We start from the raw sequence: 230686 nt of genomic DNA, 5'->3' as shown, positions 1-230686 counted from the left end.
CAGCGCCGCGGCATCGGCGTCGCCACCGGCGAGCCGCTCTACGTCGTTCACCTCGACGCCCGCTCCTGCCGCGTCATCGTCGGCCCGCGCGAGGCGCTGGAGACACGCCGGGTCCAGCTGCGTGATATGAACTGGTTGGGCGACGTCGCGCTTGAGGACCTGCCGGCGGAAGGCCTCGCCTGCTACGCCAAGGTCCGCTCCACGCGCGTTCCTGCCCCCGCCTTGCTCAAGGTCGATGCCTCCGGCATAACCGTGGAACTCATGGAAGGCGAAGCCGGCATCGCGCCCGGACAGGCCTGCGCGCTCTATTCCGGCCCCGGCGAAGACGCCCGCGTCTACGGCGGCGGCTTCATCCTGCGCTCGGAACGCGAACCCGCTGCCGAACAGGCCCTGCGCCACCTCCTCGAAGCCCCCGCTGCCGCCTGATCCGGCGGCTGCACGCCGCCATTCGGCAGCGCTTGGCGGCTGCCCTCACATCCCCACCCTTTTTTTCCACCATCGCTTGACACCCCCCTGACCCACATCTTATAAGCCGCCCACCGCAAGCGACCGACCAAAGGTCGCATCCGGCGGCGGGGTAGCTCAGGTGGTTAGAGCAGCGGAATCATAATCCGCGTGTCGGGGGTTCGAGTCCCTCTCCCGCTACCAATTCCAGATATTTTATATCGATACAAAAGTGGCGATTTCAGCTGGATGCACGCGTGCCCCGCTGGCATTCGTATCGCCGGACACAGCTGACCTACGATCACCTCTTTGCCCACTTCAAAGCAAGCAGGCGGCAGATCTCTCATCGGCTGCCGCTCAAAGCCAGCCGGCTTCGTCATTTTTTCTTGGCTTGATCCCGATGCCACTTGATGGCGAAGAACATGCCCGTGCCGAGGACGAGAAGCTTGAGCGGGAAGAAGACGATCGGGAACCAATCCCACATTTCGGTATTCCATTCTGGTGGTTTGCGGGAGGAGGACTATCTCAAAACTGTTGCGGACAACATCGGCCATGTTGACGCAGACGTACGTCCTAGGAGACGTCTATTGCTGTGTCCCTCTACGAACACGCGCCTTGTCGCCAAAGCCGGTTGAGAGAACGTCGCATACGCAGGCTGAGGATAGTTCCTCAGGCCACCGTCCTGAGGAAAGCAAGCACCCCATGGACTGGACTTATATCCAGGCAAATTTCGACTGGCTCGGCCATATCATCGAGGCGATCGTCATGGCTGCCGTGGTGGCCGTCCTGTTCTGCGTTCTCTTCGAGCGGCGGGTGGCTGTGCTCATGGGACTGGCGTTTGCCATCGGGCATTTTCATGGGCGGGAGAAGCGGGACTTCGAGGTCAGTGTGAAGATGAAGCCGCCGCATCTCGAAGGATATGAGATGTGGAAATGGTCGTTCGACCAGATGACGGATTTCTGGCCAACGGCAGTGGTTGTTCTCGGCATTGCCTTCGCGCTGCACAGGCGGTGGAGATGACGGCGCGCGTTTTCGGTTGACGACCTGCAGGCCCTTTATGGCGCGGTATCCGCGCGGATGATCGTCGAGTAATCCGGACCGTTGGTCGGCTGTGCTTGCGCCTTCGCGCTGATGGCCGCTTTTGCGCGCAGTTCCTTTTCCGGCAGCTTCCAGAGCGTGGCATCCTGATCGAGGAGGTAGCTCGGGAGATAGCCGGAGAGGAGGATGCGCCAGTCCATGGGAATGCCGGGAGAAACCAGCCGGGCGAGATCGAAGATGACGGTGGTGCAGTTGCTGGTCAGCGTATCGTAGAATTGCGGCGTCTCGGCGCGCTCGTTGGCGGCGTGCACATAGGTGAGGAAAAGGGCAGCCGCGGCCTGTCGGGGCAGTGCCAGCGGATAGAGATAGGTATCCTCCCGGCGCATGTTGGTCCTGAGATAGAGGATGTCGCTCTCGTCGGCCGCGATGAAGGCGAGCTCGTAGCTCTTGAAGAAACCGGCGACGGAGGAAAACTGCTCCGTCTTTTCACGGCGGATCTCCACCGAAAACGCAACGCGCTGGCCATCGGCGAAGCTGAAGCTGACGAGCGTGTGGGCGATGGCATCCATGCCCCAGTAGGACAGGATCAGATCCGTGCCGGTGATCGTATCAAGATCGTAACGGCGGGTTTCCCACAGCGGTTCGGCATCCCGGTCGCTCGTCCAGCGGAAGTTGCGCACGTTGCGGAGCGTGACGACATCGCCGCCCTCTCCCGCGCCGATTGTCCCTGTCACCGTGCGCGCAACATCGGGCGCCCAGTCGCGATCGAGCCTCGGGCGAATGGTCTGCCACCAGAGCCCCACGGCAATGAGCCCCACGAGAAAGATGCCGACGGCGGCAAGAGGATAACGCCGGCCGAACACGATGAGGCCGAGGACGAAGACAACCCAGAGAAACACCGCCGCGCCGCGCAGCAGCCCATCACCGGGAATGCGATACCAGAGCGCCAACGCCGTCCATACGGTGGCGAGCAGCGCCAGCAGGAGAAAGAGCGCACTGACGAGGCCTGTGGCGAGGGTCGTGATCAAACGCATGCTTTGAGCCTCTTTCGGGAGATGATGACGCGCCTGCCTGCCCGTCACTTCGGAGCGAGTATCCGGCCGGCGACGGTGAACGGACTTGCCACCACCTGCCCCGCGGCATCGAGAATGAAGGCGCCGACGTCCGTGGGCGTGGCAGCGCCGGGCCGTCCGAGCGCGCTGACCTGCGGTGCAATCGCCGCAAGACTTGCATAACGATCATGACCGAGCCCGTCCGGTGCATTCAGAGAGGTGATATCGACCACGAGGACGCCATATGCCTTTGCCGTTTCCCGCACCTTCGGATCCTCCACATCCAGCCGCCCGACCCGCGGCCGCGAGCCGCTGAGGAGGCTCGACGCGGCCAGAGCCTCGTCCTTTGGCGAAACGAGCAGCACGAGGGGCGAGCGCAACCGGCCGATCACGTCCATCTGGCGGCGAAAGAGATCCGCATCGATATCGGGTGCCGCGAGGATGACCGTCAGCTTGTCGAGCACATCGGCGCGATCCGTCAGACGCAACTGCCGCAGCGATTCCATGATGAGAAAGCCGCCCATGCTGTGGCCGAACACGAGGATCTGCCGCACCTTGCGGGTTTCGCTGAGTGCCGCCATCAAGGACACCAGGTCGTCGCGCGAAAAGAGAACGGCATCGCGATCGGCAAGGTAGCCTGATAACGCACCTTCGGACGGCCAGGAAAACAGCACCGGCGTCGCCTTGCTGCGCGAATCCACCGCCATCTGCGTCAGGCGGAAAACGCCTTCCTGATAGCGATAGTTGAACCCGTGCACGAAGAGCCCGACCGTGCCATCGAAGCCGGGCTGCGAAACGATGGCCGCCACCAAGCTGCGCTGGTCAAGCGTGCGGCGCTCCCGCACCGTTATCGCGCGGGCGGAATCGGCCCGCTTCGAGGGATACTCGATCGCTGCAGGCTGGTGCGACGCGGGTATGGAAAACCTGTACCGCTCGTAGGTCAGCGCACGCGCGCGTCCACTGTCGAAGCCCTCGCCGTCCCGCTCGCGATTGGTCACGGCAAAGAGCGTCAGCGCCTTGTCGCCGGACACCGCCGCATCTCTCCCTGCTCCAGAAGCAGGATCGAGCACCGAGGCCGTTGGCCGGCTGGCACAGCCGCCGAGTGGAAAAACCAAGCCGAACAGAAGAAGCAGCAAGGCGGCGCGGACACGCGGGAAGGCAGCAGCACCTGCGCGGATCACAATCATCAGGCTTCCTCACGGGTTCTTGCACAGCGCTGCGCCGACGGTTCTGCCGTCCAGCGAGGGTCGGCGGCATCGTGTTACGGAACATAGCGCTGTGCCCGGCAGCTGGCCATCTCGCGCCCTCATCCTTAAGTCTTTTCCAACACACGTGGAGGACGCATTCGTGACTTTCATGCAACAGCCCCATTTTTCGAGGTGAACGCCACCGCTTTTCGGCGCCGTCTCCTCTACTGCTCGCGCAAAAACCGGCTACTTACTCAACATCCGACGCACACTTGCTGACTGCGCCGCTCTCTTTCGAAGGATGTCGTCATGACCCGCTTTACCAAGATCCTCCTCGCTGGCGTTGCTCTCGCGGCTTCCGGTTCCATCGTACGCGCTGCGGATCTGACGGAGCCGGTCGGCCCGGTCGTCGTCGAAACCAATGGCGGCTTCTACCTCGGTTCGGTCAGCAGCCTGACATTCCTCGACGACACATCCTTTGGCGTTGCCGGCACCACGGTTAACACGGACTACGACGTCGGCTATTACTCGGGTGTTCGTGCCGGTTACAACTTCGGCGACATGGGCTATGTTTCCCCGCGCGTCGAAATTGAAGTCGGCATGGGCAATGCTTCGGTCGACAATCATAGCTCGAGCGGCCTCGGCGCCGCCCGCTCCATCGACAGCTTCGGCGATGCACGCACCATCCAGGGCTACGTCAACGGCTACCTCGACATTCCGCTCGGTGGCCCGCTTTCGGCCATCACGCCTTACGTCGGCGGCGGCGTCGGTGTCATGAACCTCGAACTGCGTCGCCAGGGCATTGCCGGCGTTGCCACGCTGATGGACGATGACGACACGCGCTTTGCCTACCACCTCGACGCCGGCGTCGGTATCAACATCCAGGAACTGGGCCTGTTCACCAATTTCGCCATGCTGACCAACACCACGTTCGACATCGGTTACCGCTTCACGGCAGCCGACGACTTCTCCTTCACGGCACGTGACGGCTCGCGTTCGGAAACCGATTTCCGCAGCCACGCTGTCATCGTCGGCTTCCGTAAGAGCTTCTAGAGCATTTCCAGCCGAAGCGGGATCGCTTTGGCGTCGGACAATGCGGAGAAAACAAGAGGATAGAGAATTTCCGGTGAACGCGTGTTCACCGAGAATTCTCTAACCCGCTTACGGTCTTTCAAACGCAAAAAGCCGGCTGGTCCACCAGCCGGCTTTTTCGTGACTTGCAAGTCTCACTGTCCCGGCCGCTTGCCGGAACGGTGCGAGCATCATGCCGTTGCGTGAACGGGAACGCGCTCCACGACATAATAGGGCCCGTCCACCGACAGGGAAAACTCGCTACGGCCGCAGCGGCTCGCATATTTGCAGACGCCGTTGACTTTCGGTTCGTCGAAATCCGTCACCACGAGAAGATGCGCCCGTAGCTCGACATCCGTCAGTTCGACCGGATGCCGGGCAAGCTTGCCCGCCTGAAAAACGCTCAGTCGATATTCTTTCACCATGTCCGTCTCCTCCGTTTTCCGGCTATGACGAGAGAATCTTCTCGATCACGTAGCCGGTCTGCTCATCCTCCGTGAACAGTTGGCAGCGTCCTGTCTCTTCGACATGCTGGTAGATATAGTCGGCCCGGGCTTCGTTGTTGTCGCTGGCAATCATCAGCGTGCGGCGGAGAGCCTGGCTGCTCAAGGTCATCGCCGGGAGCGCCAACCGTCCGTGCACGAAGATGCTGAAGCGGAAGTTCGGGTGCATGTCGACATTCCATGTTGCTGCACGCGAAAGATAGCACCGAACGGACAGCTTGTGGTTCTGTGTCGGGAAGCGTACCGACAGCCTTACCCGTCACGCGGCGGAACTGCCCCGCTACACGATCGGGAGAGACGAGAAAGAGGTGAGCAAGGTGCGCAACGACACGAAGGAAGCGACTGTCGCGTGACACGGACTGATATCGAACCCGTTGCTGCCAGCAACCTCGCGCCTTTGCCCCTTCCCGGCCGGAGCTGTCGCACCTGCACGCTCTGCTGCCGCCTGCCCGATATCGACGCGCTGGAAAAGCCGGCGAATGCCTGGTGTCGTCATTGCGTGGCGGGGCGCGGATGCACGATCTATGCCGAGCGCCCGACGCTCTGTCGTGACTTCCTTTGCGCGTGGATGACGAAGCCGGACCTCGAACCGGATTGGGACCCGCTGGTCGCGCATATGATGGTGTATCAGCAGGGGCCGCAGACGACCGTGCTGGTCGATCCGGATCATCCCGCGATCTGGCAGCAGGCGCCTTATAAACACCTGCTGGAGCGCTGGGCCGCTGAGGCCGAAACGCGAGGCGGCTATGTCATTGTGTTCGTGGGGGACGATGTCTTCAAGATAGAACCCGAGGGCCACCCACCGAACAGGCCGTGAAGCGCTTTCGCGTCCTCGACCTGCGAAAGCGTTGCCAATTCCTCTGTGCCCGCCGGGCGAACAGTCGCTCTACGTCTTCCGGCGAGATGCTCGGGCGCCCGGGACGGCAACGCGGCCCCGGACGTTCGCGCCGGTAAATTGCCAGCCGGTCAGTTGCCAGCCGGACGTGCCTGGCTCCATGCAGCCAGCGCCTGGGTGAACGCTTCATTGCCGGCCGCACCCTTTTCCAGCGTCAGCAGCGCACGGCGGCCGTTGCGATAGGTCAGGGGAATGTCGATCCACGAGCGCGTCCGCAGAAGATCGAGATTGGTCGTTACGGCTTCCGGGAAATCGTTGAGCGCGATCATGTGGAAGTCGTCGGTGATCTTTGCAGGCACTGCGATCAACGGGTCGCCGCGATCCTGCTCGTTGCGCTTCAGAGCCACGCGCTGGACGCTGTCGATGCTGCCGCCCTCGAAATTCTCCGGGAGCGAGAACACGAACTCGATCGTGTGGCTGGCCGGCAAGGACGTGTCAGTGTTGCGCTTGATCGTCATCAGGGCGGTCAGTCCGCGATCCGGGACTGTAATCTGCGCCTGAATGACCGGTTCCGGACGCTGCCCCGCTTCCGGCGCTTCTTCCTTCAGCGACCACGCGACGCCGCCCTCGATCGCGGTTGGAGCCGTCTGGCCGAGGCGCTCCTCGTAGAGGAACATTTTCTGCGCGCCGGCTGGCATCTGGGTCGTGGCTTCGTTGGGTGCCGGCGTCGGGCTGACCGGCGGATTCGCTGCGGGCGCGGCATCGGCGCCCGGGGTCGTCGGAGCGGGCGTCGTCGTTGCGGGCGTCGCAGCCGCCGGATCGGCTACGGGCGGCGTTACCGTTGCCCCGGCATCGGCCGTATCGACCGGTCTGCTTGCCTCTGTCTGGGCGGCGACGGATTTGCCTTCCTGCGCGGCGCTGGCGCCGGCCGGCGGCTGGGCCGCGCCTTCGTCGACTTCCGTGCCATCCGTCTGGAGGCGCTGGGTAAACTTGTTGCTCGGCGCGGCAGACGCCACATCGGTCGTCGCATTGCCGCTTGCTGCGGTGCCGGACGCCGCGCCGCCGCTGCCCGTCGCCGATGTCCCGCCATTATTGGCTGTCGGCGGCGCCGTGTTCAGGGAGGCAATCGTCCCGGAAACCCAGCCATTCACGGCATCGCGGTTTGTCCAGTAGGCATAGCCCCCGCCGCCGAAGACGAGCAGGAGAACGAGTACGGTGGCGATCCGCTTGATGCTGAAGGCCGACTTGCGCGGCTCGGCGCGATAGGACGCCGGGCGACGCGGTGCGGGAGGAGCCTCTGCTGGATCCAGTGGAGGACGGCTCTGGGCCGCAGCCGCAACGCCGCCGGCAGCCAGCAGGCTGTCGATCTCGTCCCAGTTCTGCGGCGGCGGCGGCTCGGCGCCTGCCTCGGCCTGTTCGGTCTCGTTCGTACGATCGACCGGCCAGGACCAGTCCGACACGGCAGGCTCGATACCCTCCGGGCGAACGTCCTGCTGGAAAGGGTCCGTCTCGTCGAGCGCCCACGAATGCGACGGCTCGCCCTCCGGCGTCAGGCCGCCGGAAACGGGGGGAAGGACCACGGATGCCGGGTCGGCGACATAATTGTGATCATCATGGGCAACCGGTACATCAGCCCAGCCGGAATCGTGATCCGCGGCGTGTTCGGTGGAATGCGTCTCGACGCTTTCCGTCCAGACAGGCTCGACATGCGCGGCGACCGGCGCAACGGGCAACTCGGCCGGCGCATCGTTCCACTCGGGCAGATCCCAGCTCGCCGCCGGCATCGCGCTGACATCGCGCTCGGGCTCGATCGGCACCAGCACGGGGGCCGTCTCGTAGACCGCAGGCTCGGCAGAGGCCTGTTCCGGTTCGTTATAGTCGGGCTCGATCGACGCGGGCTCGGCAGGCTCCGGGGCCTCAGGCTCGACCCGGTCCTGCGCTGCGCCCTCTGCGGCTTCGGTCCAGGGCTCGACGCTCTCAGCTTCCACGGTCGCAGGCTCTTCGAGCGCTACCGTGTCGTTCTCATCGACGGGCTCCCACGCGTGCGACGAAGGCTCGTGCATCTGCGCATATTCTTCGGCCAGCACGTCTGCCGCGTCCAGCGCATCCCGATCGGACGCCGGCTCGGCGGGTGGGTCGAACGAAGGATCAACGCGCTCCTCGGGCTCGGGCTCGTAAAGGGGCTCCGGCTGATCCTCGGGCTGAGCTTCGGGCTCTGGCACAGACTCCGGCGGCGCATAGGCAACCGGCTCGGGCTCATCGGCATAAACAGGCAGGGGAGCGGGTTCTTCGTAAACCGGCTCCGGCTCCGGTTCTGGCTCGCGTTCCGGCTCCGGATGGCGCTCAGCTTCAGGCTCAGGCTCCGGGATATCGGGTGCTGCCTCGACGCTTTGGTCCGGCGCGACATGGGTCACATCATAGGGAACGGGCTGCTGCTCGAAAGCGACGGTGGCAGGCTCCGGCTCGGCCGGAACATCTTCAGCGGCAACGACCGCCGGAGCGACAGCGGCTGCGGCAACGACAGCAGGCAGCGCCTCCTCGGCAGGTGCTTCCGCAACGGACGATGGCGCGTGGCTCGCCTCCACCTCCGTGATGGCAGCTTCGAGCTTGCCCATCTGGCGGTCGATCATCTCGTCGGATGGACGAGGCTTCATGCTTTCAAGCTGGCGACGGACAGCGCCCCGGGCCTTTTCGTAAACCCTGGAACGCATCTCCGGACTGTTGTCGGACAAGCCGTCCACGGTCCTGCGAATAACTGCTACAAAATCCGCCATCGAAAACTTTCTTTTAACCCTTCGGGGTGATTAGGCCGATACTCAATACAGCGCAAGCGCGGGATCTGTGCAAAACCCGCGCCTTAAGCCTTTTCCATCACCCGTCACCGGTCTGTTAACCTAGTCCTCAAACGGATCGGTAACAAGTATCGTGTCGTCACGCTCGGGACTTGTAGACAGGAGAGCAACGGGCGCACCGATCAACTCTTCGACCTGTCGAACATATTTGATGGCCTGGGCCGGCAGATCGGCCCAGCTGCGCGCACCCACTGTCGACTCCTGCCAGCCTTCCAGCGTGACATAAACCGGCTCGACCCGGGCCTGACTGGCCTGGCTGGCCGGCAGATGATCGATCTCGACGCCGTCGAGCGTATAGCCCACGCAGATCTTCAGCTCCTTCAGGCCATCCAGCACGTCCAGCTTCGTCAGCGCGATGCCGGTGATGCCGTTCGTTGCGACTGACTGGCGCACGAGGGCCGCATCGAACCAGCCGCAGCGGCGCTTGCGCCCGGTGACGGTGCCGAATTCATGGCCCTTCTCGCCGAGAAACTGCCCGATCTCGTCGTGCAGCTCTGTCGGAAACGGGCCTTCGCCGACGCGGGTCGTGTAAGCCTTGGTGATCCCGAGGATATAACCGAGCGAGCCCGGCCCCATGCCCGAACCGGCAGCGGCCTGACCGGCAACGGTGTTGGACGAGGTCACGAAAGGATAGGTGCCGTGGTCGATATCGAGAAGCGTGCCCTGCGCGCCTTCGAACAGGATGCGCGCACCCTTGCGGCGCAGTCGGTCGAGCAGCAGCCAGACGGTATCCATGAAGGGCAGAACGCGGGCGGCAATCGAGGATAGCTCGTCCATGATCGCAGAATGGCTGACCTCGGCTTCGTTCAGGCCGCGACGCAAGGCATTGTGATGGGTCAGCAGACGATCGACCTTGGCCGGCAGCGTCGAGAGATCGGCAAGATCCATGACGCGGATGGCGCGGCGACCGACCTTGTCCTCGTAAGCCGGGCCGATACCGCGGCGCGTGGTGCCGATCTTGGTGCCGCTGTTGGAAGCTGCATCCTCGCGGATGCCGTCCAGCTCGCGGTGGAGCGACAGGATGAGCGTCGCATTGTCGGCGATGCGCAGGTTTTCCGGCGTGATCGTGACGCCCTGCCCGTCCAGCTTCTCGATCTCGGCGATCAGCGCATGCGGGTCGATGACGACGCCATTGCCGATGACGGCAAGCTTGCCCGGGCGAACGACGCCGGAGGGCAGCAGCGACAGTTTGTAGCTGGTTCCGTCGATGACGAGCGTGTGGCCGGCATTATGCCCACCCTGGAAGCGGACGACGACATCGGCGCGTTCGGAGAGCCAGTCGACGATCTTGCCCTTGCCCTCGTCCCCCCATTGCGATCCGACAACCACGACATTCGTCATTTCGTTTTTCCTGTCTGCAAGCGCACGTTTTCATCCGCGCTCATCTTCGCACTGCATGCGACCGCCCTGCCTCGTCCGGCAAAGGCATCCCGCACCGACCCATGGTGCTGCATCCACCCGTCATCCGGGGCTGCAAACCCGCGCATCTATACTGTCTTGTTTTTTCAAAAGCTATTCCGTTCGCCCGGGATTCAGGGCTTTTTGCATGGCAACACGCCTCTTTACGCGATATGCACCGCAGAGCACGCGTCATGAACCCCTCGCTTCTCTTGCCCGAGACGGAATTTCAGCTTGAACATCCAGGCCTATCTGATCCTTGCGCTCACCACCTTCATCTGGGGTGGCAACTCCGTGGCGGGCAAGATCGCCGTCGGCCATGTCAGCCCGATGCTCCTGACGGGGATGCGCTGGGTCATCGCGTGCACGCTGCTGATGGCCATCGCCGTGCCGCAGGTCCGCAAGGACTGGCCCCTGATCCGCCGTCACTGGCTTCTGCTGTTCAGCTACGGTGCCGTCGGCTTTACCGCCTTCAATGCCTCGCTCTATTCCGCCCTTCAATATACCAGCGCCATCAACGCCGTGATCGAACAGGCCGCGATCCCCATGGTGATCTTCGCCATGAACTTCGTGCTGTTTCGCACCGGTGTCTCCCTCGCCCAATGGTTCGGCTTCGTGCTCACCCTCTTCGCCGTGGCGCTGACCACATCACATGGCGACCTCTCGACCTTGCTCTCGCTCGATCTCAATCGCGGCGATGCGCTGATGATGTTCGCCGTTCTCGTCTATGCGGGCTACACCGTGTCGCTGCGCTACAAGCCGGGCATCCACTGGAAAAGCCTGATCGCCGTTTCCGCCTTCGCGGCGCTTCTGAGCAGCATACCCCTGATGATCTGGGAAAACACGTCCGGTGCGATGATCTGGCCGGATATGACGGGCTGGATCATCGTCGCCTATGCCGGCATCTTCCCCTCGTTTTTATCGCAGATCCTCTATGTGCGCGGTGTGGAGCTGATCGGCCCCAACCGCGCCGGGCTGTTCATCAACCTCATCCCCATTTTCGGCACGCTCCTGTCGATCGCGCTTATCGGCGAAACCCTTCACACCTTCCATATTATTGCCCTTCTTCTCGCGCTCGTCGGCATTGCGGTGGCGGAAAAGGGTCGACCGAAGGCGGCTGGTTGAAACATCCGACATGAAAAACGCGCCGGACCCTGGGAGGTCCGACGCGCTATCGGTGCTTCACGTTTGAACGTGTTCGCTTAGTCGACGTTGAAGACCAGCGGCTTTGCCTGGCGGATGGCCGGGTTGTCGGTCAGCGTTTTCAGGAGGCTCTCAGGCACCGGGCCGTCGACGTAGAGCAGCGCGATGGCGTCCGAACCGGCATCCTTGCGGCCGAGCTGGAAGTTAGCGATGTTGACGCCGGCATCGCCGAAGGTCTTGCCGATGAAGCCGATCATGCCGGGAACGTCGGTATTGGTGATGTAGACCATGTGGCTGCCGACGTCGGCATCGAGGTTGATGTCCTTGATCTGGATGAAGCGTGGCTTGCCATCCGAGAACACCGTGCCGGCGACCGAACGCGCCTGGTTTTCCGTCGTTACCGTCAGCTTGATGTAGCCGTCGAACACGCCGGTCTTGTCACGCTTGACCTCGGACAGAATGACGCCCTTTTCCTTGATCATGATCGGCGCGGAAACCATGTTGACGTCGGAAACCTGGCTGCGGATGAGGCCGGCAAGCGCCGCGCTCGTCAGTGCCTTAGTGTTCATGGCGGCTGTCGAGCCGTCATAGAGGATCTCGATTTCCTTGATCGCGCTTTCCGTGACCTGACCGACGAAGGCGCCGAGCACTTCCGCAAGCCGGATGAACGGCTTCAGGATCGGGGCTTCCTCGGCCGTGATCGAGGGCATGTTGATCGCGTTGGAAACAGCACCCTTGACCAGATAATCCGACATCTGCTCGGCGACCTGAAGGGCGACGTTTTCCTGCGCTTCCGTGGTGGCGGCCCCCAGATGCGGGGTGCAGACGACGTTCGGCAGGCCGAACAGCGGGCTTTCCTTGGCAGGCTCGGTTTCGAAGACGTCAAAGCCGGCACCAGCGACATGGCCGGACTTGATGGCTTCGGCAAGGGCTGCCTCGTCTACCAGGCCGCCACGGGCGCAGTTGATGATGCGCACGCCGGGCTTGGTCTTGGCGATGGCTTCGGCATTCAGGATGCCACGCGTCTTGTCGGTCATCGGCACGTGCAGGGTGATGAAGTCGGCGCGTGCGAGCAGTTCGTCCAGCTCGACCTTCGTGACGCCCATTTCCTCGGCGCGTTCCCTGGACAGGAAGGGATCATACGCGATGACCTGCATCTTGAGGCCGATGCCACGGGAGATGACGATGGAGCCGATATTCCCGGCGCCGATGACACCGAGCGTCTTGCCGGTGATCTCCACGCCCATGAACTTGGACTTTTCCCACTTGCCGGCCTGCGTCGACGTGTCGGCGGCGGGCAGCTGGCGGGCAACCGCAAACATCAGCGCGATGGCATGTTCGGCCGTGGTGATGGAGTTGCCGAACGGCGTGTTCATGACGATGATACCGCGGCGCGAAGCAGCGGGGATATCGACATTATCGACACCGATACCGGCGCGGCCGATGACCTTCAGATTGGTCGCGGCCGCGATCAGCTTTTCCGTCGCCTTCGTGGCGGAGCGGATGGCGAGGCCATCGTAATTGCCGATGATTTCGGCCAGCTTTTCCTTGTCCTTGCCGAGCTGCGGCTGGAAATCGACATCGACGCCGCGATCGCGAAAGATCTGGACGGCGGTTTCAGACAGTTCGTCGGATACGAGAACGCGAGGTGCCATGAGAGGCCTCCACTGATGAGAAACGTCTTGAAAAGAAGCGGGATGTGATGCGTGGCGGATTCAGCAAGGACCGCGCGGCATGGCGCGGCCCTGCTCAAGCCAGCTTCAGGCGGCGGCCTTGATCTGCGCGGCCTTCTGGGTCGCGAACGCCCAATCGAACCAAGGCATCAGCGCCTTCAGATCCGCCGTGTCGATGGTCGCGCCGGCCCAGATGCGGAAACCGGAGGGGGCATCGCGGTAAGCGCCGATATCATGGGCGACACCCTGCTTTTCGAGCAGAGCGACCATGCCCTTGGCAAAGGCTTCCTGCTGGTCGGGCGCAAGCGCCGTCACGTCGGCATCGACGATCTTCAGGCAGACGGACGTGTTCGAACGGGTCTCGGCAACCTCGGCGAGATTGGCGATCCAGTCGGTCTTTTCGACATAATCGAAAATCACCTGCGCATTGGCATCCGCCCGCGCCATCAGCGCGTGCAGACCGCCGAGCGACTTCGCCCACTGCAAAGCATCGATGTAATCCTCGACGCAGAGCATGGACGGCGTGTTGATCGTCTCGCCCTGGAAGATGCCCTCGATGATCTTGCCGCCCTTGGTCATGCGGAAGATTTTCGGCAGCGGCCAGGCCGGGGTGTAGCTTTCCAGCCGCGCAACGGCGCGCGGGGACAGGATGAGTACGCCATGACCGCCCTCTCCGCCCAGCACCTTCTGCCAGGAGAAGGTGACGACGTCGAGCTTGGAGAAGTCGAGATCCTGCGCAAAGGCGCCGGAGGTCGCATCGCAGATCGTCAGGCCCTGACGGTCGGCGGGAATGAAATCGGCGTTGGGAACGCGAACGCCCGACGTGGTGCCGTTCCAGGTGAAGACGACGTCACGGTTGAAATCGATCGTGGAGAGATCCGGCAGCTTGCCATAGTCGGCGGTGATCTTGCGGGCGTCGGCGAGCTTCAGCTCCTTCACGACATCCGAAACCCAGCCGGAACCGAAGCTTTCCCAAGCGACCATATCGACACCGCGCTCGCCCAGCAGCGACCACATCGCCATTTCCACGGCGCCGGTATCCGATGCAGGCACGATGCCGATGCGGTAATCCGCCGGCACGTTCAGGACCTCGCGGGTCAGATCGATGGCTTGCTTGAGCTTGGCTTTGCCGACCTTGGCGCGATGCGACCGGCCGAGCGGTGCATCGGAGAGAGCTTCCAGCGACCAACCGGGGCGCTTGGAGCAAGGTCCAGACGAAAAATGGGTGTTCTCCGGACGCAAATCCGGTGTCGCAGTCGTATTCATGGTGGCTATCCTTCCAGATAGAAAGCGCCTCGTTAGGGAGGCGTGTCCTGCCGCCGTGATTATAGAAACTGCTCATGGAACACAAGTGAAAACTCCGTGTCACGACCTCCGGCCAGCCTCCGGCGCGGGGCTGCGACGGCTCTCCGTCCGGTCGAAGAGCGTGCGGAAACCCCAGCGCGCAAGCTTACCGCGAACGGTGCCGGATGCCCGTCGAGTGGCCACCGTGAAGGACGAGAGCGATGCCGTAGCCGACGAGAACGGCCGCCGCCAAGCTGACGAGCGGACGGTCGCGGACTGTTGAGCGGACCTTCGCCGCGGCGTCCGAACGGTGGTCGGAGATGCGCGTGCGAAGCGTTTCGATTTCCGCCTTGAGCGCGGCCACCGTATCTGCGGCGTCGCTGGAGGATTGGTCTTCCTTCGCGGCAAGCGCTTCATCCACGAGGGGCGCGTCGGTATCGATCGTACCGCGGGGAATGGGGTTTCCGATGTCGGTCATGGCAGGCTCCTTTGCTGGAGCCAGAACCTGCGGACCGCAACAAGGTTCCTCGTTGCGCGTCGGTCAGGCTAGTACAGCGAAAAACGCAGACCGGCACGGATTTCGTGGCGAGAAAGGCCGTCGTCGCGGGCCTTCTCGCCGGAGCGGGCGAACATATCGCCGCTCGCGATGTCGGAGTAGCGGTAGCTGACATCGAGTTTCAGCCGCTCCGTGAGGTCGTAGGACGCACCTGCCATGAGAGCATAGGTAAAGCGCCAGCTGTCGTCGCCTTCATAAGGGGCACCGCCAATCGCGGCCGAGCCGGTACGCGCGGTGACGTCCTGCCAATCGACATAGGTCGCGCCGATGCCGGCGCCGAGATAGGGCGTGAAGCCGGCGACGGTTGCCAGATCGACATAGCCATTGGCCATGATGCCGACGCCGCGCAGGTCCGCTCTGTAGCGGGCCGCGACACCAGCGGTGTCGTTCGTACCTTCGAAACGGCCATCGAAGAGATCGGCTGTGATGTCGGCGCGCAGAATGTCGGTCAGCCGGTAGCCGAGACCGAGCGTGCCGGAAACGGGACGGTCGAAACGATCGTCGTCAAAGCCGCGGCGGGCGCCACCGTCCGAAAGATCGGGCGCACCGTCATCGCGAAACGCCGTGTAGCCGAGATCGCCACGCAGGTAGAGACCGGTAGTGACGCTGTCTGTCGCGATTGTGACCTCGGGTGCCGAGAGCGGGACGTCTTCGGCCTGCGCCGCCGACAGACCGAAACCCGCACCGAGCATGGCACACGCCATGCCGGCAAGAGAGCTCCACGCCGATGGTGCCTTGGTAGCCGATGGTGAAAGACGCGTCATGGAGCCCTCGATTGCCCGGTGTCGCAGCCTCCCGGCGAATCATGCGGGCGACTGATGTACAGGCGTTAACCTTTGGGCCGGTATGGTTAATGGTGCGTTAACAGGCGAGCCCCTCTCAGGCGGCAAGGCCGGAGCTGAAGCCGGGGCGGAACTGCGGCGGGCGTTCCGTCATCACGCTTGCCTCGAAAACGACGTCCGCGCCGGCAAGCCGGTACTGCAGCGGCGGACCGGGCTCCATCACCACGTCGAGCGGACCGGCACCCTCCGTACTGGCCAGGCCGAAACCGTCTATCAGCTGGTTGATATCCACCTCGCGGGCAAGCAGGCACTGGAGAAGCAGGCGCACGGCGGCCTCCGGCAAGCTGTCCACGGGCACGATGCGCTCGAAGATCTGGTCCATGCCGGCATGGCCGGTGATCCGCCAGAAGTGTCTGTCCATCGTCGCATCCCGTCAAGTTTTCATCGAATCATCCGGTATCGACCCTAACCCGCGACGCGGAGGGAACAAGCAACCGTCGGCTACGCCCGCCATGCTGGTTAATACCGTCCATTCACGGCGCGACTGCCCTGTGCCGAAAAAGCACGAAAGCCGCCCTTTCGGGGCGGCTTTCCGGAAGCGAGGAGGGAGAATGGATTACTTGTAGACCGGCTGTTCGACCGGGTACTCGGGGACATAGGCGGCCTGTTCGCAGCCGCCGAAGGAGTAGCGAAGACCGGCGCGTGCTTCGTGGACGTAGACGCCCTTGTCGCGACCCGGGCCACCGCTTTCCTTGTAACCGAACATGTCGCCGCCGACGATCTGGCGGAAGCGATAGCCGACGTCGGCCTGCAGGTTACAGGTGATGTCGATCGCCGTACCTGCCATCAGGCCATAGGTGAAGCGCCACTTGCGCTTGCCGCCATGCTCGAATTCACCGTCGCAATTATCCGGATTGCCGGTTTCGCAGCTGGTGTTCTTCAGCTTGTCCCAGCGCACCTGCGTGCCGCCGATGCCTGCGCCGACGTAAGGCGTGAAGACGCCGTACGTGCCGATATCCACATAGGCGTTGGCCATCAGGCTCCAGGCGGTCATCGAGGATATATCGCGCGATGTGCAGAATTCGGCGACGCCGCAGCTGCCGGAGGTCGAGCCCTTGAAGTCGGACTTGCCGAGATAGTCGAGCGTAACGTCCGTGCGCAGATGATTGGTGATCTGGTAACCCACGCCGACGCCGCCGGTCCAGCTGTTGTCGAGATCGTAGCTATCGAAATCGCGCTCGTAGGAGTTGGAGCCTTGGTAGAATTTCGCGCCGCGAAGCTTGGTGAAGGCATAGCCGACATCGCCGCGCAGGTACCAGCCGCTGGCGGCGCTGACCTCGACGGGAGCAGCTTCGACGACGGGTTCGAGCGGCGGCTGGTAGATGTCGGCGGCAAAGGCGGCGGTGCCGGTCAGCATAGCTGCCACAACGCCGATGACGATAGTCTTCATGGCTCACTCCATTACGATGTTGTGTCAGCCCACCTTTGTCGTGCAGCCCGACCGTCCTGTTGGAAAGCATCATGAAGGAGATTGGTTAAAGGTCGTTTAACCAAGAAAATTCACCGTGTTTCGAAATAAGAAACCCGGCACGAGGCCGGGTCCATTGTTTCCACGGGTAAGTATTAAAGAACTCATGCTGCGTGGCGAGCGGAGCCGATGACGGAAACGAGTTCATCGACGATCCGCTCGACCTGGCCGCGGTCGTCGCCTTCCGCCATCACGCGGATCAGCGGCTCGGTGCCGGAGGGGCGGATGAGCAGACGGCCGTTCTTCGAAAGCGCGGCTTCCGCATCCGCAATCGCCTGAAGCACAGCATTGTCCTCGAGCGGCTTGCCGGCGGAAACACGCACATTCTTCAAAACCTGCGGAACCGGCGTGAACTTGTGGCAGACCTCGCTGACAGGCTTGCCGAGCCGCTTGACGCTGGAGAGCACCTGAAGAGCGGCAACGAGACCATCGCCCGTCGTGCCGAAATCCGAGAGCACGATATGGCCCGACTGCTCGCCGCCGATGTTGAAGCCTTTCTCACGCATGTGTTCGACCACATAGCGGTCGCCGACCTTCGTGCGCTGGAGCGAAAGCTTGCGGCTCTGGAGGTAACGCTCCAGCCCGAGATTGGACATGACAGTGGCAACGATGCCGCCACCACGCAGGGTGCCTTCGGCCGCCCAGCTATCGGCAATCACGGCCATCAGCTGGTCGCCGTCGATGATGGTCCCCTTCTCGTCGACGATCAGGACGCGGTCCGCGTCGCCATCGAGCGCGATGCCGATGTCGGCCCGCACCTCGTGCACCTTCTTCGATAGCGCCGCCGGGCTGGTGGAGCCGCAATCCAGATTGATGTTCGTTCCGTTCGGCTCGGTGCCGATCGTCACCACGTCGGCGCCGAGCTCCCACAGGGCGGCCGGCGCGACCTTGTAGGCTGCACCGTTTGCGCAATCGATGGCGATGCGCAGGCCCTTCAGCGTGACATCGCGCGGCAGCGTGCGTTTGGCATGTTCGATATAACGGTCATGCACGCCATCGATGCGCTTCGCACGGCCGATCTCGTTGCTGCGGGCGAGCTGCATCGACAGGTCCTGATCGAGCAGATCCTCGATCTGGCTCTCGATATCATCCGACAGTTTGTAGCCATCGGGACCGAACAGCTTGATGCCGTTATCCTCGAAGGGATTGTGCGAGGCCGAGATCATAACGCCGATATCCGCGCGCAGAGACCGCGTCAGCATGGCGACGGCCGGCGTGGGGATGGGGCCGAGGACGAAGGCATCGACGCCGGCCGCCGTGAAACCCGCGACCATGGCGTTCTCAAGCATATAGCCGGAAAGACGGGTGTCCTTGCCGATGACAACCCGGTGGCGATGCGCGCCGCGGCGAAAGATGGTGCCGACGGCGATACCGACCCGCATGGCGAGATCGGGCGTCATCGGGAAAATGTTGGACTGCCCGCGAATGCCGTCGGTGCCGAAATATCTGCGCTTCATGATCGCTCCATCCTATCGTCCCGGCCGTCTTTTGCTGGCCGTCTGCCCTAACGCGAGGCCGGGCCGGACGCCCCTGTCTTCATCGCACGCACGGTGCTTCATCGTGCTTTTGCCACAGACAAGCGCAAAACGGCATCCTTGCGGCCATCAGAAATGATTACACGCCGTTACCTTCGTAAGATTACCGATATCGGCAGGAAACGCACCGATAACCACGCACGCAAAAGCGCCGTGGTGATGAAGGGCAAGGTCGGACGGGCGCTGGAAGCTGCCGCGTGGGGTAGATGGTGGAAGATGACATCTTCCAGCGCCTCGTTCGGTGGTTTTTCCCGCAGGCCGGCTGTCTTGCAGAGGCTTCCATCGGCTCGACCCGATGGCGCGTCCGGCAGTCGCGGCGCGACTTGCCGGGTTTCACAGGACGACCGCGGTTTCAACGGTCGCCGCCTCTTCAATGACATCGCCACGCCGAAGGCCCTTTCGAGGTCTACGACGGACAGCCCTTTCACGAGCCCGGATGGGAGGACATGCGTCGTTTCCTCACATCCGGCACCGGCCCCGCCTCGCCGAAACGCCTTCCGGTGTATCCGATAACGGGACGAGGCAAGTATGGCGGAGGGAAAAGGCGCGGGGAAAAGCAACAGTGGAAAAATCTGAGAAAATGGAATGATTTTGACGTGGCGCGACGGGTTCGGACGGCCGAAAAGGTTTCCTGCTGGTAAAACGTCGTGCTCGGGCTTGTACCAGGCATCTGCTAACGCCAATGAAATCAATGTGTTGCACATACTCTGGACAAGCCCGAGCATGACAAAGGATAGCGCTCAGGACGCCTCATGCAAAAAACCCTCCGGCATCAGCCGGAGGGTTCGATCGGTGCAAATTATCCCCGCCTTATTGCGGCTGCGGCTCGAGGCCACCTTCCGCCTCGCCCTTGGGCGTCGTGCCATCCTTCTTGGTGCCGGCCGAGGGAACGGCCGATCCGCGGTGCGGAGGCGAATCGTCACCCAGATCGCGAGCGGGCTTGTCGCCGCGGATCAGGGCCTTGATTTCGTCGCCAGTCAGCGTTTCGTACTCCAGCAGGCCTTCGGCCACCGCCACGAATTCGGAGTTCATGTCCGTGATGATGCGGCGCGCTTCGTCATAGGCTTCGTCGATCAGACGGCGAACCTCGTTGTCGATCTTCTGGGCCGTCGCTTCCGAAACGTTCTTCGACTGCGAGACGGAGTGCCCGAGGAAGACTTCCTGCTGGTTTTCACCGTAGGACACCTGACCGAGTTGGTCGGAGAAACCCCATTGCGTGACCATGGCGCGGGCAAGCTTCGTCGCCTGCTCGATATCGGACGACGCGCCGGACGTGATGTTCTCCTTGCCGAAGGTGATTTCCTCGGCAACGCGACCGCCCATCATGATGGCGAGGCGCGAGACCATCCACTTGTAGCTCATCGAATAGCGGTCGCCTTCCGGCAACTGCATGACCATGCCGAGCGCACGGCCGCGTGGAATGATGGTCGCCTTGTGCAGCGGATCGGCCGCGGGCACCTTCAACGCGACGATGGCATGGCCGGCTTCGTGGTAGGCCGTCAGCTTCTTTTCAGACTCGGTCATGGCGGAGTTGCGGCGTTCCGCACCCATCATGATCTTGTCCTTGGCGTCTTCGAACTCGGCCATGGTGACGACGCGCTTGTTGCGGCGTGCGGCCATCAGGGCGGATTCGTTGACGAGATTCATCAGATCGGCACCCGAGAAGCCGGGCGTGCCGCGGGCAAGAATCTTCAGGTCGACATTCGGCGCGAGCGGCACATTGCGGACGTGAACCTTGAGGATACGCTCGCGGCCGTTGATATCGGGATTGGGCACGACGACCTGGCGGTCGAAACGGCCCGGACGCAAAAGCGCGGGGTCGAGAACGTCGGGACGGTTGGTGGCAGCGATGAGAATGATGCCCTCGTTCGCCTCGAAGCCGTCCATTTCGACCAGAAGCTGGTTCAGCGTCTGCTCGCGTTCGTCATTACCGCCGCCGAGACCGGCACCGCGATGACGACCGACCGCGTCGATTTCATCGATGAAGATGATGCAGGGCGCGTTCTTCTTGGCCTGCTCGAACATGTCGCGGACACGGCTGGCGCCGACGCCGACGAACATTTCGACGAAATCCGAACCGGAGATCGTGAAGAAGGGCACATTGGCTTCGCCGGCAACGGAGCGGGCAAGAAGCGTCTTACCGGTGCCGGGAGGCCCGACGAGCAGCACGCCGCGCGGAATACGACCGCCGAGGCGCTGGAACTTCTGCGGATCGCGCAGGAATTCAACGATTTCCTCAAGGTCCTGCTTGGCTTCGTCGACGCCGGCAACGTCATCGAACGTGATGCGGCCATGCGCTTCGGTGAGAAGCTTCGCCTTCGACTTGCCGAAACCCATCGCGCCGCGCGATCCGCCCTGCATCTGCCGCATGAAGAACAGCCAGACGCCGAGGATAAGCAGCATGGGGAGAAGCGTGCCGATGAAGCTCAGGAAGCCATTGGAGCCATCCGTCTCGGGACGAACGGTGACCGTCACGTTCTTGGCTTCAAGCCGTTCCGTGAACGCCGTATCGATCGACGGGGCATAGGTCTGGAACGTCGCGCCGCTCTCGTTGTAGGTGCCGAGCACCTTGTTGCCTGTGATGACGACGTCCTTGACGCGGCTGCCATCGACATCCTTCAGGAACTGCGAAAACGGAACTTCCCGCGAGGCGCTACGCTCCGACGGCTGCTGAAACATGCTGAACAGCGCAATCAGCAAAAGAGCGATAATGGCCCAGAGGGCAAGATTACGAAAATTAGGGTTCATCGAACTCCCCGGAACCGGTGCTGGCACCCCGCGACCGGGGCCCATATTTCTTCGCTAACATAGGGTTCGCGACAGGCCTTGCCAAGGCAAACCGCCCTTTGCCCGATCATTTCATCGAGATATCGTCAACCGGACATGTCGGAAACGGTGCGCGGTTGAAGAGCGCAGCCATGCTTTGCGCAATCATCAGGTCGAAACGCGGCAAAAAGGTGTCGTATGGGGCGATGACAGGTGTGAGGGAAAACGTGTTCGGATCGGCCGTCGCGCCGTCGGGAAAGGAAACACCGGGGAATGCCTGCGCGATACGCCCGGCAACGCCTGAGGGAACGCCGCCCGCCATCAGCTTTCCGGCAAGATCACGATCCGCGCCCGCCAGAAGCGTTATGCCGGTTGCACCGTGATTCTCGATCCTGAAGCGGCCGTCCCAGATCAGCGCCTGCCCCGGTTCCACCGTTGTCGGTGGCGGAAGATTGCGACGCTCCCGATAGATGAACAGCCGCCCGCCGCGCTGCTCGAACACGCAGCCGCCGGCCGTGAATGCGCCCGGCATGCGCGTGACGAGGGCTTTACAGAGGCGGGCAGCCGTCTCCTGCCCCATGGCGTGCGGCTTGCCGGCAAGGGTCGTAGCGAGCACGGCAAGCAGCCTTTGCCCGTCGCTGTCCGCCACATCGAGATCCGCAAGTGCGATATCGGCTGCGGTGGCGGCGTGCAGGCGGACGTGATCCGTAAGAAGCCGCGATACAGCCGCATCGGCCTTTGCGCGGCGTAACGTTGCGTCGCGAGAGGCATCTCCGGCCTCCGGCCCTGCGATATCAGCACCCGCCTGACGAAAACGGACGCGTTCGAAGCGGGGATCGTCATTGCTCGGATCGTCGATCCAACCCTCACCGAGGGATGTGAGGTCATCGCGGATGGCTTGCCTGCGAACGCTCAGGAAGGGGCGGCAGATCCAGAGGGCACGGTCGAAGAGGACGGCATCCGCCATTCCGGCAAGGCCGATCGGGGGTGGCTCGCCGGCGGGACGAGCGTTTTGGCTGCGGGCAGCGCGCATGGCAACGGTCTCGACCTGATCGTCCCGGGAATGACCGGTGACGACCAGATCCGCCTCGAAACTCTGCGCTGCCTCCCGCAGGAGCCGGTAGCGGGCAAGGCGAGCCGAGGCCTGGAGAGCTGAGGGAACGCCGGAATGCGACCAGCGGGCGACCGTGTGAGGAATGCCGAGTGCCTTGCAGCGGCGCGAGACCGCATCGGCTTCCGCCGCCGAACCGGCGCGCAGCGCATGATCGACGGTGCAGGCCACGAGGCGGTGGGAGGCGCCGGACGTCGTCGAAGCGCGATGAAGCGCCAGCAGGAGGCCGACCGAATCGCTACCGCCGGAGACGGCGACGAGCACCGTGGACGGCCGGCGCAGGCGGGAGAGAAAGGCATGAGCGGCGGCGAGCGGTTCTCCGGACGCGCCGTCAGGACCCGGTTCTCTGGTCGCGCCTTCAGCGCTTGGCTTTCTGGTCGCGCCTTCAGCGCTCGGCCGGGCCGGCGACGGCGCCCGCATCAGCAGGACAGGCGGCTCTGCTCGGTCGTGACCTTGGCCTTTACGGCTGGCGAAGCCTTGGGATAACGCTTGCCGACTTCGCGGAGCGTCGCGCAGGCGGTTTCCTTATTGTCGAGCGCGGCCAGCGACATGCCGAGCTTCAGCAGCATTTCCGGCGCCTTGGGCGACTTGGAATAGGCCTGATGCGCATTCAGGAACGTCTTGGCGCTGTCGTTGAACTTGCCTTGGGAATATTGCGCTTCGCCCATCCAGAAGCTTGCATCTGCCGCCTTCTCGCCCTTGGGGAAGGCTTCGAGATAGTCGCGGAACTCGTTTTCCGCCTGACTGTAGTCGCCGGAGAGCACGTGACCATAGGCCGACTGATAGAGATCGCCGGGATTGTCGAGGCTCGCCGTCTGCTGCTCGGTCTCGGGCGTGGCGTTCAGGCCCGGCGCGGCGCGCGTCCCCGGATCGGTTGAGGCGACAGCGCCGAGATCCGGGTCGGGATCGGGGAGCCTGTCGGCATTGGCGCCAATCGGGTTGCCGGCGTCGTCGAGAATGATCTGGCCGAGCGTCGTCGGCAGACCGCCGGCAGAGGCACCGGGAACACCCGAGGCCGTCTCCGATCCCGTGCTTGCGCCGGGATCGGTAACGTTTGCAGACGGTGCCGTGCGACCGGTGGTCGCCATGGCCTCGCCGGAGGTGCGCGGGGTTTCGAGCGCCCCGCTCTTGCGCGGAGCCGCAGGCTTGGCGCCTTCGATGTCCTGGAAGCGCAGTTCGTTGTCTTCCTGGAACTTCCGGATCTGCTCCTGCATCTGCAGGAGCTGGAAGCTCATCTCCTCGATACGCCCGTTGAGGGAGCGGATCGTTTCCTCGAGCTGCCCGATGCGCCCGGCCTCGCTGGCCTGCACTTTCAGCACCGGCGCCTGTTGCGCAGGCTTCGTCTCATTGCGGTGGAACGCTTTGTCCAACCAGCCGGAAAGCGGCATGGCAGTCACGGGCTGGCTCAGCGACCCGAAGGCGCCAAGACCGATCATGGCTGCCACGACAATGTTCTTCATGTCATGTGTCCCGTTCGATACCGATCATGTCGCAGGCCGAAGCGAAGGAGTCCCGCCTCTACCGCACTGCAACCGCCGCACAGTTTTCCAATTGCCTGCAAAAAGCAACGGAGTTCGGTCAAAGTGTGACGAAAAAGAAAGGCGGCCCCTGCGGACCGCCTTCTGCATTTCGAAACCTGTCGTCGAAAGATCGGAGCGACGGGCCGAGCGCCCGCCAAGCCCGATCGGTCGAGACTTACATGTTGCCGCCGCCGAGAACGGTGACCGAGCGGCGGTTCTGCGACCAGCAGGAAATGTCGTCGCAAACGGCGACCGGCTTTTCCTTGCCGTAGGAGATGGTGCGCATGCGGCCGGCGGGAACGCCCTGGCTCGCGAGGAACTCCTTGGCAGCGGCAGCGCGGCGGGCGCCGAGCGCGAGGTTGTATTCGCGTGTGCCGCGTTCGTCGGCATGGCCTTCGACGGTGATCTGGTAGTTGGGGTACTTGGCGAGCCACTGTGCCTGACGCGACAGCGTTGCCTGCGCATCGGCGCGGATGGACGAGCTGTCCGTGTCGAAGAAGATGCGGTCGCCGACGTTGACCGTGAAGTCCTGCTGCGAACCCGGCGTTGCAGAGCCGGCTCCAAGGCCGAGGCCGGCGGCGTCGTTCGGCATGTTGTTTTTCTTGGAGGCGCAGCCAGCAATGGCCAGCGACATGAACAGGGCGATCGCGACAGGGTTGCGCGCGAGGGACTGAAGGCGGCCTGCGGCCGGGACGTGAATGCGGCTCATGAGCCGGTCTCCTTGGGTAAGCGAAGGTCGGGGGGTAAACAATATCAGGGTTGCCGAACTGTAAGCGGAAGCGGTTAATCTTCATGCAACGCAGATGGTTAAAACTCTCTCAACGCGCGACCATCAACCGGTCGTAATCAGGATTTTGCGGCGAGAAAGCGGCATTCTGCCACGATTCCCGCCGCAATCACGAGGTCGGGCTATTCCAGAAGCGGAGACCAGGCCGGATCCGACGCGAAGCCCTGCGTGGCAACACGCTGCTCGTTATAGCCCGTAAGATCGATGGAATAGAGCTGCGGGCCACCGGCACCGCTGTCCTGGCGGAAGAACATCAGCACGCGGCCGTTCGGCGCCCAGGTGGGGCCTTCATTGTGGAAGCCGGATGTCAGGATGCGCTCGCCAGAACCGTCCGGCTTCATCACGCCGATGGAGAACTTCCCGCCCGACTGCTTGGTGAAGGCGATGAGGTCGCCGCGCGGAGACCAGACCGGCGTGGAATAGGAACCGTCGCCGAACGAGATGCGCGTCTGCCCGGAACCGTCCGCGCCCATGACGTAGAGCTGCTGGCGACCGCCGCGGTCGCTTTCGAACACGATGCGCGCGCCGTCCGGCGAATAGGATGGCGACGTGTCGATGGCCGCCGTCGAGGTCAGGCGCGTCGTGGTGCGCGAGCGCAGGTCCATCGTATAGATATTCGCATTGCCTTCCTGCTGAAGGCTCATGATGACGCGCTGGCCATCCGGCGAGAAGCGCGGCGCGAAGGTCATGCCGGGGAAGTTGCCGACCACCTCGCGCTGCCCGGTTTCCAGTTGCAGCAGGTAGACCCGCGGCTCCTGGCCCTCGAACGACATATAGGTGATCTCCTGGCGGCTCGGCGAGAAGCGCGGCGTCAGCACGATATCGTTGGAATTGGTGATGGCGCGCGCATTGGCGCCGTCCTGGTCCATGATGGCGAGCTGGCGCTTGCGGGCCGTCTTCGGGCCGCTTTCGGCGACATAGACGACACGCGTATCGAAGTAGCCCTCTTCGCCGGTGATTTCCTTGTAGATCGCATCGGCGATGATGTGGGCGAGACGCCGCCAGTTTTCCGGCTGCGTGAAGTATTGCTGGCCGGTGATCTGGTTCTGCGCGGTCGCATCCCACAGGCGGAACTGGGCCTTCAGGCGACCATCGGCCTCCTGCGTGACGCGGCCGGTGACCAGCGCCTGAACGTTCAGCACACGCCAGTCTTCAAAGCGCGGCGGGGCATCCGGGTTGGTGACCTTCTCGATGAAGGCCTTGCGGTCGACCGGCGCGAACAGGCCCGAGCGCTTCAGGTCGGCGGCCACGACGTCCGAGATCTTCTGCCCCATCTCCCCTTGCAGGAAGTCGGTGATGGCGATCGGCAGCGGCTCGACATTGCCCCGGTTGATGTTGATCTCGACGCGCGCTTGCGCAGGCACGGTCGCAGCAGCGACCAGACCCGTCAGCGCGACGAAGAGCCGGAAAAAGGTGCGTCTAAGCATGGTTACGGAGCCTCTCAGCAGTCCATTCGGTATGGTGACGTCCGTCGCGCGAGGCGATGGCCGGAGTGATGTGTTTCAGTGAGCCAGCGGTCAAAGCAGCATGTCCGACGGATCGAAGTGGATGACGACTTCCTGCCAGGAATCGTATTTCTCTGGCGGCAGCTTGAAGGGCGCCGAGCGACGGACCGCGCGCGTCGCGCTGCCGATCATGGCGCGCTGCGAGGTCGCCGTTCCCCCGGTCGCCTCGACCTCGGGCTGACCGACGATCTCGCCCTGGGGATCGAGCTGGATCGTAACCGTGATCACCATGCCCTGAAGATCCGCCATGCCGGGAATGATCGACCAGTTTTTCTGGATCATGCCCTTCAGCGCGTCCATCTCGCTCATCGACAGCGTGTTTCCGGTCGTGGTCTTCTTGCCGCCGAGAGCCGCCTTGTCCTGCGAACGCTTGGCGCCGCCGCCGGAGGATTCCGTCTTGTTGAGGAGGGCTGCCACCTCGTCGGCATTGAAGTCGCTTTCCTTCTGGGAGGACGTCTTCTTCTGCTCCTTGGGGGCAGCGTCCGTCTTCCGGTCTGGCGTCTTGGCGGTCTGGGCGGCCGCGGTCTCCTCGACCTTCGGACGCGCGGTCGGGGCCGGCACGTTCTGCGGCAGGGCCGCGGCATCCGGGGCCTCTGCCGGCGTCGGCTCGGCCGGTGTCGGGGTCGGTTCCGGCTTCGGCTCGGCCTTCGCTTCCGGCTCCGGCTTCGGATCGGGCTTCGGATCGGGCTTGGGGTCCGGCTTCACCTCTTCCTTGGGCGCCGGCAGGGCGGCGACTTCGGTTGCGGGTTCGGCGGGTGGCTTTTCGGACGGCTTGACCTCTTCCTTCACCGGATCGGGGGACGGCGGCGCGTCTTCCGACTTCGGCGGCGCGGCGGAGGCCTGGTTCTCGATCGGCTTGGAAACCGGCTTCGGCGGCGTCTTCATATCGACGTCGTTATCGCCGGCATTTTCGGCCTCGGGCAGTGTCTGGGGCTTTTCGGAGGGCTTGGGCGCAGATTTCTCGGCCATGGGTGCCTTGAGGTCGCCCTGCTGGATTTGGCTCATCTCGCTGATGATCTCCACCGGCACGGACTCGACCGGCGCGACCTCGAGAGGCTTCGGACTGCCGAGCGAAACCAGTGCCCAGGTGAGCACCAGTCCGTGAAGTACAGCGGAGGTTGCGATGCTGCCCTTCATGTCAAAGGCTCACTTGTCCGTTTCCTGAAGGGTCACGAGACCCAGGTTCTTGAAGCCGGCGGACGAGATGCGGGCCATGACCTTCATGACCGTTCCGTAGTCCGCATTGGTGTCGCCGCGCACATAGATGCGCTCCTCGTAGCCGGTCTTGGCAATGGCCTCGAGCTTCGGCACGACCTCTTCAATGGTGATCGGGCTTTCCTGCAGGAAGATCTCGCCGGCCGGATTGACCGAGATCGTGATCGGCTGCGTATCGGAATTCAGCGCCTTCGCCTGCGTTTCCGGCAGGTCGATCGGCACGCCGACGGTCATCATCGGTGCGGCCACCATGAAGATGATGAGAAGCACCAGCATGACGTCCACGAACGGGGTCACGTTGATTTCGCTCATGACGGCCTTGCCGCCGCGTCCGCGACCACGCCCGCCGCGTCTGCCGCCCGAGCCTTTGGATCCGCCCACTGCCATACCCATCGTTAAGGTCTCCGTCAGTGTTCTTTATTGCGCCGCCTGGCGCGGCTGCAGCTTTTCGTCGATCTGGCGCGACAGGATCGCGGAGAACTCGTCGGCAAAGCCTTCCATGCGGGAATTGATCTTGCCCGCATCCGCCGTGAACTTGTTGTAGGCGATAACCGCGGGGATAGCGGCGAGCAGGCCGATGGCGGTGGCCAGCAGCGCTTCCGCGATACCCGGCGCCACGACGGCGAGATTGGTGGACTTCGAACCGGCGATGGCCTGGAACGAGGTCATGATGCCGATGACGGTTCCGAAAAGGCCGACGAACGGCCCGGCCGAACCGATGGTGGCAAGCGAACCGAGCCGCGCTTCCAGCGCTTCGGACTCGCGAGACAGCGTCACGTCCATGGCGCGGTCTATCCGCATCTGGAGGCCGATGGGCGAACGTGCGCCACGCTCGAAGCTCTTCTTCCATTCGCGCATGGCCGAGACGAAGATCGCCCCCATGCCGGAGGTCTGGCGGTCGGAAAGGGTGCGGTAAAGCTCTTCCAGCGACTGGCCCGACCAGAACACCTGCTCGAAACTATCGAGCTGGCGACGGACGCGGGCATAGCGAATGGTCTTGTCGACCACGATGGCCCAGGTCCAGACCGACGCGGCCATGAGCCCGAGCATGACCAGCTTCACGACGAAACCGGCCTCCATGAAAAGAGACCACAACGTCACGTCCGTGGTCACAGCGGCCAATCCAGCCTGTTCCATGCTATCAAATCCCCGAATCCGGACGCCCGGCAAGAGCCATCACATGCTCGACGCCAGGTCGCTCAAACGTCATTGTTTTCAAGTTCGCCCCGGCAGCCCGCCGCCGATCGCACACGTGCAATCCAAGCTTCGAGCAAACCTTTCCCGCGTAATCTTGGTCAAAGGATGACGTGCACTGCACAAAATCCCGTGGGTCGATAAGACATCATTATGGTTAAGGGAGTGTTACCGACGGCGTATCCGTAAGCCGATACCGTGCGAATGTACGATCATCGCTCCGGATAGCGGTGCGTCAGATATCGGCGCCGAGAGAGCGGAAGAGCGACCGGTACCGGTCGGCGGCATTGTCCCAGGAGAAGTCCCGCGCGCGGACGAGACCATCCGCCGCCAGCCGTGACCGCAATCCATCGTCGCGCATGAGCGATACGATGCCATCCGCGATCGCGGTGTCGGACGTGGGATCGACCAGCATGGCGGCATTGCCCGCGATCTCGCCCGTCGCCGTTGCCGCGGCCGTCAGAACCGGCGTGTTGCAGGCCATGGCCTCGATGATCGGCAGGCCGAAGCCTTCGTAAAGCGAGGGAAACAGGAAGGCTTCGGCACCGGCCATCAACGGGCCCATATGCACCTCATCGACATAGCCGATCATCTTCGTGCGTGGCACGTCGGGAATGGACGCGACATCGCCGAAGACATGGGCGCGCCCGAGATTGCCGGAGACGACGAGCGTGATCTCTTGCTGAAGCGCGCGCTGCGCGATGGCCCAGGCGCGCAGCGTCGCGGCCAGGTTCTTGCGCCGGTCGGCGGTCGCCTGCAGCAGCAGGTAGCGTGCGGGCAGGTCGAGCGCGGCACGGGTGGCTGCTATTTCATGGGCAAGATACGGGCGGAAATGGCTGCTGACGCCATTCGGGATGACGTCGATCCGGCTCGCGTCAATGCCGAGCGTGGTCGCGATGCGCTGGCGGGAAAACTCCGACACCGTAACGACGCGCGCCACACGCTTGACCAGCACCGGCAGCAGCGCCTTGTAAAACGCCGTGAACGATCGGGAGAAGAATTCGGGTACATCCAGAAAGGCGACATCGTGGAGGGTGACGACCTGATCCGCCTTGGCGATGGGCCCGGTGGCCGATGGCGACCAGAGGAGGTGGCCGCGCGCCCGGACCGGCAGTGCGAACTGCTCCCAGGCGTGCGCCTTCATGCCGCCGAGGGGCCGATCCGGCACGATTTCGGTCATCGGCCCCAGCCGCGTGGCGATTTCGGCGGCAACCCGCTGCTGGCCACCCATCGCAAACTTCGTAACCCGGGCATTGACGGCTATCTTCATGGACATCCCCTATCGCTCGTTCTCTACCACCGGGGGATGAAGCTTCGGTTAGCGACGCGCCGGGGCGAACGGAAACGGAGCTGTCTCAGGCGAGAAACCTGTTCGCCAGAGCGTCCGGCAGGCGTCGTGGACGGCCGGCCGCGTTGATGACGGCGATGATGACCTTTGCAGAGATGAGCAGGCGCTCGTCGCAGAGGATCTGCTGTTGCAGCACCATTTTCGCACCGCCCGCTTTCTCCGTTACGGTGCGGATGGTGAGGATATCGTCCATGCGCGCCGGCAGGCGAAAGTCGATCTCCATGCGGTGGACCACGAAGACGAGCCCCTCGGCATCGGCCGTCAGAAGCGCCCGCTGCTCGACGCCGAGGCAGCGCAGATAGTCCGTGCGGCCACGCTCGAGGAAATGCAGGTAGCGGGCGTGATAGACGAGGCCGGAGAAATCGGTGTCTTCGTAATAGACCCGCTGGTGGAGCAGATGCCCCTCCTCGCCCAGCGTACCCGCAATCGAATAATCCACGTCCTGCCGCCTCTTATGCCCATCCTCATGCTCGCAAGGCCGTTGTGGCGCAAAGAGGCGATCGCGACAAGCATTGAACAACTGTCATAATTTCTAATTACAGCGGTGAAGGCGCAAAATTCGTTCGGAAGGCGGGCAACCGCCAATCGACTTTTCTTCAGGAGGCGACGTCATGAAGATTGCAGTGATGGGCGGAGACGGTTTCATCGGCTGGCCGACGGCCTTGCACTTGTCCGAGGCGGGCCACGACGTCCATATTCTCGACAATCTCTCGCGCCGATGGATCGACACGGAGCTCGGTGTGCAGTCCCTGACCCCCATGGACTCGATCCAGGAGCGCACGCGCATCTGGCATGCCGAGACGGGGCGCCGCATCCACTTCAACCTGATCGACCTCGGTCGCGACTACGAGCTTCTCAAGAACTGGCTGGCCGAGCATTGCCCGGACGCCGTCATCCACTTTGCCGAACAGCGTGCAGCGCCCTATTCGATGAAGAGCGACCGGCACAAGAACTACACGGTCAACAACAACGTCTCGGCAACGCACAACCTGCTCAACGCGCTGGTGGAGTTGAACCTCGATGCGCATCTGGTGCATCTGGGCACCATGGGCGTCTACGGTTATTCGACGGTGGGCGCCGCGATCCCCGAGGGATATCTGCCCGTCGGCATCACCACCGAGAGCGGGGAGACGGTGAGCCAGGACATTCTTTACCCGGCTAATCCAGGCTCGATCTATCATATGACCAAGTGCCTCGATCAGTTGCTGTTCCAGTTCTACGCCAAGAACGACGCGCTGCGCATCACCGACCTGCATCAGGGCATCGTCTGGGGCACGCACACCGAGCAGACCCGGCGCCATGAGCAGCTGGTCAACCGCTTCGACTATGACGGCGACTACGGCACGGTGCTGAACCGCTTCCTCATCCAGGCCGCCATCGGCTACCCTCTGACGGTGCATGGCACCGGCGGGCAGACCCGCGCCTTCATTCACATTCAGGACTCCGTGCGCTGCATCGAGCTTGCCCTGAAGAACCCGCCGCAACGCGGATCGCGTGTCGAGATCTTCAACCAGATGACGGAGACGCACCGGGTGCGCGATCTCGCCCGGATGATCGGTGACATAACCGGTGCCGAGATCGCCTGGCTGCCCAACCCGCGCAAGGAAGCGCCGGAGAACGAGCTTGTGGTGAAGAACGACAAGTTTCTCGACCTGGGTCTCGCCCCGACGAAGCTCAAGGACGGCCTGCTGTCGGAGATCGTCGATGTGGCCAGGAAATACGCCTATCGCGTCGATCGCAGCCGCGTTCCCGCCGTCTCCGCCTGGACGAAAGACATCGCGGCAAAGATCGTTCACGATCCGGAAGGGCGCCGGCTGAAATCGGTGTCATGAGCGGGAAAACCGCTCACGCCTATGTGACACTGGTGACCAATGCGGATTACGCGATGGGCGCGAAAGCGCTCTGCCGCTCGATCCGCAGGACGGGCACACAGGCCGATATCGTCGTTTTCCATACGCCGGCGGTTGACAGGGATGCGCTCGCGCCACTGGCCACGTTCGATGTGCGGCTGATCGAAACCGATCTGCTGCCATTATCGGATATGTTCAACGAGCGGCACGCGCGGCGCAACGTCCATGCTGCGGCGCCCTTCACCAAGGGGCGCAAGCCGGCCTTCCATTCGCCGCTCGACAACTTTTGCAAACTGCGGCTCTGGCAGTTGACGGAATACGAGCGTTGCATCTTCATCGACGCCGATGCTCTGGTTCTGAGGAACATCGACCGGCTTTTCGCCTATCCGGAATTCTCGGCCGCGCCCAACGTCTATGAAAGCCTTGCTGATTTCCACCGGCTGAACTCCGGCGTCTTCGTGGCCAGACCCTCTGACGAGACGTTCCGGGCGATGTTGCAAAGGCTGGATATGCCGGATGCGTTCTGGCCCCGTACCGACCAGAGTTTTCTGCAGACCTTCTTTCCGGACTGGCATGGACTGCCGGTGACGATGAACATGCTGCAATATGTGTGGTTCGCGCTGCCGGCCCTGTGGGACTGGCCGTCGATCGGCGTGTTGCACTACCAGTATGAAAAGCCGTGGGAGACGGACCATCCGAAGGCGGAGGCGCTGAAACCGCTGATCGACCTCTGGCATGCCTTCCACGAGGGCACCGGCATTCCCGATATCGCGAGCCTTTCCGGGCCCTCCTCCAGCGAACAGGCCGGCTGATGCGGGTTCTGGTCTCGGGCGCAACGGGCATTGTCGGCCGCTTCGTGGTCGAGCATCTGCTGGCACATGGCCATGAGGTCGTGGCCGGTGTCAGGTCGGCAAGGCCGACCCTGCCCTTCTCGCGTCATGTCGAGGCCACGTTCCTGTCCCTCGATCCTGATGCGACCCCGCCGGATTTCGACGGATGCGATGCTCTGGTCCATGCCGCCTTCCAGCATGTGCCCGGCCGATATCGCGGTGGCGAGGGCAACGATCCCGAGGGCTTCCGGCGCGCCAACCTTCATGGCTCTGTGCGCCTGTTCGAAGCGGCGAAACAGGCTGGCGTCAGGCGCTGCATCTTCCTGTCCAGCCGCGCCGTCTATGGTCGCCAGCCGGATGGCGTTCTTCTTGCCGAGGACATGAAGCCTGCACCCGAAAGTCTCTATGGTGCCGTCAAATGGGAAGCGGAACAGGCTCTCGGCGGGCTGAATGCGGATGATTTCGTGACGGCAAGCCTCCGCCCGACGGGTGTTTACGGCCTCCTCCCCGATCTGCCGCATAAATGGGAAGTGCTCGAGCAGGACTACCTTTCCGGCCGGCCGGTCGAGGATCGCGTCGGCACGGAGATCCACGGCGACGATCTGGCAGCTGCCGTCCTTCTTCTTCTCAAGACCGATACAACGCTTGTCAGCGGCAGGGCCTTCAACGCTTCCGACCTCCTGACGAGCCACCACGACGTCCTCTCGGAACTTCAGCAGGTCACTGGCTGCACTCACCCTCTGCCCAGACCGTTGGACAAAAGCCTCTTCCACCAGATGGACACGTCCCGTCTGCGCTCGCTCGGCTGGCATCCCGGCGGAACCGACCGCTTCCGCGCCGACATCGCAGCGCTTGCGGAACGCCTCATGGCCAAGCCGTGAGAAGCCCGACCGGCGACACTACAAACTGATCACGACTTGCTACTCACTTTTTCTCCTTCCCCAGCGTCTCCTTCTGCTTCTCCGCCCAATCCCGTCCGGCGTCTCCACCCCAGAGCAGCCAGGCGATGTAGCCGGGAGAGGGATCGCTATCGTCGCCGAAATTCCTGGCGCGCTTGTCGACCTTGTGGCGGGAAAAATAGCTCGACATCCGCTTGATCGTATCGGGAGACAGGTTGGCGCGGTTCTTGAGGTCGCGGGCGCGCGCGACACCGATCTGCGTGCCGCCCCGCTTGAACGTTTGACGAAGCTCGAGGCCTTTTTCCGCCGCCTTGGCGACCGCTTCCGGGGGAAAATGATCGCCGGCCATCAGCTTGCACTCAGTTCCGAATGGCTTTTCAGCACATGCGCGCCGTCGTCCTGGCTGATGAGGTAGGCCGGCTCGTCTGTCGAGGCCTTGCGCTTGATCTTGTGACCCTTGATGGTGCGCTCGACATCCTCGGTGAAGCTTTCGTCCACCTTTCCTTCCGCCGTGCCCTGCCCCCATTTCCACGACACCGTGGTGCCCTTCGTAAATTTCTTCATCGCTCGCTCCTCTGACGCGACGCTTGGTCGCCTCGGAAAATGCGCGTCGGCGAAACGGGTTCCGTCAGATGCGGTCGAGATCGCCGTCGTGCCAGACGATATGTCGGCTGGTCTCGGGCAGTGTCTCGATCTCTTCGGCAATGAAATAGGGCGGAATATCGAGCGCCCGGAGTGCTGCGACCGTCGCAGGCACCCATTTGAACTCCAGATCGCTCTTGCCGTCCCGGTTGCGGTGCACGATCTCGCTTGCATGGAACGGAAACACCGGAGGCACGGTCATCAGATAGTAGAAGCCGATCTCGTGGTAGTCGCGCGCCTCGTAATGGAAGAAATTCTCGACCGTCCACAAGAGGCGCCCGACGGTGACATCGACGCCCAGTTCCTCCTGCATCTCGCGACGAAGGGTCGCTTCGGACGTCTCGCCGATTTCGGCGCGACCGCCGGGAAAGGTCCAGAACGTCTCGTGCACGGCCCGGTGGACGAGGACATGCCCGTCGCGAAAACCGAGCCCTGCGATCCGGAAATTGAACCGTTTGTTGCCGGCATCGAGCCGAACCATCTTGCGCTTGCTCATCAGCCCAACTCCACGACGGTGATTTCCGGTGGCGAGCCGAGCCGGACGGGAAGGATAGACGTGCCAAGCCCGCCGGACACGACAAGATGGCGGCCGTCCTCGACGATGTGCCCATAGGCATAGCGACTGCCGAAGCGTGACGGCACGACGGGAGAATAGCCGAACAGGCGGATCTGCCCGCCATGGGTGTGACCGGACAACGTGACGGCGACGCGTGCGGGGACGGTCGGGAAGATGTCGGGCTCATGCGCCATGAGGATGACGGGTGCGTTGTCGGTCACGCTTGCCAACGTGCCGGGGAGATCGTCGAGGCCGGCGGCTGGAAACAGTTGATCGGCAAGGCCAGCCAGCCAGAAGGCATGCCCATCCTTTTCAAGCCGCACGGCGCGATTGCTGTAGAGCGGCACGCCGAGACGATCGAGCACGGCCTGAACGACCACGGGCCTGCCGCTGTCCATGGCTTGGGGATCGTCAAGCCAGTCATGATTGCCGAGAATCGCGTGAACGCCGAGCGGCGCTTTCAAAGGCCGCAGCGCTTCACCCCAGGCGTCCGGCGACACCTGCGAGCCCAGACGCATGCCCGAGAGAAAGTCTCCCAGAAGCAGGATCATGTCGCCACCAAGGCCATTGGCCTGCTGCGCGATCTCCGCGATCCGCGATGCGGGCATATAGGGGTCGCAGGCGTGAATATCGCTGACGAGCACGAGCCGCAGCGCCAGACCCTGCGGCCAGCCGGGCGGCGTGATGCGGTGCGTGACGACGCGCGGGCGGCTGCGCGGCTCGATGCCCACGGCATAGGCGCCTGTGGACATAGCCGCCAGCACGAACGCGCCTGATATCTTCAGAAACACGCGCCGGGAGAGCAATCAGTCGTCCTCCTGGAACAGGCGGAATTGCGACGCTTCGAGATCCTTAGGCGGCACGAGGCCGAGATGTTTCCAGGCATTGATGGTCAGCACGCGGCCGCGCGGCGTGCGCTGGATGAAGCCCTGCTGGATCATGTAGGGCTCGATGATATCCTCGATCGCATCACGCGGTTCGGACAGTCCTGCCGCGATCGTCTCGATGCCGACGGGACCGCCGCCGAAATTGAGCGCGATCATGCCGAGGTAGCGCTTGTCGAGCTGGTCGAGGCCCATATTATCGACGAGAAGCCGCGTCAGCGCCTCGTCGGCGATCTGCCGCGTCACCGCCTCGGCCCCCGCGACCTGCGCGAAATCCCGCACCCGGCGCAGGAGCCGTCCGGCGATGCGCGGTGTTCCACGAGCGCGACGGGCGATCTCGCGCGCTCCCTCGTCGGTAATGCCGAGCCCCATCAGCCGCGCGCCGCGCCGCACGATCAGCTCCAGCTCCTCTACCGTATAAAAACTGAGACGTACCGGAATGCCGAAACGGTCGCGCAACGGCGTCGTCAGCAGCCCAAGCCGGGTGGTGGCGGCAACGAGCGTGAACTTCGAAAGGTCGATCTTCACCGAGCGCGCAGCAGGCCCCTCGCCGATGATCAGGTCAAGCTGGAAATCCTCCATGGCGGGATAGAGGATTTCCTCGACCGCCGGGTTCAGCCGATGAATTTCATCGATGAAGAGCACATCGCGCTCTTCCAGATTGGTCAGCAGCGCCGCCAGATCGCCGGCCTTGGCGATAACGGGACCGGACGTGGAGCGGAAATTGACCCCGAGTTCCTTGGCCATGATTTGCGCCAGCGTCGTCTTGCCGAGGCCGGGCGGACCGACGAACAGCACATGATCCAGCGCCTCTCCACGATGCTTCGCCGCCTCGATGAAGACCTTCAGATTGGCCCGCGCTTCCGCCTGGCCCGTGAACTCGTCCAGCGACTGCGGCCGAAGCGCGGTATCGAGATCCTCGCCGCGCTTTTCAGAGGAAATCAGTCGGGCTTCGTCTGTCATGCGAGAAGTTCCATTCCGGGGATAAGGCGGGCCGCAGTCTGGTCGAACGTCACCGTCTTCTCGCATCCAGCATCGCGGCACTTGAGGGCAATCAGGACATCCGCAAAATCCGACTTTCCGCGCATCAGCTTCAAGGCCGAAACGACGAGGTCATGCGACTCGATGGACAGCCCGCGCACGCGAAGCAACGCGTTGACGGCCGCGACCACGTCCGCTCGCACGTACCCGTAGCGTGAGCGCAGCGCCCAATCCAGTTCGATCAACGTTATCAGGGTGAGATGGCCGACAAAGGCGTTACCCAACTGTTCGCTCAACTGAACAGCGAGACGACGCTGTTCCGCATCGTCATTGACGATCAGACGCAAAATAACATTGGTGTCGATGTCATATTGCCTCATGCGGCATCGTGTCTTTTGACGCGACGCTCAGAGGGTGAAACATGCTGACCCGCGGCCTCCATCACAGCTTCGTCAAGCTCCTGAAGGGTCGCTGTACCGGCAGGCGGATCACCTAAGAGACCGGCTAGCTCGTGTAGATCAATATTCTTCGGCGTGACAACGACTTCGTTACCGACCACACTCAACACGAGCTGGTCGCCACCCCGAAGACCGAGGGCTTCACGCGCATCTTTCGGAATCGTAATCTGGCCTTTAGCCGTCATCGTCAGAGTTTTCGTCATGATAGGCTCCTTTCCGACAAAATAACATTTGTTGGACCAAACAAAAACAGGCGGAATCATATGTGCCGGTAGCGCTTACTGCGACAGCTCCCTCAGACCAAGCCGGATCAGCTTGGCGCTATCTGCCCCCTCGCCGCCATTGCGCAGGGCCGCGGCGATGGCGTTGGCGGCCTGATCGCGGGAGTAGCCGAGATTGGTCAGCGCCGAGACGGCATCCGCGACCGGCGCGGGCACGGCCCCCTCGCCCAGTTCCTGCTTGAAGCCAATGCCGGCAGAGGCCTCACCGGCGAAGGCCGGGGCCTTGTTCTTCAGTTCGGTGACGATGCGCACGGCCACCTTCGGGCCGACGCCGGGGGCACGGGAAATGGAGGTCTTGTCCTGTAGCGCGATGGCATTGGCAAGTTCGCCCGGCGTGAGAACCGAGAGGACGGCAAGCGCGACCTTCGCACCGACCCCTTGGACGCTCTGCAACAGGCGGAACCATTCACGCTCCAACGCAGTGAGGAAGCCGAACAGGCGAAGCTGGTCTTCCCGCACATAGGTTTCGATGAACAGCACCACCGCCTCGCCGGATGTGCCAAGCTTGCCGAGCGTCCGCGCCGAGCAGTAGGCGACATAGCCGACACCATGGACATCGATCACGACGTGGTCGTCGACGATCTCGTCGATCGTGCCCTTCAACTTGCCAATCATCCGCTGAGGTCCTCGAGAAAAAGAAGAAAGCTTACAGGTAAAGTCGTCATGACCGACGAGCCGCAGGCTGTCGAGACCCGTCGCGCTCCATCGGCAAAGTCCTTACGCCGTGGCAGCCGCGATCCGGTGTGCAAGACTGCCGGCAAAGCTCTGACGATTGTGCGCATGGCAAATGGCGATAGCCAGCGCGTCGGCGGCGTCGTTGCCCTTGAAAGTCGCCTTGGGCATCAGAACCTTGATCATCATGTGGATCTGCTGCTTTTCGCCATGCCCGACGCCGATCACCGACTTCTTGACGGCGTTTGGGGCATACTCCGCCACCTTCAGCCCGGCGCGGGCCGGCACCAGCATGGCGATGCCTCGAGCCTGCCCGAGCTTCAGCGTCGCCACGGCGTCCTTGTTGACGAAGGTCTGCTCGACAGCCGCCTCATCCGGCTTGTGAAGATGGATGATATCGGCAAGCCCGTCATGCAGCTGGCAGAGCCGCGAGGCGAGATCCGCATCTCCATCCGACAGGATCGTGCCGGAATCCACGAAGCGCAAGGTGTTGCCCAGCGTGTCGATCACGCCCCATCCCATGCGGCGGAGCCCGGGATCGATACCGATAATGCGAATCGTGGATTGCATGAAAATATCCTAGCCTTTGCACCCGGACGCTGCCAGCAAAATGTGAACAAAACAAAAACATCCGCAACGAACGCGTTCTGAGCCGCCCTTGGATTCGGCAAACGGGTCTCTTACATGACAATGACGTTCATCAATTGAAGGCCGCTCGCCATGGTCCCCTTTTCCATTCTCGACCTGTCGCCGATCACCAAAGGCAGCACCGTTTCACAAGCGCTCGACAACTCGCGTCGATTGGCGCAGGAGGCCGAACGAGCGGGGTACGAGCGGTTCTGGCTGGCCGAGCATCATGGTATGAGCGGCATCGCCAGCGCGGCCACCGCGCTTGTCATCTCGCATGTTGCGGCGGGCACGAAAACGATCCGTGTCGGCTCCGGCGGCATCATGCTTCCCAACCATTCGCCGCTCGTTATCGCCGAACAGTTCGGCACGCTCGCCGCACTCCATCCGGGCCGGATCGACCTCGGCCTTGGACGGGCGCCGGGAACGGACATGCGCACGGCAGCAGCGCTGAGGCGCCACATGGAAGGAAGTGCAAATTCCTTCCCGAACGATGTCGTGGAACTCCAGGGCCTGCTTGGCACGCCCCGCGAGGGCGAGGTTATCGCTACACCCGGCGCTGGAACCAATGTTCCGATCTGGCTTCTCGGCTCCAGTCATTACAGCGCGCAGCTTGCCGGCATGCTTGGCCTGCCCTTCGCGTTCGCCTCGCATTTCGCTCCCGACATGCTGTTTTCGGCGCTGGAGATCTATCGCGAACGTTTCGAGCCGTCGGCCATTCTCGACAAGCCTTATGCCATGGTCGGCATCATGGGCGTGGCCGCAGATACCGACGAGGAAGCGCAACATCTTTTCACATCGATGCAGCAATCCTTCGTGGCGCTCCGCCGCAATGCACGCGGGCAGTTTCCGCCACCGGTCGACAGTATGGACGGGCTCTGGAATGCTTCGGAAAAGGCGTTTGTCGATCACGCGATGACCTACGCCATCGTTGGCGGGCCGGAGACGGTGCGCCGGAAGACGCAGGCCTTTCTAGCCGATACCCGCGCGGACGAGCTGATTATTTCCATGCCCGTGTTCGATATGGATGCAAGGCTGAAGTCGGTCCGCCGCTTTGCCGAAGCACGACAGGAGCTTGCCGCCGCGGCATGAGGTCGGATCAGCTGCGCAGGCTGGCTGCAGCGCGGCGGAGATCGTCTGTGTCTGCTGACTGCTCCCCGGCAAGCATGGCGCCCGCCACGACGACGCAGCCTCGGCCGAGCGACTTCGCCCGATAGAGCGCGTCGTCCGCCAACCGGAATGCGGCATTGCACGTCGTCTGCGGTTCGGTGACGTTACAAATGCCGAAGGAAGCCGCGATTTCGATGCGATGTCCAGGCGGATAATCGCCCGGCAGATACATGGGCGCCGACAGCGCCTCCCCCAGCCTTTCGCAGACAGCTTCGGCATCAGCAATCGTTATCGACGGCATCAGGATTGCGAACTCGTCGCCACCCAGGCGGAACAGGCGATCAATGTCGCGAGTGTTGGCGCGCAGCCGCGATGCGACAGCGCGCAGCAGATCGTCGCCGATCGCGTGACCATAGGTATCGTTGACGCCTTTGAACCCGTCGAGATCGAGGCACGCAACGATGAACGGTCCCGACGACGCCAGTTGGGAATACACAGCGTCCAGAAGCGCCCGGTTGGCAAGTCCCGTCAGAACATCATGCGTTGCGGCATGCGCCATCATGCGTTCGCGTCCGACCAGCATCTGGGCCGTCGTCTGCGAGATGCGAACCAGCAGGACACCGCCGATCAGAAGCACTAGAACGACCGTCAAAACAAAGGGCGTTGCCTGATAGAGCATGTCGCACGCGGGCGTCGGCGGGCGCCAGGAGAGAACCTGCACCTCACCGCCCGGCCCGACAGCGATCTCGGCGCGCGCACGCTCCGGCGCAACATCGTTCAGGGAGCTGACGCGGGCGTCGTCGAGGAGAAACCGTGTTCCGAAGAAATCCTGCAGACTGCTGCCGATGGGCATGGCGGTGATCAGCACCGGAGCACGCGAGCCCTTGACCTTCGCCGTGCCGAAATCCGGCTGGAAAACACTCGCCGTCAGGAGGACAGCTTCCTGCCCGAGGACCTCGATGCGGCTGGTGGATATGGGCTTGGGGATGCCCGCCCCCCTTGGATCCTTCTCCCGCTTGCGTACGTCTGCCACAAGCGCGTCGGCATCCACGACGATCTGGGCCGCGCCACGGGCAAAGAACGGTCGCGATGCCACCGTCTCGTCTGTGCGGGCGTAGAGGAGGGTGTCGTCGGACTTGAGAACGGCTGCGAAGCGCGTTCGCGATGTTCCGATCAATGACGCGCCGATGTTCCGGTCGGTCCATTCGAGGTCGAAGGCATTGTCGAGCTTGGCTATGGCCTCGTCCCAGACGGTCCACGAGGTCAGCGCGAATTCGATATCGGCGATCCAGAGGGCGAGATTGCGCTTGACCAGTGTTTCCTGCTGAACCCGCGCGTCGCCATCGATCCGTGCCGCGCCATAATAGGGTACAGTCGCCATGGCAGCGATCAACAGGGCGACGCAACCGATGGCGGGTCCGACGAGTCTGAGGTGAACGAAACGCATCGCCCGGCCCGCTTTCCATTCAGCATTCAGGTTGGACCCGCGCGGAAGCCACGCCGGAAGCGTTGAACAGAGCTTCCGCCAAGCCAGTCCGCCGGCCGATGCGCGATGGGCCTCAATAAGCGACGAGGCGGCGCCAACGGCAGACAGGCGGCATGCTGACGGACAGACGTTACGATAAGGTTATCAGTCACGTACTCTCGCACAGCAAACAACCCCGGCGAGAAGCGATCTACAACGTCCGATCAGGCGGACAGCTTGGCCATAACCTCGTCAGACACTTCGAAATTGGCGTAGACGTTCTGCACGTCATCGTCGTCTTCCAGAGTGTCGATAAGCTTCATCAGGGATTCCGCCCGCTCTTCGTCGACGGGGACGCTGTTCTGCGCCTTCCAGATCGCCTTCACGGTCTCGGCTTCGCCGAGCGTCGCTTCCAGTGCCTTGGAGACCTCGCCGATATCTTCGAAACCGCAGATGATCGTGTGGCCGTCCTCATCGCTGGTGACGTCCTCGGCACCGGCTTCGATGGCCGCTTCCATCACCGCGTCCGCTGTCCCGACATCGGGCTTGTAGGTGATTTCGCCGACGCGATCGAAGGAAAAGGAGACCGAGCCTGTTTCACCCAGTGCGCCGCCGGCTTTTGTGAAGGTGGAGCGGACGTTGGATGCGGTGCGGTTGCGGTTGTCGGTCAGCGCCTCGACGATGACCGCGACCCCGCCGGGGCCATAACCCTCGTAGCGGATTTCATCGTAGTTCTCGCTGTCGGCACCCGATGCCTTCTTGATGGCGCGCTCGATGTTGTCGCGCGGCATGGACTGGGCCTTGGCGTTCTGGATGGCAAGGCGCAGGCGCGCGTTCATCGAGGGGTCGGGAAGGCCGGCCTTGGCTGCGACGGTGATTTCGCGGGCGAGCTTGGAAAACATCTTGGAGCGCACGGCATCCTGACGGCCCTTGCGATGCATGATGTTCTTGAACTGTGAATGGCCGGCCATGGCGCCCTCTTGGATAAACTCTGCCGATGATGGGATCGGGCCGCCTTATAATTTCATCCGGCCGGTTCGTCCAGCCTGTTGTCCGGCTCATCGCGGGCGCAAAGCCTCAGAGACCCTGCAAAACCATGATCAGCGGCTTCTTCGGCAGCGTTCGCAGGGAAACATTGACGGTCGCGCTGTCGGCCGCCGTGCGGTCGAAGCCAGGACCGAAGAGGCCCAGGAAGCTTTCCACCGGCGGGCCGCGCCGATGCATGGGCAGGATCAGCGAGGAGCGCAGCCGGGTGACGACGCGCACCATGCCCTCCGCGCCCATCGTCAGCCCGCCATCCACCGGCACCATCACCACGTCCAGACGGCCGATTTCGGCATAATCCGTCTCGTCGAGCTCGTGATGCAGGTGACCGAGATGACCGATGCAGAGGCCCGCGACCTCGAAGATGAAGATCGAATTGCCGTCCGGCTCCATCGCACCGCCATATCCGGCGCGAATGTCGGTCGGCACGTTGCGGATATAGGCGTCGCCGACGAGGAGATCGTGATCGGCAGCATTGCCGTTGTCGCCCCAGCCGTGCAGCACGTGGGCAATGCCCGGCCCCGGCGTCAGCGTGTAATGGGTGGAATGCGCCTTGTTCATCGTGGCCACCATAGGCGGCTGTGGCGGACGGTGAAAACCGGAGTAATCCGTGGCGATGGTTACCCCCTCCGGCGTTTCCAGGAGGAAGGTGGAGTGCCCGAGAAAGGTGATCGCAACGGTCTGGTCACGAGCTGCGGCCTGCCGCGCATAGGAGGGATCGGCACTGGCAAGCTGAACGAAGCCTGAACCCGGCAGGGCCCGGGCAATCGCCTGGCACTGGCTCACCGCCCGCTCCTGAGCAAACGAGGGTGTCTGCAGGAAAGCAACACCGGCAGAGGCAAGGACGGCGCAGGTGAGAACGGCAGATCGCAGCATGGGACACCCTGACACCGGTTCAGCCCTTGTTTGGCGGTCGCGTCAGAATATGCGCAGGATGCATGCGGTAAAGAGGCGATACGTCACAATCGCGTCATTGCCGGAACAATGACTTCAGGGCTTGGCCGAGCGCAGCACCTTGTTGATCCGCTCCTCCCAGCCTTCGCCGGTCGCCCGGAACTTGGCGAGCACATCGCCGTCCAGATCGAGGGAAACACGCTCCTTCGACGCTTCCCGCTCCGCTTCCACGCGGCGGATGCTTTCAGCGAGATCGGGAAAGACCTCGGCGAAGGGGCGCGCTTGGGCGAGTTCCTCATCCGTTGCCTCTGGAGCGTCAGGATCAGAAGCGATTCTCGCCTGAATTTCGGCTTCGTCAGCGTCCGTTACGGGCCATAGGGATTTTCTAGCTTTACTCATGAATTGCCCTTTCCTTCTTGCTCGCCAGACGGAAGGAGATAATCGAAATAGCTTCCGTGCCAAGACGCGAGAAGACCACGGCCGTAATGACATGCTCATATTGCCCAATGGCCAGCATCCGAGCTTTCTTCGTCGGCACAATGACCGATCGCGAGAAATAGGACATTTTTATATCCGCGAAATCCAGCCCATGCTTCCGGATATTGCTCTGCCGTTTGACCTCGTCGAACACAATCCGCATGTATATCGTAACACACTCCGCCAGCGCGCCAAGTGCTCCTGGTCGAAGCCAGAAAACGCGCGCTGCCGAATAATGTCAATATGAACGATATCTAATATTAATCATTTAGACTGTCACGCCCAGAAAGACGGTACGGTTTCCGAGAGGCGTGGGCCGATGCGCAAGGGAGCGATGGCTTCGGCAAGGCCGGTGCGATCCGAGATCTCGACACCCACGCCACAGATCGTGGCGGGGCCGGAAGCGGCTTCGAAACGGCCTTTGGGCATTTTGGAAATGAAGCGGTTGAGCGGCTCCTCCTTTTCCATGCCGAGCGACGAGTCGTAGTCGCCGCACATGCCGGCGTCCGACAGGTAAGCGGTGCCGCCGTTGAGGATCTGGTGGTCGGCGGTCGGCACATGCGTATGTGTGCCGACGACGAAGCTGGCGCGCCCGTCGACGAAATGCCCGAAGCACTGCTTCTCGCTGGTTGCCTCGGCATGAAAGTCGAACACGATTGCGTCCGCCTGTTCCTTCAGCGGGCAGGCAGCCAGAATGGCCTCGGCCGACTTGAAGGGATCATCCAGTTCGGGATGCATGAAGACGCGGCCCATGATGTTGGCGACGAGCACGCGCGCACCGTTGCGTGCAAAATAGAGGCCGGAGCCTCGTCCCGGCGTGCCTGCGGGATAGTTGGCGGGCCGCAGGAACTGGTCGTGCCGCTGGCAGAAGGTCACGGCCTCTTTCTGGTCCCAGACATGGTTGCCGGTGGTAACCACGTCGGCACCGGCATTGATCGTCTCCAGAAAAATATCCTCGGTGATCCCGAAGCCGCCGGCGGCGTTCTCGCCATTGACGATGACGAAGTCGAGTTTGAGGTCGGAAACGATGCCCGGCAGCTTTTCCCAGACCGTCGTCCGGCCCGTCTTGCCCACCATATCGCCGAGGAAAAGAAGTCTCATGTCTGATCGATCTCGCTTGTAAAGCCCTGCCGCTGCGTCTCGATCAGGCCTTCCTCCGTCAGAATGGCGTCAAGCGGGATGTCGTGCGGCTCAAAAGGCACTGATGCCACTTCCTGGCAGGCGAAAGCAATCCCGATCAGCTGTGGCCGCTTCCCAAGGGCGTCGAGACGGGCAATGGCCCGATCGTAATGGCCGGCGCCATAGCCGATCCGGTGCCCGTCGCGATCGAAGGCCGAAAGCGGCACCAGCATGATATCGGGATCGACCTCCGGCGCCGTCTCGTCTGGTCCCGTGGTGCCGAACCCGGTCTTCACGACGGGCGCACCAGCGAGATATTCGCGAAAGACGATGGTTTCGCGGTCGAGAACAACGGGCAGGCAAAGGCGCGCGCCAGCGGCACGAAGGTCTTCCATGAGAGGACGGATGTCGGGTTCGGAGCGGATGGGCCAGAAGCCGGAGATGATGGAGCCAGCAAAGTCGAAGGCCTGGCGAGACGCCGGCCGGCCGATGTGGCGAAGCATCGCGGCAGCACCGGCAGCCCGCGCTTCCGGCGTAAGCGCATCCCGCAGCGACAGCCGTTCGGCCCGAAGAAGCGCCTTCTGTTCTCTGGATGTCAACGTCATGATGCCCTCCTCCCTCCATCCCGTTTGAACCGTCTACCGGGCAGGATCAAGATGTTTGCATCATCGATGAGGCTGGATGCGAGGGAAAGCCTCCTGCCGCGGGGCCGAAAGGCACCGCGTCCAGACACTGACGGCACAAGAAAGGAATGAGGTGCGATCCACACGACCGATGGATGTTTACGATCCTGGGTGCCTACAAACGTAGGTGGGCGCCATATGCCCAGGCCCACGAGCCTGGACAGGGACAGCTCCCGTTGGATCGAGTATGGCCCCAGGGATTGTGGTTCCTGTCGTGAAGCGCAGACCGCAGAAACGAATATAGAGTGCTTCGGCGCGGCATACCAGAGGCCGATTACGAAATCGGCGGAGGCGTCTGGAAACGAACGCTTATCGCGGCTGGGCAGGAGAATGGCCAGGCTGGGAAGGCGGCGCAGGACGGTTGACGATGCGGGCGGCAAGGCCCTGGATCTGGGCCGTGACCTCGCCGAGCGCGGAGGCCAGCGCCTCTTCCGCATCGGCCTGCTGGGCGATGGCAGCGTCCCGGGCGCGCTTCAGCCCGTCCACCTCGGCCTCCAGCGCCTTCAGGCGGCGATCGACCTCGGAAAGTTCGTCGGTCACCATGATGGCCGCCATAACCGTCAGGCGGAGATCGCCGATCTCGCCGAACTGGCCCTTGAGATGGCTGACATACTGGTCGAAGCGTAAGGCTAGATCGGTCAGATGCCCTTCCTGGCCCTCCTCGCAGGCCATGCGATAGGCCTTGCCGTCGATCGTCACGGTGACTTGCGCCATTGGCTAACTCCCGGCCCGAGGCCCGTTGACGGATGAGATAGGGATCATCGGTCGAGAACGGCGCGAATGGTTTCCATGGCCGTTACGAGACGACGGGAAACCTCGCGGTTGACCTCTTCGAGGCGATTGGCGCGGAACTGCGACTGGTCGAGTTCCTGCGCAAGCCGCGCCCTGTCCGTATTGACCCGGCGAACCTCGCCTTCGATCTCCACCCGGTCGCGCTCGCGGTCCAGCCGGCCGTCGATCACGCTTTCCAGCCCGGCGACGGCACCCTTCAGCTCGTCGATTGCCGCCCTGACTGTCTTTCCTGCCGCCATCGTGTCTGCTTCCAATCCATGGCCGGGGCGCCGAATCGGCAAGCCGCGCCCTCGTCAGAGCCAATCGCACTATTAGACTCAATCCATCGGGCGACACAACGCCGCGCTGTCAGCTTCAGGCTGGAAGCTGTGGATCACGCACGATTTTTCGTGCTTCCACAGGACCTCGACGCCTGCCGTCTTTGTTGACTCCACCGGGCGAGGTGCTATGTCTCACCCCGCTTCCGATGCGGTCTTTGGAGGATAGAGACCGTTCCCTGATCACCAAGCTTAAGCGGAACAGTCATGATCTCGAATGAACAACACGACCGGATGGCGAATGCGATCCGTTTTCTGGCCATGGATGCAGTGGAAAAGGCCAATTCCGGCCATCCCGGCCTGCCCATGGGTGCGGCCGATATCGCGACCGTCCTTTTCACCAAATATATGAAGTTCGACCCGAAGAACCCCAACTGGGCAGACCGCGACCGTTTCGTGCTGTCCGCCGGCCACGGCTCGATGCTGCTCTATGCCCTTCTTTACCTGACGGGCTATCCCGATATGACCATCGATGACATCAAGCAGTTCCGCCAGCTCGGCTCCAAGACCGCCGGCCACCCGGAATTCGGCCATGCCACGGGCATCGAGACGACGACCGGACCACTCGGTCAGGGCATTGCCAATGCCGTGGGCATGGCGATTGCCGAGCGCAAGCTCGAACAGGAGTTCGGCTCGGACCTGCAGGATCACTATACCTACGCGCTCTGCGGTGACGGCTGCCTCATGGAAGGCATCAGCCACGAAGCCATCGCGCTTGCCGGGCACCTGAAGCTCAACAAGCTCGTTCTCTTCTGGGACAACAACTCGATCACCATCGACGGTGCCGTATCTCTGTCCGACTCGACCGACCAGATCGCCCGTTTCAAGGCGGTGCACTGGAACACGATCGAAGTCGACGGCCACGACCAGAAGGCGATCTCCGACGCGATCGAAGCCGCCCATAAGTCCGACCGCCCGACCTTCATCGCCTGCAAGACCGTCATCGGCTTCGGCGCGCCGAACAAGGCCGGTACCCACAAGGTTCACGGTTCACCTCTCGGTGCGGAAGAAATCGCTGCGACCCGCAAGGCGCTGAACTGGGAATCGGAAGCCTTCGACACGCCAGCAGACGTTCTCGATGCCTGGCGCAGCGCCGGCGAGCGTTCGGTACAGGCCCGCAAGGCCTGGGAAGCGCGCCTGTCTGCGACCGACGAAACGAAGAAGGCGGAATTCACCCGCCGCTTTGCAGGCCAGCTGCCCGCCGGCTTCGACAAGGCCATAGACGACTACAAGAAGAAGCTCGCCGAGAAGCCCCCGACGATCGCGACCCGCAAGGCCTCCGAGGATGCGCTGGAAGTCATCAACGGCTTCCTGCCGGAAACGCTGGGCGGCTCTGCCGACCTGACGCCGTCCAACAACACCAAGACCAGCCAGATGACGTCGATCACGCCGACCGATTTCGGCGGCCGTTACATGCACTGGGGCATCCGCGAACACGGCATGGCTGCGGCCATGAACGGCATCGCGCTCCATGGCGGCCTGATTCCCTACTCCGGCGGCTTCATGATCTTCTCGGACTATTGCCGTCCGTCGATCCGCCTTGCCGCCCTCATGGGCATCCGCGTCATCCACGTGCTGACGCATGACAGCATCGGCGTGGGCGAAGACGGCCCGACGCACGAGCCGGTCGAGCACATGGCAGCCCTCCGGGCGATCCCGAACCTCCTGATGTTCCGCCCTGCCGATGCCGTGGAAACGGCGGAATGCTGGCAGCTGGCGCTGGAAGACGGCAAGCGGCCCTCGGGCCTCGCGCTGACCCGCCAGAATCTCGCTCCGGCCCGCACCACCTACAGCCAAGAGAACCTCTGCGCCAAGGGTGCCTATGAGCTGATTGCGGCCGACGACGCCAAGGTCTCGATCTTCGCGTCCGGCTCCGAGGTCGAGATCGCCGTCAAGGCGGCCGCCGACCTCAAGGCCAAGGGCATCGCCGCCCGCGTCGTCTCCGTGCCCTGCTTCGAGCTTTTCGAAGACCAGCCGGAAGACTACCAGGCGGCCGTGATCGGTACCGCCCCTGTGAAGATCGCGGCGGAAGCCGCCGTCCGCCAGGGCTGGGATCGCTTCATCGGCTCCGACGGCGCTTTCGTCGGCATGCATTCCTTCGGCGCTTCCGGCCCCGCCAAGGACCTGTTCAAGCACTTCGGCATCACCTCAGACGCGATCGTCGCGGCTGCGGAAGCCAAACTGTCTTAAATGTCTCCCAGAAGGGGCATGCGCAGCCGCGCATGCCCAATGACCACCGCCTGAACCAGACACGTCTTACAGGGCGCGCCTTCTCGAGCAAGACGCGCCTTCTCAAAGGAGAGAGCCTTCATGACAGTGAAAGTCGCCATTAACGGCTTCGGCCGTATCGGCCGCAACGTGCTCCGCGCCATCGTCGAATCCGGCCGCACCGACATCGAAGTCGTCGCGATCAACGATCTTGGCCCGGTCGAAACCAATGCGCATCTGCTGCGCTATGACAGCATCCACGGCAAGTTCCCCGCGACCGTCGAAGTCCAGGGCGATTCCATCGTCATCAACGGCGGCAAGCCGATCAAGGTGACGGCCGTCCGCAACCCGGCAGAGCTGCCGCACAAGGATCTCGGCGTCGATATCGCGCTCGAGTGCACCGGCATCTTCACCGCCCGCGACAAGGCCGCCGCCCACCTTGAGGCCGGCGCCAAGAGCGTCATCATCTCGGCGCCTGCCGACGGTGCCGACCTGACCGTCGTCTACGGCGTCAACCACGACCAGCTGACCAAGGAACACACGGTCATCTCCAACGCGTCGTGCACCACGAACTGCCTCGTGCCGGTGGTCAAGGTCCTCAACGACGTGATCGGCATCGATCACGGCTTCATGACCACGATCCACTCCTACACGGGCGACCAGCCGACGCTCGACACCATGCACAAGGACCTGTACCGCGCCCGCGCCGCAGCCCTGTCCATGATCCCGACCTCGACCGGTGCCGCCAAGGCCGTCGGCCTCGTGCTGCCGGAACTGAAGGGCAAGCTGGACGGCACGTCGATCCGCGTTCCCACGCCGAACGTCTCGGTCGTCGACTTCAAGTTCGTCGCCAAGCGCGACACGAGCGTCGCCGAGATCAACGATGCCATCAAGGCCGCCGCAAACGGCGCACTGAAGGGCATTCTCGGCTACACGGACGAGCCGCTGGTTTCGCGTGACTTTAATCACGACAGCCATTCCTCGATCTTCGCCATCGACCAGACGAAGGTTCTGGAAGGCAATTTCGTGCGCATCCTGTCCTGGTACGACAACGAATGGGGCTTCTCCAACCGTATGTGCGACACGGCCGTCGCCATGGGCAAGCTGCTCTGAGACCATAACGAGCCCCGGGCGCCACAGGCGTTCCGGGGCTTTTTTTACCGGCGGTCTCTGCGGCTTGCCTGCAAGCCCCAATGCCCTGAAACAACGTCCGCACGGCAAGGATCCCCTTGATGTTTCGCCCGCTGCAGCAGATGACCGCCCGCTGGCGTCCGCTCGACGGCGAGGGCCTGGAGCATCTGACGCTGATGCCGCTGTCCGGTCCCCGGCCCGGCATCCGCATCGAATCCGTCGTGATCGGCGCACGCGGCGGCTCGGCCTATGGCCTTCGCTACACCATCGACTGCGACCCGCACTGGACGACGACGGCCCTGACGCTTGACACCACGACCGGCATACGCCTCTCGCTCATCTCGGACGGCCTTGGCCATTGGCAGGACGACGACGGACATGCGCTGCCCGCCTTCGACGGCTGCATCGATGTCGATCTCGCAGGCACGCCCTTCACCAACACGCTGCCGATCCGCCGGCTGGCACTGCGGCCCGAAGACGGTACCCGCAGCCTCGACATGCTGTATGTCCCGTTCGACACGTTCGAGCCTCTTCGCGATAGCCAGCACTATACGTGCCTGAGCGAGGGCATGACCAACGACCGGCTCTATCGCTACGAGGCCGCGGATCGCAGCTTCACCGCAGATCTTTCCCTGGATGAGGACGGCCTCGTCCTCGATTACCCCACGCTTTTCATTCGAACCTGACCTGATCAGACGCAACCGGAGACGACACATGACCTTCAAGACCCTTGACGACCTGACCGACATCGTCGGCAAGCGCGTGCTCGTGCGCGTCGACCTGAACGTGCCGACGAAGGACGGAAAGGTGACAGACGCCACGCGCATCGAGCGCGTCGTACCGACGATCCGCGAACTGTCGGAAAAGGGCGCGAAGGTCATACTACTCGCCCATTTCGGCCGCCCCAAGGGTGAGCCGGTCGAGGAAATGTCGCTGAAGCCGATCGCTGCCGCCGTCGAGGACATTATCGACCAGCGCGTTCACTTCGCCGCCGACAGCATCGGCGAAGCCGCGGCAACAGCCGTCGCTGGCCTTGAGAACGGCGATATTCTGCTGCTCGAGAACACGCGCTTCCACAAAGGTGAAGAAAAGAACGACGCCGACTTCACCAAAGCACTTGCTGCAAATGGCGACATCTACGTCAACGATGCCTTTTCCGCGGCGCACCGTGCCCATGCTTCGACGGAAGGCCTCGCGCACCTCCTGCCGGCCTATGCCGGCCGAACCATGCAGGCGGAACTGGAAGCGCTGGAAGCGGGTCTCGGCAAACCCAAGCGTCCGGTCGTCGCCATCGTCGGCGGTGCCAAGGTCTCCACCAAGATCGACCTTCTGACGAACCTCGTGAAGAAGGTGGACGCCCTCGTCATCGGCGGCGGCATGGCCAACACCTTCCTCGCCGCGCAGGGCATCGATGTTGGCAAGTCGCTCTGCGAGCATGATCTTGCGGACACGGCGCGCAGCATCCTCGCTGAGGCGGAAACATCGGGCTGCGCTATCGTGCTGCCGGTAGACGGCGTCATCGCGCGCGAGTTCAAGGCCGGCGCTGCCAACGAGGTGGTCGACATCAAGGCGATCCCGGCCGACGCTATGGTTCTCGACGTCGGCGCAAAATCGATCGCAGCTGTCAACGACTGGGTCAGCAAGGCGGAAACGCTGGTCTGGAACGGTCCGCTCGGTGCCTTCGAGATCGCGCCGTTCGACAAGGCGACGGTCGCGGTCGCCAAGCACGCGGCATCCCGCACGAAAAGCGGCGCGCTCGTCTCCGTGGCCGGCGGCGGCGATACTGTTTCGGCCATGAACCATGCCGGCGTCGCTGACGATCTGACCTATGTCTCCACCGCCGGCGGGGCTTTCCTGGAGTGGATGGAAGGCAAGCCGCTTCCCGGCGTGGATGTCCTGCACCAGCAGAAGTAGGCAAAACAGACACTTGAAAAGGAGGCGCGTGGACACCCATGCGCCTCCTGACGTTCACCGACCCAAAGCGCTTGCAGTCACTGTCCGCCAGTGAGCCGAAAATCGGCGAGTGATTTCAAACGATTAAATTAATTTCAATCGTTTTAAACATTTTAATTTATTTTGCATCCTGTTCAACTTCTGCTATCGCAAAGGCACAAAATCAAACGACGGAGGATAGATCATGACTGAGAGACTGGAAGACATTGCCGCAGCGATGATGGCAAAGGGACAGGGTCTCCTGGCAGCGGACGAATCCACGGCGACGATCGGCAAGCGCTTCGATACGATCGGCCTTGCCTCCAGCGAAACCTCCCGTCGCGACTACCGCGAGATGCTGTTCCGTGCGGACGACGCTATGAAGGCGCACATTTCCGGCGTCATTCTTTATGAGGAAACCTTGTTCCAGAAGGCTGCCGACGGCACGCCTTTCGTCGATATCATCCGCGCGGCCGGCGCGGTGCCGGGAATCAAGGTCGACACCGGCGCAAAGCCGATGCCGAAGTTTACGGGCGAAACCATCACCGAAGGCCTCGATGGTCTCGCCGACCGCCTGAAGACCTATTATGAAGCCGGAGCACGGTTTGCCAAGTGGCGCGGCGTCATCGCTGTTTCCGACACGCTGCCGACCTTCGGCTCCGTCAAGGCGAACGCACAGGCACTGGCCCGCTACGCAGCACTCTGCCAGGAAGCGGGCATCGTGCCGATCGTCGAGCCGGAAGTCCTCATGGACGGCGTCCCCGGCGATCATTCGATCGAGCGCTCGGCCGACGTGACCGAGGAAACCCTGCGCATCGTTTTTGCCGAACTGAACGACGCCCGCGTCTCGCTCGAAGGCATGATCCTCAAGCCGAGCATGGTCATCGACGGCAAGAAGGCCCGCAAGGCCAGCGTCGAACAGGTTGCCGAGCGCACCGTCGCGGTTCTCAAGCGCACCGTTCCCTCTGCCGTGCCCGGCATCGCGTTTCTGTCCGGCGGCCAGACGACGGAAGAAGCCACCGCGCATCTCTCCGCCATGATCGCCGGCTTCGACCTGCCGTGGACCATGACCTTCTCTTACGGCCGCGCGCTCCAGACGGAAGCGCTGAACGCATGGCAGGGCAAGGCCGAGAACGTTGCTGCCGGCCAGCGCGCCTTCACCCACCGCGCCCGCATGTGCGGCCTCGCAGCCCTCGGCGGCTGGAAGAAGGACCTGGAAAAGGCGGCCTGATCGCCCTTTCGTGCATCACAGACAAGGCATTCGCACGGATGCCTTCACACCTTCTGGGAGGAAGGAGACCTGGCCGCCAAGTGCGGCCGGGTTTTTTTGTACCGAGAGCTAACCCGTAGGGGCGGCGGATCGAACCGCGTCGCGAAATTGTCACGGTCACAAGTCTGCCGTTTCCTCGTTGCCGGCATCCGCGATAGCTCTTGTTGCAACGCAAACGGAGCCCGTCCATGACCCAGTTCGACTACATCACCCTCGATGTCTTCACGAAGGAGCGCTTTCGCGGCAACCCGCTGGCCGTCATCGCCGATGCGCGGGGGCTTGATGGCGAGACGATGCAGGCGATCGCCCGGGAGTTCAATTACTCCGAGATCACCTTCGTGCTGCCACCGTCCAATCCGGAGAATACGGCCGAAGTCCGGATCTTCACCCCCACGATGGAACTGCCCTTTGCCGGACACCCGAACGTCGGAACCGCTTTCGCGCTGGCCCGCGCCGGTCACGTCTTCGGCCAGCCCGTCGGCGATGAGCTGCGCTTCGAGGAAAAAGCCGGCATCGTGGAGGTAACCGTCGAGCGAAACGCCGATGGGCTTGCGACCGGCGCCAGCATTCAGGCGCCGCAAATGTTGACGGTTGCGGACGGCCTGGCCCCGGAAACGCTCGGCCCGATGATCGGCCTTGCACCGGCGAAGATCGCGACCGGCAATCACGCGCCCCTGTTCCTCTCGGTCGCCCTCCCCTTCCTCGTCGCCGAACTGCCCGACCTGCAGACGTTAGCCGCGGCGCAACCGGACACCGGCCTGTTTTCCGCAGCCGAGTCAGGCCTTAACCCCATCGATGGACGCCTGTCGGTCTTTCTCTACGTCCGCTCCAGCGAGCATCCGCTCGCGCTGCGCGCCCGCATGTTCGCGCCGCTCGACAACATCTCCGAAGACCCGGCGACCGGAAGCGCCTCGGCAGCTCTCGCCGCCTATCTCGCCGCCAGAATGCCCTCCGCGCCGGAAACGGTAGCGTTGACGATCGACCAAGGGGTGGAAATGGGCCGGGCAAGCAAGATCCACCTGCGTGTCGCCATGTCGGGCGGCAAACCCATGAGCGTGCGCGTCATCGGCGATTGCGTGGAGGTCATGCGCGGCGTCCTCACGGTCTGACGCACGTCTTGAGCATTTCCGGTGAACCCGTATTCACCGGAAATGCTCTATCCTCTTGTTTTCTCCGCATTGTCCGACGCCGAAGCGATCCCGCTTCGGCTGGAAATGCTCTGGAGCATCTACGGCCTGATCAACACCGTCAGCATCATCACGGCGATGGCAGCCACCGCGATCTTCCAGAAATCGCGGCGGTACCGAAGCCCCGGCCATCCCAGCGGCTTCACCAGCTGGACCGTCATGAGGGCGAGAAGCAGCAGGGAGAGCGCTTTGGACATCACCGCGACCATAGACCAAATATGGCGCGCATGCGACGCGCTTTCATGCCCGGTTGCGCGCTAAGAACGGTACCGGCCGTCTTGCCCGGAGTGCCGCATGTCGCGGATGGCGCCACAGCACCGTCTGGAACATCTTAAGGAGATGACTGCTCAAACCGATTCCGGTTTCGGAAAATTTGCAGTAGGTTCGCGGGCACGTCCGGAACAAGCGGAGTCTCATGACCAGAAACCTCCTCCCCGTCGCGGCCCTTCTCCTTGGAACCCTCTTCCTCTTCCTAGGAAACGGCCTTCATAGCTTGCTCCTGCCGATGCGTGGCACCACGGAAGGCTATTCGGCCACGCTGCTCGGCCTGCTCGGCACGTCCTGGGCCAGCGGCTTCGTGCTGGGCTGCCTGACGGCGCCGGCCATTGTGCGGCGCGCGGGGCATATTCGCGCCTTCAGCATTTTCGCGGCCATCCTCGCCATCGTCGCGCTGATGACCGGCATCCATGTCGATCCCATCTGGTGGGTCGGCCTGCGCGCCTTCACCGGCTTCTGCACCGCCGGCACGTCCATGATCATCGAGAGCTGGCTGAACGAGCGGGCGACGAACGAGAGCCGCGGCGCGATCTTCTCGCTCTACATCGCCATCACGCTCTTTGGCGTGGTCGCAGGCCAGATGATCGTGCCTTTCGGCGACACCAATACGGCCGTTCTCTTCATGGTGTGCGGCATCGTCTATTGCGTTGCCATGCTGCCGACGCTGATGTCGACGGCGGTCTCGCCGCAGCCGCTGAAACAGGTTCGCCTCGACTTGGCCGGCCTCTATCGCAATTCGCCCGTGTCGTTCCTCGGCATTCTGATGGTCGGCATCGCCAATGGCGCCTATGGCACGCTCGCCGCGGTCTTCGGGCGGCAGGCCGGTCTGCCGGATGCGGACGTCGCCCTTATGGTCAGCACTGTCATCTTCCTTGGCGCGATCATGCAGTTTCCGGCCGGCCGCCTCTCCGACCGGATGGACCGCCGCTACGTGCTGGCCGGCATCTCGGCTGTCGCCGCGCTGGCGGGGGTGCTGATCTTCCTGTTCGAGCCGGCGGGCAAGGTCTCCCTGCTGATCATGGTCGGCCTCTATGGCGCCATGTCCAATGCGCTTTATCCGATCGCCGTTTCCCACGCCAACGACTTCGCCGCCCCCGAAGACTTCGTGAAGGTCTCCGGCGGCCTGCTCCTGCTCTACGGCATCGGCACGATCATCGGCCCGACCGTCGGCGGCCCCGTCATGACGATGATGGGCCCCTACGCGCTGTTCATGATCACCGCCTGCGCCCACATCGTCGTGTTTGTCTACGCCATCTTCCGCAGTCGCCGCCGCGCTGCGGTACCCGTCTCCGAACGCGACCCCTTCCCCGCCACCATGTCGAACGGCCCCTTGATGGCGACGCCCGAAAGCCTACAAATGTCGCCGCGCGCGGCGCAGACCACAGTCGCCGATCCGTCGCCGGAAAAGATCGAAGAAGAAAACGCTACCGTGGAACCCGGCGGCCGGGACGACATTCCACGCAACCCGCAGGGACAATGACGACCGCAAACGAATCGCTGCGCGGGTCATGGCCTGAAAGATGAACGAAACAATAAGTTTAAGGAAAATCCTACAGATCGAGACGGGAACAATACCGTTTTAACCGTTCGTTAAGCATTCCGGTTTATACATCGTCACATCCAGTTCGCTCTGGACTCAGACATTTCACTTCGGCGAATGGTCTGATTTTCTCCCTGTTTTACCTTGAGAGCCGCTTCTGCGGCTCTTTTTTTTGCCTTGATTTTGCCTGGCCTTGCCCTAGTCAACAAGGTGTGGATGTTAACCTTTCCTTAAGAATATACTTGCGTGAATTGCGCTATGACGTCATTCTTCGAGTTGAGAAGAGCGGCGTTAGAAACTTTTTATCGACCCGCCCGTTACCTGACCGAGTGAATGCGTCTAACCAGGGAATGAAACATGTCCGAACGCGGATTGAACACCGTCAGTTTTGCAGGCCACGCCGCAGCATCGGCACAGTTCAAGGCGCTCTACGCCGAAGGCATGGGACTGGTCGAAGAAACCGCCAGCTACCTCGATGGTCACGGTCGCGCCGCCTCCAAGGTCTTGCCACGCATGGCATCGGTCCTCTACGCCGCAGAATCCATGCGTCTCACCACGCGCCTGATGCAGATGGCGTCGTGGCTGCTCCTTCAGCGCGCCGTCAACAATGGCGAGATGACGCGCGATCAGGTCCTCTCGGAAAAGAACAAGGTTCGCCTCGACAGTTTCAATGTCGATCGCACCGCACCGGGCTGGTCCGACCTTCCGGAAGGTTTCCGCGACCTCATCGACCGCTCGCTCCGCCTCCAGAACCGCGTGGCTTTGCTCGACCGCGAAATCTATCGCCCGCAGGAAGCCGGTAGCTTTGTGCCCGACAACCAGAACGGCGTGAAGGCCCAGCTGAGCCTGCTTCAGACGGCGTTCGGCACGAACTGAGATCTCCGATCTCAAGGTCAGGACGACAAGAGCCCGGCATGCCGGGCTTTTTCATGTCTGGTTGATGGGACGATGTCGCGTTCTTCGGCATGACCGCGACGATGATGGGCAGCCGCACCGTCCCAACTCCCCCTATCATACCACCGACAAACGCAAAAAAGCCCGGCGAACCGGGCTCTTCCGACATATCGATGCAGCACAAACCCTGATCGTCGTTCAGACGGACCGGACTGCGAGCGCTTCCTAGAGGCCGAGGCCTTCGAAGCGCTTCTTGAACTTGGAGACGCGGCCGCCGCGGTCCATGAGCTGCTGGTTGCCGCCGGTCCAGGCCGGGTGCGACTTGGGGTCGATTTCAAGGTTCATGGTCTGGCCTTCGGAGCCCCAGGTCGAGCGTGTCTCGTACTCGGTGCCGTCGGTCATGACCACCTTGATCATGTGGTAAGCGGGATGGATATCAGCCTTCATAACACTCTTCCTGCAGTTCCCGGGTCCATTTGTCGCAACCACTTGCGGCTGCGGGACCGAACACGATAATGAAGCCGCAGACCGCATTTCGGCCAACGTCTTTTCAATTGGATGCGGTGCCTATACATGAAGGCCCAAGAGATAACAAGGCCCGATAAGCAAGGCCCGGCAGCAAAGCCGGATGACGGGATCTGGCCGCAAGGCGCGTGAAATAGTTCGTCCAAGCGTTGGGCGACGGGAGGGCAGTGTGGCGATCGACAACGACAAAGCGGCAGGGACCAGGCGAAACGTCCGGCCGCTGGCCGGGCTGCTTCCCTATGTGAAGCGCTATCGCGGTCTGGTGGCCGGGGCCGCCGTCTGTCTCGTGGCGGCTGCGCTGACCACGCTGACGCTGCCGCTGGCGGTGCGCCGCATGATCGACCATGGATTTTCCAATTCCGACAGCGCCTTCATCAACACCTATTTCGCCATGCTGATGGTGCTCGCCGTCGTTCTGGCTCTGGCAAGCGCCGGCCGCTACTTCTTCGTCATCACGCTCGGCGAGCGAGTGGTGGCCGATATCCGGCGCGACGTGTTCGACCATATCACGCGGCTCTCCCCGGCCTTCTTCGACGTCAACCAGTCCGGCGAGATCGTCTCGCGGCTGACGGCCGACACCACGCAGATCAAGTCGGCGGTGGGCGCCACCGCATCCGTTGCCCTGCGCAACATCATCCTCTGCCTCGGCGCCATCGCGATGATGGTCTATACCAGCCCGAAGCTGTCGAGCCTCGTGCTGATGGCGATACCCGTCATCGTCTTTCCGCTCGTCGCCTTCGGCCGCAATGTCCGCCGCCGCTCGCGCGAGGCGCAGGACCGGCTCGCAGGCGCGTCGGCCTATGCCAGCGAAGCGATCGGCGCCATCCGCACCGTTCAGGCCTTCAATGGCGAGGCGACAGCCATGGAGCGCTACGGCAGCACGGTGGAAGACGCCTACAGGGCCGCGCGCGGCGCAATCACCGCGCGATCGGCGCTGACCGCCTTCGCCATCACCATGATCTTCGGCAGCGTCGTCGCCGTGCTCTGGTTCGGCGCGCAGGATGTGCTCTCAGGCACGATCTCGCCCGGAACGCTCGGGCAGTTCCTGCTCTACTCCGTCTTTGCGGCCGGCAGCCTCGGCGCCCTTTCGGAAGTCTGGGGCGAGCTTTCACAGGCGGCAGGCGCTGCCGAGCGACTGAGCGAACTTCTGCAGGAACAGCCTGCCATCACGGAGCCGGCAGAGGCCCAGCTGCTTCCGCAGCCGGCCATCGGCCGGGTCGCGTTCGAGGCCGTCCACTTCGCCTATCCCACGCGCCCGCTCGAAAAGAGTCTGAAAGGTTTGAGCTTTGCTGTCGAGCCCGGCCAGACCGTTGCGATCGTCGGCCCGTCGGGCGCCGGCAAGAGCACACTCTTTTCACTGCTCCTGCGCTTCTACGATCCTGATAGCGGCACCGTCAGGCTCGATGGCATCGACATCCGCGATCTCTCGCCGCGCGGTTTGCGCGGCAGGGTGGCGATCGTGCCGCAGGACGTGACGATCTTTGCCGCAACCATCCACGAGAACATCGCCTTCGGCACGCCGGGCGCAACCCGTGAGGCAGTCGTAGCGGCGGCCATCGCCGCACAGGCCGATCCCTTCATTCGCGCCATGCCGGAAGCCTACGACACGCCGGTCGGCGAGCGTGGCATTACCCTCTCGGGCGGCCAGCGCCAGCGTATTGCCATTGCCCGGGCCATCCTGAAGGATGCGCCGGTCCTGTTGCTCGATGAGGCGACCTCGGCGCTCGACGCGGAAAGCGAGACGCTGGTGCAGACGGCGCTTGACGGACTGATACGCACGCGCACGACGCTCGTCATCGCTCACCGGCTGGCGACCGTACTGAAGGCGGACCGCATTCTTGTCATGGATCAGGGACGCATCGTGGAAGACGGTACCCATGCCTCGCTGGTGCGCCAGGGTGGCCTCTATGCGCGTCTGGCACGGCTTCAGTTCGATCATGGCGCTCAAGGGCTGAACGTCGCCAACCTCTGACATACTGGGTGTCTTTCCACCCATTCCCCGGCAGGGCGGGTGGAAGGTCACCCATGAGGGAATGCCCGCACCGCAAAAATGCGGAACCGCGATGAAAGAGGCGGTTGTCTCTCTCATACCCCCGATGTCACTCTGCATTCCGGCTGGCGCTTCGGAGGTTGCGCCGAGCCGATCTCAGACAGTGACGGGAGGAACGCGATGTCTGTCTTCAAATCCTTTTTGACCGGAGCTCTGCCAGCCCTGGCGATGGCTCTGCCGCTTGCATTCGGCGCAGGCAGCGCAAAGGCGCAGGAGTTTCCACAGCGAACCGTGACCATGGTCGTGCCCTTTGCGGCCGGCGGTTCGACGGACGTGGTAGCGCGCATCGTCGCGCAGAAGATGTCGGACGATCTGGGCCAGCAGGTCATCGTGCAGAACGTTGCCGGTGCCGGGGGTAATCTTGGTGCAACGAATGTCGCCCGCGCCGACGCGGATGGCTACACCATCCTCATGGGTACGGTGGCAACGCACGCGCTGAACCCGCTGATCCTGAAAACCAAGCCCTATGATCCCGAAACGGACTTCGCGCCGGTCTCGCTTCTCGTGCTGGTGCCGAATGTCCTCGTCGTCAATCCGGAACTGCCGGCAAAGACGGTGGCTGAGCTGATCGCCCTTCTGAAAGCCGAACCAGAGAAATATTCCTATGCCTCTTCCGGCAACGGAACACCGCTGCACCTCTCGGGCGAACTCTTCAAAAAGATGGCCGGCGTCAGCATGCTGCACATTCCCTACAAGGGATCCGGCCCCGCTTTGAACGACGTGATCGGAAATCAGGTGCCGATCATGTTCGACAACCTGCCCTCATCCTCCGGCCACATCAAGGCCGGCACCTTGCGGGCGCTGGGCGTGACCACTGCCGAGCGCGCAGCTTCCTTCCCGGACGTACCCACGATTGCCGAAACCGTTCCGGGCTACGAGACCTACACCTGGAATGCGCTGTTCGCCCCCGCCGGCACGCCGGAGCCGGTGATCGCCCGCCTCAACGCCGCCGCCAAGAAGGCCATGGCGGACCCGGACGTTGTCGCCCGCATGAAGGATTTCAGCGCCACCATCGTCGCCTCGACGCCGGATGAACTGAAAACGCACGTGAAGGCGGAGATCGACAAATGGACGCCGGTCGTGAAAGACGCGAATGTGACGCTGGATTGATGGGACGTTTGTAACCGGGGCGCCCCTCACCGGCTGCCGCCAACCTTCTCCCCGCACGCGGGACGGAGGGACTCAATGCCACCGGACTGCCTCATTCGAAAGCGTCGAGTGGGGCAGATCCCCTCTCCCCGCGTGCGGGGAGAGGGCTAGGGTGAGGGGCTATTGGCAAGCGCACGGTTGCCGTGCGACGTTCGCCTATTTCTCCGTCAGCTTCAGCTCGATCCGCCGGTTCTGGTCGCGGGCTTCCTTCGTGTCGCCCTCGGCGATCGGCTGGAACTCACCGAAGCCGGCAGCGACCAGACGGCCGGGGGGAACACCCTTGGATATGAGGTACTTCACGACAGACGTCGCGCGTGCCGACGAAAGTTCCCAATTGTCGACATAGCGACCGGAGCCCGACAGTGGCACGTTGTCGGTATGACCATCGACCCGCAGCACCCAGTTGATCTCCGCCGGAATTTCCTTGGCGAGATCGAGGAGCGCCATTGCGAGCTTCGCCATCTCCTCCTGCCCTGCGGGGTTCAGCTCGTTGCCGCCTGAGGGAAACAGCACTTCCGACTGGAAGACGAAACGGTCGCCGACGATGCGGATGTTTTCCCGGTCCGACAGGATCTCGCGAAGGCGTCCGAAGAAATCGGACCGGTAGCGATTGAGCTCCTGCACACGCTGGGCCAGTGCCACGTTGAGGCGCCGGCCAAGGTCGGCGATCTTGGTCTGGGACGTGGCATCTCGCGCCTCGGACGCCTGAAGAGCGCTCTCGATAGCGGCGATCTGGCTGCGCAGCGCGGCAATCTGCTGATTGAGCAGGTCGATCTGGCTCATGGCGCGACCACTCGCCTGCTGTTCGGCCTCCAGCTTTCCGGTGAGGTCGCCGATACGCTGGTCTGCCGCAGCCGAACTGCCGCTCCCCTGTGCGAGCAGGGATTGCAGCCGCGAGCGCTCGCCCTCCGATGTCGCAAGTGAAGCCTGCAGATTGGCGAGCGAATCTTCCAGGTCCTGCTTGCCGCTCTTTTCCAGCGCCAGGAGTTGGGTCAACTCGTTGATCTGGCTGTTCAGTCGCGTCAGCACCTCATCCTTGCCGCTGATTTCGCGGCTGAGGAGGAACTGTGCCATCACGAAGACGGAGAGCAGAAACATGATGGCGAGCAGCAGCGTCGACAGAGCATCGACGAAACCGGGCCAATAATCCACGGTGCGCTGGTGGCGACCCCTGCGTCCGAGCGCCATCTCAGTCCTGTCCCGTCTCTTCGCTCGCGCGCCGCGGCGTCGGCAGAGACTTCCTGTCATTGTCCGACAGCCGCGCTGCGAGCTTGTCGAGGGTACGGCGCATGGACCGCGCCTCTTCCTGCTGGGCCTCGATCCAGTCTCGCAGCATCTGCTGCTCGCCACGCATGTTCTTCACCAACCCCTGAATGCCCTCGGCAAGGCTCGCTATGGCCGCCGTCGTACGCTGGCTGGTGCCGCCACCCTCCTGCGTCATGCGGCTGAGTTCCTCCGCGAGAAGCCGAAGGTCTTCGGAGCGATCACCGGCGGTGACGTCGGACCGCACGTTCACATCCGAGCTGACATCGGTCACGGAGGACAGCCAGTTTTCAAGTTCGGTATAAAAGCGGCTCTGCGCCCGGCCGGCCTGCAGATCGAGGAAGCCGAGAACCAGCGAGCTTGCAAGGCCGAAGAGCGAGGTGGAGAAGGCGGTGCCCATGCCGGTTAGCGGCGCGGAAAGGCCGGTCTTCAGCGCAGACAGCACGTCTTCCGTGCCGCCGCTGCCCGCATCCAGCGACTGGATGACGGTGTTGATGGAGCCGATGGTGCCGAGCAGGCCCCAGAAGGTGCCGAGCAGACCGAGAAAGACGAGAAGGCCGATGAGATAGCGCGACGTGTCGCGCGATTCATCGAGGCGCGTTGCGATACTGTCGAGAATGGAGCGGAGCGCGGCGGTGGAGATCGCCATCGAATGCCGCTTGCCGATGAGGGCCCTCATAGGGGCGAGCAGCACGGGATCGCGCCCGACCTTGTCGGCGCTGCCGGCAGCGCGGAAGCTGTTGAACCAGCGCACCTCCGGCCGGAGGGCCAGAACATGGGTGAACACGAGAAGGATGCCGATCAGCAGAACGCCAAGGATCAGCCCGTTCAGACCGGGATTGCTGAGAAAGGCGGCGTGCGCCTGCCGGAACAGGATGGCGCCGACAAAGCCGACGATGATGAGGAAGATCACCATGGTCCAGAAGAACACCATGGGGCTCGTCAGCTTGTTCGGATTGTAGTCCCCGCCCTGCTCCGCATCCCAGCCAGACAATGTCAGTTTCGCCATGCCGCTTCTCTCGATTCCCGGTCGGCCACCCGATCATCTCTCGAACGGGTCCGGCCATATGGCGCAGACCCTACTGCATAATATGTGAAACCGGAACGGTTCGCGCGCATATTCTGCAAGGGATCAACGACCTAGACGGCCGCATGATCAAAGAGAAAATGGACAGTCGAGGGATATCGACGCGGGAAAGCGGCAAAAATGGGGATGTGCCGGCAAACGCCGCCGGCACGGTCCGGTCCGGATTACTTGCCCGGCATGGGGCGATGCAGAACCTCGTGCAGCGCCTTGCGGATATATTCGTTGCCGGCGATGATTGAGCCGTCCTCGATCGGCTTGTTGCCGCCGTCGATATCGGCGATCCAGCCGCCTGCCTCGCGCACCATCAAGGTGCCGGCTGCCAGATCCCACGGCATCAGGCCGCGCTCCCAATAGCCGTCGAACCGGCCGGCTGCGACATAGGCCAGCGCCAGGGATGGCGAGCCGAGGCTGCGCACGCCGGCAACTTCGCCCATGACATGGCGCAATTCGATGAGGTAATTGCCGTGATGGCCGCGGCCGAGAAACGGCGTGCCTGAGGAGATGACGGCCTCCGCCAGGCTACGGCGTGCGGCGACGCGCAGGCGACGATCGTTGAGGAATGCCCCGCCGCCGCGTTCGGCCGTGTAGAGTTCGTCCGTCGCGGGGTTGAGGATAACGGCCGTCACGATCTCGCCCTGACGCTCCAGCGCGATGGAAATGGCGAAATGCGGGATGCCGTGCAGGAAGTTAGCGGCGCCGTCGAGCGTATCGACGATCCAGCGATGCGCGCCGTCGCTGCCTTCGACCTCGTCGCCATCCTCGCCGAGATAGCCATAGGTCGGCCGGGCCTTCATCAGCTCTTCGCGGACAATCTTCTCAGCCTTGCGATCGGCCTGCGACACATAGTCGCCCGGCCCTTTCATGGAAACCTGCAGGTTCTGCACCTCGCCGAAATCGCGGGACAACGACTTGCCGGCCTTGAAGGCGGCCTGAACCATGACGTTGAGAAGGGCGGAACGGGCCATTTCGGGCTTCCTCTGAAAAAAGCGCCGGAGAGAGGACCGGCAGATCGCGGGGCTGTCACAGAACGGTCGGCGACGACCATCTCCAAGGCGGAGACCGGACATCAAGCCGACAACGCGGCGGATCGTCCTGACGATCCACCGGGCGGCGCTTCAAGACCACAGATCCCCGTGCATTTCAAGTCCCCGCAACATGCCGGAGCCCAAGGCCGGTGCGGAGCGCTCAGCCACGCACGGCGCGAAAACGGTTCGCCGCCTCGCGGGCTGCCTTTTGTTGAGCTTCGCCGATGCCGAGGTAGAAGTCTTCGAGGTCATCATCCTTCAGGCCGGCGCGGCGCGAAAGCACATACCATTTCGCCGCCTCCACAGGATTGGGCCGGGTGCCGATGGCATTGATATAGAGGTGCGAAAGCTTGTTCTGTGCGACGACGTTGCCGGCATTTGCCGCGCGCAGCATCCAGCGGAAACCCTGTTCGAGATTGCGGCTGCCGCCGACCCCGTCCACGAGCCAGATGCCGGCATCGAGCTGAGCCGTATCGACCCCGGCCGCCGCCGCCCGCAACAGCCATTCCCGCGCCCGCGCGCGCTTGTCGTCGGGAATGCCATCGACATTCAGATAGATTTGCGACAGTGCATATTGCGCATCCGCGATGCCCTGGCTGGCGGAGTTCTCGTAATAGGGAAGCGCCGCCTTCAGCCCGGCCTGCCCCGGCTGGTCGGCCACGAGCAACTGGGCATAATTGAACTGGGCGGAAGCATTGCCGCGGTCGGCCGCCTTTTTCATGAGCTCTTCGGAGCGGGCCTTGTCACGCGGCACGTCCCGCCCCTCCATCAGGAGGATCGCATATTTGAACATGGCGGAGGGATCGCCGGCGGCCGCGGCCTGCCCGTACCAGAAGGCTGCGTCCTTCGGCTTGCGCGGGACGCCGAGCCCCTGCGCGAAAATCTCCGCGACCAGCGTCTGTGCCGAAGCGTCGCCCAGTTGCGCGCGTGGCAGGGCAAGCTCCATGGCCGTGAGATAATAGCCGCGTTGAAACGCGCCATAGGCATCATCGGCCTTGCCCTCGAAAGGCTTTTCCGCCGGAAGCGCGGGAAGCGCCACGCCCATGCGCTCCAGCACATTGACCCCGCCAGACGGCGCGATCTTGCCATCGGCCGGCTTCGCCTCGCCGCCCGGGCGCCGCAGTGCAGGAATTTCATTTTCCGGAAGTGCCGCACCATTGAACGGTGTGATCCGACCGCGCTTGGCCGCCACGCCGGCTTCGCCTGTCGTCGTCTGAGCACCGGCGTCTGGCTCAGGTGGGGGCGACGTCTCGGCCGGGGCTACGACGACGGTGTCGGGTTCGACGCCGGGGAGCGCATCCTGCGCACGCGCTGTCAGGGTGGCAAGGCTCGCCGAGAACAGAGCAGCGGAAAAAAGGCAGAGACGGGGCAAACGATCCAGCATATCCGGTCTTAAGCGTCAAACCGTGGCGCTTTTTCGTCAAGCAGCGCATTGACCTCCGCAACGACAGCGGCAGCCCGCTCCGGCACCTCGAAAACCGCCCGATGAAGCGCAACGAATTCGGCGCCGCTTTCCGCGACCACCAGAGCAGACGCGGGCTCGGCACCGCCCATGACGATGCAGGGGATTTCGATCATCGACGACCACCACTCGCCCAGCGCCACATTCTTCCCGTGCGCCTCCGGCTTGATGTCTCCGTTCAGCTTGCCAAAGAAGATATAATCGGGCTTGGCCTCGCCGATCTCGAGCGCGTGGTGCCGGTCGGCCGCATTCCCGCCGCCGACGATCAGCTTCGGGGAGAATTTTTCGATCGCCTCGCTCATCGCTTCATGGTTGCCCTCGACGTGCAGGCCGTCGGCACGAACCCGCCCGGCAACGCGGGTATCGCCCGCCACGAGCGCCGCGGCGCCGGCGTCCTGAATGATCGGAACGAGCGCTTCCGCATGCTTCTGGAAGGTCTGGTCGTCTAGCCCGTATTGCGGCACGATGACGGAGGCGACATCGCCTCCCTTGAGGGCGTCGCCGACGATTCGGGCGCGCTCCGTGGCATCGGCAATATCGGGAACGATGAGGACGAGGCGGCAACGATTGTCGGTGAGGCTCATGAAGGTGCTCCAGCAGCACGGGGAACGTGCATCTGCGTGTTGTCTGTGCGTCGAGCGATACAAGCTAGCGCGTCGGGGATCAACCTTATCCGAAACAACCGGCCTGCCCTTCGCAGCTCGACTTTCGATAGAAATTTGTGAAAAAATACACTCTCATATGGCGAGTATTAGCAGGTTGCAAAAAATAGCTCGCGGCAATGCACAATTTGCTTGATGACAATGTGCATTTCTAATAACGTTCTAATATGTCAAACCTATCGCCCTTCAATGCCATCGCAGATCCCAACCGTCGCTACCTGCTCGAGGAGCTTCGGCGCGCGCCGAAGACCGTCAACGAACTTGCCGAAGGCTTACCAATCAGTCGCCCGGCAGTTTCGCAGCACCTCAAGGCTCTGCTCGATTCCAACCTCGTTTCCGTCTCGCCCAACGGGACCAAGCGCATCTACCAGATCAACAAGCCGGGATTCGACGCCGTCAATCTCTGGTTGGATCAGTTCTGGGCCTAGTTGCCGCTGTGCACACGGTTATCGGCGGATAAGCCAGCCTGAGGGGGCGGCTTGCGCCTGGAGATGACCGCCACAGCAACGGCACGTGCCTGAGAATCATGATCATTACGCATCCGCCCGGATGCGTCGCCCTGTCATTGCATGTCCGGCAGCGAGGGGCTCGCACCTGATGTTCAGTGTCGCACAAAGCAATGGCTTCACTCTGAAGTAGAAGATTCCGCCGGAAATCTCGCAAAATTGACGGGTGATGTATGTATGTGCCGCTGTCAGGTTTTGCTCGAATCATCAAACCTGCGTTCTCATCCTTCTTGCGGCCGTCGCGATGCGCATCATCGCGTGTCGCCTATATCCCCGCGAACGACGCGGTGATGTCCGGGAAGATGACAACAGAAGTCCCAGCGCCAGGCGCGTATGCAAATGCTTACCGGTGAAGCCCGCGACGTGCTGTTGTGGCGTTGCCTGGGATGGTCATAAGCCACATCCCGACCACATCCTGTATGCACCGCAGCAACAACCAGAAGCAGATTTTCGTCCACGTGGCGGGCGCGAATGCGAAAGCATGCCGCGCAAATCTGCACAACAATCTGGCAGAAGACATGTCCCTGCTCCGACGGAACGGCGCGCCTCGAGGAGAACGAGCCGCCGGCTTCACGACCGACGTCACCCCAAAAAGCCGACGCCTCGCAGATCGGGGTTAACCGATCTGCGAGGCGTCTTGCTTCAAAAGCACGGATGTTGCGCCGTCATGATCGGCTGGGTCCGGCTGTCTTGTGAATTTCCCTGGAGAGAATGCTTTACGTAATCAATGAGTCGTCGAACGGATCTTCGTGATCTCGTCCTTCAAACGCAACTTCCGACGCTTGATCGTGGCAATATACCCGTCTTCTACAGACGGTCTCGTCAGAGCCGAATGCAGTTCTTCTTCGAGAGCACCGTGTTTTTTCTCAAGCGTTGCAAGATGAGCCTCAATGTTCATGTGGCAGTCCCTTCCTTTTGCTTGCATCCGGTCGCCAGGCGCCGGATGTTCAGGTTCTAACCCGGGAAGTGTGCCATGCGTTTTCCGATTTGTCGAAGGCGAAATCGCAGAAACGGATAACTTCCCGTGAACGATCGTTCTATGCTAGAGGATCGCGCCTTGGATGAATCGCGCACGGGACAGGAAGGTTCCGACCATGCTGCAATGATCCGAACCGGCCCGCTCGAAGCCGAGCGTCCACGCGTCTTATTTCTTACCCGACGACAGTTCTGCCGCCGGATGCCGACAGGGAAATCCTCATGCCCGATCAGGACCAGGCCGAACTCAGACTGAGCGTTGCGCGTCTGCGTCAGGAGCACGAAGATTACGATGTCGCGATCAACGCGATGATCCAGACCGGCTGCGACGCGCTGCGAATCCAGCGGATGAAGAAAAAAAAGCTGGCCATCAAGGACAAGATCACGAAGATCGAGGATGTGATCATTCCCGACATCATCGCCTGACCGGCCTGATGAGGGCCATGAGACACGACCGAGCGTGAACCTTACCTCCAGCGCGGGCGTTTTCGAAGGCCGGCGCGAACCCCTTCCGCCAACCTCTCAAGGAGTGCGAGACGTGACGAACCCCGGCCCGCCCCCGGTCGCCATCATCATGGGAAGCCAGTCCGACTGGGAAACCATGAAGAATGCCGCCGATATGCTCGACGCGCTCGACATTCCTTATGAAGCGCGCATCGTTTCGGCCCACCGCACGCCCGACCGGCTGGTGAGCTTCGCTTCCTCCGCTCGCGAAGAAGGCTTCAAGGTCATCATCGCCGGGGCTGGTGGCGCTGCCCACCTGCCCGGCATGACGGCTGCGATGACCCCTCTGCCCGTCTTCGGCGTGCCTGTTCAGTCGAAAACCATGTCCGGCCAGGACAGCCTGCTCTCCATCGTCCAGATGCCGGCTGGTATTCCCGTCGGCACGCTCGCCATCGGCCGCGCCGGCGCTATCAATGCGGCACTGCTGGCCGCCGCCGTGCTGGCCCTTTCCGACCCCGATCTTGCCGACAGGCTGGATATCTGGCGCGCCGAGCAGAGCGCCGCCGTTGCCGAATATCCGGTAGATCCTGCATGATCACGCTCGGCATCATCGGTGGCGGTCAACTCGGGCGCATGCTCGCCATGGCCGCTGCGCGCCTCAACGTTCGCACCGTCATTCTCGAACCGCAGGCGGATTGCCCGGCGGCCCAGGTTGCCAACCGGCAGATCACGGCCGCCTATGACGACGAGGCCGGGCTCGACGCTCTGGCTGCGGCCTGCGACGTCGTGACCTACGAATTCGAGAACGTACCCGTTTCCGCCGCCACGCGTCTTGCGCGCAGCCTGCCGGTCTATCCGCCGCCAAAGGCGCTGGAGGTGGCGCAGGACCGGGTAACGGAGAAGCGGTTCCTCAATGCATGCGGTCTTGAAACCGCGCGTTTCCACCCGATTGACAGCGCCGAGGAACTCGTGACGGCCCTTGCGGATTTCGGCGGCAAGGGCGTCCTGAAGACCCGCCGTTTTGGATATGACGGCAAGGGGCAGCATGTTTTCCGAGAGGATGGCAAGGACGCGGCCGCCGTTTACGAGCGTCTGGGCGCTGTGCCACTGATTCTGGAGAGCTTCATCGGGTTCGACCGCGAGATCTCCATCATCGCCGCGCGCGGCACGAATGGCGCGTTCGCTGCCTTCGATCCGGCGGAGAACGTTCATCGCAACGGTATTCTCCACACCTCCACCGTTCCAGCGACGATCGATACGGCAGCCAGGCAGAGCGCGAACGCTGCGGCAAAAGCCATCCTCGAAACGCTGGATTATGTGGGCGTCATCGGCGTGGAGTTTTTTGTGCGGCCGGATGGGAGCCTCGTCGTCAACGAGATCGCGCCCCGCGTTCACAATTCCGGACACTGGACCGAGGCAGCCTGCGTGATTTCGCAGTTCGAACAGCACATCCGCGCCGTTTGCGATCTTCCGCTGGGCGATACGTCCCGCCATTCGGACGCGGTGATGCAGAACCTCATCGGCGACGACATCCACGACCTGCCACGATGGCTGCAGGAGCCCCGTACGCTCGTTCATCTCTATGGCAAGGACGAGGCCCGGCCGGGCCGGAAGATGGGCCATGTGACGACGCTTGGCCAAGCTTTGCGCCGGATGTCACAAGACTGCTAAAAACCGGGCTTCCCGGCCAAAATCCCGGCCCTTATGGTTGACAGCGCCCCGGGCTCGGGGTATTTGCCAGCCACCGTAAAGAGCGCGCTCAGCCCTGAAAGGCTCGCAGGCGCGCTTTTTGATTGTTTAGACCCTGTGCGAATGTGCATTCGCCGCAACTGCGGATCAGAAAGATGAAGATCAAAAATTCGCTTAAGTCGCTGAAGGCCCGTCATCGCGAAAACCGTCTGGTTCGCCGCAAGGGCCGCGTCTACATCATCAACAAGCTGAACCCGCGTTTCAAGGCCCGTCAGGGCTGAGGCAATCTGCCGAACCGGGACTGCTGTGACCTACGTCTCGACCCTTGGTCGGGAAGCATGTCATAAAATTGATTTGATCTGAGGCCATGGCGGGATACTCTCTCACCATGGCCTTTTTCATGTCCCGTCTTCTGATTCCCGTGACGCGTCGCTCTGCTCTTCTGGTTGCGGCGTGCCTTGCCCTGTCCCCTGCCGGCTTTGTGCAAGCGGCGGATACGGGACAGGTGCCGACCGCCGGGTCGCCGGCTGGCAAGCCGGCCGAGCCGGAAAAGCTGCCCACGCGCGCCGAGAAGCTCGACACGCTCTTTGCGGCGCTGAAGCGCGAGCGGGATGCAGAAAAGGCGCGCGGCATCGCCGAGCAGATCCGGCTCGAGTGGCAGGATTCCGGAAGTGCGACGGTCAACCTTCTCATGCAGTGGGCGGCCAAGGCCGTGGCCGACAGCAAGCAGCCGAGCGCCCTCGACCTTTATGACCAGGTCATCGCACTCGCGCCCGACTATGTCGAAGGCTGGAACCAGCGGGCGACGCTGCATTACCAGATGAGCAACTATCGGAAATCCATGTCCGACATCAACCGCGTGCTGGCCCTGGAGCCGCGGCACTTCGGTGCTCTCGCCGGCATGGCCGCTATCCTCACCGCCTCCGGCAAGGACGAACTGGCGCTGCGGGCCTGGGAACAGTTCCTCACGGTCTACCCCGCCGAACGCAAGGCCCAGGAGCAGGTGGGCGAACTGGAAGAGAAGCTGGCCGGCAACCGCACCTGACGTGTGATCACTGTGCTTCTCAGGCTCGGTGCGTATGTCTCCAACGTGCCCCGTAAAGTGCCGGTCCAAGGCCGGTGAACCGCCACGTGGCGCTTTCCGTATGACATCGAAAATCCGATTGCGAGCCGGAGATCACACCGCCGGTGCCGACATCGGGTTGCGACTTCAAACGGTGTGACGACGATCGATCCATGCCTTCCTTCTCCACCTTCAGGACCATCATGCTCTCCACGCTCGCCGCCTTCTTCATCCTGATTGCCGTGGGCGTCGGCGCCGGAACCTATCAGGCATCGGCTTTCGAGCGGAACAACGACCGTGATGGCGAGCTGGTCGATGTCGGCGGCTACCGCATGAACAGCGTTCACGTGCCCCGCCCAATGGGCGCAGACCTGCCGCCTATCGTCTTCATCCACGGCGCCAGCGCCAATCTCAACGATCCGATGGCAGCCTTTCGCGCGAAGCTGGAAGGCCGCGCGGAGATGCTGTTCCTCGATCGTCCGGGCTTTGGTTATTCCGAGCGCGGCGGGCCGCGCAACGCCTATCCGGACGGACAGGCCGATGCGGTCGCGGCGCTCATGAAGAAGCGCGGAATCAACAAGGCGATCATCGTCGCCCATTCCTTCGGTGGTGCGATTGCCGCAACGTTTGCCTTGAACCACAAGGACATGGTCGAAGGCCTCGTCTTCCTTTCCCCCGCCACGCATCCCTGGCCGGGCGGCATCGACTGGTACTACGACGTCGCGAAAACACCCCTGCTCGGCGATCTCTTCGCAACGCTCGTCGCACCAACCGTCGGACGCCTGCTCGTGGACAAGGCGACACGCAGCGTCTTTGCGCCCAACCGTCGGCCGGACAATTACGTCGCCGAGAGCAAGACCTATCTTGCGCTTCGCCCGGCAACGTTCCGTAACAATGCCGTCGATATCGCCAACCTGCTTGCCTACGTCACCAAGGTCGCCCCGCGCTACGTGGAGATCAAAGCGCCCACAGTCATCATCACCGGAGACCGGGACAACGTCGTCCTGCCGGACATTCACTCCCGACAGCTGCACGAGGCGATTGCCGGCTCAAGGCTGATCACCATCCACAACCTCGGCCACAAACCTGACTACGTCGTCACCGATGTCGCCATCGCCGCCATCGAAACCGTTGCCGGGGAGACGGCTGACCTCAACGGGCTCGCACGCGCAGCGGAGGCGCGCATCGCTGGCGACAACGAGGATTAACCGAGACGCAGGCCTCAACGCGAAACGCCGCGCTCCCTCATGGAACGCGGCGTTTTCACTCTTCGGATGAACCTTGATCGGTCAGACGCCGCCAGCGCCATCTTCGCTGATATAGGCGATGCGCAGCATGTTGGTGGCGCCGGGCGTGCCGAGCGGAACGCCGGCCGAGATGATGATACGATCACCCGGATCGGCAAGGCCTTCCGCGGCGACGATGCGGCAGGCGCGATTCACCATGTCGTCAAGGTCCGTCGCGTCGCTGGTGACGACGCAATGCATGCCCCAGACGACGGAAAGCCGACGCGCCGTCTGGATAACGGGCGAAAGGGCGAGGATCGGTACCTGCGGCCGCTCGCGCGCCGTGCGCAGGCCGGTATTGCCCGAAGACGTGTAGCAGACGATGGCAGACAGCTTGAGCGTTTCGGCGATCTGGTGCGCAGCAAGCGAGATCGCATCCGCACCCGTCGCTTCCGGCGGCGTGCGCTGGGCGTAGATGATGCCGGAATAATGCGGGTCGGTCTCGACCTTGCTGGCGATCGACGACATGGTCGCAACGGCTTCGACCGGGTAATCGCCCGAGGCGGATTCGGCCGACAGCATCACGGCATCCGCACCTTCGAACACCGCGGTGGCGACGTCGGAGACTTCGGCGCGGGTCGGGACCGGTGCCGAGATCATCGACTCCAGCATCTGCGTGGCGACGACGACAGGCTTGCCGGCGCGGCGGCAGGCGCGAATAAGCTGCTTCTGCAGGCCGGGCACGGCCTCGAGCGGCATTTCCACACCAAGGTCGCCACGGGCAACCATGAGAGCGTCCGAAAGTTCGATGATTTCGTCGATGCGCTCGATCGCCTGCGGCTTCTCGATCTTCGACATCAGCCCGACGCGACCGCCGGAAATCTTGCGGACCTCCACCAGATCCTCGGGACGCTGAACGAAGGACAGCGCCACCCAATCGACTTCGTTCGTGGCAAGCACCGCATCGAGGTCGGCACGGTCCTTGTCTGTCAGAACGCCGACGCCGAGCAGCGTGTCGGGCAGGCTCACGCCCTTGCGATCGGAAATCTTCGTGCCGGACACGACGGTACAGACGATGCTCTTGCCATCGGCGCTCTCCGCCTTCAGGTGCAGCTTGCCGTCATCGATCAGCAACCGGTCGCCGGCCTTGACCGATTCGAGAATTTCCGGGTGCGGCAGGAAAACACGGGTCTTGTCGCCAAGCGCCTCGTTGTCGTCGAGCGTGAAGGTCTGGCCGGGAACGAGATCGACCTTGCCATCGACGAACTTGCCGACGCGCAGCTTCGGGCCCTGAAGGTCGGCGAGAATGCCGATCGGACGGCCACACCGTTCCTCGACGCTGCGGATGCGCTGGATGAGCGTGCGCATCATGTCGTGGCTGGCATGACTCATGTTGATGCGGAAAAGATCCGCGCCTGCCTCGTGCAGTTTCTGGATCATCGCCTCTTCGTTCGACGCGGGTCCCAGCGTCGCAAGGATCTTGGCTTTTCTATTCCGTCTCATCAATTCTGGCCTTCTTGAGTCCCGGGCGTATCGGAAAGCTGAACCATCCAGCTGCCCTGGCGTCCCGTGTCATATTCCTTGAAGCCCATGCGCTGGAAACCGCGCGCGAAACAATCCTGGACGCCGACGATCTTGAACTCGTTCTCAGCGACGCACATGTTGACGTTACCTGTCCACCGGCCACCACGCGCCGCATCTTCGGCGTAGAGATAATAGTAGCGGGACTGTAGTTCGCCCTCGATCAGCGTCGCGCAGGTGGTCGCAGGTACCTGCCACCAACCCTCGGTAATCCAGCCTTCCTTGGCGCGGTAGCCGATGGCCACCCCGACGAGGTTCTGCGTACCGTTGCAGACACGAAATTCGGCGCGGGCCTCCGTTGCCACGAGGGGCGAGGCGAGCGCGAGCGCGAAGACAGTCAATCCACCGAGAGACAAGCGACGCATGTTCGACGAGGAGAGAAGATGTCGAGACACGGTTTCCAATGGTGCTCCATTGCATTTTGTCGAGGCACTTTCTTGCGACGGTGCGGGGCGAAAGTCAACGGACGTCTAAGGCCTCATTTCCGGCTTTTTCCGGGCAGGCCCCGACTCCTGCGGAATTCCATAAACCGGGATCGGTTTTATCAGAAGATTATGCAGAAAATGGAGAGTGTTAGAGCGACCTTGGCGCCTCATGAACGACGCGCGGCGCTCTCGCGTCGATGCGCCTGCCTTGCGGTTGCCTTTTCGGCATGTCATCAAAAATTGCAGAGGCACGAAAGAGGTTAAACCCAATGGCCGACGAGGCACCGTTCGAGATCATCAGAGGCGATATGGGCCGCGGGCTCGTGCTGCTTGGCGACCACGCGACCAACCGCCTTCCGACCCGCTACGGCAGCCTCGGCCTGCCGGAAAGCGCTTTCACGCGCCACATCGCCTATGACATCGGCGTGGAACCGCTGATCCGCGGACTGGCCGCTCGCTTGAATGTGCCCGCCGTGATGAGCCGCTATTCCCGCCTGCTGATCGACCCGAACCGGGGCGAGGACGATCCGACGCTGATCATGAAGATATCCGACGGCGCGATCATTACCGGCAATCATCCTCTTTCGCAGAAAGAAGCCGAAGCGCGCCTTGAGGGCTTCCACCGTCCCTATCACCGGGCCGTGGCCTCGACCATTGCAGAGGTCGCGGACGCAAGTGCGCGGACGCCGCTTATCCTGTCGCTTCACTCGTTCACGCCGGCCTGGAAGGGCGTGGCCCGCCCGTGGCATGTCACCGTGCTCTGGGACACGGATGCGCGTGCCGTGCTGCCGCTTCTGGCCGCTTTGCGCGAACCCGGCGACGTCGTGGTCGGCGACAACGAGCCCTATGACGGTGCCTTGCGGGGCGATACGCTCTATCGGCACTGCATGGAAACCGGCATGCCGCATGCTCTGATCGAGGTACGGCAGGACCAGATCGGCACGCCTGAGGGTGTCGCTGCCTGGATCGACCGCCTGGCGCCGATCTTCGAGCAGCTGAATGCCCGCGCCGACCTGCACCGCACGCAGCGGCACCCGTCGCGCACGGGGCCCTACGCCTCGTAACTCACCGCTTTCGAGCGCCCAGCCGCTCAACCGACCAAAGGACATGCCATGCCCGACACGAAAGCGAGCCCGATGCCGGACCTTACGGCCGAACAGCGCACGGAATTCGAAGCCGCCGCCTTTCGCCGCCTGCTGGCGCATCTCGACGAGCGCAGCGACGTGCAGAACATCGACCTCATGAACCTTGCCGGCTTTTGCCGGAACTGCCTGTCCAACTGGTATCGCGATGCAGCCGAGGCAAGCGGACAGCCGTTGACGAAGGAGCAATCCCGCGAGATCGTTTATGGCATGCCCTATGACGAATGGCGGGAGAAGCACCAGCGCGAGGCGAGCGCCGACAAACAGGCTGCCTTCGCGACCAACCGGCCGAAGCCGTGACGGCAATGCAGGCAGATCGTCGTGCGGCGATCTTTGCGCAAAGTGACTTGACCTCGACGCCGCTTCACGGCAGGTGACGGCCCAGCCGGGCATGAGGCCCGAAAGCCTCCGAAATTTCCGCATCCCGTCTGCGCCCTCCCCGGCCGGCCGGAGAGATGTATGGTCAATCAAACAGCCTGAACGAAAAGGACAACAGGAATGGACGAGAGAACAATCCCGGAAACGGGCGTGGAAAACGTCGCCGCTGCCGAGCTTCGCCAGTTCATCGAGCGTATCGAGCGCCTGGAAGAAGAGAAGGCTGCGATCGCCGACGACATCAAGGACGTGATGGGCGAGGCGAAAGGCCGAGGCTACGACACCAAGGCGATCCGCACGATCATTCGCCTGCGCAAGAAGGATGCGAACGAGCGCATCGAGGAGGAAACGATCCTCCAGACCTACATGGCCGCCCTCGGCATGGAATAGTCTGCCGCGGCCAAACGCAGGCAGCAGCAACGCCGCACGTCGCAATCGACGGGCGGCGTCTTCGTTTGCGCGCCGGACGCGACTGCGGGGCTCAGTGGATGAGATTGCGCCGGATGGCATCGGCGATGGCGTGGGTGCGGTTCGCGGCCCCCAGCTTCTTGATTGCCGACTTGATATAGCTGTTGACCGTATCGTTCTGATAGCCCGTCGCCCGCGCGATGCCCTCGCTCGTCAGACCATGGCTCGCCTGCATGAGGCAGGCCACCTCGCCGCGTGACAACCGCAGGTGAGAAATGGCGAAGCGCTCCATCAACGGCCGCGTGACGGCCGCATGCAGGGAGGGTGCGATCAGCATCAGGAACGCGAGCTCCTCGCTGTCGAACGGCGTTTCCCGCATGAAGGTGACCGCGCCATAAACAACGGAATTCCGCATGACCGGTACGAGCGTCCGATTGTGAACGTTAAAGGTCGATGTGACGCGTTCCAGAAGAGCCGGTCTCGGCGTATGCGCCAGGATCTCCGCCTCTACGACGAGCTTGCCCGAAAGCGCGGCCTGGACGAACGGGTCGATCTCGTAAAGCCGCTCGCGCGCATAGGTCTCGACATAGGCGGGCGGCAGGTCGGTATCGACGGAGACGCCACGTCCGAACTGGTACCCTTCGAGATCGAGCCCGCTGATCGCGATATGATCGAAGGGCACCGCACGTCTGAGGCGATCGACCACGGGATTGGACGTGAAATAGCGGTGCTGGGGAACGGAATTCAGATCACGCCATTCCGGGCATAAGGGGGAGAGCGACGAGAGCGCTGTACTGGCCATGACCGAACTCCGAATGCCGACTTACCGTAAGTCTGCCGAGACGGTGTCAAATTTCGCCCGAGATTACAACCGAAAGATCTATTTTTAGGGGATTTACCGTATCGAGGCAAAAATGCCCCGATTAACGGGGCATTTCAAGCTCAGTAGGTCTCGTTACGAGGCCGCAGCGCACAACTGGCTGCAACTAGTTAAAGCGCTGGACTTCCATGAAGTTCACGGCTGTGCCGCTGAACTTGGCCGTGTCGGCGACCGCCGGACGGTTGGTAAATCCGGCAGAGTAGACCGTCGTCGGCGAAGCACGCAGCGAGCTCGAGACGAATCGCGGTGCCTTTACAGGCTTGGACAGCGTCGCCATCCGGCTGGTCGATAGCGCCCATTCCGCAATGATCTTCTGGGTCAGCTTCGGTTCCGTGCGGACGGAAGAGCGATGTGCGGCATCGGCCTGGACCTTTTTCGGACGGGCAGCCTTGGTGGGAACCTCGGCAGGCACATCGAAAGCACTTCCGAAGGGATCACGTGGTGCAGACGTCGGCGCTGGAGCGTAGGACGCGAGCTCCACCGGTGGCGCAGCCGGGCGAACCGGTGCCGCTGCGATCCGGGTCGGATTGTGGGCCGGCACGGCCGGCGGCGTCTGTGCCATGGCCACGACTTCCGGCCTTGCCGCGGGAACAGTCGCGACGGTCGGAGCAGCAAGGGCAACCTTGGCACCGGCTTCAGCCGCGGTATCAACGGGAGCCTGCGCAGTGGCAATCACGGATGGCGCCGTCGTCGGTGTCGGTAACGGCTCTGCCGCCATGCCTGTCTTTGCACCGGAGACATCAGCCTGGGCGACGGCCATCAAGGCAGCCTCTCCAGCGGGACGAAGGGCTGGAACCGGGACGAAGCCCAGAGCTTCCGAATCTTCCGTCATCGCATTCGGGTCGGCACTGGCGAGCAATGCCTCGCTACCCTGAGGATCTGTCTGGCGCGCCATCGGCACGGGAACCTTGTAGCCTCTCAGATCGGCAAACTGCTCGCCCGTCGTTGCCGGGTCTGCCGTTGCGGGATCCGGAAGCGCTGCGGCAAGGGCATCCTGCGCGGCATTTCTCTGCGGAGCGACAAGCGCCGTCTGAACAGCCGTATCCGCCTCCTGGAAGGCAGGGCGAACGAGCGGAACCGGCGCCTTGACGGTCTGTTCCGCAACCACGGGGCCTTCGTCCGCACCCTCTACGCCGGCAAGCACCGGCTGCTGGACAGGGGCGGCCGCGGGCCTGGTTGTCCGGGCGGGTGCCTGAGCAGGCGCTTCGGAATCATCGCTATCGGCACCGCTTGCGATCGCCGTTGCATCCTCGTCCTCATCGCCGCCGCCAAACAGCATGGCGAAGAGGTTCTTGCCGCCGCGTTTGGTCTCGCGATCGCCGGCGCCCTTGGTGCCGCCGCCAGCCACTTCGATGGCGCTCGACCCAACGCGACGCTTGTAGTCCGCCACCGCCTGCTCATAGCCGGGAAGCGGCGAGCCGTCGGAGGGAAGGTGCATGGTCTTGCCGTCCGGGAAAAGCCGAACGAGTTCGCCACGGCTCATGCGCGGCCAGGCGCGCACGCCGCCGACGTCCATGTGGACGAAGGGCGAACCGGATGTCGGATAGTAACCGACGCCGCCGACCTGGAATTTCATGCCGATTTCGCGCAGCGTCTTCAGCTTCACGTCGGGCAGGTAGAAGTCCATCGCCTTGCCGAGCATATGCTGGCTCTTCTTGGCGACACCCTTGGTGCGCGAGCGCAGCATGCCGTTGGTGGCCGGCGAGCGATAGGCGGAGACGACGTGGATGTAATCGCGCGAGCCGCTCTTCTGGTAGACTTCCCAGATCAGGTCGAGAAGACGCGGGTCCATCTTCGTCGGCTCGTTGCGGCGCCAGTCGCGCAGCATGTTGTTGACCTGCTGCAGGCCTTTCGGGTCGTAGCGGCCATTTCGCTTGAAGGTGATTTCTGCCTTCTCGCGGGTATGAATGAAAAAGATCTTGAGCGTCCGGGTCTGTCCGGCGGCCTCGACGGCGGGAACGATACCCGGCGTCACCATGGATGCGGCAATGACCAGCGACCCGAGGAGACGCGGCAGACGGCCGGCCCAACGACGGCAGAGGTCGCGCACTTTGGCGCCGAAAGGCGTTATCATTCCCGACAAATCCTGCAAACCTTCTTCCCCGTCGACGGACACGCCGCTCCCTTTGGCTGTCCAGTTGACTGTCAAATACGGTGACAGCATGGCATTTATGCCACAGTCGTCACTTATCCTTATAATATAGTGAATGGATCACTAACAAGGTCTAAACGACACCGCACGTTTTTGACGAAAGCGTAAGGCAAGCTTGTCCCAACAGGAGGTCGCTCAAGCAGCTTCGGAAAACGGATCATCCGGATCGATCCCGTAATCCTTGAGCTTGCGGTAGAGCGTCGAGCGCCCGATACCAAGCTTTCGCGCCACCTGGCTCATCTGTCCGCGGTAGAATTTCAGCGCGAACCGGATCAGCTCCTCTTCCACCTCGGCCAGCTTTCGCACATTGCCACCGGCATCGACGCTCGGAATGGCCGAATCGGTCGCAGGCTCCACCGACCGCATCGCCCGCCGTTCAGCTGGCGAGAGGGACCGTCCTGCCTGTGCCGGACCGGCATGCAACATCCCGGCCTGCGACGAATGCGAACCTGTCGCAGGTTCGGTGCGCAGCGGCTCGGATGAGAGATGCGGCACCACGCCATGCGCGTGTCCATCCGGGAGAGTGACGGCCAACTGCGGAAAATCCGTGACGTCGAGTTCGGAATGTTCCGCCATGACGACGGCGCGATAAATCGCGCTTTCCAGCTCGCGGATATTGCCCGGCCAGTCATAGGCCGTCAGGAGCGCCATGGCGGCATGGCTGAGGGTCCGTGTCTTCGTCAGACGCTGCTCGCTGGAGAAGATTTCCGCGAAGTTGCGCACGAGCAGGGGAATATCTTCCTTGCGCCGGCGCAGGGCGGGAATAGCGATGGGGAAAACGTTCAGGCGGTAATAGAGGTCCTCGCGGAACCGTCCTTCGCGGACCTCGGTGATCAAATCCTTGTTGGTGGCCGAGATCAGCCGCACATCGACCTTCTGCGGAAGACGCGCGCCGACCGTCTCGACCTCGCCCTGCTGCACGGCGCGCAGCAACTTGACCTGCACGGCCAGCGGCAGATCGCCGATTTCGTCCAGAAACAGCGTGCCGCCATCCGCTTCGACAAATTTTCCGGCATGTTTTTCGGTCGCGCCGGTGAAGGCGCCCTTCTCATGACCGAACAGAATGCTTTCGACGAGATTGGCGGGAATCGCGCCGCAATTGACGGTGATGAAGGGCTTGCCCGCCCGATCGCTACCGGACTGGATGGCGCGTGCCACCATTTCCTTGCCGACGCCGGATTCGCCTTCGAGCACCACCGGTATACTTGATTGGGCGGCGCGTTTGGCCAGGTCGAGCACGCGAATCATAGCCTCGCTGGCAGACACCACATCCTCGAAGCGCACGACATCGCCGCGGCTGCGCCGGCCGGCAGAGCCGCGCGCCGGACGTCCGGATTGCTTCAGGGCATTGCCGACGGCCACAGCCAGGCGTTCCGGCGAGACCGGCTTCACCACGAAATCGAACGCGCCAGCCTGCATCGCCAGCACCACCGTCTCGATGCCGCCCTGACCGGTCTGCACGATGGCGGGGATCGTGATGTTGCGCTCGGCCAGCGCGGCGAGCACCGAATGGCCGTCCATTTCCGGCATCATCAGGTCGAGAAGAATGACATCGATCCGCGCACCACGGCGCAGCAGCACGTCGAGCCCGGCGCGACCGTTTTCCGCCACATGCGCGATATAGCCGAGCCGCTCGATCATGCCTGTCAGGATTCGCCGCTGGACCGGATCGTCATCGATCACGAGAATCTGCGCTGCCATGGGACCTCCTGCCTCAAACGTCATCGACGCACCGTCATGCGCGCCACCTTCAGCGTCCATTCCTGGCACAAAGGATTGAACACCGTGTTTGGCGAAAGACTTGCATTTTAACCAACGGGGACGTTAGGTTCCGGCCCCGCGCAATGCCCGGCCGAGCGCCCCGCACGGTGCCCCCGACGGCCTGTGGCCGACCTCACGAAATGTCCGGCTGCCGCTTCGGCGCCGAAGCAAGCGAGTGACCGCAATGACCCTCTCTCCCCTGACATCGCCTCTCTCCCAGCGCCTCCTCAGCCCGCTTGATGCTGCAAGGACAGATGCCGCAACGGTGGATGCGGCACTTGGCGATCTGCCGCAGTGGAGACTGGAGGATCTGTACCCCGCACCCGGATCGCAGATCTTCCGGGACGATCTGGAAAAGGCAGGTGCGGAATGCCGGGCCTTCGAGGCCAGGTGGAAGGGCCGACTGACAGACGCTGGCACAAAGACCGGTGATGAAGGTCTCGGGAAAGCCGTCCAAGAGTTCGAGGCCCTGGAAGAGCTTATGGGCCGCATCGGCTCCTATGCCGGGCTCACCTATTACACCGATACGTCCGACCCTGAAGTCGGCAAGTTCTTCGGCGATGTCCAGGCCAAGCTCACGGACTATGCGAGCCACCTTCTGTTCTTCGCCCTGGAAATGAACCGGATCGATGATGCGGTGCTCGAAGCGGCGCTTGCGACCGACGCGCTGGCCGCGCACTACCGGCCCTGGATCCTCGACCTCAGGATGGACAAGCCCTACCAGCTGGACGACCGGCTGGAGCAGCTGTTCCTCGAGAAATCCATGACCGGGGCCGGCGCCTTCAACCGCCTGTTCGACGAGACCATGGCCGCGCTGACCTTCAACGTCGATGGCGAGGTGCTGCCGCTGGAGCGCACGCTCAGCCTCCTGCAGGAGCCGGACGCCGAAACGCGCCGCAAGGCCGCGCAGGCGCTGGCCGCAACCTTCCGCGCCAATATTCGCACCTTTGCGCTCATCACCAACACGCTGGCCAAGGACAAGGAAATCTCCGACCGCTGGCGCGGCTTCACCGACATCGCCGACAGCCGGCACCTGGCAAACCGGGTGGAGCGCGAGGTGGTGGACGCGCTGGCGCAGGCTGTTCGCGAGGCATATCCGCGCCTTTCGCACCGCTATTATGCCATGAAGGCGAAGTGGCTCGGCATGGAGCGGATGAACTTCTGGGACCGCAACGCGCCCCTGCCGGAAACGCCCAACCATCTGATCCCCTGGAACGAGGCGCGCGAGACGGTGCTCTCGGCTTACGGCGCCTTCGATCCGGAAATGGCCGCCATCGCCCGCCGCTTCTTCGACGGCGGCTGGATCGACGCGCCGGTGCGCCCGGGCAAGGCACCGGGCGCCTTCGCGCATCCGACCGTGCCCTCCGCCCACCCTTATGTGCTCGTGAACTACATGGGCAAGCCGCGCGACGTGATGACGCTCGCACACGAACTCGGCCACGGGGTGCATCAGGTGCTGGCCGGCGGACAGGGCGCGCTGATGGCCTCGACGCCGCTGACGCTTGCGGAAACCGCTTCCGTCTTCGGCGAAATGCTGACCTTCCGCGCGCTGCTGGAGCGCACGACGGACAAGCGCGAGCGCAAGGCGATGCTCGCCCAGAAGGTCGAGGACATGATCAACACGGTCGTGCGCCAGATCGCCTTCTACGAATTCGAGCGGAAGCTGCACACGGCGCGTAAAGATGGCGAGTTGACGCCGGAGGCGATCGGCCAGCTCTGGCTGTCCATTCAGGCCGAGAGCCTCGGTCCGGCGATCGCGATTTCAGAGGGTTACGAGACCTACTGGGCCTATATCCCGCACTTCATCCATTCGCCCTTCTACGTCTATGCCTATGCGTTCGGGGACTGCCTCGTGAACTCGCTCTATGCCGTCTACGAAAAATCGGAAGGCGGGTTCCAGCAGAAGTATTTCGACATGCTGAAGGCCGGCGGCAGCAAGCACCATAGCGAACTTCTCGCGCCCTTCGGCCTCGACGCGACCGATCCCGCCTTCTGGGAAAAGGGCCTGTCGATGATCGAAGGCCTGATCGACGAGCTGGAGGCACTGGACGCGGCGTGACATCCATGCCGCCCAAACCTTCCCCTTCCAGACCACCCCCCTCCGGACCGCCCCCCTCCGGACCGCCCCTCTCCAGACCGTATGGGGAAACGGAGCCCTTCGTCCTCTTTCGGGACGACACGACGCAGACGGTAACGCTCTTTGCCGCACCGCTGGAGATCATCACCGCCCGCACCCGCGCCGAGGTCATCCCGGCTCTCGCCCGGATGGAAGCGGCGAAGGCGGCAGGGCATTGGCTTGCGGGGTTCATGGCCTATGAGGCGGGCTATCTGTTCGAGGACAGGCTGGCGCCGCTCACGCCGGACAATCGCGAAACGCCGCTTCTGTCCTTCGGCGTTTTTGCCGGCCCGGCGGATGCGGCCCATCCCCTGGCGGCGGCGCGGCGGCGGCGCGACAACACGCCGTTCCTCACGGCACCGCGCACCGCGTGGGATCTTACCGCCTATCGCGATCGCTTCGACCGGCTGCACCGGCATTTGCGGCAGGGCGACTGTTATCAGGCGAACCTCACCATGCCGATCACGGCGCGCTGGAACGGCGATCCGCTCGACGCCTTCTGGTCGCTGATCGAGCGCCAGCCCGTGCGATACGGCGCGCTTGTCAGCCTGGATGGCCCGACCCTTCTCTCCCGCTCGCCGGAACTGTTTTTCAAGATCGCCGAGGGGATGATCGAGACGCATCCGATGAAGGGCACCGCCCCACGCGGCGCAACGGGTGTCGAAGACGAGGCGATCGTGGCGGCCATGCTGGAGGACGGCAAGACCCAGGCGGAAAACCGCATGATCGTCGATCTCCTGCGCAACGACATCTCGCGCATCACGGAGGTCGGCACGCTGGAGGTGCCGCGCCTGTTCGACATCGAGACGTACCCGACCGTCCACCAGATGGTCAGCCACATCAGCGCGGAGCTATCGCCCGGCCTTGGCATAGCCGACATCTTCCGCGCCCTTTTTCCCTGCGGCTCGGTGACGGGCGCGCCGAAAATCCGGGCGATGGAGATCCTCAGCGAGCTGGAAACCGGCCCGCGCGACGCCTATTGCGGGGCTATCGGTCATATCGCACCCGATGGCGACATGCGCTTCAGCGTCGCCATCCGCACCATCTCCCTGTTCGATACGGGCGAAGCCGTCTTCAATGTCGGGGGAGGCATCGTCTATGATTCCACCGCCGAGGCCGAATATGCCGAATGCCTGCTGAAGGCCCGCTTCGCACTGGGCGACGAGACCCCGGCGCTGGGTCATGCGTCATGACCGACTTCACCCTGATCGAGACGATGCGATACGACCCGGCGATGCGCCAAGATATCGGCATTGGTACGGGGTTCGTTCGCCTGCGCCTGCACATGGCCCGCCTCTCCCGCTCTGCCCGACGCCTTGGCTTCGTGCTGCCGAACGACGTGGTCTCCCGGCTCGAAAGTGCTGCTTTGCCGGCGGTCGCGCTTTCACGTGTCCGCCTGGAACTCGCGCGCGACGGCCACCTCGATATCACAGTCGCGCCCTTCATACCCCATCCGCAGGGCACCGTCTGGCGCGTGCGCATTGCCAAAACACGGCTTGCCTCGACCGATCCGCTTCTGCGCTACAAGACGAGCCGGCGGGAAGCCTATGATGCGGCTCGCGCGGAATGGCCGGCCGCGGAAGCCGACGAGGTGCTGCTTCTCAACGAGCGCGGCGAACCCTGCGAGGGCACCATAACCTCGCTGTTCCTCGATGATGGCACGGGCGTCCTGAAAACGCCGCCCATCGCCTGCGGTCTGCTGGCCGGCGTGCTCCGCACCGAGCTGATCTGCGCCCGCCGCGCCCGCGTCGAGCGCCTGACGCTCGATGCCGTGCGCGCGAGCTCGCTGTTCATGGGCAACGCGTTGCGCGGCCTCATTCCGGCCCGACTGGTCGGTTCCTGATCGCCCGGATTGTCCTCATGACCATATACATCACGCCTCCCGGCCCTGGAAAAGGCGTCATTTAAGCGGTCACCGAAAGAGGCCGGCTCTTTATTGTGACATCGATTTATGATCTAGGGGCCCGCATATTGCCCAAAGCCGACCGAACGCGGATCGGCTTGCCTCGAAAAGAAAACGTTCAGGAGAAGACCACATGGCGGAAGCCTCTCATCCGGTTTACGGCGAAATCACCGGCCCGATCGTCATGATCGGCTTCGGCTCCATCGGCCGCGGCACCCTGCCGCTGATCGAGCGGCATTTCACCTACGACAAGAGCCGGATGGTCGTCATCGACCCGCGTGAAGACGCAGCCGACCTGAAGATCCTCAAGAAGCACGGCGTCAAGCACATCAAGGCGGCCGTTACGAAGGAAAACTACAAGGAGCTGCTGAAGCCGCTTCTGACGGCTGGCGGCGGCCAGGGCTTCTGCGTCAACCTGTCGGTCGATACCGGCTCGGTCGATCTCGTAAAGCTCTGCCGCAAGCTCGACGTGCTCTACATCGACACGGTCGTCGAGCCATGGCTCGGCTTCTACTTCGACAAGAACATGAAGAACTCCGAGCGCACCAACTACGCGCTGCGCGAAACCATGCGCCACGAAAAGAAGAAGAACCCGGGCGGCACGACCGCCGTTTCCACCTGCGGTGCAAACCCGGGCATGGTCTCCTGGTTCGTCAAGCAGGCGCTGGTGAACCTTGCGGGCGATCTCGACATCAAGTTCGACGAGCCGGACCAGCACGACCGCGAAGGCTGGGCGAAGCTGATGAAGAAGGTCGGCGTCAAGGGCGTCCACATTGCCGAGCGCGACACGCAGCGTGCGAAGAACCCGAAGCCGCTCAACGTCTTCTGGAACACATGGTCTGTCGAAGGCTTCATCTCGGAAGGTCTGCAGCCGGCCGAGCTTGGCTGGGGCACCCATGAGAACTGGATGCCGAAGAACGCCAAGAAGCACAAGAAGGGCTGCCAGGCCGCCATCTATCTGGAGCAGCCCGGCGCCAACACCCGCGTGCGCACGTGGTGCCCGACCCCCGGCCCGCAATACGGCTTCCTCGTGACGCATAACGAGTCGATCTCGATCGCGGACTACTTCACGGTTCGCGACAAGGACGACGAAGTCACCTTCCGCCCGACCTGCCACTATGCCTACCATCCGGCCAACGACGCTGTGCTGTCGCTGCACGAAATGTTCGGCAATGGCGGCACGCCGCAGCCGGTTCTCCACGTTCTCGACGAGAACGAACTGGTGGACGGCGTCGACGAACTCGGCGTCCTGCTCTACGGCCACGACAAGAACGCCTACTGGTACGGTTCGCGCCTGTCGCTGGAAGAAACCCGCCGCATCGCGCCTTATCAGAACGCGACCGGCCTGCAGGTAACCTCGGCCGTTCTCGCCGGCATGGTCTGGGCGCTGGAAAACCCGAAGGCCGGCATCGTGGAAGCCGACGAGATCGACTACAAGCGCTGCCTGGAAGTGCAGACGCCGTATCTCGGCCCCGTCGAAGGACACTACACCGACTGGACCCCGCTCGACGGCCGTCCGGGCCTCTTCCCGGAAGAGATCGACGAGAGCGACGCATGGCAGTTCAAGAACATTCTGGTTCGCTAAGCGCGATCGACTGACGACATACAAAAGCCTGGAGCCTCACCGCTCCGGGCTTTTTTCTGCGAAAATCAAGCCTAACTGTCTCCCGAAAGCCGCGCATGCAGGCTTGCGTCATCCACCGCGGCAGCCGCGATGCCCGCGCCGCTTGCAAACACCTGTCGATCACGTCATGGTTTTTCGACTTTCCGATCGTTCCGAGCACCACGGAGACCCTGCAATGAACCCCAAAGCCATCATGACCGCCCTTGCCGTCGCTGCGTCACTCGCTTCGTGCCAGTCCGCCCCGCGCGAGGTCAGCCAGATGCCGAGAAGCCAGGCCATGCCGGTGGGCGTCGAGGGGACCTGGGCCGATCCGAACGGCATCGTCTCGACCTTTGCGAGCGGCACCTTCTCCACCCGCACGACGGACACCAACCAGCTCCTCGCCTCCGGAAGCTATGTCAGCATCACGCCGAAGCTGGTCGAGATCAACATGACGTCGATGGTCCGCAAGACCCAGCAGAAGGTCAACTGCGCCATGGTCACGAGCTCGCAGCTCAACTGCACGACCGATACCGGTGCGCAGTTCTCGCTGTCGCGCCGCGCGTAAGGCCGCGTTGCGTCTTGGATGAGGCGGGAAAATTGCCCGGCCTTCAGTTTGCTTTGATCAGGACATGGTCGATGCGAACGGCAAGCACGTGGACAACAGCTAACCCGGCCAGGGGACAATGCAGTGTGAGTGCCCTCGTGGTCCAGGACATCATGGGCGGAGAGCTCCTGAAAACGAAGATCGATGGAGCGTGGCACTTTTACAACCGAATCGGCAGCACTCGATTTGATGCGACGGCGTCGCAGTTTTGCCAGCCGGTTGCCTACGACGATTTCCCGGCAGATCGTTTGGAAGCTTTTTCCGACACATCTACCGAACAATATCGGTTTCTTGCCGCTAACGTGGCACGCGAGCTGGCGCGGCGCAGCCGAGAATCCGGGCTGGATTAAAACGAACAATGACAGTCTTTCTGCTTGAAGTCGGGACGGCGGGATGAAACGATCCCGTTGTCCGGTGCCGGATCTCCGGCAGCGGGCATGCGTACGACAAAGAGGAGATCGTGATGATCCGCACGCTGCAGACCGGCCTGATGGCTGCGTCCCTGCTGGCCCTGTCCACAGGTGCCGCTTTTGCCGATTACGAACTGAACATCCTTCATATCAACGACTTCCATTCCCGCATCGAGGCGATCAACAAGTCCGATGCGACCTGCTCCGCAGAGGAGGAAGCCAAGAACGCCTGCTTCGGCGGCGCGGCCCGGTTGCTCACCGCCATCAACACCACGCGCGGCGCGCTGGATGGCGCGGGCAAGAACACGCTGTTGCTGAATGCAGGCGACAACTTCCAGGGCTCCCTGTTCTACACGACCTACAAGGGCGCGACGGAAGCCGAGGTTCTGAATGCCATGAAGTTCGACGCGATGACCGTCGGCAATCACGAGTTCGATGACAGCGACGACGTGCTCGCGACCTTCCTCGACAAGGTGCAGTTTCCTGTCGTCACCGCCAATGTCGTCCCGAGTGCCGCCGCCAAGATCGGCGATCGCATCAAGCCCTCCATCGTGATCGAAAAGGGTGGGCAGAAGATCGGCATCGTCGGCGCCGTCACCAATGATACGCCCGATATCGCCAATCCCGGCCCGAACATCTCCATCGCAGACGATGTCGCCAAGATCACCGAGGCCGTGGCCGCGCTGAAGGCGCAAGGCGTCAACAAGATCATCGCGCTCACCCATGTCGGTTATCCGCGCGACCTTTCTGCCATCGCCAAGATACCTGATGTCGATGTCGTCGTCGGCGGGCATTCCCACACGCTGCTGTCGAACACGGTCGAGGGTGCCGAAGGGCCTTACCCGACCTGGGTCGACAATCCCGACGGCCACAAGGTGCCGGTCGTGCAGGCCTTCCAGTACTCGCGCTATCTCGGCGACCTGAAGATCGTCTTTGACGATGCAGGCGTGGTGAAGGAAGCGACCGGCGAGCCGATCCTGATCGACAGCAAATTCCAGCCCGACGCAGCGCTTACAGCGCGCATCAACGAGCTGAAAGCACCGATCGAGGAACTGAAGCAGAAGGTGGTCGGGGAGACCTCCGATCCTATCGAGGGCGACCGGAAGGTATGCCGCGCCAGGGAATGCAGCATGGGCAACCTGCTGGCCGACGCTCAGCTCGACCGCGTGAAGGATCAGGGCATCACCATCTCGCTGCAAAATGGCGGCGGGCTGCGCGCGCCGATCGATGCCGGTCCGGTGACGATGGGCGAAGTGCTGACCGTGCTGCCGTTCCAGAATACCATTGCGACCTTCCAGCTGACCGGCGCCGATCTCGTGACCGCGCTTGAAAACGCGGTGAGCCAGATCGACGACGGCGGCGGCCGCTTCCTGCAGGTCGCCGGCCTGAAATATGCGTTCGACCGATCGAAGCCGGTCGGCAGCCGCATCAGTGCCGTCGAGGTCAAGGAGGGCGATGCTTTCACAGCCATCGATCCAGCCAAGACCTACGGTGTCGTCACCAACAACTACGTGCGCGGTGGCGGCGACGGCTTCAAGATCTTCGCGACGAACGCCAAGAACGCCTACGACTTCGGCCCCAATCTGGAAGAGGCGTTGGCCGCCTATCTCGGCGCGCACAACCCTTACAAGCCCTACACCGACGGCCGCATCACCGACCTGACGCCGGCAAGCTACCTGCCTCCGGCAAAACAGGCGCCAGCCGCCCCGCCCGCTGCCACAACGACGGCGCAGGCACCGGCAACGGCAACGGCACCGGCAACGGCACCGGCACCGGCTCCTGCAACCCCGCCCGCTGCACCGACACCGGCAGCACCCGCAACGCCTCCGGCTGCCACATCGCCCGAGCCTGCTCCGACAACACCGGCACCGACGCCCGCAGCGCCCGCTACGGCTGAACCTGCGACGCCCGCTGCGCCAGTCGAGCCCGCGCCGGCAGCACCGGCCCCTGCAACACCGGCTCCTGCAACGCCTGCACCAGAGCCAGCACCCGCAGAGCCGGCAACAACTGCACCGCCGGCACCCGCACCGGCAGCACCGGCAGCCACGGCACCGGCCGAAACACGCCATGTCGTCGTCAAGGGCGATACGCTGTGGGACATCGCCAAATCCGTCTACGGCGATGGCGAAAAGTGGAAGACGATCGCCGGAGCGAACGGCAATCCAGTTCCCGAGCGGCTGCATGTCGGCACGGAACTGACCCTGCCGCCGCGCTGACGGGTTTCTTCGCGGTCCTTTTCTGGCGCGCACGCGGTCATAGGGACAGGACCGCGTGAACCCGTTGGGCCGCGAAGGCTTTCCCGCCAATCTGCACCGGCGGGAACACCGCCCGGGGAGACCGCCTTTCGACAGGCGTCACACCCGGATGGGCGCTTCGGAAGCCAATGAGACAATCGGCCTCATCCTATTGCACCGGCCCGGGGTTCCCCGGGCCGGTTTTTGTTTTACATAAGGCGATGTGAACCGATGCAGACAGCATTCGTACCGGACACCGTCTCCATCTCCTGCCTAGGGAACCGCCATGAACATGACCGTAACGCCCCTCCCCGCCGACCACCCGAAGGTGGCCTTTGGAAAAGTCGGCGTCCTCCTGGTCAATCTCGGCACGCCCGATGGAACCGACAAGGTATCCATGCGGCGCTATCTCAAGCAGTTCCTGAGCGACAAGCGGGTCATCGAGTGGTCGCGCGTGTTCTGGTACCCGATCCTTTACGGCATCGTGCTCAACACGCGCCCCGCCAAGGTCGGCAAGGCCTATGAAACGATCTGGAACAAAGACCTGAACGAAAGCTACCTGCGCACCTACACGCGAAGCCAAAGCGAGAAGATGGCGGCAAGTCTTGCCGGCCATGACAATGTCGTGGTTGATTGGGCCATGCGGTACGGCCAGCCCTCGATTCCCGAACGCATGGAGACGCTGAAGCAGGCCGGTTGCGAAAAGATCCTGCTCTTCCCGCTCTATCCGCAATACGCCGCCGCCACGACCGCGACCGTCAATGATGAGGCCTTCCGACTGTTGCTGAAATCACGCTGGCAGCCGGCACTGCGCACCGTGCCGCCCTATCACGACGATCCGGTTTACATCGAAAGCCTTGCCAACTCGATCCATTCGCACCTGGCGACGCTTGATTGGGAGCCGGAAGTGGTCCTTACCTCCTTCCACGGAATTCCCCAGTCTTACTTCAAGAAGGGCGACCCCTATCACTGCCAGTGCTACAAGACGGCGCGTCTGCTGCGCGAGAAGCTCGGCTGGTCCAAGGACAAGCTGCAGGTGACCTTCCAGTCGCGCTTCGGCCCGGAGGAATGGCTCCAGCCCTATACGGACAAGACCGTAGAGGCGCTCGGGCAGAAGGGCATCAAGCGGATTGCGGTGATGAACCCCGGCTTCGTGTCCGACTGTCTGGAAACGCTCGAGGAAATTGCAGTGGAAGCGGCAGAAACCTTCCATCATGCGGGCGGCGAAAAGTTCACGCATATTCCCTGCCTCAACGATAGCGACGATGGTATGCGCGTGCTCGAACACGTCGTTCGCCGCGAACTCGGCGGTTGGGTGGATGCAGCCGTGCCGCAGGCCGTGTCGCTGGACCGGGTTCTCGGCGCCTCCGGCATCTAGGGCATTGCGCGGTTCCGCTTCTCGCACGGGCATGGTAGGGCTTGTTGCGTCCGGGTTAGATCGTCCGGACGCAAAGAATATTCATGAGCGGAGGAGATGATCTTGGGCGGATTCGATATCGTGGTGGTGGCCTTCGCGGTCCTGGTCATCCTCGTCCTCATCGCCGGTATCAAGACCGTTCCGCAAGGATATCGCCACACGATCGAACGCTTCGGCCGCTATACGCGCACGCTGGAGCCGGGGCTGAACCTCATCATTCCCTTCATCGACCGCGTCGGCGCGCGCATGAACGTCATGGAACAGGTACTGGACGTGCCGACCCAGGAGGTCATCACCAAGGACAATGCCAGCGTTTCGGCCGATGCCGTGGCCTTCTATCAGGTGCTGAACGCGGCAGAAGCCGCCTATCAGGTCGCCAACCTTCAGAGCGCGATCCTCAACCTCACCATGACCAATATCCGCTCGGTCATGGGATCGATGGATCTCGACGAGCTTCTCTCCAATCGCGACAAGATCAACGACCAGTTGCTCCGCGTGGTGGACGAGGCGGTCGGTCCGTGGGGCATCAAGGTCACCCGCGTCGAGATCAAGGATATTCAACCGCCCAAGGATCTGGTGGACGCCATGGCGCGCCAGATGAAGGCCGAGCGCGAGAAGCGCGCCCAGGTGCTGGAAGCCGAAGGCTCGCGCAATGCGCAGATCCTGCGGGCGGAAGGCGCCAAGCAATCGGCGATCCTTCAGGCCGAAGGCCAGCGCGAGGCTGCATTTCGTGACGCGGAAGCGCGCGAACGGTTAGCCGAAGCCGAGGCGAAGGCGACGCGCATGGTCTCCGAAGCGATCGCTGCCGGCGACGTGCAGGCCATCAATTACTTCGTTGCCCAGAAATACACCGAAGCCGTCGCCGCGATCGGCACGGCGCCCAACTCGAAGATCGTGCTGATGCCGATGGAAGCGTCCGCTCTTATCGGCTCGCTCGGCGGCATCGGTGCCATTGCCCGGGAGGTCTTCGGCGACAAACCGACACCGCCGGAACGCCCGCGCGCCCCGGCGCGAACCGTGCCTCCGACCACGCCCAGCACCCCCTCGCCCTTCGCCCCGCAGCGGACAGGCGTCTGATGGTTGCGCGCGTCATCGAGGAACTCGGCCCCTGGGCCTGGTGGGTTCTCGGCCTCGTCTTGCTCGCAGCCGAAATTCTCGTTCCCGGAGTCTTCCTCGTCTGGATCGGCATGGCTGCGATCCTGACCGGCGCGCTCGCGCTGATCTTCTGGAACGCGGATGTCTTCGGCTGGCATGTCCAGCTGCCGTTGTTTGCGATCCTCTCCATCGCCTCGGTGCTCGTCGGTCGCCGGCTGCTGGCGCGATTCGATCACGCCTCCGACGCGCCCATGCTGAACCAGCGCGGCCGCAGCCTGATCGGGCGCACAGCCATTCTCGAGGAACCGATTGCCGAGGGTCGCGGCCGCATTCGTCTCGGCGACACGACCTGGCCGGTCAGCGGTCCCGACCTCCCGACAGGCGCCCGCGTACGCGTGACGTCCGCAGACGGCCAATGGCTTCGCGTGGAAGAAGCGCCCGTCGCCTGAGCTGAAAGCTTTGCCTGAGGAAGCCTGCGGATAAGGATTGGTTAACCACAAGCGTTTACGATTGCGAAACAATTGCTTCGAGCTTGCGGACCTGGCACATGGCGCCTTCTTACCTCCTGGACACAGATGCGCGTGCCGTTCGGCCCGCTCGTGCCGCCTCCGCTCGTACCGCCCCCGCTCGTACCGCCCTGGCCGCTTTGCTCCTCTCCGTCAGCCTCGCATCGCTTGTCCTGCCCGGCACTGCCAGCGCGCAGGCGGTCGAAGACGACGCAGGCGATACCGACCTTGCAGGTTCGCAGGACCCGACCGCGGGACCGCTGAGCACACAGGCAGCCGGCGCAGCCGCAGCAGCTGTTCCCGCCACCGGCAGTGCCGCGACGGGAGCCGGCGACGCTGATATCACCACCGGCGCGATCGGCGAAGACGCCGTGGTCGATGGCGGACTGTTGCGCGACCAGGATCTGATCCGCTCCAACCTACGCGAAACCGGCGTCGATGGCCTGAAATCGGCGCTCGCCGACGATGATGACGTCCCCGGCATTCCGCTCGGCACCTTCACCCTCAAGCCCTCGATCGGGCAGACGGTGAACTCTGAAACGACACGGAGCGGCGACAGCCGCGAGCGGCGCACCTACACGGAGACAGGCCTCAAGGGCACGCTGACCTCGGACTGGTCCCGCCACCAGCTGAGTATCACCGGCGAAGGCTACTGGCAGCGCAATCTCTCGGGCACGGGCGAAACGAAGCCGCGGGCCGACATCGACGGCGCCTTTCGCCTCGACATCAGCCGCGATACCATCGCCACGCTGCGCGCCGGCTACAGCTTCGACCGCGAGGATGCGACGGATCCGAACGCGATCAACGGCGCGGAAACGCAGGCGGGGGTGAACGAGTATTCTCTCGGTGCCGGAATCGAGCATGATTTCGGCATTTTGCGCGGCTCGGCGAAGGTCGATGTCAACCGCCTCACCTATTCCGACGTCGATCTCTCCGACGGTACCACGCTGTCCCAGAAGGACCGCAACCGCGACGTCGGCACGCTGACGACCCGCATCGGCTACGAACTGTCCCCGGCCCTCATCCCGTTCCTCGAAGCCTCCATCGGCCGGGGCATCTATGAGCAGAGCTCGGACAGCCAGGGATACAGCCGGTCCTACAAGACCTATTCCGGCCGCGCAGGCGTGGAGGCCGATCTCGGCGAGAAGCTGAAGGGCGAGTTGGCGCTCGGCTACAACACCTATCGCTTCGACGACGCGCGATTGAAGAACCTGAACGGCGCGACCATCGACGGCCTCATCAACTGGTCGCCGCAGCGCGGCACGGATGTTTCGACCGGCCTCTCGACGACGCTGGAGCCCTCCACCACATCGGGCGAAAGCGGCGCGCTGGCCTACACGCTTTCGAGCCGCGTCACGCACGAGCTGCGTTCGGCACTCGTGGCACGCCTCTCCAACAGTTTGACGTTCCGCAACTACCCCTCCGGCAGCGCCTCGTCGGATACCAAAGTCTGGCTGACCGGCGCAGGCCTGACCTACGACATCAACCGCTACCTCGCGCTGACCGGCGACGTCAGCTACGAGCGCACGACGCCCGATCGGGGCGAAGCCACTTCGGTCGCCCGGATCGGGGTTGGCCTGACGCTGCGGCGCTGAGCAACGGCACCGCCGCAAATATTGGCCCCGAAACGAAAAAACCGCGCTGCAGATGCAGCGCGGCCTTTTTGTTCAAGATCAATCGATCAGCGGGCGAGAAGAGCCTTGAGGGGACCTTCGACCGAACCGCGGATATCGTCGCGCGACAGCGCGAAGGCGACGTTGGCGAGGATGAAGCCATCCTTGGCGCCACAGTCGTAGGTTTCGCCGCGGAAAACGTAGCCTGCAAAGTCCTGGCTCTTCAAAAGCTTCAGCATGCCATCGGTCAGCTGGATCTCGTTGCCGGCGCCACGCTCCTGCGTTTCCAGGATATTGAAGATCTCCGGCTGCAGGATATAGCGACCATTGATGAAATAGTTGGACGGGGCTGTGCCGGCGGCCGGCTTCTCGACCATGGCGTTGATGGCGAAGCCTTCGCCGATCGTCTCGCCGACGCCGACGATGCCGTACTTGTGAGCGACTTCCGGCGCACATTCTTCCACCGCGAGCACGTTGCCGCCGCTCTGCTCGTACAGCTCGACCATGCCCTTGAGGCAGCCTTTTGCGCCGCGCATGATCATGTCGGGCAGAAGAACAGCAAAGGGCTCGTCACCGACGATATCACGGGCACACCAGACGGCGTGGCCGAGGCCAAGCGGCGCCTGCTGGCGGGTAAAGCTGGCCATGCCGGCCTTCGGCAGAATATCGGCGAGAAGCGTCAGCTCTGCATTCTTGTTGCGCTCGCGCAGCGTCTGCTCAAGCTCGGTCTGGATATCGAAATAGTCCTCGATCACGCCCTTGCCGCGGCCTGTCACGAAGATCAGGTGCTCGATGCCGGCTTCGAGCGCCTCATCGACGACGTACTGGATGACCGGCTTGTCCACGACGGTCAGCATTTCCTTCGGGACAGCCTTGGTGGCGGGCAGAAAACGCGTGCCGAGGCCGGCAACAGGAAAGACGGCCTTTCGGACCTTACGCTTCTCACTCATCAATATCTCCAGTTCTCAGTCGTTCTTTAAAATGGACGGGATGGACCATCGATCGCTGATCCACCGTGCGTGATGTTGTCTTACCGGAAACCGGCTTAAAATGAACGTCGATCCCGATGTTCTCGTCTGTAGCACACTCGGTTTCGCCGGATTGCTTCTTGGCTTCTCCGCAAGTCCGGCTTTCATGGATACGGATTTATAGGACTTCCTCGCCGTTTCCATAGCGTCGATGTCAGTCCCTCAATGCCGACCCAAATGAACTGCGCATGCACCGGCTAGATGCATGAACACGGGTGAATGCCCGGTGAACATGCGACACGTCCGTCACACGAACGTGAACGTTTCTACGTGTCGCAAGCTATTTTTTCCCTAAGGAAGACGCAAGTCCTCCGGCATGGTAAAGAACTTGTTGACCTCATTCCGATACTCTTCCCCATACCGGCGCTGAAACCAGAGCCGGCTCTCGTCGGATCCGTCACCGGCAGCGCAAAATGGGACGGTTCTGGAATAGTAAAGTGATGGTCCGCCCGTCTTCCCAGATGTGCGCGATCGAGATTACGGAAACGACAGACCGATGAACAGCAACAGTCTGCCCCTTCGCCGCCGCCTTCGCGCCGCCCTTGTTGCCGCCGTCGCATTTCTTGCCACGACACCTGCGTTCGCCGATGCCGGCTTTCAGACGTGGATCAATGGCTTCTATCCCACAGCCGCCAAGGCAGGTATCTCCGAGAGCACGTATCGCAAGGCTTTTGCCGGCGTGAAGACGCCCGACGAAACCGTGATCGAGAAAGCCAACTACCAGCCGGAATTCAAGCACAAGATCTGGGAATATATCGACAGCCGCGTGAATCCCTACACGCAGAAGGTCGGCCAGGAGATGACGGTGAAGCACCGCCGCACACTGGATGCGATCGAGAAGCATTTCGGCGTCGATCGCAACGTCCTGCTCGCCATCTGGTCGATGGAGTCCAACTACGGCGCCGTTCTGGAGAAGGACGACCGGCTGCATTATGTGCCGCGGGCGCTGGCAACCCTCGCCTATGCCGATCCGAAGCGCGCGAAATTTGCGAAAACCCAGCTGATCGCGGCGCTGAAGATTCTGCAGTCGGGCGATGTGACCCCGCGCGAACTCAACGGCTCCTGGGCCGGCGCCATGGGCCATACGCAGTTCATACCCACGAGCTACCTGCTCTATGCGATCGATGCGGACGGCAATGGCCATCGCGACATCTGGAACTCGATCCCCGATGCGCTGGCGACCGCCGCCAACCTTCTCAAGAAGAACGGCTGGCAGCCCGGCATGACCTGGGGCTACGAGACGGCTGTGCCCGCCGGCGGGTCCAATCTTCAGGGGCAGACGAAGACGCTCAAGCAGTGGGCGGCGCTCGGCTTCACGCGCCCGAACGGCAAGGGCTTCCGCGACGGCAGCATCCGCGCAACGCTGAAGATGCCGGGCGGCAGCGGCAGCCCGGGCTTCCTGATGACCAAGAACTTCTCTGTCATCAAGCGGTACAATGCCTCCGACTCCTACGCTCTCGGCGTCGGTCTTCTTGCCGACGAAATTGCCGGCTATGGCGGCATGCAGCAGGCGTGGAGCCGGCCGGATGGCACGCTGGACGTCAAACAGAAGTTCGAACTGCAGTCACGCCTGAAGGAACTCGGCTATTACGACGGAGAGGTGGACGGCAACTTCGGCTCCGGCTCCAAGGCCGCGATCCAAGCCTTTCAGAACCGCAACGGCATGACCCCGGACGGCCAGCCGACGCAGAACCTTCTTCGCGCCCTGCGGGACTGATCGGCAAAGGCGGACGACCGGCCGCTTCGGATCCGGTGTCCGGGGCCGGCTGGTTATCGTTGAGAGCCGACCGAAATGAAGAGGACCGGGCAGGACGCCCGGCCGGAATGCAGATGTCGATGCCACGAGCCGGGATGCCCAAGGCCCTGATAACACATGCTGGTCAGTGCAGAGGCTTGTCGCAACCGTTGCGGCATACCCGTCTGCGCCGGCTTGTAGCCTTTCTCCTTGTCATCCTCATTGCCATGCCGGCCGTCGCCTTCCTCCCGCCTGTCGGGCGCGCCGAGGCGCAGGAGCGACGCACGATCCTTGATATGTTCTTTGGACGACCGCGCCAGCAGCAGCGCGTCTATGAGGATTATGGCGACGGCAGGAACGTCTACCGCGAGGCCCCGCCGCCGGTGCGACGTCAACCGAAGCCGCAGCGGGCCAAACCGCGCCCTACCCCGGTCGAAACGCCAGAGCCAGAGATCGTCGCAAAGCTGCCGGATGCCAAGACCGTGCTTGTCGTTGGCGACTTCATAGCCGGCAGCCTCAGCGACGGGCTGCAAACCGCCTTCGCCGACAGTCCCAACATCGTGGTCGAGAACCGGAGCGAAGGCTCGTCGGGCATGGTGCGCGATGACTATTTCGACTGGCCCAACATGCTCTCCGTCTATGCCGATGACGTGAAGCCCGCTTTGATCGTCGTCAGCTTCGGCGCCAACGACCGCCAGCAGATGAAAATCGGGGCAGTGCGGGAAAAATACCGCACAGATGCCTGGATGGCGGAATATACGCGGCGCGTCGCTGCTTTTGCAGCGCTGGCCCGTAGCCGCAACGTGCCGCTTCTCTGGGTGGGCATGCCCTCCTTCCAGTCTCCCGCCATGACGGCGGACATGGTGACGTTCAACGGCATATTCCGCACAGAAGCCGAGAAGGTCGGCGGGCAATTCATCGATATCTGGGATGCCTTCGTCGATGAGCAGGGCAAGTTCGTGACGACGGGCTCTGACATAAACGGCCAGCAGGTGCGTCTGCGCGGCGCGGACGGCATCAACCTGACGCCGGCCGGCAAGCGCAAGCTGGCCTTCTACGTGGAAAAGGATATTCGCCGGCTTCTGGGCGAGACCGCGGCGCCCGGCGGCGATATTCCCGACCCAAGCGGGATGAAGGACCTCGTGGTGACGGCCCCGACCAGCGAGACCATCGTCAAGACCCAGCCGATCAGCCTTGTTGATCCCGAACTCGACGGCGCATCAGCGCTTCTGGATGGCGACAGCCTGCCGGCAAGCACGGGCAGGAGCGCGCGGGACCTGTTGATCGAGAAGGGCGAGGCGCCACCTGCCCCGTTTGGCCGGATCGACGACTTCCGGCTGGTGAAGACGGCACTGGCGCCTGAGACACCTGAAACGACGCCCATTGCTGCGCCAGGCGCAAGCCCATCGCCCGGCGATGCGGCCCCATTCCCAGCGGCGCCCGCACTCCCGTCAAAGACAGGAACCGGCCCGCGTCTGGGTGCCGCACCGCCGTGGCAGGCGGTCCCGCTCAGATAGCTCCCGAGCGGACGTCGCTGCTTTTTCCTCAGGCCTTCAGCGTTGCAATCGTCTCAAGTGCCGCTTTGGCTGCAGCTTCGCGCGGCTCCGCGCCAAGCGCGAGGCCCTCTGCCACGATGACGTCGGGATTGCTGATGCCGATGAAAGCGAGAACGGACCTCAGATAGGTCTCTGCATGCTCGAAGGGCTGCGACGGCATGCCCGGACCATAGAGGCCACCACGCGCGACCGTCAGGATGACGCGCTTGTCGCCCGCCAGACCCTCCGGACCGGTTTCGGTGTAACGGAACGTCTTGCCGGCCACGCAGATCCGGTCCACCCAGCTTTTCAGCTGGCTCGAAATTCCAAAATTGTAGAGCGCAACGCCGATGACGACGATGTCGGCCGCAAGAAACGCTTCCAGCACCTTTCCGCCCAGTGCCAGATCTTCCTGAAGTGCCTGATCGTGCTGCACATTGTCGCTTTGGCCAGCAAGGTAGCGGCCGGTCAGGTGAGCGATCGGCTCGGCGACGAGGTCGTGATACGTGACCTCGATTGCGGGGTTCTCTGTCGTCAGGCGCTCGACAGCAGCCTTGGACAGCGCGCGACTGACCGAATGGTCGCCAAGAATGCTGGAGTCGAGGTGGAGAAGCTTCATGTGTCTTTCCTTTGTGCACCATGTGCAGGTCGTTCGAACGTGGTCCGTATGAAAAGCCGGAGCGCAGCATCGTTACCGGGTCCGTCGTATTTTGAAGTTACTTTTCCATACCGAGGCACTATGAATGACGTTGGTAAGCAGGCGCAAGGAGGCACATTTTTGACACCTGCAAATAGGGACATGACGCTGGAGACGCTGCACGAAACCCATGACTGCCGTATGGCCAGCGCCCTCCTCTCCCGGATCGGCGACAAATGGTCGGTGCTGGTGGTGATGCTGCTGGCACCGGGGCCGAAGCGGTTCAACGCGCTGAAGCGCGCGCTCGGGAGCATCTCCCAGCGCATGCTGACGCTGACGCTGCGCAACCTCGAGAGGGATGGGTTGGTGACGCGGACGATCTACCCAACGATACCGCCGAAGGTGGAATATGCGCTGACCGATCTCGGCCGGTCGCTTCGCGAGCCCGTGCAGGCGCTGGGCAACTGGGCGTTCGAGCATCAGGACCGGATCGATCAGGCGCGGCTGGCTTACGACCGGCGACAGGCGTGAGGATGCCCGGCTTTACCGGACATCCGTTTTCATAAGGCTGCGCGGGATCAGCGCGGCAGGACGCTGGAGCCCATCAGGGACTCATCGATCGCACGCGCCGCCTGACGGCCTTCGCGGATGGCCCAGACGACGAGCGACTGGCCACGGCGCACGTCACCGGCAGCCCAGACCTTGTCGACCGACGTCCGGTAATCCTTGTCGTCGGCAATGACGTTGCTGGAGCCGCGGCGATCCGTATGGATGGCGAGCGCGTCGCCGAGCTCTTCGAGAACGCCAGCCTTCAGCGGGCCGCTGAAGCCGATGGCGATGAAGGCGAGGTCGGCCTTGATGACGAACTCCGTGCCGGGAACCGGCTTGCGGCGATCGTCGACCTGACAGCACTTCACGCCCGTCAAAACACCATCTTCGCCGACGAATTCCAGCGTCGCGACTTGGAACTCGCGAACGGCGCCTTCGGCCTGCGACGAGGAGGTGCGCATCTTCGTGGCCCAGAACGGCCAGACGGCGAGCTTGTCTTCCTTTTCCGGCGGTTGCGGGCGAATGTCGAGCTGCGTTACCTTGACGGCACCCTGACGGAACGCTGTGCCGACACAGTCCGACGCCGTGTCGCCGCCGCCGACGACGACGATGTGCTTGCCACCGGCAAGAATCGGGTCCGAAGGCCAGCCGACGCTGTCGATATTCTCGCGACCGACCCGGCGGTTCTGCTGCACGAGATAGGGCATCGCATCATGCACGCCGGCGAAATCGCCGCCGGGAATGCCGGCGTCGCGCGGCGTCTCGGAGCCGCCGCAATAGAGCACGGCGTCATGCTCTTCGCGCAGGCTTTCCACCGTGCGATCGACACCGATATTGACGCCGTAATGGAAGGTGACGCCTTCGCCGGTCATCTGCTCGACGCGGCGGTCGATGAAGTTCTTCTCCATCTTGAAGTCCGGAATGCCGTAACGCAGCAGGCCACCGGCCTTGGTCTCCCGCTCGTAGACATGCACGGCATGTCCGGCGCGCGCCAGCTGCTGGGCCGCCGCCATGCCGGCAGGGCCTGAGCCGATGATGCCGATCGACTTGCCGGTCTTCGTCACCGCAGGCTTCGGCACGATGTAGCCCATCTCATAGGCCTTGTCGGCGATCGCCTGCTCGATGGTCTTGATGGTAACAGGGGCATCCTCAAGGTTCAGCGTGCAGGCTTCCTCGCAAGGCGCGGGGCAGATGCGGCCGGTGAACTCGGGGAAGTTGTTGGTCGAATGCAGGTTGCGGATCGCCTCTTCCCAGTTGCCGCTGTAGACGAGGTCGTTCCAGTCGGGGATCTGGTTGTGCACCGGGCAGCCGGTCGGGCCGTGGCAGAAGGGAATGCCGCAATCCATGCAGCGTGCCGCCTGCTTCTGCACTTCCGGTTCCGACATCGGGATCGTGAATTCCCGGAAATGGCGGATACGATCGGAGGCCGGCTGATACTTTGCCAGCTGCCGGTCGATTTCCATGAAACCTGTAACCTTGCCCATGACGTAACCCTCAATCATCGCCGTGGAAGCGCCGATGCCACCCGCTCCGCGTCCACCCGTTTCTGTTCCTGACTGCCGAGGTCCGGCAGGCTTTTTTTCACATTGTCGCCAGAACGGCGAACACTCAATCGAATTTCATGACCATAAGACGTTTCATGATCGTCATCTTAAGAACCGGTCCGCGAGCCCCTCGATGAAGGCCTGGCCCGGAAGCCGTTTTCGTTGTGTCGGGAGCGCGGCGATCACCGGCGAATCGAAGGCGCTGCCGCGCGCGCCCTTGCCCATCATGGCAAGCGGTAGCGGGAAGGATTCGATCAGGGGTCTGTCGTCGAAGACCTTTGGCGCCCAGACCTTATCAACGGCGTCGATCACAGCCTGCCAGTTCGTCTTGACCTGCCGGGGCTGGTACCAGATGTCGAGTTCGGAAAGGCCGAGACCGCGATAGAGATCCACGAAACGCAGGTCGATGACGCCGCTCTCGTCGGAGAGATCGATACGACCCAGCCCGGTGCTGCGCGAGCGCGGCGAGAAATAGAGGCAGGGAATGCCGTAGGATTCGGCAAAGACCATGCCGTGAAGGCTGGTCGAGACGATCCGCTTGCAGGACAGGATCTCGTCCAGCCGCTCGCGCAGCGCGCCGATCGTCGTCGGCGTGACCGTGTTGATCAGCTTGACGGATCCCGCATCCGACGGCCCCACATGGTGGCGGCCTTCGGTGTCCTTCGGACGGGCATCGAAGGTGCGCTCGGACAATTCCGCCAGATGCAGAATGACGCCGAGTTCATGGGTCTTCTTGACAGGCGCATCGTGAAAATGCGGCAGGAGCCAGAGCGGATCGCCATAGACGGCAGGCCCGTCGCTGCCGAGAACACGGCGGCTGAACGGTCCGCGCGTCGCGTGAAAGGTGAAACGCGTATCGGCCGGACGGCTATAGGGGATCTTGTCCTCACCATGCTGGCCGGGATTGAGATTTGGAGACGTGCCCGTTCCCCAGACATGCACATGCCCGCCCGCCATCATGTGGCCGATGGTGCCGACGGCAGCAAGACGCGTCTGCCGGCTCTTGCTCGGCGCATGTGTCACCGGCAGTCCCGACATCATCGAAACGATCACCGGAGACAACGCGTCGCCGAGATTGAGATAATCCTCGCCAGCCGGCGGCGTCACCCAGGAGACCGGGATGGCAGCCTTCGACGCGACGATGTCGAGAAGGTCCTTGGACACGTTACACCATGTTCATTCTAGCGCGGATCGAAATGCGCAACTTCAAGATTTCGCGAGAGCGCCCGAGCCGGATCGGGCGCGCCCGTATAGGCTTGGGGCCAGGACCCGCAGGAGAGGCCGGAGCGGCACCATCCGCCCGCCTGGGCAAGACAGATCGCTGGAGGCTCAACCGGGGCAACAGTGAACGTCGCCCCGGACGAGACCGCCGATTACTCGGCAGCCTCCGCCATTTTCATCCGCTCCATGTCTTCGAGCGCGCGACGATACTCGACCGGCATGACCTTGCGGAATTTCGGCCGGAAGTCCGCCCAGTTGTCGAGGATATCCTTGGCGCGGGGCGAACCCGTGTAGTGGAGATGGTTGGAGATGAGCTGTACCAGCCGCTCCTCGTCATGGCGCGTCATGTCGCCGGAGACGTCCACCATGCCCTTGTGCATGAGGTCGCCGCCGTGATGATGCAGCTTCTCCAGCATGTCATCCTCTTCCGGCACCGGCTGCAGCTCGACCATGGCCATGTTGCAGCGCTGCGGGAAGTCGGCGCTCTCGTCCAGAACATAGGCGACGCCGCCCGACATGCCGGCCGCGAAGTTGCGGCCCGTCTCGCCGAGCACGACCACCACGCCGCCCGTCATATATTCGCAGCCATGATCGCCCACGCCCTCGACCACCGCGATGGCGCCCGAGTTGCGCACCGCGAAACGTTCGCCGGCCACGCCGTTGAAGTAGCACTCGCCCGAGATCGCGCCGTAGAGCACCGTGTTGCCGACGATGATCGATTCCGCGGCCTTGATCTTGGACGCTTCGGACGGACGCACGACGATGCGGCCGCCGGAGAGGCCCTTGCCGACATAGTCGTTGCCGTCACCGATCAGGTCGAAGGTGATGCCGCGCGCGAGGAACGCGCCGAACGACTGGCCCGCCGTGCCGCGCAGCGTGACGAAGATCGTATCGTCCTTCAGCCCCTTGTGGCGCCAGCGCTTGGCAACCTCGCCCGAGAGCATCGCACCGGCCGACCGGTCGACGTTCTTGATCGTCGCTTCGATCTTCACGGGCGTCTTGGACTCCAGCGCCAGCATCGCTTCCGCAATCAGCTTGCGGTCGAGAATGTCGTGGATCGGGTGGTTCTGCCTCTCCGTCCAGTAGGTCGCAGCCTTCGGCGCATCCACCTTGTAGAAGATGTTGGAGAAATCGAGCCCGTTCGCCTTCCAGTGCGAAATCAGCGTGTCCTTCTCCAGCAGCTCCGAAGCGCCGATGATGTCGTCGAACTTCGACACGCCGAGTGAGGCGAGGATTTCCCGCACCTCTTCGGCCACGAAGAAGAAATAGTTGACCACATGCTCGGGCGCACCCTTGAAGCGCTTGCGCAGAACGGGATCCTGCGTCGCCACACCCACCGGACAGGTGTTCAGGTGGCACTTGCGCATCATGATGCAGCCGGCGGCAATCAGTGGCGCGGTGGAGAAGCCGAACTCGTCGGCACCCAGAAGAGCGCCGATGATGACGTCGCGGCCGGTCTTCAGGCCGCCATCCACCTGCAGGGCGATGCGCGAGCGCAGGCCGTTCAGCACCAGCGTCTGGTGCGTCTCGGCAAGGCCGATTTCCCACGGGCTGCCGGCATGTTTGAGCGAGGTCAGCGGCGACGCGCCGGTGCCACCATCATAGCCGGAGACCGTGATATGGTCGGCGCGTGCCTTGGCGACGCCGGCCGCAACCGTGCCGACACCGACTTCCGAAACGAGCTTGACCGAAACATTCGCTTCCGGATTGACGTTCTTCAGGTCGTAGATCAGCTGGGCCAGATCTTCGATAGAGTAGATGTCGTGGTGCGGCGGCGGCGAGATGAGACCGACGCCGGGCGTGGAATGCCGGGTCTTGGCAACCGTCGCGTCCACCTTGTGGCCGGGCAGCTGACCGCCTTCGCCGGGCTTTGCACCCTGCGCTACCTTGATCTGCAGCATGTCCGCATTGACCAGATATTCCGTCGTCACGCCGAAGCGCCCCGATGCCACCTGCTTGATGGCGGAACGTTCCGGGTTCGCCGAACCGTCATGAAGCGGGAAATAGCGGTCGCTCTCCTCGCCGCCCTCGCCGGTGTTCGACTTGCCGCCGATCCGGTTCATGGCGATGGCGAGCGTCGTGTGCGCCTCACGCGAGATGGAGCCGAAGGACATGGCGCCGGTCGAGAAGCGCTTGACGATTTCGGACGCCGGCTCGACCTCGTCGATCGAGATCGGCGTGCGGCCGAGACCTTCCGCGCCCTTGATGGTGAAGAGGCCGCGAATGGTGTTCATGCGCAGCGCGTCGCCATTCACCATGTCGGCGAACTCGCGATAACGGTCCTGCGCATTGCCGCGGACGGCATGCTGGAGCGAGGCGATCGAATCCGGCGACCAGGCGTGACCTTCGCCGCGCATGCGGTAGGCATATTCGCCGCCGACATCGAGCGTGTTGGTCAGCACCGGATCGGGACCGAAGGCCGCCTGGTGACGGTTGAAGGTCTCCTCGGCGATCTCCTTGAGGCCGATGCCTTCGATCTGCGTCGCCGTGCCGAAGAAATAGCGTTCGATCAGCTCGCTTGAGAGACCGACGGCATCGAAGATCTGCCCGCCGCAATAGGACTGGTAGGTCGAGATGCCCATCTTGGACATGACCTTGAGGATCCCCTTCCCCACAGCCTTGATGTAGCGATAGACGATCTCGCTGCTGTCGACTTCCTTGGGGAATTCGCCGCGCTTGTGCATGTCGGTCAGCGTGTCGAAAGCGAGATAGGGGTTGATCGCCTCCGCGCCATAGCCGGCGAGAAGCGCGAAATGGTGGATCTCGCGCGGCTCGCCCGATTCGACCACGAGACCGACCGAGGTGCGGAGCCCCTTGCGGATCAGGTGGTGGTGAACGGCAGCGGTCGCGAGCAGCGCGGGGATCGCGATGCGGTCCGGACCGACCTGCCGGTCGGAGAGCACGATGATGTTGTAGCCACCCTTGACGGCGGCTTCGGCGCGCTCGCAGAGCCGGTCGAGAATTTCCGGCATGCCTTCGGCACCGCGCGCGACATCATAGGTGAAGTCGAGCGTCTTGGTGTCGAACCGGTCTTCCGTATGGCCGATGGAGCGGATCTTTTCCAGATCGCCATTGGTCAGGATCGGCTGGCGCACTTCGAGCCGCTTGGCGTGCGATGCGCCGACATGATCGAGGATGTTCGGCCGCGGCCCGATGAACGAGACGAGGCTCATCACCAGCTCTTCGCGGATCGGGTCGATCGGCGGGTTGGTGACCTGCGCGAAGTTCTGCTTGAAATAGGTGTAGAGCAGCTTCGACTTCGACGACATGGCCGAGATCGGCGTATCCGTACCCATGGAGCCGATGGCTTCCTGACCCGTCGTCGCCATCGGCGACATCAGGATCTTGGTGTCTTCGAGCGTATAGCCGAAGGCCTGCTGGCGATCGAGCAGCGACACGTCGCGGCGCAACGCCCGCGGCTCCACCGGCTTCAGCTCTTCGAGGATCAGCTGCGTGTTGTCGAGCCACTTGCGATAGGGATGCTGGCTGGCGAGCGAGGACTTCACCTCCTCGTCCGAGATGATGCGGCCTTCCTCCATGTCGATCAGCAGCATCTTGCCCGGCTGCAAACGCCACTTCTTGACGATGCTCTCTTCCGGCACCGGCAGCGTGCCGGCTTCGGACGCGAGGATGACGCGGTCATCATCGGTGACGAGATAGCGCGCGGGGCGTAGACCATTGCGGTCGAGCGTCGCGCCGATCTGGCGGCCGTCGGTGAAACAGACCGCAGCCGGCCCGTCCCACGGCTCCATCAGGGCGGCATGGTATTCGTAGAACGCCTTGCGCTCAGGTCCCATCAGCTGGTTGCCGGCCCAAGCCTCGGGGATCAGCATCATCACGGCATGGGAGAGCGAGTATCCGCCCTGCACGAGGAATTCGAGCGCGTTGTCGAAGCAGGCGGTGTCCGACTGCCCTTCGTAGGAAATCGGCCACAGCTTGGAGATATCGTCGCCGAAGAGCGGCGAGGACACGGACGCCTGACGCGCCGCCATCCAGTTGACGTTGGAGCGAAGCGTGTTGATTTCGCCGTTATGGGCGACCATGCGGTAGGGATGCGCAAGCTTCCAGGACGGGAAGGTGTTGGTGGAGAAACGCTGGTGCACGAGCGCGACCGCGCTTTCGAACCGGGGATCCTCCAGATCCTTGAAATAGGCCGCTACCTGATAGGCAAGGAACATGCCCTTGTAGATGATCGTCTTCGACGACAGCGACACGGGATAGAAGCCGGTTTCCGCGCCCTTGTAGGCGTCGTAGATCCGGTTGGAAATGACCTTGCGCAGCGTGAAGAGGCGGCGCTCGAATTCGGCATTCGTCGCGGCGTCGCGACCGGCGCCGATGAAGACCTGAACGTGGCGCGGCTCCGTCGCAGCGATATGCGGCGCCTTCGACAGCGAAGAATTATCGACAGGCACGTCACGGAAGCCCAGCAGGGACTGGCCTTCTTCCGCGACGACATCGGCGATGACCTGCTTGAAATGGGCGACCTGCGCCTCGTCCTGCGGCATGAACATGTAGCCGACGGCGTAATCACCGGCCCGCGGCAGGGTTACGCCCTGAGCCGCCATCTCCTCGCGGAAAAAGCGATCCGGGATCTGCACCAGAATGCCGGCGCCATCACCCATCAGCGGGTCGGCGCCCACGGCGCCGCGATGCGTCAGGTTCTCGAGAATGAACAGGCCGTCGCGCACGATCTGGTGCGACTTGACGCCCTTCATATGGGCGACGAAGCCGACGCCGCAGGCATCATGCTCGTTGCGCGGGTCATAGAGCCCCTGCTTTGCCGGCAGACCGCCCTTGTAAGTGTTTTCCGGGAAAGCTTTCGGGAACACGGCCGTCGTCGTCGCGATGGCCTGAGCCTCTTCGCGCCGGGATGCGGCGTCATGTGATGGCGTGATCTGCGTCATCGTCTTCCCTCCAGTTGCGGCCCTTCTCTCTCGGGCCTGCCGTCGTCGGGGCGCACGCGCGGCTTCAACCGCGTTGTGTCGCCCGGTCTATCGTTGCATGATCCTGTGCCGCTCGCAAACGAAGCTTGGCGGTGCCGGGTCAGATGATCCGCGACCATTTGACAGGGAACACCGGCATCAAGCCGGACACACGAGAGACCTTGCGGTTCGCCGCGTGAGAAGGTGTTTCCCTGTTCAGACCCTGCGCCGCTTGGATGTGCGCTTCAGGCCATTCGGTCGTCAGACCGAAATAGGACAGCAAGCCTGTCCTATTTCACAGGCTCTATGCCAGAAAGTGCCAGGGACTGCAAGGGAGACGGCAGAAATATTCAGTGTCATCAATCCGAAAATGTCTCCTTCTCCGGCGTTGACGAAAGAATATTGCGTATAATTGCCAGCACCTTTCCTTTGGTTTCAAACTGGTCTGCAATTGTTCTGATCGTATCATGTCAGGATTGGATTGCCGACGCCCTCTGATTATGGTCGCCAGTATGGTTCGTCGCGCTCTCGCGCGGCGCGATCCGCCCTCTTCTCTCGACCATCGGAAGCCCCCATGATCTTTTCCTCCGACAACTGGGCCGGCGCCCATCCTCTCATTGCGGAAAGCCTGGTAAAGGCAGCTCCGGGCTTTGCCCCTGCCTATGGCACGAGCCCGCTCGACCGCAGGGTCGAGGCGATGCTGGCCGAGGTCTTCGAGCGGGAAGTCGCTGTCTTCTTCGTCGGCACCGGCACGGCGGCCAACTCGCTGGCCTTTGCCAGCGTCACACGCCCCGGCGGTCATGTATTTTGCCACCGCGAGGCGCATGTGAATTCCGATGAGTGCGGCGCGCCGGAATTCTTCTCGCTCGGCGCGCGCATGGCGCCGGTCGATGGCGCCTTCGGCAAGATGGACCCCGAGCGGCTGGAAGCCGAGATCAAGCGCTTTCCGCCCGGTTTCGTTCACGCGGGCCAACCGATGGCGGTGACGCTGACGCAAGCGACGGAAGCCGGCACGGTCTACACGCTCGACGAGATCTCAGCGATTTCGCAGATCGCACAGAGCTATAACCTGCCGTTGCACATGGACGGCGCGCGCTTTGCCAATGCGCTGGTCGCGCTGGATGCGACCCCGGCCGAGATGACCTGGAAGCGCGGCGTCGACATTCTCTCCTTCGGCGGCACCAAGAACGGGTGCTGGTGCGCCGAAGCTCTTATTCTCTTCGACCCGAAGAAAACCGGCGACATGCCGTATCTGCGCAAGCGCTCGGCCCAGCTCTTCTCCAAGACCCGCTTCGTCTCGGCCCAGCTCGAAGCCTATCTGGACAAGAACCTCTGGCTCGACCTTGCGCGCCACGCCAATGCGATGGCCAAGCGGCTCGCCGACGGCATCGCCGACAGCAACAGCGCCCGCCTTGCCTGGCCCTCGAATGCCAACGAGCTTTTCGTGATCCTGAAGACGGCGAATGCAGACGCTCTGAAAGAGAAGGGCGCGCTCTTCTACGACTGGCCCGTGCCGCATGCACTGGCTGGCACGCTGGGTGCGGATGAAGGCCTGTATCGTCTGGTGACCAGCTTCGCCACCGAACCGGCCGATGTCGATGCCTTCCTCGAAGGCTGCCGCAGCGCTTGAAACCACAAACGAAAAACGGCGCCCCTTTCGGGACGCCGTCTCTTGGCATCAGGAGATCGGCCGTCGATCAGTTGACGCTGGCTTCGACCTGGTTCGCCTCGATCTGCTTCGGTGCGCTCTGCGCAGCGGAGATTTCGATGCGGCGCGGCTTGGCTGCTTCCGGGATCTCACGCAGGAGATCGATATGCAGCAGGCCGTTCTTCAGGGAAGCGGAGCGGATTTCCACATATTCGGCCAGCTGGAAGCGGCGCTCGAAGGCGCGCTTGGCAATGCCGCGATACAGGAACTGGTTTTCAGCCGTCTGCTCCTCGCTCTTCTCGCCCTTGACCGTCAGCGTGTGTTCCCGTGCTTCGATCGAAAGTTCGCTTTCGTCGAAACCGGCAACCGCCATGGTGATCCGGTAGGTGTTCTCACCGGTCCGCTCGATATTGTAAGGCGGATAGCTCTGCGACTGGTCGGGCTGGCCGAGGCTGTCGAGCATGGTGAACAGCCGGTCGAAGCCGACGGTGGAGCGGTAGAGGGGAGAAAAATCAACGTGACGCATGGTGTCCTCACTATTCGAGCAACGTGTTGCGATGTCTGGCCCGTCATCCCGTAAGCGGCGATGAAAAGGCCGGTGGCCGGGCCCTCTTCGGCGCCCGTGACCATGAGATGGGAATGGCGATTTCGACCGTCAAGAGGCCTTCGAACGACATATTCGCGAGGCGTCGAAAATTTTTTGACGTCCTCGATGGCAAGCCAAATCCTTGATTTAGTGAGACTGCGTGACCATGCCCGAGTACGGGCATCGATATAAACGCAGGATGAACGGCCGGTTCCGTTTCGGTTCACCTGACCTCCGCTAAAACGGGTTCATCGAGACAGGAGCAAGACAGCAGCCGGATCGTCCCTGAAAGGTTGCATTCCCGTTGCGCCCCTGTTTCGCCCTTCCGGGCCGGAAGCGGTTCCCCGCCGCTCCGGCCCCTTTTTTGGTCGGGTGCCGTTCACGGCATTCCTTTGACGAGACGCCGTCCTCGTAATATTCCATCCGGTGCGGCCGCGCCCTCAGCCGTTCACCCGCCCGAAAGGCTGCGGGTCTAGAATGGCACTTTACGGCACTGCCGCATGACGTCGAGACGGCCGATCGGAACTTCAGATGCAGACACACTCCGCTCCGGAAAACCATGACACAGGCAACTCTGAGAGCGTTGTCGCGTCGCCAACGACGAGGTCCGGAGATGTCCCCTGCGCGGAAGATTCCACACTTTTGAAACCTCGTCTTTTCCCGACGCCTGACAATCCCATACCGCCTGCCGCCGCCGATCTGCGTCGCCACACCGTCGGCTTCTTTACCGGCGCCGGTGGACGACGGCTGCGCTATGCCGTTTTCCGCAGCGGCGACGTCGCCGCCAAGGGCACCGTGGTCCTCCTCCACGGTCGCAACGAATCCATTGAAAAATACTTCGAGATGATCGGCGATCTGCTCGCCCGCGGTCTCTGGGTCGCAACCTTCGACTGGCGGGGCCAGGCCGGATCGGAGCGCCTGCTGAAGCAGCTGCGCCGGGGTCATGTGCGGCGCTTTTCGGACTATGAGGAGGACCTGTCGATCTTCCTTGAAAAGATCGTGCTGCCGGATACGCGCCTGCCGTTCTTCCTTGTCGCCCACTCCATGGGTGCGCTGGTGGCGCTGGCACAGGCGCCGCGGCTGGCAACGCGGATCGACCGCATGGTGCTGAACGCGCCGTTCGTAGCCCTCGGCAACCAGCGCATGAGCCATGGCAAGATCGGCCTGCTCTCGGCCGCCTTCAGCCTGTTCGGCCTTGGTGCCTTGGCCCTCTCGAAAGAGCAGCCCATGCTCTTTCCGCAGAACCTCGTTTCCTCGGACCCTGTGCGCTACGCCCGCAACGCCGCGATCACACAGGCTCATCCAGAACTGGCGCTGGGAGCCCCGAGCGCGCGCTGGCTGCACGAAACCTTCCGCGCCATCCGCCGCGTCACGCGCCGCGAGCACTTGACCCGCATCACCGTGCCGACGCTGCTGCTCGCCCCTACCCGCGACCGTCTGGTGCCCTATGCCGCCATCGAGGCGCTGGCGCGCAACTTCCGCGCCGCCACGCTCATCCCCATCGACGGCGCTCGCCATGAGGTCTTTCAAGAGGACGATCGCTACCGCGCGCAGGCGATGGCGGCGCTCGATGCCTTCATTCCCGGCAGCACGGGGCCTGACGTCACGGAGAGCCTGAGCGGCAACGACATGCTCGTGCTCTGAGCATCGCTCGGCGTTAACCCCTGAGGATCGCCAAAGCCTCGGCATGGAGCGCCGCGCTTCCGGCAGCAATCACCTCGCCGCCCATTTCGGCGCGACCGCCGTTCCAGTCCGTTACGATACCGCCAGCCTGCTCGATCAATGGAATGAGACCGCCGACATCGTAAGGCTTCAGGCCGGCTTCGATGACAAGATCGATATGCCCGGCCGCCAGAAGCGCAAAGGCATAGCAATCGCAGCCGTAGCGGGCGAGACGCACCTTGTCCTGCACCGCCTCGAACTTCGTCTTGATGTCGCCGTGGTAGAGCGCCGGCGAGGTCGTGAACATGATCGCTTCCGACAGCGATCCGCAGTCCCGTGTTGCCAGCATCCGCTCACCCTCCGGACCCCTGTAGTGCGTAACGCCGTTCGCAGCGAAGTAGCGCTCGCCGGTGAAAGGCTGGTCCATCAGGCCCATCACGGCCCGGCCCTTGTGGTAGAGCCCGATCAACGTGCCCCAGACCGGTAGGCCGGAGATAAAGGCGCGCGTGCCGTCGATCGGATCGATGACCCAGACGTAATCGCGATCCGCGCCCACAGTGCCATATTCCTCGCCGAGAATGCCGTGGTCTGGAAACGTCTCCTCGATCAGGGCCCGGATCGCTCGCTCCGCCGCCTGGTCGCCTTCCGTCACCGGATCGAACCCGCTTTCAGGCGCATTGGCAAGCTTGTTGGCAACACCGATGCCCATGCGAAACCGCGGCAGCGTCTCCGCCTTGGCGGCGTCCGCAAGGCGGTCGAAGAACGAGCGGTCCGGCAGCATGGCATTCTCCTGGGGAGTGGGCCTGAAGATCGGCCCCGAAGTGGATTTGAGAATGCTTAGACGAAATTTTTGAAAAGAAAATGCAGAACAAGATTTCAGCAGTTTTCCCACCATCCGCACAAGCCGTATGCACATTTCGTCGCCAGCACCAGATTTCCGCATCATTAATAGGCGATAGTAGAAATTATCTCGTGAAAGCCGCAGCTTAGACCTGTCACCGATTCGTCATGTGGCAGCACACGGCCTTGACAATTGTGCGTCGCAATATCAAACTCATCCTACAGTCACTCGTGGCTGTAAATACCCTCCTTGGGTGTTTCCTCCCTAGACTTAGCCGCGCGACAAGCGCGGTTTTTTTTGACCGGTCGCCAACGCTGGCGATACCTCGCCGGAATGTCAGGGATATCTATTCCGCGGCGAGCGGCAGGCTCTCGGTGGAGCTTTCCACATGAGCCGCAAATTCCGCGAAGAACGTTCCGAGGATATGCGCCAGCCAGTCGAATTCCGGCTTTTTGACGAGCGTCGTCTCATCCACATAGAGCCCGCGATTGATCTCGATCTGCAGCGCGTGCAAGCCGCGCGTCGGGCGTCCGTAATGCTCCGTGATGAACCCGCCGGCATAGGGCTTGTTGCGCGTCACCGTGAAGCCGAGATCCTCCAGCAGCGTCACGGCCATGCGGGAAAGATCGGCCGAGGCGCTGGTGCCGTAACGGTCGCCAATGATGATATCCGGCCGCATGCCGCTACCCGCAACGCGGACATTGCCCGGCATCGAATGGCAATCGATCAGGATCGCTCGCCCGAACAGAACATGTGTGCGCGCGATCAGCCGACGGAGCGTGGCATGATAGGGCTTGTAGATCGTCTCGATCCGCTCCAGCGCATCCTCCACCGGCATACGGGTGCGATAGATCTCCATATTCTCAGCCACCAGGCGCGGCACGGTGCCGAGACCGCCGGCGACCCGCATGGAACCGATATTGGCATGCGGCGGCAACGCGCCGTCGAACATGCGGGGATCGAGCTCGTAAGGTTCGCGATTGACGTCGAGAAAAGCACGGGGGAAATGCGCGACCAGCATCGGCGCACCGAGCGCGACAGCGCAGCCGAAAAGCTCGTCCACATAATGATCCTCTGAGCGGCGGATGGCGCGCGCATCAAGCCGCGACTGCGCGAGAAACGCCTCGCTATAGAGCCTGCCGCTATGCGGAGAATTGAAAACAAAGGGAATTCTCTGATGGTCCGGCTCGCGAACGCAAAACAGGTCGTGCTCCCGAACCGTCTCCTCCATCGCGATCCTTTTTACCATGTCGTCATCTTGCCGCTTCGTTCATGTTGCCAGTTGGACGCAACTGTGTCCATAGTCGCCCTTCACGAGGGTTGCGGGCTCGCGTGTCGCCCGGCCTTGACGGCCGGTCTTCACGGGATATTTACCCCATCGCGGTTTCATGAAGCGACCGCACCTTCCCGTCATGACATTAAGACCTAGACAGCAACGGCTGGAAATCCATGAGTCCCAAAATTCTCCTCGCAGAAGACGACAACGACATGCGCCGTTTCCTGGTGAAGGCGCTGGAAAAAGCCGGTTACAAGGTCCTTTCCTTCGATAACGGCGCCAGTGCCTACGACCGGCTTCGGGAAGAGCCTTTCTCGCTTCTCCTCACCGACATTGTCATGCCGGAAATGGACGGGATCGAGCTCGCGCGCCGCGCGACCGAACTTGATCCGGACCTCAAGGTCATGTTCATCACCGGCTTCGCTGCCGTGGCGCTGAACCCCGACAGCAAGGCCCCGAAGGATGCAAAAGTCCTCTCCAAGCCCTTCCACCTGCGCGATCTCGTTGATGAAGTGAACAAGATGCTCGCCGCCTGACAAGGCGCCGGCACAAGCCCCCGCGCCGGCCCGCCTCTTTTGTCAAAAAAGCATCATGATGCCAGTTGACGCTCTAAAAGGTTTGTGGTCTATGCGCGGCACGGATGGGCGTGTAGCTCAGCGGGAGAGCACTACGTTGACATCGTAGGGGTCACAGGTTCAATCCCTGTCACGCCCACCATCCTATTCAAAAGCCCTGTTTCGACAGGGCTTTTTTTGTTTCGCAAGTTCCGTGTTCTTTGCGCTGTCATAACAATGACAACGCAGAATCAGCGCCTGGCGGATCAAAAACAGCGCTATGAAAGTCTGTCGACAGCCGATGCGGCCTTCGCCATGCCGCGCTTTACATCGGCCTGCTCCGGTGCGTCGATCCGGCGGTAGCGGGCTTCGATGAAGCTGTAGAGACCGAAAGCGACCAGACCGGCAGCGGCGAGAGCGTAGAGATAGGTTCCCGAGGGAAGATTGCGCACCCAGTCCAGCGCCTCCGGCACACTGCCTGCCTGTGCTGAGTCCACGACCACAGCCGCAAACACGAAGAACCCGCCGGTGATCGACAGCACGACACCGCGCGCGACGAGACCGAAGACGGAAACGCCGCCGAGGAGGTCGCTTTTGCCGGACGGCAGCTGAAGGCGCTCCCGGTATTTTCCCGATATGCCGCGCCATGCCTGGACGGCGCCTGCAGCGATGATGACCAGGCCCAACACGCCGACGAGGAAGCGGCCGAACGGCTGCTGCATCAGCCAGGCAGCCGGGCTGCCTCCCCCATCCGAAGACCCGCCGGATGCTATGACCAATCGCGCCGCCGCAAGCGCCAGCACGCCGTTGATGATACCGCTTGCAAGGTTACCCCCACGGGCCAGATAGCCCTTCAGGTTGTTTTCCTGATTGTCGGCATTGAGAAGCGCTTGCGCCAACCGCCACAGGACATGCCCGACAAGCCCGATCGCGACCGTTCCCAGCAGGAAGCGACCGAAAGGCTGTCCGAGAAGGTTGGAGAGCGCACCATGTGTGCTCGCCTCTTCACCCGCAGACGAGCCGAGAAGGGCAATCAGGCCGAGCGTTATGTAGACGACGCCGCGCGCTGCGTAGCCCCACCGGGCGAGAAATTCGAACTTGTTTGTCATTTTTCCCCTCGATCACTTTGCGGCCATTACTGGCGAGGCCAGGTGACACCGGCCCGCGTCCCGTTGGTCTGCTCTTCGGGAGAAGACATTGATCGTTGCGGCAGATTTTCAATGACCTGAGCGGTCTCCCGAGCATGGGCGAGAAAGCTGTTCCCCCGAATATGAAACGGATGCCTCATTGGAGCCGACGGGTGATCGACAGGATATGTCGGTGAAGATCAACGCTCGCGGAGCGGGATACGGATGTGTTCCGTGCCGTGTAAGCCTCTGCAAAAGGATTATCCCATGATCTCCCTGTCTAAAACGGCGCTCTCCATTTTCACGGCCGCCGGATGCGCGCTTCTCGCCACCACGGCTTTTGCTGCCAGCACGATCAAGGTCGTGGAAACCGGCGAAGGCGGCGGGACCATGGGGTTGAGCCTGGAGCCCGCCACAGTCAAGGCCGGTGCCGCCACATTCAGCGTTCACAATGCCGCCGTTGGCGAGGAGCACGAAATGATCGTCGTGCGGCTGAAGTCGCCTGACCAGAAGATACCGCTGAACGTGGCCAAGAACCGGGTCGATGAAAGCAAGCTGAAGAGCCTTGGCGAAGTGGAGGACCTGAAGCCGGGTGCCGACGGGCAGCTGAAGACCCGCCTCAAGGCCGGAACGTATCTGGTGTTCTGCAACATCAAGGGCCACTATGAAGCCGGGATGCAGGCCAGGCTGACGGTGACACCGTAACCGGAACTGGATTATCACCGGGGGATGACAAAGATGCGCAGCGCAGTGGATACCCCTTCCACTGCGCTCGTGGTCTGCACGCCGATGATCATTGACACCGGCGTTTCAATAGTTCGGCCTTTTGCTGAAAGGGAACGATTGGGACACGCGCACGTTGTCCGGCATCGACCCTCAAAACTGCGAGGCTTGCCGCATGACGACCCTCCCCGACGATCTCGAGACAGCGCTTGCCGCCCACTCCCGGCAGCAGAACATCTCGCGTGACGAAGCCATCCGGCGCATCGTTCGCGAATGGATGCGCACGCATGGATTTCTGGAGGACAAGGATGAAGAGGGTGCATCGGCTTCACCCCCGCCTGGGAAGCCGGATCCTGAATTCGTGCAGTATCCGGGCTATTTTAAAGGTGAAGGCAGTCTTTGATGGAATAGCCCACAAGGAAACGGCCGCTACAATCATGTAGCGGCCGTTTTCAGTCATTGCGCCTCAACGATCAGGCCATCCCTGCGGGGTCGCCGATCGGCAGAAGCGCCGGATCATTCGGGTTCTTCGTGTCGCCCGGCGCGATCACAGGTGGGACAGGCGATGAATCCTGACCACGGTCTGGAACACCCGGTGTAGAGGTCGGCCCCCGAGGCGTATCGGTTTCGGGCGTCGGAAGCGGGTCACGGTTTGGCATGATCTCATCCTTTCCTTTGCGTTCGAGAGACTAACGGCTCGGGCCCGGCGATGTTCCGAAACTTTGGGATCCCTCGATCGAGAGGCTGGCCAGCAAAGGCAGATGATCGGAAGCAACACGCGAGAGCGGCGTGCGCACAGGTCCTGCCGCGATTGTCTCGATGCCATGGGAGACGAAGATGTGGTCGAGGCGAAGGAGCGGAAAACGCGACGGGAACGTCGGCGCCATCCTCGCACTCCGCCTTCCGGCGCTGCCTCGCCCGTCTCCCACGCGAACAGGCGGAAGCCGGCGCTTCAGAAGGCCATAGGCAACCGAGGACGGAATGGCGTTGAAATCCCCTGTCAGGATGACGGGCTGGTCCCGGCAGGCATCGCTTCCGATCCACGCCTCTCCAAGGAGCGTTTCCGCCTGCAGACGTCTTTCCCCGCGCCTCAGGCCGAAATGCGTATTGAAGATCTGGACCGGCCGCCCATCCACCATGACCTCCACCCAGAGCGCGCCGCGCGTTTCGCCGACGGACGGGATGGGCCCCGCCTTGATCAGGCGCGATGGCAGCGCCGTCAGAATGGCGTCGCCATACTGCTCCTCGCGCACATGCAAAGCGGGATGAAAATGCGATGTCATCCTGAGCAGATCGGCGATCCGTGCCGCCTGATCAATGCCGCCGGTACGGGCGCGGCCGACATCGAGCTCCTGCAACGCGATGACGTCGGGGCTCGCTGCCGCGATGACCTCTGCAATGCGCTCCGGGTCCATGCGCCTGTCCGTGCCAATACAGCTGTGAACATTGTAGGTGAGGATGGAGAGGACGCTGGCGGTGCGAGGCAACGTTAAGTCAGAACGGTCGAGCGAAGGCAGCAAATCGTGATCTGGCATGGCGAGGGAACCCGGACGCCCCCCAATTCGTTCCATGCGACAATGCAGTCGCGAATGCGTGCTGCGTTGCGGTGTGCGAGGCGAGCCGAACGTCTCACATACTGCTTCATCAGCCATATTTCGAGAGAGCGATCATAGAATGAGCCTTCGTCTTGTCTTCCGCGTCGTCGCCGTCGCGGCTGTCGTGTTCGCCCTCTACCTGCTCTTCCAGACGTTGCGGCAGTACACGCTGGACGAGATCCTGACTGCGCTGCGGGCCATTCCCGTCTCGCATCTGCTTCTGGGCCTTGCCTTCGCTGCCGCCTCCTATGTGTGTCTTTCCTGCTTCGATGCACTCGGCGTGCGCTATACGGGCAAGCGCCTGCCCTTCCACAAGACGGCGCTTGCCTCCTTCGTCAGCCTGTCGATTGGCCACAATGTCGGCGTTGCCGCACTCAGCAGCGGCGCCGTCCGCTATCGATATTATGCGCGTTGGGGCCTGACGGCCGAGGATGTGGCGAAGATCGTGCTGTTTTGCGGCGTTACCGTTGCGCTGGGGCTCATGACCCTTGGCGGGGCCAGCCTGCTACTGCGCCCCCAGGATGCCGCCGACATGACCGGGCTCAGCCGTAGCGCCGTCTTTGCCATCGGCATCGCCTCCCTGATCGCACCCGTCATCTACCTCGTTCTCTCGGCCTTCGTGCGAAAGCCCCTAACGATCAAGAGCTGGAGTTTCGACTTGCCGAAGCTGCCGATCGCTGCGGCCCAGATCGTCGTGGGCACACTGAACTTCGCCTTCGTGGCCGCAAGCCTTCACCAGATGCTGTCCGCTTTTGCCGAGGCCGGCTATCTCAAGGTCGCCTCCGTCTCGATCATCGCCAACGTCGCCGCGATCATCAGCCACGTCCCCGGCGGCATCGGCGTTCTCGAAGCGACGGTCGCACATATATTGCCTGGCGCAGAGTCGGTCGCCGCGGTCATTGCCTTCCGGGTCATCTATTATTTCATTCCGCTCGCCCTGGGCTTGCCGACCCTCTTGATCAGCGAGATCGTGATGAAGGACAAATCCACCAGTGCCGCGAAAAGCACGAGCGAGGAGCCGCATGGCCGGCACGCGGGATCGCCAGCCTGAGGCCGTCACGACAGAGTAGGAATGCAAAAAGCACGGCACGACGGATCATACATCCGCGGTGCCGTGCTTTTGTCAGTGCCTTGCAACAAGGGTGTTAAGAGGCGCGGCCTAAAATCCGGCTGGCGATGGCGCCGGCGCGTCGGCGTAAGGTATCGATCGGATGGATCGGCCCGGCGGGATCGACGATATCGGTTCCGGGCAACGGATCTTCCTCACCCTCGGCGAGATCGATATCGAAGTGGCGCAGACCACGGCGACCCGTATTCAGCGACTCCACACCGTCATGCAGAGAGTTCAGCCGGAGGATCGCCTCCTGCACCGCGTCCGGCGTCGAGCCGAGATGTTCGGCAAGCAGGCGATAACGGACATCGGCAATGGCGGCGCGCTGCTCCTCGTTCACGGCCTCGATCGCCATGTCGGCTTCCGTGTCCATGCCTTCGGAGCGATTGTTCAGGTTCGAGGACCCCAGGCGCAGAAAGCGGTCGTCGATGATGACGAGCTTGGAATGCACCAACACCTCCTGCTGTCCGTCCTCGTCGTCACAGGGTACGACCGCATACATCACACGCAGCCGGTCATGCGGATCGTTTCGCTTCAGCCGGCGGATCAGGCGGTCGCGGTTCGTGCCCATCATCACCTTCTCGATGAAGCCGTGCGAGATGCGCGTGACGACGATCAGCACTTCGGGGCCATCGGGCCGCGACAGCCGCTCGATGAGGATGTCGGCAATACCGAAGGCGGCGAGATACTGGGCCTCGATATAGACGACCCGCTGTGCCGACTTCAGCGCATCCGTCAGCATATGGATGGATTCGTGAATGCCCTCGTTGCCGATTGTGGCCGGCGTGGTGCGGGCAATCGCGACAGGGCAGTCGGTCAGCGCGGCTACGAGATCTCCGGGCCATGCCGTTTCCGCCCCTTCCACGGGCGGGATCGTCTCGTCCATGGCCGACAGCCAGCGCTCGCGGCAGACGTCCCCGAGCATGCGCGCCGCACGCCCGGAAACGGCGGCCTGCATGTCGTGAACGGGCTCATAAGGCTCACCATCGGGTGTCACGCGCAAGGGATTGCCCGGCCTATGGTCGCTATCATCCCAGCGACGAGCGGTCAGGTCGATGCCGCCGATGAAGCCGGTCGTGTCGTCGATGCAGACGATCTTCTGGTGATGCGAACCGCGCAGCGGATGATGCGTGTCGAAATTCAGGTGGATACGCGGATGGCTCGCCCAGCCCTTCTTGCGAAAAAGCTTCAACGATTTGCCGGAGTAGATCGGCCCCATCGCCCAGACGAGAATGTGCACCTCAAGCTCGGGCTTGGTCTCGACCAGAGAGAGAAGCAGGTTCCCGAGCGTCGGGCTCTCCGGGTTTTCGGGCGTCAGGCGAATGTCCGGGCTGAAATCCCACCCGATGATCCAGATGCGGCGGGAAGCGCCGCGCAACGCCTGATCCAGCGTCTGGAAATAGGCCTTGCCGTCGATCATGAAGGCGATCTTGTCGGCCATCTCGCGACGCCAGGCGTTTTCGCCGATCCGGATAATACCGACCTCACCGCTGCCTGAAGAACCCTCGCCGAGATGATCGCCGTCATTCTCCTGGCCGACTTGATACACGTGCAAATTCCCCCGACCGACTCGCATGGCCAAACTTCGTGGCGCTACCAAACGCCACGAATGCCAGAAAGTTCCAGACGGGTTGATCGAAGGGAACAACTATTCCGTGATCAGAAGGATGTAGGGTGCGCCCGCGATCTCTTTCAGGCTCAGCGTCTCCCCGACATCCACTGTACCGCCCTGGAGAACATTGCGGTAGGAACGGGCGGCAAGATCTTCCGGCAGGGATATCTCGATCATATCGAAGGCATGCTCAAGATCGCCCTTTTCCATCAGCGCCAGCACCTTGCAGGGTGCAACGACGATGGCGGCCGCATTGCCGGAGCGACGTGCATAGGCAACGACGCTCCCCGATCCCTCTCCGGAAACGTCGAGCGCGTGGTAGTCTCCGTCCTTAAACAGGGCCTGCGACGCACACCGGGCCGCGATCAACCGGGCGGTGAGGGCGATCTTCGCCTGACCTGAATCGCGCGCCGCAGCGTCGAATGGGAAGCCTTCCGCTTTCTCCAGAAGCTCCGCCATTGCCGCATAATCCGGCATCCGGCGATTGTCGGGATCGACAAGACTAAAATCGGCACGCTCCGATCCCTGATACACATCCGGCACACCCGGCGCCGTCATCTTGACCAGCGTCTGGGTGAGACCGTTGACGAGGCCGGCACGGGCAAACGGCTGCACCGTCTTGAGAAAATCATCCATGAACCGCTTGTTATCCGGCGAAAGAAGTCCGGCAGCGAAGGCCTGTACGGCACCCTCGTAGTCTTCGTTCACCTCGGACCAGTCGCTGCGCTCCTTCGCTTCGCGCAACATCTTTTCGACATAGGCGGAGAAACGCTCCTTGAAAGCTTCGAGCGAAGCGGTGTCCGGCGTCGAAGACGTCTCTTCCCACGCACCGGCGAGAGCCTGATAAAGCGCCCATTCGACCGCCGGCTCCGGCGCCGGGCCATCGGCGAGCGGCTTGATCAGACCGGCATTCATATCGTGCCAACGGGCGACGGCGTCCGCCCAGACACCGGGTGCTTCGCTGATGGCATAGAGCCGGGCGCGTGCGTCCTCGCCGCGTTTGGTATCGTGGGTCGAGGTGGTGGTGATGGCATGCGGCTGTTCGACGGCACGGCGCTGCATCGCGGAATGGAAATGCGCGATCGACATCTCTTCTTCCGCCGGGTTTCCGCCCACTTCATTGAGCGCAAGAAGACGATGGTAACGATAGAAGGCCGTATCCTCCATCGCCTTTGCCATGATCGGCCCCGTCACCTGCTGGAACCTGCTGCGAAACTCGAAGGCATCCCCCTCTGCGGGGCCCGACAGCACGGCAACAATAGCATCGAGCGCCGCACGGCTGTCGCCGGATACCGTCTTCGACGCCGCTTCCGCCGCACCATGGAGGATCTTGCGATCGTCTTCGCCCAGCGCATCGCGCGTTCCATAGGTCCTGTATACCGGGAACGCCGTGATCAACACTTTCAGTGCTGTCTCCAGAGCTCCAGCGTCGTGCGCTTCACGCACGGAAGAACCGGCCAGTGCCACCAGCCGCTTGATCTCGCCTTCGAAATTGCGATCCAGCATCAGCTGTTTGGCGTCCGTCAGGATGGCCGCATAATCCTTGCCCCCGGCGAAGGCGGCATAAGCATTATCCAGCGCTTCCGCCTTCGATGAATCCACGAACAGATGCGCAAGGGCCGCGATGAACTCGTAGCCCGTCGTGCCCGCAATGGGCCAGCTTGCGGGAACGCGCTCGTCCTCCTCGATGATCTTCTCGACCACGAGGTAGACGTCGGGACCGACGGCATCGCGCAATGTCTTCAGATAGCCTTCGGGATCGGCAAGGCCATCGACGTGGTCGATACGCAGTCCATCGACGGTGCCATCCTTGACGAGTTCCAGAACGAGGCGGTGTGCCGCATCGAAGACGTCAGGCGCCTCGACACGGAGACCGGCAAGCCCTGCCACCTCGAAGAACCGGCGATAGCTGAGATCGCTCGCCGCCGTCTTCCAGTGCACGAGCCGGAAAGCCTGCGCCTCATGCGCAGCCTTGACCCGCTCGACCGGGAGACCGCCAAGGAAGGCCGTCAGCGCCTTTCGGTCCTGCTCCGAACTGTCTTCGATCAGCGTCAGCATCGTGTGATGGAAGGCTTCATCATCCTGCGCGGACGCGGACGACGCAAGGGCAACGACCTTTGCGCCGAGTGTGCCCGGCGCGCCATCCAGCACCGCGCTATAGCTCGACGGATGGAGTGGGATGTTGCTCTCGTAATAGCCGAGCGCCAGATTGCCGGCGGTCTCATCCAGGCGAATCTCGATTTCAGCCTCATCCAGCGCCTCGTCAAAACTCTTGCCGAGTTCGGCAATCGTCAGCGGACGGGACCAGTCGATGTCGTAGTAATGCGCATAGGGGCTCTGCTCGCCCCACTCGACCACGCTCCGCCACCAACGGTTCTCGAGCGACGCGGCCATATGGTTCGGCACGATATCGAGGATCAGGCCGATACCGGCCGCCTTCAGGGCCGCCGAAAGCCTGTCGAAGCCCTCACGTCCGCCGAGCGCCGGGTCGAACGCGTTGGCATCGGTAACGTCGTAGCCATGCGTAGACCCTTCCGTCGCTGCAAAGATCGGAGAGGCATAGAGATGACTGATACCGAGCGCCTTCCAGTAATCGATCAGCGTGATAGCCCTGTCGAAGGTCATGCCGTTGCGGAACTGGAGCCGATAGGTGGCGATCGGGACTGACATCGTGGAGGACCTGCCTTCTGGAGAGGAGCGGACGACATTGCGCGGGAACCCGAGGCGATAAGATGAACCATCGCTTGGGCGCAGCATCAACAGGCAGGCCCGCCTGTTGGTTCCCGTCCCATGTGCCGCACGAACAAACTCTTTCGCAGCTGCGAAGAAACCGTTGATCAAAAACCTGATCGCACCGAACGGCTTTGCCCTATGTAGACCGTGACGCGACGGTGGTTTTGCGCTAGGAACCCCCGAAACTGTCGTCGGACGTCGCGTACAGCCCCGCCCGAGCCTCACGAAAGCCTCGAGGAAACGCCATGCCAGCTTATCGCTCCAGAACCACCACCCACGGCCGCAACATGGCCGGCGCCCGCGGCCTGTGGCGCGCCACCGGCATGAAGGACGGCGACTTCGGCAAGCCGATCATCGCCGTCGTCAACTCCTTCACCCAGTTCGTGCCCGGCCACGTGCACCTGAAGGACCTTGGCCAGCTGGTCGCCCGCGAGATCGAGGCATCCGGCGGCGTCGCCAAGGAATTCAACACCATTGCGGTCGATGACGGCATCGCCATGGGCCATGACGGCATGCTCTATTCGCTGCCTTCGCGCGAGATCATCGCCGACAGCGTTGAATATATGGTCAATGCCCACTGCGCCGATGCCATGGTCTGCATCTCCAACTGCGACAAGATCACGCCCGGCATGCTGATGGCCTCGCTGCGCCTCAACATCCCTACGATCTTCGTGTCCGGAGGCCCGATGGAAGCCGGCAAGGTTCTCTTGTCCGACGGCAAGATCCATGCGCTCGACCTCGTGGATGCCATGGTGGCTGCGGCCGACGACACGATGTCGGATGCGGACGTGCAGACCATCGAGCGCTCCGCCTGCCCGACCTGCGGCTCCTGCTCCGGCATGTTCACCGCCAACTCGATGAACTGTCTGACGGAAGCCCTCGGCCTCTCCCTGCCCGGCAACGGCTCGACGCTCGCTACGCATTCGGATCGCGAAAAGCTGTTTCTGGAAGCCGGCCGCACCATCGTCGGCCTGACGAAGCGCTACTACGAACAGGACGACGAAACCGCCCTGCCACGCACGATCGCCTCCAAGGGCGCCTTCGAAAACGCCATGGCGCTCGACATCGCCATGGGGGGCTCGACCAACACCGTCCTGCACATTCTTGCGGCCGCCCATGAAGGCGAGATCGACTTCAATCTCGACGATATCGACCGCCTGTCGCGCAAGGTGCCCTGCCTCTCCAAGGTGGCGCCGGCCAAGGCCGACGTGCACATGGAAGACGTGCACCGCGCCGGCGGCATCATGGCCATCCTCGGCGAACTCAACCGCGCCGGTCTCATCAATGCCGATCTGCCGACGGTCCATGCAAAGACGCTGGGCGACGCGCTGTCGCAGTGGGATATTGCCGTTACCGACAATCCGGCCGCGCTCGAACTCTTCTCGGCAGCGCCCGGCGGCGTGCCGACTCAGGTCGCCTTCAGCCAGAGCGCCCGCTGGAAAGAGCTCGATTTCGACCGCGAAAAGGGCGTCATCCGCGATGCGCAGCACCCCTTCTCCAAGGATGGCGGCCTTGCCGTGCTGAAAGGCAACATCGCGCTCGACGGCTGCATCGTCAAGACGGCTGGCGTTGATGAGTCGATCCTGAAATTCTCCGGCCCGGCCCGCGTTTTCGAAAGCCAGGACGCCTCCGTCAAGGCGATCCTGTCCAACCAGGTCGTCGCTGGCGACGTCGTCGTCATCCGCTACGAAGGCCCCAAGGGCGGCCCCGGCATGCAGGAAATGCTCTATCCCACCAGCTACCTGAAGTCGAAGGGCCTCGGCAAAGCCTGCGCGCTCATCACGGACGGCCGCTTCTCGGGCGGCACCTCCGGCCTCTCCATCGGCCACGTCTCGCCGGAAGCGGCGAATGGCGGCATGATCGGCCTCGTGCGCGAAGGCGACATGATCGACATCGATATCCCCAACCGCACGATCTCGCTGCGCGTGTCGGAGGACGAACTGGCGCTGCGCCGCACCGAGCAGGATGCCAATGGCTGGAAGCCGACCGAGCAGCGCAAGCGCAAGGTCACGACGGCACTGAAGGCCTATGCGGCCTTCGCTACATCCGCCGACCGCGGTGCTGTGCGCATCCTGCCGGAATAACCGGCACAGCCGGGCCTGCCGCTCACCCGCAGGCCCGGCTCCCTCTCGGGGGACATCATGTTCGCCCGCTTTGCCGGCAGATCCGTTATAAAATTCGCAGCTTACAATTGACGGACAGCCCCGCCTCGACGGAGGGGGCATGCCTCTTTGCGATGACAAGCACATAGCCGACCTGCCGATTTTTCAGCCTTGCTTTATTTCGTTGCATTGCACACAGTCCCTCCGTGATGGCCACCATCCGTCATCGAGGGGACCGCATGTCGATCAAAGCCAGCATCTACCATCTGACGCATTATACCTATGACCGGCCGGTCCGCCTTGGCCCGCAGGTAATCCGGCTCAAGCCGGCCCCGCATTCGAAGACGAAGGTGCTGAGCCACTCCCTGAAAGTGACGCCCGCCAATCATTTCGTGACGCTGCAGCAGGACCCCTATGGCAGCTATCTCGCGCGCTACGTCTTTCCCGACCCGGTGACCGAGTTCAAGATCGAGGTCGATCTCGTCGCCGACATGACGGTCTACAATCCGTTCGACTTCTTCGTGGAAGAGAGCGCCGAAACCTGGCCCTTCGACTATCCCGAGGACATTCGCGAAGACCTCAAGATCTATAGCCAGCCCGAGCCCGCCGGCCCGGCCCTGCAGGCCTATCTCGATGGTCTCGACCGGACGCCGATGAACACGGTGGATTTCGTCGTCGGCATCAACATGCGCCTTCAACAGGCCGTCAACTACGTCATCCGCATGGAGCCCGGCGTTCAGACGCCGGAGGAAACCCTGACGAAGGCGCTCGGCTCCTGTCGCGACTCCAGCTGGCTTCTCGTGCAGATCCTGCGCCATCTCGGCCTCGCCGCCCGCTTTGTATCCGGCTACCTTATCCAGCTCGCCCCGGACCTAAAGGCGCTCGACGGTCCCTCGGGCACCGAGGTCGATTTCACCGACCTGCACGCCTGGTGCGAAGTCTATCTTCCCGGCGCCGGCTGGGTCGGGCTCGATCCGACCTCCGGGCTTCTGACGGGCGAAAGCCACATCCCCCTCTCGGCCACGCCGCATTACCGCAATGCCGCGCCGATCTCCGGCGGATTTGCCGGCGACCCGGACACGAAGACCGAATTCGCCTTCGAGATGCGGGTGGACCGCGTCGCCGAGCATCCCCGCATCACAAAGCCGTTTTCCGACGAGAGTTGGGATGCGCTGAACACGCTTGGCCACGAGGTCGATGCCGCCCTCACCGCCAACGATGTCCGCCTGACCATGGGCGGCGAGCCGACCTTCGTATCGATCGACGACTTCGAATCCGGCGAATGGAACACGGACGCCGTGGGGCCGACGAAGCGCGAGAAGGCCGACGACCTGATCCGGCGCCTGCGCGAGCGCTTCGCACCCGGCGGCTTCCTGCATTACGGACAGGGCAAATGGTATCCCGGCGAAAGCCTGCCGCGCTGGACATTCTCGCTCTACTGGCGTCGGGACGGCGTGCCGATCTGGCGCAATCCCGATCTCGTCGCCCGCGAGGATGTGGATACCAAGGCTGGGCCGGAAGAGGCTGAAAAGCTTCTGACCGGTATCGCGGTGGCGCTCGGCATCGAGCCGGACATGGTTCTGCCGGCCTATGAGGATCCGGCCGAATGGATCATCAAGGAAGGCAGCCTGCCGGAGAATGTCGATCCGTCCAATTCCAAGCTGAAGGATGCCGAGGAGCGCAACCGTATCGCCCGCGTCTTCGAGCGCGGCCTGACGGTTCCCACCGGCTTCGTTCTGCCGGTGCAGGCATGGAATGCCCAGGCTACGGGCGGACAACCGGCCGGGCGCCGGTGGATGAGCGAACGCTGGCGCACGCGTCGCGGCAAGATTTTCCTCGTGCCCGGCGACAGCCCTGTCGGCTACCGCATACCGCTCGGCGCCCTGCCCTACATCCCGCCGTCGCAGTTCCCCTATATCCACGAAGCCGACCCCTCGATCCCGCGTGCGGCCTTGCCGGACTTTCCGGTCGGCCCGAGCCGTACCGCCCAAACACCAGATCAGAAGCCCGGCCAGAAAAAGACCGAGCCGAAGCCGGATCGCGCAATGGCGGAGGCATCCTTCCAGGCAGCCGAAGCCCAGCAGGACCGCAACGAGCAGGTGCTTGCCGAAATCGGCGGCGCCGTCCGCACCGCCATGACGGTCGAGCCCCAGAACGGCCGCCTCTGCATTTTCATGCCGCCGGTGGAGCGGATCGAGGATTATCTCGACCTGATCGCTGCGGCGGAAACCGCAGCCAGCGACCTCGGCCTTGCCGTTCACATCGAAGGCTACGCACCGCCGCATGACGAGCGCGTGAACGTCATGCGCGTCGCGCCCGATCCCGGCGTCATCGAGGTCAACGTGCACCCGGCGGCAAACTGGCAGGAATGCGTCGACATCACCTCGGTCATCTACGAGGAAGCGCGCCAGTCGCGCCTCGGTGCCGACAAGTTCATGATCGACGGCCGGCACACCGGCACCGGCGGCGGCAACCATGTGGTGGTCGGCGGGCGCAACCCGAACGACAGCCCCTTCCTGCGCCGTCCCGATCTGTTGAAAAGCCTTGTGCTGCACTGGCAGCGGCATCCGTCTCTCTCCTACCTGTTCTCCGGCATGTTCATCGGCCCGACCAGCCAGGCGCCGCGCATCGATGAGGCGCGTCACGACAGCCTCTACGAGCTGGAAACGGCGATGGCGCAGGTGCCGCTGCCCGGACAGGGCACCCCTCCGCTTCCCTGGCTGACCGACCGCCTTTTCCGCAACCTGCTGACGGACGTCACCGGCAACACGCACCGCTCGGAAATCTGCATCGACAAGCTGTTCTCCCCGGACGGCCCGACCGGCCGGCTTGGTCTCGTCGAGTTTCGCGGCTTTGAAATGCCGCCGAATGCGCGCATGTCGCTAGCGCAGCAGCTCCTGGTCCGCGCGCTCATCGCGCGCTTCTGGCAGAACCCGGCCGATGGCAGGCTGGTGCGCTGGGGCACGACCCTGCACGACCGCTTCATGCTGCCGCACCATGTCTGGGCCGACTTCCTTGACGTTCTCGCAGACCTGCGGGCCAACGGACTCGACTTCCGCCCCGAATGGTTCGAGGCGCAGCTTGAGTTCCGCTTCCCCTTCTGCGGCGAGGTCACTTACGAAGGGGCAAAGCTCGAACTGCGGCAGGCACTGGAGCCGTGGAACGTCATGGGCGAGCAGGGCGCGATCGGCGGCACCGTGCGCTATGTCGATAGTTCCGTTGAGCGTTTGCAGGTCCGGTTCGAGACCGCCAATCCCGGCCGTTACACGGTGGCCTGCAATGGCCGTCCCGTGCCGCTCAACCCGACAGGCGTCAACGGCGTGTCGGTTGCCGGGGTGCGCTACAAGGCATGGCAGCCGGCAGCCGGGCTGCATCCGGTCCTGCCGGTGAATACGCCGCTCACCTTCGACGTGTACGACACCTGGTCGCGTCGCTCCGTTGGCGGCTGCATCTATCACGTCGCCCACCCCGGCGGCCGAAATTACGATACGTTCCCGGTGAACGGTAACGAGGCCGAGGCACGGCGCCTCGCGCGCTTCGAGCCTTGGGGTCACACGGCCGGCGGTTATGAACTGACACCGGAAACACCGTCGCCGGAGTTCCCCTTCACGCTCGACCTGCGTCGGCCAGCGGGACTGTAGGACGCCATGACACAGAAGCCGACGGCAGAGGCCATCAAGGAGGAAGCGGCCGGGACGAGCGCTGGAATTCCGAAGCGGGCTGGCAACCCGGTCGCGGACTACCGCGCCTTGCCCGGCATCGCCGACGAGATGATGGATGCCGCGGGCAATGTGCGCGCCGTCTGGCAGCATCTCGTCTCGGCCATCGGCCGCATGGACGAGGCGGAGCTTGCCAATCGCTTCGCGCGGGCCGACCGCTATCTCCGCGATGCCGGCGTTTTCTACCGTGCCTATGGCACCAAGGAGAACTCCGAGCGCAGCTGGCCGTTGTCGCACATTCCCGTCCTGATCGCCGAGCGCGAATGGGAAGAGCTGTCGCGGGGCCTCGTCCAGCGGGCCGAGCTTCTGGAACGGATCGCCGCCGACATCTACGGGCCGAACACGCTCGTCAACGAAGGCTTCCTGCCGCCGGCTCTGGTGGCCGGAAACACCGAATTCCTGCGTCCCATGGTCGGCGTTCAGCCGGCAGATGGCAACTTCCTGCATTTCGTCTCGTTCGAGATCGGCCGCGGCCCGGACGGCAACTGGTGGGTGCTCGCCGACCGCACGGAGGCGCCCTCCGGCGCCGGCTTCGCGCTGGAAAACAGGGTGGCGACCACGCGCGCCTTTTCCGACATTTATGCCGAAACCCATGTGCACCGTCTTGCCCGCTTCTTCGTCGCCTTCCGCGACGCGCTGCAAATGCGCAAGCGCTCGCCCGAAGACCGTATCGCCGTGCTGACGCCGGGTCTCGCCAACGAGACCTATTTCGAACACGCCTATATCGCCCGCTATCTCGGCTTCATGCTGCTGGAGGGCGAGGACCTGACCGTGGTGGACGGGCGCGTGATGGTGCGCACCGTCGCGGGCCTGAAGCCGATCGGCATTCTCTGGCGCCGCCTCGACTCTTCCTTCGCAGACCCGCTTGAGCTCAACCAGCGCTCCCACATCGGCACCCCCGGCCTGCTGGCGGCGCTGCGCTCCGGCACCGTCTCCATCGTCAACGCGCTGGGCTCCGGAATCCTGGAAACGCGCGCCTTCCTCGCCTTCATGCCCACGATCTGTCATCATTTGCTCGGCGAGGAGCTGCTGCTGCCGAGCATCGCCACATGGTGGTGCGGGCAGAAGCCGGAGCGCGAGCAGGTGGCCCGCAACATCGAGAAGATGGTCATCGGGCCCGCCTATTCCACGCGTCCCTTCTTCGACGACAATGGCCAATCCGTCCTCGGCTCGTCGATGCGCGAAAACGCCAAGCTCTCGATCCGCGACTGGCTGGCCAATGACGGACAGAAGCTGGTGGGTCAGGAGGTCGTGACGCTTTCGACCACACCGGCCTGGGTGGATGGCAAGCTGACGCCGCGACCGATGAGCCTGCGCGTCTATCTCGCCCGCACACGGAATGGCTGGCAGGTCATGCCCGGCGGCTTCGCCCGGATTTCCAGCGGCGCGGACGCTGCCGCCATCGCCATGCAGGCCGGCGGCTCGGCCGCCGACGTCTGGATCGTCAGCGACCGCCCGGTCGAACGCACCACGCTGCTTACCTCCGATGAGACCTTCATCCGCACGATGCCCGGCAGCCTGCCGAGTCGGGCCGCCGACAATCTCTTCTGGCTCGGCCGCTATATCGAACGCTCTGAAGGCGCGCTGCGCATCCTGCGCGCGTGGCACGGGCGCTTCGCCGAGAATGCCAACAGCGAAATGCCGCTGCTGAAGGACATTTCGGAGTATTTGAAGGTGCTCGACATCGACAGCGCGCAGCCGGTGCCCGACAGTCTTGTCGCCAATATCGACAGCGCGCTCTACTCGGCCAGCAATATCCGCGACCGTTTTTCGGCAGACGGCTGGCTGGCGCTGAACGACCTGTCGAAGACGGTGCGCAAGTTCCGTGCGACGGTGGAGGCCGGCGACGACGCGACCCATGCCATGACCATTCTTCTGCGCAAGCTTGCGGGCTTTGCCGGTCTCGTGCACGAAAACATGTACCGCTTCACGGGCTGGCGCTTCCTGTCGATCGGCCGCTATCTGGAGCGCGGCATGCACATGACCCGCCTGCTCGGCCACATGTCCGGCCGGGACGCACCGGACGGCGCGCTCGACATGCTCCTGGAAATCGGCGACAGCGTCATGACCCACCGGCGCCGGTACAACGTGAACACGGCACCTTTGACCGTCACGGACCTGCTGGCGCTCGACCCTCTCAATCCGCGATCGATCCTCTATCAGCTGAACGAAATCCGCGCCGAGGTCGAGCAACTGCCGAATGCCTTCCGAAACGGGCAAATGTCCCCCTTCTATCGCGAAGCCTTGCGGCTGCATTCGGGCCTGGCGGTCATGACGCCCGAGGGCATGACCAGCGAGGTCTACGAGCATCTGGAAAAGGAGATGGAACGCTTCTCCGACATCCTCGCCCAGACCTATCTGGGCTGATCGGGCGCACTCCGGCTCTTCACAAGCTTTCACGAGACGACTGCTTTTCTGATGCGCCGGCGCGTCAAACAGGGCATAGAAGCAAGGCGAACGCCGACGCCCAAGAGGCAAGGTCGGGGACGCACGAGACGCGGCGGATCCATGCTCTACGATATCAGCCTCAAGATCACCTATACCTACGAGATCCCTGTTTCCGGCGGGCGCCATATCGTGCGCGTGCTGCCGCTGTCCCTGCCGGCGCGCCAGCGTCTGGTGGCGGGTACCGTCACCTGCTCCCCGGTGCCCGAAGAGCGCACCGACATGGTCGATTTCTTTCAGAACCCCTCGACGTCGATCCTCTTTCGCAAGCTGCATGACGAGCTGGTCATCCACATGAAGGCGCGGGTGCAACTGGAAGCCGCGATGCCGACGGCGGATTTCTCGCCGGATCTTGCAGCCTTTCCTGCCGAAATCGGCGCGGTCTGGTCGCTCGAGCCCGGATCACCGCACCATTTCCTCGCGCCGAGCCCGAGACTTGCCGAAGATCCGACGATTGCCGCCTATGCCCGCGCGATCGCAAAGCCCGGAATGACGGTCCGGCAGATTGCCGGCGTGATGTGCGAGCGGATCTACAAGGATTTCACCTACGACCCGAAGGCGACCTCCGTCGATAGCACGCCAATTGAGGCCTTCCGGCTGAAAAAGGGCGTATGTCAGGACTTCGCGCATATCATGATCGTGGCGCTGCGCGCGCTCGGCATTCCCGCCGGCTATGTCAGCGGCTTTCTGCGAACGTTGCCGCCGCCCGGCAAGGAGCGGCTGGAAGGTGCCGATGCCATGCATGCCTGGGTTCGCGTCTGGTGCGGCAAGATGCTGGGCTGGGTGGAGCTCGACCCCACCAACAACGTCCCTGCCGGGACGGACCACATCGTCGTCGGTCATGGCCGCGACTATTCCGATGTCGCCCCCGTCATCGGCGTGCTCAAGAGCTATGGCAGCCACAAGACGGATCAGGCCGTCGATGTCGTCCCTGTTCCCTGAAGTCTCCTTCCCGACGGACCTGTCCTGTTCCGCGGCACATGTCCGCCGCGTGGGACAGGATTTTACCTAGATTCGCGCTCCCTTCGTAAAACTTTACCTTGTTTCGTAAGCGACAGCCAACGGACTGCTGCTATCGAAGCATCGAGATGAGCTTCGGCAATATCGTGGAGCGGATCTTGGGTACAGGAGAGAGGCATGAGGGGATTTTTCGACATGATCGAGCGTTGCCTGGGGGACCGGGGCGGCAACATCGCGATAATGGCGGCCGTAGCCCTTCCTGTCGTTCTGTTCGGTGCCGGCGTGGCTATGGACACCACCAACATCGTGTTCCAGAAGAACCGTCTGCAGGCAGCTGTGGACAGCGGCGCGCTCGCCGCCGCATCCGGCCTTGCCAACAAGCACATGACCGTTGACGAAGCCCGTCAAACGGCCCGTGACTACGTCGTCATGGCCATGCGCACCAGCAGTTCGACCCCGCTTCCGGAGGGCACCGCCGGCGCGGCGGAAGAAAAGGCGAAGCAGGCTTCGGCCGACAAGCTTCTGATCGACAATACCTCGATTTCGATCGTGCCGAAGACCCTTCAGACGGGCGCCAAAGGCTACGACATCAGCATCACATCCAACCTTCCCGTCGGCCTGAACGCCATGACGCGCATGGTAAGAGACGACGACATCACTCTCTCGGCGACCGGCAAATCGGAAGGCGTGTCGGAAACGAAGAACGCCCTGTCGATGGTGCTTGTGCTCGATCGATCCGGCTCCATGGCTTGGAAGACGGACACGAAGGACACCGCGACCAATGGCTGCTACATCTACGAGGAATCCTATTGGCCGAATGCCAAGTGGAGCGTTCCGTGTTACGTCTCGAAGATTGCAACGCTGAAAAAGGCCGTGAAAAGCCTTCTCACCCAGTTGAAAACCGCCGATCCGAATGCGGATTATGTGAGAACGTCTGCCGTCTCCTACAACAATGCCCAGGACGCAGCCGGCGCCCTCGCCTGGGGAACGGCCAGCACGGAGACCTATGTCAACGCGCTTGTTGCAGATGGCGGGACGGACTCCAGCGACGCATTTACAGCGGCCTACAGGGACCTTTCGAAAAACGCCGAGGCGCAGGCGCACGCGCAGAAGACCGGCGCGGTACCCACCAAGTACATCGTCTTCATGACGGATGGCGAGAACAACTATTTCCAGAAGAAAACCGGTTCCAGTCAGGCGACACGATCCGACGACGCCACGAAGTTTTATTGCGATAAAGCGCGTACAGATGGAATCAAGGTCTTCACCGTCGCGTTCAAGGCACCCCAGCGAGGCCAGACCCTTTTGCGGGGCTGCGCCACGGACCCGACCTACTACTTTCAGGCAGAAAAAAGCGAAGACCTCGTTGCCGCCTTCAAGGCGATCGGCGACAAGGCCAGCAACCTCGTGGTCCGTCTGACGCAATAGCACGCATCCCGATCCACCGGAAAACCCGCGCGACCCGTTCGCGCGGGTTTTTGCTGTTGCGGACCACATGCCGCAACGGACAGCCAAGGTCGAAACTGGGCGAAAAAAGCAGCGTAGCGGCACCCGGATCGAAAGCGGCGTTCATGAAGCCTTACGACATCGCGCGCATGCCGCCCTCCTCCGGCTTCATTTTACATCCTCTTGAAAACACTTATTGCAAGCGCTTCGTATCGGTGCATACATTGCTGAAATTCTCCGTCGGCAGGCGCCTTCGGTAGTGTCGGAACAACGTCCTGAAGGGTAGCCCGGATCCATGGTCAGCCGTATCTCCAATGAGAATATTCCGAACGCCGCGCGCCGCGAGTCGAGCGCCGAAATCCTGGCGCAGGAGATCATCGAGCGCCTGACCTATCGTATCGGCAAGGACCCGAAAGTCGCCAAGCCGCATGACTGGCTGACGGCGGCAATTCTGGTCGTGCGCGACCGGATCACCGACAACTGGATGGAATCCACCCGCAAGGCCTATGCCGAAAGCTCCAAGCGCGTCTACTATCTGTCGCTGGAGTTCCTGATCGGTCGCCTGATGCGCGATGCCGTCACCAATATCGGCCTGATGGACGAGTTGAAGGAAGCGCTGGCGTCCTTCGGTGTCGATATCGACGTGATTGCCGAGCTGGAGCCCGATGCGGCGCTGGGCAATGGCGGTCTCGGCCGGCTTGCCGCCTGTTTCATGGAAAGCATGGCAAGCGTCGATATTCCCGCCTATGGCTATGGTATCCGCTACGTGCACGGCCTCTTCCGCCAGCAGATGGCCGATGGCTGGCAGGTGGAGCTGCCGGAAACATGGCTGGCGCACGGCAACCCCTGGGAGTTCGAGCGCCGCGAAAGCTCCTATGAGATCGGCTTCGGCGGATCGGTCGAGACGGTCAATATCGACGAAGAACTGACGCGCTACGTCTGGAAGCCGGCCGAGCGTGTCATCGCCACGGCCTGCGATACGCCGGTCGTCGGCTGGCGCGGCAAGCGCACCAACACGCTGCGCCTCTGGAGCGCGCATCCCATCGACCCCATCCTGCTGGACGCCTTCAACGCCGGCGACCACATCGGCGCCCTGCGAGAAAGCAACAAGGCCGAGGCGCTTGCGCGCGTCCTCTACCCGGCCGATGCGACGCCGGCCGGTCAGGAGCTGCGTCTGCGTCAGGAGTTCTTCTTCTCCTCCGCCTCGCTTCAGGACATCCTCCGGCGCCATCTCCAGCAGTATCCCGATTTCACCTCCCTGCCGGACAAGGTCGCCATCCAGCTGAACGACACGCACCCGGCCGTATCGGTTGCCGAACTTGTGCGCCTGCTGACGGACGTCCACGGCGTCGATTTCGATACCGCCTGGGATCTCGCACGCCGTACCTTCTCCTACACCAACCACACGCTGCTGCCCGAAGCCCTGGAAACATGGCCGGTGCCGCTGTTCGAACGTCTGCTGCCGCGTCACATGCAGATCATCTACGCGATCAACGCTAAGATCCTGCTCGAGGCCCGCAAACTGCCGGATTACAGCGACCAGCAGGTACGCAACATCTCGCTAATCGACGAAAGCGGCGACCGCCGCGTCCGCATGGGCAACCTCGCCTTTGTCGGCTCTCACTCGATCAATGGCGTTTCCGCGCTGCACACGGATCTCATGAAGATCACCGTGTTTGCCGATCTGCACAAACTCTACCCCAAGCGCATCAACAACAAGACCAACGGCATTACCCCGCGCCGCTGGCTGATGCAGTGCAATCCCGAGCTTTTCTCGCTGATCCGCGAGACGATCGGCGACGACTTCATGGACGACGCAGAAGCCCTGAAGGCACTCGATCCGCATGCAGACAATGCGGTCTTTCAGGAGCGTTTCGGGGCCATCAAGCGGGACAACAAGGTGCGGCTCTCCCAGCTCGTCCAGAGCCGGATGGGTATCCGCATCGACCCGTCAGCCATGTTCGATATCCAGATCAAGCGCATCCACGAATACAAGCGCCAGCTGCTGAACATCATCGAGGCGATCTCGCTCTACGACCAGATCCGCTCGCATCCGGAACTCGACTGGGTTCCGCGTGTCAAACTCTTCGCGGGCAAGGCGGCGCCGAGCTATCACAATGCCAAGCTCATCATCAAGCTGGCGAACGACGTTGCGCGGGTCATCAACAACGACCCGGCAGTACGTGGGCTGCTGAAGGTCGTCTTCATTCCGAACTACAACGTCTCCCTGGCGGAAATTATGGTTCCCGCCGCCGACCTCTCGGAGCAGATTTCGACAGCCGGCATGGAAGCGTCGGGAACCGGAAACATGAAGTTCGCGTTGAATGGTGCGCTCACCATCGGCACGCTGGACGGCGCCAATGTCGAGATGCGCGATTGCGTCGGCGAGGAGAACATCAAGATTTTCGGAATGACCGCGGAAGAAGTCTCCAACCTGCGTCAGGAAGGCCACGAACCTCGGGCCGTCATCGATGCTTCGCGCGAGCTTTCGCAGGCGCTTCAGGCGATCGCATCCGGCGTTTTCTCGCCCGATGACCGCAACCGTTTCTCCGGCCTGATCGACGGGATCTACTCGCACGACTGGTTCATGGTCGCGGCTGATTTCGATGCCTATGCCAAGGCGCAACGTGAAGTCGACGCCATCTGGACGGATACCAAGCAGTGGTATGGCAAGACCATCCGCAATACCGCACGGATGGGCTGGTTCTCTTCCGATCGGACGATTCGGCAGTATGCCGATGAAATTTGGAGAGCCGGATGACCTCCGAGCTGAAAGAGGCCTCGTCACCGGCGCGTCTGCCGGATGACGAGGTAGCAGCATTCATTGAAGGTACGCATACCAACCCGTTTGCAAGCCTCGGGCCTCATGCGGTCGGCAAGGATATCGTCGTCCGCTGTTTTCTGCCGGGCGCCACCAGCGTCTCGGTCGAGACGCTGTCCGGCAAGGATTTGGGCCCATTGACGCTTCGCCATGAAGCGGGTTTCTTCGAAGGCACGATCAGCCTTCGCAAGGTCCAGCCTGTGCGCTACAAGGCCGAAAACCACGGCGGAAGCTGGACGGTCACGGACCCATACAGCTTCGGCCCGGTTCTTGGGCCCATGGACGACTACTACATTCGTGAGGGCTCCCACCTTCGCCTGTTCGACAAGCTCGGCGCCCACCCGGTCCGTCATGAAGGTGTCGATGGCTTTCACTTCGCCGTCTGGGCACCCAATGCGCGCCGCGTATCGGTCGTCGGCGCCTTCAATGCCTGGGACGGGCGCCGCCACGTCATGCGACTGCGTCTCGACACAGGCATCTGGGAAATCTTCATTCCCGATGTACCCCCGGGAACACCCTACAAGTACGAAATCGTCGGGCAGGACGGACATCTGCAGCCGCTGAAGGCCGACCCCTTCGCACGCCGGTCTGAACTGCGGCCGCAGACGGCTTCGATCACCACGCCCGAGATTGCTCAAGCCTGGGAAGACGAAGCGCATCGCGCGCACTGGGCGTCGGCCGACGCGCGCCGCCAGCCGATCTCCATCTACGAGGTCCACGCCGGTTCCTGGCAGCGCGGCGACAATGGCGCGTTCCTCAGCTGGGACGAGATGGCCGCCCGGCTAATCCCGTACTGCGTGGACATGGGCTTCACCCATATCGAGTTCCTGCCGATCAGCGAGTTCCCTTACGACCCCTCCTGGGGCTACCAGACAACAGGCCTTTATGCGCCCACGGCCCGCTTCGGCGAGCCGGAAGGCTTTGCCCGTTTCGTCAACGGCGCGCACAAGGTCGGCCTCGGCGTCATCCTCGACTGGGTGCCAGCGCATTTCCCGGTCGACGCGCACGGCCTGCGCAACTTCGACGGCACGGCGCTCTACGAGCACGAAGACCCCCGTCAGGGCTTCCATCCCGACTGGAACACGGCGATCTACAATTTCGGCCGGGCCGAAGTCTTCTCCTATCTCGTCAACAACGCGCTCTACTGGGCAGAGAAGTTCCACCTCGACGGCCTGCGCGTCGATGCGGTCGCGTCCATGCTCTATCTCGACTATTCCCGCAAGCACGGGGAGTGGGTTCCGAACGAGTATGGCGGCAACGAGAATCTCGACGCGGTGCGTTTCCTCCAGACGATGAACAAGGAGGTGTACGGCAGCCATCCCGGCATCCTGACCATCGCCGAGGAAAGCACCTCCTGGCCCGGCGTCTCGGCACCCGTCCATACCGGCGGCTTGGGTTTCGGGTTCAAGTGGAACATGGGCTTCATGCACGATACGCTGCAATATCTTGCACGTGACGCGATCCACCGGAAGCATCACCATAACGACCTGACCTTCGGCCTCGTCTACGCCTTCAGCGAGAATTTCGTACTGCCGCTTTCCCACGACGAAGTGGTGCACGGCAAGGGATCGCTTGTTGCGAAGATGCCGGGTGACGATTGGCAAAAATTCGCCAATCTTCGCGCCTATTACGGCTTCATGTGGGGATATCCCGGGAAGAAGCTCCTGTTCATGGGGCAGGAATTCGCCCAATGGGCGGAATGGTCGGAGGAGCGCGGCCTGGACTGGAGCCTGCTCGAATATCCCCTGCATCAGGGCATGCGCCGCCTGATCCGAGACCTGAACGGCACATATCGGAACAAGCAGGCGCTGCATGCACGCGATTGCGAAGGCGAAGGCTTCGAATGGTTGATTGCCGACGACAGCAATAATTCCGTTTTTGCCTGGCTGCGCAAGGCACCCGGTCAGAAGGCTGTCGCCGTCATATCGAACTTCACGCCCGTCTACCGCGAGGTCTACTCGATCCCCCTGCCGAGCGAAGGTCGCTGGCGCGAGATCGTCAACACGGATGCCGAGATCTACGGCGGCAGCGGCAAGGGCAATGGCGGTGTGGTTCATGCCGTGCGCACCGCATCCGGCGAGATCCGGGCGAACCTGACATTGCCGCCGCTCGCCACGCTGATGTTGGAGCAGGACTAAACGGACAGGCCGTTCGGTCGGCCTGGACAAAAGCATAATGCCGGTCGGCCCGTTTGAGAGGGCGCGCAGACGGGCCAAGAGACCGCAAAATCGGGAGGAAATAATGGAAAAACGCATACAGCCGCTGGCCCGCGACGCCATGGCTTACGTTCTGGCCGGTGGCCGCGGAAGCCGTCTGAAGGAGCTGACGGACCGTCGGGCCAAGCCTGCCGTCTATTTCGGCGGCAAGGCGCGCATCATCGATTTCGCGCTGTCGAACGCGATGAACTCGGGTATCCGCCGCATCGGCGTCGCGACGCAGTACAAGGCGCATTCGCTGATCCGCCACCTGCAAAACGGCTGGAACTTCTTCAGACCCGAGCGAAACGAAAGCTTCGACATCCTGCCTGCTTCCCAGCGTGTCTCGGAAACGCAGTGGTACGAAGGCACGGCGGATGCCGTCTACCAGAACATCGACATCATCGAGGACCACGGCGTCGAGTATATGGTCATCCTGGCAGGCGACCATATCTACAAGATGGACTACGAGCTGATGCTCCAGCAGCACGTGGACAGCGGCGCCGACGTCACCATAGGCTGCCTTGAAGTGCCGCGCATGGAAGCGACCGGCTTCGGCGTCATGCATGTGGACGAGAAGGACCGCATCATCGCCTTCGTCGAGAAGCCGTCCGACCCGCCGGGCATCCCCGGCAATCCGGAGATGGCGCTGGCGTCCATGGGCATCTACGTGTTCCACACGAAGTTCCTGATGGACATTTTGCGCCGCGATGCCGCCGACCCGACCTCCAGCCGCGACTTCGGCAAGGACATCATTCCCTACATCGTCCAGCACGGCAAGGCGATCGCCCACCGCTTCAACGAGTCCTGCGTGCGCTCGGATTTCGAGCGCGAGGCCTACTGGCGCGACGTCGGCACGATCGATGCCTACTGGCAGGCCAATATCGACCTGACACATGTCACGCCGGAACTCGACATCTACGACAGCACCTGGCCGATCTGGACCTTCGCCGAAATCAAGCCGCCGGCCAAGTTCGTCCATGACGACGAGAACCGGCGCGGGTCAGCGACGTCGTCGCTGGTGTCGGGCGACTGCATCATCTCCGGGGCGTCGCTCAACCGCAGCATGCTGTTCACCGGCGTTCGCGTGAACTCGTTCTCCCGCCTCGATGGCGCCGTCATCCTGCCGAGCGTCAAGATCGGCCGTCACGCGCAGCTGAAGAACGTCGTCATCGACAGTCGTGTCGTCATTCCGGAAGGTCTCGTCGTCGGTGAGGATCCCGAATTCGACGCCAAGCGGTTTCGACGCTCGGAAAACGGCATCTGCCTGATTACACAGCCGATGATCGACAAGCTGGGACTGTGAGGACGATGAACGTCCTTTCGGTCGCCTCCGAAGTCTTTCCGCTGATCAAGACCGGCGGCCTTGCCGACGTCGCGGGCGCTCTGCCCGCGGCGCTCAAACCGCACGGCATTCGCATGAGCACGCTGCTGCCGGGCTATCCCGCCGTCATGGCGAAGATCGGGGAGACGACGCGGCTCGGCGGTTTCGACACGCTGTTCGGTCACCCCGCTGCGGTTCTGGCAACCGAACATGACGGTCTCGATCTCCTCGTTCTCGATGTGCCCGCCTTGTTCGATCGTCCGGGCGGCCCCTATCTCGACGCCCGAGGGCTCGACCACGCTGACAATTTTCGCCGCTTTGCCGCCTTGTCGCTGGCGGCAGCCGAGATCGCACGCGGCGTCCTGCCCGATTGGACGCCGGACCTCGTGCATTGCCATGACTGGCAGGCAGCCCTTGCCCCCGTCTACATGACGCAGGGTGGTGCGGCCCATGTGCCGACCGTCCTGACGATCCACAACATCGCCTTCCGCGGCCAGTTCCCGGCCAGCACCTTTCCCGAACTCGCTCTGCCCTGGAGCGCCTATTCGGTGCAGGGCGTGGAATATTACGGCGATGTCTCCTTCCTCAAGGGCGGTCTGATGGCGGCAACGGCCATCACCACCGTCAGCCCCTCCTATGCGCAGGAAATTCTGACCCCCGAATTCGGCATGGGCCTGCAGGGCGTTCTTGCCAGCCGCAGTGCCGACCTGCACGGCATCGTCAACGGCATCGACACGGATGTATGGGACCCCGCCGCCGACCCGCACATCGCCGCAAACTATGCTTCAGCCAGCCTCAAAAAGCGGGCGGCCAACCGCGATGCCCTGCGCGAGCGCTTCGGCCTCGTGGCGACAGACGGTCCGCTCTTCTGCGTCGTCAGCCGGTTGACCGACCAGAAGGGCATGGACGTTCTGGCCGGGGTCGTGGACATGATCGTCGAGAATGGCGGGACGCTGGCCGTCCTCGGCTCGGGCGATCCGGCGCTCGAAGCCGCGTTTCGAACCGCAGCCGCCGTTCATCCCGGCCGTGTCGGCCTCGTCGTCGGCTATGACGAACCGCTGTCGCACCTCCTGCAGGCCGGCGCGGACGCCATTCTCGTGCCCTCGCGCTTCGAGCCCTGCGGCCTGACACAACTCTACGGCCTGCGCTACGGCTGCGTGCCGGTGGTCGCCCGCACGGGTGGCCTTGCCGACACGATCATCGATGCCAACGAGGCTGCCGTGGCAGCGAATGTCGCGACCGGCTTCCTCTTCTCCCCCGTTTCAGAGGAAAGCCTGCGGCTGGCGCTCCGCCGCGTCTTTTCCCTGTGGCGCCAGCCAAAAATCTGGGCGCGCCTGCAAGCGCGCGGTATGAAATCCGATGTCTCCTGGGATATGAGTGCCACGCGCTATGCCGCGCTTTATGCCGGTCTTCTTGCGAAAGGTTGAATCATGACGAAAACCGTAAACACGACCCCTTACACCGACCAGAAACCCGGAACGTCGGGGCTTCGCAAGAAGGTGCCGGTGTTCCAGCAGCAGAACTACGCAGAGAACTTCATCCAGTCGATCTTCGACAGCCTCGAAGGCTTCGAGGGTAAGACGCTGGTCATCGGCGGCGACGGCCGGTTCTACAACCGCGAAGTCATCCAGATCGCCATCAAGATGGCAGCAGCAAACGGCTTCGGCCGTGTCCTCGTCGGTCGAGGCGGCATTTTGTCCACCCCCGCAGCCTCCCATGTCATTCGCAAATACGAAGCCTTCGGCGGCATCGTTCTCTCCGCCAGCCACAATCCGGGCGGTCCGACCGAAGACTTTGGCATCAAGTACAACATCGGCAATGGCGGTCCGGCACCGGAGAAGGTGACGGACGCGATCTACGCACACACCAAGACCATCGAGCGCTACAAGATCGCCGATGTCGCGGACATCAATCTCGACGCCGAAGGTGAGCAGGAGGTCGCGGGCATGACCGTGCAGGTCATCAACCCGGTCTCCGATTATGCCGAACTGATGGAAACCCTGTTCGATTTTCCGGCTATCCGTGCCCACCTCGCCGGGGGATTCCGCATCGTTTTCGACGCCATGAGCGCCGTCACCGGCCCCTATGCCAAGGAGATTCTCGAAAACCGTCTTGGAGCCGCCAAGGGTTCCGTGCTGAACTTCGTGCCCCTGCCCGACTTTGGCGGTCATCATCCAGACCCGAACCTCGTCCACGCCCGCGCGCTCTACGAGGAAATGATGGGCGACGATGCGCCCGATTTCGGTGCCGCCTCGGATGGCGACGGCGACCGTAACCTCATCATCGGCAAGGGCATTTTCGTGACACCGTCCGACAGCCTCGCCATGCTCGCCGCAAATGCGACATTGGCGCCCGGTTACGCAAAGGGTCTTGCCGGCATCGCCCGCTCCATGCCGACCTCGGGTGCTGCGGACCGCGTGGCCGAAAAGCTTGGCATCGGCATCTACGAAACGCCGACCGGCTGGAAGTTCTTCGGCAACCTGCTCGATGCGGGTCTTGCGACGATCTGCGGCGAGGAAAGTGCCGGCACGGGCTCCAGCCACGTCCGCGAGAAGGACGGTCTCTGGGCCGTGCTCCTCTGGCTGAACATCCTTGCCGTCCGCAAGGAGAGCGTCATCGATATCGCCCGCGAGCACTGGACGACCTACGGCCGCAACTATTATTCGCGCCATGACTACGAAGAGGTGGATTCCGCTGCCGCCAACGGCCTGATGGATGCGCTGCGTGCCCAACTCGGCACCCTGCCCGGCCGCAAACTGGGCGACCTCACGATCGAGAAGGCCGACGATTTCTCGTATCACGACCCGGTCGATCACTCCGTCAGCAACAATCAGGGCATCCGCATCCTCTTCGAAGGCGGCTCCCGCGTGGTCTTCCGCCTGTCGGGCACCGGCACATCGGGTGCGACGTTGCGCGTCTACATCGAGCGCTTCGAGCCGGATGCGGCAAAGCACGACGTCGATACCCAGGTCGCTCTCGCCGACCTGATCGAAGCCGCCGATACGCTGGCTGGCATCAAGGAACGGACCGGGCGCACGGAGCCGACGGTCATTACCTGATCGTAAGCCGGGCTCCAGCCTTTAAAAGCAGGAGCCCGGCCACACCTTCGGCCTGAGCCATAAACGAAAAACGCCGCTTCGAAGCGGCGTTTTTATTGTGAAACAGGTTTGTAAAGCTTCAGGTTGCCGCCTTGACGCGCGCTAGACCTGCCCGGGCAGGTTCGTATTTCGGGTCCAGCTGCAGGGCATGGCCGTAGGAGCGCTGGGCCTTCGCCTTTTCTCCGCGACGCTCGTAGACCAGAGCCTGATTGGCCCAGGATTCCGCGATTCTGCCGTTGAGGTTAATGGCCGTGTTGAAATCGGCAAAGGCGTTATCGTCGTCGTTCTGGGCGACGTAGGAAATGCCACGGCCGTTGTAGGGTTCCGGCGAACTCGGCGAAAGCGAGATCGCGGTCGAGAAATCCTCGATCGCCTGACCATGCTGGTTGCGCGCCTGATAGATCAGGCCGCGATTGTGGTAGGCGCGCGGATCGGTCGTATCGTTCTCGATCGCCTTGTTGAAGTCGGCAAAAGCCTGATCCAGCCGTCCGCTTTGGCGATAGAGATTGCCGCGGCCGATATAGGCGACATCGTAGCGCGGGTTCAGTTGCAATGACGAATTATAGTCGGCCAGCGCTTCGGCGAGATCGCCCATGTTGCGCTCGACCAGCGCCCGGTTGGCATAGGCCTGATAGAAACGCGGGTTAAGCTCGATCGCCTTGTTGAAATCGGCAATCGCGCGGCGGAATTCACCGGCGCGACCATAGGCCGAACCGCGCACATTGTAGCCTTCGGGATCGCTGGGATTGCTGTTGATGACGCCGGAGAGCGAAGCAATGTTCTGCTCGGAGCCCTGCGCCCGCTCGACCTGAAGCGTGCTGTCGCTGGACGGATCCGTCTGGCAGGCCGACAGAAGCAGCGCTGCTCCGAGCGCGGAAAGGATGCCCAGGCGGCTGGAGCGCTGCGTGCCTTTGCGGGACACGTCCCGGCCGGCGAAACCCTCTGTCGTCACAGTCGATGTCAAGATCGATCCCTCAAATCAAGAATGCCACAGGCATGTCATATGTCCGCGGTCTTCGTCCCGCTTGCGACGGTAACGCCGAAATGCGCGGTTCGTTCACGCAAGCGCCGTATCCGCCGCGAATACATCAGCCATCGGATACCGACCTTGATGACATGTCGCAGACAGGTCGTCTACCGCGCCACATCAAAACAATGCGCCATCAGACGATCGTGAACCGAGCCGTCTCAGGAAAAGCCGGCCCGACACATGCAAAAAAGGCGGCGGCGCTTACCGCCTCCGCCATCAACATTCACCTGAGCAGGCGCCGATCAGCGTGCCTTGGCCGCAAACTTGGCTGCCGACTTTGGCATCGGCAAAAGGCCTTCGCGCTGGGCCTGCTTGCGAGCCAGCTTGCGAACGCGGCTGATGCCTTCGGCCTTTTCGCGCGCGCGGCGCTGCGACGGCTTCTCGTAAGCTTCGCGAGCGCGCATTTCACGGAAGACGCCTTCGCGCTGGAGCTTCTTCTTCAGTGCGCGAAGCGCCTGATCAACATTGTTGTCGCGAACGAGTACCTGCAAGTTTCACATTCCTTGATATCGAGCCGAGACACGCTCAGGCTACTGTGTATGGGCCGAACCCGGGGCAGCACGTGAGGCACCGCCGGATGGCATGGATGATTGATCGCAAAGGCTCAAGCCCAGCGATGATGGGCGGCAAGTAGCAGATGAATGCCGCAAAGTCCACCCGCGCCGGATAAAGGCGTCGTTTCGAGACATCCAGCGCACAAGAACGCCACTTCGGGAGGCCGGCCCGCCTCAGTCGCGCCATGACATGCCCTTAAGCCCTCTCATTTTCGCAGTGTCGAAAGTGAGGGGCTGCCACGTCGCAAAATGGACGTTGCGACGCGTCTCGATTTGCGATGTGTTGGACAGACGGATCGGGGCATCCCGAACAGGAGATGAGGCGAATGCGCAAATATTCGGTTTTTGCCGTGGCACGCGAAGCCATGCGGGCGCACAAGGGCTGGGAAGCGCAATGGGTCTCTCCCGAGCCCCGCGCCGCCTATGACGCGATCATCATCGGCGGCGGTGGCCATGGCCTGGGTGCTGCCTATTATCTTGCCAAGGAACACGGCATCACCAATGTCGCGGTGCTCGAAAAAGGCTGGCTCGGCGGCGGCAATACCGGCCGCAACACCACCATCATCCGGTCCAACTATCTCTATGACGAAAGCATGGACATTTACGAGCACTCGCTGAAGCTTTGGGAAAACCTGTCGCAGGACCTGAACTACAACGTCATGTACTCGCCGCGCGGCGTCATGATGCTGTCGCACGGCATCCACGACCAGCAGGTTTTCAAGCGCCATATCCATGCCAACCGTCTCTACGGCATCGACAACGAGTGGCTTTCGCCCGAGCAGGCGAAGGAATTCTGTCCGCCGCTCGACATCTCCGCTTCCGCCCGCTTCCCCATCAACGGCGCCGCGCTGCAGCGTCGTGGCGGCACGGCGCGCCATGACGCCGTTGCCTGGGGCTATGCTCGCGCGGCCTCCGACCGCGGCGTCCACATCATCCAGAACTGTGAAGTGACCGGCATCCGCCGCGGGCCGGATGGTGCGGTCACGGGCGTTGACACCAATCGCGGCTTCATCGGCGCGAAGAAAATCGGCGTCTCCGCCTCCGGCCACAACTCCGTCATCATGGCCATGGCAGATGTCCGCGTGCCGCTGCATTCCGTGCCGTTGCAGGCGTTGGTCTCGGAACCGTTGAAGCCGATCTTCCCCTGCGTCGTCATGTCGAACACGGTGCATGCCTATATCTCGCAGTCCGACAAGGGCGAGCTGGTGATCGGCGCCGGCACCGACCAATACAATTCCTATTCCCAGACCGGCGGCCTGCAGATCATCACCCATACGCTTGATGCGATCTGCGAATTGTTCCCCATCTTCCGCCGCGTCAAGATGATGCGCCAGTGGGGCGGGATCACGGACAACACGCCGGACCGCTCGGCCATCCAGGGCGTGACGCCCGTACCCAACCTCTTCGTCAATTGCGGCTGGGGCACAGGCGGCTTCAAGGCGACGCCGGGTTCGGCGAACCTGTTCGCCCACCTCATTGCCAAGGGCGAGCCGCACCGACTGGCGGCAGGCCTGACGCTCGATCGCTTCCGCACCGGACGCCTGATCGACGAGGCGGCAGCCGCGGCCGTGGCGCACTGAGGATGGCCGCCCCCGCTCGCTCTTGCCGTCGCCTGCCCCATCCCGCATCAGGAACACGCCCATGCTTTTGATCCATTGCCCCTATTGCGAGGAAGAGCGCTCCGAACTCGAGTTTCGCGCAGCCGGTGACGCCCATATCGCCCGGCCGGAAAACATCGCGTCCATTTCCGACGAGGAATTTCAGGAATATTTCTTTCTGCGGGACAATCCGAAGGGCCTGATCTTCGAGCGCTGGCGTCACATTGCCGGCTGCGGCCGGTTCTTCAACGCGGCGCGCGACACCGTCAGCGACCGGTTCCTGACGACATACAAGGCGGGCGAACCGAAGCCATCCCTGCCGATTGCCGCCATGACCGACGAGACCGTCGTCGAAACCTACGAAGCCACGGAAGGACGCGCGGAATGAGCGGCGCCAATCGGACTGCGAAAGCCGACAGCATGGGTGGTGCGAACCGTATCCCCGGCAAGGGACGCCTGACCCCTGCGAGGACGGCGCGCTTCACCTTCGACGGCCGCACCTATCAGGGCCTCCAGGGCGACACGGTGGCCTCGGCGCTCATCGCGAACGGCGTCCATCTCGTCGGTCGTTCGTTCAAGTACCACCGCCCGCGCGGCATCGTCTCGGCCGGCCCGGAAGAGCCGAATGCGCTGATCGACGTGATGCGCGACAATGCCCGCCGCCAGCCGAATGTGCGCGCCACCGTTCAGGAAGTCTTCGACGGCATGACCGTGGCGTCGCAGAACCGCTACCCCTCGCTCACCTTCGACGTTGGCGGCATCAACAACATTCTGGCGCCCTTCTTCGCCGCCGGCTTTTACTACAAGACGTTCATGTGGCCGAAGCAGGCGTGGAAGAATATCTACGAGCCTCGCATCCGCGCCGCAGCCGGCCTCGGCGTGTCGCCGACAGAAGAGGACACGGATGAGTATGCCAGCCGCTACGCCCATTGCGACGTGCTGGTCATGGGTGCCGGCGTTGCCGGCCTGACGGCCGCTCTTGCGGCCGCAGCCACCGGCGCGCGGGTCATCCTGTGCGACGAGCAGCCGGAGGTGGGTGGCGCACTGCATTACGATGCGGGCGTCACGATCGACGGCCAGGACGGCTATGGCTGGGCGCAGGATGCCGCCCGCAGGCTTGCCGCCATGGACAATGTCACGCTCCTGACCCGCACGACCGCCTTCGGCTATTACGCGCAGAACTTCGTCGCGCTTGCCGAACGCGTCACCGACCATGTGTCCCGCCCGGCCCGCACCGCCCCGCGCGAGCGGCTCTGGCAGGTGCGCGCCAAGCGCGTCATCATCGCCACCGGCGCCATCGAGCGGCATATGGTGTTTGCCAATAACGACCGCCCCGGCATCATGCTGGCCTCTGCCGCGCGCACATACCTCAACCATTTCGGTGTCGCCGTCGGCCGCAAGGTCGGCGTCTATACCGCCCACGACAGCGCCTACGAGGCAGCCTTCGACCTGCACCGTGCCGGCATCGCCATTCCCGCCATCGTCGACAGCCGCGAGCAGCCGGGAGCCGCTGTTCTGGCAGAGGCACAATCCCTCGGAATCGAGGTCCTCACCGGCCACGCCGTGACCGACACAAAGGGCAAGCTGCGCGTCTCCTCCATAACGGTTCGTCGCGTCAGCGGCGGCAGCAGCGCCCGCTCGATCCCGGTGGATGCGCTCATCACCTCCTCCGGCTGGACACCCTCGGTGCACATGTTCTCGCAATCGCGCGGCAAAGTAGCCTTCGATGCGGAAACACAGCGGTTCCTGCCGGGCATCTATGCGCAGGATTGCGTCTCGGTCGGCGCCTGCAACGGCACCACCGACATCGGGGCGACCCTGGCCGAAGCTGTCGCCGGTGGCGAGCTTGCGGCACAGGCGGCAGGCTTCTCGGCCAGCTCGCGCACGGAGCTGACGGGCACCCAGGCTTTCGCTTGGACAGGCGGCATGGCGGGCGCCGCCTATGGCGCCGGGCCTGAGGACGACGTGAAAGCCTTCATCGACTTTCAGAACGACGTCTGCGCCAAGGATATCCGGCTCGCGGTTCGCGAAGGCATGCACTCGATCGAACATATCAAGCGCTTCACCACCAACGGCATGGCAACGGATCAGGGCAAGCTTTCCAACATCCATGGTCTCGCCATTGCGGCGGAAACGCTGGGTCGCGGCATTCCCGAGGTCGGCCTCACCACCTTCCGCGCACCTTACACGCCCGTGACCTTCGGTACGCTGATCGGCCATTCCCGCGGCGACCTGTTCGATCCCACGCGCAAGACGGCAATGCACGAGGCTGAAGAGGCCATGGGCGCGGCTTTCGAGGATGTGGGCCAGTGGAAGCGCGCCTGGTACTATCCCCGTCCCGGCGAGGACATGCATGCCGCTGTTAACCGCGAATGCCGAACGGTGCGCGAAACGGTCGGCATGTTCGACGCGTCCACCCTCGGCAAGATCGAGGTCGTCGGCCCGGATGCGGCTGCCTTCCTCAATCTGATCTACACCAACAGCTGGGATACGCTGAAGCCCGGCCGCTGTCGCTATGGCATCATGCTGCGGGAAGACGGCTTCATCTATGACGACGGCGTCGTCGGCCGGATGTCGGACGATCGGTTCCATGTGACCACCACGACCGGCGGTGCCGCCCGCGTGATGCACCACATGGAAGACTACCTTCAGACGGAGTTTCCGCACCTCGACGTCTGGCTGACGTCTGCGACCGAACAGTGGGCCGTCATCGCTTTGCAAGGCCCCAAGGCACGCGAGATCATCGCGCCACTGGTGGAAGGCATCGACATCTCCAATGAGGCCTTCCCGCATATGAGCGTGGCTGAAGGCCGGATCTGCGGTGTACCCACGCGCCTCTTCCGCATGTCCTTCACCGGCGAGCTCGGCTTCGAGGTGAACGTTCCCGCCGACTTCGGCCCGGCCGTCTGGAACGCGATCCGCGAACGCGTCGAGGCCATCGATGGCTGCGCCTACGGCACGGAGACCATGCACATCCTGCGCGCGGAAAAGGGCTACATCATCGTCGGCCAGGATACCGACGGTACACTGACGCCGGATGATGCGAGCCTCTCCTGGGCGGTCGGCAAAAAGAAGACGGACTTCGTCGGCATCCGTGGCATGAAGCGTCCCGATCTCGTGCGCGAGGGCCGCAAGCAGCTCGTCGGCGTGTTGACGAAGGATCCCGGCGTCGTACTGGAGGAAGGCGCGCAAATCGTTGCCGACCCCAACCAGCCCAAGCCCATGGCCATGCTCGGCCATGTCACCTCGTCCTACTGGTCGGAAAACTGCGGGCGCTCCATCGCCATGGCGGTGGTTGCTGGCGGCAAGGCGCGGCTCGGCCAAACCCTCTACGTGCCGATGGCCGACCGGACGATCGCCGTCGAGGTGAGCGACATGGTGTTCTTTGACAAGGAAGGTGGCCGCATCCATGGCTGATCTCGCGACACGCACCCTGCCGCTTCGCGGCTTTCACGGCGGCTCTGCCACTGTCCGCCTGACGCTGGCAACGCCCGCAAGCCGTCTCTCGCTCCGCGCGAAGCCGGATGCCGTCGATGCGCTCTCGACAGCCCTCGGCCTTTCGCTGCCGACCCGCCCGAAGGCGTCCGTCACGAGCGGCACCCGCCACGCCCTCTGGCTCGGGCCCGACGAATGGCTCGTCATCGACGAGACGGAAGCCGATCTGCCGAGCCTTGCAGCCTCCGCGGGCGTTCTGCACTCGGCAACCGACATCTCCCACCGCAACACAGCTATTCTCGTGGAAGGTTCCGGCGCCGCCGCCGCCATCAATGCCGGTTGCCCGCAGGACCTCTCGCTCAAAACCTTCCCCGTCGGCGCCTGCTCACGCACCGTCTTCGGCAAGGCCGAGATCGTGCTCTACCGGACAGGCGACACCGCTTTCCGGGTCGAGTGCTGGCGATCGTTCGCGCCTTACGTCTCGGGGCTACTGGCGGCGGGTGCGCAGGACGCCGGTCACTGAACCCAGCCGTGATCGGCACGAACCGGCATCAACGACAGTGTCGCCACAAACGGCGAGCACAGCGCCGCGCGGACAGCTTCACTGCCGGTCCCGCTCTCAGGCATCCTCCGGCCGGTCCTTCGGATCGAACTGGATGATCGTCAGCCAGGTCGCGGTCAGCGCCGGCTTGACCTCGTGTTCCACCTCGACAGAGACGTCATAGGTGACGACGAGCATGCCCGCGCCGCGGAACCTTGCTTCCGTGAGGGTGAAGTGACCGCGCACCCGCGCGCCGGACCGCACCGGCGTGAGAAAGCGCACTTTGTCGAAACCGTAATTGATCGCCATCGTCTGCTCGCGCACGACAGGCAGGCAGTTGTAGTTCATGGCCGAGAGAAGCGAGAGCGACAGGAAGCCATGCGCGATCGTGCCGCCATAGGGCGTCTCGGCCGCAGCGCGCACAGGATCGGTATGGATGAACTGGTGATCCTCCGTCGCATCGGCAAAGCGGTCGATCATATCCTGCGAGACAGTGATCCAGTCGGAAATCCCGACCTCCTGACCGACAAGGTCCTTCACCTCTGCGAGCGCGATCTCCCTGACGCTGGCCCTCTTCGTATCGTCCACATCCATCTCGATCATTCCCGTTACAGCATTCGCAGTCGTTCAGACGCGTCCCGGCGCGACGTACCAGCCGACCGAGCGGGCCGAAATCTCCGTCTGCGTCCCCGCGTCCGGCAAAAGCGACTGCCACCCCTTGCCCGGAAGCGTCAGCGCTGCCGCCACAGGAGCGCGATTGAACACCACGGCCAGCCGGCAGGCCTTGCGCGTCGTGGCGTCGCGGGTCGAGAGGATCATGACGAGCCCGTCCGTGCGCTCGCCCTCCCAGTCCGCAACCTCCATTGGCTTGCCGTCCAGGCGAACCCAGGTAACATCGCCCCGTCCCGTGAAGAAGCTGTCGCCCTCAAACACATCGAAACGATGGCGGAGTTCGCCGAGGGCCGCGCATTGCGATATCAGCGCTTCGTCCACTGATGCCCAGTCGAGCCAGGTGATCGGATTATCCTGACAATAGGCGTTGTTGTTGCCCTGCTGCGTCCGCCCGAACTCATCGCCAGCGGTGATCATGATGGCGCCGCGGGTGGCAAACAACGTCGCAAGCAGCGCTTTCACATGGCATGTGCGGGCCGCAACGATGCCGGGATCGTCGGTCGCCCCTTCGGCACCGTTGTTCCAGGAATGGTTCTCGTTGTGACCATCGCGGTTGTCCTCGCCATTTGCGTCATTGTGCTTGTGGTTATGGGAAACGAGATCCATCAGCGTGAAGCCGTCATGCGCGGCAATGAAGGTCACGCTACGACTGCGCGTGCCTCCATGGTGCGAAAAGATATCGGAGGAACCGGCCAGCGCGCCGGCAAGAGACCCGATCATCCACCCGTCGCCGCGCCACAGGCGCCTGATGTCGTCGCGCGCGCGATCGTTCCATTCGAGGAAAGGCGGCGGAAAATGGCCCAGCTGGTAGCCGCCCGGCCCGATATCCCAAGGCTCGGCGATCAGCACGCGATCCTTTAGAAGCGGGTCGGCCAGCATCTCCGTCAGGAGGGTTGCATCCCGTCGGAAGCCGTCGGCATCCCGTCCGAGAATGGAGCCGAGATCGAAACGGAAACCGTCGATGCCGGCCGCGCTGACAAAGTGACGCAGCGTATCCAGAATGAGCGAGCGGACCGTCGGATGGTCGCAGGCGATGGTGTTGCCGCAGCCGGTGTCGTTTATCAGTTGCCCGGGTTGGCCCGCTGCATGACGGTAGTAGACGGCGTTGTCGAGGCCGCGCATGGAGATCGTCGCTCCCTGCCTGTCGCTTTCGCCCGAATGGTTGAAGACGAGATCGAGAATGACGCCGATGCCCTCGCGATGCAGCGCAGCGACCGTATCCCTGAGCTCGATCAGGCCGCCGGGCACCAGACGCGGGTCGAGTGCCATGAAGGCGACGGGGTTATATCCCCAGCCATTGGTCAGGCCGAGCGGCGGCAGGTGGCGCTCGTCGATCCAGGCCGTTATGGGCATCAGCTCGACCGCGGAGACGCCGATACGCTTGAGGTGAGCGATGATGGCTGGATGCGCCAGTGCCGCGACGGTTCCGCGCTGTTCGTCCGGCACATCCGGATGCAGCACGGTGAAGGGCCGCACCGCCACCTCGTAGATCACACCGTCCTTTGCGAAGCGGGGCGGGGCGACGCGGGCTTTCGGCGCCTTGGTGACCAGCGCTTTCGGCACGAGATCGGCCGTCTCCGCACCGAACTGCGTCAGGCGAGGGTCGTGACGGAAAGGCCGGTCGAGTTCCAGCGCGTAAGGATCCACAAGAAGTTTCGCCGGATCGAACCACAGACCGCGATCGGGGTCATATGCACCATGGGCGCGCAGGCCGTAACGGGTTCCGACCGGTGCATCCGGCAGCGTGAGCGCGAAGACGTCGCCTTCCTCGCGACCCATCGACACGCGGCGCAGCTCGGTTTCGCCGTCGCTGTCAAAAAGGCAAAGCTCGATGCGCTCGGCCGTCTGCGAGCGCACGGCAAACCGCGTCCATCGTCCGTTGATCGTCGCGCCGAGCGGCCGTGTCGTTTCCGTCATCCTGATCCCTCTCGCTGCTTGGGCAACGCCGGCAGCTAAGAGCAAATCACGCAGAGATACAACGAGTTTTCGTCAACGGACCAATGGTGGCGTCGGGCGGTAGAAAGTTAACGCAGAAGCACGACGCCAGCGACATTCAGCAGCACGAACAGCACGAAGCCCGTGAACCAGCCCGCACTCGTGAAGAAGGCAGCTGCCATGGCAATCAACAGCGCCACGCAGAAGATGGTCAGGAACTTCGCAGCGCTCAGGAAGTGAAGATAGGTCTTCTCGTGCTCGGGATAATCCATGGGCGCACCGGTTTCGGAAGGTCCCGTGTGATGTTCGGCCATTGTCTCTCTCCCGCCAGGTTTCCAAGCCGCAAAACGCGGCACCTCTTGGTATCAAGACATGCCCGCACTCTCCGACGACGTCAAGGCCCGTAGACTGCGGGAGGTGAGAGCGACAGGCGCATCTTACGCAGGAACACGTCGCGCGGGCAGGACAGAATTTTCCTCGTAAAGCGAGGCATTGACGGCGCGGCAGGTTCCCGGCAAGTCGAAAGAGAAACCCCACGCACCCGGAGAACCCCATGCCGAAGCCGATCATCGCCATACCCGCCGATTTCCGCGAGATCGAGGGCAATGTCTGGCATGCCGCCCCGCATCAATATGTGCGCGCCGCCCTGAACGGCTCGGGCGTCATGTCGCTTCTGGTGCCAGCCCTTGAGGCCGGCAACGAGCCGGATGCGATTCTCGATCGCGTGGACGGTCTTCTGGTCAGCGGCTCGCGCTCCAATGTGCACCCGACGCTCTATGGGCGGGAGGCCGTGGAGGCAGATGGGCCGTTCGATCCCGGTCGCGACGCCACCAGTCTGCCCCTGATCCGCCGGGCTCTCGCCCGCGGCATTCCGGTGCTTGCCATCTGCCGCGGCATACAGGAACTGAACGTCGCGCTCGGCGGCACCCTCGCCTCGGAAATTCAGGATCTTCCCGGTCGGCAGGACCATCGCAAGCCCGACGTGAAGGATCTCGACATTGCCTATGGCATTCGCCAGACCGTGATGGTGGAGCCGGGAAGCTGCCTTGCAGGCGTGGTCGGCGCCGGCGCGGTGCAGGTCAACTCCCTGCACCGGCAAGCCATTTCAGATCTTGCCCCGAACCTTGCCGTGGAAGCGGTCGCGGACGACGGTACCGTGGAAGCCGTGTCCGTCATCGGCGCCAAGGCCTTTGCCGTCGGCGTGCAGTGGCACCCGGAATACTGGGTCGGCCGCGACAAGACCTCCAACGACCTGTTCGCGGCCTTCGGCGAGGCTGTCCGCGCCTATGCCCGGACGAAGCAGCCGGTTAGCGAGCCGGCCGCGTAAACGGCGTTTCGGATACCGGCGTCAGCGCCTTGCCCGTCTTGAACCACGAAACGAGATTGTCGACCACGAGGTCGGCCATCTTGTTGCGCGTGTCCACGGACGCAGAGGCGACGTGCGGCAGCAGCGAGACCTGCGGCAGGGCCATCAGGGCCTCCGGCACATGCGGCTCGCGCTCGAAGACGTCGAGACCGGCGCCGGCGATCACACCTTGTTCCAACGCAGCGATCAATGCGGTCTCGTCCACCGTGATGCCGCGCCCGACATTGATGACGACGCCGCGCGCTCCCAGCGCCCGCAGGATCTCCGCATTCACGGTATGCTTCGTTTCCGCGCTGCCGGGCACGATGACGATCAGCGTATCCACCGCCTGCGCGAGACCCAGCAGCGTATCGTGATACGCATAGGCCACCCCGTCACGACGCGAGCGCGTATGGTAGGCAATCTCAAGGCCGAAGCCTTCCAGTCGGCGGGCAATCGCCTGCCCGATGCGGCCGAGCCCGTAAAAACCCACCTTGCGACCACTGAGGGACAGTGGGCTGAGCGGGAACGGCCCGTCTTTCACCCAGCGCCCGTCGCGCAGCCACTGCTCGGCGGCCGGCAGGCGGCGCAGCGTGTTGATCAGGAGGCCGATCGCCGTATCCGCAACCTCGTCGTTGAGAACGTCGGGCGTATGCGTCACCACGATGCCGCGGCCGGCGGCGTGCCCGGCATCGACGCCATCATAGCCGACGCCGAAATTGGAGACGATCTCCAGATTGTCCAGCGCATCCATCAGCGCTGCCGGAACCTTGTTGAACGTCGCGATACCGGCAACGCTCGCAGACAGATCCGGTGTGATCAGGCTCGTATCCACACCCTCGATCTGCCGGACATCGAAGAGATCGCTCATGCGTTCGAGCGCGCGCGGATGCATCTTGCCGGGAATGAGAATGACCGGGCGGTCTTGCGACATGAGGGGATCCTTTCAGGCGTCGTCGAAGAGAGAGGCCGCAACAGGTTTCGGCGGCAACAGTTGAGCGCAGCGGAAAGTACCGCACCCATCTCGCGCGTCAACCAAAGCTCCAGGTTTCCAGGTTTTGCGGCGACGGAAGGGTGACCCGCAGACGGATCGATCAGTCGCCCTGCTGCAAACGCAAAGGCCCGGTCGACTGGCGAATGCGCATTTCCGGTTTGATCAGGTGAATGCCGTCCGGCTCGTGGCTGCCGTTGAGCCTGTCGAGCAGCGCACGCGCGGCACTGCGACCCACGTCCGACTGCCCGTTCCAGACCGTCGTCAGCGCCGGGGTGGCGATGGCAGCTTCTTCGAGATCGTCGTAACCGGTAACGGACACATCGCGTCCCGGCACGAGGCCGGCACGCGCAATGCCGTTCATCATGCCGATGGCGACGAGATCGTTCCAGCAGACGACGGCCGTCGGTTTCTGCGGCAGCGACAGGAGATGCACCGCAGCCTCGAAGCCGCCCTGCATGGAGCGGGGGCCCGGAATGCGCAGATCGGGATCGACGTCGATATTGGCCTTGCGCAGCGCCTGAACGTAGCCGAGATAACGGTCGCGGCCGGTGGAGGTCAGGTCCGTTCCCCCGACCATGGCGATGCAGCGATGGCCGAGGCTGATCAGATGGTTGGTGGCAAGCGAAATACCGTAGGCGTCGTCTCCGCGAAAGATCGGGACATCGACACCCTCGATCGACCGGGCAACGAGGATGGCCGGCATGCCGTTGTCTTCGGCAAGCTTGATATCTTCCGGCGGCGTGCCGATGGCGGGCGACATGATCACCCCGTCGCCGCCGAGCTGCAGCAGGGTTTCGATGAAGACGCGCTGCTTTTCGACCGAGTCGTAATGATTGGAGAGAATGAACGTCTGGCGGTCGCGGTCGAGTTCGGCCTCGATGGCCTTCAGGATCTCGCCGTAGAAAGGGTTCATGATGTCGTGCACGACGACGCCGATGATGCCGGAGCGCGAGGTGCGCAGGCTGGCGGCGCGCCGATTGTAGATATAGCCGAGCGCCCGCGCCTGATCCTTGATCTTGTCCCGCGTCACCGAAGCGACCAGGGGGCTGTCACGGAGTGCGAGGGAAACGGTCGCGGTGGAAACGCCCAGTGTTTCCGCGATCGTCGACAGCTTGATCTTCTGCGCCACGTGTCCTCCCGGTTTGCCCGGTCATCTCCCCAACGCCTCTAGCAATGCCTGAAAGCGCCCTTAAACCCTCTTAAACTGTTTAAATCGAGACTGCAATCCCTGCGCGAGAGCCTGTTGCAAGGCCTACTCGACACCCTGCAGATTGGCATCCACGACCTTCAGGAGCTTGGCGAGCGTTCGGATCTGCTTGTCCGTCATGCCCTTCAGCGCCGTCGTTTCCGATAGGTCCGCCGCAGCCTCGATGGCTTGCAGCCGCTCGCGGCCGTTCGCTGTCAGATAGACCTTGGTCAGCCGGGCATCGTCCGCATCGGCCTTGCGCTCGAGGAACCCTTGCGCTTCCATGCGACCGATGGTGCGGGTCATCGTCGGCGCCTTGACGCCGAGATGGCCCGCAAGCGCGCCGGCGGTCATGCCGTCTGTCTCCGCCAGCGCCAGCATCACGCCGTCCTGTCCGGCGTAAAGGCCGCTTTCCAGAAGATTGCGCGACAGGACGGTTCGCATGGAACGAGCCGCCTGTGCCAGCAGAGGTGCCAGAACCGGGGCGGACGCTTCATCCGGAGCATCCTCTCCGTCTACGCCGGTGTGATCCGCGATCTTGTCGATCTTGATCTTTTTCTGCTTGGCTTTCTTCTCGGACTTGTCTTTCTTGCCCATGCTCGCTCCCCTGCCTGCCGAAGGCTTGCACTGCCTTGTCGAGCTTGTATGACTCATATGACAATAGGGCCGCAAGACCTTGCGAGACGCCAATTGCCGGGATACTGCCCAGGAAAGACATGCCATGACGAGACCCGCAGCCCGCTGGGCGGATAACGATCCGGCACTGGCCCCATCCCTGCGCGCCCGCTGGATCGCCGTTCTGCCACTGGGCGCACACGAGCAGCATGGGCCCCATCTGCCATTCGAGACCGACACGCTGATCGCCGACGGCGTGGTGAAGCGCCTCATTGCTGCCCGTGGCGATCTGCCGGTCACCTTCCTTCCGACGGAACCGGTAGGCTATTCGATCGAGCATGTGGATGTCGCGGGAACGCGGACGCTGACTTACGAGGAAGCCGTCGAGCGATGGCTCGGCATTGCCGGGCACCTGCGGGCGCAGGGCATCCGCAAATTGGTGATGCTCAACGCCCATGGCGGCAATGCCCCTTTGATGACCATCGTCGCGACGGAAGCCCGGGTGCGCTACGACATGCTGGCTGTCGCCACCAGTTGGACGCGGTTCGGCCAGCCCGAAGGCTGGATCGATCCGGCCGCCAGATCCATCGACATCCATGGCGGCGATATCGAAACCTCGGTCATGCTCGCCCTGCATCCCGACAAGGTCGACCAGATGCGCGCAGAGGCCTTCTCCTCTCGCCAGAGCGAATGGCAGGCACAGTTCGCGCATCTCCGCGCTTACGGCCCCCACGCCTTTGGCTGGCGCATGCGCGACCTCAACCCGAAAGGCGCGGCCGGCAACGCCGCCATGGCCACGGCCGAGCGCGGCGAACGATTGCTGGATCACGCGGTCTCCGGCCTCCTCGCTCTCCTCGCAGATGTGGATGCGTTCGACCTCGCATTGTTCGATGACTGAACCGTCGGGGCATGTAATGTTATAAAGGATGGAATATCTGCGGCCGAGCATTTGCACTGCCGTGCGCCATCTCCTATATCACCCCGACGATCCCGCGCATTGGCCGCCCTCCGGCGCGCCGGTGGGCACCCCTCCTCTGCCCCTCGAGGTTTCCCATGTCCGAAGCACCTGTGTCCGAAGCAACCGTCCAGAAGCCAATCCCCGTCACCGTCCTTACCGGATACCTCGGTGCCGGCAAGACGACCCTGCTGAACCGCATCCTCTCGGAAAACCATGGTCGCAAATATGCGGTCATCGTCAATGAATTCGGCGAGATCGGCATCGACAACGATCTGATCGTCGAGTCGGACGAAGAAATCTACGAGATGAACAATGGCTGCGTCTGCTGCACGGTGCGTGGCGACCTGATCCGCGTGGTCGAAGGCCTGATGAAGCGCCCGGGCCGCTTCGATGCGATCATCGTGGAAACGACCGGCCTCGCCGATCCCGTTCCGGTCGCCCAGACCTTCTTCATGGATGACGACGTTCGCGCCAAGACGGAGCTGGACGCGGTCATCACGCTCGTGGACGCCAAGCATCTGCCGCTGCGCCTGAAGGACAGCCGCGAGGCCGAAGACCAGATTGCCTTCGCCGATGTCGTGCTCCTCAACAAGACCGACCTCGTCACGCCGGAAGAACTGGCGAAGGTCGAGGCGACGATCCGCGTCATCAACCCGTCGGCCCGCATCCATCGCACCCAGCGCTCGGAAATCGATCTCGCCAAGGTCCTCGACCAGGGCGCGTTCAATCTGGAGCGCGCGCTGGAGAACGAGCCGGACTTCCTGAAGCAGGACGATCATGACCACGACCATGATCATGCTTGCGGTCCCGATTGCGGCCACGACCACCACCATCACCATGGACACGACCATCATCACGATCATGCTCATGGTCATGATCACGCGCATGCTCCCTCCGACATTCATGACGTGACCGTGCAGTCGGTTTCGCTGCGTGGCGGCGAGATGAACCCGGACCGGTTCTTTCCCTGGATCCAGAAGATCACACAGACGGACGGCCCGAACATCCTTCGCCTCAAGGGCATCATCGCCTTTGCGGGCGATGCCGATCGCTACGTGGTGCAGGGCGTGCATATGATCATCGAGGGCGACCATCAGCGCCCGTGGAAGGAAGGCGAGCCGCGCGAGAGCCGCCTTGTGTTCATCGGCCGCGATCTCGACCGCGAGAAGCTGGAACGCACCTTCCAGGCCTGCGCGGCAAAGCCGAACTGATGCCGACCGTCGCCCCGCTCGATCTCGAAGCCCATGTCGTCGGCGTCGCCTATCTGGGCGACGTTCCCGTCTTTGCCGATGCTGCGGGTTTCGTGCATCGTCTCGACGGCAGCCATGCGGTTACCCCTGCTCACGATGGCCTGCTCGTCGCGCTGCGCGACGACGCGACCGACACGCTGCTGACAGGCGGCGAGGATGGCCGGGTTCTGCGCATCACGCGCGATGGCGATGTGACGGAACTGGCCAACGAGCCGCGCAAGTGGATCTCGAAGATTGCCGCCGGCCCGCAAGGCGCTGTCGCCTTTACGACGGGCAAGATGGCGACGGTCCGGCTTTCCGACGGTACGACGCGCACGTTCACCGAGGAACGCACGGTCGAGGGCATCGCCTTTGCACCAAAGGGGCTTCGCATCGCGCTGGCTCGCTACAACGGTGTCTCTCTGCACTGGGTCGCGACATCGAGTCCGGCTATCGATCTGGACTGGAAGGGCGCGCATACCGGCGTGACCTTCTCCCCCGATGGTCGCTTCGTCGTTACCATGATGCAGGAGAACGCCCTGCACGGGTGGAAGCTGGACACCAAGCCGGGTGCCGAAGCGCGCCATATGCGCATGAGTGGTTATCCGGCTAAGGTAAAGTCGTGGTCGTGGTCCGCACGCGGAAAATGGCTCGCTTCCTCCGGAGCGCCCGCCGCCATCGTCTGGCCGTTCCAGGCCAAGGATGGCCCCATGGGCAAGGCACCTCTGGAACTTGGCACCCGCGCCGACGTCATGGTCTCGCACGTCGCCTGCCACCCCTCCGAAGAGGTCGCAGCCATCGGCTATTCCGACGGCATGGTGCTGGCTGTTCGCTTTGCCGACAGCAAGGAAGTTCTCCTTCGTCGACCCGGCAAAGGTGCGATTTCCGGCTTCGCCTGGTCGAAGTCGGGCCAGCAGCTGGCTTTCGGGACGGAAGCAGGTGAAGCCGGCGTCATCGATCTGACGTCCTAGACGGACAACCAAGAACCCTCTTGAGTTGTATTATTTATTTAAATCTAATTTAGGTTGATATTTATCTGCGGCATGTCTAATTTTCCGGAAAACGGGAGAAGTGACATGCAGCAGATCATCGACGTCGCCCACAATGTCGGGCCTTATGCGCAGAAGCTTGCCGATCTCGGGGTCGTCTCCGTGATCCGCTACTACAACAACCGCAATAGCAGTTCGCTGCCGTCGAAGTGCCTGAGCAAAGGTGAGCTTGCTGCCCTCCATGGAGCCGGCCTCAGCGTGGCCGTCGTGTTTCAGGCCGGCGGCGGCGCGAACGGCAGACTGAGCGATCTCTCCGACGCCAATGGCATTCGCGATGCGCGGCGCGCCTTAAAACTGGCGACGGAACTCGGCCAACCCACGGGCTCCGGCATCTATTTCGCGGTCGATCACGACTATGTCGCGCCGGCCGATCTCGCCCAGATCGCACGCTACTTCGAGAAGGTGAAAATCGAGCTTGGCGGACGCTATGTCCTCGGCGTCTATGGGTCGGGTCTTGTCGCCCGCAGACTTCACGACGCGGGTCTCGTGGATCTCATCTGGCTCTCCGGCTCGCTCGGATGGTCAGGCACGCGAAGCGCGTTGAGAGACGGTCTCTGGACCCTTTTCCAGAAGGACATGGAGCAGGACCTCCCGTTCGGCGGCATCGACTATGACGGCAACGTCTTCAATTCGGCAGCGGCAAGCTTCGGTCAATTCTCGGCTGAAGGCCCGGTAGAAACACCGCGCACCGTCGGCGCATCCGCCACTTACACCATCACCGCACGCAGTGGCCTCAACCTGCGGGCTGGCCCCGGAGAATCCTTCGGCGTTATTCAGAAATACCCGTTGGATACCCTCGTACGCGGCGTGAAACGCATCGGCGACTGGATGCAGATCGACATCCAGGGCGACGGCGTGTCGGACGGCTATATGCACAGTTCCTATCTCAAGGCAGAGATTGGTGGCCTCCCGCTGGCCTTCACCGGCAGCATCACATCGAAGCCGATCGACATCGCCAAGGCGGAACTGGCGTCGGGCGTCGCGGAAATTCCCGGATCACAGCACAACCCCCGGATCGTCATGTACCACGCGACCACCAAGGGCGGAAAGGCGCCGGACGAAACGCCATGGTGCTCATCCTTCGTCAACTTTTGCGTCGAGCAAGCGGGCATCAAGGGCACGGACAGCAAGTGGGCAATGTCCTGGCATGATGAAGGCTGGGGTAACGACGTCACGGCCGCCCCGCAAGCCGGCGACATCGTCGTCTTCCGTCGGACCGGAAATGGCGCCAATGGCGGACACGTGGCATTCTTCCAGTCCATGACGGACACCACCATCACCTGCCTCGGTGGCAACCAGGGCGATCGCATCAGCGTCTCCAGCTATCCGAAAAACGGGCCAAAGGGCGCGTACCAATACCGGCTTCTGTCCATCCGCCGCGCCTGAGGGCGGACTGCGCCCGGATGCGGAGATCCTTGCGACAGCAACACCGCAAGGGTCTCTTTTGATCAGGTGCCCGAGGTCGAGATAATCCGGGCAAGCAGATCATGAAGATCGTCGCGGTAACCGGTTCGGGCGGATGGCGCGCTCTCGTCGGAGGTCATCGCGACCGTCATCTTGAGGTCGGGCACGATGTAGAGCATCTGCCCGCCAAAGCCCCAGGCAAAATGAACCTGATGCCCGCCCATCTCCCGGGTGAACCAGCCATAGCCATAACCATCGCCCGAGAACTGCGACTGTGTGCGCACGGCCCAGGATTGCGCTACCCAATCCTCCGACACCACCTGCCGCCCTTCCGGCGTTCTCCCGCCATTGCGATAAAGCTCGCCGAAGGCCAGCAGCGAACGGGCGCTCATCGCCATCTGGTTGCCACCGAGATAGACGCCTTGCGGATCACGCTCCCAGGCTCCGATGCGGAAGTCCTTGACCGGTGCAAACCACTCGCGGGCCAGCGCCAGCGTCGATTTCCCCCCGACCTTGGTGAGAATGGCCGAGAGCAGATGCGTCGAGCCGGTCGAATACAGCATCTGCCCGCCGGGTTCGTCCACGAAATCCGCAGCCAGCGCAAACCGGACCCAGTTGCCGCTCGATACCCACCGCCCGTAGTCCGGTCCGGACATCCGGTCCAGCCCCGCCTGCATGGACAGGAGGTTGCCGATGGTGATCCTTGCCAGACGCGGATCCGGATCGGCCGGCAGATCCCGCGAAAGAATCGGCGCAATCGGCTGATCGACGCCGGTCAGCAAGCCTTTCTCGATCGCGATTCCGACCAAGGCGGAAATGATGGTCTTGGAGGCCGATTTGATATTGGTGCTCTCCGTCGTCTTGTTCGACCGGTAACCCCGTTCGGTGACGATCTGCCCGTTGCGGGCGACGACGACTGTTTCCAATGGCGAGAGACGGGCGGCGTCGTTCAGCACGCTCGACAGTCGCGTCGTGTCCAGAGAGGTTGCGGCAGCAGCCGGAGCGGCCGTCGTCTGAGCAAAGGCCGGGGAACAGCCGAGAATGCCCGACAGAGCGAGCGCGAGGGCGGATGTGGAAGAGATCGATTTCATGAAACCGAGGTAGGCATTCTCGGCCGTGCCGCAAGGTAGCGGCGCGCCTCTCGCGCCGCCCTCACGTCAACGTGACGCCTTACCATAGCAACTCGACATGCGGCCTGCCGTCCGACGTCTTCGCCGCCGTTCGCCCGGAGGCGTCGATCGTGCAGTGAACCCGCTTGCGGAACGCCGAGAAGCTCTCGAAGGTCACGACATCGACAGGTTCGTCGAGATCAAGCGTCAACCGGTATTGCCCCGCCTGCGCCGTCAGCGCCTGCACACCGAGAACCTGCGCCTCGAATGGCTGGCCGAGATAGAAGCCACGCACGCGCGAACCCAGTTGATAGGGATCGAGCGGCGGCCGGTTTCCAACACTGGCATGCAGCGTATTCCAGTCCCGAAAGCCATATTGCTCGGCGACCGTTTCCAGCGCACGGGAGTGGGACATATCGATACCGCGAGCGGCAAGGGAAGATCGAAGTCGCTTCGCCTGCGCCTTGAGCGCGTCGAGGCAAGGCAACGGATTTGATGATGACGGTTGCATCGGAATCTCTCCAGCAATGGCATGCCGTGATATCCATGGTGTCCGCATTGCCATCGGGAGCATGCCGGGAGGGATGACCGAAAGACGACAGGAGAGACTTCACCAAAGCCGGAAAGACTTGCGGACGGCCGGGGCTCTCACCCGTACCGCCGCATGCTAGTTCAGGCCTGTCGCCAAGTCAAACAGCCGCCCGGCGATCGTCCAACGACGCGGTAGCGTCAGGCAACCTTCCGCATCGGCATCACCTGGGAGAGCTTGCGCCCGCTGGCGATCAGCATGCCGGCAGCGCCCTTCAGCCAGCCTTCCTTCAGCTCGAGGCCGAGGAAGCGATGGCGTTCGAACGGACCCGGCATGACGAGATGCTGGGCATGCTGCGCCTGAAAGCCGAAGCGCTCGTAATAAGGCGCATCGCCCACGAGCAGGATGGCGCCATGTCCGCGCAACGCGGCTTCGCCGATCGCCGCGCGCATCAGCGCGCCGCCGACACCCTTGCCCTCCTGCGCGGCATCGACCGCGAGCGGACCCAGCAGAAGCGCCGGAATGGCACGACCTTCGGCATCGACACCCGCATCGACATTCCACAGGCGCACGGTGCCGATCACATGACCATCGCAATCGCGCGCGACCAGTGCCAGACCTTCGGCCGGCACACGCCCGCGGCGGATCTGCTCGGACGACTTGCGGCGACGGTTCGGGCCCATGGCGCGATCGAGCAGCCGCTCGCGCGCAACGATGTCGCCGGGGTTCTCGGCGTCGATGGTGAAGGCATTCTGCGCGAAGAAGGCGCGGACAGAATCAAGAACAGCGGCCATAGCAAGGCCTCCCGTACTCAAAACCGATTCAAACGGTATCGAAGGATCATTGTGAAGGCGCGGTTCCCGTGACCGGGAACCGCGGGCACCCGTGAACGGGAACCTCAGGTAACGTCAGATGACGTAGGACTTCAGCGGGTCGAAACCGTTGAAGGCGACGGCCGAGTAGGTCGTCGTGTAAGCGCCGGTGCCTTCGATCAGAACCTCGTCGCCGATCGTGAGAGATACGGGCAGCGGGTACATGTTCTTCTCGTACAGCACGTCGGCCGAATCGCAGGTCGGGCCGGCGAGCACGCAGGGCTCCATCTCATCCGCATCATGCGCGGTGCGGATGGGGTAGCGGATTGCTTCGTCCATCGTCTCGGCGAGACCACCGAACTTGCCGATGTCGAGGAAGACCCAGCGGTGGTTGTCATTGTCCGACTTCTTGGAAATCAGGATGACTTCCGCCTTGATGACACCCGCATTGCCCACCATGCCGCGACCTGGCTCGATGATCGTTTCCGGGAGCTGGTTGCCGAAGTGCTTGCGCAGCGCCGCATAGATGGCCTTGCCATAGGCTTCGGCCGAGGGAACGTCGCGCAGGTACTTGGTCGGAAAACCACCGCCCATGTTGACCATCTTCAGCTCGATGCCCTGCTTGGCCAGCTGCACGAAAACGCGCTTGGCATCGGCAAGAGCCACGTCCCAGGCATCGACCTTCGTCATCTGCGAGCCGACATGGAACGAGACGCCGTGGGAGACGAGACCGAGCTGGTGAGCGTAGACGAGGACGTCGACGGCCATCTGCGGTACGCAGCCGAACTTGCGCGACAGCGGCCATTCGGCACCTTCGCCATCCGTGAGGACGCGGCAGAACACGCGGGCACCCGGAGCGGCGCGCGAAACCTTCTCGACTTCCTCATGGCTGTCGACCGCAAAGAGCGAAACGCCGAGTGCGTGCGCACGGGCAATGTCGCGTTCCTTCTTGATCGTGTTGCCATAGGAGACGCGCGAAGGGGTCGCACCGGCGTCCAGCGCCATTTCGATTTCAGCCACGCCGGCGCAATCGAAATTGGAGCCGAGACCGGCGAGCAGACGCAGGATTTCCGGCGACGGATTGGCCTTGACGGCATAATAGATCGAGCTGTCCGGCATCGCGTGGCGGAAAGCCTTGAAATTGTCCCGGACGACATCGAGATCCACGACAAGGCAAGGGCCTTCCGGGCGACGGGTGTTCAGGAAGTCGATGATGCGAGCAGTCGTCATGGTTCAATCCCAATACGTTAGGCTTCACGATCCGCGAGGAAACCTCGCCGAGGTGTGAAGGACAAAGGGCGTACGGGTGCGCGTTCGGATACCAGCCGGTGGAGACCCCGGAATCCTAACATGCGCTCGTACAGCGCGAATTGTGGATGAAGCCCGCCGAGGCGTTCATCCGGCTTTGTCTGCCATGGATTGGAGGTTGGAACCTACCGCACGTCCGGCAATGAAGGTGTGCCTCTTCAGTAACCCCGGCTGATGGAAAGCCGGCAGAGAACAAAAAGGCCCGCACCGTCGTTGCTTCAAGATGTCCTCGCAATTCCGGTTGGCCGGAAAAACGACTGGAGCGGTTAGATCCAGGTACCTTACCGATTTCCTCACCAAACGAGGGATCGGCGGACACCCACAGGCACGTGCGACTTTGGGCAAAGCGGAGATAAGAAAGATCACTGTCGTAATCAAGCGTTTTTTGATCCGCGCCCGATTTTTTTGAACCTCGCCGCAAGCCTCGCACAAGCTTCGAACAGCGCACGGATGGGCGTCCGCCCCCTCCCTGATCGTCAACAGGGTTGCGGACACCGCCAACCCTATGTTTTGAATGACAGGGCGCGATAATGGTTCCCGGAAAATGCCGGCCCAAACGAACCGGAGCCGCGCCAGGGGAGCCAAGATGGACACACTGACACGCATCCGCGCCTTCATCGACGTCGTCGATGCCGAGGGCTTCTCCGCTGCCGGCCGCCGTGTCGGTCGCTCCAAGGCGCTGCTCTCGAAATATGTGCGCGAACTGGAGGACGAACTCGGTGCTCTCCTTCTCAACCGTACCACACGGCAATTCTCCCTGACGGAAGCCGGCCACATCTATTATCGCACCGCTGCCGAAATCCTGAAGGAGATCGACAACCTCGCCGATCTCGTGCGTGCCGGAAACAGCGACCTTAAGGGGCGCCTGCGCATCTCCGCACCCCGCACCTTCATCGATGCGGATATCGGCCAGTCCCTCATCGACTTCGGCCTCGCCCACCCTGAGCTGTCGCTGGAAATCATTTCGGACGATCGCTTCGTCGATCTGGTCGAGGAAGGTTTCGACGTGGCCATCCGCATTACCCGGCTTGAGGATTCGACGTTGATCGCGCGCAAGCTCGACGACTTCCACGTCAAGATGTGCGCTTCGCCGGCCTTCCTCGAAAAGCACGGGCCGATCTCCCATCCCTCGGATCTCGCCCACATGCCCTGCGTGATCGACACCAATGGGCGCTCCTATACCAACTGGCGTTTCGTGGAGCAGGATGGAACGAACTTCTCCGTGCCGGTCAGCGGCCCGATGGAGGTCAACAGCCCGCTGGCGAGCCTGCGCGCGGCCGAATCTGGGCTTGGCGTCGCCGGCGTTCCCGACTTCATTGCCCGGCAGAAGCTGGAGGACGGCAGCCTTGTCGCGGTGCTGGACGATTTTCTGCCGCATGATCGCGGCATCTATGCCATCTACCCCCACCGCCGGTATCTGCCGACGAAAGTTCGCACACTGGTCGATTTTCTACATGGCTGGTTTCGCAAAAGGGCGGATGCGTAAGACGACGAGACCAGCCGCAGCGCACCTGTCCCAATTCCGTCTACTTTAGGCGGGATGACAGGACCACCTGCTCCGCGTCTGCGTCGGACACGAGATCTTTTGAGCCGGAAGCGCTCTAGGCAAGGACATTGTTTTCCATGAGACGTACCCTTTCGTCGCGAAGCCTGCTTGCCGGGCTTGCCGCAGCGCTCATTCTGCCCGCGCAGGCTTTCGCCCATCCGCACATCTTCGCGGAGGCACGCCTGGAGGTCGTCTCCGACGAGACGGGTCATATCAGCCAGTTGCGCAATGTCTGGCGCTTTGACGAGCTGTTTTCGGCAAGCGTTCTCCTCGATTTCGACAAGAACTCCAACGCCACGCTCGATCCGGACGAACTGGCCGAGGTCGGGCAGACCGTTCTGGATTCGCTCGCCGAATACAATTACTACACGACGATCTACGACAACGGAAAGCTGGTGAAGGTTTCGAAACCCGATGCGATCCATGCCGACTTCAAGGACAACCAGCTGCTGCTGATCTTTGCCGTCAAGCCGGCCGAGCCCATTCCGTTGAAGGGCACCATGTCTTTCGGCATCTACGACCCGACGCTCTACACCGCGATCGATTTCCCGAGCGATGGCGATCTCGCCGTCGTCGGCGACAAGCTCGCAGCCTGCAAGCACAAGGTGGTGCGACCGGATCCGGACGAGGTGATCTCGCAGAACCAGTCCACGCTGACCGATGCCTTCTTCACCGACCCGACGGGCACCGACATGTCGAAGCTCTTTGCGACGAGGATAGAATTCACATGCTGACCCGCGCTCTTCGCCTTCCTTTCATCGTCACCGCCCTGCTGGTCGTGGCTGCCGCCAGCGCACATGCCCAGTCGCCGCTCGGCATCGGCACGGCCGAGCCGGCGTTCAACACATCCGGATTTCTCGGCGGGTTTCTTTCCTGGGTGAACATGGAGCAGCAGGGCTTCTACCGCACCCTGACGGACGCGCTGAAGGGCATGCGCGACAATCCCTGGCACCTCTGGTCGCTGGTGGGACTGTCCTTTGCCTATGGCGTCTTTCATGCGGCCGGCCCCGGCCATGGCAAGGCGGTCATCTCGTCCTACATGATCGCCAACGAGACCGAATTGAAGCGCGGCGTCACGCTGTCCTTCATGTCGTCCTTCCTGCAGGGCGGCGTCGCCATCCTTCTCGTCGGCGCCGCCTATCTGGTCCTGCGCGGAAGCTCGATCTCGATGACGCAGGCCACCACCTTCCTTGAGCGCGTCAGCTACGCTCTGGTCGCCGCCTTCGGCGGCTGGCTGCTGTTCCGCAAGATGCGGGCGCTGGCCCGCCCCTCGCAAGCGCCGGAATTCGCACTCGCCGGCGGCCCGGATTTCGCGCATGCGATACCGGAAGCCGGCGATGGACATCATCATCGGCACGCGCACGGCCACGACGACCACGCACATGGTCACGCAGGACACGCACACGGTCCGGGAGAGGTCTGCTCCAGCTGCGGCCACGCGCACTCGCCCGACCCGTCCATGCTGAAGGGCGACCGCTTCCAGCTGCGCGAGGCCTGGTCGGCGGTGCTGGCCGTTGGTCTGCGTCCCTGCTCGGGCGCGCTGATCGTTCTGTCCTTCGCGCTGCTGAACGGGCTCTATCTCGGCGGCGTTCTGTCGGTGCTGGCAATGTCGATGGGAACGGCGATCACCGTTTCCGTGCTTGCCACCCTCGCCGTTACCGCCAAGGACATCGCCGTGCGCTACGCATCGAGCGCCGGCACGGCCATGCGGATAACGAACGGCATCGAGATCTTCGGCGCGGTCCTCGTTCTCGGGCTCGGCCTCGCTTTGCTTGGCGCATCGCTGCAGGGCTGAGCCCCTCACCGGCGGCCCCTCACCTGCGGCCCTCACCTGCGGCGTTGATAGCGGGCGCGAAGCCAGAAGACGAAAAAGAAGGCCAGCACGAACACCGTGCCGACGAAGGCTGCAAGATAGGGCGAGATGGCGCCCAGGTAGATCATGGCTCTGGGCAGGAACAGGAATCCGGCGCCGAAGACCAGGAGAAAGACCGCAGCGGCAATAGCCGCCGACCTGTCCCGCCTATCGAGCTTCTTCATGCGGCACCGCTTACGGCGGCAATCTCCGCGCGCAGGTCTTCCAGACGCCGGCGCTGCCGCCCTTCGCCATCGAAGTTCTCGGGCGCGAGCCATGCCTTGAAGGCCGCGTCGAGCACCGGCCACTCGCCATCGATCATCGAGAACCACGCCGTATCGCGGTTGGCACCCTTGGAGACCATGTGCTGACGGAAGATGCCTTCGAAGGTGAAGCCGAGCCGCGCTGCCGCGACCTTGCTCGGCGTGTTGTCATTATGGCATTTCCACTCGTAGCGGCGATATCCAAGGTCTGCGAAGACATGCCGGGCCATGAGATAATGTGCTTCGGTGGCCAGAGGCGAACGCGCCATGGCATCGCCATGCGCGACCGAACCAACTTCAACGACGCCGTAGGTTGGGTCCGGCCGCATGTAGCTTGCCATGCCCACGACATTGCCGCTGGCCTTGTCTCTGAAAACCAGCGTTACCCAATTGACTTGGGCCGCATCGAGCCATTCCCCAAAAGCGTCGGCACCGACGAATGTCGATTGCGGGAAATAGCGAAGCCGCTCGTTGATTGCGAGACCGCCAAAGGCATCCCAGAGCGCCTGAAGGTGCCGCGCCCGATCATACGGCTCGAGCACGATATAGGCGCCTTCGAGCGTCACAGGCTTCGGCGCCGGGCATCCCGCCCAGCCGGTCAAATCGCGGTTCGTCATATCATCCTCGCCCAGATCGAGACCAGGCCCTATCCGGCAGTCAGCCGGCAGACCTCGCTTTTCGGCATAGGCGAAGGTGCGCGGCGGCGCAAATGCATTCCGGTGATACGATCATCACCGCCGCGCATGGAGAAGCGATGTCAGATGATCGAGGGATCGACCACGGAAGGGCTGCTGCCGGCCGGAACCTTGGCGGAGGCGACCGTAGCCTCGATGTGATCCACCAGTGCATCCGGCAGGCCGAGGCGGCCGGCGAGCATGTCGAGGTAGCCGCGCTCCGTGCGGCTGTCCGGCTCGATGGTCAGGCGGGAAGCCGTGTAAAGCTCGACCTTCTCCTCCTCCGTGCGGGCGGCGGCCACGAGACCGTCGATATCGACCGGGCTCGCAAGCTCGTCACGCAGGAAAGCTTCCGCCTCGCTGTCGAGCCCGCTGGCACCCACACGCTCCATGATACGCGCACGCTCGCTCTCGTCGATATGCCCGTCGGCACGCGCGGCCGCGATCATGGCGCGCACGAGAACGAGCACGAAATCATTGCGCACGACGGAAGGCGAGATGGAGAAGCCGGAATGATCCGGCGGCGGCAGGATTTCCGGTGCGGTCTGCGGATCGACCCGCTGCGGTGCCTGTCCGGCCTGATAATTCTTGTAAGCGGTATAGCCGAGGCCGGCGATGGCGGCGAGCCCCCCGAGCTTCAGCGCCGTGCCCGCGATGTCGCGTCCGGTGCCAGTGCCGAGCAGAACGGCAGCGAGGCCGCCGGTCTTGAGCGGATTGTTGCGCGCCATCTGAACGATCTGCCCGGCCTTGTCCTTCATCGAGCCGCCACCCAGAAGGCCCCCAAGCGCACCGCCCATCGAACTTCCGCCCGCACCGCCAAGGAAACCGCCTTGAGACCCCGATTGCGATCCGGATTGCGATCCCGAACGATCCTGTGTGCCCTGCCCCCCGAGCCCTTGAGATCCGAGAAACTGGTCCAGCAGTTTTTTCGCGTCGAACATCCTGTCGTCAACCTCCTGATTGGTTCATCTGTGGAGGAGAGATAGGAGGCCGCATTCGGAAAACAAATGCCGCCTCTGGACGGTCGCGCGACGGCTTACCGAAAGCGATAAAGCGGATCAGCCACCTAAATGACTGATCCGCCGAGCGTTTCCGCACTGTTCCCTGTCGGGCCAGCCACTTAAGCTGTCAGTGCGCAGGCTTCCGATGCCAGCTTTGTGATGCCGGCCCAGTCGCCAGCAGCAACCAATTCCCTAGGCGCGACCCAGGAGCCGCCCACGCAGATGACGTTGGGCAGCGAGAGATAGTCCTTGGCGTTCTTCAGCGTGATGCCGCCGGTCGGGCAGAACAGCGTTCCGGCGAGCGGTGAGGACAGCGACTTCAGAAAAGCTGCGCCGCCTGCCTGCTCGGCAGGAAAGAACTTCATGACATCATAGCCTTCGGCCCGCAGGATCATCGCTTCGCTGGCCGTGGAAGCGCCCGGCAGGAAGGATGCCTCGTGATCGTCAGCCGCGTCCAGCAGATCGGGCGTTGTGCCCGGGCTGACGATAAACTGCGCGCCGGCCTTGACGGCAGCTGCATAGTGCTCTGCATTGAGAATGGTGCCAGCGCCGGTTACGGCACCTTCGACCTCCTTGGCGACCGCCTCGATGGCCCCAAGCGCTGCCGGCGTGCGCAGCGTGATTTCGATCGCCTTCAGGCCGCCGGCCACCAATGCCCGGGCGAGCGGCACGGCCGTCGCGAGGTCTTCGATGATGAGCACCGGCACGACCGGCTGCAGCTTGAGGACGGACAGAAGGCGTTCGGTTTTCTCGATCATGCGGCTTCACTCCTCAATCGATTGAATCTTCCTCCGCAATACCGCCCGCATCCGCCAATGTCGAGATGCCCCGGCCTTCTTGTGTGGCAGTATCGCGGGGTCAACATGGTGGACTTTCGCGGTTTCTGAATTACGTTGACCGTGTTGAAGGATGCGACCCGAGGCGTGGGCGAGGGCTGGGCGAGGACTGGGATGGCCAAGGAAATCGAACGGAAATTCCTTGTGAGGCACGAGGGCTGGCGCGCAGAGGCCGGACCGGGCGTCGCCATGCGTCAGGGTTATCTCGCCGCCATGGACGACCGCACCGTTCGCATCCGCCTGATCGATGACGAGAGTGCCCGGCTGACCATCAAGATCGGCACCGGCATGCTGACGCGGGACGAGTTCGAGTACGATGTACCGCTCGATGACGGCGAGGAACTGATCGCCTCCGCCATAGGCACCGTGATCGCCAAGACGCGCTATCGCGTACCGGGCGGAACACATGTCTGGGAAGTGGACGTGTTCGAGGAACCCTATGCCGGGCTGATCGTTGCCGAGGTCGAAATGCGCACCGAGACCGACGACCCTGTTTTACCGGACTGGATCGGCGAGGAGGTGACGGACGACCGGCGCTATTCGAACTTCGCGCTGGCAACGCAAGAGGACAAGCAGCGTCCGGACCTGCAAGCCGACACACGCCGAGAAGAACAGGAACGATCATGGCCTACAGATTGAAACCCGCGAAACGCTTCACCGATGAATTCCAGCGCATCGCAGGGCGAGAACTCGACAAGGCTATATCGGCACTGGAACTCCGGCCGGAGGGAAGCTCAAGGGCGATCCACGTCGCGCGCCGCTGCCTGAAACGGACACGGGCGCTACACCGGCTTGCCGCATCCGAAGCGCGCAAGTTCTACAAAATCGAAAATGCCCGCCTGCGGGACGCCGCCCGCACCGTTGCCGACCTCCGCGATGCGACCGCGCTGATCGACACCGCGGCGATCCTCGCGGAACGCCTGTCAGGAGAAGATCGGGCCGCGGCCGAGCGCGCGGTCGAGGCGTTGCGTGTCCGTAAGGGCTGGGTGGTAACGGCGGAGGGCGACCTCGATGAAACGATCGATGCGATGATCGCCGAATTGCGCAATGCGAAAGCGGCGGTGGGAAAGCGCCGCTTTGCCAATGGTGTCCGCCCGACGGCCTACATGCTGGCAGCGGCGTGGCGGAAGGCGATGGAGCGTGCGCAGGTTGCCCTTGCCGCCTGCCACGAACAGCCGACGCCGGAGAATTTCCATACGCTGCGCAAGCGCACGCAGGACTATCGTTTTTATCATCTCCTCCTTCAGTCAGCCTGGCCGGGCGTCATTCTGGCACGCGAACGGCAGGTCAAGGCGCTGATCGACCGCCTGGGCTTCATCCACGATCTCGCCGTTCTGGGTGAAACGCTCGCACGCGAACCCGAGCTTTTGCCGCCACACGACATCGCGATCCTGCGCCACGCCATCGGCCTCGAAATGCGATCCGAGGAGCGCCACGCGCTCGGCGGGGCCGATGCCCTCTTCGGCGACATCGCCGGCAAGGAGGCCGAGCGTATCGCCATCCTCTGGCTCGCGGCAGCCTGAGGCGGCGCACGTCCTTTTTTTGTCGACAAGCAGACCTGTTGAGAAGCGCGGCGTACGCGGCTATGCCTCAGCGCATGTCCCGCTCCGCCCGCCTTCTCGATCTCCTCCAGATCCTGCGAACCCACCGCCGGCCGGTCAGCGGTGCGGTATTGGCGGAAGCGACCGGCGTCAGTCTGCGCACGCTCTATCGCGACATCGCAACGCTGCAAGCGCAAGGGGCCGACATCGGCGGCGAGCCGGGCCTGGGCTACGTGCTCAGGGAAGGCTTCCTCCTGCCGCCGATCATGTTGTCGAGCGAAGAGATTGAGGCGCTGGTGCTCGGCGCTCGCTGGGTTCGTGCCAATACCGACGACCGCCTGAAACAGTCCGCCATGCATGCGCTCGCCAAGATCGCCGCCGTTCTTCCCGAAGACCTGCGCCGGGAGCTGGAAACATCCGCCCTCCTCGTTCCCAAAACGCGCCGCAAGGACAGCCCGGAGCAGGATCTCGCAGCCTTGCGCGATGCCATCAAGGCAGGGGTAAAACTCGACATCGCCTATCGCGACGAGCGGGCGCAGGAAACCAAGCGTCGTATCTGGCCGATCGCTCTTGGCTATTTCGAATCCCTGCGCATCCTCGTCGCCTGGTGCGAGTTGCGGCAAGGGTTTCGGCATTTCCGCATCGACCGCATGATCGAGGTCACGCCGACGCAGGAGCTCTATCCCCGTCGCGGCGAGGTGCTTCTGGCGGAATGGCGCCATGAGAACGGCATCGTCCACGATCTGTGACGAGCGCGTTCCATGCTGACAGAAACTGACAGGGCCCCAACGTAAACCTGATCCGCCAGACAGTCTGGCCATCAGGAGACATTCATGCAACCGACCTACATCCTTCTCGTCGTCAACGATCCGCTGGAAAGCGCCGCCTTCTACGAGAGCATTCTCGGCACAGCCCCGGTGGAAGCACAGAAGACCTTCGCCCTCTTCCGCATGAACCCGACGACCATGCTCGGCCTCTGGTCGAAACATACGATCGAGCCGCGTGTCTCCGTCGCGCCCGGCAGTACCGAACTCTGCTTCGTGCTGGACAGCATCGAGGCCGTGAACGAATGCCACGATAGGTGGAAGGCACAGGGCCTGCCCATCCTGCAGGCGCCGGTCGAAGCCGATTTCGGCTATACGTTTACCGCCACCGACCCTGATGGTCATCGCCTGCGTGCATTCCGCCCTTCGCATCAGGGGTAACATCAGGACAGGCCACTCTCAACGAGCAATCCGGCGGCGCGCAGCCGGGTGATTGCACGCGCGCGCCGAACGCGGTATTTCACCGCTTATGACGAACAGCGCAACGACACTGCCCCCGGAAGCCCAAGGCGCGTTTCTGGTAGCGGCCCTTTATCACTTCGCCCGGCTCCACCGGTTCGCGGATCTGCGCGATCCGTTGCAGGCCGTCTGCGACGAGAACGGGGTGAAGGGCACGCTTCTTCTGGCGCAGGAGGGCGTCAACGGCACGATCGCCGGCACCGACGCCGGTATTGCCGCCGTGCTCGCCTTCCTGCGTTCGCAGCCGGAATTTGCCCAACTGGAACACAAGGAAAGCCGGGCGGCGGCCATGCCGTTCCTGCGCATGAAGGTGCGGATCAAGAAGGAGATCGTCACCATGGGCGTCGAGGATATCGACCCCCTGACGATCGTCGGCACCTATGTGGAGCCGAAGGACTGGAACGCCCTGATCTCGGATCCCGAAACGCTCGTGATCGACACGCGCAACGATTACGAGACCGCCATCGGCACCTTCCGCGGCGCGCTCGACCCGCAAACCAAGACCTTTCGCGAGTTTCCGGACTGGGTGAAGAACAATACCGGCCTGCACAACAAGCCGAAGATCGCCATGTACTGCACCGGCGGCATCCGCTGCGAGAAGGCGACGGCCTTCATGAAGAGCCAGGGCTTCGACGAGGTCTACCACCTCAAGGGCGGCATTCTGAAATATCTGGAAGAAACGCCGCCGCAGGAGAGCCTGTGGGAAGGTGCCTGCTTCGTTTTCGATGATCGCGTGTCGGTGACACACGGGCTTGGCGAAGGCGAGCACACGCTTTGCCATGCCTGCCGCCAGCCGCTGACGCTGGAAGAGCGGGCCTCGCCCGTGCATGAGGAAGGTGTCGCCTGCGTTCACTGTCACGACACGCGAACCGACGAGGATCGCGAGCGCTACCGGCAGCGCCAGCGCCAGATCGAGCTTGCGAAGAAGCGCGGTTCCAAGCATCTGGGAAGCTGAGGACGGAAGCGTCGTCACGCTTCCGTTCGTTTACGCACGACCCTGGTCCGGCAGGACCGAAGACCAATCATCGGAAACGGGCAAGCTCGCTGCGATGTTTTGCTTTGCTCAGTGATTTCCCTTGGGAAGCGAACGTGCAAGATCGCCGTACCAGAGCCCGCTCTTCTTGATGGTGCGAACCTGGGTGTCGTAGTCCACATGGACGATGCCGAAGCGCATGCGATAACCTTCGGCCCATTCGAAATTGTCCATCAGGCTCCAGGCGAAATAGCCCTTCATCGGATAGCCCTCGGCAATCAGGTCGGCCGTCACGGCCAGATGTTCGGCGATATAGTCGAGGCGCGGCTGGTCGTTCACTTCACCGTTCTCGACATCCATATTATAGCAGGCGCCGTTTTCGGTGATGTAGCAATCGGGCAGGTCGTAGCGTTCGTTGACGGTGCGGATGAGGTCGCCCAGAGCCTGCGGGTAGATCTCCCAGCCGATATCGGTCTTATCAGCGCTGACGACTGGCGCCGGTGTCGTCGCGGGAAACTCGGCGCCCTCGGTCGGATCGTCGCTGACGCGCATCGGCGTGTAGTAGTTCACGCCCCACCAGTCGAGCTTCTGGCTGATCACGGCCATATCCCCGGCCTCGACCTCCGGCATACGCGAGCCAAGGGCCTTGAGCACGCTATCGGGATACGCCCCCTTGAAGATAGGGCCGAAGAAAACGCCATTGTGAAAATCGAATGCCCGTTCGGCCGCAGCCTTGTCAGCCTCGCTATCGGTGCCGGGATAGACATGCATCGGATTGATGACGATGCCGACCGGCAGGTTCGCCCGCTCTTCGCGCACGGCGGCAACACCAAGGCCGTGGGCAAGATTGGTCACGTGCATCGCATGCAGCGCCGCTTCCATGTTCCTCTCGCCCGGCGCATGTATGCCGTAGAGATGGCTGAGCCAGACCGAGCACCAGGGCTCGTTGAAGGTGGCGACCGCGTCCAGCCGATCGCCGATGCGTGCGATGACGGTGCGGGCATAGCGCTGGAAGGCAAACGCCGTGGAGCGCGCCGTCCAGCCGCCGTCGCCCGCCAGCGTCAGCGGCAGGTCCCAGTGATAGAGTGTTGCGAACGCCTTGATGTTGCGTGCCTTCAGCCCGTCCACCAGCCGGTCGTAGAAATCGAGGCCCGCTTCGTTGACCGGTCCGGTGCCATCGGGAATGATGCGCGGCCAGGCGATGGAGAAGCGATAGGCCTGCACGCCGAGGCTCGCGATGAGGTCGAGGTCTTCCTCCAGGCGATTGTAGTGATCGCAGGCAACGTCGCCATTGTGCCGGCCGAAGACGCGACCCGGCATGTTGGAAAACGCATCCCAGATGGACGGCTTGCGCCCGTCGGCTTTCGATGCGCCCTCGATCTGAAAAGAAGCAGTGGCAACCCCGAACAGGAAATCGCCGGGAAAGCGCGCGGCAAGCGTCTTGGGATCGGTCATCACTCGTGTCCTTTTTCAAACGATAGAGCGGAGGGTCCATCCGCTTGCGTCGCTGCCGTATATGCAAGGTCTCGAATGTCAATGCGAGCCTGTGGATATCGGCCTTGCCTTGTCAGGGAACAGACATTAATCGCACGAATATGAACCGCCGATGAGCAGCGTTTTCAAATGCTGATGTCATCGCTTCAGCGCCGTTCGTAGATGGCCCTGATAGAGCGGGATTTGCCATCGCGATCAATGCCATTCATCTCCATATGGAGCCGATCATCGATCATCGAGAAGGAAGCCTGAAACCTCGTATCGGACAGGCTGTTGGAGGATTTCGACCAGAATCCGTATCCGTGAACGGGACGTCCGGCCTCGACATGGTACGCCGAAGCGGACCAGCCATTGTTGGCGCCGATCGTCAATCCGCTCCCGCCGCGCGCGATAACAAGGGAACACCTGTCGCATTTCCCGGCGTTCGAGCGGATCTGCTGCCAGTGCCCGATAAATTGCTCGCCCTGCTCGGCTGCCTGTACCGGAGGCGAGGCAAAGCCGATGGCAAGAAACAGCAATGGCAAAAAGAACGCTCTCTCCATAAGCCAAGCCTAAAATGACTGCTCACGCCTGTAAAGACCGCTCTATTGCCACTGGTTAACGCTTGAATATGTCCGCCAAACGCCTCTCCGGGTTTCAGACCTTCACCCAGGCTCCGTTCCGCTTCGACGAGCGCACGCAGGCGTCCACGAACAGCATGCCCTTCATCCCGTCATCGATGGTCGGGTAGACCACGGCAGGGTCTACCGTGCCGCCCGAGCGCTTCGCCTGGATGGCGCGGGCCGCTTCGGCGTAGATCGTCGCGAACCCTTCGAGATAGCCTTCGGGATGGCCGGAGGGGATGCGGGAAACACGATTGGCCTCCTCAAGCGCGCCGGCACCCATGCGGGTCAAGAGCTGCTTCGGCTGGCCGAAGGGCGTGTACCAGAGGTAGTTCGGGTCCTTCTGCGTCCATTCAAGTCCGCCCTTGGTGCCGTAGACCCGCACCTGAAGACCGTTCTCGTGGCCCGGCGCAACCTGACTGCACCAGAGAAGGCCCTTTGCGCGCACGCCGTCCTTATCCTTGAAGCGCATCATGACATGGGCGTTGTCATCGAGCGCACGGCCTTCGACGAAGCTGTCGAGATCGGCCGCGAGTTCCTCAAGCTCCAGTCCGGAGACGAAGGCGCCGAGATTATAGGCATGCGTGCCGATATCGCCGGTCGAGCCGCCAGCGCCCGAACGCGCCGGGTCCGTGCGCCATTCCGCCTGCTTGGAGCCCGACTTCTCCACCGCATCGGTCAGCCAGTCCTGCGGATACTCCACCTGAACGAGACGGACCGCGCCGATATCGCCGTTGGCGACCATGGCGCGTGCCTGCCGCACCATGGGATAGCCGGTATAATTGTGGGTCAGGATGAACAGTGCCTCGCTCTCGTCGGCGAGCGCCTTCAGCTTGCGGGCGTCACCCAGCGTCGATGTCAGCGGCTTGTCGCAGATGACGTGGATGCCGCGTTTGAGGAACTCCCGCGCCGCTTCGTAATGCACATGGTTCGGCGTGACGATCGCGACCGCTTCGATGCCGTCCTTCAGCTTGGCCTCACGGATCGCCATCTGCCGGTAGTCAGAATAGGTGCGGGCCGGATCGAGACCGAGCTCGAGCCCGGATGCCTGCGCCTTCTCCGGCGTCGAGGACAGCGCGCCAGCCACCAGCGTGAACTGGTCGTCCAGCCGTGCCGCCATGCGGTGCACCGCGCCGATGAAGGCACCCTGCCCGCCGCCCACCATGCCGAGCCTTATGCGCGGCTGCCGCGCCTCGCCTGCTTTACCTTCGATGGCCATTGATTGTCTCCGTCATCGTCCTTGATATCAGATCCCGAGCATCCGCCGGTTGGCGGCCTCGTCGGTGCCGCCGGTTGCGAAATCGTCGAAGGCCTTTTCGGTCACCCGGATGATGTGGTGCTTGACGAACTCGGCTCCCTCACGGGCGCCGTCCTCCGGATGCTTCAGCGCGCATTCCCACTCGACCACGGCCCAACCGTCGAAATCGTTCGCCGTCATCTTGGAGAACACGGCACCGAAGTCCACCTGCCCGTCGCCGAGCGAGCGGAAGCGCCCGGCCCGGTTCACCCAGCTCTGGAACCCGCCATAGACGCCCTGCCGGCCTGTCGGATTGAACTCGGCATCCTTGACGTGGAACATCCGGATCCGGTCCTTGTAGATGTCGATATTGTCGAGATAGTCGAGGCATTGCAGGATGTAGTGCGAGGGATCGTAGAGCATGCAGGCGCGGGCATGGTTGCCGGTGCGCTCCAGAAACATCTCGTAGGTGATGCCGTCATGCAGGTCTTCGCCGGGGTGGATCTCGTAGCATATATCAACGCCGCAATCCTCGGCATGGTCGAGGATCGGCTTCCAGCGCCTGGCAAGCTCGTCGAAGGCCGTCTCCACCAGACCTGCCGGGCGCTGCGGCCATGGATAGAGGTAAGGCCAGGCGAGCGCGCCGGAGAAGCTCGCCATCGCGTTGAGGCCGAGATGCTTCGACGCGGTCAGCGCAAGCTTGACCTGATCGACCGCCCATTCCTGACGCGCCTTCGGATTGCCCCGCACCTGCGGCGCGGCAAAGCCGTCGAAGCCTTCGTCGTAAGCCGGGTGGACGGCGACCAGCTGACCCTGAAGGTGGGTCGACAGCTCGGTGATGACAACGCCGTTGTCGCGCGCCTGACCTGCCAGATCGTCGCAATAGCCTTTGGACTCAGCAGCTTGTTTCAGATCGATGAGGCGCGCGTCCCACGTGGGCACCTGCACGCCCTTGTAGCCGATGTCGGCGGCCCATTTCGTGATGGCATCGAAGGAATTGAACGGGGCCTCATCTCCCGCAAACTGCGCCAGAAAAAGGCCCGGCCCTTTGATCGTCTTCATCTCGCAACTCCTCCATCCTGTCAACAGCCGCCCACGCAGCAATCCTGTCGGACAGACCCTCCGGTCTGCCATCGTCTGAAATTCCGCCCCCGCCTGCAACGTTGCAGGAGCATATACGGTATCACTATGAGATATGCACGCAACCCGTCGCGACCACCTGAGGCGTGGTGTTTCACCCGCTCGCGACATGAAAAAGCCGCCTGCGGATGTCCGCAGGCGGCCTTTGTTCGATGATCAGAACGGCGAATCCGGGAAGTAGAACTTCTCGGCATTCTCCTTCGTCACCAGCGTCGCGTCCAGTGTGTAGGTGCCGCTGACCGGGACCTGATCGTAGAGCGCGGACGCCGTCAGTTCCATCGCGGTGCCGACCATGGCCGGGGGATAGAGCACATCGACCGGGATCATCTTGTCGCCATCCATGACCTTCTTGATCATGTCCTTGGAGCCGGCCCCGGCGACGACATACTGGATGTCCTTGCGGCCGGACTGCTCGATCGCCTGCAACACGCCCACGGCCATATCGTCGTCCTGGCACCAGACCACGTCGATCTTCTGATACTTGGTCAGGAAGTCCTGCATCACCTTGAACGCGTCGTCTCGGTTCCAGTTGCCGAACTGGCGGTCGAGCACCTTGACGTTGGAGCCGGCGATGCCCTTGTCGAAACCGTCCTGACGCTGCTGGTCGATCGGGATCGGCAAGCCGCGGATGATGACGACTTCGGCGTCCGGCGTCTTGCCGGCGATATATTTACCGGCGACTTCGCCGAGCGCCGGGTTGTTGCCGGCCACGTAGAGATCGCGGATCGTGTCGTCGTTGACGCTCGGTGCGCGGTCGACGATGGTCACAAACTTGCCCTTGTCCTTGACCTCCTTGATGGCGTTGACCAGCGGATCCGGATCGGACGGCAGGATGACGAGCGCGTCGATGCCCTGCGTGTTCAGATCCTGCACCGCGTTTGCCTGGTTTGCAGCGTCCGGCGATGTCTTGACGATGACGTTCAGGCCTGGATGCTCGGCCATCAGCAGCTTCGCCACCCGCTCGGCATGGAACACCACACCGGACGTCCAGCCATGATCGGCTGCCGGTATCGATACGCCGATGGTCTTCGTTTCCTGCGCAAAGGCGCCACCCGACAGGGCTGTGCCTGCCAATGCCATGACCAGTGCCAGTCCCAGAATGCGTTTCTTCATGTTTCTCTCCTCCCGATGATGCGGGCTTCTGGGCATTGGCCCGGGCGCCCGCGAACCCTTATCCGCTCATGGCCGCCGGATCAGGAACCTCTGGACCAGCATGGCGATGATGATGATGGCGCCCTGGATCGCGCTCAGCAGATATTCGCTGACCACGTTCGACAGAAGCATGATGTTGCCGACGATCTCCAGAATGAACGCGCCACAAATCGTTCCCCAGATGCGCCCGACACCGCCGCGCAGCGCCGTTCCTCCGACCACCACGGCCGTGATCGCCTGCAACTCCCACAGAATGCCCGTTGTGGCCGACGTAGACCCCAGCCGTGGCACGTAGATGAGGACCGCGATGGCGACGCAAAGGCCCTGGATGATGTAGGCAATGGTGCGGACCCGGTTGACCTTGATGCCGGAATAACGCGCGACATCCTCGTTGGACCCGACGGCCACGACATGCCGCCCGTAGCGCGTGCGATAGAGCACGAAGGCGCCGATGGCGGCTGTGACGAAGATCACGACGATCGGTACGGGCACGCCGAGGATGGTGCCGAAATAGGCCGGGCGATAAAGCGACTGGACGGCGGGATCGCGCAGCGTGATGGCGCCGCCCTGCGAGAGCCACGTCGTCAGCCCTCGATAGATGCCCATGGCACCGAGCGTCGCGATGAAAGGCTCGATCCGCCCGACGGTGGTCACCAGACCGTTGGCAAGCCCGCAGACCGCCCCGACGAGAACGGCGATGCCGACGCCTGCCAGGAGCGTCATCGCCGGATCGCCCGCAGCCCCGCTGTTCAGGAACAGGATCATGACGCTCGCGACGAACGCGACCATGGCCCCGACGGAGAGATCCAGCCCACCAGACGAGATCACGAAGGTCGCACCGACCGCGATGACCGCGATGAAGGCGCTGCGCGCCAGCACGTTGGTCAGATTGTCGATGCTGAGAAAATTCGGATGCGCGAAGGCGCCGAGCACCAGCAGCAGCGCCAGCGCGATAAAAGGCGCCACGGCTCCGAGGTCGATGTTGCGAATGGATCGCGCCGGCTTCGCGCCGTCTGCCGTCATATTGGTCATTGTCCCCCGCGTCACGCGGCCTCCCCAGAAACGCCCCCGGAAACCCCCGTGGCCAGCACGACGATATCGTCTTCCGTCATCCGATCGCCGGCAACTTCGCCGACGATCCGCCCCGACCGCATGACGACGATGCGATCGCAGATGCCGATCAGCTCCGGCATCTCCGAGGAGACCACGATGATCGAGCGGCCCTCTTCGGCCAGACGGGCGATGAAGGCGTAGATTTGTTCTTTGGTGCCGATATCGATGCCGCGCGTCGGCTCGTCGATGATGACGATCTGCGGATCGAGCATCATCATCTTGGCGATCAGCAGCTTCTGCTGATTGCCGCCCGACAGCTGACCCGCCAGCAAATCCTTGCGGCCGGTGCGGATATCGAAGTCCTTGATCGCCGTATCGAGCGCCGCATGCTCTTTCTTGCGATCCACCTGAAAACCGCGCACGAAACGCCCGAGGGATGCCAGCGTCAGGTTGACGCGCAAATCCTTGGAAAGCAGGAGCCCCTTGCCCTTGCGATCTTCCGAGAGGTAGACGATGCCGGCCTTGAGGCTCGCATGCACGTCGCGGAAATGCACCGGTCGTCCGTGCAGCATGACCGTGCCATGGGCCGGGCGGAGACCGACCATGCCCTCCATGAGCTCCGTTCGCCCTGCCCCGACGAGACCCGCAAATCCCAGGATCTCGCCCTTGCCGAGCTTGAAGGCGGCATTCGTGGCATAGCCCGGCACGGAGAGACCGGAAACCTCCAGCACCGTCTCGCGGGAGGCGACGGAAAGGCGATCCGGATAGAGCTTGGCCACGTCGCGCCCGACCATCAGACGCGCCATATCGGCCGGCTGCAGCGTGGAGGCTGCATGCGTCGAGACAGTGCGCCCGTCACGCAGCACAGTCACGGTGTCGGCGATGTCCTTCACCTCCGGCAGCCGGTGGGAAATATAAAGCACGGCGACACCGCGGTCGCGGATGTGCCGGATCACCTGCAAAAGTGCTACCGTCTCGTGCGGCGTCAGAGATGCGGTGGGCTCGTCGAAGATGACGACGCGGTGGGGCACCAGCAACACGCGGGCGATCTGGACCAGCTGGCGCTGCGCGATCGACAGCCGGGCAACCACGGTGCGCGGATCGATGTCGGCGCCTAGCGCTCGGACGGCATCCCGCGCGCCATCATTCATCGCCTTGTCGTCGAGCGTCAGGCCGCGGATCACTTCGCGACCGAGATAGATATTCTGGGCAACCGTAAGATCGGGCGCGAGCAGAATTTCCTGATGCACCAGAACGATACCGCGCGCTTCCGCATCGACAGGCCCCGACAGCGCGACCGGCTGGCCATCGATCAGGATCTGCCCACGGGTCGGTGGAAGATTGCCCGCGATCAGCTTCATCAGCGTCGACTTGCCGGCACCGTTCTCACCGATGATCGCATGCACCTTGCCGGCCTCGATCGTCAGGTCGATGCCTTTCAGCACCTCGACGATACCGAACGTCTTGGACAAACCGCTCGTTTGCAGAAGGGGCGATCCGGAAGCGGCAGCGGCACTCATGCAGCGCTCCGCAGGATGGACGCGCGGGGCGTTGCGCGGCACTCGCAATACAGGCGCGGAAATGCATATCGGCACACTGACGGTTGCCCGTCGCAAGCGCCAGAAAGGGCTTTCGAAATCACGCTAAATCTCCTCCAGGATGGAAGCTAGCGTAATTGATGAGGTACGTAAAGCAGCTTTGTTGACGTGATCACGCAGAGGTGTTCGACACTCTCTAAGATGTTGTTAAATTAAGACTTACCTCAAAATTGGGGGTTTGGCGGCAACGAAAATGCATTCGGCGCGCTCGCTTCCACGAACGCGCCGAGATACGGATCCTGTCTAATCGCTTAGACGTAGCGGTTGACCACGTTTTCCAGATATTCCTGACGGCCGGAACGCGGCTGCGGATTGAGATCGGTGGCCTCGACATGGGCTGCAAGATCTTCGAGCGACATCGACGTCAGCCGCTTGCGGCCTTCGTCTGTGCTCCAGCCGGCATAACGCTCGTCCAGCGGGCCGGACAGCGCCTTGTCCTCGATCATCTTCGCCGCTGCCTTCAGACCGCGCGCGCAGCAATCCATGCCGCCGATATGACCGATGAGCAGGTCTTCGGCATCGAGAGACTGGCGGCGCAGCTTGGCGTCGAAGTTGGTGCCACCCGTCGTGAAGCCGCCGCCTGCCAGAACCTGATAATAGGCGAGCGCCATTTCCGGGACGTTGTTGGGGAACTGGTCGGTATCCCAGCCGGACTGGTAGTCGTTCCGATTCATGTCGATCGAGCCGAACAGACCGAGCGCATTGGCGAGCGCCAGCTCATGCTCGAAGGAGTGGCCGGCGAGAATGGCATGGCCCTGCTCGATGTTGAGCTTGACCTCGTTCTCCAGTCCGTAGGACTTCAGGAAGCCGTAAACGGTGGCGACGTCGTAGTCGTACTGGTGCTTGGTCGGCTCCTGCGGCTTCGGCTCGATCAGGATCGCACCCTTGAAGCCGACCTTGTGCTTGTATTCGACAACCATGTTGACGAAGCGGCCGAGCTGGTCGAGCTCCTGCTTCAGATTGGTGTTGAGCAGCGTCTCGTAGCCTTCGCGCCCGCCCCAGAGCACGTAGTTCTCGCCGCCGAGCTTGACCGTCGCGTCCATGCAGGTCTTCACGGTCGCCGCGGCAAACGCGAAGACATCCGGATCCGGATTGGTGGCCGCGCCCGACATGTAGCGCCGGTGCGAAAAGAGGTTCGCGGTGCCCCAGAGCAGCTTGACGCCGGTCTCCTGTTGTTTGCCGGCGAAGTAATCGACGATCTCGTTCAGGTTCTTCGTGTTCTCGGCGAAGGTCTTGCCTTCCGGCCGCACGTCCGCATCGTGGAAGCAGTAATAGGGCACGCCCAGCAGGTCGAAGAATTCGAAGGCGACATCGGCCTTCAGCTTCGCCGCCTTCATGCTGTCTTCGAACCAGGGGCGCTCGAACGTCTGCCCGCCGAAGGGGTCGCCGCCCGGCCAGACGAACGTGTGCCAGTAGGCAACGGCGAAGCGCAGATGGTCTTCCATCCGCTTGCCCATGACCACTTCGTTCGGATCATAGTGGCGGAACGCCAGCGGATTGGTGCTGTCAGGCCCCTCGAAGCGGATCTTCTGGATATCCTTGAAATAACCTGTGCTCATGATGTTTCCTCCAATGATGTCGTTATCTGGGATCAGTAGGCGGCGCGGATGGCAGGATAGAGCCGGCCATAGCGCTGATAGGCGTCCTCATAAGCCTCGCGCAGCGAAGCAACGGGCTCGACCGTGTGGGCGGTCTTCGGCGGTGTGAAGACGGAAAGCGGATCGGCGCCGGTAGCTGCGACGAGGCCAAGACGCGCAGCACCGAAGGCAGCACCGAAATCGCCATCGGCGGGCACGTCGATCGGCAGATCGAGTGCCGTCGCGATCGAGGACAGCCAATAGGCCGAGCGCGAGCCACCACCGATCGCGGTCACCCGATGCAGCTGCGTTCCCGCAGTCTGCAGGGCCTCAAGGCTGTCGCGAATGGCGAAGGATACGCCTTCGAGCACCGCCTGCGTCAGCACCGCCCGGCTGCTCTCGTGGCCAAGCCCGATGAAGGCGCCGCGAATGGTGGCATCGTTGTGCGGCGTCCGCTCGCCCGAGAGATAAGGGAGAAAGGTGACGCCGGTCGGCGCCTGCAGTGTGTCGCCCAGCTCCTGCGTCAGCTCGGAGGCACTGCGGCCGGTCACGCCGGCATGCCAGTTGAGCGCATCGGTGGCCGACAGAATGACGCCCATCTGGTGCCATGTATCGGGCAGTGCGTGGCAGAAGGCGTGGACCGCACTTTCCGGGTTGGGCAGGTAACGGGCATTCGCCGCAAAGAGCACGCCGGACGTGCCGAGCGAAACGAAGGCCTGCCCCTCGCCGATCGTGCCCATACCACAGGCAGACGCGGCGTTATCGCCGGCACCGCCGGCCACGACGACTCCGGCGCCCATGCCCCAGCCAGCCGCAAGATCCGACTTCAGCGTGCCCGCCTGTTCCGTGCCCTCGACCAGCGATGGCATCTGCCGCTCGCTGAGACCGGTTGCCGCGAGCAGGCTCTCCGACCATGCCCGCTTGCCCGTATCGAGCCAGGACGTGCCGGCGGAGTCCGACATCTCGGACATATGTTCGCCCGTCAGCCAGAGACGCAGATAGTCCTTCGGCAGCAGCACCCAGCGCACCTTTTTAAAGATGTCGGGTTCGTGCTTTGCCACCCAGGCGAGCTTCGGCGCAGTGAAGCCGGGAAACACGATATTCCCCGTGAGGGCGCGGAATTGCGGATCGGCATCGAGCGCGGCGGCCTCCGCATGGGATCGCGTGTCGTTCCAGAGAATGCAGGGGCGCAGAACGCTGTCGCTCTCGTCGAGCAGCGTTGCGCCATGCATATGCCCGGACAGACCCATGCCGCGCACGGCAGCAAGCTCGGCGGGATGCGATGCCTTCAGGCCGGCAATCGCCTCCTGCGTGGCACGGATCCAGTCGGCAGGGTCCTGCTCCGACCAGCCGGGATGCGGGCGCAGAACGTCGCAGGCGCCGGTCGCCGAACCGACGATGCGCTGCTCGCCGTCGATAAGCAGCGCCTTGACGCCGGACGTGCCGAGATCGATGCCGAGATACATGGAATGCTCCTAGTTTGCCCCGCCGACGACGCCGGATGGGAGAAGGGAAAGGCCGTCCGCATCGTCTGCGAACGGCAGGTTGTCCTTGAGAAAGATATCGATGCGGATGCGCTCCTGCGCCTCGACCGTGGGAATGCCGTCCGCCTTCGCTTTCAGTACGCGGATGGCGCTGCGCACCTCGTGGCCTGCATCCTGATTGAGCACCGCATCAATCAGATCGGCTTCGAGTGCCGCACGCGTATGCGGCGTCAGTTCATGGGCGATGACGGCGCGCGGACGCGGCCTGTCATGGCGCTGCAGGGCTGCGATCAGGCCACGATTGCCCGCGCCGAGGCTGTAGATACCAGCGACATCCGGATGCCGCGCCAGAAGATCGGCGATCAGCCGTTCCGTCGCGGCCGGATCGTCCTGCCCTTCAAGCACCGGCAGCACATCGCAAGTGTCAGACAATGCGGCCCGAAATCCGTCGAGCCTGTCGCGATGGTCGCGCACCAGCATCGAGCCGGCAAGCACGGCGATCGCCGCCCTCTCCCGCCCCACGAAGCGACGCATCAGGCTGCCGGCCGTACGCCCCGCCGCGTGATTGTCGATACCTGCGAAGTGATCGCGGCAGGAAGGTCCAAGGTCTGACACCAGCGTCACCAGGGGAATGCCGGCCGCCTGCACGCGGAGTGCCGCGTCCACCACATCCGGGGCATCCACTGCCACCACAGCGATCCCCGCCGGTTCCCGCACGATCGCCGCGTCGAGCGCGCGGGCAACCGCCGCGCCATCGAACGGGGGAACGATGACGAGGGAAATTTCGACGCGGTCGGCGGCAGGGCGTGCCATGGCCTCGCGGACATGCCGCTCCAGCCCGCGCATGAACGAGTTGTCGCCGGCGGGAAGAATGAAGGTGAAGGGATAGACACGGCTCTTGGCAAGGTTCGCAGCAGCCATATCGCGGACGAACCCGATGGCCGCGATAGCCGCCTCCACGCGAACGCGCGTTGCTGCCTTCACACCCGGCCTCCGGTTCAGAACGCGGTCGACCGTGGCGAGGCTGACGCCCGCTTCTGCAGCGATATCGTGAACGGTCGGTCGCATGGCTCCTCCGGAAACGAGATCTAGAGGAATTTCTGATGTACGTAAATCAGAAATTTTCGTGCGCACCGCGAAACGAAGAACGTCGGTACGAAGGCCGGCGTCGATAACTGAGAATAAACGTCTGTCAGTGCCCGCCGCCAGCGCTGGGCGCGACGGGTTTCGGCTTCTGGATGACCAGGACGCAGAAGATCAGCGCGCCGAAAAGGCACGTCAGCAGCACGAAGATATCGGCAAACGACAGGATGGAGGCCTGCCGCTGGACGATGCCGGCGAGCTGCTTCATGGCGATCGTCGTACCATCCATGCCGTGAGCATTGTAGTTGCCGGCGATCTGGTTCAGCTGCTCCATCGCCTCGGGGTTGCTCCACGTCACATGCTCGGAAAGCTGGGCGTAATGCACGTCCTGCCGCCGCGTGAGGATCGTGTTGATCGCCGCGAGCCCGACGGCGCCGCCGAGGTTTCGGGTGAGGTTGAACACGCCGGACGCGCCGCGAATCCTGTCCGGGGCCAGCGTGCCGAGAGCCACATTGTTGATCGGCACCATGCACATCATCATTCCGAAACCACGCAGAATCTGGGGAACCAGAAGCTCGTAGAAATCCCAGTCCGTGGTGATGTTGGTCATGATGTAGGTACCGCTCGAGAACGAGGCGAAGCCGATGACCATCAGCACGCGCGGATCGAACTTGCCCGAGAGAATGCCGGCAATCGGCGCCGTGCAGAACATGGCGACGCCCGAGACGAACATGGTCTCCCCGATCATCAGCGAATCATAGTGCCGGATCTGCCCGAGATAGAGCGGATAGAGATAGGTGAGCCCGTACAGTCCGATGCCCATGATGAAGGAGAAGAGCGAGCCGAAGGCGAAGTTCCGGTTGGTGAAGGCGCGCAGGTCCACCACGGGGAAATCGACCGTGAACACCCTGTAGAAGAAGACGACGGCCGCCACGACGCAGGCGACGGCACCCAGCACGATATGTCCGTCGCTGAACCAGTCGTTCGTGTTGCCCTCCTCCAGCACATATTCGAGGCAGCCCAGAAACAAGCCCATGGAGAGGAGACCCCACCAGTCGAATTTCTTCACGAGGCTCAGCTCCGGCTTGTCGAAGTCGATGTAGTTCCAGGTGACGATCGCCACCACGATGCCCGGGGGAATGTTGACGAGAAACAGCCAGTGCCACGAAAAAGCGTGGCTAAGATAGCCGCCGACAGTCGGCCCGATCGTGGGCGCGAGCGTCGCGATCAGGCCTATGATCGGCGAGACGATGTTGCGCTTGGAGGGTGGGAAGATGGTGAAGGCCGCAGCGAAGACGGAGGGGATCATGCCGCCGCCGATGAAGCCTTGGAGCGCGCGGTAGATGATCATCTGGTCGATGTTCGTCGCCGTCGCCGCAAGCGCGCTCGCGACCGTGAAGCCGGCAGCCGAGCAAGCAAACAACACGCGGGTCGAGACGATGCGCGCCAGCGTGCCCGAAAGCGGAATCATGATCACTTCGGCGATGAGATAGGCGGTCTGCACCCAGCCGATCTCGTCGGAACCGGCGGAAATACCGGCCTGGATTTCGGCAAGCGAAGCCGACACGATCTGGATGTCGAGGATCGACATGAACATGCCGACGACCATCGCGAAAAAGGCGATCAGCCTGCGCGGGTCCATCTTTTCCTCGGCTCCGGTCTTGGTGCCTGAGCTTGAGCCGGAGCCGGAACCCGCCGTCATCCCGCCAGTCCGTCCGCCGACGGTCGCCGTTGCACTCGCAGCCATGGGCTTGCTCCCGTGCGAACGCCGCCGCCTGTCGAAAGGCGCGCAGAACGTCCGATGTCGTCAGAAATGATCCTTCCGGGCGGCGGGGCGGAGCCACTGTCGCCCGGAAGGCATAAGAAGCGTTTTACCGCGCAGCGGCCGTGTCGGTCGTCTGCGGCGCCGTGCGCGTGTCCACATCCACGACGACGCTCAGGCCGGCCTGCAAGCGCCCGCTATCGAGCACATCCTGCGGCAGCGCGATGCGCACCGGCACACGCTGGATCACCTTGGTGAAGTTGCCCGTGGCATTTTCGGGCGGCAGCAGCGAGAAGACGGAGCCGGAGGCCGGCGCGATGGACTCGACGGTTGCCTCGATCGGCTTGTCGTCATAGGCGTCCACATGCACCTTCACCTTGGAGCCCGGTACGAGACCGGCGATCTGCGTCTCCTTGAAGTTTGCATCGATGTAAAGCTTGTTGACCGGCACGAGCGCGGCAAGACGCTGGCCAGCCGAAACGAGATCCCCATCCTGAACCGCGAGATTGCCGACGACGCCGTCATAAGGCGCTTTCAGAACCGTGAAGCCGAGATCCCGCTCAGCCTTGTCGCGCGACAGTTCCAGCGAGCGGATCGTGCTTTCCGCTTCGGCACGCTGGGCTTGCAGCACCGAGACGTTGGCGGCCGCCGCGGCAATCGTCGCATCGGCTGCGAGCACGTTGGCACGCGCCTGGTCGAGCGCCACATTGGCACTGTCGAGGGAAGCGACCGAGCCCACGGCCTTTGACTGGAGGTCGCTGGCACGCTTCTGCGTGATCTCGGCCCCGCGCACGGTCGCTTCCAAGGCGGTCTTCTGCGCCCGGGCTTGCTGCAGGCTCGCCTGCGCACCGGCGATCTGCGCATCAAACCGCGCAAGAGACAGTTTTTCAGTTTCGATCTGCGCCTGCGCCTGATCTGCGGCGATCCGGTAGTCGCCGTTGTCGAGCGTGACGAGCGGGTCGCCCGCCTTCACCCGCTGGTTGGCGACCACGTTCACCGTTTCCACATAGCCGGAAACCTTCGGCGCGATCGATGTCAGGTCGCCTTCGATATAGGCGTCGTCGGTCGAGATCATGAAGCGGCCATTGGTCCACCACTCGTAGCCGAACCAGGCCGCGGCTCCAAGAACGGCAAGTCCGATGATGGGCACCACGAGGCGACGGCGCTTCGGCTGTTTTGCCGCTGCGTCGGGAGCAGGCGCGGCAATGGGCGCGACAGTTGCCGGCGCATCTTCGGCTCGCGCCTTCGGAGCACCGTCCGGCGCGTCGAAATCCTCACCCACCGGCCGCACATGCGCTGCCGATGTCTTGCTGGAACCTGCCATGATCGACGTCCCCGAAAATATTGGCCGAGAAAATTGGCCCGAAAATAGTAAGAAACCCAAACTGAACCGCTCAGTTCGATTTGACATAGGCAAGTCCATCCCGCATATCAAGCGAAATCGAACCGGTTGGTTCGAAAAGTTAATGAAGGGAGAATGCGATGTCTGCGCCGCAGCGAGCCAAGGCTCCAGCGACTGTCGTCGAGGACGATGCCGCACTCGCTCCCGCGGCATCGTCTCCTCGGCAGGCTGCGCTGAAACCGTGCGCAACGGATACTGCGACAGGAGGACGACGGGTTGCGGGCGAGGATCCGGTCAAGCGCGACCAGATCATCGACGGTGCCAAGCGAGTCTTCATGGCGGTCGGCTTCGATGCCGCAAGCATGAACGACATCACCCGCGAGGCCGGTGTCTCCAAGGGCACGATCTACGTCTACTTCGGCGGCAAGGAAGACCTGTTCGCCGCGATGATCGAGCGCGAGCGGGCCAAGGTGGTCGCCAGCATGAAGCATGTCATGCAAAGCAACCATGGGCCTCTCGACGCTGTCCTCTACGACTTCGGCGTGACCTTCGTCACGCATATCTGTTCCGATACGACCGTTCGCGGCATGAAGATGGTGTTGAGCGTCAGCGAGCGCATGCCGGATCTCAGCCACCGGTTCTTTTCGGCATCGCCGGAAAACGGATACTCGATCCTCAAGACCTATCTGGAAGACAAGGTGGCCGAGGGCCTGCTGGAGATCGAAGACACGGATCTGGCCTCCCGGCAGTTCATAGACCTCTGCATGCCCGGCCTTCTCAAGCGCCGCCTGTTCGGCTGGCTTCCGGTCGCCCCGGATGCGGAAGAGATCGACGGGACCGTCCGCTCGGCCATCGGTATGTTCCTGACGTTTTATATCGCGAAAAAGTGAAGTAATGTGACTTCGGGAAGGGTCTGACGCGCGACAGACGACTTGTTGTGTAACGATTAGCCTTTACATGGGGAACGTTGACGCCTGCACTCCGCAGGCAGCCCGTATCAGCCTCAAAAGAGGCCACCCTATCGAGGAAGGACCCGCCCCGATGCAGGATATCCTGCTGCTCATGCAAGACCCAGCCGCCTGGATCGCGCTTATCACGCTTGTCGTCATGGAAGTCGTGCTTGGTATCGACAACCTGATCTTCATCTCCATTCTGACGAACAAGCTGCCACCCGAGCATCGCGACAGGGCCCGCAAGATCGGTATCGGTCTGGCTCTCATCATGCGCCTCGGCTTGCTCTTCGCCATCGCCTGGATCGTCAAGCTCGACTCCGACCTCTTCACGATCGCCGGCATGGGCTTCTCCGGCAAGGACCTGATCCTGATCGCCGGTGGTATCTTCCTCGTCTGGAAGGCCACCAAGGAGATCCACCACTCGGTCGACGTCCAGGACCACAAGGAAGATCTCGTCGGCGCCGGCGAGAACGTCGTGAAGATGACGTTCGGCGCGGCCATCACCCAGATCCTCATCCTAGACCTCGTCTTCTCGATCGACAGCATCATCACCGCCGTCGGCATGACGCCGCACGTGCCGATCATGTTCATTGCCGTCATCACGGCCGTGACAGTCATGCTCGTGGCAGCCACGCCGCTCGCTAACTTCATCGAGAAGAACCCGACCATCGTCATGCTGGCACTCGCCTTCCTGCTGATGATCGGCGGCACGCTGATCGTCGAAGGCTTCGGCGTCCACGTCCCCAAGGGCTATATCTACGCCGCCATGGCCTTCTCGGCCGGCGTCGAGGCCCTCAACATGTTCTCGCGCCGCAAGCGCGAGCGGGAGCGCGCTGCCAATGGCGGGGTGACGCCGACCAAGCATTGATCGCCTGAAATCGGCGGCCCGGCAGCCTCTGCCGGGCCGTTTTCCCTTATGCCGCCCCGGACAGCGCACGGCCTCCGCCTTGACGCGCGACGGGGAATATGGTCTCACGCCCGCGATTGAAGACGCCGGCCGCCGCCAAGGCGTGCGGCTAGGCGTCTCCCGCCCTTGAGGGCCCGGGCCGGTGCGGCGGCGCTTGCCCGGAAACGCCAGCAGCACGCCAACAGGCCGAGATCATGACAGATACACCAGTCCGGGTGCGCATTGCCCCCTCCCCCACCGGCGAGCCGCATGTCGGCACGGCCTATATCGCGCTGTTCAACTACCTCTTCGCCAAGAAGAACAACGGCACCTTCATCCTGCGCATCGAGGACACGGACGCGACGCGCTCGACGCCGGAGTTCGAGACCAAGGTGCTCGACGCCCTGAAATGGTGCGGACTGGAATGGGCGGAAGGTCCCGATATCGGTGGCCCCTATGGTCCCTATCGCCAGTCCGACCGCAAGGACATCTACAAGCCCTACGTCGAGAAGATCGTCGATGCCGGCCACGGCTTCCGCTGCTTCTGCACGTCCGAGCGCCTTGCCGAAATGCGCGAGGCCCAGCGCGCCGCGGGCAAGCCGCCGAAGTATGACGGCCTCTGCCTGCATCTCAGCGCCGAGGAAGTGACGCGCCGGGTGGAGAGCGGCGAGCCTCATGTCGTGCGCATGAAGATCCCGACCGAAGGCGTCTGCTCCTTCGTCGACGGCGTCTATGGACCTGTCGAGATCCCGTGGGATGCGGTGGACATGCAGGTCCTGCTGAAGGCGGACGGCATGCCGACCTACCACATGGCAAACGTGGTGGACGACCACCTCATGCGCATCACCCATGTGGCGCGCGGCGAGGAATGGCTGTCCTCGGTTCCCAAACACATTCTGCTCTACCGCTATCTCGGCCTTGAGCCGCCGGTGTTCATGCATCTCTCGCTGATGCGCAACGCCGACAAGTCCAAGCTCTCCAAGCGCAAGAATCCGACGTCGATCTCCTATTATTCCGCGCTCGGCTACCTGCCGGAAGCGCTGATGAACTTTCTCGGCCTGTTCTTCATCCAGATCGCCGAGGGCGAGGAGATGCTGACCATGGCGCAGCTGACCGAGCATTTCGACCCGGGAAACCTCTCGAAGGCCGGTGCGATCTTCGACGTCCAGAAGCTCGATTGGCTGAACGGCCGCTGGCTGCGCGAGGGACTTTCGGAAGAAGAGTTCGTTGGCCGCGTGCTGGCCTGGGCCATGGAGAACGACCGGATTAAGGAAGGCCTGCGCCTCTCGCAGTCCCGCATCTCCAAGCTGGGCGACCTGCCCGATCTCGCCGGCTTCCTGCTCAAGGCCGATCTCGGGCTCGATGCCGCCTCCTTCGCCAAAGTGAAGACATCGCCGGAAGAGTTGGTCGAGATTTTCAAAACGGTTCAGCCCGATCTCGAAACCATTGTCGAATGGAACGCGGAATCGGTGGAAGCCGAGCTGCGCGCCAGCGCGGATCGCATGGGCAAGAAGCTGAAGGTCGTGCTCGCACCGCTCTTCATCGCCATCTCCGGCTCGTCGCGCTCGTTGCCGCTCTTCGACAGCATGGCCATTCTCGGCCGCTCCGTCGTGCGCCAGCGCCTGAAGGTCGCGGAACAGGTGGTTGCGGCGATGGCTGCGGCGGCAAAGTAAACGCGCGCGCTGGCAGCCCCTCATCCGGCTGCCGCACGCCTCTCTCAGGGCACGTCCCCTCTCCCCGCATGCGGGGAGAGGGCTAGGGTGAGGGGCGGAGGCACCCGCCGCCATATACAAAGACATCGCGGCCCCCGCCGCCACAGGACAGCGAACCATGACCGAAAAGCTTGATACCGCCCTCTCCTCCGACGTGACCGAAGTCCGCGCCCAGAAGCTGAAGCTGCTGCGCGAGCAGATCGGCGATGTCTATCCCGCGCATTTTCATCGGACGATCACGAACGGCGAACTTGCGGACAAGTACGAAGGGCTGGAGCCGGACGCCGTAACGGAGGATGTGGTCACCGTTGCCGGCCGTGTGTTCTCCTCGCGCAATTCCGGCATGTTCATGGACATCCGCGATGCCTCGGGCAAGATCCAGATCTTCTCGCACAAGGACACGACGCCCGAGGAAGCGCGCGCGCTGCTGCCGATGGTCGATATTGGCGACATCATCGGGGTCACCGGTGTCGTGCGCCGCACCAAGCGCGGCGAACTCACGATCAACGCGCAAGAGATCACCATGCTGACCAAGGCGCTTCTCCCCATGCCGGAGAAGTGGCATGGCCTCTCCGACATCGAGCTGCGCTACCGCAAGCGCCACCTCGACATCCTGACCAATGAGGACTCGAAGCTGCGCTTCCAGCAGCGCGCCCGCATCATCTCGGGCATTCGCCGGTTCATGGAAGAGGACGGCTTCATGGAGGTCGAGACCCCCATGCTGCACTCCGTCTACGGCGGCGCGACTGCCGAACCCTTCAAGACCCATCACAATACGCTGAAGCTCGACATGTACCTGCGCATCGCGCCGGAACTGTTCCTGAAGCGCACGCTGGTCTCGGGCCTTGCCGACAAGGTGTTCGAGGTCAACCGCAACTTCCGCAACGAAGGCGTCTCCACCCGGCACAATCCGGAATTCACGATGATGGAGTGCTACTGGGCCTATGCCGACTATGAGGACATCATGGACCTCGTAGAGCGCCTCTTCTCCTCGCTCGCGATGTCCATCCACGGATCGACAGACGTCACTTTCGGCGACAAGACGCTCTCTTTCGCTGGCCCCTTCCAGCGCGTCCCCATGCCGGATGCCGTCAAGAACGTTACCGGCATCGACTTCCTCGCCATCAAGACGGACGAGGAAGCCCGCGCTGCCGCGAAGGCCGCCGGTTTCGAGATCGAGAAGGACTGGACCTGGGGCGAATGCCTCGCCTTCATCTTCGAGGAAAAGGTCGAGGGCACGCTGATCCAGCCGAGCCATGTCACCCATTTCCCGAAGGACATCTCGCCGTTTGCCAAGGAAGTTCCGGGCGAGCCGCGTCTGGTCGAGCGCTTCGAGACCTATTGCAACGCCTGGGAAGTCGGCAATGCTTTCTCCGAGCTGAACGATCCGGAAGAACAGCGCCGTCGCATGATGGAGCAGCTTGAGCAGGCCCATGCCCGCGGCGAGAAGGAAAAGCAGCTGGACGACGATTTCCTCGATGCGATCGACCAGGGCATGCCGCCCGCAGGCGGTCTCGGCATCGGCGTCGATCGCCTGGTGATGCTCCTGACCAACGCTCCGTCGATCCGCGACGTCATCCTCTTCCCGGCACGCCGCAAGGCAGACTGAGACGTTTCAAAGGATCGGCGCCATCAATGCGTGGCGCCGGTTTCCTCGGGCGTCACGTCATGCGGCACCGCCGCCTCATGCTTCGCCTCGGCAGCGACAGGTTCATGCGCAGCGTCGTCCGCGCTGTCCCCATGCCCCTCGGCTTCCGCCGTATCCTTCTCGTGAGCGGCCTCGGGTTCCGTTACCGCCTGTTCGGGTTCGCCGTGCTCTGACGTCTCGGGCGCGTGATCGGCGTTCGCCACCGGCGCTTCCGCCTTGTCCCCGCCCATTCCCGGGATCAGCCGCATGACGGTGGACAGCATGCCGTCCGCGGCGGGCTCCGCAGCCTCCGGCGCCTCTCCATGCGCAGTCTTGCCGCCCATACCGGGAATCCAGGCCGTTACCGTCGAGAACCATCCGCCGTTTGCCGCAGCATCCTGCTCGCTACCGGCGCTGCCTTCGGCATGTTCGCTCGGCGGAGCCTCGTGTCCCGCTTCGCTGCCGGCTGCCGGCGCATCGTGCCCTTCGGAAGGCGCTCCATGTTCTGCCCCGGCTTCACCTTGGGCTTCCTCTGTTTCGCCATGTCCGTCCGAGGCTTCGCCATGTCCTTCTGCGGCTTCACCAGGACCTTCTGCGGCTTCGCCATGTCCTTCCGCAGGCGCGCCATGCCCTTCGGGAGCGCTTTCGCCATGCTCGGCAGGCGCACCATGCTCATCACCCGTCGCGCCGGCATCGGCAACGAGGGTCTCGCAATCGGCGCGATCGGTCATCGCCGTCAGCGTGGTGCGAATATCTTCGGGAGAGAGCGCCTTGCGCTCGCCATAGAACAGGCCGACGGCGTTGGCCTTGCCATCGGCGTAGCGGGCAATGAAGGGCTGCTCCATATCAGGCAGTTTCGTCGGGTCGGGTGCGAACAGAACCTCGGCGCCGATCGCAGCACCGCGCAGGTTCGCCCGCCCCTCCGGCCCCGCCCGGTCGAGCACGACGACCTGATAGAGGTCGGCCTTTTCCGATTGTGCCAGAACGCCGGCAATACGAAGCGCGGTACGCACCCGCTCGATGCCATCGACATTATCGGTGCGGACATATTTGCGCAGCCAGCGCTGGCCGCCGCGATTGAGCTTGATGAAATCCGCAGCGGTACAGGCAACGCCCGAGGATTGGGCCGCCGCGGCGCTGGATGCCTCCTCGTCATGCGCAAGAACGCCGCTCAGCAGCATATAGCCACCCGCCCCGCCCGCAAGAACCACGACGGCGGCACCGCCGAGAAGAAGCTTCTTCGACAGCCGGCCCTTCAGGGAAATACCTTTCACCTCAGCCGCTCCATCATGCCCGATCACGCGCTCCAAACTGCCTGCCAGCGGCAGACATCACGGCTGGACCGTAAACGAACAGGGTTGAGGAAGCTTTAATCCACACGCCCGACAGTGAGCCGCCCTGGATGAAAAACCGTACCGGACGTGCGTTTGCCCTTGATTGCCGATGCCCGGATAGAGCATGACCTTGGGCAACGGACTCTCGAGAGCATCGGACAGCACGGCATGGCACGGATCGGCATAGTGGGCGGCGGCATCATCGGTTGCGCGACGGCGATCCATCTGATTGCGCGCGGCCATGACGTCACGCTGTTCGAGCAGGACGCGACAGGGCTTCCCGCATCCGTCGGCAATGCCGGCATCATGGCGATCCCGGAGATCGACCCCATCGCCCGGCCGGATATGCTCATGTCTGCCCCGCGCTGGCTCGCCGATCCGCTCGGACCGCTGACCCTGCGCTGGACCGATCTGCCGGCCCTCACGCCATGGCTGCTTGCCTTTCTGCGCTCGGCCCGCCCGGCACAGGCGGCCCGCACCCGCACAGCGCTTCTCGGCCTGATGCGCACCGTGCTCGAAGATCACAGGAACCTCGCCGACATGGCGTCGCTCGTGGACCCCGTTCAGCACACCGGCGCCATGACGATCTTCGACGCGCCGGCATCGCTGGATGCCGCCTTCCGCCATGAAAGCGAAACGGCAAAGCTGCTCGGCTTTTCGGTGGAGCGTCTGAGCCCGGCCGCGGTCCGCGCGCGCATTCCAGCTCTCGAGGGCTCGCTTGCCGGCGGCATCTTCTCGGCCGGCTACCACACGTTCCGCCACCCGGAAACCTTCCTGCGCGCGCTGCAGGCGCACCTGCGCACACGCGCAACGATGATCGATGCGGGCATTTCCGCAGTGCGCCCGGGCGCAGATGGCATCACGCTCACCACATCGGCTGGCGCCCCCCACATCTTCGACAAGGTCGTCATTGCCGCCGGCGTCTGGTCGCGCGATCTCGTGCGCGGCCTTGGCCTTCGCGTCTCTCTGGAAACCGAGCGCGGCTACAACACCACATTCGCCGATCCGCAGGTGACCCTGCCCATGCCGATCTTCTTCTCCGAGCACGGCTTCTGCGCCACACCGTTCGACGATGCGTTGCGGGTAGGCGGCGCCGTGGAACTGGCAAAGCCGGACGCACCTGCAAATTTCGCCCGCGCAAAGGCTATGCGCACCAAGATGCGTCGCTATGTCCCTGCCCTGCCCGAGACGGGCGGCAAGGAGTGGATGGGCCGGCGTCCCTCGACGCCCGACAGCCTGCCGGTCATCAGCCTCAGCCCTGACGATCCGCGCATCGCGCTGGCCTTCGGCCATGGACATCTCGGCCTCACGCTCTCGGCCACCACAGGCCGGCTCGTCGCAGACCTGTTCGACAAGGGCGAGCAACCGGCGCTCGCGCCATTCAGCATCCGCCGCTTCCAGCGCGGCACCAAGGCCTGAGGGGGCATCATGCACAAAGTCATTTTCGACACCGACCCCGGCGTAGACGACGCCATGGCGTTGCTCTTCCTGCATCAGCACCCTGACATCGACCTTCTTGGTATCACGACCATCTTCGGCAACGCCTCCATCGAGACGACGACCCGCAACGCTCTCTTCCTCAAGAAGACCTGGGACATTCCGGCACCGGTCGCCAAAGGCGTGGCGGAGACGATCGACCCCGCCCGCGCCCATGCCGGCTGGCCGGTCATGATCCATGGCCATGACGGGCTCGGCAATATCGGCGTTCCCGATACGGTCGACGGCGAGCCCGATGCGCGTTCCGCCCATCGCTTCATCATCGATACGGTGCGCGCCCATCCCGGAGAGGTCACGCTGGTCGCCGTCGGACGCATGACCAATCTTGCCCGCGCGCTCGCGGATGAGCCGGAGATCGTCTCGCTGGTCAAGGCCGTGGTCATCATGGGCGGCGCCTTCGATGTTACCGGTAACATCACGCCCGCCGCGGAAGCCAATATCCACGGCGATCCCGAGGCAGCCGACATCGTCATGGGTGCCGCATGGCCGGTGACGGTCGTCGGCCTCGACGTGACGATGAAGACGGTCATGACCCGCCCGGCATTGGCCGCCATTGCTGCCGTCGCCGGTCCGCGCGCAAAGCTGCTGGCCGATATCTCCGATTTCTACATCGATTTCTACGCGCACATCGTGGACGATGGCATGGTCGTGCATGACAGCTGCGCCTGTGTCTATGTCGTCGCGCCCGAGCTTTTCACCACCCGGACCGGCGCGATCCGCGTCGTCTGTGGCGGCATCGCCGATGGCCAGACGATCCAGAAGGCCGACGGCCGGTCCTTCCCGCCGAGCTCCTGGGATGGCCTGCCGAGCCAGACCGTGTGCACGGATATCGATGCGGACGCCGTGATGGCGCTGATCACCGAAACGCTGTCGCGCGCGTAAGCCTCTCCTGCAAAGAATCCCGGCTGCCTCTCTGGCGGCCGGCCGCGGTCCGGCTATCTAGCTCTTCATGAGACCGGAAACGTTGCTTTATCCGACGCCCAAGGGCCTGTTTTGCGAAGCGGGCGGCTTTTACATCGATCCGGTCCATCCGGTCGACAAGGCGCTGATCACGCATGGTCATGCGGATCACGCCCGCTCCGGCCATGGCGAGGTGCTGGCGACGCGGGAGACGCTGGAGATCATGACGATCCGCTACGGCGCCGATTTCTGCCGTCAGTCGCAGGAGGCGGCGCTCGGTGAAACCATGACGATCGGTGACGTGACAGTCAGCTTCCATCCGGCCGGCCACGTTCTCGGCTCCGCGCAGATCGCGGTCAGCCGCGCCGGCACAAAGATTGTCGTTTCCGGCGACTACAAGCGCCGCCGCGATCCTACATGCCTGCCCTTCGAGCCTGTGTCCTGCGATGTCTTCATCACCGAAGCGACCTTCGGCCTGCCCGTCTTCCATCATCCGCCGGATGCGGACGAGGTCGGCAAGCTCCTCACCTCTCTGCGCCAGTTTCCCGAGCGGGCCCATCTCGTCGGCGCCTATGCGCTTGGCAAGGCCCAGCGGGTCATCATGCTCCTGCGCGAGGCGGGTTATCACGAGCCGATCTACATTCACGGCGCGCTCGTCAAGCTCTGCGACTATTACCTCTCCAAGGGTATTGCGCTCGGCGAACTGCGCCCCGCAACCGTCACGGCGAAGGAAAAGCCGGCCTTTGCGGGCGCCGTGGTCATCGGGCCGCCTTCGGCCTTTGCAGACAAATGGGCGCGCCGCTTTCCCGATCCGATCCCGATCTTCGCCTCCGGCTGGATGCTGGTGCGCCAGAGGGCAAAGCAACGCGGCGTGGAACTGCCGATCATCATTTCCGACCACTGCGACTGGGCGGAACTGACCGACACCATCCGCGAAATCCGGCCGGGACAGGTATGGGTGACCCATGGGCGCGAGGAGGCGCTCGTCCGCTGGTGCGAGCTTGAGGGCATCAAAGCCCGCCCGCTGCATCTGGTCGGCTATGACGACGAGGGCGAATGATGCGGGATTTTGCCGAGCTTCTGGACCGCCTGGTCCTCACCCCGTCGCGCAATGCGAAGATCCGGCTGCTGACCGACTACTTTCGCACGGCACCCGACCCGGACCGCGGATATGCGCTGTCTGCGCTGGCCGGCACCCTCACCCTCTCGACCGTCAAGCCGAATGTGCTGCGCCAGCTGATGCTGGAACGGATGGACCCGGTCCTCTTCCAGTATTCCTACGATTACGTCGGGGACCTTGCCGAGACCATCTCGCTCGTCTGGGAAGGCACGGAGCCCGACGAGGCCGATGTCGGCGATCTCTCGCTCGGCTCGATCGTCGAGCAACTCCAATCGGTCGGGCGCGCGAATGTGCGTGACCTCGTGCGCAACCTGCTCGACCGCCTCGACGGCTCCAGCCGCTTCGCCTTTCTCAAGCTCATCACCGGCTCCATGCGCATCGGCGTCTCGTCCCGCCTCGTCAAGCAGGCATTGGGCGAGATGGGCACGGTCGATGTCGGCGAGATCGAAACTCTGTGGCACGGCCTTTTGCCGCCATATGTGGAGCTGTTCGCCTGGCTCGACGGGCATTCCGGTCGTCCCGAACTTACCATGCCTGCCGTTTTCCACTCGGTCATGCTGGCAACCCCCGTCGGCGACAAGGACCTCGAAAACCTTGATCCGGCCGATTTCGTGGCCGAATGGAAATGGGACGGCATTCGGGTGCAGCTTGCCAACCTCTCGGGCACGCGCCGGCTTTACTCCCGCAGTGGCGACGATATCTCCGGCGCCTTCCCCGATATCCTGGAAGCCGTCGATTTCGAAGGCGTCATCGATGGCGAACTTCTGGTCGGGGGAACGCTGCGCTCCAACCAGGCGACGCGAAGCTTCTCCGACCTGCAACAGCGTCTGAACAGAAAGGCAGTAACGCGCAAGACCATCGAAGAGTATCCCGCTTTCCTGCGCGGCTACGACCTCCTATTCGACGGCCCGCGCGACATGCGCCCCGAACCTTTCGACGTGAGGCGCGAGGCGCTGGCCAAGCTGATCGCCACAACACCGCCGCTGCATTTCGACCTCTCGCCACTCGTGCCGTTCTCATCCTGGGAAGAGCTCGACCGGCTACGGACCGCACCGCCTGATCCCGTCATTGAGGGGATTATGCTCAAACGCCGAGATTCGCCTTATACGCCGGGGCGGATGAAAGGTCCTTGGTTCAAATGGAAGCGCGAGCCCTACAATATCGATGCCGTCTTGATGTATGCCCAGCGCGGCCACGGCAAACGCTCTAGCTATTATTCCGACTTCACCTTCGGCGTCTGGACGGCGGGCGATAAGGGCGACGTTCTCGTACCCGTCGGCAAGGCCTATTTCGGTTTTACGGATGCAGAGCTTGAAGTGCTCGACCGCTACGTCCGCAACAACACCGTCGAACGCTTTGGCCCGGTTCGGTCTGTACGGGCGGAGCCGGACCAGGGGTTCGTGGTAGAGGTGGCGTTCGAAGGCATTGCTTTTTCCTCCCGCCATAAATCGGGTGTCGCCATGCGCTTCCCCCGTATCTCGCGCCTGCGCACCGACAAGCTACCCCGCGACGCCGATCGCCTGGAGACGCTGGTGTCAATGATCGATGCGGGCGCTCCGGTGACGGACGACGCGTAATCCGACTTGAAACCGTTTTGCAACCGGCTCGATTGCGCTAAACGGCAAGCCTGTTTGTTCCGGGCAATTGCACTTTTTCGCGGCATGGCTGTTTCCAGCCGATCGACAGATAGTGATTCTCCCTCACGCCTCCGTCTCGACCGTTCGTCGTCCATATCGCGGCGACCGTGCGATACAGCGTCCGCTCTGTCCGATGGAAAGGACGCCGGAATTGCTCGGTAAGCCAGTTTTGCGGCCCGAAAACACGGAATACGGCGCTTTGATCGTCCGGCAGATGGCGGAAAGGCGAATAAGGAAAACACAATCCGCGTGGTTGGCACGGATTGGGACATTCCGAAAATCCAATGCGATGACAGCGACTTAGGGCAATTCCTGCCGCCATCGCCCATGCGTCATGTTCCACATGACGCTCGCGAAGCGTGGCATGAGGGGAACACTTTCAGACAATAATGCGGAAGGCCCTCAGCTTTTGGATTGTTTCCTCGCTTCGGATGGTGAACATGCTAAAGACCAGATGTGAATCATTCGTTACCGGCGCATCACCTGCCGGATGGGGACCCTTATGAAGATTGCTCAAGCGCTCCTTCCCATGAGCATGCTCTTGCTGTCCGGCTGCGTCGTGGGTCCGGATTACCAGACGCCGGCCGACAACCTGCCCGCCAAATTTTCCAAGGCCGATGCCCCCGCAGCCAACGTCACCCTGAACCCCTGGTGGCAGAGTTTCCGCGACAAGAAGCTCGACGCTCTCGTTGCCCAAGGCATGAACCAGAACCTGAGCGTCCAGCAATCGATCGAACGCATCGTCCAGGCGCGCGCCAACGTCGTTATCGCCGGTGCCGATGCCCTTCCCGCGCTGAACGGCAGCGGATCCGGCAATGTTCAGGGCTCCGACGGCTCCTACCTTCAGAAGACCTCTGGCACCAGCCACACCGAAAGCAAGTCGCTTGACAGCGGCCTGGGCGCTTCCTGGATCCTGGACCTCTTCGGCCAGTATCGCCGTGCTCGCGAAAGTGCCAATGCGTCGCTCGATGCCGCCTACAACAACATCAACGTGGCGCGTCTGGCCTATCTCTCGGATCTCGTGACGTCCTATATCGATGCCCGCTACAATCAGGAAGCGCTGGCACTTGCCAAGCTGAGCCTGTCTTCGCGGCGCGAGACACTGAAACTGACCAACGACATCCGCACCGCCGGCGCCGCATCGAGCCTCGACGTCGTGCAGGCCGAAGGTCTTGTGAATTCCACGCTTGCTGAACTTCCGGCCTACGAGACCGGTTTCCATCAGGCAGCCAACCACATCGCGACGTTGCTCGGCCTTCCCGCTACCTCGGTCACCGCGGAGCTCACACGTGGCAAGGCGCAGCCCTGGCCGAAGTTCAACACCAAGGTCGGCGTTCCCGCCGATCTCGTGCGCAACCGTCCCGACATCCGCGTCGCCGAGCGTCAGCTGGCCGCAGCGACCGCCGATATCGGCGTTGCCGAGGCGCAGCTCTATCCGAGCCTCTCCCTCAGCGGCTCGATCAATGCCGGGCGCACCTTCGGCAATGCCGCGACGGGCAACCTGACGAGCTGGTCCTTCGGCCCGACGCTTGACGTGCCGATCTTCAATGGCGGCCGCCTGCGTGCCAATGTCGAAGCCCAGCGCTCCGTCGCTCAGGAACAGTACCTCGCCTGGAAGCAGACTGTCCTCAACGGTATCGAGGAAGTCGAGAACGCGATGATCGCGCTGCGCAAGAACTACGAAACGGTATCGGCTCTGCGCCGGGTCGTCGCATCCTCGGAACAGGCCCTCGGGCTTGCCCGCGAAAGCTATCGCGGTGGCGCAACCTCGCTGCTCGACGTGCTCGATGCGGAACGCACGCTGTCCGACAGCCGCATCCAGCTTGCAGCCGCCATTCGCAGCCTCGCCGCCAACTATGTCGCCCTCAACGTCGCCCTCGGCGGCGGCTCGGGCATCGAAGTCGCGACGAAATAAGCGATAGACGTAAGACCGGCATGAAACGCACCGGAGATACCGTCTCCGGTGCGTTTTGCGTTTACGGGTCGTGCCTTCAGAGAGCCCGCCGCCATATTCGTCCCGCTTTGTCCGGCACTTCACAATCGGGTAACGCAATGTTTTCTTGGCTCTCACGCTCGAAACGATACGCAGAGACATCGTCCGTCAAAATGTCTCATGATGTTTATGAGGCAAACTGGAAAAGCGACGAGGGGTGTCTATTTGCCACTTTCGCGGGTTGGCATCGCGGCGGAATACCGGCATAAATTTCCGGCGTGTTGCGCAGCGTCCGCTGGCGCCGATCCTTCATGCCGCTCGGCCCCGAAGCCTTCGTCCGCCGCTATCCTGCGCAGCGGCCGGCACGAGGAACCTGCCATGGTAACGACCAAACTGGGGAAATGACCATAGAGATCGCGCAAACCCTGCTGCTCTTGCTCGTGCTGACGCCTTTCGTGGGGAGCCTCATCGCCATCAGCCTGCCGAGCGACCGCAGCACGCTGGCGGCCTGGCTTTCCGGCTCCATTGCCTTCCTGTGTCTCGCGATCACCACGTCCCTCTACGTCTTCGTCATCGAAGGCCGCGTGCTACGCACCGATATCGCCTGGATCCCGCAGTTCGGCTTGAACTTCACGCTGCGCATGGATGGCTTTTCCTGGCTGTTCTCCGCCTTGATCAGCGCGATCGCGCTGCTCGTCGTGGTCTATGCGCGCTACTACATGTCGGCCGAAGACCCGGTTCCGCGCTTCTTCTCCATGTTCCTCGCCTTCATGGGCGCCATGCTCGGCCTCGTGCTCTCCGGTAATCTCATTCTTCTCTCGATCTTCTGGGAGCTGACCAGCATCATCTCCTTCCTGCTGATCGGCTACTGGTATCACAACGCCAATGCCCGCGATGGCGCCCGCATGGCGCTGACCGTGACCGGCACCGGCGGGCTCTGCCTTTTCGTGGGTCTGCTTCTGATCGGCCATGTCGTCGGCAGCTACGATCTCGACGTGGTGCTCGCCTCCGGCGATACGATCCGCAACCATCCGCTCTACGTGCCGATTCTCGTGCTGGTGCTCATGGGTGCGTTGACCAAGAGCGCGCAGTTTCCGTTCCACTTCTGGTTGCCACAGGCCATGGCGGCCCCCACGCCTGTCTCGGCCTTCCTCCATTCGGCCACGCTGGTCAAAGCCGGCGTCTTCCTCCTCACCCGGTTCTGGCCGGTCATGGCGGGCACGGATGCGTGGTTCTGGCTCGTCGGCCTCGCCGGTCTGTCGACGCTGCTGCTGAGCGCCTACTTCGCCATCTTCCAGCAGGATCTCAAAGGCCTGCTCGCCTATTCCACCATCAGCCATCTTGGCCTCATCACCGTTCTCCTCAGCCTCGGCAGTCCGCTGGCCGCCGTTGCCGCGATCTTCCACACCCTGAACCACGCGACCTTCAAGGCATCGCTCTTCATGGCCGCCGGTATCATCGACCACGAGACCGGAACGCGGGACATGCGGCGCCTGAGCGGGCTCTTCAAATACATGCCGATAACCGCCACGCTCGCCATGGTGGCGAGTGCCTCCATGGCCGGCGTGCCGCTGCTCAACGGCTTCCTCTCCAAGGAAATGTTCTTTGCGGAAGCCATCGAGACGCACCGGGTCAATCTGCTCGATACGCTGACGCCCTATGTGGCGACGCTGGCAAGCCTCTTTGCCGTCACCTATTCGCTGCGCTTCATCTATACCGTCTTCTTTGGCCCCAAGCCGCACGACCTGCCGAGCGAGCCGCACGAGCCGCCGCACTGGATGATCGCGCCGATCGGCTTTCTCGTGCTCGCCTGCCTCGTGATCGGCATCGTGCCAAGCCTGACCATCGGGCCATTGCTCCACACCGCCGTGGTCTCCGTGCTGCGCGATGCGACACCGGCCTATAGTCTCGCCGTCTGGCATGGCTGGAACCTGCCCTTCTTCATGAGCCTCTTTGCGCTCGTGGCCGGCATCCTGCTCTACGTGGTCATGCGTCCGTATCTCGCCACCAGCGTCGAGGGCCCACCTTATTTCCGCAGGCTGCAGGGCCAGCGTATTTTCGAGCGTATCCTCGTCACCATTTCCTGGAAATGGGCGCGCATGGTGGAGATGAAGGCCGGCACACGGCGTCTTCAGCCGCAGATGCGCATCCTCGTTTTCGCAGCGATCATGGCGACGGCGACTCCCCTCCTGTGGGGGCGGTTCCAGCCTGCCGATTTCGCTTTCCGCAACATCGATCCGGTCTTTGCCATTCTCTGGCTGATCGGCATGGCCTGCGCCATCGGCGCGGCCTATCAGGCGAAGTTCCACCGCCTGGCTGCCCTCGTGCTTCTCGGTGGCGCCGGCCTCGTCACCTGCATCACCTTTGTCTGGTTGTCGGCTCCGGATCTCGCCGTCACCCAGCTTCTGGTCGAAATCGTCACCACGGTTCTCATTCTTCTCGGCCTGCGCTGGCTGCCCAAGCGCTTCGAGAAAGCCGATGCCGACGCCATGTCCGTCGGCGTGCGCATGCGCCGTCTTCGCGATCTCGTGGTCGCGGTCACGGCAGGGGTCGGCTTGATGCTGATCTCCTACACGGTCATGACGCGGCCGATGCCGGAGACGATCTCCAGCTACTTCCTGGAGCGCGCCTATTCCGAAGGCGGCGGCACCAATGTGGTCAATGTGATCCTCGTCGATTTCCGCGGGTTCGATACGTTCGGCGAAATCGCGGTTCTCGCCATTGTCGCGCTCACCGTGTTCTCGCTGCTGCTGCGCTTCCGCCCGGCAGCCGAAAGCCTCGAGCGTCCGGAACAGCAGCGCGTCCAGAATGCGTTCGATGCGCGCCATCCCGAGCGCGAGACGGGCGAGAGCGTGGCGGAATATCTGCACATCCCCTCGGTCATCATGCGCTGGCTCTTCCCCGTCATCGGCATGTTCGCGGCCTTCCTGTTCTTCCGCGGTCACGATCTGCCGGGCGGCGGCTTTGCAGCGGGCATCGCGCTCTCCATCGCCTTCATCCTGCAATATATGAGCAGCGGCACCCGCTGGGTGGAAGAACGCCTGCGCATCCATCCGCTGCGCTGGATGAGCGTCGGCCTTCTGGTCTCCACCGCCACGGGGCTGGGGTCGTGGATGTTTGGATATCCCTTCCTCACCACGCATTCGCGCTATGCCGACCTGCCGCTGATCGGGGAAATGCCGCTCGCGAGTGCCATCCTGTTCGACCTCGGCGTGTTCTCGCTCGTCACCGGCGCCACCGTGCTGATTCTCATCGCGCTCGCCCACCAGTCCGTCCGCTCCCCCCGCGCCCATATGCGGAGCGTCAAACTGTCCGGAAAGGAGAAGAGCTGATGGAACTCGTTCTTTCCGCCGGCATCGGCGTCTTCGCCGGCTCGGGCATCTGGCTCCTCTTCCGGCCGAGAACCTATCAGGTCGTCGTCGGGCTGGCGCTTCTGTCCTATGCGGTCAACCTCTTCATCTTCGGCATGGGCCGCCTGCGGCTCAACGCGCCGCCCGTGCTCGAAAAGGGCGTCGCCGGCGGCTTCCTCACCCATACCGATCCGCTGCCGCAGGCGCTGGTGCTCACCGCCATCGTCATCGGCTTTGCCATGACGGCGCTTTTCCTCGTGGTGCTGCTCGCCTCGCGCGGCTTTACGGGCAACGACCATGTGGACGGGAGGGAAGAGCGATGAGCTGGCTCGGACACCTGATCATCCTGCCGATCCTCCTGCCCTTCGTCACCGCAGCGGTTCTCATCCCGATCGACGACCGCCAGAGAGCGCTGAAGGGTGCGCTGAGCTTCGGAGCGTCGCTCGTCCTGCTGCTGACGGGCACCGCCCTGATGATCGCGTCTGCCACGGCGCAGGACAATGGCTCCCTCGTCTACCAGCTCGGCAACTGGGCTGCCCCCTATGGTATCGTCCTCGTCGTCGATCGCCTTTCGGCGATGATGATCACGCTGACGACGCTGATGGCGCTTTGCGCACAGATGTTCTCCATGGCCCGCTGGCACAAGGCCGGGCCACACTTCCACACGCTGTTCCAGTTCATGCTGGTCGGGGTCAACGGCGCGTTTCTGACGGGCGATCTCTTCAATCTGTTCGTCTTTTTCGAAATCATGCTGGCCGCATCCTATGGCCTCATGCTGCACGGGTCCGGCCCCATCCGCGTCAAGGCGGGCCTGCATTACATCGCTATCAACCTCGCGGCGTCATCGCTGTTCCTCATCGGTGTCAGCCTGATCTACGGAGCCTCCGGCACGCTTAACATGGCCGATCTCGCTCTGCGCATTGCCGATCTGAGCGCCGAGAACCGCATGCTGATGGAAGCCGGCGCTGCCGTTCTCGGCGTTGCCTTCCTCGTGAAGGCCGGCATGTGGCCGCTCGGCTTCTGGCTGCCGCAGGCCTATTCCGCGGCCACGCCGCCGGTGGCGGCGATGTTTGCAATCCTCACCAAGGTCGGCGTCTATATCCTGCTTCGCCTTTCGCTTCTTCTTTTCGGAAGAGAGGCCGGCATCTCCGCAGGTTTCGGCCAGGGCGTGCTTCTCTATGGCGGCCTGCTCACCGTCACCTTCGGCACGATCGGCGTCATGGCGTCGCAGGCAATGGGCCGACTGGCGAGCTACTACGTGCTGATCTCGTCCGGCTCGCTGATGGCCGCCATCGGCCTCGGCATCACGGGCGTCATTCCCGGCACGCTCTTCTACCTGATCTCCTCCACGCTCGCCATCTGCGCCTTCTTTCTGCTGATCGATCTTGTGGAACGCGCCAGAGACGCCGGTGCCGACGTCCTTGCGGTGACCATCGAAGCCTATGGCGACAGCGATGATGATGAGGCCGAAAAAGAGGTCGGCGCTGCCGTGCCCGGCACCATGGCCGTGCTCGGCGTCTGCTTCGTCGCCTGCACCATGTTGATGGCCGGTCTGCCGCCTCTATCGGGTTTCGTCGCCAAGTTCGCGATCCTCCACGGCCTCTTTGAAGGTCTTGGTCAAAACGCGCCCATCACGGGCGCGCAGTGGACCTTCGTGGCCCTTCTCATCCTCTCCGGCCTTGCCGCGCTGATCGCGCTCAACCGGGTCGGCATCCGCACATTCTGGAACTCGATCGAGGGCACCGTGCCACGCGTCCGGCTCATCGAGATCACGCCGGTGCTGGTGCTCCTTGCCGCCTGCGGTTTCCTGACGCTCCAGTCCGGCCATGCGCTGCGCTATCTCCAGGATACGGCGACGGTCCTGTCCCAGCCGCAGGTCTACATCGGCAGCGTACGCGATGCGGTGCCGGTCGTTTCCCATGGGGGGTCCTGATGCGCTACTGGTTCCCCTATCCGCTTCTGTCGCTCCTGCTTCTCGGTTTCTGGCTCCTCGTCAACCAGTCGGTATCGCCGGGGCAGATCCTGCTGGGCACCATCCTGTCCGTGTCCCTCTCCTGGGCCATGGTCAATCTGGAGCCGAGCAAATCGCGCCTGCGTCGTCCGGGTGCCGCGCTGCGACTGGCGGCCTCCGTGATCAAGGATATCGCGCAATCCAACGTCGCCGTTCTCGGCGCGGTCCTGTCGCGTCGCAAGCCACCCGTCCAATCCGCCTTCGTCATGGTGGAACTGACGCTGAGGGACGACAACGCCTTGGCGCTGCTCGCCTGCATCCTCACGACAACGCCTGGCACCGCCTGGCTCGAATATGACCGCCAGACCCGCATGCTCCTCATTCACGTGCTCGACACGGCTGATGGAAAGGACTGGCAGTCCATCGTCACCAACCGTTACGAGCGGCTTCTCAAGGAGATCTTCGAATGACCGAACTTCTCATCATCTGGTCTGTGCTGATCTCTCAGATCATGATCGGCCTTGCCATGGTCTGCGCGCTCTACCGCGTTGCCAAAGGGCCGCGCGCGCAGGATCGCATTCTCGGGCTCGACACGGTCTATATCACCGGCATGCTGCTGCTGCTGACGTTCGGTATACGCACATCCAACGTGCTTTACTTTGAAGCCGCACTGACGATTGCGCTGCTCGGCTTCGTCTCCAGCATCGCCTTTGCCAAGTTCCTGATGCGTGGCGAGGTGATCGAATGACGTTCCTGGTCGATCTGCCGGTCTGGGCCGCCATCCCGGTCTGCCTGCTGCTCCTGTCGGGCTCCGCCATCACGCTGGCCGGCGCCATCGGTCTCGTTCGCTTCCAGAGCTTCTACGAGCGCCTGCACGCGCCGACGCTCTGCACCAGCGGCGGCGTCCTGCTGATCGCCATGTCCTCGATGCTCACCTTCGCCGTCCTGCAAAACCGCTGGATCGTGCATGAAGTTCTCATCGTGGTCTTCATGATCATCACGACACCGGTCACGCTCATGCTGCTCGGCCAGTCCGCGCTCTATCGTGATCGCGCGGAAAAGAGCACGGACGTCCCGCGCAAGACGGAAACCGCGAAAGCCGATCCGGGTATCGATCTCTAAAGCCCGTCGCGCCCGCGAAACCGGCGCTGGTAGCCCGCATCGTAGAGCGCGCTCTCGCGGAATCCGTCAGCCGTGAGCGTGCGCCCGACGAAGATCAACGCCGTCCGCTCGATCGGGCTTTCCGCCACCAGCGCCTCGATATCCTCAAGCGTCCCGCGCACGACACGCTCGTCCGGCCATGATGCCTTGACGACGATGGCGACCGGGCAGTCCGCACCATAGAGCGGCGTCAACTCGGCAACGATCTGCGGCAGCGCATGAATGGCGAGGTGGATGGCGAGCGTCGCACCCGTCGCACCGAAATTCGCCAGCGTTTCCGCATTCGGCATCGGCGAGGCGCGACCGGAAACGCGCGTCAGCACGAGGCTTTGCGCGAGCGCCGGCAAGGTCAGCTCGCGGCCGAGCGCTGCCGCCGCCGCTGCGAAAGCCGGGACCCCGGGGGTCATCGTATAGGCAATTCCCCGTGCCTCCAGCCGTCGCACCTGCTCCGCCACGGCGCTCCAGACGGAGAGATCGCCGGAATGCAGCCGCGCGACATCCTCGCCAGCAGCCTCCGCCCGCACATATTCCGCTTCGATTTCATCCAGAGACAAAGGAGCGGTATCCACGATGCGGGCGCCCGGTGGGCAATAGGCAAGCAGATCGCGGGAGACGATGGACCCGGCAAAAAGGCAGACCGGCGAGGCTGCGATCAGATCACGCCCGCGCACGGTGATAAGGTCCGCAGCCCCCGGACCGGCACCGATGAAATGAACGGTCATGCCAGCTCTCCCCGCGTTTTCCCCACATCGATACCCATGTCGTCTTCCGAAACATCGTCCGGCCCGGTCAGTGCGGGCTTGATCCAGACCCATTGGGTTACCGGCATGGCAGGTCGCCAGCCGGTCATTGCGCCGACAGGCGACGCACGGGCAATGTCGATCCGCGTCAAGCTTCCGCCATGGGCGGCGCGAGAGGCGAGCAGCACGGCTTCCATCTCCGTCGTCACCGCATTGGCGACCAGCCGTCCGCCGGGCCGCAATGCGTCGAGCGCCGCATCCATGACGCCGGCCTCGCTGCCGCCGCCACCGACGAAAATCGCATCGGGCCTGGGCTCCCGGCCAAGATCTGCGAGCGCGTGCGGCACGACGCCCTCGACGATACGCAATTCCGGCACGCCAAAGGCGCGGGCATTGCGGCCGATCCGCGCTGCGCGCTCCGGATGCGCCTCGATGGCGACGGCACGCAACGAGGGATCGGCGAGCATCCATTCGATCGCGATGGACCCGGCCCCCGCGCCGATATCCCACAGGCATTCTCCACGTCGCGGAGACAGGGCCGAAAGTGTCAGAGCCCGAACCTCCCGCTTGGTGATCTGCCCGTCATGCTCGAACAGGTCGTCGTCAAGCCCGGGCGTCAGGCCAAGAACCCGTGCTTGCTGACCCGCGACCACCTCGATGGCGCAGACATTGAGGGAGTGGCAGGCGGCAAGGTCAAACCCGTTCGCTGTGTGAAAGCTGATCCGTTCCTGCGGCCCGCCCATCGCTTCGAGCACCGTGAAGGCGGAGGCGCCGAAGCCGGTGTCGCGCATCAGGGCGGCAACGGCCGCCGGCCCCTCCCCATCCGATGTCAGCGCGAGGATCCGGGTTCCGCCATGCAGATGCGGGCGGAGAAGGTCGAGCGGTCGGCCGTGCAGCGACAGGCAGACGACATCCTGCAGCGCCCATCCGAGCCGCGCCGCCGCAAGGCTGAAAGCCGAGGGAGCAGGCAGGACGCGCATCTGGGACGGGTCGATACGACGCGACAGGGTGACCCCGACGCCGAAGAAGAACGGATCGCCCGAGGCGAGCACCACGACCGGCATGCCGGCCATCGCCACCACCACATCGATGGCGGTCTCGAACGGGCTCGACCAGGGGCAGCTTTCCCCCGTGATCAGCGGCGCGGCAAGCGCCAGATGCCGCGTGCCGCCAAAGACGAGGCGTGCATTGGAGATCGCCTGCTTGGCCTCCTCGCCGAGACCCGCTAGACCGTCTTCTCCAAGGCCGACGATCGTCAGCCAGGGTTCCGTTGTCAGGGAAGCGTTTTCGCCGTCACGCATGGGCCATCATATCCTCATTCTCGGCGGCACCACGGAAGCCCGCATGCTGGCCGATGCCTTGGCAAACACAACGCATCGCGTGATGCTGTCGCTGGCCGGCCGCACCCGCGCGCCGATGGCGCAGCCTGTGCCCACCCGCATCGGCGGCTTTGGCGGCGCCGAAGGCCTTGCGCAGACGCTGAGGGCCGACGGTTTCGATCTTCTCATCGATGCCACGCACCCCTTCGCGACCCGTATTACGGACAATGCCGCCAAGGCAGCCTTGGAAACCGGCATCCCCGCCTTTGCCCTTCGCCGTCCGCCTTGGAAGCGCCAGCCGGGCGACCTCTGGACCTGCGTTACGAGCATGCAAGAGGCCGTCGCGGCGCTGGGCGATACGCCGCGCCATGTTCTCCTGGCCATCGGCCGGCAGGAAGCGGCGCTGTTCGAGGAGGCGCCCCAGCATGCCTATCTTGTGCGCAGCGTCGATCCCGTCGAGCCGCCGCTGACCCTGCCGGATGTCCGTTACATCCTCGCGACAGGTCCGTTCAGCGAAGCGGATGAGCATGCCCTGCTGATCACGCATCGCATCGACTGCATCGTTGCCAAGAACAGCGGCGGCAGCGCCACCTATGGCAAGATCGCTGCGGCCAGAGCGCTGCACATTCCGGTCGTTCTCGTCGAACGCGCGCCCGAAGCTCCCCTGCCCACGGTCGGCACGGTGGAGGAGGCGCTGGCTCGCATCGATCACGTGCTCGCTCCGGGCAGGAAACGCGGCGTATAGACCAGATCCCCACGACCGGGCCGGGCGATGACCCGTGTTTCCGGCGAGCCGATAATGACGCAGGTCGCCATATCAGCCATACCGGCATCGGCCTCGGCAAGCGGCATCACGCGCATGCGCTCGTCCGGCCGGCCAGCGGCGCGACCGAAGATCACGGGCGTTTGCGCCGGCAGGATCGGCCGCAACACGTCGAAGGCGGCACCGAGCTGCCATGGCCGCGCCTTGCTGATGGGATTGTAGAGCGCGATGACGAGCCCTGCCTCTGCAACGAGCGCCAGCCGGCGGATGATGATCTCCCACGGCTTCAGGTTGTCAGAGAGCGATATGGCGCAGAAGTCGTGCCCGAGCGGCGCGCCGATCCGCGCTGCGACCGCCAGCATGGCCGTCACGCCGGGCGTCACGCGGACGTCGATGTCGCGCCAGAGGGCCGGTCCATGGTCGATCGCCTCGCAGACGGCAGCCGCCATCGCAAAGACGCCGGGATCTCCGCCGGAGACGACGCAGACGTCTGCGCCCTCTGCGGCATGCGTCAGCGCCGCTTTGGCACGATCCAGTTCCTCGCGATTGTCGGAGGCGACACGCACCTGATCGGAGCGCAGCGACAGGCGGTCGAGATATGGTCCGTAACCGAAGAAATGGCTGGCAGCATCGATCGCCTCCAGCGCCTCGGGCGTCGTCTGGCGCGGATCGCCCGGTCCCGTGCCGACAATGGTCAGTCGGCCGCTCATATGGCGCCATCCACGATGCGACCGCTCCAGCCGGGCACGAGCACCAGCGAGAAATACGGCGCCTCGTCGGTCAGCTTATCCGCGAGCGGCGTCATCGCGGCATTCGCCATCGTGCCGCGCTCGACATAGACAGCGTTGTCGAGCTTGCCCGAAGCGGCGAGCGCGCGTCGGATTTTCGGCAGATTGCGCCCGACCTTCATGATCACGGCCGCTTGCGTATCGCCGAGCCTGCGGCAGAGTTCGGTCTCGTCCATGGTGCCCGGAAGAACGGACAGCACATCGTCTCCCTGCACGATCGGCAGGCCTGCGAGCGACCAGCAGCCCGACATCGCCGTCACGCCCGGCACGACTTCGGCGGCGTAGCGCCCGGCCAGCCGCACATGCAGGTGCATGTAGGAGCCGTAGAACATCGGATCGCCCTCGCTGAGGATCGCGACCGTCCGCCCGGCATCCAGATGCGCAGCAACGCTGGCAGCGGAAGCATCGTAGAAAGCGGTGATCTGGCCCTTGTAGTCGTCGTGTTCCTTGTCGATCTCGACGGTGACGGGATAATAGAGCGGCAGTTCGATGCGCCCGGGCTTCAGGATGCCCTCCATCTGTCCCGGCGCAAAAAGGCTGGCAATGCCATCCGCCTTGCCGAGCCCATCGAGGATGGTTCGTCCGTTGCCGCGCCGGCCGGCCTTTGCGAAATAGGCGAGCACATCGGCCTCGGCGAGCGCCCGCACCGCCTTGAGCGTCAGCAGTTCCGGATCGCCCGGCCCGGCGCCGACGCCGATCAGCCGCCCGGCCGTCACGCCTGCAAGCGCCACACCCCCGACGCTCAGTTCCACTGTCTCCAGATCTCCGGTCACCGTCGCTCTCACAGGCCCGGCCTCGCGAGCGCGTTGATGGCAGCGGCGGTGATTGCACTGCCGCCCAGCCGGCCGCGGACGATGGCGAAGGGCACGCCATAGGAATGTTCGGCAAGGGCATCCTTGGATTCCGCCGCGCCGACGAATCCCACCGGCATACCGAGAATCGCCGCCGGCTTCGGTGCGCCGTCGCGCAGCATCTCAAGGAGGTAGAAAAGTGCTGTTGGCGCGTTCCCTATGGCAACCACAGCGCCGCCCATTCGCTCGCCCCACAGCCGCAATGCGGCGGCAGACCGGGTATTGCCGATCTCGCGGGCCAGTGCTGGCGTTTCCGGCTCGCGCAGGGTGCAGATCACGTCGTTTCCCGCCGTCAGCCGGGCGCGTGTCACACCGTTCACCACCATGAAGGCATCGCAGAGGATCGGCGCGCCGCCGGAAAGGGCCGTGCGTGCAGCCGAGACGAAGCCGGGCGAGAACACGAAGTCGCGGGCAGCTTCCACCAGCCCGCAGGCATGGACCATGCGCACGGCTACATCGGCCTCCTCCGGCGAGAACCGCGACAGGTCGGTCTCCGCCCGGATGATGGCGAAGGAGCGTTCGTAGATGGCGTCGCCATCACGGATGTAGTCATAAGCCGGCATGGTCAATCCCGTTGAAGCGTGCCGCTGAAAACGCGGCGGCGATCCGCGCCGGTCCCAGCCGTTGAAGGCAGGCGGCAGCCGATTCGCCCTTCTCTACCGTCTCTGCAACCCGTTGGCCAAGCGCCGTGATAGCGGAAGCGCCGTCTTCCAGCCGCTTTGTCGCAACCGGACGGTCTCCGGCACGTCCGCCGAGGACGATGCCGAGCCCAGGCTGGCCGTCGCAGGACATGGCGACCAGCGTGAGATCCGCGACGCGCGGGCGTGCGCAGCCCTTGGCGCAGCCGGAGACATGCAGGTCGAGCGACCCATCCATCAGCGCCGGCGCGTGAGCGATCAGGTGGCTCGCCACCGCATGCGTATCGATGCGTCCCGAGGCACAGCCGACCTGACCGGCACAGGCATCGATGCGCAAAGCGGGATCACCTGCATGGACGACGAAGCCGAGCGATGCGGCAAGAGAAACAATCGCCGAGGTGTTCCAACCGGCAGGACCGACGAGCAAAAATGCGCGACCGGGCGCGAGCCGCACCGCGGATACGCCCTCCGCCACGGCGGCAAGGATCAACGGCCGGACGACATGGGCTGCCATCTGCCCGAACGCAGGTGCGATACCGAGCACGACCGACGCACCGAGGTCGAACCGGCCAACGGGGGACAGTGACACCTCCCGGTATGCCAGCAATGAAGAACCGGGAGGCAGATGCTCCACTGGAAGATCGCGCGCCCGTGCAGCGGAACCATAGGCAGCGATATCCGCGACCACCGACATCGCCGCTTCGATCATCTCGTCTTCTGTACCGCAAACGCCTGTCTGCTTCCCCGCCACGAGCAAATGCCAAAGGAGCGTGGAATCGGTCGCTCCCGCCACTAGCTTGATATCGGCCGCAACACCATCGAGATGCAGCCTCCCACCGCCATCGACGATGACGGCCAGCTTCGGCGCAAGGTCGAGGCCGCTGCCGGCGATCCTTTCGGCAAGCTTTCGCGCGAGCGGGCGCGGATCGGCCACTTCGGACGGGTCCAGCCCGGCAAGCGGCGGCATTTCCACGGCAATGCCCTCGCACGGGACGATGCCCGCACGGTGAACGGCTGTCGACAAGGGCGCAACGCTTGCCGTCCGCAGACCCCGGATCTGCAGGTTGCCCCGCGCCGTGATATCGAGCCTGCCGGTGCCGAACGTTTCCGCTGCATCCAGAAGAGCCAGAAACGCATCCGCCGTGAAAGATCCAGACGCCGGCCGCAGCCGCGCGAGCAGGCCATCGCCGGTCTGCATGGGGGCTGCCAAGGTGGGGCAGGCACCACGGCGCAACGCCGGTGTCGGACCCATCGCCCTTATTGTCCCCTCATTACCGCGCATTGCAGTCCCGGCCATCGTCATGTCAGCGCCCCTCGATCAGCCGTCATACAGCATGCGGTCACGAGGGTGCAAATCACGGCTTAAACGCATCTCGTCTATGTCGCAGGCGTGCGCAGGAGATAGACGTCCATGATCCAGCCGTGCCGCGCACGCGCCTGCGCGCGCATTGCTACGATCGTCTCGCGCACAGCGCCAAGACGCCCTGCGATCGTGATCTCCTGCGGCAGGCCGAGATAGGCGCCCCAGAAAATCTCGGTCTCAAGGTCCTCGACCGCCAGAAACGCCTCTTCGCCATCCAGCATCACCACGACCGACTGGGCCGTCTGCGGAAAAATCTCGGACAGGCGGCGGCCGGGCGTGATCGTCACCGGCTGCCCGATGCCGTTGATGGGAATACGATGGCGGGCCGCGAGCAGCTGTATGCTGGTGATGCCCGGCAGCACGGACATCTCGAAGGCAACGCGCCCGCCGTCCCGCACGCGCTCCAGAAGACGGATCGTGCTGTCGTAGAGCATGGGATCGCCCCAGACGAGAAAAGCCCCCGTCTCTCCGTCCGCCAGATGGTCGAGAAACAACCGCTCGTGGATATCGGCAATCTCGGCATGCCAGAGATCGACGCCCTGACGATAGCCGATGCCGTCCGTTTGTCGGCGCGGCACGGCGAAATCTACGAGCCTTGCCGCGCCCGCCCCATGCAGGGCGATCATGCTGCGACGGACATCGGCAAGCTCGGCCTTGTCCTCGCCCTTCGTCGGCACGAAGATGACATTTGCCTCGCCGATCGCCTTGATGGCTTCGAGGGTCAGATGGTCGGGATCACCCGTGCCGATGCCGATCACCAGAATCCGTCGCATGGTTTCTCCTTCAAGGCACGTTCACGCAGAGCACCTTCGTTTCGCCGCTGGGCCTGCGACAGGGGCCCGTCCTATAGCCCTTGGCGCAAAGAAACGGGAAACGCTAAAATAAAATCGAAAATGCCGGTTCGGTGATAAAAAATTGACACCATCTTCTCTAATGTGCCCGCATCTGCAAGGGCGGGATCGACCGGAACCGGTGGCTCGACGTTCGGGATGGCAGGCGACGGCGGGCGCGCGGGGTTACGATGACAAAGACCAGACATTCAGGCGCGGAGCCGGCACAGGCACTGCGGGACTGTAAGGGCGCCTTCATCGGCGTCGGCGTTGCCAGCGCGCTCGTCAACGTGCTCTACCTCACCGGCTCGTTCTTCATGCTCGAGGTCTATGACCGCGTCCTTCCGAGCCGCAGCATCCCCACCCTCATCGCGCTCTGCATTCTCGCGCTCATGCTCTATGCCTTCCAGGGTGCGTTCGAGTGGATCCGTGGCCGCATGCTGGTGCGCATCGCCGGCGCTCTCGACGAGGCGATGACCGGGCGGATCTACCGCACCGTCGTCCGCCAGCCGCTGAAGTTGCGCACGGCCGGCGATGGCCTGCAGCCGCTACGGGATTTCGATCAGGTCCGCGCTTTCCTTTCGGGCGCAGGTCCGGCCGCCTTCTTCGACCTTCCCTGGCTCCCCTTTTACATCGGCATCTGCTTCCTGTTCCACCCCGTCATCGGCATCGTCTCGGTCATCGGCTCGCTGATCCTCATCGCCATCACATTCCTCACCAACCGGGGAACGCAAGGCCCCTCCAAGAAGGCATCGGAAACCGGTAACCTGCGCAATGCCTTCGCCCAGGCGTCGCAGCGCAATGCCGAGGTCATGCAGTCCATGGGCATGCTCGGCCGCATGTCCACGCTCTGGGGCGAGCGCAACGATGCCTATCGGCACCATAACCTCGTCAATTCCGATGTCTCGAACGGCTACGGCGCTCTGTCCAAGGTCTCGCGCATGATCCTCCAGTCGGCGGTTCTGGCCACCGGCGCGGTGCTCGTCATCGAGGGACTGGCCTCGCCCGGCATCATCATCGCAGGGTCGATCCTCACCGCCCGGGCGCTGGCGCCGGTGGAACTGGCGATCGGCAACTGGCGCTCCTTCGTCGCCGCACGGCAGAGCTGGAAACGTCTGGGCGAACTCCTGACCGCGCTTCCCGAGCGCGATGCGCCGCTGGAACTCCCGGTGCCGCGCGAAAAGCTGACGGCCGAAGGCATTGCCGGCGGACCGCCCGGCGTCCAGCGCCTGACCTTCACGGATGTCACCTTCACGCTGAAGAGCGGCAGCGCGCTCGGCATCATCGGGCCAAGCGCTTCCGGCAAGTCCTCGCTCGCCCGCGCGCTGATCGGCATCTGGCCAACCCTGCGCGGCGCTGTGCGGCTCGACGGTGCCGCACTCGACCAGTGGGACAGCGACCGTCTGGGCAAGCATATCGGCTACCTGCCCCAGGACGTCGAGCTGTTCTCCGGCACGGTGGCGCAGAATATCGCGCGCTTCGAGGAAGACGCAGCACCCGGCGCGATCGTCGAGGCGGCCAAGGCTGCCCGCGTCAACGACCTCATCCTCAAACTGCCGAACGGCTACGAAACCGAGATCGGCGATGGCGGCTCATCCCTCTCGGCCGGGCAGCGCCAGCGTGTCGCTCTTGCCCGCGCTCTCTATGGCGAGCCCTTCCTCGTCGTTCTCGACGAGCCAAACTCCAATCTCGACGCCGAAGGCGAGCAGGCGTTGAGCGAAGCCATCCTCAGCGTGCGCGCCCGCGGCGGCATCGTCATCGTCGTCGCCCATCGCCCGAGCGCACTTGCAAGCGTCGATCTCGTGCTGATGATGAACGAAGGCCGCATGCAGGCGTTCGGGCCGAAGGACGATGTTCTGGCGCAGATCCTGCGCCGCGAGCCGCCGCGTGCCGCCGCTGCACAGGCGTTCCAGCCGAATGTGCAGACCCAGTTGCAGGCGCAGCCACACGTGCTGAAAGCCGTCGGCAATGGACAGGAAACCGCATCATGAGCACGCGCGATTCGTCCGCCACCTCCCATGAAACCCCGTTGCGCCCGGCTCAGTCGCGCCGCTCCCTCTCCCGCCACATTACCGCCGTCGGCGTCATGGCGGTGGTTCTTGTCGGCGGCATCGGCGGATGGGCCGGTACGACCGAGCTTTCGAGCGCCATCGTCGCCTCAGGCACCGTCGTCGTTGAAAACAACGTCAAGAAGATTCAGCACCTGACCGGCGGCATCGTTGGCGAACTGAATGTGCGCGAGGGCGAAACCGTCGAGGCGGGACAGGTACTGGTACGTCTGGATGGCACCACCGTGCGTGCCAACCTGTCGATCGTCCAGAACACGCTGGCCCAGCTTTACGCCCGCCGCGCCCGGATCCTCGCCGAGCAGGCGGGAGAAAAGACCTTCACCGTGCCGAAGCTCGCACAGGTCGTGCCGACGGATATGGCATCCGAAAGCTTCGAGGACAGCGAGCGGCGCCTGTTCGACAGCCGCCGGAGCGCGCTGGTCGGCATGAAAAACCAGCTGGCCTCCCGAAAGGCCCAGCTGAAAGACGAAATCGAGGGACAGACCGTTCAGCTGAACGCCATCGCCGACAGTTTGAAGCTCATCAGTCAGGAACTGGAAGGCGTCGACAAACTCTACGCCCAGGGCCTCGTCTCCATGCAGCGCGTGACCGCCCTCAAGCGCGACCGCGCCCAGCTGGAAGGCGACCGCGGCGCCCGTATCTCCGCTCGTGCGCAGGCTGCGGGAAAATCGAGCGAGATCGACTTGCAGATCCTCCAGCTGGATGAAGATCGCCGGACCGAGAACGCCAAGGACCTGACCGATGTCGAAGCGCGCATCGCGGAGTACGAGGATCGCGGCGTGGCGGCTCTCGACCAGCTGAAGCGGCTGGACATTCGCTCGCCGATATCGGGCCGCGTCTCCCAGCTTGCCATTCACACGGTCGATGGTGTCGTCAATGCCGGCGAAGTCCTGATGCTCGTCGTTCCCGCCACGGACACGCTCACGGTCGAAGCCCGGATCGCCACCAGCGATATCGACCAGATCACGCTCGGCCAGCCGGTCGAGATCCGTTTCAGCGCCTTCAACCAGCGCACGACACCCGTGGTCCAAGGTGAGGTTGCGAATATCGCGCCTGATCAGGTGACCGACCAGCGCACAGGCGCAAGCTATTACCCCTTGCGCATCCGTCCCAAGCCCGAGAGCCTCACCGCTTTGAAAGGCCTCACGCTCTACCCGGGCATGCCGGCGGAGACCTACATCAAGATCGCCGACCGCACCGTCATCTCCTATCTCGCCAAGCCGCTGACCGAACAGATGCAGCGGACGTTCCGGGAAGACTGAGAGACGAACAGGCGCTCTCGGCTCAAAGGGCGCCTTTCCGCACCCACCATGCCCCTTTGATCCAGCACTGACACGTACTGGATCATTTCATTCTGAAACCGATACCGGTCCGCGGAATTATGCAGTAGAGACAAGCGTGCCCGATCGGGCATTTGCAAAAAAGACCTGAGCGCGTCCACATGGTCGTCGAGGCGAGCACGGCAAGACGACTGATGACATCCAAGCGCAAAGGCTATCTCTTCGTCTTGGTCGCGATCCTGATCTTCACATTGCAGGATGCGACCTCCAAGCACATGGGCGGGCTCTATCCCCCCGTCTTCATCACCATGATTCGCTATTGGGCCTTCGCCGCCTTCGTTCTTATCCTGGCGGCACGGTCGAGTGGCGGGCTGAAGGCTGCGGTGACCACGAAGCATCCTGTCCTGCAGATCGTGCGGGGACTGCTGCTGGTCAGCCAGATCGTGCTCGTCATCGCCTCCTTCGCCAGCGTGGGCCTCGCCCATTCCCAGGCGATTTTTTCCGTCGGGCCGATCTTCGTCGCCCTCCTCTCGATCGTCATCCTCGGCGAGCGCGTCGGCTGGCGTCGCTGGACGGCGATCATCGTCGGCCTTATTGGCGTCATCGTCATCCTGAATCCCGCCGGCGATGAATCCTTTTCTCTCCTGATCGTTCCCGTCTCATCCGCGCTGATCTTCGCCTTCTATGTCGTGACCACGCGCCTCGTCAGCCGCGAAGACACGGCAATGACAAGCTTCTTCTATACAGGTGCGGCCGGCGCCGTGGCGATCACGCTGATCGGACCGTTCTACTGGACGTGGTTCGCACCCGTCGACTGGCTGTGGATGGCGCTTCTCTGCGTCACCGGCACGTCGAGCCACTTCTTCCTCATCAAGGCCTACGAATATCTCGACGCGTCGGAGGTGCAGCCTCTGACCTATCTCCAGCTGGTCTTTGCCAGCATCATCGGTGTCTCCGTCTTCGGCGAGGTGCTCAGTATCAACATGATCGTCGGTGCCGTCATCGTCGTTGCCGCCGGCATCTTCACCGTCTGGCGCGAAAGCGTCGTCGCCCGCCGCGCCGGCGCCGCGGGCACGCACCCGCGGGCATAACACCGGCTTTCAGAGCGGCGGCAGCGCCCAGTCGATCGGCGGCCGACCATTGGCTTCAAGGAAGGCGTTCGCCTTGGAAAACGGGGCCGTGCCGAAAAAGCCGTTATGCGCCGACAGCGGAGAAGGATGTGCCGAGCGCAGCACGAGGTGCCGGCTCTGATCCACGAATGCCGCCTTCTTCTGCGCGTAGGATCCCCAGAGAATGAACACCACCGGCTGCGGCTGGTCGTTGACGGCGCGGATGATGGCGTCGGTGAACGTCTCCCAACCCCGCTTCTGGTGAGACGCCGCCAGTGCCCGCTCCACCGTCAGCACGCTGTTGAGAAGCAATACGCCCTGCTCCGCCCAATGTTCGAGAAAACCATGGCGTGCCGGTGGTATACCGAGATCGTTCTGGAGTTCCTTGTAGATATTGACGAGCGATGGCGGAATGCGCACGCCGGGCCGAACGCTGAAGGATAACCCATGCGCCTGTCCCTCGCCATGATAGGGGTCCTGCCCGAGGATGACGACGCGCACCTTGTCGAGTGGCGTCAGGTCCAGCGCCCGGAAATATTCCGATCCCCTGGGGAAGATCTGCTTTCCCGCCTGCTTCTCCGCCTGAAGAAAGCTCTTGAGCGTGCCCATGTAGGCGCTGTCGAACTCCTTGGAAAGCGCCTGTTTCCAGCTCTCCTCCAGCCTGACCGTTCCGTCCATCCTGCCCGTCCCATGCCTGTTTTCAGCGGTGTCTCGCGTGGCAAACGATAGATCATCGCGTCATCATCGCAAGTCCCGCATCGCAATGTATTTTTGCAAACATATCGCTGGCCAATAGGCTGGCGAGCGTTATATTCCACAAGATATCTCGAACGCCGGAGACACGATGCTGCCACCTATCCAGACACTGAAGACGAAAGCACGGGCTGCCTTGGCGGTTCTCCTGGTCACACTTGTGCCGCTGGCGACCCCGGCCGTGGCTGCCGATAACGTGACGGTCTTTGCCGCTGCGAGCCTCAAAAACGCGCTCGATGCCGTGAACGACGCCTGGCAGCAGAAGACCGGGCATGCGGTCACCGCCTCCTATGCGGCAAGCTCTGCGCTGGCAAAGCAGATCGAGGCGGGCGCGCCGGCCGATATCTTCATCTCCGCCGATCTCGCCTGGATGGATGACGTCGCCGGGAAAAAGCTGATCCGCGAGGACAGCCGATCAACGCTTCTCGGCAATCGCCTCGTTCTGATTGCACCCGCAGCGGACGCCAAGCCGGTCGATATCCGCCAGGGCTTCGACTTGAAGGCGCGGCTTGCCGGTGGGAAACTCGCCATGGGGGCCGTGGAGGCGGTGCCCGCCGGCAAGTATGGCAAGGCGGCGCTCGAAAGTCTCGGCGTCTGGTCGTCGGTGGAAAAGGATGTCGCGGGTGCGGAAAACGTCCGCGCCGCCCTCCTCCTCGTCTCCAAGGGCGAGGCACCGCTCGGCATCGTGTACGAAACGGACGCCGCTGCCGATCCTTCGGTAAAGATCGTCGGAACCTTCCCCGAGACCTCGCACCCGCCGATCGTCTACCCGGTCGCAATCCTGTCGGAAAGCACGCATCCGGACGCCACTGCCTATCTTGATTTCGTTCGTTCGCCGACGGCAAAAAAGCTCTTCGAGGCTGAGGGCTTTACCGTTCTCGCGAAATAGGAGAAGGCTTCGACCGGGTCCGATAAGGGACGGGAATTTCGAGCCACCGGCGGCGCGGAGGACATGGCGACTTTGGACTGGCTGGCTCTCAGCGATGCGGAATGGACGGCGATCCGGTTGAGCCTGAAGGTTTCGACGGTAGCCATGCTGTCGAGCCTGCCTTTGGCGCTTCTGGCTGCGATGGCGCTCGCACGCGGCCGGTTCTGGGGTCGCTCTCTGCTGAACGGGCTCGTGCACCTGCCGCTGATTCTGCCGCCTGTCGTCACCGGTTTTCTGCTGCTCATCCTGTTCGGCCGGCGCGGACCCGTCGGCGCCTTCCTTGAAACCTATACCGGCCTCGTTTTTTCGTTCCGCTGGACAGGAGCGGCCCTCGCCTGCGCCATCATGGGCTTTCCCCTGATGGTGCGCAGCATCCGCCTGTCGATCGAGGCGGTGGACGGGCGGCTGGAGCAGGCCGCTGCCACGCTCGGCGCGTCCCCCGTCTGGGTCTTTGCCACCATCACACTGCCGCTGATCCTTCCCGGCATCATCGCCGGCATGATCCTCTCCTTTGCCAAGGCCATGGGCGAGTTCGGCGCCACCATCACCTTCGTCTCCAACATCCCCGGCGAGACGCAGACGCTGTCGGCCGCGATCTACACTTTCACGCAGGTGCCGGGCGGCGATAGCGGCGCGCTTCGCCTGACGCTCGTCTCGGTCATCATCTCCATGGCAGCGCTTCTGCTGTCGGAATGGCTGGCCACTGCCGCCTCACGCAGGGTTTCCGGCACATGACGCTCGACGTCTCCGTGCGCCACCGGCTCGACGCCTTCTCGCTCGACATAGGCTTCTCGACCGATGGCGGCATCACGGCACTGTTCGGGCGCTCGGGCTCGGGCAAGACCTCGCTGATCCGCGTCCTTGCCGGCCTGATCCGCCCGGACGAAGGCCATGTGCGGCTCGATGACGAAACGATCTTGGACACCGCCAGCCGAACCTTCACGCCGCCCCATCGCCGGCGCTTCGGGACCGTATTTCAGGAAGGGCGCCTGTTTCCGCACCTCACCGTGCGGCAGAACCTGCTCTATGGCCGCTGGTTTTCCAGAGCCCCTGACAATCGCGAAGAGAGAGAACGAGACATCGAGCGCATCGTCGATCTCCTCGGCATCGCACCGCTGCTGGCTCGTCCCACAACCCATCTCTCCGGCGGTGAAAAGCAGCGCGTGGCGATCGGTCGGGCGCTTCTGGCACGCCCGCGCCTGCTCCTGATGGATGAACCGCTCGCCGCTCTGGACGAGGCACGCAAGGCCGAGATCCTGCCGTATCTCCAGCGCCTGCGCGACGAAACGGACATCCCCATCCTCTATGTCAGCCACTCCGTCACGGAGGTGACGCAGCTCGCCGATCGCGTGCTGATGATCGAAAACGGCCGCCTGACCGCAAGCGGCACCGCATCGGAGATGCTCAGCTTGCCCGGTTCGAGCGGCGCAATCAGCCGCCGCGAGGCGGGAACGGTGATCGAGGCGACGGTTGCGCAACACCAACCCGATCCCCGGATCGTCAAGGTTGCCGCCGGCAGCCTCACGCTCTGGCTGGCCGGCACCGCGCGACGACCCGGGCAGCACCTGCGCCTGCGGATCGCTGCTCGCGACATCATGCTCGCCACGAGCAGGCCCGAAGGTCTGAGCGCGCTGAACATTCTTGAAGGGATCATCACAAGTATGGAGCCGGCCGGTCACGATCAGGTCGATGTCGCCGTCGATTGCTCAGCTACACGGCTGACCGCGCGCATCACCAGCGTCTCCGCCGACATGCTGGGCCTTGCGCCCGGAATGACGGTCCATGCCGTGATCAAGACGGTGGCGCTGGATCCTTGAAAAACGTGTCGCCCGAAAGTGTGGAGCGGCATCTGGAAAACGACATGCCTCAAGACGAGGCGCGATGTGCCTCGAGCCAAACGATATCCTCCGCCATAGCCGCGAGCGCCTTTTCCTCCATGGCCCGAAACCGCGAGATCAGCGCTTCGCCGAACGGCGTCACCATTGCACCGCCGCCCTGCTTGCCGCCACGCTGCGATGTGACGGAATCCTCTTCGAACATTGCATTGAGGGCACTGACCAGCAGCCAGGCCCGACGATAGCTCATGTCCATGGCACGGCCCGCAGCGGAGATCGAACCGGTCTCGCGGATATGCTCGAGAAGCGCGATCTTGCCGCGCCCTAGCCGCTCGGGCCCGGATGGGCCGGACAAATCGAGCCGTATGACCGGCCGAGGCGGCGATGTCTGGACCATGGCGTCATCCGTAACGAGCAAATGGCGGGAACCCGAACGTCACGCTCCCTCGGCGCGCAAGGGAGCGTGAAGAGAGGATGCCTGTCAAGCCGGGATCGTGGCGCCGGGCCTCAGCCCATCCGTTCGGAAGCGTAGGAACCGGGGCTTGCCGGAAACACGATGGTGCGGTTGCCGTTCATGAAGACCCGATGATGGATATGCGCATGCACGGCGCGCGCGAGAACCTGACTTTCCACGTCGCGTCCGATGGAGACGTAATCGTCCGGCGACTGCGCATGGGTGATACGGGCGATGTCCTGCTCGATGATCGGGCCTTCATCGAGATCCTCGGTGACATAGTGAGCCGTCGCGCCGATGAGCTTCACGCCGCGCTCGTAGGCCTGCTTGTAGGGGTTCGCGCCCTTGAAGCTCGGCAGGAACGAGTGATGGATGTTGATGATGCGGCCCGACATCTTCTTGCAGACGGCATCCGAGAGAACCTGCATGTATCGGGCCAGCACGATCAGCTCCGCATTCGACTGCTCGACGATCTCCATCAGCCGCGCCTCGGCCTCGACCTTGTTCTCCTTCGTCACCTTGATGTGATGGAAGGGAATGTCGTGATTGACGACGACCTTCTGGTACTCGAAATGATTGGACACCACGCCGACGATCTCCACCGGCAGCGCGCCGATCTTCCAGCGGTAGAGAAGATCGTTCAGACAATGTCCGAAACGCGACACCATCAGCAGCACCTTCATGCGCTTTGCGGAATCGTGGATCTGCCACGTCATGGCGAAGGTCTCGGCAATGGCCACGAACCCATCCTGGATCTCGGTCTCGGTGACACCCTCCTCGGAAATGAAGCTGACCCGCATGAAGAACAAGCCGGTCTGAAGGTCGTCGAACTGCGAACTGTCAACGATATTGCAGCCTTGCGTCGTCAGATACCCGGAAATGGCAGCCACGATGCCGCGGGTGGATTTGCAGCTGACGGTCAGCACATAGCTCTTCATGGGGGTCACCTCTCGCCTTCGCAGATCGCCGCGGACGCAATCGTCCGGCAGGCTGCAAGCTAGCGTGCTTGCGAACTGTCCGTCCATCCGCTTCGCGACATCCGCTAGCAGGAACCGGCCATCCGGTCACTCCTGTTCGTCCGACGCCGCATTTACCGGTCGAGGCCGCACAACCTGGCGACGCAGATACCCGGATCGCTTCCCGTTAACGCTCCGGTTACCGTGCCGAACGGATGCCCTGATCTCTGCAGCATCCATTAGTCTTTGCCCGCTACATCTGCCCGTTGAACGACCATTCCCGCCCCGAGGCGAGGATGTGTCCGGTTCGGTGACGGCAATGACCCGGGAAGACCCCTATGTCCACGGAAAAGCCCAAACGGCAATTATCGGTGAATTTCGCCATCAATGTCGCGGGGGCGATCGCGCCGATCGTGATCGCGCTCGTGACGGTACCCATTCTCGTGCGGCACATCGGTGACGCGCGCTATGGCGTCATGTCGATCGTCTGGGTTCTCTTGGGCTATCTCGGCTTCCTCGACCTTGGTCTGTCGCGGGCCTCGACGAACGCTCTGTCGCGTCTGCCGTTTTCGGCGAGGGAGGAACGCTCCGAGATCGTCGCGACCTCCTTCCTGCTCAACATTGCTCTGGCGAGCCTTGGCGCCACATTGCTCTACTTCGCCGGCAACTTCCTCCTGCTCACCGTCTTCACGGTACCGCCGGAGCTCGAAGCCGAAATTGCAACGGCCCTGCCATTCATCGCCTGCTTGCTGCCGCTCGCCCTCATTTCCGGCTTTTCCATCGGCATCCTCGAATCGCGCGAGCGCTTCCTCCTTGCCAATGCGCTGCAGATCGGCGGCATGATCGTCGGGCAGATCGTGCCCGTTCTCTGCGCCATTTTCATCGCGCCGGATCTCTCGGTCATCATTCCCGCGGCGGCCCTCTCCCGCGCGGCCTCCGTCGTCGTGGCGACGCTGATCGCGCTCTACACGGAACAGGGTTTCCGCTTCGACCGGTTCCGTTTCGCCAAGGTCCGCTCCCTGATGAACTACGGCGGCTGGATCACGCTCTCCTCGATCATTCTCCCGGTTCTCAACACGCTCGACCAGATCGTCATCGGCAAGACGCTCGGCGTCAGCGCTGTCACCTACTATTCCGTGCCGATGAACCTCGTGATGCGCAGCCAGGTCTTCACCAGTTCGCTCGCGCGCACGCTGTTTCCCCGCCTGTCGAGCCTGCCGCGGGAGGAAGCGATCGCCATTTCCGAGCGGGCGATGATGGTGAGCGGCATTCTCTATGCAGGGCTTTGCGCGGCCGGCATCTTCCTCATGCGGCCCTTCCTGGACCTGTGGATGGGCCCGCCCTTCACGGCGATTGCGGGCACAGTCGCCATCGTCCTCCTCATGGGCAGCTGGCCGAATGCGCTGACCTTCGCGCCCTATACCCTGTTGCAAGGGCAGGGCCGGCCCGACATGACGGCAAAGATCCATGTGGCGCAGATGGTGCCCTATATTCTCCTGCTGCTGGTCCTGACATACCAGTTCGGCATTCTGGGAGCCGCGATCGCATTTCTCTGCCGCGGCTATCTCGATTGCAGCCTGCTCATTCTCTTCTCGCAGATGCCGCGGCGCATTTTCCGTGCGCTCCTTCCCTCCGCCGTGCTGGTCGTGGCGGCAGGCATGCTCCAGTTTCTCCTTGCAGGCTCGCCGGCCTTTCTTCTCGTGGCCGCCTGCGTCAGCATGCTCATCTCCGTCGTGCTTCTGCGACTTCAGGAGCGGGCGATCTTCGATGAAACCGTGTCGGTCGCAATCGGCACATGGAAACGGCGGATGTCACCGGCTGGGGCGGCCCCTGTCACGACCCCGTCGACGGTTGGACGCACCTTTCCACCCGCGGTCACAGCGCCGCGGACGATCGAGAATCCGGGAGCCTGATGGTGGCGATGCAGGAGCGGAACGACATGATCTCCGAGGTTCGCAAACCGCTGATCGTTCAGGTCGTGCGGCAGTTCCTGCCCAACCGCGGCGGGCTGGAAGACGTGGTGGCCAATCTCTGCCATTCGCTGCCCAAGCGTGGCTTTCGCGTGCGCGTCGTCACCTGCGACAGCCTGTTTTCCGAGCCGGAGCGAGGCCGCCTGCCAGCCGAGGAGTTCATCGACGGTATCGAGATCGTGCGCATTCCCTGGCGCGGCTCGACCCGCTATCCCCTCGCCCCGGCCGTCTTCCGGCATCTGCGCGAGGCCGATCTGGTTCACGTCCACGCCATCGACTTCTTCTTCGACGCGCTGTCCTGGGGGCGTCTCCTCCATCGTCGCCCGATGGTCGCGACGACCCATGGCGGCTTTTTCCACACCAAGGCTTTTTCGGCCCTGAAGAAGACCTGGTTCAACAGCGTCACGCGCGTGTCCGCTTCGGGCTACAGCAAGATTATCGGCTGCAGCGAGGCGGACGTTCGCACCTTCCAGCCGATCGCCGGAAACCGTGTTCGCCTGATCGAGAACGGCGTCGATATCGGCAAATTCGAAGACGCTGCCGCCCGGATGCCGGCACGCCGGCTCGTCACCATCGGCCGTTTCTCCTCCAACAAGCGGCTGCCATTGCTGATCGAACTGACCGCCGCCCTCAAGACACGCCACCCGGACTGGAGCCTCGACATCATCGGCGTTCCCTCCGACCTCACGGTGGACATGTTGCGGGCCGAGGCCCGCAAACATGGGGCAGAGACA

Annotated in this window: 206 protein-coding genes, 2 tRNA genes, 1 other RNA gene and 1 pseudogene (2 of these 210 only partly in view); 102 read left to right on the top strand and 108 right to left on the bottom strand. The window is 63.1% G+C overall.

Annotated features, from left to right (window positions below):
- The 3 genes from mnmA to BSG19_RS17665 form a co-directional block, all read left to right on the top strand.
- A protein-coding gene (gene mnmA / locus BSG19_RS17680) for a tRNA 2-thiouridine(34) synthase MnmA (RefSeq protein ID WP_092989338.1) crosses the window boundary here: on the top strand, positions 1-426 show its final stretch. The gene continues 771 nt to the left of window position 1, outside the view; only the last 426 of its 1197 coding nucleotides appear in the window; the start codon falls outside the window, past its left edge; its stop codon occupies positions 424-426.
- Between the two features lie 145 nt (positions 427-571).
- A tRNA-Met gene (locus tag BSG19_RS17675) sits at positions 572-648 on the top strand.
- Between the two features lie 498 nt (positions 649-1146).
- Entirely contained in the window at positions 1147-1464 is a 318-nt protein-coding gene (locus BSG19_RS17665; protein WP_092989337.1) for a hypothetical protein, read from the top strand.
- 35 nt (positions 1465-1499) lie between these two features.
- Here BSG19_RS17665 and BSG19_RS17660 read toward each other — a convergent pair whose 3' ends face one another.
- Positions 1500-2516 carry an Lnb N-terminal periplasmic domain-containing protein gene (locus BSG19_RS17660; protein ID WP_092989336.1) on the bottom strand — a complete coding sequence of 339 codons (1017 nt, stop codon included), beginning with the start codon at positions 2514-2516 and terminating at the stop codon, positions 1500-1502.
- A gap of 44 nt (positions 2517-2560) precedes the next feature.
- Entirely contained in the window at positions 2561-3721 is a 1161-nt protein-coding gene (locus BSG19_RS17655) for an alpha/beta hydrolase (protein ID WP_092989335.1), read from the bottom strand.
- 309 nt (positions 3722-4030) lie between these two features.
- On the opposite strand from BSG19_RS17655, the gene BSG19_RS17650 reads away from it, so the two are divergent.
- A complete protein-coding gene (locus tag BSG19_RS17650) occupies positions 4031-4774 on the top strand; it encodes an outer membrane protein (RefSeq protein WP_092989334.1) in 744 nt (247 codons plus the stop codon).
- 209 nt (positions 4775-4983) lie between these two features.
- Here BSG19_RS17650 and BSG19_RS17645 read toward each other — a convergent pair whose 3' ends face one another.
- Together BSG19_RS17645 and BSG19_RS17640 are read right to left on the bottom strand one after the other, a co-directional pair.
- Positions 4984-5217 carry a hypothetical protein gene (locus BSG19_RS17645; RefSeq protein ID WP_092989333.1) on the bottom strand — a complete coding sequence of 78 codons (234 nt, stop codon included), beginning with the start codon at positions 5215-5217 and terminating at the stop codon, positions 4984-4986.
- 22 nt (positions 5218-5239) lie between these two features.
- Positions 5240-5464, bottom strand: coding sequence for a hypothetical protein (locus BSG19_RS17640; RefSeq protein WP_092989332.1), 225 nt, complete (start codon positions 5462-5464; stop codon positions 5240-5242).
- 180 nt (positions 5465-5644) lie between these two features.
- Between BSG19_RS17640 and BSG19_RS17635 the strand changes: the two genes are divergently transcribed.
- On the top strand, positions 5645-6112 hold the full coding sequence (locus BSG19_RS17635; RefSeq protein WP_244529303.1) for a YkgJ family cysteine cluster protein: 468 nt from the start codon (positions 5645-5647) through the stop codon (positions 6110-6112).
- Positions 6113-6261: 149 nt separating this feature from the next.
- Here BSG19_RS17635 and BSG19_RS26135 read toward each other — a convergent pair whose 3' ends face one another.
- Both BSG19_RS26135 and BSG19_RS17625 read right to left on the bottom strand, forming a co-directional pair.
- Positions 6262-8904 carry a hypothetical protein gene (locus tag BSG19_RS26135; protein WP_092989331.1) on the bottom strand — a complete coding sequence of 881 codons (2643 nt, stop codon included), beginning with the start codon at positions 8902-8904 and terminating at the stop codon, positions 6262-6264.
- A 120-nt stretch (positions 8905-9024) separates the two neighbouring features.
- A complete protein-coding gene (locus BSG19_RS17625) occupies positions 9025-10323 on the bottom strand; it encodes an adenylosuccinate synthase (RefSeq protein ID WP_092989330.1) in 1299 nt (432 codons plus the stop codon).
- Positions 10324-10614: 291 nt separating this feature from the next.
- On the opposite strand from BSG19_RS17625, the gene BSG19_RS17620 reads away from it, so the two are divergent.
- Positions 10615-11505, top strand: coding sequence for a DMT family transporter (locus tag BSG19_RS17620; RefSeq protein ID WP_092989329.1), 891 nt, complete (start codon positions 10615-10617; stop codon positions 11503-11505).
- A gap of 77 nt (positions 11506-11582) precedes the next feature.
- Here the strand turns inward: BSG19_RS17620 and serA are convergent, their stop codons facing one another.
- From serA to ybgC, 17 genes are all read right to left on the bottom strand, one after another.
- Entirely contained in the window at positions 11583-13178 is a 1596-nt protein-coding gene (gene serA / locus BSG19_RS17615) for a phosphoglycerate dehydrogenase (RefSeq protein ID WP_092989328.1), read from the bottom strand.
- 105 nt (positions 13179-13283) lie between these two features.
- Positions 13284-14462, bottom strand: coding sequence for a phosphoserine transaminase (locus BSG19_RS17610; protein WP_092989327.1), 1179 nt, complete (start codon positions 14460-14462; stop codon positions 13284-13286).
- 184 nt (positions 14463-14646) lie between these two features.
- Positions 14647-14958: a hypothetical protein gene (locus BSG19_RS17605; protein WP_092989326.1), complete on the bottom strand. Its 312-nt coding sequence runs from the start codon at positions 14956-14958 to the stop codon at positions 14647-14649.
- A gap of 68 nt (positions 14959-15026) precedes the next feature.
- Complete coding sequence (locus BSG19_RS17600) at positions 15027-15740, bottom strand: outer membrane protein (RefSeq protein WP_092989325.1); 714 nt, start codon at positions 15738-15740, stop codon at positions 15027-15029.
- A 175-nt stretch (positions 15741-15915) separates the two neighbouring features.
- Positions 15916-16239 (bottom strand): hypothetical protein, encoded by a 324-nt coding sequence (locus tag BSG19_RS17595; protein WP_092989324.1) that lies wholly within the window; start codon positions 16237-16239, stop codon positions 15916-15918.
- 195 nt (positions 16240-16434) lie between these two features.
- Positions 16435-17268, bottom strand: a complete 834-nt coding sequence (locus BSG19_RS17590) for an outer membrane protein (protein ID WP_092989323.1) — start codon at positions 17266-17268, stop codon at positions 16435-16437.
- Between the two features lie 182 nt (positions 17269-17450).
- Entirely contained in the window at positions 17451-18803 is a 1353-nt protein-coding gene (gene glmM / locus BSG19_RS17585; protein ID WP_092989322.1) for a phosphoglucosamine mutase, read from the bottom strand.
- Between the two features lie 888 nt (positions 18804-19691).
- A complete protein-coding gene (gene ftsH, locus BSG19_RS17580; protein ID WP_092989321.1) occupies positions 19692-21629 on the bottom strand; it encodes an ATP-dependent zinc metalloprotease FtsH in 1938 nt (645 codons plus the stop codon).
- Positions 21630-21735: 106 nt separating this feature from the next.
- Positions 21736-23178, bottom strand: a complete 1443-nt coding sequence (gene tilS / locus BSG19_RS17575) for a tRNA lysidine(34) synthetase TilS (RefSeq protein WP_092989320.1) — start codon at positions 23176-23178, stop codon at positions 21736-21738.
- Entirely contained in the window at positions 23178-24218 is a 1041-nt protein-coding gene (ybgF, locus tag BSG19_RS17570; RefSeq protein ID WP_092989319.1) for a tol-pal system protein YbgF, read from the bottom strand. Before ybgF ends, tilS begins: the two co-directional genes overlap by 1 nt.
- A 235-nt stretch (positions 24219-24453) precedes the next feature.
- Entirely contained in the window at positions 24454-24987 is a 534-nt protein-coding gene (gene pal, locus BSG19_RS17565) for a peptidoglycan-associated lipoprotein Pal (protein WP_092930235.1), read from the bottom strand.
- 200 nt (positions 24988-25187) lie between these two features.
- Positions 25188-26492 (bottom strand): Tol-Pal system beta propeller repeat protein TolB, encoded by a 1305-nt coding sequence (gene tolB, locus BSG19_RS17560; protein WP_092989318.1) that lies wholly within the window; start codon positions 26490-26492, stop codon positions 25188-25190.
- A 90-nt stretch (positions 26493-26582) separates the two neighbouring features.
- On the bottom strand, positions 26583-27707 hold the full coding sequence (locus BSG19_RS17555) for a cell envelope integrity protein TolA (RefSeq protein WP_092989317.1): 1125 nt from the start codon (positions 27705-27707) through the stop codon (positions 26583-26585).
- Between the two features lie 9 nt (positions 27708-27716).
- On the bottom strand, positions 27717-28178 hold the full coding sequence (gene tolR, locus BSG19_RS17550) for a protein TolR (protein WP_092930245.1): 462 nt from the start codon (positions 28176-28178) through the stop codon (positions 27717-27719).
- Between the two features lie 24 nt (positions 28179-28202).
- Positions 28203-28922, bottom strand: a complete 720-nt coding sequence (gene tolQ / locus BSG19_RS17545; protein WP_062475077.1) for a protein TolQ — start codon at positions 28920-28922, stop codon at positions 28203-28205.
- 292 nt (positions 28923-29214) lie between these two features.
- A complete protein-coding gene (locus BSG19_RS17540; RefSeq protein ID WP_170866025.1) occupies positions 29215-30249 on the bottom strand; it encodes a glycosyltransferase family 4 protein in 1035 nt (344 codons plus the stop codon).
- A gap of 85 nt (positions 30250-30334) precedes the next feature.
- Positions 30335-30766 carry a tol-pal system-associated acyl-CoA thioesterase gene (gene ybgC, locus BSG19_RS17535; protein ID WP_092989315.1) on the bottom strand — a complete coding sequence of 144 codons (432 nt, stop codon included), beginning with the start codon at positions 30764-30766 and terminating at the stop codon, positions 30335-30337.
- Positions 30767-30938: 172 nt separating this feature from the next.
- Between ybgC and BSG19_RS17530 the strand changes: the two genes are divergently transcribed.
- Genes BSG19_RS17530 through BSG19_RS17520 form a run of 3 tightly spaced genes read left to right on the top strand, consistent with a single transcriptional unit; the run spans position 30939 to position 33888 of the window.
- Positions 30939-32159 carry an NAD-dependent epimerase/dehydratase family protein gene (locus tag BSG19_RS17530; RefSeq protein WP_092989314.1) on the top strand — a complete coding sequence of 407 codons (1221 nt, stop codon included), beginning with the start codon at positions 30939-30941 and terminating at the stop codon, positions 32157-32159.
- On the top strand, positions 32156-32989 hold the full coding sequence (locus BSG19_RS17525) for a glycosyltransferase (RefSeq protein WP_092989313.1): 834 nt from the start codon (positions 32156-32158) through the stop codon (positions 32987-32989). Before BSG19_RS17530 ends, BSG19_RS17525 begins: the two co-directional genes overlap by 4 nt.
- Complete coding sequence (locus BSG19_RS17520) at positions 32989-33888, top strand: NAD-dependent epimerase/dehydratase family protein (RefSeq protein ID WP_092989312.1); 900 nt, start codon at positions 32989-32991, stop codon at positions 33886-33888. The genes BSG19_RS17525 and BSG19_RS17520 overlap by 1 nt, the downstream gene beginning before the upstream one ends.
- A 43-nt stretch (positions 33889-33931) precedes the next feature.
- On the opposite strand, the gene BSG19_RS17515 is transcribed toward BSG19_RS17520, so the two are convergent.
- The 9 genes from BSG19_RS17515 to ruvC all read right to left on the bottom strand — a co-directional run bounded on the left by BSG19_RS17515 (position 33932) and on the right by ruvC (position 38950).
- A complete protein-coding gene (locus BSG19_RS17515; protein ID WP_092989311.1) occupies positions 33932-34255 on the bottom strand; it encodes a hypothetical protein in 324 nt (107 codons plus the stop codon).
- A complete protein-coding gene (locus BSG19_RS17510; protein WP_062475096.1) occupies positions 34255-34470 on the bottom strand; it encodes a hypervirulence associated TUDOR domain-containing protein in 216 nt (71 codons plus the stop codon). The genes BSG19_RS17515 and BSG19_RS17510 overlap by 1 nt, the downstream gene beginning before the upstream one ends.
- 64 nt (positions 34471-34534) lie before the next feature.
- Positions 34535-35044 carry an NUDIX hydrolase gene (locus tag BSG19_RS17505; RefSeq protein ID WP_092989310.1) on the bottom strand — a complete coding sequence of 170 codons (510 nt, stop codon included), beginning with the start codon at positions 35042-35044 and terminating at the stop codon, positions 34535-34537.
- Positions 35044-35910: a metallophosphoesterase gene (locus BSG19_RS17500; RefSeq protein ID WP_092989309.1), complete on the bottom strand. Its 867-nt coding sequence runs from the start codon at positions 35908-35910 to the stop codon at positions 35044-35046. Before BSG19_RS17500 ends, BSG19_RS17505 begins: the two co-directional genes overlap by 1 nt.
- Positions 35911-36951: a Holliday junction branch migration DNA helicase RuvB gene (ruvB, locus tag BSG19_RS17495; RefSeq protein WP_092989308.1), complete on the bottom strand. Its 1041-nt coding sequence runs from the start codon at positions 36949-36951 to the stop codon at positions 35911-35913.
- Complete coding sequence (locus tag BSG19_RS17490) at positions 36948-37349, bottom strand: PIN domain-containing protein (RefSeq protein ID WP_092989307.1); 402 nt, start codon at positions 37347-37349, stop codon at positions 36948-36950. The genes ruvB and BSG19_RS17490 overlap by 4 nt, the downstream gene beginning before the upstream one ends.
- Positions 37346-37630, bottom strand: a complete 285-nt coding sequence (locus BSG19_RS17485) for an AbrB/MazE/SpoVT family DNA-binding domain-containing protein (RefSeq protein WP_170866024.1) — start codon at positions 37628-37630, stop codon at positions 37346-37348. The genes BSG19_RS17490 and BSG19_RS17485 overlap by 4 nt, the downstream gene beginning before the upstream one ends.
- 75 nt (positions 37631-37705) lie before the next feature.
- A complete protein-coding gene (gene ruvA / locus BSG19_RS17480) occupies positions 37706-38323 on the bottom strand; it encodes a Holliday junction branch migration protein RuvA (protein ID WP_092989305.1) in 618 nt (205 codons plus the stop codon).
- A 102-nt stretch (positions 38324-38425) separates the two neighbouring features.
- Complete coding sequence (gene ruvC, locus BSG19_RS17475; protein ID WP_092989304.1) at positions 38426-38950, bottom strand: crossover junction endodeoxyribonuclease RuvC; 525 nt, start codon at positions 38948-38950, stop codon at positions 38426-38428.
- A 150-nt stretch (positions 38951-39100) separates the two neighbouring features.
- Between ruvC and BSG19_RS17470 the strand changes: the two genes are divergently transcribed.
- Positions 39101-40099, top strand: coding sequence for an LLM class flavin-dependent oxidoreductase (locus BSG19_RS17470; RefSeq protein WP_092989303.1), 999 nt, complete (start codon positions 39101-39103; stop codon positions 40097-40099).
- Positions 40100-40106: 7 nt separating this feature from the next.
- Here the strand turns inward: BSG19_RS17470 and BSG19_RS17465 are convergent, their stop codons facing one another.
- From BSG19_RS17465 to BSG19_RS17420, 10 genes are all read right to left on the bottom strand, one after another.
- On the bottom strand, positions 40107-41564 hold the full coding sequence (locus tag BSG19_RS17465) for a GGDEF domain-containing protein (RefSeq protein ID WP_092989302.1): 1458 nt from the start codon (positions 41562-41564) through the stop codon (positions 40107-40109).
- Positions 41565-41806: 242 nt separating this feature from the next.
- Complete coding sequence (locus tag BSG19_RS17460; protein ID WP_062475123.1) at positions 41807-42553, bottom strand: YebC/PmpR family DNA-binding transcriptional regulator; 747 nt, start codon at positions 42551-42553, stop codon at positions 41807-41809.
- Between the two features lie 106 nt (positions 42554-42659).
- Positions 42660-43502 (bottom strand): MBL fold metallo-hydrolase, encoded by an 843-nt coding sequence (locus tag BSG19_RS17455; protein ID WP_092989301.1) that lies wholly within the window; start codon positions 43500-43502, stop codon positions 42660-42662.
- A 114-nt stretch (positions 43503-43616) separates the two neighbouring features.
- Positions 43617-43919 (bottom strand): BrnA antitoxin family protein, encoded by a 303-nt coding sequence (locus BSG19_RS17450; RefSeq protein WP_092989300.1) that lies wholly within the window; start codon positions 43917-43919, stop codon positions 43617-43619.
- A complete protein-coding gene (locus BSG19_RS17445; RefSeq protein WP_092989299.1) occupies positions 43912-44160 on the bottom strand; it encodes a BrnT family toxin in 249 nt (82 codons plus the stop codon). Before BSG19_RS17445 ends, BSG19_RS17450 begins: the two co-directional genes overlap by 8 nt.
- A gap of 113 nt (positions 44161-44273) precedes the next feature.
- Positions 44274-45098 (bottom strand): TIGR00282 family metallophosphoesterase, encoded by an 825-nt coding sequence (locus tag BSG19_RS17440; RefSeq protein ID WP_092989298.1) that lies wholly within the window; start codon positions 45096-45098, stop codon positions 44274-44276.
- Complete coding sequence (locus BSG19_RS17435; RefSeq protein WP_092989466.1) at positions 45095-45715, bottom strand: 5-formyltetrahydrofolate cyclo-ligase; 621 nt, start codon at positions 45713-45715, stop codon at positions 45095-45097. The genes BSG19_RS17440 and BSG19_RS17435 overlap by 4 nt, the downstream gene beginning before the upstream one ends.
- Positions 45716-45872: 157 nt before the next feature.
- Positions 45873-46030, bottom strand: a non-coding RNA gene (ssrS, locus tag BSG19_RS17430) — 6S RNA.
- Between the two features lie 78 nt (positions 46031-46108).
- The gene (locus tag BSG19_RS17425; protein ID WP_092989297.1) at positions 46109-46513 is read right to left on the bottom strand and encodes a cell division protein ZapA; all 405 of its coding nucleotides are present in this window, start codon (positions 46511-46513) and stop codon (positions 46109-46111) included.
- A 44-nt stretch (positions 46514-46557) separates the two neighbouring features.
- The gene (locus BSG19_RS17420) at positions 46558-46830 is read right to left on the bottom strand and encodes a DUF4164 domain-containing protein (RefSeq protein WP_092935696.1); all 273 of its coding nucleotides are present in this window, start codon (positions 46828-46830) and stop codon (positions 46558-46560) included.
- A 285-nt stretch (positions 46831-47115) separates the two neighbouring features.
- Here BSG19_RS17420 and tkt point away from each other — a divergent pair, with 285 nt between their 5' ends.
- From tkt to BSG19_RS17390, 6 genes are all read left to right on the top strand, one after another.
- Positions 47116-49098, top strand: a complete 1983-nt coding sequence (tkt, locus tag BSG19_RS17415) for a transketolase (RefSeq protein ID WP_092989296.1) — start codon at positions 47116-47118, stop codon at positions 49096-49098.
- Between the two features lie 120 nt (positions 49099-49218).
- The gene (gene gap / locus BSG19_RS17410; RefSeq protein ID WP_092989295.1) at positions 49219-50229 is read left to right on the top strand and encodes a type I glyceraldehyde-3-phosphate dehydrogenase; all 1011 of its coding nucleotides are present in this window, start codon (positions 49219-49221) and stop codon (positions 50227-50229) included.
- Between the two features lie 119 nt (positions 50230-50348).
- On the top strand, positions 50349-50933 hold the full coding sequence (locus BSG19_RS17405) for a putative glycolipid-binding domain-containing protein (RefSeq protein WP_092989294.1): 585 nt from the start codon (positions 50349-50351) through the stop codon (positions 50931-50933).
- 28 nt (positions 50934-50961) lie between these two features.
- On the top strand, positions 50962-52161 hold the full coding sequence (locus BSG19_RS17400) for a phosphoglycerate kinase (RefSeq protein WP_092989293.1): 1200 nt from the start codon (positions 50962-50964) through the stop codon (positions 52159-52161).
- A 223-nt stretch (positions 52162-52384) separates the two neighbouring features.
- Positions 52385-53410 (top strand): class I fructose-bisphosphate aldolase, encoded by a 1026-nt coding sequence (locus BSG19_RS17395; protein WP_092989292.1) that lies wholly within the window; start codon positions 52385-52387, stop codon positions 53408-53410.
- A gap of 227 nt (positions 53411-53637) precedes the next feature.
- Positions 53638-54558 carry a PhzF family phenazine biosynthesis protein gene (locus tag BSG19_RS17390; protein WP_092989291.1) on the top strand — a complete coding sequence of 307 codons (921 nt, stop codon included), beginning with the start codon at positions 53638-53640 and terminating at the stop codon, positions 54556-54558.
- A 119-nt stretch (positions 54559-54677) separates the two neighbouring features.
- Here BSG19_RS17390 and BSG19_RS17385 read toward each other — a convergent pair whose 3' ends face one another.
- Complete coding sequence (locus BSG19_RS17385) at positions 54678-54833, bottom strand: hypothetical protein (protein ID WP_092935698.1); 156 nt, start codon at positions 54831-54833, stop codon at positions 54678-54680.
- A 218-nt stretch (positions 54834-55051) separates the two neighbouring features.
- Here BSG19_RS17385 and BSG19_RS17380 point away from each other — a divergent pair, with 218 nt between their 5' ends.
- Both BSG19_RS17380 and BSG19_RS17375 read left to right on the top strand, forming a co-directional pair.
- On the top strand, positions 55052-56392 hold the full coding sequence (locus BSG19_RS17380; protein ID WP_092989290.1) for an MFS transporter: 1341 nt from the start codon (positions 55052-55054) through the stop codon (positions 56390-56392).
- A gap of 417 nt (positions 56393-56809) precedes the next feature.
- Positions 56810-57328, top strand: a complete 519-nt coding sequence (locus BSG19_RS17375; RefSeq protein WP_092989289.1) for a protease adaptor protein RcdA — start codon at positions 56810-56812, stop codon at positions 57326-57328.
- A 243-nt stretch (positions 57329-57571) separates the two neighbouring features.
- Here the strand turns inward: BSG19_RS17375 and rpmE are convergent, their stop codons facing one another.
- Positions 57572-57793: a 50S ribosomal protein L31 gene (gene rpmE / locus BSG19_RS17370; protein ID WP_018327882.1), complete on the bottom strand. Its 222-nt coding sequence runs from the start codon at positions 57791-57793 to the stop codon at positions 57572-57574.
- A 253-nt stretch (positions 57794-58046) separates the two neighbouring features.
- On the opposite strand from rpmE, the gene BSG19_RS17365 reads away from it, so the two are divergent.
- Both BSG19_RS17365 and BSG19_RS17360 read left to right on the top strand, forming a co-directional pair.
- Complete coding sequence (locus tag BSG19_RS17365; RefSeq protein ID WP_244529313.1) at positions 58047-59843, top strand: ABC transporter transmembrane domain-containing protein; 1797 nt, start codon at positions 58047-58049, stop codon at positions 59841-59843.
- A gap of 246 nt (positions 59844-60089) precedes the next feature.
- Entirely contained in the window at positions 60090-61031 is a 942-nt protein-coding gene (locus BSG19_RS17360) for a Bug family tripartite tricarboxylate transporter substrate binding protein (protein ID WP_244529312.1), read from the top strand.
- Positions 61032-61226: 195 nt separating this feature from the next.
- Here the strand turns inward: BSG19_RS17360 and BSG19_RS17355 are convergent, their stop codons facing one another.
- From BSG19_RS17355 to BSG19_RS17335, 5 genes are all read right to left on the bottom strand, one after another.
- Positions 61227-62258, bottom strand: coding sequence for a peptidoglycan -binding protein (locus BSG19_RS17355; protein WP_092989286.1), 1032 nt, complete (start codon positions 62256-62258; stop codon positions 61227-61229).
- 1 nt (position 62259) lies between these two features.
- Positions 62260-63342 (bottom strand): MotA/TolQ/ExbB proton channel family protein, encoded by a 1083-nt coding sequence (locus BSG19_RS17350; protein ID WP_139274790.1) that lies wholly within the window; start codon positions 63340-63342, stop codon positions 62260-62262.
- Between the two features lie 242 nt (positions 63343-63584).
- Positions 63585-64385, bottom strand: a complete 801-nt coding sequence (locus tag BSG19_RS17345; protein WP_092989285.1) for an inositol monophosphatase family protein — start codon at positions 64383-64385, stop codon at positions 63585-63587.
- 220 nt (positions 64386-64605) lie between these two features.
- Entirely contained in the window at positions 64606-65829 is a 1224-nt protein-coding gene (locus BSG19_RS17340; protein ID WP_244529302.1) for a tetratricopeptide repeat protein, read from the bottom strand.
- Positions 65830-65837: 8 nt separating this feature from the next.
- Positions 65838-66491, bottom strand: coding sequence for a thiamine phosphate synthase (locus BSG19_RS17335; RefSeq protein ID WP_092989284.1), 654 nt, complete (start codon positions 66489-66491; stop codon positions 65838-65840).
- Positions 66492-66736: 245 nt separating this feature from the next.
- Here BSG19_RS17335 and BSG19_RS17330 point away from each other — a divergent pair, with 245 nt between their 5' ends.
- Positions 66737-66997 carry an ArsR/SmtB family transcription factor gene (locus BSG19_RS17330; RefSeq protein WP_092989283.1) on the top strand — a complete coding sequence of 87 codons (261 nt, stop codon included), beginning with the start codon at positions 66737-66739 and terminating at the stop codon, positions 66995-66997.
- Between the two features lie 802 nt (positions 66998-67799).
- Here BSG19_RS17330 and BSG19_RS17320 read toward each other — a convergent pair.
- Positions 67800-67973, bottom strand: coding sequence for a YdcH family protein (locus BSG19_RS17320; protein WP_092989281.1), 174 nt, complete (start codon positions 67971-67973; stop codon positions 67800-67802).
- 299 nt (positions 67974-68272) lie between these two features.
- Between BSG19_RS17320 and BSG19_RS17315 the strand changes: the two genes are divergently transcribed.
- The 6 genes from BSG19_RS17315 (at position 68273) to BSG19_RS17290 (ending at position 72454) form a co-directional block, all read left to right on the top strand.
- Positions 68273-68476, top strand: a complete 204-nt coding sequence (locus BSG19_RS17315) for a YdcH family protein (RefSeq protein ID WP_062475794.1) — start codon at positions 68273-68275, stop codon at positions 68474-68476.
- A 148-nt stretch (positions 68477-68624) separates the two neighbouring features.
- Positions 68625-69089, top strand: coding sequence for a 5-(carboxyamino)imidazole ribonucleotide mutase (purE, locus tag BSG19_RS17310; protein WP_092989464.1), 465 nt, complete (start codon positions 68625-68627; stop codon positions 69087-69089).
- Positions 69086-70165 carry a 5-(carboxyamino)imidazole ribonucleotide synthase gene (locus BSG19_RS17305; RefSeq protein ID WP_092989280.1) on the top strand — a complete coding sequence of 360 codons (1080 nt, stop codon included), beginning with the start codon at positions 69086-69088 and terminating at the stop codon, positions 70163-70165. The genes purE and BSG19_RS17305 overlap by 4 nt, the downstream gene beginning before the upstream one ends.
- A gap of 173 nt (positions 70166-70338) precedes the next feature.
- The gene (gene ykgO, locus BSG19_RS17300) at positions 70339-70464 is read left to right on the top strand and encodes a type B 50S ribosomal protein L36 (protein ID WP_034855034.1); all 126 of its coding nucleotides are present in this window, start codon (positions 70339-70341) and stop codon (positions 70462-70464) included.
- Between the two features lie 119 nt (positions 70465-70583).
- Positions 70584-71228 carry a tetratricopeptide repeat protein gene (locus BSG19_RS17295; RefSeq protein WP_092989463.1) on the top strand — a complete coding sequence of 215 codons (645 nt, stop codon included), beginning with the start codon at positions 70584-70586 and terminating at the stop codon, positions 71226-71228.
- Between the two features lie 191 nt (positions 71229-71419).
- Positions 71420-72454 carry an alpha/beta fold hydrolase gene (locus tag BSG19_RS17290; RefSeq protein WP_244529301.1) on the top strand — a complete coding sequence of 345 codons (1035 nt, stop codon included), beginning with the start codon at positions 71420-71422 and terminating at the stop codon, positions 72452-72454.
- Between the two features lie 81 nt (positions 72455-72535).
- Here BSG19_RS17290 and pyk read toward each other — a convergent pair whose 3' ends face one another.
- Positions 72536-73975: a pyruvate kinase gene (gene pyk, locus BSG19_RS17285; RefSeq protein ID WP_092989279.1), complete on the bottom strand. Its 1440-nt coding sequence runs from the start codon at positions 73973-73975 to the stop codon at positions 72536-72538.
- Positions 73975-74346, bottom strand: a pseudogene (locus BSG19_RS17280) (DUF1036 domain-containing protein); the annotation flags it as partial. The pseudogene BSG19_RS17280 and the gene pyk, both read right to left, overlap by 1 nt.
- 401 nt (positions 74347-74747) lie before the next feature.
- Between BSG19_RS17280 and BSG19_RS17275 the strand changes: the two are divergent.
- From BSG19_RS17275 to BSG19_RS17265, 3 genes are all read left to right on the top strand, one after another.
- Complete coding sequence (locus tag BSG19_RS17275) at positions 74748-75542, top strand: N-formylglutamate amidohydrolase (RefSeq protein ID WP_092989278.1); 795 nt, start codon at positions 74748-74750, stop codon at positions 75540-75542.
- Positions 75543-75614: 72 nt separating this feature from the next.
- On the top strand, positions 75615-75920 hold the full coding sequence (locus BSG19_RS17270; RefSeq protein WP_092989460.1) for a DUF1244 domain-containing protein: 306 nt from the start codon (positions 75615-75617) through the stop codon (positions 75918-75920).
- 198 nt (positions 75921-76118) lie between these two features.
- Complete coding sequence (locus BSG19_RS17265) at positions 76119-76385, top strand: DUF2312 domain-containing protein (protein ID WP_092989277.1); 267 nt, start codon at positions 76119-76121, stop codon at positions 76383-76385.
- A gap of 91 nt (positions 76386-76476) precedes the next feature.
- Here the strand turns inward: BSG19_RS17265 and BSG19_RS17260 are convergent, their stop codons facing one another.
- The 3 genes from BSG19_RS17260 to BSG19_RS17250 all read right to left on the bottom strand — a co-directional run bounded on the left by BSG19_RS17260 (position 76477) and on the right by BSG19_RS17250 (position 81136).
- The gene (locus BSG19_RS17260; protein ID WP_092989276.1) at positions 76477-77205 is read right to left on the bottom strand and encodes a helix-turn-helix transcriptional regulator; all 729 of its coding nucleotides are present in this window, start codon (positions 77203-77205) and stop codon (positions 76477-76479) included.
- A gap of 184 nt (positions 77206-77389) precedes the next feature.
- Complete coding sequence (locus tag BSG19_RS17255; RefSeq protein WP_092989459.1) at positions 77390-79375, bottom strand: peptidoglycan L,D-endopeptidase MepK; 1986 nt, start codon at positions 79373-79375, stop codon at positions 77390-77392.
- A gap of 195 nt (positions 79376-79570) precedes the next feature.
- Positions 79571-81136 carry a sigma-54-dependent transcriptional regulator gene (locus BSG19_RS17250; protein WP_092989275.1) on the bottom strand — a complete coding sequence of 522 codons (1566 nt, stop codon included), beginning with the start codon at positions 81134-81136 and terminating at the stop codon, positions 79571-79573.
- 244 nt (positions 81137-81380) lie between these two features.
- Between BSG19_RS17250 and BSG19_RS17245 the strand changes: the two genes are divergently transcribed.
- From BSG19_RS17245 to BSG19_RS17195, 11 genes are all read left to right on the top strand, one after another.
- Complete coding sequence (locus BSG19_RS17245; RefSeq protein ID WP_092989274.1) at positions 81381-83255, top strand: M3 family oligoendopeptidase; 1875 nt, start codon at positions 81381-81383, stop codon at positions 83253-83255.
- A gap of 5 nt (positions 83256-83260) precedes the next feature.
- The gene (locus tag BSG19_RS17240; protein ID WP_092989273.1) at positions 83261-84505 is read left to right on the top strand and encodes an aminodeoxychorismate synthase component I; all 1245 of its coding nucleotides are present in this window, start codon (positions 83261-83263) and stop codon (positions 84503-84505) included.
- Entirely contained in the window at positions 84502-85155 is a 654-nt protein-coding gene (locus BSG19_RS17235; protein WP_092989272.1) for an aminotransferase class IV family protein, read from the top strand. Before BSG19_RS17240 ends, BSG19_RS17235 begins: the two co-directional genes overlap by 4 nt.
- Positions 85156-85348: 193 nt before the next feature.
- Entirely contained in the window at positions 85349-86800 is a 1452-nt protein-coding gene (locus BSG19_RS17230; RefSeq protein WP_092989271.1) for a homospermidine synthase, read from the top strand.
- Positions 86801-87014: 214 nt separating this feature from the next.
- Positions 87015-87386 carry an outer membrane lipoprotein Omp10 gene (gene omp10, locus BSG19_RS17225; RefSeq protein ID WP_092989270.1) on the top strand — a complete coding sequence of 124 codons (372 nt, stop codon included), beginning with the start codon at positions 87015-87017 and terminating at the stop codon, positions 87384-87386.
- Between the two features lie 125 nt (positions 87387-87511).
- Positions 87512-87775 (top strand): YunG family protein, encoded by a 264-nt coding sequence (locus tag BSG19_RS17220; RefSeq protein WP_348272145.1) that lies wholly within the window; start codon positions 87512-87514, stop codon positions 87773-87775.
- 113 nt (positions 87776-87888) lie between these two features.
- On the top strand, positions 87889-90051 hold the full coding sequence (locus BSG19_RS17215) for a bifunctional metallophosphatase/5'-nucleotidase (protein WP_092989268.1): 2163 nt from the start codon (positions 87889-87891) through the stop codon (positions 90049-90051).
- A gap of 310 nt (positions 90052-90361) precedes the next feature.
- Positions 90362-91447, top strand: coding sequence for a ferrochelatase (hemH, locus tag BSG19_RS17210; protein ID WP_092989458.1), 1086 nt, complete (start codon positions 90362-90364; stop codon positions 91445-91447).
- A gap of 96 nt (positions 91448-91543) precedes the next feature.
- Positions 91544-92563 (top strand): SPFH domain-containing protein, encoded by a 1020-nt coding sequence (locus tag BSG19_RS17205; protein WP_092989267.1) that lies wholly within the window; start codon positions 91544-91546, stop codon positions 92561-92563.
- Positions 92563-93030 carry an NfeD family protein gene (locus tag BSG19_RS17200; protein ID WP_092989266.1) on the top strand — a complete coding sequence of 156 codons (468 nt, stop codon included), beginning with the start codon at positions 92563-92565 and terminating at the stop codon, positions 93028-93030. The genes BSG19_RS17205 and BSG19_RS17200 overlap by 1 nt, the downstream gene beginning before the upstream one ends.
- A gap of 98 nt (positions 93031-93128) precedes the next feature.
- Positions 93129-94682 (top strand): outer membrane beta-barrel protein, encoded by a 1554-nt coding sequence (locus BSG19_RS17195; RefSeq protein WP_092989265.1) that lies wholly within the window; start codon positions 93129-93131, stop codon positions 94680-94682.
- Between the two features lie 86 nt (positions 94683-94768).
- Here the strand turns inward: BSG19_RS17195 and galU are convergent, their stop codons facing one another.
- Entirely contained in the window at positions 94769-95650 is an 882-nt protein-coding gene (galU, locus tag BSG19_RS17190; protein ID WP_092989264.1) for a UTP--glucose-1-phosphate uridylyltransferase GalU, read from the bottom strand.
- A 574-nt stretch (positions 95651-96224) separates the two neighbouring features.
- On the opposite strand from galU, the gene BSG19_RS17185 reads away from it, so the two are divergent.
- Positions 96225-97445, top strand: a complete 1221-nt coding sequence (locus BSG19_RS17185) for a lytic murein transglycosylase (protein ID WP_092989263.1) — start codon at positions 96225-96227, stop codon at positions 97443-97445.
- Between the two features lie 245 nt (positions 97446-97690).
- On the top strand, positions 97691-98980 hold the full coding sequence (locus tag BSG19_RS17180) for an SGNH/GDSL hydrolase family protein (RefSeq protein WP_092989457.1): 1290 nt from the start codon (positions 97691-97693) through the stop codon (positions 98978-98980).
- A 28-nt stretch (positions 98981-99008) separates the two neighbouring features.
- Here the strand turns inward: BSG19_RS17180 and BSG19_RS17175 are convergent, their stop codons facing one another.
- Entirely contained in the window at positions 99009-99617 is a 609-nt protein-coding gene (locus tag BSG19_RS17175; protein ID WP_092989262.1) for an FMN-dependent NADH-azoreductase, read from the bottom strand.
- 180 nt (positions 99618-99797) lie between these two features.
- Between BSG19_RS17175 and BSG19_RS17170 the strand changes: the two genes are divergently transcribed.
- Complete coding sequence (locus tag BSG19_RS17170) at positions 99798-100166, top strand: winged helix-turn-helix transcriptional regulator (protein WP_092989261.1); 369 nt, start codon at positions 99798-99800, stop codon at positions 100164-100166.
- A gap of 47 nt (positions 100167-100213) precedes the next feature.
- On the opposite strand, the gene BSG19_RS17165 is transcribed toward BSG19_RS17170, so the two are convergent.
- The 4 genes from BSG19_RS17165 to BSG19_RS26130 form a co-directional block, all read right to left on the bottom strand.
- Positions 100214-101668 carry a glutamate synthase subunit beta gene (locus BSG19_RS17165; protein WP_092989456.1) on the bottom strand — a complete coding sequence of 485 codons (1455 nt, stop codon included), beginning with the start codon at positions 101666-101668 and terminating at the stop codon, positions 100214-100216.
- Positions 101669-101830: 162 nt separating this feature from the next.
- Positions 101831-102892: a polysaccharide pyruvyl transferase family protein gene (locus BSG19_RS17160; RefSeq protein WP_092989260.1), complete on the bottom strand. Its 1062-nt coding sequence runs from the start codon at positions 102890-102892 to the stop codon at positions 101831-101833.
- A 209-nt stretch (positions 102893-103101) separates the two neighbouring features.
- Positions 103102-107853 (bottom strand): glutamate synthase large subunit, encoded by a 4752-nt coding sequence (gene gltB / locus BSG19_RS17155; protein WP_244529300.1) that lies wholly within the window; start codon positions 107851-107853, stop codon positions 103102-103104.
- A 139-nt stretch (positions 107854-107992) separates the two neighbouring features.
- Entirely contained in the window at positions 107993-108154 is a 162-nt protein-coding gene (locus BSG19_RS26130; protein WP_170866023.1) for a hypothetical protein, read from the bottom strand.
- Between the two features lie 291 nt (positions 108155-108445).
- Between BSG19_RS26130 and BSG19_RS17150 the strand changes: the two genes are divergently transcribed.
- Entirely contained in the window at positions 108446-109501 is a 1056-nt protein-coding gene (locus tag BSG19_RS17150; RefSeq protein ID WP_092989259.1) for a threonine aldolase family protein, read from the top strand.
- Between the two features lie 67 nt (positions 109502-109568).
- Here the strand turns inward: BSG19_RS17150 and BSG19_RS17145 are convergent, their stop codons facing one another.
- Complete coding sequence (locus BSG19_RS17145; protein ID WP_092989258.1) at positions 109569-110045, bottom strand: Hsp20 family protein; 477 nt, start codon at positions 110043-110045, stop codon at positions 109569-109571.
- 738 nt (positions 110046-110783) lie between these two features.
- Here BSG19_RS17145 and BSG19_RS17140 point away from each other — a divergent pair.
- Positions 110784-111749 (top strand): alpha/beta fold hydrolase, encoded by a 966-nt coding sequence (locus BSG19_RS17140; RefSeq protein WP_244529311.1) that lies wholly within the window; start codon positions 110784-110786, stop codon positions 111747-111749.
- 13 nt (positions 111750-111762) lie between these two features.
- Here the strand turns inward: BSG19_RS17140 and hisN are convergent, their stop codons facing one another.
- Both hisN and BSG19_RS17130 read right to left on the bottom strand, forming a co-directional pair.
- The gene (gene hisN, locus BSG19_RS17135; RefSeq protein WP_092989256.1) at positions 111763-112548 is read right to left on the bottom strand and encodes a histidinol-phosphatase; all 786 of its coding nucleotides are present in this window, start codon (positions 112546-112548) and stop codon (positions 111763-111765) included.
- A gap of 406 nt (positions 112549-112954) precedes the next feature.
- A complete protein-coding gene (locus tag BSG19_RS17130; RefSeq protein ID WP_092989255.1) occupies positions 112955-113839 on the bottom strand; it encodes an N-formylglutamate amidohydrolase in 885 nt (294 codons plus the stop codon).
- A gap of 218 nt (positions 113840-114057) precedes the next feature.
- Here BSG19_RS17130 and cpdR1 point away from each other — a divergent pair, with 218 nt between their 5' ends.
- On the top strand, positions 114058-114420 hold the full coding sequence (cpdR1, locus tag BSG19_RS17125) for a response regulator CpdR1 (RefSeq protein ID WP_018327941.1): 363 nt from the start codon (positions 114058-114060) through the stop codon (positions 114418-114420).
- Between the two features lie 106 nt (positions 114421-114526).
- Positions 114527-114601 (top strand) — tRNA-Val (locus BSG19_RS17120).
- 115 nt (positions 114602-114716) lie between these two features.
- On the opposite strand, the gene BSG19_RS17115 is transcribed toward BSG19_RS17120, so the two are convergent.
- The gene (locus BSG19_RS17115; RefSeq protein WP_092989254.1) at positions 114717-115547 is read right to left on the bottom strand and encodes a DUF1206 domain-containing protein; all 831 of its coding nucleotides are present in this window, start codon (positions 115545-115547) and stop codon (positions 114717-114719) included.
- A gap of 285 nt (positions 115548-115832) precedes the next feature.
- On the opposite strand from BSG19_RS17115, the gene BSG19_RS17110 reads away from it, so the two are divergent.
- Together BSG19_RS17110 and BSG19_RS26265 are read left to right on the top strand one after the other, a co-directional pair.
- Positions 115833-116270 (top strand): plastocyanin/azurin family copper-binding protein, encoded by a 438-nt coding sequence (locus tag BSG19_RS17110; RefSeq protein WP_092989253.1) that lies wholly within the window; start codon positions 115833-115835, stop codon positions 116268-116270.
- A 193-nt stretch (positions 116271-116463) separates the two neighbouring features.
- Positions 116464-116691 carry a ribbon-helix-helix domain-containing protein gene (locus tag BSG19_RS26265; protein WP_092989252.1) on the top strand — a complete coding sequence of 76 codons (228 nt, stop codon included), beginning with the start codon at positions 116464-116466 and terminating at the stop codon, positions 116689-116691.
- 70 nt (positions 116692-116761) lie between these two features.
- Here the strand turns inward: BSG19_RS26265 and BSG19_RS17100 are convergent, their stop codons facing one another.
- Positions 116762-116947 carry a hypothetical protein gene (locus BSG19_RS17100; RefSeq protein ID WP_092989251.1) on the bottom strand — a complete coding sequence of 62 codons (186 nt, stop codon included), beginning with the start codon at positions 116945-116947 and terminating at the stop codon, positions 116762-116764.
- A gap of 30 nt (positions 116948-116977) precedes the next feature.
- On the bottom strand, positions 116978-117775 hold the full coding sequence (locus BSG19_RS17095; RefSeq protein ID WP_280142417.1) for an endonuclease/exonuclease/phosphatase family protein: 798 nt from the start codon (positions 117773-117775) through the stop codon (positions 116978-116980).
- A gap of 187 nt (positions 117776-117962) precedes the next feature.
- On the opposite strand from BSG19_RS17095, the gene BSG19_RS17090 reads away from it, so the two are divergent.
- The gene (locus tag BSG19_RS17090; protein ID WP_092989249.1) at positions 117963-118934 is read left to right on the top strand and encodes a lysylphosphatidylglycerol synthase domain-containing protein; all 972 of its coding nucleotides are present in this window, start codon (positions 117963-117965) and stop codon (positions 118932-118934) included.
- A gap of 94 nt (positions 118935-119028) precedes the next feature.
- Here BSG19_RS17090 and BSG19_RS17085 read toward each other — a convergent pair whose 3' ends face one another.
- Together BSG19_RS17085 and treY are read right to left on the bottom strand one after the other, a co-directional pair.
- Positions 119029-120543 (bottom strand): phospholipase D-like domain-containing protein, encoded by a 1515-nt coding sequence (locus BSG19_RS17085; protein WP_244529298.1) that lies wholly within the window; start codon positions 120541-120543, stop codon positions 119029-119031.
- A gap of 99 nt (positions 120544-120642) precedes the next feature.
- The gene (gene treY / locus BSG19_RS17080; RefSeq protein ID WP_092989247.1) at positions 120643-123276 is read right to left on the bottom strand and encodes a malto-oligosyltrehalose synthase; all 2634 of its coding nucleotides are present in this window, start codon (positions 123274-123276) and stop codon (positions 120643-120645) included.
- Between the two features lie 308 nt (positions 123277-123584).
- Between treY and ilvD the strand changes: the two genes are divergently transcribed.
- From ilvD to BSG19_RS17030, 10 genes are all read left to right on the top strand, one after another.
- Positions 123585-125423, top strand: coding sequence for a dihydroxy-acid dehydratase (gene ilvD, locus BSG19_RS17075; protein ID WP_092989246.1), 1839 nt, complete (start codon positions 123585-123587; stop codon positions 125421-125423).
- A gap of 257 nt (positions 125424-125680) precedes the next feature.
- Positions 125681-129082 carry a transglutaminase family protein gene (locus BSG19_RS17070; RefSeq protein ID WP_092989245.1) on the top strand — a complete coding sequence of 1134 codons (3402 nt, stop codon included), beginning with the start codon at positions 125681-125683 and terminating at the stop codon, positions 129080-129082.
- 6 nt (positions 129083-129088) lie between these two features.
- Positions 129089-131527 (top strand): circularly permuted type 2 ATP-grasp protein, encoded by a 2439-nt coding sequence (locus BSG19_RS17065; RefSeq protein ID WP_092989244.1) that lies wholly within the window; start codon positions 129089-129091, stop codon positions 131525-131527.
- Positions 131528-131668: 141 nt separating this feature from the next.
- Positions 131669-132547: a transglutaminase family protein gene (locus BSG19_RS17060; protein WP_092989243.1), complete on the top strand. Its 879-nt coding sequence runs from the start codon at positions 131669-131671 to the stop codon at positions 132545-132547.
- 195 nt (positions 132548-132742) lie between these two features.
- On the top strand, positions 132743-133993 hold the full coding sequence (locus BSG19_RS17055) for a vWA domain-containing protein (protein WP_244529297.1): 1251 nt from the start codon (positions 132743-132745) through the stop codon (positions 133991-133993).
- Between the two features lie 313 nt (positions 133994-134306).
- On the top strand, positions 134307-136772 hold the full coding sequence (locus tag BSG19_RS17050; protein WP_092989242.1) for a glycogen/starch/alpha-glucan phosphorylase: 2466 nt from the start codon (positions 134307-134309) through the stop codon (positions 136770-136772).
- The gene (gene glgB / locus BSG19_RS17045; RefSeq protein WP_092989241.1) at positions 136769-138970 is read left to right on the top strand and encodes a 1,4-alpha-glucan branching protein GlgB; all 2202 of its coding nucleotides are present in this window, start codon (positions 136769-136771) and stop codon (positions 138968-138970) included. Before BSG19_RS17050 ends, glgB begins: the two co-directional genes overlap by 4 nt.
- A gap of 100 nt (positions 138971-139070) precedes the next feature.
- Positions 139071-140333: a glucose-1-phosphate adenylyltransferase gene (gene glgC, locus BSG19_RS17040; protein WP_092989454.1), complete on the top strand. Its 1263-nt coding sequence runs from the start codon at positions 139071-139073 to the stop codon at positions 140331-140333.
- A 5-nt stretch (positions 140334-140338) separates the two neighbouring features.
- On the top strand, positions 140339-141778 hold the full coding sequence (gene glgA / locus BSG19_RS17035; RefSeq protein WP_092989240.1) for a glycogen synthase GlgA: 1440 nt from the start codon (positions 140339-140341) through the stop codon (positions 141776-141778).
- Between the two features lie 3 nt (positions 141779-141781).
- The gene (locus BSG19_RS17030) at positions 141782-143410 is read left to right on the top strand and encodes an alpha-D-glucose phosphate-specific phosphoglucomutase (RefSeq protein ID WP_092989239.1); all 1629 of its coding nucleotides are present in this window, start codon (positions 141782-141784) and stop codon (positions 143408-143410) included.
- A gap of 118 nt (positions 143411-143528) precedes the next feature.
- Here the strand turns inward: BSG19_RS17030 and BSG19_RS17025 are convergent, their stop codons facing one another.
- Entirely contained in the window at positions 143529-144371 is an 843-nt protein-coding gene (locus BSG19_RS17025; RefSeq protein ID WP_244529310.1) for a tetratricopeptide repeat protein, read from the bottom strand.
- 350 nt (positions 144372-144721) lie between these two features.
- A complete protein-coding gene (gene rpsU / locus BSG19_RS17020) occupies positions 144722-144970 on the bottom strand; it encodes a 30S ribosomal protein S21 (RefSeq protein WP_062595880.1) in 249 nt (82 codons plus the stop codon).
- A gap of 389 nt (positions 144971-145359) precedes the next feature.
- Here rpsU and BSG19_RS17015 point away from each other — a divergent pair, with 389 nt between their 5' ends.
- The 4 genes from BSG19_RS17015 to BSG19_RS17000 all read left to right on the top strand — a co-directional run bounded on the left by BSG19_RS17015 (position 145360) and on the right by BSG19_RS17000 (position 150589).
- Positions 145360-146613 (top strand): sarcosine oxidase subunit beta family protein, encoded by a 1254-nt coding sequence (locus BSG19_RS17015; RefSeq protein WP_092989237.1) that lies wholly within the window; start codon positions 145360-145362, stop codon positions 146611-146613.
- Positions 146614-146674: 61 nt separating this feature from the next.
- A complete protein-coding gene (locus tag BSG19_RS17010) occupies positions 146675-147019 on the top strand; it encodes a sarcosine oxidase subunit delta (protein ID WP_092989236.1) in 345 nt (114 codons plus the stop codon).
- A 32-nt stretch (positions 147020-147051) separates the two neighbouring features.
- Positions 147052-150048, top strand: coding sequence for a sarcosine oxidase subunit alpha (locus BSG19_RS17005; RefSeq protein ID WP_092989453.1), 2997 nt, complete (start codon positions 147052-147054; stop codon positions 150046-150048).
- Entirely contained in the window at positions 150041-150589 is a 549-nt protein-coding gene (locus BSG19_RS17000) for a sarcosine oxidase subunit gamma (RefSeq protein WP_092989235.1), read from the top strand. The genes BSG19_RS17005 and BSG19_RS17000 overlap by 8 nt, the downstream gene beginning before the upstream one ends.
- Positions 150590-150685: 96 nt before the next feature.
- Here the strand turns inward: BSG19_RS17000 and BSG19_RS16995 are convergent, their stop codons facing one another.
- From BSG19_RS16995 to BSG19_RS16985, 3 genes are all read right to left on the bottom strand, one after another.
- Positions 150686-151201 (bottom strand): MaoC family dehydratase, encoded by a 516-nt coding sequence (locus BSG19_RS16995; RefSeq protein WP_092989452.1) that lies wholly within the window; start codon positions 151199-151201, stop codon positions 150686-150688.
- Positions 151202-151234: 33 nt separating this feature from the next.
- The gene (gene glgX, locus BSG19_RS16990) at positions 151235-153196 is read right to left on the bottom strand and encodes a glycogen debranching protein GlgX (protein WP_092989234.1); all 1962 of its coding nucleotides are present in this window, start codon (positions 153194-153196) and stop codon (positions 151235-151237) included.
- 107 nt (positions 153197-153303) lie between these two features.
- Positions 153304-153528: an aa3-type cytochrome c oxidase subunit IV gene (locus tag BSG19_RS16985; RefSeq protein ID WP_092930438.1), complete on the bottom strand. Its 225-nt coding sequence runs from the start codon at positions 153526-153528 to the stop codon at positions 153304-153306.
- A 239-nt stretch (positions 153529-153767) separates the two neighbouring features.
- Here BSG19_RS16985 and BSG19_RS16980 point away from each other — a divergent pair, with 239 nt between their 5' ends.
- The gene (locus BSG19_RS16980) at positions 153768-154541 is read left to right on the top strand and encodes a gamma-glutamyl-gamma-aminobutyrate hydrolase family protein (protein ID WP_092989233.1); all 774 of its coding nucleotides are present in this window, start codon (positions 153768-153770) and stop codon (positions 154539-154541) included.
- On the opposite strand, the gene BSG19_RS16975 is transcribed toward BSG19_RS16980, so the two are convergent.
- From BSG19_RS16975 to BSG19_RS16965, 3 genes are all read right to left on the bottom strand, one after another.
- Complete coding sequence (locus tag BSG19_RS16975) at positions 154522-155493, bottom strand: 2-hydroxyacid dehydrogenase (RefSeq protein ID WP_092989232.1); 972 nt, start codon at positions 155491-155493, stop codon at positions 154522-154524. The two genes, BSG19_RS16980 and BSG19_RS16975, sit on opposite strands and share 20 nt — an antisense overlap.
- 160 nt (positions 155494-155653) lie before the next feature.
- Complete coding sequence (locus BSG19_RS16970; RefSeq protein ID WP_092930444.1) at positions 155654-156682, bottom strand: LacI family DNA-binding transcriptional regulator; 1029 nt, start codon at positions 156680-156682, stop codon at positions 155654-155656.
- A 123-nt stretch (positions 156683-156805) separates the two neighbouring features.
- Positions 156806-157336: a MarR family winged helix-turn-helix transcriptional regulator gene (locus tag BSG19_RS16965; protein WP_092989231.1), complete on the bottom strand. Its 531-nt coding sequence runs from the start codon at positions 157334-157336 to the stop codon at positions 156806-156808.
- 124 nt (positions 157337-157460) lie between these two features.
- Between BSG19_RS16965 and BSG19_RS16960 the strand changes: the two genes are divergently transcribed.
- The 4 genes from BSG19_RS16960 to BSG19_RS16945 all read left to right on the top strand — a co-directional run bounded on the left by BSG19_RS16960 (position 157461) and on the right by BSG19_RS16945 (position 161976).
- A complete protein-coding gene (locus BSG19_RS16960; RefSeq protein ID WP_092989230.1) occupies positions 157461-158252 on the top strand; it encodes a creatininase family protein in 792 nt (263 codons plus the stop codon).
- A 170-nt stretch (positions 158253-158422) separates the two neighbouring features.
- Positions 158423-159523 carry a CobW family GTP-binding protein gene (locus BSG19_RS16955; RefSeq protein WP_092989451.1) on the top strand — a complete coding sequence of 367 codons (1101 nt, stop codon included), beginning with the start codon at positions 158423-158425 and terminating at the stop codon, positions 159521-159523.
- Entirely contained in the window at positions 159523-160512 is a 990-nt protein-coding gene (locus tag BSG19_RS16950) for a WD40 repeat domain-containing protein (protein WP_092989229.1), read from the top strand. Before BSG19_RS16955 ends, BSG19_RS16950 begins: the two co-directional genes overlap by 1 nt.
- 105 nt (positions 160513-160617) lie before the next feature.
- On the top strand, positions 160618-161976 hold the full coding sequence (locus BSG19_RS16945) for a TIGR02594 family protein (RefSeq protein WP_170866022.1): 1359 nt from the start codon (positions 160618-160620) through the stop codon (positions 161974-161976).
- A 62-nt stretch (positions 161977-162038) separates the two neighbouring features.
- Here BSG19_RS16945 and BSG19_RS16940 read toward each other — a convergent pair whose 3' ends face one another.
- The 4 genes from BSG19_RS16940 to odc2 form a co-directional block, all read right to left on the bottom strand.
- Positions 162039-163085, bottom strand: a complete 1047-nt coding sequence (locus tag BSG19_RS16940) for a serine hydrolase domain-containing protein (RefSeq protein WP_092989227.1) — start codon at positions 163083-163085, stop codon at positions 162039-162041.
- Positions 163086-163164: 79 nt separating this feature from the next.
- A complete protein-coding gene (locus BSG19_RS16935) occupies positions 163165-163614 on the bottom strand; it encodes a glyoxalase superfamily protein (protein ID WP_092989226.1) in 450 nt (149 codons plus the stop codon).
- A gap of 218 nt (positions 163615-163832) precedes the next feature.
- Positions 163833-164426, bottom strand: coding sequence for a GNAT family N-acetyltransferase (locus BSG19_RS16930; RefSeq protein WP_092989225.1), 594 nt, complete (start codon positions 164424-164426; stop codon positions 163833-163835).
- 114 nt (positions 164427-164540) lie between these two features.
- Entirely contained in the window at positions 164541-165674 is a 1134-nt protein-coding gene (gene odc2, locus BSG19_RS16925; RefSeq protein WP_092989224.1) for an ornithine/lysine decarboxylase, read from the bottom strand.
- A gap of 664 nt (positions 165675-166338) precedes the next feature.
- Between odc2 and BSG19_RS16920 the strand changes: the two genes are divergently transcribed.
- The 3 genes from BSG19_RS16920 (at position 166339) to BSG19_RS16910 (ending at position 169093) form a co-directional block, all read left to right on the top strand.
- Entirely contained in the window at positions 166339-167238 is a 900-nt protein-coding gene (locus tag BSG19_RS16920; RefSeq protein WP_092989223.1) for a LysR family transcriptional regulator, read from the top strand.
- Between the two features lie 137 nt (positions 167239-167375).
- Positions 167376-168032: a DUF1007 family protein gene (locus BSG19_RS16915; protein WP_092989222.1), complete on the top strand. Its 657-nt coding sequence runs from the start codon at positions 167376-167378 to the stop codon at positions 168030-168032.
- A complete protein-coding gene (locus BSG19_RS16910; protein ID WP_092989221.1) occupies positions 168026-169093 on the top strand; it encodes a nickel/cobalt transporter in 1068 nt (355 codons plus the stop codon). Before BSG19_RS16915 ends, BSG19_RS16910 begins: the two co-directional genes overlap by 7 nt.
- Before the next feature lie 32 nt (positions 169094-169125).
- Here BSG19_RS16910 and BSG19_RS16905 read toward each other — a convergent pair whose 3' ends face one another.
- From BSG19_RS16905 to BSG19_RS16890, 4 genes are all read right to left on the bottom strand, one after another.
- Positions 169126-169335: a hypothetical protein gene (locus BSG19_RS16905; RefSeq protein WP_092989220.1), complete on the bottom strand. Its 210-nt coding sequence runs from the start codon at positions 169333-169335 to the stop codon at positions 169126-169128.
- Entirely contained in the window at positions 169332-170030 is a 699-nt protein-coding gene (locus BSG19_RS16900; RefSeq protein ID WP_092989219.1) for a GNAT family N-acetyltransferase, read from the bottom strand. Before BSG19_RS16900 ends, BSG19_RS16905 begins: the two co-directional genes overlap by 4 nt.
- 140 nt (positions 170031-170170) lie before the next feature.
- A complete protein-coding gene (locus BSG19_RS16895; RefSeq protein WP_092989218.1) occupies positions 170171-170884 on the bottom strand; it encodes a tellurite resistance TerB family protein in 714 nt (237 codons plus the stop codon).
- Between the two features lie 323 nt (positions 170885-171207).
- Complete coding sequence (locus BSG19_RS16890) at positions 171208-171846, bottom strand: 2-dehydro-3-deoxy-phosphogluconate aldolase (RefSeq protein WP_092989217.1); 639 nt, start codon at positions 171844-171846, stop codon at positions 171208-171210.
- Positions 171847-172038: 192 nt separating this feature from the next.
- On the opposite strand from BSG19_RS16890, the gene BSG19_RS16885 reads away from it, so the two are divergent.
- The 5 genes from BSG19_RS16885 to BSG19_RS16865 all read left to right on the top strand — a co-directional run bounded on the left by BSG19_RS16885 (position 172039) and on the right by BSG19_RS16865 (position 175703).
- Positions 172039-172563, top strand: coding sequence for a CYTH domain-containing protein (locus BSG19_RS16885; RefSeq protein ID WP_092989216.1), 525 nt, complete (start codon positions 172039-172041; stop codon positions 172561-172563).
- Complete coding sequence (locus BSG19_RS16880; protein WP_092989215.1) at positions 172548-173447, top strand: CHAD domain-containing protein; 900 nt, start codon at positions 172548-172550, stop codon at positions 173445-173447. Before BSG19_RS16885 ends, BSG19_RS16880 begins: the two co-directional genes overlap by 16 nt.
- 74 nt (positions 173448-173521) lie before the next feature.
- Positions 173522-174214, top strand: coding sequence for a helix-turn-helix transcriptional regulator (locus BSG19_RS16875; protein WP_092989214.1), 693 nt, complete (start codon positions 173522-173524; stop codon positions 174212-174214).
- 84 nt (positions 174215-174298) lie between these two features.
- Positions 174299-174670, top strand: coding sequence for a VOC family protein (locus BSG19_RS16870; protein WP_092989213.1), 372 nt, complete (start codon positions 174299-174301; stop codon positions 174668-174670).
- 88 nt (positions 174671-174758) lie between these two features.
- Positions 174759-175703, top strand: coding sequence for an oxygen-dependent tRNA uridine(34) hydroxylase TrhO (locus BSG19_RS16865; RefSeq protein ID WP_092989212.1), 945 nt, complete (start codon positions 174759-174761; stop codon positions 175701-175703).
- A gap of 108 nt (positions 175704-175811) precedes the next feature.
- On the opposite strand, the gene BSG19_RS16860 is transcribed toward BSG19_RS16865, so the two are convergent.
- From BSG19_RS16860 to BSG19_RS16805, 12 genes are all read right to left on the bottom strand, one after another.
- A complete protein-coding gene (locus BSG19_RS16860) occupies positions 175812-177176 on the bottom strand; it encodes a GH1 family beta-glucosidase (protein WP_092989211.1) in 1365 nt (454 codons plus the stop codon).
- 185 nt (positions 177177-177361) lie between these two features.
- Positions 177362-177739: a hypothetical protein gene (locus BSG19_RS16855; protein ID WP_139274789.1), complete on the bottom strand. Its 378-nt coding sequence runs from the start codon at positions 177737-177739 to the stop codon at positions 177362-177364.
- Positions 177740-177851: 112 nt separating this feature from the next.
- Positions 177852-179036 (bottom strand): Gfo/Idh/MocA family protein, encoded by a 1185-nt coding sequence (locus BSG19_RS16850; protein ID WP_092989209.1) that lies wholly within the window; start codon positions 179034-179036, stop codon positions 177852-177854.
- A 27-nt stretch (positions 179037-179063) separates the two neighbouring features.
- Positions 179064-180116, bottom strand: coding sequence for a sugar phosphate isomerase/epimerase family protein (locus BSG19_RS16845; protein ID WP_092989208.1), 1053 nt, complete (start codon positions 180114-180116; stop codon positions 179064-179066).
- Between the two features lie 234 nt (positions 180117-180350).
- The gene (locus BSG19_RS16840; protein WP_092989207.1) at positions 180351-181307 is read right to left on the bottom strand and encodes a substrate-binding domain-containing protein; all 957 of its coding nucleotides are present in this window, start codon (positions 181305-181307) and stop codon (positions 180351-180353) included.
- A gap of 66 nt (positions 181308-181373) precedes the next feature.
- Positions 181374-182378 carry an ABC transporter permease gene (locus tag BSG19_RS16835; protein WP_092989206.1) on the bottom strand — a complete coding sequence of 335 codons (1005 nt, stop codon included), beginning with the start codon at positions 182376-182378 and terminating at the stop codon, positions 181374-181376.
- Between the two features lie 11 nt (positions 182379-182389).
- Complete coding sequence (locus BSG19_RS16830) at positions 182390-183919, bottom strand: sugar ABC transporter ATP-binding protein (RefSeq protein WP_092989205.1); 1530 nt, start codon at positions 183917-183919, stop codon at positions 182390-182392.
- Positions 183920-184248: 329 nt separating this feature from the next.
- A complete protein-coding gene (gene xylA / locus BSG19_RS16825) occupies positions 184249-185556 on the bottom strand; it encodes a xylose isomerase (protein WP_092989204.1) in 1308 nt (435 codons plus the stop codon).
- 32 nt (positions 185557-185588) lie between these two features.
- Positions 185589-187040 (bottom strand): xylulokinase, encoded by a 1452-nt coding sequence (xylB, locus tag BSG19_RS16820; protein WP_092989203.1) that lies wholly within the window; start codon positions 187038-187040, stop codon positions 185589-185591.
- 9 nt (positions 187041-187049) lie between these two features.
- Complete coding sequence (locus BSG19_RS16815; RefSeq protein WP_092989202.1) at positions 187050-188126, bottom strand: LacI family DNA-binding transcriptional regulator; 1077 nt, start codon at positions 188124-188126, stop codon at positions 187050-187052.
- Positions 188127-188250: 124 nt separating this feature from the next.
- Entirely contained in the window at positions 188251-189843 is a 1593-nt protein-coding gene (locus BSG19_RS16810) for a DHA2 family efflux MFS transporter permease subunit (RefSeq protein ID WP_092989450.1), read from the bottom strand.
- A gap of 169 nt (positions 189844-190012) precedes the next feature.
- Positions 190013-191227, bottom strand: a complete 1215-nt coding sequence (locus BSG19_RS16805) for an HlyD family secretion protein (RefSeq protein WP_092989201.1) — start codon at positions 191225-191227, stop codon at positions 190013-190015.
- A 158-nt stretch (positions 191228-191385) separates the two neighbouring features.
- Between BSG19_RS16805 and BSG19_RS16800 the strand changes: the two genes are divergently transcribed.
- The 4 genes from BSG19_RS16800 (at position 191386) to lysS (ending at position 196405) form a co-directional block, all read left to right on the top strand.
- Positions 191386-192135 carry a TetR/AcrR family transcriptional regulator gene (locus BSG19_RS16800; RefSeq protein WP_092989200.1) on the top strand — a complete coding sequence of 250 codons (750 nt, stop codon included), beginning with the start codon at positions 191386-191388 and terminating at the stop codon, positions 192133-192135.
- A gap of 151 nt (positions 192136-192286) precedes the next feature.
- Positions 192287-193066, top strand: coding sequence for a TerC family protein (locus BSG19_RS16795; RefSeq protein WP_092989199.1), 780 nt, complete (start codon positions 192287-192289; stop codon positions 193064-193066).
- Between the two features lie 233 nt (positions 193067-193299).
- Positions 193300-194757, top strand: a complete 1458-nt coding sequence (gene gltX / locus BSG19_RS16790) for a glutamate--tRNA ligase (protein WP_092989198.1) — start codon at positions 193300-193302, stop codon at positions 194755-194757.
- A 157-nt stretch (positions 194758-194914) separates the two neighbouring features.
- On the top strand, positions 194915-196405 hold the full coding sequence (lysS, locus tag BSG19_RS16785) for a lysine--tRNA ligase (protein WP_092989197.1): 1491 nt from the start codon (positions 194915-194917) through the stop codon (positions 196403-196405).
- A gap of 23 nt (positions 196406-196428) precedes the next feature.
- On the opposite strand, the gene BSG19_RS16780 is transcribed toward lysS, so the two are convergent.
- The gene (locus BSG19_RS16780; RefSeq protein WP_092989196.1) at positions 196429-197697 is read right to left on the bottom strand and encodes an ICP22 family protein; all 1269 of its coding nucleotides are present in this window, start codon (positions 197695-197697) and stop codon (positions 196429-196431) included.
- A gap of 228 nt (positions 197698-197925) precedes the next feature.
- Here BSG19_RS16780 and BSG19_RS16775 point away from each other — a divergent pair, with 228 nt between their 5' ends.
- The 11 genes from BSG19_RS16775 (at position 197926) to mnhG (ending at position 211267) form a co-directional block, all read left to right on the top strand.
- A complete protein-coding gene (locus BSG19_RS16775; RefSeq protein WP_092989195.1) occupies positions 197926-199176 on the top strand; it encodes an NAD(P)/FAD-dependent oxidoreductase in 1251 nt (416 codons plus the stop codon).
- 9 nt (positions 199177-199185) lie between these two features.
- Positions 199186-200136, top strand: coding sequence for a nucleoside hydrolase (locus BSG19_RS16770; RefSeq protein WP_092989194.1), 951 nt, complete (start codon positions 199186-199188; stop codon positions 200134-200136).
- A gap of 67 nt (positions 200137-200203) precedes the next feature.
- Positions 200204-201214: a ligase-associated DNA damage response exonuclease gene (locus BSG19_RS16765; RefSeq protein ID WP_092989193.1), complete on the top strand. Its 1011-nt coding sequence runs from the start codon at positions 200204-200206 to the stop codon at positions 201212-201214.
- Positions 201214-202851 (top strand): cisplatin damage response ATP-dependent DNA ligase, encoded by a 1638-nt coding sequence (locus tag BSG19_RS16760; RefSeq protein ID WP_092989449.1) that lies wholly within the window; start codon positions 201214-201216, stop codon positions 202849-202851. The genes BSG19_RS16765 and BSG19_RS16760 overlap by 1 nt, the downstream gene beginning before the upstream one ends.
- Before the next feature lie 562 nt (positions 202852-203413).
- The gene (locus tag BSG19_RS16755; RefSeq protein WP_092989192.1) at positions 203414-204826 is read left to right on the top strand and encodes an efflux transporter outer membrane subunit; all 1413 of its coding nucleotides are present in this window, start codon (positions 203414-203416) and stop codon (positions 204824-204826) included.
- 419 nt (positions 204827-205245) lie between these two features.
- A complete protein-coding gene (locus BSG19_RS16750; protein WP_244529296.1) occupies positions 205246-208176 on the top strand; it encodes a monovalent cation/H+ antiporter subunit A in 2931 nt (976 codons plus the stop codon).
- Positions 208176-208517, top strand: coding sequence for a Na+/H+ antiporter subunit C (locus tag BSG19_RS16745; protein WP_092930522.1), 342 nt, complete (start codon positions 208176-208178; stop codon positions 208515-208517). Before BSG19_RS16750 ends, BSG19_RS16745 begins: the two co-directional genes overlap by 1 nt.
- Entirely contained in the window at positions 208514-210127 is a 1614-nt protein-coding gene (locus BSG19_RS16740) for a monovalent cation/H+ antiporter subunit D (RefSeq protein WP_092989190.1), read from the top strand. The genes BSG19_RS16745 and BSG19_RS16740 overlap by 4 nt, the downstream gene beginning before the upstream one ends.
- On the top strand, positions 210127-210615 hold the full coding sequence (locus BSG19_RS16735) for a Na+/H+ antiporter subunit E (protein WP_092989189.1): 489 nt from the start codon (positions 210127-210129) through the stop codon (positions 210613-210615). The genes BSG19_RS16740 and BSG19_RS16735 overlap by 1 nt, the downstream gene beginning before the upstream one ends.
- On the top strand, positions 210612-210893 hold the full coding sequence (locus BSG19_RS16730) for a K+/H+ antiporter subunit F (RefSeq protein ID WP_092989188.1): 282 nt from the start codon (positions 210612-210614) through the stop codon (positions 210891-210893). Before BSG19_RS16735 ends, BSG19_RS16730 begins: the two co-directional genes overlap by 4 nt.
- Positions 210890-211267: a monovalent cation/H(+) antiporter subunit G gene (gene mnhG, locus BSG19_RS16725; protein ID WP_092989187.1), complete on the top strand. Its 378-nt coding sequence runs from the start codon at positions 210890-210892 to the stop codon at positions 211265-211267. The genes BSG19_RS16730 and mnhG overlap by 4 nt, the downstream gene beginning before the upstream one ends.
- Here mnhG and cobM read toward each other — a convergent pair.
- Positions 211264-212028, bottom strand: coding sequence for a precorrin-4 C(11)-methyltransferase (cobM, locus tag BSG19_RS16720; RefSeq protein WP_092989186.1), 765 nt, complete (start codon positions 212026-212028; stop codon positions 211264-211266). The two genes, mnhG and cobM, sit on opposite strands and share 4 nt — an antisense overlap.
- Positions 212025-213347, bottom strand: a complete 1323-nt coding sequence (gene cbiE, locus BSG19_RS16715) for a precorrin-6y C5,15-methyltransferase (decarboxylating) subunit CbiE (protein WP_092989185.1) — start codon at positions 213345-213347, stop codon at positions 212025-212027. The genes cobM and cbiE overlap by 4 nt, the downstream gene beginning before the upstream one ends.
- Here cbiE and BSG19_RS16710 point away from each other — a divergent pair.
- The gene (locus BSG19_RS16710) at positions 213346-214110 is read left to right on the top strand and encodes a cobalt-precorrin-6A reductase (protein WP_092989184.1); all 765 of its coding nucleotides are present in this window, start codon (positions 213346-213348) and stop codon (positions 214108-214110) included. The genes cbiE and BSG19_RS16710 overlap by 2 nt on opposite strands.
- On the opposite strand, the gene BSG19_RS16705 is transcribed toward BSG19_RS16710, so the two are convergent.
- The 5 genes from BSG19_RS16705 to cobF form a co-directional block, all read right to left on the bottom strand.
- The gene (locus BSG19_RS16705; protein WP_092989183.1) at positions 214074-214838 is read right to left on the bottom strand and encodes a precorrin-3B C(17)-methyltransferase; all 765 of its coding nucleotides are present in this window, start codon (positions 214836-214838) and stop codon (positions 214074-214076) included. The genes BSG19_RS16710 and BSG19_RS16705 overlap by 37 nt on opposite strands.
- Positions 214835-215647 (bottom strand): precorrin-2 C(20)-methyltransferase, encoded by an 813-nt coding sequence (locus BSG19_RS16700; RefSeq protein WP_092989448.1) that lies wholly within the window; start codon positions 215645-215647, stop codon positions 214835-214837. The genes BSG19_RS16705 and BSG19_RS16700 overlap by 4 nt, the downstream gene beginning before the upstream one ends.
- 50 nt (positions 215648-215697) lie before the next feature.
- Positions 215698-216330, bottom strand: a complete 633-nt coding sequence (locus tag BSG19_RS16695) for a precorrin-8X methylmutase (protein WP_092989182.1) — start codon at positions 216328-216330, stop codon at positions 215698-215700.
- Positions 216317-217657, bottom strand: a complete 1341-nt coding sequence (gene cobG / locus BSG19_RS16690; protein WP_170866021.1) for a precorrin-3B synthase — start codon at positions 217655-217657, stop codon at positions 216317-216319. Before cobG ends, BSG19_RS16695 begins: the two co-directional genes overlap by 14 nt.
- Positions 217658-217782: 125 nt before the next feature.
- A complete protein-coding gene (gene cobF / locus BSG19_RS16685) occupies positions 217783-218541 on the bottom strand; it encodes a precorrin-6A synthase (deacetylating) (RefSeq protein ID WP_092989180.1) in 759 nt (252 codons plus the stop codon).
- A gap of 248 nt (positions 218542-218789) precedes the next feature.
- On the opposite strand from cobF, the gene BSG19_RS16680 reads away from it, so the two are divergent.
- The 3 genes from BSG19_RS16680 (at position 218790) to BSG19_RS16670 (ending at position 223038) form a co-directional block, all read left to right on the top strand.
- Positions 218790-220589 carry a type I secretion system permease/ATPase gene (locus tag BSG19_RS16680; RefSeq protein WP_092989179.1) on the top strand — a complete coding sequence of 600 codons (1800 nt, stop codon included), beginning with the start codon at positions 218790-218792 and terminating at the stop codon, positions 220587-220589.
- Entirely contained in the window at positions 220586-221929 is a 1344-nt protein-coding gene (locus BSG19_RS16675) for an HlyD family type I secretion periplasmic adaptor subunit (RefSeq protein WP_092989178.1), read from the top strand. The genes BSG19_RS16680 and BSG19_RS16675 overlap by 4 nt, the downstream gene beginning before the upstream one ends.
- A gap of 212 nt (positions 221930-222141) precedes the next feature.
- Positions 222142-223038, top strand: coding sequence for a DMT family transporter (locus BSG19_RS16670; RefSeq protein WP_092989447.1), 897 nt, complete (start codon positions 222142-222144; stop codon positions 223036-223038).
- 9 nt (positions 223039-223047) lie between these two features.
- Here the strand turns inward: BSG19_RS16670 and ung are convergent, their stop codons facing one another.
- Positions 223048-223734 carry a uracil-DNA glycosylase gene (gene ung, locus BSG19_RS16665; protein WP_092989177.1) on the bottom strand — a complete coding sequence of 229 codons (687 nt, stop codon included), beginning with the start codon at positions 223732-223734 and terminating at the stop codon, positions 223048-223050.
- A 166-nt stretch (positions 223735-223900) separates the two neighbouring features.
- Here ung and modA point away from each other — a divergent pair, with 166 nt between their 5' ends.
- The 3 genes from modA to modC all read left to right on the top strand — a co-directional run bounded on the left by modA (position 223901) and on the right by modC (position 226554).
- A complete protein-coding gene (gene modA, locus BSG19_RS16660) occupies positions 223901-224698 on the top strand; it encodes a molybdate ABC transporter substrate-binding protein (RefSeq protein WP_092989176.1) in 798 nt (265 codons plus the stop codon).
- Positions 224699-224761: 63 nt separating this feature from the next.
- Entirely contained in the window at positions 224762-225472 is a 711-nt protein-coding gene (gene modB, locus BSG19_RS16655) for a molybdate ABC transporter permease subunit (protein ID WP_170866020.1), read from the top strand.
- Positions 225469-226554, top strand: coding sequence for a molybdenum ABC transporter ATP-binding protein (modC, locus tag BSG19_RS16650; protein ID WP_092989174.1), 1086 nt, complete (start codon positions 225469-225471; stop codon positions 226552-226554). Before modB ends, modC begins: the two co-directional genes overlap by 4 nt.
- A gap of 49 nt (positions 226555-226603) precedes the next feature.
- On the opposite strand, the gene BSG19_RS16645 is transcribed toward modC, so the two are convergent.
- Both BSG19_RS16645 and purU read right to left on the bottom strand, forming a co-directional pair.
- Complete coding sequence (locus tag BSG19_RS16645) at positions 226604-226969, bottom strand: winged helix-turn-helix domain-containing protein (RefSeq protein ID WP_092989173.1); 366 nt, start codon at positions 226967-226969, stop codon at positions 226604-226606.
- A 110-nt stretch (positions 226970-227079) separates the two neighbouring features.
- A complete protein-coding gene (gene purU, locus BSG19_RS16640) occupies positions 227080-227964 on the bottom strand; it encodes a formyltetrahydrofolate deformylase (RefSeq protein WP_092989172.1) in 885 nt (294 codons plus the stop codon).
- Between the two features lie 356 nt (positions 227965-228320).
- Between purU and BSG19_RS16635 the strand changes: the two genes are divergently transcribed.
- Both BSG19_RS16635 and BSG19_RS16630 read left to right on the top strand, forming a co-directional pair.
- Positions 228321-229895 carry a flippase gene (locus BSG19_RS16635; protein WP_092989171.1) on the top strand — a complete coding sequence of 525 codons (1575 nt, stop codon included), beginning with the start codon at positions 228321-228323 and terminating at the stop codon, positions 229893-229895.
- Between the two features lie 26 nt (positions 229896-229921).
- Positions 229922-230686, top strand: the 5' portion of a protein-coding gene (locus BSG19_RS16630) for a glycosyltransferase family 4 protein (RefSeq protein ID WP_244529295.1). It continues 423 nt past the right edge of the window; 765 of the gene's 1188 nt are visible here — the first part of the coding sequence; its start codon is at positions 229922-229924; its stop codon lies off the right edge, out of view.

This window comes from Rhizobium sp. NFR03, from assembly GCF_900111275.1.
Taxonomy (GTDB): domain Bacteria; phylum Pseudomonadota; class Alphaproteobacteria; order Rhizobiales; family Rhizobiaceae; genus Ferranicluibacter.
This window is presented reverse-complemented; position numbering and strand designations above follow the sequence as displayed.

Bases quoted from the DNA above. Each gene is read 5' to 3' on its own strand.
- BSG19_RS17665 (WP_092989337.1), top strand. From the start codon at position 1,147: ATGGACTGGACTTATATCCAGGCAAATTTCGACTGGCTCGGCCATATC.
- BSG19_RS17660 (WP_092989336.1), bottom strand. From the start codon at position 2,516: ATGCGTTTGATCACGACCCTCGCCACAGGCCTCGTCAGTGCGCTCTTT.
- BSG19_RS17655 (WP_092989335.1), bottom strand. From the start codon at position 3,721: ATGATTGTGATCCGCGCAGGTGCTGCTGCCTTCCCGCGTGTCCGCGCC.
- BSG19_RS17650 (WP_092989334.1), top strand. From the start codon at position 4,031: ATGACCCGCTTTACCAAGATCCTCCTCGCTGGCGTTGCTCTCGCGGCT.
- BSG19_RS17645 (WP_092989333.1), bottom strand. From the start codon at position 5,217: ATGGTGAAAGAATATCGACTGAGCGTTTTTCAGGCGGGCAAGCTTGCC.
- BSG19_RS17640 (WP_092989332.1), bottom strand. From the start codon at position 5,464: ATGCACCCGAACTTCCGCTTCAGCATCTTCGTGCACGGACGGTTGGCG.
- BSG19_RS26135 (WP_092989331.1), bottom strand. From the start codon at position 8,904: ATGGCGGATTTTGTAGCAGTTATTCGCAGGACCGTGGACGGCTTGTCC.
- BSG19_RS17625 (WP_092989330.1), bottom strand. From the start codon at position 10,323: ATGACGAATGTCGTGGTTGTCGGATCGCAATGGGGGGACGAGGGCAAG.
- serA (WP_092989328.1), bottom strand. From the start codon at position 13,178: ATGGCACCTCGCGTTCTCGTATCCGACGAACTGTCTGAAACCGCCGTC.
- BSG19_RS17610 (WP_092989327.1), bottom strand. From the start codon at position 14,462: ATGAATACGACTGCGACACCGGATTTGCGTCCGGAGAACACCCATTTT.
- BSG19_RS17605 (WP_092989326.1), bottom strand. From the start codon at position 14,958: ATGACCGACATCGGAAACCCCATTCCCCGCGGTACGATCGATACCGAC.
- BSG19_RS17600 (WP_092989325.1), bottom strand. From the start codon at position 15,740: ATGGCGTGTGCCATGCTCGGTGCGGGTTTCGGTCTGTCGGCGGCGCAG.
- BSG19_RS17595 (WP_092989324.1), bottom strand. From the start codon at position 16,239: ATGGACAGACACTTCTGGCGGATCACCGGCCATGCCGGCATGGACCAG.
- BSG19_RS17590 (WP_092989323.1), bottom strand. From the start codon at position 17,268: ATGAAGACTATCGTCATCGGCGTTGTGGCAGCTATGCTGACCGGCACC.
- glmM (WP_092989322.1), bottom strand. From the start codon at position 18,803: ATGAAGCGCAGATATTTCGGCACCGACGGCATTCGCGGGCAGTCCAAC.
- ftsH (WP_092989321.1), bottom strand. From the start codon at position 21,629: ATGAACCCTAATTTTCGTAATCTTGCCCTCTGGGCCATTATCGCTCTT.
- tilS (WP_092989320.1), bottom strand. From the start codon at position 23,178: ATGCGGGCGCCGTCGCCGGCCCGGCCGAGCGCTGAAGGCGCGACCAGA.
- ybgF (WP_092989319.1), bottom strand. From the start codon at position 24,218: ATGAAGAACATTGTCGTGGCAGCCATGATCGGTCTTGGCGCCTTCGGG.
- pal (WP_092930235.1), bottom strand. From the start codon at position 24,987: ATGAGCCGCATTCACGTCCCGGCCGCAGGCCGCCTTCAGTCCCTCGCG.
- tolB (WP_092989318.1), bottom strand. From the start codon at position 26,492: ATGCTTAGACGCACCTTTTTCCGGCTCTTCGTCGCGCTGACGGGTCTG.
- BSG19_RS17555 (WP_092989317.1), bottom strand. From the start codon at position 27,707: ATGAAGGGCAGCATCGCAACCTCCGCTGTACTTCACGGACTGGTGCTC.
- tolR (WP_092930245.1), bottom strand. From the start codon at position 28,178: ATGGGTATGGCAGTGGGCGGATCCAAAGGCTCGGGCGGCAGACGCGGC.
- tolQ (WP_062475077.1), bottom strand. From the start codon at position 28,922: ATGGAACAGGCTGGATTGGCCGCTGTGACCACGGACGTGACGTTGTGG.
- BSG19_RS17540 (WP_170866025.1), bottom strand. From the start codon at position 30,249: ATGAAGATAGCCGTCAATGCCCGGGTTACGAAGTTTGCGATGGGTGGC.
- BSG19_RS17530 (WP_092989314.1), top strand. From the start codon at position 30,939: ATGAAGATTGCAGTGATGGGCGGAGACGGTTTCATCGGCTGGCCGACG.
- BSG19_RS17525 (WP_092989313.1), top strand. From the start codon at position 32,156: ATGAGCGGGAAAACCGCTCACGCCTATGTGACACTGGTGACCAATGCG.
- BSG19_RS17520 (WP_092989312.1), top strand. From the start codon at position 32,989: ATGCGGGTTCTGGTCTCGGGCGCAACGGGCATTGTCGGCCGCTTCGTG.
- BSG19_RS17515 (WP_092989311.1), bottom strand. From the start codon at position 34,255: ATGGCCGGCGATCATTTTCCCCCGGAAGCGGTCGCCAAGGCGGCGGAA.
- BSG19_RS17510 (WP_062475096.1), bottom strand. From the start codon at position 34,470: ATGAAGAAATTTACGAAGGGCACCACGGTGTCGTGGAAATGGGGGCAG.
- BSG19_RS17505 (WP_092989310.1), bottom strand. From the start codon at position 35,044: ATGAGCAAGCGCAAGATGGTTCGGCTCGATGCCGGCAACAAACGGTTC.
- ruvB (WP_092989308.1), bottom strand. From the start codon at position 36,951: ATGACAGACGAAGCCCGACTGATTTCCTCTGAAAAGCGCGGCGAGGAT.
- BSG19_RS17490 (WP_092989307.1), bottom strand. From the start codon at position 37,349: ATGAGGCAATATGACATCGACACCAATGTTATTTTGCGTCTGATCGTC.
- BSG19_RS17485 (WP_170866024.1), bottom strand. From the start codon at position 37,630: ATGACGAAAACTCTGACGATGACGGCTAAAGGCCAGATTACGATTCCG.
- ruvA (WP_092989305.1), bottom strand. From the start codon at position 38,323: ATGATTGGCAAGTTGAAGGGCACGATCGACGAGATCGTCGACGACCAC.
- ruvC (WP_092989304.1), bottom strand. From the start codon at position 38,950: ATGCAATCCACGATTCGCATTATCGGTATCGATCCCGGGCTCCGCCGC.
- BSG19_RS17470 (WP_092989303.1), top strand. From the start codon at position 39,101: ATGGTCCCCTTTTCCATTCTCGACCTGTCGCCGATCACCAAAGGCAGC.
- BSG19_RS17465 (WP_092989302.1), bottom strand. From the start codon at position 41,564: ATGCGTTTCGTTCACCTCAGACTCGTCGGACCCGCCATCGGTTGCGTC.
- BSG19_RS17460 (WP_062475123.1), bottom strand. From the start codon at position 42,553: ATGGCCGGCCATTCACAGTTCAAGAACATCATGCATCGCAAGGGCCGT.
- BSG19_RS17455 (WP_092989301.1), bottom strand. From the start codon at position 43,502: ATGCTGCGATCTGCCGTTCTCACCTGCGCCGTCCTTGCCTCTGCCGGT.
- BSG19_RS17450 (WP_092989300.1), bottom strand. From the start codon at position 43,919: ATGAGTAAAGCTAGAAAATCCCTATGGCCCGTAACGGACGCTGACGAA.
- BSG19_RS17445 (WP_092989299.1), bottom strand. From the start codon at position 44,160: ATGCGGATTGTGTTCGACGAGGTCAAACGGCAGAGCAATATCCGGAAG.
- BSG19_RS17440 (WP_092989298.1), bottom strand. From the start codon at position 45,098: ATGAGACTTCTTTTCCTCGGCGATATGGTGGGCAAGACGGGCCGGACG.
- BSG19_RS17425 (WP_092989297.1), bottom strand. From the start codon at position 46,513: ATGGCGCAAGTCACCGTGACGATCGACGGCAAGGCCTATCGCATGGCC.
- BSG19_RS17420 (WP_092935696.1), bottom strand. From the start codon at position 46,830: ATGGCGGCAGGAAAGACAGTCAGGGCGGCAATCGACGAGCTGAAGGGT.
- tkt (WP_092989296.1), top strand. From the start codon at position 47,116: ATGATCTCGAATGAACAACACGACCGGATGGCGAATGCGATCCGTTTT.
- gap (WP_092989295.1), top strand. From the start codon at position 49,219: ATGACAGTGAAAGTCGCCATTAACGGCTTCGGCCGTATCGGCCGCAAC.
- BSG19_RS17405 (WP_092989294.1), top strand. From the start codon at position 50,349: ATGTTTCGCCCGCTGCAGCAGATGACCGCCCGCTGGCGTCCGCTCGAC.
- BSG19_RS17400 (WP_092989293.1), top strand. From the start codon at position 50,962: ATGACCTTCAAGACCCTTGACGACCTGACCGACATCGTCGGCAAGCGC.
- BSG19_RS17395 (WP_092989292.1), top strand. From the start codon at position 52,385: ATGACTGAGAGACTGGAAGACATTGCCGCAGCGATGATGGCAAAGGGA.
- BSG19_RS17390 (WP_092989291.1), top strand. From the start codon at position 53,638: ATGACCCAGTTCGACTACATCACCCTCGATGTCTTCACGAAGGAGCGC.
- BSG19_RS17385 (WP_092935698.1), bottom strand. From the start codon at position 54,833: ATGTCCAAAGCGCTCTCCCTGCTGCTTCTCGCCCTCATGACGGTCCAG.
- BSG19_RS17380 (WP_092989290.1), top strand. From the start codon at position 55,052: ATGACCAGAAACCTCCTCCCCGTCGCGGCCCTTCTCCTTGGAACCCTC.
- BSG19_RS17375 (WP_092989289.1), top strand. From the start codon at position 56,810: ATGTCCGAACGCGGATTGAACACCGTCAGTTTTGCAGGCCACGCCGCA.
- rpmE (WP_018327882.1), bottom strand. From the start codon at position 57,793: ATGAAGGCTGATATCCATCCCGCTTACCACATGATCAAGGTGGTCATG.
- BSG19_RS17360 (WP_244529312.1), top strand. From the start codon at position 60,090: ATGGCTCTGCCGCTTGCATTCGGCGCAGGCAGCGCAAAGGCGCAGGAG.
- BSG19_RS17355 (WP_092989286.1), bottom strand. From the start codon at position 62,258: ATGGCGCTCGGACGCAGGGGTCGCCACCAGCGCACCGTGGATTATTGG.
- BSG19_RS17350 (WP_139274790.1), bottom strand. From the start codon at position 63,342: ATGGCGAAACTGACATTGTCTGGCTGGGATGCGGAGCAGGGCGGGGAC.
- BSG19_RS17345 (WP_092989285.1), bottom strand. From the start codon at position 64,385: ATGGCCCGTTCCGCCCTTCTCAACGTCATGGTTCAGGCCGCCTTCAAG.
- BSG19_RS17340 (WP_244529302.1), bottom strand. From the start codon at position 65,829: ATGCTGGATCGTTTGCCCCGTCTCTGCCTTTTTTCCGCTGCTCTGTTC.
- BSG19_RS17335 (WP_092989284.1), bottom strand. From the start codon at position 66,491: ATGAGCCTCACCGACAATCGTTGCCGCCTCGTCCTCATCGTTCCCGAT.
- BSG19_RS17330 (WP_092989283.1), top strand. From the start codon at position 66,737: ATGTCAAACCTATCGCCCTTCAATGCCATCGCAGATCCCAACCGTCGC.
- BSG19_RS17320 (WP_092989281.1), bottom strand. From the start codon at position 67,973: ATGAACATTGAGGCTCATCTTGCAACGCTTGAGAAAAAACACGGTGCT.
- BSG19_RS17315 (WP_062475794.1), top strand. From the start codon at position 68,273: ATGCCCGATCAGGACCAGGCCGAACTCAGACTGAGCGTTGCGCGTCTG.
- purE (WP_092989464.1), top strand. From the start codon at position 68,625: ATGGGAAGCCAGTCCGACTGGGAAACCATGAAGAATGCCGCCGATATG.
- BSG19_RS17305 (WP_092989280.1), top strand. From the start codon at position 69,086: ATGATCACGCTCGGCATCATCGGTGGCGGTCAACTCGGGCGCATGCTC.
- ykgO (WP_034855034.1), top strand. From the start codon at position 70,339: ATGAAGATCAAAAATTCGCTTAAGTCGCTGAAGGCCCGTCATCGCGAA.
- BSG19_RS17295 (WP_092989463.1), top strand. From the start codon at position 70,584: ATGTCCCGTCTTCTGATTCCCGTGACGCGTCGCTCTGCTCTTCTGGTT.
- BSG19_RS17290 (WP_244529301.1), top strand. From the start codon at position 71,420: ATGCCTTCCTTCTCCACCTTCAGGACCATCATGCTCTCCACGCTCGCC.
- pyk (WP_092989279.1), bottom strand. From the start codon at position 73,975: ATGAGACGGAATAGAAAAGCCAAGATCCTTGCGACGCTGGGACCCGCG.
- BSG19_RS17275 (WP_092989278.1), top strand. From the start codon at position 74,748: ATGGCCGACGAGGCACCGTTCGAGATCATCAGAGGCGATATGGGCCGC.
- BSG19_RS17270 (WP_092989460.1), top strand. From the start codon at position 75,615: ATGCCGGACCTTACGGCCGAACAGCGCACGGAATTCGAAGCCGCCGCC.
- BSG19_RS17265 (WP_092989277.1), top strand. From the start codon at position 76,119: ATGGACGAGAGAACAATCCCGGAAACGGGCGTGGAAAACGTCGCCGCT.
- BSG19_RS17260 (WP_092989276.1), bottom strand. From the start codon at position 77,205: ATGGCCAGTACAGCGCTCTCGTCGCTCTCCCCCTTATGCCCGGAATGG.
- BSG19_RS17250 (WP_092989275.1), bottom strand. From the start codon at position 81,136: ATGGCAGCGCAGATTCTCGTGATCGATGACGATCCGGTCCAGCGGCGA.
- BSG19_RS17245 (WP_092989274.1), top strand. From the start codon at position 81,381: ATGACCCTCTCTCCCCTGACATCGCCTCTCTCCCAGCGCCTCCTCAGC.
- BSG19_RS17240 (WP_092989273.1), top strand. From the start codon at position 83,261: ATGCCGCCCAAACCTTCCCCTTCCAGACCACCCCCCTCCGGACCGCCC.
- BSG19_RS17235 (WP_092989272.1), top strand. From the start codon at position 84,502: ATGACCGACTTCACCCTGATCGAGACGATGCGATACGACCCGGCGATG.
- BSG19_RS17230 (WP_092989271.1), top strand. From the start codon at position 85,349: ATGGCGGAAGCCTCTCATCCGGTTTACGGCGAAATCACCGGCCCGATC.
- omp10 (WP_092989270.1), top strand. From the start codon at position 87,015: ATGAACCCCAAAGCCATCATGACCGCCCTTGCCGTCGCTGCGTCACTC.
- BSG19_RS17215 (WP_092989268.1), top strand. From the start codon at position 87,889: ATGATCCGCACGCTGCAGACCGGCCTGATGGCTGCGTCCCTGCTGGCC.
- hemH (WP_092989458.1), top strand. From the start codon at position 90,362: ATGACCGTAACGCCCCTCCCCGCCGACCACCCGAAGGTGGCCTTTGGA.
- BSG19_RS17205 (WP_092989267.1), top strand. From the start codon at position 91,544: ATGATCTTGGGCGGATTCGATATCGTGGTGGTGGCCTTCGCGGTCCTG.
- BSG19_RS17200 (WP_092989266.1), top strand. From the start codon at position 92,563: ATGGTTGCGCGCGTCATCGAGGAACTCGGCCCCTGGGCCTGGTGGGTT.
- BSG19_RS17195 (WP_092989265.1), top strand. From the start codon at position 93,129: ATGGCGCCTTCTTACCTCCTGGACACAGATGCGCGTGCCGTTCGGCCC.
- galU (WP_092989264.1), bottom strand. From the start codon at position 95,650: ATGAGTGAGAAGCGTAAGGTCCGAAAGGCCGTCTTTCCTGTTGCCGGC.
- BSG19_RS17185 (WP_092989263.1), top strand. From the start codon at position 96,225: ATGAACAGCAACAGTCTGCCCCTTCGCCGCCGCCTTCGCGCCGCCCTT.
- BSG19_RS17180 (WP_092989457.1), top strand. From the start codon at position 97,691: ATGCCGGCCGTCGCCTTCCTCCCGCCTGTCGGGCGCGCCGAGGCGCAG.
- BSG19_RS17175 (WP_092989262.1), bottom strand. From the start codon at position 99,617: ATGAAGCTTCTCCACCTCGACTCCAGCATTCTTGGCGACCATTCGGTC.
- BSG19_RS17170 (WP_092989261.1), top strand. From the start codon at position 99,798: ATGACGCTGGAGACGCTGCACGAAACCCATGACTGCCGTATGGCCAGC.
- BSG19_RS17165 (WP_092989456.1), bottom strand. From the start codon at position 101,668: ATGGGCAAGGTTACAGGTTTCATGGAAATCGACCGGCAGCTGGCAAAG.
- gltB (WP_244529300.1), bottom strand. From the start codon at position 107,853: ATGACGCAGATCACGCCATCACATGACGCCGCATCCCGGCGCGAAGAG.
- BSG19_RS17150 (WP_092989259.1), top strand. From the start codon at position 108,446: ATGATCTTTTCCTCCGACAACTGGGCCGGCGCCCATCCTCTCATTGCG.
- BSG19_RS17145 (WP_092989258.1), bottom strand. From the start codon at position 110,045: ATGCGTCACGTTGATTTTTCTCCCCTCTACCGCTCCACCGTCGGCTTC.
- hisN (WP_092989256.1), bottom strand. From the start codon at position 112,548: ATGCTGCCGGACCGCTCGTTCTTCGACCGCCTTGCGGACGCCGCCAAG.
- BSG19_RS17130 (WP_092989255.1), bottom strand. From the start codon at position 113,839: ATGGAGGAGACGGTTCGGGAGCACGACCTGTTTTGCGTTCGCGAGCCG.
- cpdR1 (WP_018327941.1), top strand. From the start codon at position 114,058: ATGAGTCCCAAAATTCTCCTCGCAGAAGACGACAACGACATGCGCCGT.
- BSG19_RS17115 (WP_092989254.1), bottom strand. From the start codon at position 115,547: ATGACAAACAAGTTCGAATTTCTCGCCCGGTGGGGCTACGCAGCGCGC.
- BSG19_RS17110 (WP_092989253.1), top strand. From the start codon at position 115,833: ATGATCTCCCTGTCTAAAACGGCGCTCTCCATTTTCACGGCCGCCGGA.
- BSG19_RS26265 (WP_092989252.1), top strand. From the start codon at position 116,464: ATGACGACCCTCCCCGACGATCTCGAGACAGCGCTTGCCGCCCACTCC.
- BSG19_RS17100 (WP_092989251.1), bottom strand. From the start codon at position 116,947: ATGCCAAACCGTGACCCGCTTCCGACGCCCGAAACCGATACGCCTCGG.
- BSG19_RS17090 (WP_092989249.1), top strand. From the start codon at position 117,963: ATGAGCCTTCGTCTTGTCTTCCGCGTCGTCGCCGTCGCGGCTGTCGTG.
- treY (WP_092989247.1), bottom strand. From the start codon at position 123,276: ATGTCAGTCCCGATCGCCACCTATCGGCTCCAGTTCCGCAACGGCATG.
- ilvD (WP_092989246.1), top strand. From the start codon at position 123,585: ATGCCAGCTTATCGCTCCAGAACCACCACCCACGGCCGCAACATGGCC.
- BSG19_RS17070 (WP_092989245.1), top strand. From the start codon at position 125,681: ATGTCGATCAAAGCCAGCATCTACCATCTGACGCATTATACCTATGAC.
- BSG19_RS17065 (WP_092989244.1), top strand. From the start codon at position 129,089: ATGACACAGAAGCCGACGGCAGAGGCCATCAAGGAGGAAGCGGCCGGG.
- BSG19_RS17060 (WP_092989243.1), top strand. From the start codon at position 131,669: ATGCTCTACGATATCAGCCTCAAGATCACCTATACCTACGAGATCCCT.
- BSG19_RS17055 (WP_244529297.1), top strand. From the start codon at position 132,743: ATGAGGGGATTTTTCGACATGATCGAGCGTTGCCTGGGGGACCGGGGC.
- BSG19_RS17050 (WP_092989242.1), top strand. From the start codon at position 134,307: ATGGTCAGCCGTATCTCCAATGAGAATATTCCGAACGCCGCGCGCCGC.
- glgB (WP_092989241.1), top strand. From the start codon at position 136,769: ATGACCTCCGAGCTGAAAGAGGCCTCGTCACCGGCGCGTCTGCCGGAT.
- glgA (WP_092989240.1), top strand. From the start codon at position 140,339: ATGAACGTCCTTTCGGTCGCCTCCGAAGTCTTTCCGCTGATCAAGACC.
- BSG19_RS17030 (WP_092989239.1), top strand. From the start codon at position 141,782: ATGACGAAAACCGTAAACACGACCCCTTACACCGACCAGAAACCCGGA.
- BSG19_RS17015 (WP_092989237.1), top strand. From the start codon at position 145,360: ATGCGCAAATATTCGGTTTTTGCCGTGGCACGCGAAGCCATGCGGGCG.
- BSG19_RS17010 (WP_092989236.1), top strand. From the start codon at position 146,675: ATGCTTTTGATCCATTGCCCCTATTGCGAGGAAGAGCGCTCCGAACTC.
- BSG19_RS17005 (WP_092989453.1), top strand. From the start codon at position 147,052: ATGGGTGGTGCGAACCGTATCCCCGGCAAGGGACGCCTGACCCCTGCG.
- BSG19_RS17000 (WP_092989235.1), top strand. From the start codon at position 150,041: ATGGCTGATCTCGCGACACGCACCCTGCCGCTTCGCGGCTTTCACGGC.
- BSG19_RS16995 (WP_092989452.1), bottom strand. From the start codon at position 151,201: ATGGATGTGGACGATACGAAGAGGGCCAGCGTCAGGGAGATCGCGCTC.
- glgX (WP_092989234.1), bottom strand. From the start codon at position 153,196: ATGACGGAAACGACACGGCCGCTCGGCGCGACGATCAACGGACGATGG.
- BSG19_RS16985 (WP_092930438.1), bottom strand. From the start codon at position 153,528: ATGGCCGAACATCACACGGGACCTTCCGAAACCGGTGCGCCCATGGAT.
- BSG19_RS16980 (WP_092989233.1), top strand. From the start codon at position 153,768: ATGCCGAAGCCGATCATCGCCATACCCGCCGATTTCCGCGAGATCGAG.
- BSG19_RS16975 (WP_092989232.1), bottom strand. From the start codon at position 155,493: ATGTCGCAAGACCGCCCGGTCATTCTCATTCCCGGCAAGATGCATCCG.
- BSG19_RS16965 (WP_092989231.1), bottom strand. From the start codon at position 157,336: ATGGGCAAGAAAGACAAGTCCGAGAAGAAAGCCAAGCAGAAAAAGATC.
- BSG19_RS16960 (WP_092989230.1), top strand. From the start codon at position 157,461: ATGACGAGACCCGCAGCCCGCTGGGCGGATAACGATCCGGCACTGGCC.
- BSG19_RS16950 (WP_092989229.1), top strand. From the start codon at position 159,523: ATGCCGACCGTCGCCCCGCTCGATCTCGAAGCCCATGTCGTCGGCGTC.
- BSG19_RS16945 (WP_170866022.1), top strand. From the start codon at position 160,618: ATGCAGCAGATCATCGACGTCGCCCACAATGTCGGGCCTTATGCGCAG.
- BSG19_RS16940 (WP_092989227.1), bottom strand. From the start codon at position 163,085: ATGAAATCGATCTCTTCCACATCCGCCCTCGCGCTCGCTCTGTCGGGC.
- BSG19_RS16935 (WP_092989226.1), bottom strand. From the start codon at position 163,614: ATGCAACCGTCATCATCAAATCCGTTGCCTTGCCTCGACGCGCTCAAG.
- BSG19_RS16930 (WP_092989225.1), bottom strand. From the start codon at position 164,426: ATGGCCGCTGTTCTTGATTCTGTCCGCGCCTTCTTCGCGCAGAATGCC.
- odc2 (WP_092989224.1), bottom strand. From the start codon at position 165,674: ATGACGACTGCTCGCATCATCGACTTCCTGAACACCCGTCGCCCGGAA.
- BSG19_RS16920 (WP_092989223.1), top strand. From the start codon at position 166,339: ATGGACACACTGACACGCATCCGCGCCTTCATCGACGTCGTCGATGCC.
- BSG19_RS16915 (WP_092989222.1), top strand. From the start codon at position 167,376: ATGAGACGTACCCTTTCGTCGCGAAGCCTGCTTGCCGGGCTTGCCGCA.
- BSG19_RS16910 (WP_092989221.1), top strand. From the start codon at position 168,026: ATGCTGACCCGCGCTCTTCGCCTTCCTTTCATCGTCACCGCCCTGCTG.
- BSG19_RS16905 (WP_092989220.1), bottom strand. From the start codon at position 169,335: ATGAAGAAGCTCGATAGGCGGGACAGGTCGGCGGCTATTGCCGCTGCG.
- BSG19_RS16900 (WP_092989219.1), bottom strand. From the start codon at position 170,030: ATGACGAACCGCGATTTGACCGGCTGGGCGGGATGCCCGGCGCCGAAG.
- BSG19_RS16895 (WP_092989218.1), bottom strand. From the start codon at position 170,884: ATGGGCGGTGCGCTTGGGGGCCTTCTGGGTGGCGGCTCGATGAAGGAC.
- BSG19_RS16890 (WP_092989217.1), bottom strand. From the start codon at position 171,846: ATGATCGAGAAAACCGAACGCCTTCTGTCCGTCCTCAAGCTGCAGCCG.
- BSG19_RS16885 (WP_092989216.1), top strand. From the start codon at position 172,039: ATGGCCAAGGAAATCGAACGGAAATTCCTTGTGAGGCACGAGGGCTGG.
- BSG19_RS16880 (WP_092989215.1), top strand. From the start codon at position 172,548: ATGGCCTACAGATTGAAACCCGCGAAACGCTTCACCGATGAATTCCAG.
- BSG19_RS16875 (WP_092989214.1), top strand. From the start codon at position 173,522: ATGTCCCGCTCCGCCCGCCTTCTCGATCTCCTCCAGATCCTGCGAACC.
- BSG19_RS16870 (WP_092989213.1), top strand. From the start codon at position 174,299: ATGCAACCGACCTACATCCTTCTCGTCGTCAACGATCCGCTGGAAAGC.
- BSG19_RS16865 (WP_092989212.1), top strand. From the start codon at position 174,759: ATGACGAACAGCGCAACGACACTGCCCCCGGAAGCCCAAGGCGCGTTT.
- BSG19_RS16860 (WP_092989211.1), bottom strand. From the start codon at position 177,176: ATGACCGATCCCAAGACGCTTGCCGCGCGCTTTCCCGGCGATTTCCTG.
- BSG19_RS16850 (WP_092989209.1), bottom strand. From the start codon at position 179,036: ATGGCCATCGAAGGTAAAGCAGGCGAGGCGCGGCAGCCGCGCATAAGG.
- BSG19_RS16845 (WP_092989208.1), bottom strand. From the start codon at position 180,116: ATGAAGACGATCAAAGGGCCGGGCCTTTTTCTGGCGCAGTTTGCGGGA.
- BSG19_RS16840 (WP_092989207.1), bottom strand. From the start codon at position 181,307: ATGAAGAAACGCATTCTGGGACTGGCACTGGTCATGGCATTGGCAGGC.
- BSG19_RS16835 (WP_092989206.1), bottom strand. From the start codon at position 182,378: ATGACCAATATGACGGCAGACGGCGCGAAGCCGGCGCGATCCATTCGC.
- BSG19_RS16830 (WP_092989205.1), bottom strand. From the start codon at position 183,919: ATGAGTGCCGCTGCCGCTTCCGGATCGCCCCTTCTGCAAACGAGCGGT.
- xylA (WP_092989204.1), bottom strand. From the start codon at position 185,556: ATGAGCACAGGTTATTTCAAGGATATCCAGAAGATCCGCTTCGAGGGG.
- xylB (WP_092989203.1), bottom strand. From the start codon at position 187,040: ATGTATCTCGGCATCGATCTCGGCACGTCCGGCGTCAAGGCGCTGCTT.
- BSG19_RS16815 (WP_092989202.1), bottom strand. From the start codon at position 188,126: ATGCGACCGACCGTTCACGATATCGCTGCAGAAGCGGGCGTCAGCCTC.
- BSG19_RS16810 (WP_092989450.1), bottom strand. From the start codon at position 189,843: ATGACGGCGGGTTCCGGCTCCGGCTCAAGCTCAGGCACCAAGACCGGA.
- BSG19_RS16805 (WP_092989201.1), bottom strand. From the start codon at position 191,227: ATGGCAGGTTCCAGCAAGACATCGGCAGCGCATGTGCGGCCGGTGGGT.
- BSG19_RS16800 (WP_092989200.1), top strand. From the start codon at position 191,386: ATGTCTGCGCCGCAGCGAGCCAAGGCTCCAGCGACTGTCGTCGAGGAC.
- BSG19_RS16795 (WP_092989199.1), top strand. From the start codon at position 192,287: ATGCAGGATATCCTGCTGCTCATGCAAGACCCAGCCGCCTGGATCGCG.
- gltX (WP_092989198.1), top strand. From the start codon at position 193,300: ATGACAGATACACCAGTCCGGGTGCGCATTGCCCCCTCCCCCACCGGC.
- lysS (WP_092989197.1), top strand. From the start codon at position 194,915: ATGACCGAAAAGCTTGATACCGCCCTCTCCTCCGACGTGACCGAAGTC.
- BSG19_RS16775 (WP_092989195.1), top strand. From the start codon at position 197,926: ATGGCACGGATCGGCATAGTGGGCGGCGGCATCATCGGTTGCGCGACG.
- BSG19_RS16770 (WP_092989194.1), top strand. From the start codon at position 199,186: ATGCACAAAGTCATTTTCGACACCGACCCCGGCGTAGACGACGCCATG.
- BSG19_RS16765 (WP_092989193.1), top strand. From the start codon at position 200,204: ATGAGACCGGAAACGTTGCTTTATCCGACGCCCAAGGGCCTGTTTTGC.
- BSG19_RS16760 (WP_092989449.1), top strand. From the start codon at position 201,214: ATGCGGGATTTTGCCGAGCTTCTGGACCGCCTGGTCCTCACCCCGTCG.
- BSG19_RS16755 (WP_092989192.1), top strand. From the start codon at position 203,414: ATGAAGATTGCTCAAGCGCTCCTTCCCATGAGCATGCTCTTGCTGTCC.
- BSG19_RS16750 (WP_244529296.1), top strand. From the start codon at position 205,246: ATGACCATAGAGATCGCGCAAACCCTGCTGCTCTTGCTCGTGCTGACG.
- BSG19_RS16745 (WP_092930522.1), top strand. From the start codon at position 208,176: ATGGAACTCGTTCTTTCCGCCGGCATCGGCGTCTTCGCCGGCTCGGGC.
- BSG19_RS16740 (WP_092989190.1), top strand. From the start codon at position 208,514: ATGAGCTGGCTCGGACACCTGATCATCCTGCCGATCCTCCTGCCCTTC.
- BSG19_RS16735 (WP_092989189.1), top strand. From the start codon at position 210,127: ATGCGCTACTGGTTCCCCTATCCGCTTCTGTCGCTCCTGCTTCTCGGT.
- BSG19_RS16730 (WP_092989188.1), top strand. From the start codon at position 210,612: ATGACCGAACTTCTCATCATCTGGTCTGTGCTGATCTCTCAGATCATG.
- mnhG (WP_092989187.1), top strand. From the start codon at position 210,890: ATGACGTTCCTGGTCGATCTGCCGGTCTGGGCCGCCATCCCGGTCTGC.
- cobM (WP_092989186.1), bottom strand. From the start codon at position 212,028: ATGACCGTTCATTTCATCGGTGCCGGTCCGGGGGCTGCGGACCTTATC.
- BSG19_RS16710 (WP_092989184.1), top strand. From the start codon at position 213,346: ATGGGCCATCATATCCTCATTCTCGGCGGCACCACGGAAGCCCGCATG.
- cbiE (WP_092989185.1), bottom strand. From the start codon at position 213,347: ATGCGTGACGGCGAAAACGCTTCCCTGACAACGGAACCCTGGCTGACG.
- BSG19_RS16705 (WP_092989183.1), bottom strand. From the start codon at position 214,838: ATGAGCGGCCGACTGACCATTGTCGGCACGGGACCGGGCGATCCGCGC.
- BSG19_RS16695 (WP_092989182.1), bottom strand. From the start codon at position 216,330: ATGCCGGCTTATGACTACATCCGTGATGGCGACGCCATCTACGAACGC.
- cobG (WP_170866021.1), bottom strand. From the start codon at position 217,657: ATGGGTCCGACACCGGCGTTGCGCCGTGGTGCCTGCCCCACCTTGGCA.
- cobF (WP_092989180.1), bottom strand. From the start codon at position 218,541: ATGCGACGGATTCTGGTGATCGGCATCGGCACGGGTGATCCCGACCAT.
- BSG19_RS16680 (WP_092989179.1), top strand. From the start codon at position 218,790: ATGACAAAGACCAGACATTCAGGCGCGGAGCCGGCACAGGCACTGCGG.
- BSG19_RS16675 (WP_092989178.1), top strand. From the start codon at position 220,586: ATGAGCACGCGCGATTCGTCCGCCACCTCCCATGAAACCCCGTTGCGC.
- BSG19_RS16670 (WP_092989447.1), top strand. From the start codon at position 222,142: ATGACATCCAAGCGCAAAGGCTATCTCTTCGTCTTGGTCGCGATCCTG.
- ung (WP_092989177.1), bottom strand. From the start codon at position 223,734: ATGGACGGAACGGTCAGGCTGGAGGAGAGCTGGAAACAGGCGCTTTCC.
- modA (WP_092989176.1), top strand. From the start codon at position 223,901: ATGCTGCCACCTATCCAGACACTGAAGACGAAAGCACGGGCTGCCTTG.
- modB (WP_170866020.1), top strand. From the start codon at position 224,762: ATGGCGACTTTGGACTGGCTGGCTCTCAGCGATGCGGAATGGACGGCG.
- modC (WP_092989174.1), top strand. From the start codon at position 225,469: ATGACGCTCGACGTCTCCGTGCGCCACCGGCTCGACGCCTTCTCGCTC.
- BSG19_RS16645 (WP_092989173.1), bottom strand. From the start codon at position 226,969: ATGGTCCAGACATCGCCGCCTCGGCCGGTCATACGGCTCGATTTGTCC.
- purU (WP_092989172.1), bottom strand. From the start codon at position 227,964: ATGAAGAGCTATGTGCTGACCGTCAGCTGCAAATCCACCCGCGGCATC.
- BSG19_RS16635 (WP_092989171.1), top strand. From the start codon at position 228,321: ATGTCCACGGAAAAGCCCAAACGGCAATTATCGGTGAATTTCGCCATC.